Consider the following 227,813-nt stretch of genomic DNA (forward strand, 5'->3'; position numbering starts at 1 on the left):
GTGGCTCCGGTGGTGGCTCCGGTGGTGGCTCCGGTGGTGGCTCCGGTGGTGGCTCCGGTGGTGGCTCCGGTGGTGGCTCCGGTGGTGGCTCCGGTGGTGGCTCCGGTGGTGGCTCCGGTGGTGGCTCCGGTGGTGGCTCCGGTGGTGGCTCCGGTGGTGGCTCCGGTGGTGGCTCCGGTGGTGGCTCGGGCGGTTCCGGTGGTGGCTCGGGCGGTTCCGGTGGCTCAGGCGGTTCCGGCGGACACGGAGGCGGCGGTTGCGGTTGCGGCGCAGGCTCGGGTGGCGGAAACGGCAACGGCGCAGGCGGAGGCCACGGCTCAGGCGGCGGTCACGGCAATGGCGCGGGCGGCGGTCACGGCGCAGGCGGTGGTCACGGCAACGGCTCGGGCGGCGGTCACGGCGCAGGCGGAGGAAACGGCAATGGCGCGGGCGGCGGCCACGGCTCGAGCGGCGGTCACTGACATTGCCACCGCGTATCGAACGGCGGTGTTCGCGTTGTAGCCACCGCCGTTCGATCGCTCCCCTACCGAAGCGCCTGTCTCAATCTTGCGTCATCATCGGCAATTCGCGCCGACCGCACACCTTCCCTGACGGTACGGCAACGCACCGACCGGCATTGCGCTTCATGCGACGCACTCCACCGTCACTGAAGGTTCGCAGTTACAACATCTCGAGTGGCGTCTTTCTGCGCGGTGGCTTGAACGCCGCATCGATCGCCGCGAGTTCCTGTTCGCTCAATGCGACCTCGAGCGCCTGCCGGTTGGCGCGTACGTGCTCGACGCTTCCCGCTTTCGGAATCGCGCATATACCTGGGCGCGCGAGTACCCAAGCTAGCGCGATCTGAACCGCCGATAGTTGGCGAGCACGCGCAATCTCATCGAGCACCGACCGCTTGGGCAAGCGCATATGATCGATTGGGCTGTACGCCATCGCCGGCATGGCGTGCGCGCTCATCCAAGGCAGCAGGTCGAATTCGGATCCGCGCCGGGCGACGTTGTACAGAATCTGATTCGTCGCGCACGCGAGGCCCCCGGCGGCCCTGAGCGCCTCCATATCGTCCACGTCGAAGTTGCTGACGCCCCAATGCCGAATCTTGCCCTGGCGACGCAACGACTCGAAGCCTTCCACCGTCTCCTCCAGCGGAACCGCGCCGCGCCAATGCAATAGATAGAGATCGAGCCGATCGGTCTTCAAGCGGCTCAAGCTCGCCTCGCACGAAGCGACCACCGCACGCCGGCTTGCGTTATGCGGATAGACCTTGCTGACGAGGAAGACTTTCTCGCGCAGCCCCGCGAGCGCATCGCCGAGCAGTGTTTCCGTGGCCCCCTCGCCATACATCTCCGCCGTATCGATCACCGTCATACCGAGATCGACGCCTGCGCGCAGCGCGTCGATTTCGGCGCCGCGCCGCTCGGGGCGCTCACCCATTTCCCATGTGCCTTGCCCCAACCGGGCGATGCGCTCGCCATCCGGCAGGGTGACGAATGCGTCGGCGCGAGTCATGCCAGCCTCCTTCGAACGATCGACGATCCGTGAAGTGTAGTCGCCCGACCGTCGGTTCGCGCTCGCTTCTCTACACCGCCGGCATCACACGCCTTCACGCCGCTGGCATTCGCCGCTCAGCGCTGCGCGCCAAGCAAGATCGATCCATTGGACAAATGGCTCACACGGCACACCCGAACCGCGATGCCTTAGAATTGCCGCTTGCCCCTCGCCGCGCGAACTCCATGACAACCGCTTCCTCGGAAGGCCGCTGGCGCGATCTTCGCCCAGATCCCGACAATGACACGCCGCTCTATCTGCAGTTGGCACGAAAGCTCGGCCAAGCGATCCACGAGAACCGCTGGAACGCTGGGGAAGCGCTGCCTTCGGAGCGCGTGTTGTCGGACGCGCTAGGCGTATCGCGCATTACCGCGCGCAAAGCAATTGCGCTGCTCGTCGAACAAGGGTTGATCCGCCGCACCCAAGGCGCGGGCAGCTTCATCACGCCTCGCTACGACGATCCGCTCTCGCGCCTTTCCAGTTTCAGCGAGATGCTGCGTCGCCGCGGCTTCACGCCGAGCTCCAAATGGATCTCGCGCGAGATCCAACCCGCCAGCCGCGACGAAGTGATTCAACTCGGCTTGTCGCCCGCAGCGGCCGTCACGCGGCTAAAGCGGCTGCGCCTGGCCAACGGTATCGTCATGGCCGTCGAAAATTCCACCCTGCCCGCCTCCGTCATACCCGATCCCAATGCGATCGGCGATTCGCTCTATAGCTACCTCGAACAGCGCGGCCTGAGCATCGTGCGCGCGCTGCAACACTTTCGCGCCGTCAACGCGAGCGACGAAATCGCGCAGCAGATGGGCATCGCGCCGCACGACGCATTGCTGCTCATCACGCGTATCGGCTACTGCGCCGATCAGCGCGCGATCGAGCTGACCGATACCTACTGCCGCAACGACTACTACGACTTCGTCGCGGAACTGCGCAAGTGAAGGCGCGCACACGCCGCGCACCGCCCGTGCGAGCGCATCGCTAAGCGGCCCAGGACGGCGAATTCGTGCCGAGCGGCACGCTCGGGCGCTCGAAGCGCGGCGAGGTGGCCGATAAGGTCTCGGCCGGCGCCACGGCCAACACTTTGCCGAACGGTGTGTCCATCGTTTGCATCAGGTCGCGCACGTCGTCCATGGATACGTCGGGCACACGCCATCCGTTGGCGAGCGTCCCCAGCGATTGCAGCCACTGCCCCGTCTGGGCGAGCGACACCTTGACGTGCCAACTGCCGCCTTCGGTTGCCCGCCGCATGAGCGCGACCATTGCCCCGAACGCGGCGAGATATCCCGTCGCATGGTCGAGCGCCTGACACGGCAAATGCCTCGGAGCGGGTGTGCCTGCCGCCTGCGCTTCCGTCCAGGCAATGCCGCTCGCCGACTGCACGAGCGAGTCGAACCCGCGCCGCCGAGCCCAGGGGCCTATCGGCCCGTACGCGCAGATCGAAACGTAGACGATGCCCGGCTTGGCCAGAGCCAGCGCCTCGGGCGAAAAACCGTGCCCCGCCAGCGCCCCCGGACGGTAAGCCTGCAGAAAAACATCGGCGTCTTGCAGCAGCGCATGCAACGTCGCTCGTTCCGCCTCGCGACGCAAGTCGAGGAACACGGATCGCTTGCCTCGTCCGTTGTCGATCACGAGCGGCGCGATGTTCGGTAAATGCGGGCCATTCACCAGCATGACATCGGCGCCATGCTGAGCCAGCGTGCGCCCGGCGACCGGACCCGCGATGATTCGCGTCAAGTCGAGCACCCGCACGCCGCTCAACGGCCGAGCAGCCGATACACTGGGCAGGCATGGCGTGGCTGCGCGACCCGATGCGGCGCCGTCACCCGCGTCCCGGCCGAGAGGCACTCGCCCCGAGTCGGAATTGCCCGCCGCGTCGATGCGCTCGATTTCGAACAGCGGCAAGGACGCGAGCGCCGAGGCTTGCGTTAGCGCTGCCCATTCATTTGGACTCCTAACCAATGCGGCGCAAAGACCCGCGTCGGCGAGCGCCTGATCGAGCGATGCGCCATCGCGCTCTCGGATCGCAGCGCTCACCGACGCGTAATCGTCCTTGCATCCAAGCAGCTTGACGACGCCTGTTCGGTGGTGCTCGAAGTTCGTATGCAACTGAATCCAACGCCCGTCGCGAGTCTCGAAAAAGCCCATCAACGGATCGCGCAGCTGCGGCGGAGGACCATCGTCGATGCGCAGATATCGCTCGCTGCGAAACGCTGCGAGCGCGCGCCGCTGCTCCACTTCGACACGCTGCCGGCAGCCGGTGCGCAACCGGTGATATTCGGCCGCGGCAAGCGCAGCCGCACCGATCGTCGCGTTGGCCAGCGCCCCGACGCGATAGACCGACGGCAGACCTGGGTCGTCGCCGAACAGGCGTATGTCGTCGAGCGCTGTGGCGTCGCAGCAGGCCAGCGACCAGATATGTTCGAGCGCACGGAAGGCCGTCATGATTCGAAACCAATCGCAATGAAGATGTCGGCGAGTCTAGAATCGGGTTCGCTGTCGATCAATCTTGATTCGAACAATCAACATATATCGATTAGTTTGGTTTCTCCTCGACGACGTGCGCGACCATGCCCCACTACCTGACCGCGGCCGAAGCCGCCGCGACCCTTGGCGTCAGCGTGCCCACGCTTTATTCCTATGTCAGCCGCGGCATGCTTCGTTCGGCCCCGCATACAGGCGGCAAACGGCGACTCTATGCGGCCGACGAAGTGCGGCGTCTCGCGCGTCGCAAAGCCGACGGCAAGCGGGCCGGGAAAGTCGCCCAGAAGGTGCTCGATTGGGGCGTGCCGGTGCTCGAATCCAAGATCACGCTCATCGCGGACGGACGGCTCGTCTATCGCGGCCGGGACGCCATCGAGCTGGCGCGCACGGCCACGCTCGAAGAGACTGCCGCCCTGCTTTGGGAGTGCGACCACACCTGCTTCGAGGAAACGCCCGACGTCCCACTGACGCGGGCGACGTGGCACGCGTGGCTGCGGCAGACGGGCGCGAGCGCGCCCCACGAGCGTGCGCTGGTCATGCTGCCAATCGCCGCCGCGCACCTGCCGCGGTTGTTCGCATGGGACACCCAAACGCAATTGCGCCAGACCGCCGCCATGTTGCTGCGCGTGCTCGCCGCCGCCCTAATCGAACGCGAGCCCGCGCGCGAGCCGCTGCATCGGCAGCTTGCCGCCGCGTGGGGCGTGCGCGATCGCCTTCATGTCGAATTGCTGCGCGCCGCGCTCGTCGTGTGTGCCGATCACGAATTGAATGCGTCGACCTTCACGGTGCGCTGCATCGCGTCGACGGGCATGCACTTGTTCGGCGCCGTCACGGGCGGTCTGGCAGCCTTGGCGGGGCCGCGCCATTGCGGCGAAACGATGCTCGTCACGGCGTTGTTTCGGGAAGCGAGCGCAGCCGGCGACCTCGATCGTTATGTGACGGAGCGGCTCGCGCACTGCGAAACGCAGCAGCGCACCGTCTTGCCCGGCTTCGGCCACATGCTGTACCCGACGGGCGATCCGCGCGGTGCATTGCTGCTTGAATTGCTGACGCAGAGCGCGACCGCCTGCGCCGAGCGGCAAACGCTCGCCGAGATCGATGCGCTCGTACGCACGGCGCACGCAGCGACTGGCCTTGCGCCCACCGTCGATTTCGCGCTCTCCGCGATCGAGCGCGTGCTCGCCTTGCCGCAAGGCGCGGCCTTCTCGCTATTCGCGCTGGGCCGGGCGGCCGGCTGGATCGCACATGCCATGGAGCAATACGACGACGGCCGCTTGATCCGCCCGCGCGCCCGTTACGTCGGCCCCGATGAACGCGCGGCGTGATGTGCGCCGCCGCTCGTCGGGCGCCGGATGCAGTGTCAAGCCGCCGCCTGAGGCCAACGGGGCATCGACATGAGTCCGGACCGGCGGTGACTCGGCTCGATGCTCGGACGCAAGAGCGCTGCGCTCTCATCTGCCGGGTTCCTCGCGCCCGCGCCCCTCACCGTCAAGCGCACGTCGCCCCGCCCGGAGCCGATCCATGCCTTCGCGCCCACGGGCAACAGAAACGACTCGCCAGGATCGATCCAGTAATCTTCCGCGTCGCCCTCTAGCGTCAGCCAGAGCGTGCCGCGCGCCACTTCGACGATTAGCGGGTGCTCCACCCGCCACACGGCGGCGGGTTCGTCGTATTCCATCTCGAACGTCCGGATCTCGCGCATCGCACTACTCCTTCAAAAACATTTCGTCTACGCATTATTGCGAGCGGACAGCTACAATCACATGCACAGTAATGAACAGTTTTGTCGAAACTGTTCAGTTAAAAAACCGAACAGTTGGGAGCAGCGATGAAGATTGCGATTGACCGGGAGAGCGGTGTGCCGATGACCGAGCAGATCGTCTCTTCCATGGAGCAATGGATTCGCTCACGCGAAGCGCACGCGGGAGCAAAGCTCCCGTCGATCCGGCAGCTCGCGCAGGACTGCGGCATCAGCCGGTTTCCGGTGATCGAGGCATACGATCGGCTCGTCTCGCTCGGTTACATCGAATCGCGCCATGGGTCGGGCTTTTACGTGAGCGCACGCGCGCACGCGGCGCTGGATCGCTGCGGCGCCTCCGACCCGCGACGCGCCGAGGACGAATCGAACTACATCCTGCAGCAGTTCAATCACCCGGGAGACACGCTCAAACTGGGCAGCGGTTTCATCCCTGAAGCATGGCGCGATATGGACGGGATCGCGCAGGCGGTGCGTCATGTCGCCCGCGCCGATCAAAGCGCGTTGACCGACTATGCGACGCCGCTCGGCAGCGGCGCATTGCGCGAACATTTGCAGGCGCGCATCGCGCCGCTCGGGATACGCGCCGACGCCTCGCAGATTCTGATCACCTTCGGCGCGAGCCAAGCCGTGGATCTCATCGTGCGCTATCTGCTGCGCGCGGGCGACACGATGTTCGTCGAAGATCCGGGCTACTACAATTTGTTCGGGCTACTGAAATTACACGGCATCAACGTAGTCGGGATTCCGCGCACGGCGTCCGGGCCCGATATCGAGGTGCTGCAAGCGGAACTGAAACGCCATCGGCCCCGCGCCGTGTTCATCAATTCGGTTTTTCACAATCCGACGGGCACGGTGCTCGCGCCGTCCGTTGCGTTCCGGCTGCTGCAGCTAGCGCACGAATACGACTTCACGCTCATCGAAGACGACATCTACGCCGATTTTCAAAGCGAAACCACGGACCGGCTAGCCGCGCTCGATCAACTCGAACGCGTCATTTATATCGGCGGCTTGTCGAAAACCCTGTCCTCGTCGCTGCGGATCGGCTTCGTCGCCGCGAGCCGCCGCATCGTCAAAGACCTCGGCGACATCAAGATGCTCACGAGCATCAGCGGATCGCCTTTCGCCGAGGCCGTCGCGCTGACCATGCTCGAGCGCGGCGCTTATCGCAAGTTCTTGGAGCGGCTGCGCCGGCGCATGAGCGACGCGCTCGGCGCGACCACGCGTTCGCTCGAAGCCTGCGGCTGGCAGTTGTTTGCATCGCCCATCGGCGGCAAGTTCGTCTGGGCTCGCGTGCCGCACATCGAGGATCAGCAACAACTGATCGACTGCGCCGCCGCCTGCGGCGTAACGATCGCGCCAGGCAGCTACTTCCGCCCGCACGGGGAGCCGAGCCCGTGGATCCGCATCAATGCGGCCTACGCCCAAGATCCGCGTGCGCTGCGGTTTTTCGAGCGCGCAGCGGCGCTCGAACCGAACGACGACACGCCCAGTGCGCGCGAGAGCGCGATGACGCTGTTCGACTGAATTCGACCCACGCGTGCGCCGGTGGGGCACGCAAGCGCCGCGCACGAGCGCCGAAACCGGCGAGAGCACCACGCCTGTGCGCGGCTGCGGCGCTTCGAGCGGGCGGCCCACGCTCCGAGGGCGGTTGCGTGACGCGTTGACATCTCGCATAAATCTTGCTCAAGTATGCTGTACAGTTTGTAATAAGTACCGATCGGCGCCGGCAAGCGTGCGCCTCGGCGCCATTTTCATCTCCCTCCGACTTCAATGAGCATGGTCGATCTCGATCCTCCCGGCTTTCAGCCGCCGCGTCCCGTCGCGGACGACGCTGGTAGCCGCCGCACCGTTGTCTACGGCGGCTACACCGTGTTCAGCGTCTTTCAGCCGGTGTTCTCGGTCTCGCATCGACGCGCGATCGGTTATCACGCCTCCTTGCGTGCGCACGACGAGCACGGCCAGCTCGCGCCGTCGCGCGACGTGTTCGCGCAGGCGGCCCGGCGCGGCGACTTGCTAGAGCTTGGCCGCTTGGCCGAATCGCTCCATCTCGGCAACTTCAGCGCCATCGACGGGCACGACGAATGGCTGTTTCTGAGCTTGCATCCGGCCGCGCTCATGGATACGAGCTACGGCGACGCACTGCTCGCCAATCTGAAATCGCTGGGCCTGCCGCCCCAGCGCGTTGTGCTGGAAGTGCCCGAGCAAGCCGGCGGGGAAACGAGCCGCTTCGCCGAGATCGTCGATAGCCTGCGCAAATCGGGCTTTCTGATCGCGCTCGGCGGCTTTGGCGCCAAGCACTCGAACATCGACCGTGTCTGGCATCTGCATCCGGACATCGTCTCGCTCGATCGCGGCATTCTCGCGCAAGCGAGCGAGCATTCGCATTTCGAGCGCGTGCTGCCGCAACTCGTGTCGCTGCTGCACGAATCGGGGCAGTTGGTACTGATGGGGGGCCTCACGACCGAACGCGATGCGCTGATCGCACTCGAATGCAACGTCGATTTCGTGCAGGGCAGCTACTTCGCCGAGCCGAGCGTCGACCCCGTGCAACCTCAGGCGGCCGCCGGGCTCATCGACACGCTTTCGGCGGCGCTGCGAGAGCGGGTGGCTCGCAGAGAGCGCAAGCAACGCCAGCGTCTGGCGCCGTACGTCGAATCGCTTGCGAAAGCCTGTGTGAGTTTCGTGGATGGGACGCCGGTGGAGACGGCCTGCGAGGCGTTGCTCGCGCTTCCGGATACGGCGCGCTGCTTCGTGCTCGACGCACATGGCCGGCAGATCGGCGACAACCTCGTGCCCACGGGGCGCGTCGTCTCGCGCCGCGCAAAGCGTTTCAGCCCGCTGCTGCATTCGGAGGGGGCGAGTTGGGCGCACCGGCCGTACTTCACGGCAGCCGTTCGAGCGCCAGGCCCCGTGCATGTCACGGCACCCTACCTATCGTTGAACGAGGCGCATCTATGCGTGACGGCGTCCGTCGCGGCCGAAACGGCGCATGGGCTGCAAGTGCTTTGTGTGGATATCGATTGGGAAGGCGCTTCGCGCGCGCGGTAAGGGCGTGAGCGCGTGAGTGCATCGTCGGCGCGGCGCTATCAGTTCGCGCAGCCTGCGGTGGCGGTAGCGGCAGCGCCCGCGATGCGCGCCAATAGATGCTCGATCGCGCGCAAGCCGAAGCGCGCGTTGAGTGCTTGCACGAGTGGGCCATCGGTCACGATCGCCATCGCGCAGGCCTTCCCCGTGCAATTCGATGGACGCGGCGTCACGCGCACGATCGCGACGACCTCGCATGCGCATACGAGCGCAATGCCCGAGCCGAAGCCGGACGGCAGCGGGTGCGCTTCGGCCGCGGCATAGGCCGCGAGCGCCGAAGCGTCCTTCGCGCGAAGCGACGCCCGAGCACGCGCATGGGCCGCCCCGGCCGCATCGCACGTCGCCGCCGCGACCATTGGCTCCCGTGTCGCGAATAGCTGCATCGCGGCCACGGCGTCGGCGCGAACGATCGCCTCGCGCAAACGCTCGGCGCTCACGACGCGCGCTTCGCCGGCCGGCCGGCTTGCCCGCCCATCGGCGCGCCGCGCTTGCTCGCCCTGCAAGCGCTGGCGAGCGCGATGCGCCAATTGCCGGCAATGCCCCGGGGTCTTGCCGACGACTTCGGCAATCTGTGCGTAGTCGCAATCGAACGCCTCGTGCAGCACGAATGCTGCGCGCTCGTCGGCGGACAACCGCTCGAACAACCGCGCCACGGCCTCCGAGACCGACGACGCATGCAGCGCGGCATCCTCGGCCGAGGGCGCCCACTCGTCCAGCCAAGGCTGCGTCGAGCATTCGCTCGCTCGCGCCGCCTGCTCCGACTGCAAACGCCGAATGCGATCGATCGCAAGCCGCGTCGTCACTGTCGTTAGCCACGCGAGCGGCGTACGCAACTCTTCGCGCGCCGCCGCATGCCATTTCAGCCAAGCATCTTGGACGACGTCCTCGGCTTCCGCCCGGCTGCCGAGCATGCGATAGGCGATCGATGTGAGCCGCGTGCGAGCGGCTTCGAAAGCCGATATTTTGTCTGTTTCTTCTTTCGTCATTGAGTGGCTCCAAAAGTCGAGCGAGCGGCGCGCGCCGCACCTCATTTAGTTGACGTTCGAGCGCGTGCCGATGTTACGCGCTTCCCCGTTTTTTTGTTTTTTGTGGCGGCGGCCGCGAACATCGACGATTTGCGTCACATCGGCAACTCACCGGGCGTCATGACAAGGAAGGCCGCGGGCGAGTATCCTCGAACCATGGCCACCGTCGATCTCATGCGAGGAAGCGCCCATGCATTCTTACCCTCAAAGCCAGCTCGTGCCGACCGTCATCGAACAATCGGGTCGCGGCGAACGCGCTTATGACATTTACTCGCGGCTCTTGCGCGAGCGTATCGTGTTTCTGGTCGGCCCCGTGACCGACGAGACTGCCAGCCTCATCGTCGCTCAGATGCTCTTCCTCGAATCGGAGAACCCCGACAAGGACATCTTTTTCTATATCAATTCGCCGGGCGGGTCGGTCTACGACGGGCTGGCGATCTACGACACGATGCAGTTCATCAAGCCCCAAGTCTCGACGCTATGCACGGGATTCGCCGCGAGCATGGGGACGTTCTTGCTGGCCGCGGGCGCCAAAGGCAAACGCTTCGCGCTGCCCAACGCCCGCATCATGATTCACCAACCGTCCGGCGGCAGCCAAGGCACGGCGGCGGATATCGAGATTCAGGCGAAGGAAGTCCTGTTCTTACGCGAGCGGCTCAATCAGGTGCTGGCCGAGCGCACGGGACAGTCGGTCGAGCAGATCGCCAAGGACACGGACCGCGACAACTTCATGTCGGCAGTCGCGGCCAAGGAGTATGGGCTGATCGACGACGTGCTCAACGATCGCAATTCGTTGGCCGACGTCGCGCGCCATACGATGCTCTGAGCCGAGCCCCCCACACGGCATGAGACGGGCCGATGCCGGCGGCGTATGAAAAAAGGCTCTGCATGCGTGCAGAGCCTTTTGTTCTTTCATCGCGGCAGGCGCCTTCCTGCGCGCCCGCCTTTCGATGCAGTGTGCGGATTTACGCGAAGTTCTTCGCCGCGAAATCCCAGTTCACCAGGTTCCAGAACGCCTCGACGAACTTCGGCCGGGCATTGCGGTAGTCGATGTAGTAAGCGTGCTCCCAGACGTCGATCGTCAGCAGCGGCTTGGCATCGGTCGTCAGCGGCGTGGCGGCGTTGCTCGTCGACACGATGTCGAGCGAGCCGTCGGCCTTCTTCACGAGCCAGGTCCAGCCGGAACCGAAGTTGCCGACTGCAGCCTTCGAGAACGCTTCCTTGAACGCATCGAAGGAACCCCACTTGGCGTTGATCGCATCGCCCAGGGCGCCGCTCGGCGCGCCGCCGCCTTGCGGCTTCAGGCAGTTCCAGAAGAACGTGTGATTCCAGATTTGCGCTGCATTGTTGAAGACGCCGCCCGACGCCTTCTTGACGATGTCTTCAAGCTGCAGATTCTCGAACTCGGTGCCCTTGATGAGGTTGTTCAAGTTCGTGACGTAGGCTTGGTGATGCTTACCGTAGTGGTATTCGAGCGTTTCTTCCGACATATGCGGAGCGAGCGCGTTTTTCGCGTACGGCAGCGGCGGGAGCGTATGTTCCATGGTGCTGATCCTTGTGTGTTATGGGGATGTAGGCGGCTAACGCTGTAGAGCACTGGATTGTAGGCGACTTGGAATAACCCCGCAAACCAGCGGCCTTTATGCGCAGCATCGACCGTCGCGCGCCGCAATTTGCGTAAAAAATGCTTCAGCAAGGTGCATTTCGTCGCAGTGGATCGGCGAAGATGACCGATGATGGCGGCAGCCACGTGCGTCCGTCTGCGGTAGCCGGGGCTTTCGGCGCGCTTGCGCCGGTTGCGAGCACAGCGAAAACCGTCGCGAGCTTGGCACGCCGCTTTAGCGCAGCGGGATCAAAAACCGTCGGTCAACCGCGGTTGCACGTCTTTGAGCGTGACGTCGGCCGAGCCTTCGGCGACATGAACCGTGAAGGCCCGCTCGCGCTTGAGCGCCGCGGGCGAACGCACCGCGCGCCCCGTTTGCGCGTCGATGAGCGCGGCGTAACCGCGCTCGAGCGTGCGCTGCGGGCTCAACACATCGAGCCGAGCCGAGAGCGCCGCGACCTTCGCGCCCCGGCGCTCTCGGTCGCGCTCGAACGAAGAATCGAGACGTCCGCGCAATCCCAGCACGAGCGCACGCGGCGCCGACAGATCCGGCCGCCAGCGCTGCCAACGCAACCGCACGAGCGCGAAACGCCCCTGCGCATCGCGCAAGGGGCGCGCCCCCGCCGAGGCGAGGCGCACCTGCAACTGCTGCAGGTGCGTGCGCTGCCGGCGCAAGCGCTCGGCGGGACTCACCAGCCGGCGCGCCAGCCAATCGAGCTGCTGGGCGCGCCGCTCCATCAACCGGCCGAACCCGCGCGCCAGCGCCGCCGTGCGATGATCGAGCTCGCGCAGCAGCATCGTGCGCTGCGGGCTGACGAGTTCGGCGGCCCCCGTGGGCGTAGGCGCGCGCACGTCGGCCGCGAAGTCGGCAATGGTGAAGTCGGTCTCGTGGCCGACACCGCTGACGATCGGCAACGCGCTGCCGGCAATCGCCCGCGCCAGCGCTTCCTCGTTGAACGCCCACAGATCTTCGATCGAGCCGCCGCCGCGGCAGACGATGAGCACATCCACTTCGCGGCGCGCGTTCGCCGTCTCGATCATCGCCGTGAGTTTTTCGCCCGCGCCGGCGCCTTGCACCGGGGCCGGATAGACGATGACGGGCACATGCGGCGCGCGGCGCGCGAGCGTCGTCAGGACATCGCGCAGCGCCGCGGCTTGCAGGGAAGTCACGATGCCGATCGCGCGAGGATGCGTCGGCAGCGGCCGCTTGCGCTCGGGCGCGAACAGCCCCTCGGCCTCGAGCTGCGCCTTGAGCCGCAAAAACGTCTCGTACAGACGCCCCATGCCGGTGCGGCGCACCGCCTCGACGTTCAATTGCAGTTCGCCGCGCGGCTCGTACATCGTCACGAGCGCGCGCACTTCGATCTTGTCGCCTTCGCGCGGAACGAACTCGGCGTACTGGGCGCGCCCGCGGAACATCACGCAGCGCATCTGCGCTTGCGCGTCCTTGATCGAAAAGTACCAATGCCCGCTGGCGGCCCGCGTAAAGTTCGAGACTTCGCCCGCCACCCAAACGAGCGGAAACGATCGTTCGAGCATCGTGCCGATCGCACGGTTGAGCACGGAGACGGGAACGGCGACATCGGCCTCGAACGAACCCGGACCGAGTGGCGCGGCCCCGGCCGAGGGCGGAAATGAAGAACGGGATGGCATGCGGAACCTTGGTTTTTGGCCGGTCAGACGATAGACCGTCGCACGGCCGCCGTCCAGTGCCCGCGCAAATTCGTGCAAGGTTTCCCACATAGCGAAGCGCTGCGCAGATTCGCGTCGAATGGCCGCCGGACCCGCTAAAAGCCGTGCCGCCACGCCGTAATGCAATGATTTATAAAGAAAAATCTTTAGTAGGACTTTAGTCACGACCGATAAGAAGCTTGATTTACCGGCCTTCCGGCGCGCGACAGGCGAAGTTCTTCACAGAGTTATCCACAGCGCGCTCGAATCTGGCATGCCGTCGGCAGATTGGCTAATCTGCCGACGATCTGCCTCGAAGCGGCTTGCGGGCGGCGCGCGGGCCGGGCTACAGTGCCGGCTCCGTGCTACGACCTTTCGACGACCTCACAACCGTTATCACCATGGACCGCTTCGCCGATCGACTCAAAGCCCGCGTGCAGGCGTACGTGACGCGCGAATGGCAACGCCGCGGCGCATTCGCTTGGGCGATGACGCCCGCCGCTTGCGTATTCGGCGCCATCGCCGCCATCCGGCGGACCACCTTCGCGCTCGGCTGGCGTGAGCGGGTGGATGTGGGCTTGCCGGTCATCGTCGTCGGCAATGTCACGGTGGGCGGCACAGGCAAGACCCCGACGGTGATCGCGCTCGTTCAAGCGCTGCGCGCGGCCGGGTTCACGCCGGGGGTAGTGTCGCGAGGCTATGGCGCGAAGGGCCGCGAGCCGCGCCCCGTGACTTCGGCTTCGGCGCCAGAGCAGGTCGGCGACGAGCCGGTTTTGATCGCCCGGCGCACGAGCGCGCCAGTATGGGTCTCGCCCGATCGCGTCGCGTGTGCGCAGGCGCTGCGCGCGGCGCATATCGACGTCGACGTGATCGTGAGCGACGATGGCCTGCAGCATTACCGCCTGGCGCGCGACGTCGAACTCGTCGTGTTCGATCATCGTCTGGCGGGAAACGGCTTTCTGCTGCCGGCCGGGCCCTTGCGCGAACCGCTGTCGCGCCGTCGCGACGCGACGCTCGTCAACAACCCGTTCGAGCGCGCGTTACCGCCGTGGCCCGACACGTTCGCGCTGACGCTCTCGCCCGGCGACGCCTGGCATCTGAGCGATCCGAGCCTGCGCCGACCGCTCGCGCAGTTTGCCGGCGCGCGCGTGTTGGCGGCAGCCGGCATCGGATCGCCCGAGCGTTTTTTTGCGACCTTGCGCGCCGCCGGCATCGCGCCGGATACGCGGCCGTTACCCGATCACTACGCTTTTCGCGACAACCCTTTCGTCAACGAACCGGTCGACGCAATCCTGGTGACCGAGAAGGATGCAGTAAAATTGAGCGCTTGGCGTGACGCTCGAATCTGGGTCGTACCGGTCGAAGCCACGCTCCCCGCTCGCCTCATCGCTTTGGTTGTGGAGAAACTCCGTGGACGCTCGCTTGCTTGAAATCCTCGTTTGCCCGATCTGCAAGGGTCCGCTCAGCTATGACCGGGCGCAGCAAGAGCTCATCTGCCACGCCGACAAGCTGGCCTACCCGATTCGCGACGGCATCCCGGTCATGCTCGTGGACGAAGCGCGCCAAACCGTCGAAGGCACCCCGGTCGAACCGCTCGACCCGGCCCAGGGCGGCGCCTGACGCGCCGCGTCCCAACGCGTATTGGCTCCGCTCGCTCATCTCCGATGACCGCCTCCTTCCTTCCGGACGCGCCGCCTTTCGTCGCCGTCGTCCCTGCGCGTCTCGCCTCGACGCGCCTGCCGGAAAAACCGCTGGCCGATATTGCCGGCAAACCGATGGTCGTACGCGTCGCCGAACGTGCGCGTGAAGCGGGCGCCGAGCGTGTGCTGATCGCAACCGACGATCCGCGCGTGCTTCAGGCCGCGCACACCCACGGCTTCGAAGCGTTGCTCACGCGCGCCGATCATCCGTCCGGCACCGACCGCCTTGCCGAAGTCGCGGTGCGGCTCGACTTGGCCGACGATACGATCGTCGTCAACGTGCAAGGCGACGAGCCGCTGATCGACCCGGCGCTCGTGCGCGACGTTGCGTCGCACCTTGCGACGCATCCCGACTGCGCGATCGCCACAGCCGCGCACCCGATCTCCGATCCGGCCGAAGTCTTCAACCCAAACGTCGTAAAAGTCGTGCTCGATGCGCGCGCCGTCGCGCTGTACTTCTCGCGCGCGCCGATCCCTTGGCTGCGCGACGCCTATCAAGGCCAAACGAGCGCACGAGCGATCGACGTCCGCGCGATGCCCGCAGCGCCCGCCGACACCGTCTTCCGGCACATCGGCCTTTACGCTTACCGTGCACGCTTTCTGCGCACTTACCCCAGCCTCGCGCAGGCGCCGATCGAGCAAGCGGAAATGCTCGAACAGTTGCGCGCGATGTGGCACGGCGAGCGCATCGCGGTGCGCGTCACGCACGAAGCACCGGCGCCGGGTGTCGATACGCCCGCCGATTTGGAGCGCGTGCGCACACTTTTCCTGTCGAAAAGCTAACCTTCTTTTTCCTGTCGAAGGCCTAACGCATGGCATAATCAGGGCCGATTGCGCGAGCATTCGCACTATTCGCTTCCGATTCCCGTTCGTCCGCCGTGTCGCCCGTGAGCGGCTTGCGCCTCGTTCCGAACGATGCGACGAGCCTCATGCGGCCGCCGCGCGTTTGCGCCGCCGACGGCCCGATTCGTCGAAGCAAAAGCGTATTGCGCTTGGCCATTGCGCCTTGTTTTTCGCGCCGCAGCATTCACAACAATTCGGAGAATGAGCATGCGTTTGATCCTGTTGGGCGCACCGGGCGCCGGCAAGGGCACCCAGGCTAACTACATCAAAGAAAAATTCGGGATCCCGCAGATTTCGACCGGCGACATGCTGCGCGCTGCCGTCAAGGCGGGCTCGCCGCTCGGCGTCGAAGCGAAGCGGTACATGGACGCGGGCGAACTCGTGCCGGACGCGCTGATCATCAATCTCGTCAAAGAGCGCCTGCTGCAAGACGATTGCAAGAACGGCTATCTGTTCGACGGTTTTCCGCGCACGCTGCCGCAAGCGGAAGCGATGAAAGACGCCGGGGTCGCGATCGACTACGTGCTCGAGATCGACGTTCCTTTCGACGAAATCATCGTCCGCATGAGCGGCCGCCGCACGCATCCGGCATCGGGCCGCAGCTATCACGTCAAATTCAATCCGCCCAAGGTCGAAGGCAAGGACGACCTGACCGGCGAGCCGCTCGTACAGCGTGAAGACGACAAAGAGGAGACGGTGAAGAAGCGTCTCGATGTCTACGTCGCGCAAACCAAACCGCTCATCGACTACTACCAGCAATGGGCGCAGCGCGGCATCGAAAATGGTCTGAGCGCCCCGCAATACCGCCGCATTTCAGGCCTTGGCAGCGTGGACGAAATTCGTCAGCGCGTGTTCGAAGCGCTGAAGTAACGCCCCGGCAACGCCGTGCAACCCGCCCTACCGGCGGGTTTTTTTGCGCCCGCGACCGTATACAATCGTCGGCGGCCCGAAAGCCAAGCGGTCACGAGCCGTGCGGAGCCGGGCCTGCACCCTCTCAGAACACGTAAGGAGCCTTTAGCATGGAGATTCGCGGCAACGCATTTTTGGTCACCGGCGGCGCGTCGGGTCTGGGGGCGGCAACCGCACGCCTGATCGCGGAACAAGGCGGCAAGGTCGTGATCGCCGATTTGAACGAAGATGCAGGTCGGGCGCTCGCTAGCGAGTTGGGCGGCGTCTTCGTCAAGTGCGACGTCAGCCGCGAGGCCGATGCCACGCAAGCGGTCGAAGCGGCTACGAGGCTCGGTCCGCTCGTCGGGCTCGTCAACTGCGCGGGCGTTGCGCCGGCCATCAAGACGGTCGGCAAGGACGGGCCGCATCCGCTCGACAAGTTCCAGCGCACGATCGAAATCAACTTGATCGGCACGTTCAACATGCTGCGGCTCGCGGCCGCCGCGATGGCGAAGAACGAGCCCAACACGAACGGCGAGCGCGGCGTCATCGTCAATACGGCTTCGGTCGCCGCTTTCGACGGGCAGATCGGGCAAGCCGCGTATGCAGCCTCGAAGAGCGGCGTGGCGGGCATGACGCTGCCGATCGCGCGCGACCTCTCGCGCAATGCGATCCGCGTGATGACGATCGCTCCCGGCATCTTCGAAACGCCGATGCTCCTCGGCATGCCGAAGGAAGTGCAGGATGCGCTTGGCGCCATGGTTCCGTTCCCGCCTCGTCTCGGCAAGCCCAGCGAATACGCGATGCTCGTGAAGCAGATCTTCGACAATCCGATGCTCAACGGGGAAGTGATCCGTCTGGACGGCGCAATCCGGATGCAGCCGAAGTAAGCTACAGGGCGGCCGCCCGCCCGTACCGAATGCAAACGCCCGCCGGCGCGCAAGCGCCGAGCGGGCGTTGTGTCGTTGTGTTGAGGTGTTTCGAGAAGCGGTGGTGTCGGGCGACGCGCGGAACGCCGCACGTATCGGCAGTCAGTCGCCGCTGGAGTTCGCCCGCTGACGCAACTCGCTCAATTGCGACTCGACCGCCGTTGCATCCTCGGCATCGGGCCGCTCCTCCAGGTAGCGCTCGAGGTCCTCCAGCGCCGGCCGCAAGTAATCGAGCCGAGCGTAGGCGAAGCCGCGATCGCGCACTTCTTCGATGTTCTCGGGCAGTAAAACGACGAGCCGCTGCTGCACTGCGAGCAGCCGCTGCCACCGTTCGGTTTGCAGGTAAACGGCTTTCAGGTTGCGCAGCATGCGCGCGAGAATCTCGCGCGGCGTGGCCGGCTGCAGCAGCATGCGCAGCGCCGTGCCGACCGACTGCTCGGTGTGCGAGATGTACGGCTCGAGCATGTCGACCATCTGCGCCTCGGACAGCGACTGCCCCGTCGTCGGATCGAGCATGACATCGCCTTCCGGCAGTGTGACACGCATGAGGAAATGGCCGGGGAACGAAACGCCTTTCACCGGAACGCCGATCTGCTCGCCCAGCTCGAGATAGAGCACCGCCAGCGAAATCGGGATACCGCGCCTGCGCTTGAGCACGATATTCAGATGGCTGTTGTCCGGGTCGTAGTAGTCGTTCAGATTGCCGGCGAAGCCGAGCTCGCGAAAGAAAAAGCGGTTCAATACGCCGATTCTTTCGGTCAGATCCGCGGCCTCTGGCAAGCGTCGCCGCAAGCGCAACGCCAACTCGTCGAGCTCCGCCAGCACCGCTTCGATATCGAGATCGGGGTACGCATCCTGAGCGAGCGAGATCGCCGTTTCGGTGAGCGGCAGGGTGTCGTCGTCGGCAACGAGGGTGGCAAAGTAATCGAGAACGGATGTCATAGCCGTCACTTGGCACGCCTTCTGAAGTACGCGTATTTGAAGCCCATCAGCCAGAGCATACTGAAATATAGCGCGGCGAACAGCACGATACACGCCGCGAGCAACGCAATGCGCGCGACGGGGCGCGCGTGCAGCCCAATCCAGTCGAAATTGATCGCGCACCAATGCATGGCGCCCGCGAGCATCAACGAGGCGCCGGCCAACTGCACGAAAAAGCGCAGCCAGCCGCTCGACGGCGTATAGATGCCGCGCCGACGCAATCCCACGAACAACAACGATGCATTGACGCAAGCGCCGAGCCCGACGCTGAGCGTCAATCCGGCATGGGCGAACACCGGCACGAACACGTAGTTCGACAGCTGTGTGACGACCAGCACGGCGATGCCGATCTTCACGGGCGTCTTGATGTCCTGCTTGGCATAAAAGCCCGGCGCGAGAATCTTGATCAGGATGAGTCCGATCAAACCGACGCCGTAGGCCGTCAGCGCGCGCGCCACCATCACGACGGAGCGGCCGTCGAAGTGCCCGTAATTGAAGAGGGTCGCGGTGAGCGGTTCGGCGAATATGAACAGCGCGAGCGCGCTCGGCACAGCAAGCAGGAACGTCACTCGCAAACCCCAATCGAGCAGCGACGAATATTCGTGCGGATCTTGGTCGACGTGCGCCTTCGACAGGCTCGGCAGCAAGATCGTGCCGAGTGCGACGCCGAGCAAGGCCGTCGGAAACTCCATGAGCCGATCGGCGTAGTTGATCCACGAGACGGCGCCCGGCCCCAAGCGCGACGCGATATTCGTGTTGATGATGAGGCTCAGTTGGGCGACCGACACCGCGAACGTGGCCGGCACCATCTTCAGCAGCACACGCTTGACGCCGCGATGCGCGAGCGCCGCGATCGGATTGAACCCGATGCGTGGGGCCATGTCGATTTTGCCGAGCGCAGGCAGTTGCACGAGAAACTGCAGCAGACCGCCGACGATCACCGCCCATGCAAGGGCGAGCACGGGCACCTTCATATGGGGCGCGACGAAAACGGCCGCGACGATGAACACGAGGTTGAGCAGCACCGGCGCGAACGCCGGCAATGAAAAGCTGCCGTACGTGTTGAGCACGCCGGAGGCGAGCGTGGTCAACGAAATGAAGATGATGTAGGGAAACATGATGCGCGTCATCGACGTCGCAAGCACGAAAGCCTGCCCGTCCTCGCGCAGACCCGAGGCGACCACGTAGACGACCCACGACGCGCCGAGCACGCCAAGCACCGAGACGAGCGCGAGCGCCCAAGCAAGGACCGTCGACATGGCATCGACGAGCGCTTTGGTGGCATCGTGCCCTTGGCTATTCTTGAACTCGGCAAGGATCGGCACGAAAGCTTGCGAGAACGCCCCTTCCGCGGACAAGCGCCGCAGCAGGTTCGGAATGCGAAAGGCGACGTAAAATGCGTCGGTGAATTGGCTGGCGCCGAACGCGCGCGCAATCAGCGTTTCGCGGGCCAGACCGGTCACGCGCGAGAGCAGCGTGAAGCCGCTGACCGTCAGCAGGGCTCGGAATAGATTCATGGGGCGCTCATTATACGGACACCCGCGGCTCGGCCACACGGATATCGGAAGCCAGCGAGCCACGTCGCCGCCGTGCCGGCGGGGGTCGAGACATCGGCGCGCGCACGTGCGCGCGTCACGGGGAGCGCCGCTTGCGGGCGGCGCACCGTGGGCGCAAGCGGCCCGGCCAATCACAGATCCGGGCGTTTCGACCGGCAAAGCGGCGGCGGGTTGCAAGCAAGCGCGATTCCCCTCGCGCTTGCCATGTACCTGATTTTGTTGCTATACTCGCGCGTTTCGAAGCTCGACCTCGGTCGCCAGCCGGCTTTTTCTCGTTTTCAGCCGGCCCAGGTTGCCGCCCGAAAGGCCGGCTAAGGACCCGCGGCGAGCGGTGTCGCGCAGTAACTAGGCGCGTGCGTTGTTCGCGGCAATTCGCGAAAACCGTCAACACGCTACGCCGATGTTTTTTGCGCCTCTGGGCAATCGCTTCCAGGGGTATGGACCAAAAAGCGGCACTCGATCGGCCTACCGGCCGGGCGCCGAAACAGTACAGGACAAGGAACTCTCATGGCTAACTCCGCACAAGCACGCAAGCGCGCCCGTCAGGCCGCCAAGGCGAACTCGCACAACTCGGCGCTGCGCTCGAAGTACCGCACGGCGCTCAAGGCCGTTCGCAAGGCGATCGACGCCGGCGATCAAGCCAAGGCAGCGGAACTCTTCCGCGCGTCGGCCAAGACGATGGACATCATCGCCGACAAGAAGATCGTTCATAAGAACAAGGCCGCTCGTCATAAGAGCCGCCTGGCAGCAGCCATCAAGGGTCTGCAAGCCGCCGCCGCACAGTAAGGATGCGATGAGCGAGGCGCGCGACGCCTCGCTTCGTGTGCGGAACGTCCATCGGGCGCGCCCGCCGCAATAGCACCCATCAGCAAAAAGGCCCGCAGTTCAGAACTGCGGGCCTTTTTGCGTATTAATGTTCGAGCGATGCATGTTCGGTGCGGCGACGCACCCGGCAGATTCGATCTCTGCTCGAACAGGAAGCGGCCGCTCTTTCGGCCTATCTCCGGCGAGACGCCCCGTGATCGTCGGGCAGCTCGCACGCCTCGGTCACGACCAGATCGTTGTCTTTCGCGAAGTTCATGACGAAGTCGAACGCCATCGGCTCGATATCGCGCAGACGCGAATCGACGATGACACACTTTAGATCGCCAAGAAGGATGGGACGAACGTAGCGCGAGTACTGCAACCGCGCGTTGGGACCTTGGGCGCCCGGGCCGTAGCAGGACATGACGCCTGCGAGACGCTCGGACCAATCACTTGGACGGAACTTCTTTCCGTTCTTCGTGATGCCTTGAATGAAGTATTCAGTGTGGGATGCTTCGGCCATGTAAGAAACCCATGAGACTTGCCCGAAGCCTGCCCGCCGGGCTTGGGAAAACTCATCAATTATATCACTCCAGCGGGTCTTTGCCGCACTGCACACAAACGGGGCAGCGCCACGGCGCGCGCCCTGGCGGCTCGTCAAACGGAAAAAAATCCTTTATGCTGCATGGAGTTACCACATCCGACGGCGGCGCCGTCCGGTGCCGGCGCACCGGGTCAAGCCCGCCGTATTTGTTTTCATGGCCGCCAAACAAATCCGTCACTACCTGCAGTTCAACGACTTTTCTCGGGACGACTACGAGTACGTGCTAGAGCGTGCGCGCATCCTGAAACGCAAGTTCAAGAACTACGAAACCTATCATCCGCTGCACGACCGCACGCTCGCGATGATTTTCGAGAAGCACTCGACGCGCACGCGCCTGTCCTTCGAAGCCGGCATTTTCCAGCTCGGGGGCCACGCCGTGTTCATGAGCACGCGCGATACCCAGCTCGGTCGCGGCGAACCGATCGAGGACGCCGCCCAGGTGATCTCGCGCATGGTCGACATCATCATGATCCGCACCTTCGGGCAAGACATCCTGCGCCGCTTTGCCGAGAATTCGCGCGTGCCCGTCATCAACGGACTGACGAACGAATACCATCCGTGCCAGGTCCTTGCCGATATTTTCACGTTCTACGAGCACCGCGGCCCCATCGCCGGCAAGACTGTGGCCTGGGTCGGCGACGCCAACAACATGCTCTACACGTGGATCGAAGCGGCGCACATTCTCGGCTTCAAGCTGCGCGTGTCGACCCCGGCCGGCTATAAGCTCGACCCGGCGCTCGTGGCGCCGGAAACCGAGTCGGCCTACGAGGAATTCGAGGATCCGAACGTCGCATGCGAAGGGGCCGACCTCGTCACCACCGACGTTTGGACCAGCATGGGTTTCGAAGCCGAGAACGAGGCGCGCAAAGCCGCGTTCGCGCAATGGTGCGTCGATGCCGACATGATGGGACGCGCGCAAGCCGACGCCCTGTTCATGCACTGCCTGCCCGCGCACCGCGGCGAGGAAGTCAGCGCCGAAGTCATCGATGGGCCGCAAAGCGTCGTATGGGACGAAGCCGAGAACCGGCTGCACGTTCAAAAAGCGCTGATGGAGTTCTTGCTGCTCGGCAAGCTCAACCACTGACGGGCTCGGCGGGCCCGAGCGGCTTGCGTTGCTCCGCGGTTCAAATCACCACGGGCTCGGCTTCGAGGCAAACCCCGAAACGCGCGCGAACGTCTTCCTGGATGGCTTGCGCGAGCGCAAGCACTTGCGCCCCCGTCGCGCCGCCGCGGTTCACGAGCACGAGCGCTTGCCGCTCGTGCACTGCCGCCGCGCCGATCGCCCGCCCCTTCCAACCGCAGCGATCGATGAGCCAGCCGGCCGCCAATTTGAAGCGCCCGTCGGCTTGCCGATAGGATACGATTTGCGGCTCGCGCGCATGCAGCGCTTCGAACATCTGCGCGTCGACAACCGGATTCTTGAAGAAGCTGCCTGCATTGCCGAGCTGGGCAGGATCGGGCAATTTCGCGCGGCGCACCGCCACCACCGCATCGAAAATCGCTTGCGGCGACGCTTGCGCGCCGCTCGCTTGAAGTGCACGTGCGACGTCGGCGTACTCCGCGCGGGGCGCCCACGCCTTCGGCAAGCGGAATGTAACCGAGGTGATCGCAAAGCGCCCGCGCCCTTCCCGCTTGAAAAAACTATCGCGATAGCCGAAACGGCATTGCGCCGCATCGAGTTCGCGGGTTTCGCCCGTCGCCAGTTCCACGACGCGCAGCGAGGCGAAGCGCTCGGCCATCTCGAGCCCGTAGGCGCCGATGTTTTGAACCGGCGCCGCCCCCACCGTCCCGGGGATCAGCGCGAGGTTTTCGAGGCCCGGCAGCCCCTGCGCGAGCGTCCATGCAACGAACTCGTGCCAGTTTTCCCCCGCGGCGGCTTCGACGTACCAAGCTTGATCGTCTTCGCGCACGAGACGTTTGCCCGCAAGGCAGACGAGCATCGCAACGCCCTCGAAATCGCGCGTGAGAACGACGTTGCTGCCTCCGCCCAGCACCAGATGCGGTAGACCCGTCACGCGCGGGTCGCGCAAGACGGCCGCGAACTGCTCGGGCGATTCGATGCGGCAGAACCAGCGCGCAAACGCCTCGAGACCGAACGTGTTGTGCCCGCGTAGGGAATAGTGGGACAAAAGAGGCGGTACGGTATCGGAAACGGACATCGGCAGGGGCGCGCTTGCGTGTGCAGCCGGACAAACCGTCGCACAATGCGATGCATGTCGCTGCGCGACGCCCGTCCGGCGTTTTCTCGGAAGAAAGGCGTCGGTAAAATGGCGGTCGGTCGTGATTATAGCGAGTGCGCGCCGTGCCACGGCGCCGCGCTCATGCAAGCCATTGCGGCGGCCGTTGGCGCTTCATGCGTTGCACTGCCGTCCCACCCACAGTCTGGAGAAACGAATATGCCGTCGTTCGATGTCGTCTGCGAAGCCAATATGATCGAGGTCAAGAATGCGATCGAGCAATCCAACAAGGAAATCTCCACGCGCTTCGATTTCAAAGGATCGGACGCGCGAGTCGAGCAAAAGGAGCGCGAACTGACGATGTTCGCCGATGACGACTTCAAGCTCGGCCAAGTCAAAGACGTGGTGCTATCGAAGATGGCCAAACGCAACGTCGATGTGCGCTTTCTCGATTACGGCAAGATCGAGAAGATCGGCGGCGACAAGGTCAAGCAGGTCGTCACCATCAAGAAGGGCGTCTCGGGCGATCTCGCGAAGAAAATCGTCAAGCTGGTCAAAGACAGCAAGATCAAAGTGCAGGCCAGCATTCAAGGCGACGCCGTGCGCGTGACGGGCACCAAGCGAGACGATCTGCAAAGCGTCATCGCCATGCTGCGCAAGGACGTGACCGATACGCCGCTCGACTTCAACAACTTCCGCGACTGACGCGTTCAGCCTGCGCGTGCACGGCGCGCCCGCGCAGCTCTCAATGCTTGCGCGCGTGGGCGCCGGCGCTATCGTGCTTGGCGCCGGCCGTCGCCTTCTTTTCTCCGATCCGGCTTTCGGTGCCGGCGATCAGCTTGGCGATGTTGGCGCGATGGCGCCACAGCAGCAGCGCGCTCATGGCGAACACGGCCCAAGCGATGCGATTGGGGCCGAATAGGAATAGGTCGAACAGCGGCGCAAAGACGGCGGCGACGATCGCGGCGAACGACGAATACCGAAAGAAGAACGCGATGATGAGCCAGGTCAGCACGGTCGAAAGGCCGAGCACCGGGTGGATGGCAAGCAGCACGCCGGCAGCGGTGGCCACGCCCTTGCCGCCCTTGAACTTGAAAAAGACGGGATATAGATGCCCGAGAAAGACGGCGATCGCGGCTAACGCCACGGCCGTGTCGTCCAAGCCATAGCGCGGGCCGAAGCGGGCCACGAGCCAAACGGCCAACCAGCCTTTGAACGCGTCGCCGAGCAGCGTGAGGATGGCGGCAGCCTTGTTGCCGCTGCGCAGGACGTTCGTGGCGCCGGGGTTCTTCGATCCGTAGGACCGCGGATCGGCGAGCCCCATGGCGGCGCTGACGATCACGGCGAACGAGATCGATCCGATCAGATATGCAGCAACGGTAGCGATCAACATTTGCATAAACGACACTCTTTCGATTGGGCGGGCATCGCCCGGTAAACGCGCGGGCGGCTCATTCTACGCGGCTCGCGGCGCACGGTTCATTCGCTGCTTGCGCACTGCACCGGGCGCGCATCGAGCAACGCGGTCAGCACCGAGGGCGCGAGACTGACGAGGTAGCCGCGGCGTCCGCCATTCAGATAGATCGAATCGAGTTCGAGAATGCTCGATTCGACGTAGACCGGCATCGTCTTCTTCGTGCCGAACGGCGACGTGCCGCCGACGAGATAACCCGAATGGCGATTGGCGACCTCGGGCTTGCACGGCTCGACGCGCTTCGCGCCGATTTGCCGCGCGAGGTTCTTGGTCGACACCGTGCGATCGCCGTGCATGAGGACGATGAGCGGTTTTCCGTGCTCGTCTTCCATGACGAGCGTCTTCACGACGAGGTGCTCGTCCACGCCGAGCTGACGCGCCGATTCGGCCGTGCCGCCGTGCTCGACGTAATCGTACGGGTGCTCGCCGAAACTCACGTCATGGCGCCGCAAGAACTGCGTCGCCTGGGTCTCCGAGATATGTTTGCTTTTGCTCATCGGCGCATTGTAAGCGCAACCGCGCCGTGATTTCACGTCGCGGCCGGGGCATCGCGCCAGGGCGAACGCGATCGGCTCAACCGCGCGGGTGATGGATTGCATGCAGCGTCTTCAAGCGCTCGCGCGCGACGTGCGTATAGATTTGCGTCGTCGAAATATCGGCATGGCCGAGCAGCAGCTGCACCACGCGTAAATCGGCCCCGTGATTGATGAGGTGCGTCGCGAACGCATGGCGCAGCGTATGCGGGGACAGCGGCGTTCGGACATCGGCCGCGCGCGCATGCCGCTTGATGATGTTCCAGAATTGCTGGCGCGTCATGCCTTCGCCGCGGGCGGTCACGAACAGCGCGTCGGCCGCGCGCGCGGCCATCAATGCGGGCCGCCCCTCCCGCAGGTAGCGCGTGATCCAGCCGTGGGCCACTTCGCCGAACGGCACGAGCCGCTCCTTCGAGCCCTTGCCCATGACGCGCACGACGCCTTCGTTCAAGCCCACTTCGACGGTTTTGAGCAACACGAGCTCGCTCACGCGCAGGCCGCTTGCATACATGAGTTCGAGCATCGTGCGGTCGCGCAGGCCCAGCGCCGTCTCGACGTCGGGCGCGGCCAGCAGCGCTTCGACCTGCGCTTCGGTCAACGTCGACGGAAAACGCGGCGCTTGCTTCGCCGATCGAATCCGCATGGTCGGATCGTTCGTCACGCGATGCTCGCGCAGCGCCCACGCGTAGTAGCGGCGAAAAACGGAAAGACGGCGGTTGGCCGAAGTCGTCTTGCCGTCGCTGCGCGCCGCGAGGTAGCCATTGACGTGCCCCTCGGCGGCCGCATCGATGCCGACGCCGTGCGTGCGCGCGAGCCAATCGGCGAAGAGCCGAAGATCGCGCCCATAGGCGTCGAGGGTGTTGCGTGCAAGCCCGTGCTCGAGCCATAGCGCGTCGGAGAAGGCGTCGATCGAGCGCTGGTTGCCGGACTGCAGCGTGAGCGTCGCGGCATCGGGCGGCATCTGGCCGGGCGATGCGGCGCCCTTGGACGTCTCCAGAACATCGAGCGGAGCCACGGGCGGCGGCGCGTTCGTCTCGCTCATAGGGCAAGCGCGAGTTGATTGCTCTCGTGCATGAGCAGCCAGCGCTTGACGCGCGGGTAGAAACCATCGCCGCCGTGATGCGAGAACCCGCCAAGTCCATTCGCGCCCACGACGCGGTGACACGGAATCACGAGCGGAAACGGATTGTCGCCGCACGCTTGCCCCACCGCGCGCGGCACGCCGCCGATCTGCCGCGCCAGCGCGCCATAGGTGAGGACGCTGCCGAGGGGAATTTCGCACATCGCTTGCCACACGCGCCGTTGAAACGGCGTGCCGACATCGGCGAGCGGCAACTCGAACGGCGCGGTAGGATCTGCGAGATAGCGCTCGATCTGCAGCGCGGCCCGCTCGGCCAGCGCGGAATCAGGCGCCGATGCCGGAATCGAATCGTCCAGATAGACGATCTCGCGCACAAAGCCAGCCGTGGCGTCCACTTGCACGCCGACCTTGCCGAACGGTGCGATCACGACAGCGTTGTACATCGATTCTCTCCGGTAACGGGCACAAGCTTACGCCGCTTGCAGCGCCCATTGCACGTGCTCGCGCACGAGCGGCGATGGGTCGTCGGCTCGCGCGCGCAACGCCGCGACGATGCGCGCTCTTTCGGCCTCATCGATTGCGCCGCGCAGCGCGTTGCCCATCGCCACCGCCAAATTGCGCAGCCATTGCTCGTGGCCGATGCGCCGGATCGCGCTACCTTGCATGCGTTCGTCGAACGCTTCGGCGCTCCACGCGAACAGATCGACGAGCCGCGCTCGATCGAGCCCATGACGCACGTCGAAATCGTCGACGGGCGCAGCATGAGCAAACTTGTTCCACGGGCACACGAGCTGACAATCGTCGCAGCCATAGATGCGATTGCCGATCAGCGGACGCAGCGGCTCGGGGATGCTGCCCTTGAGCTCGATCGTCAGATACGAGATGCAACGGCGCGCGTCGACGCGAAACGGCCCGACGATCGCGCCTGTCGGGCAGGCGTCGATACAACGCGTGCACTGCCCGCAATGGGCGCCGGCCTCGCGCGTCGCGCGCTCGGGCGCGTTCTGCGCATCGGTCGGCAATGGAATGTCGACGTAGATTTCGCCGAGAAAGAACAGCGAACCCGCGTCGCGCTCGAGCAGCAGCGTGTGCTTGCCGCGCCAACCGATGCCGGCCTTTTGCGCCAGCGCGACTTCAAGCACCGGCGCCGAATCGGTGAAAACGCGATAGCCGTACGCGCCGGCCTCGCCCTCGATGCGCTCGGCCAATTGCTGCAGACGCTGACGCAGCACCTTGTGGTAATCGCGGCCGCGGGCGTAAACCGAGACCACGGCCGCCGACGGATCGGCCAAACGCGCCAACTCGCGCGCGCGCCAATCGCGCTTCGCGCCGCCCAGCGCAGCTGACGATGTGCTTTCAGGCGCGGCCGTCGCGAGCGTCGCCGCGGGCATATAGGCCATCCGGGCGGTGATGACCCGTCGCGTACCGGCCACAAGCTCGGCCGGCCGCGCGCGTTTGGCGCCATGTTTGGCCATATAATCCATTTCGCCGTGGCAACCCGCCTCGAGCCAAGCGGCAAGCGCCGCTTCCGCTTCGGAAAGATCGGTGTCGCTAATTCCGACGGCGCCGAACCCGAGTTCGCGGCCCCATGCCTTGATGCGCGCGGCAAGCGCAGCCAAAGCGGCATCGTCGAGGGGCGGGGTAGCAGGGCCGGCCGCATGGCACGCGCCGGCGCCGGCCTGTTCGGAACTTCGTTTCATCCCGCTATTTTACGAGAATGCCCGTCTCGCCCGATCCGTCGCTTGTTCCCCACGCGAAAGTGCTTCTCGAGCGCCGCTTCACGCTCGATCGCCTCGCGGCCACCGACGCATTCGGCGAGCGCTTCGCGCATGCCATCGATCAGGTGCGCCGAACACCGGGCTTCACCGGCCTGCACGTGCAGTTGCTCGGCGATTTGGGCGCCGGCAAGACCACGCTCGTGCGCGCCATCTTGGCAGGGCTCGGCCATTCGGGCCGCGTGCGCAGTCCCACTTACACGCTCGTCGAGCCCTACACGCTCGGGCGCGAACCAAGCGAAGGCGGCTCGCTCGAAGTGTTTCATTTCGACCTCTACCGCTTCGCCGATCCGGCGGAATGGGCCGACGCCGGTTTTCGCGAATACTTCGATCGAGGTGCGATTTGCCTCGTCGAATGGCCGCAAAAGGCGGGCGCGCTGCTCGCTACGCCCGATCTGGTCTTCGCGCTCGATACGCTCGACGACGAGCGGCGCCTGCTCGACGCACGCGCGTACAGCGAATCAGGAAAAGCATGTCTCGAAAGATGTTGATCAAGCCGTTTAGATCGATCGAATCGGCCGCGACGGCCACGCATAATTGGCGCCGCCGCCAAATGCTGCGCGCGGGCGCGTCCACGCTCATCGTCGGGCTCGCCACGTCGCTCGGTCTCGCGCGCTCGGCGCTGGCCAGCTCGGTGCTGGGCGTGCGCGTCTGGCCCGCGCGAGATTACACGCGCGTGACGATCGAGTCGGACCAGCCGCTCCAATCCACGCAACAGTTGTTGCAAGGGCCCGACCGCCTCGTCGTCGATCTGGACGGTCTCGATCTCGATCAGGCGCTGCGCGATCTCGTGTCGAAGATCACGCCGAACGATCCGCAGCTTCGCGCCGTGCGCGTGGGCCAATTCCAGCCGCACGTCGTGCGCCTCGTATTCGATCTGAAGGGTTCGGTCAAGCCGCAAGTTTTCTCGCTGCCGCCCGTCGGCGCCTATCGCTACCGTTTGGTCCTCGATTTGTATCCAGCCGTCGCGCCCGATCCGCTGATGGAATTGCTGGCGGAAACCGAACGCAAAGAAAAGCGCTTGAACCAGAATGAGCGTAGCCAAAACGCGCTGCAGCCGGCGCCTGCCCCGCTCGCCGGCCCCACCGCCCCGCCGCCCGCAGCGACGGACAACAGCGAAGCCTTCTTCGAGCGCTATGCGCAAAGCACGCCGCCGGGCGCGCCGGGTCCTTCCCGCCCAAGCGCGAACGGCGCCGCCGGTAACGCGCGCAAGCCGGCAAAGCCCGCCGCACAGCCGCCCACCTTCGCGCAGCACAAGCCCGAAGGCAGCAATTCCGGCAGCGACGGCCTAGCCGACGGCGACACCTACACCTTCACTACGCCGAAAACCGGCAAGACCGTACGGCTGTTGACCGTCGCCGTCGATCCGGGACATGGCGGCGAAGACCCGGGCGCGATCGGCAGCGCCGGCACGTACGAGAAGCACGTGGCGCTCGACATCGCCAAGAAATTGCGCGCGATGATCGATGCCCAGCCGAACATGCGCGCGATGATGACTCGCGACGCCGACTTCTTCGTGCCGCTGCAAGTGCGCGTGCAAAAGGCGCGGCGCGTCGGCGCGGACCTGTTCGTCTCGATCCACGCCGACGCCTTCACGACGCCTCAAGCGCGCGGCTCGTCGGTATTTGCGCTGTCCGAGCACGGCGCGTCGAGCGCCGCGGCGCGCTGGATGGCCAACAAGGAGAATTCGTCCGACCTGATCGGCGGCATCAACGTCAAGACGGCGGACGAATCCGTGAACCGCGCGTTGTTCGACATGTCGACGACCGCCCAGATTCGCGACTCCCTGCGCTACGGCTCGTTCGTGCTCAAGGAAGTGGGCGAGATCAACAAGCTGCACAAGGGCTCGGTCGAGCAAGCGGGCTTTGCCGTGCTCAAAGCGCCCGATATTCCGTCGATCCTCGTCGAAACAGCGTTCATCAGCAATCCCGAGGAAGAGGCTCGCTTAAATGACGACGGCTATCGCACGGAGATGGCGAGCGCGATCCTGAAGGGCATCAAACGTTACTTCGCGGCTAACCCGCCGCTCGCCAAGAATCGGATGGCGTGACGGCGCGCGATGGGCGCGCGGCGCTGTGCTCGGCCCGCCGCACGCTGGGCCGCTCGAACACGCCGAGCGCAGGCGCCGCCCGCAGTACAATGATCCGCCGATCTAAGGAGCGCGCCTTGCCGTCATCCGTCAAAGCCATTCTCAAGCCGTCGATGCGCGACATCGGCAGCCTCACGGTTCGCCGCGTTCTACCGGCGCTCGCCGCCCGGCTCGTCGGCCCGTTCATCTTCTTCGACCATATGGGCCCTGCGCGCTATGCGCCCGGCACCGGCGTCGACGTGCGGCCGCACCCGCACATTGGCCTCGCAACCGTCACGTATCTGTTCGAAGGCGCGATGCTTCATCGCGACAGCGTCGGCTCCGTGCAAAAAATCACGCCGGGCGACGTCAATTGGATGACGGCCGGCCGCGGCATCGTCCACTCCGAGCGCACGCCCGACGAAGCGCGCGCGCGCGGGCAGGTCCTGCACGGCATCCAGACCTGGGTCGCACTGCCGCTCGCCGACGAAGACGCGGAACCGGCATTCGAGCATCACGCGGCGGCCACGTTGCCGCAACTCGAACGCAACGGCGTCGCGTTGACCGTCATTGCGGGCAGCGCATTCGGCGCGCAGGCGCCAACCCGCACTTTTTCACCCACGCTGTACGTCGCCGCGAGCTTTTCCCCCGACGGCGCAGTGGCGCTCGAGCCCGAACACGAAGAGCGCGGCGTCTATCTCGTCGACGGCGACCTCGCGATCGACGGCGAGCCGCTCGCCGCCACCCACATGGCCGTGCTCGTCCCCGGCGAGACCGTCACGCTCTCGAGCCGCGCGGGTGCGACGGTGATGCTGCTCGGCGGCGCGCCGCTAGAGGGCGAGCGCTTCATCGACTGGAATTTTGTCGCGAGTTCCCGAGAAAAAATTGCAAGCGCGAAACAAGCTTGGGCTGCGCAAACGATGGGCAAGGTTCCGGGCGAAACCGAATGGATCCCGCTCCCGGAGCGCCCGTCCCATTAGCAGGCAGGCCGACGCCCGCCTGCACAGGCCGCTGCGGCCTCCCACTATCTGAACCGCTCGACCGTTGAAATGGCGCGCGTGAGCCCCTATCTGCGCCATTGATCAACGCCTAACGAGGGAGATCATGAACACCACCCTAGCCACTTTCGAAAACGACGTGATCGAGGCTTCCGCGCTCGTTCCCGTCCTCGTCGATTTCTGGGCGCCGTGGTGCGGCCCGTGCAAGTCGCTCGGCCCGTTGCTGGAGAAACTCGAGCATGACTACGCCGGCCGCTGGCGCCTCGTTAAAGTCAACGTCGACGAGAACCCGCAACTCGCCGCGCACTTTCAGGTGCGCAGCATTCCGCACGTGGTCGCGTTTGCGAGCGGACGGCCGGTCGATCAGTTCACCGGGGTGCTGCCCGAAAGCCAATTGCGCGCCTTCATCGAGCGCCTCGTGCCGAATCCGGCGCAGCTCGAGCGGCGCGCTGCCCTCCAGGCCCTGCAAGAAGGCCAAGGCGCGCTGGCGCGCGACCACTTGCTAGCGGCGCTCGCGCTCGATCCGGGCTTCGACGAGGCGCGGCTCGATCTGATCGAGCTGTTGCTCGACGAAGATCGGAGCGACGACGCACGCCGCGAAGCGGGGCTGCTTTCGCCGAAGACGACGCAGGGCATCGACGTGCGCTACAACGCGCTCAAGACGCGGCTCGACGCACTCGATGCGGTGGCGGAGCTGCCGTCGACGGATGCGCTCGAAGCCGCCGTGGCGGCCGATCCGGCCAACCTCGACGCGCGTTTCGACCTGGCCAACGCGCTGATTGCGCGACGCGCGTACGAACCGGCGCTCGGCCACCTGCTCGAAATCGTCAGGCGCGATCGCTCGTTCAGGGACGACGTCGGCCGCAAGACCATGCTGTCGGTGTTCGACTTGGCGGCGCACGACCACGCACTCGTCTCGGCGTGGCGCCGCAAGCTCAGCGCTGCGCTGCATTGACGCAGCGGCGGCCATGGCTGCCTCGTGCCTCCCGCCGCCCCCACGCCCCGCTAGCCGGCCGCACCGAGCGAAACCGCTAGCGGCCGCGCGTCATCCGGCGGCGTTCGCCGCCTTGGCCAACGCGCGCAGCACGTGGGCCGCGGCGGCGAATCCAAAGCTCGCGGTCACGCACACGCTCGAGCCGAACCCCGCGCAGTTCAGGCCGACAGGCCCGGCGTGCCCGGGCGACGTCGTCACGTGCTGGGCGACGTCGTCCATATCGCAAACGGCCGCCTCGGGGTAGACGAGCGGCTCGTCCGAATACACCGCGCTGACCTTGAACTTCGCCTTGGGCCCGCGCGGAAAGCCATGCTGCTTGCGCAACTGCGCGCGCACCTTCGAGAGCAGCGGGTCTTGAATCGTCAACGCGAGGTCGTCGATCCGAATGCGCGTCGGGTCGAATTGGCCGCCGGCCCCGCCGACGGTGACGAGCGGTTGCTCGTGCGCGACGCACCAAGCGATCAGCGCCGTTTTGGTGCGCACGCTGTCGATCGCATCGACGACATAATCGAAGCCGCCGCCAAGCAATGCGTCGAAGTTTTCCGGCTCGACGAAATCCTCGACCCGCACGACCTGGCACTGCCGGTCGATGAGCGCGATGCGCTCGGCCATGGCATCGACTTTCGGCTTCCCGTAATTGCCGTCGAGCGCGTGGACCTGGCGGTTCGTGTTGCTTTCGGCCACGTTGTCGAGGTCGATCAACGTCAGCTTGCCCACGGCGCTGCGCGCGAGCGCTTCGACAGCCCAAGAGCCCACCCCGCCGATGCCGATGACGGCGACATGCGAGCGTTCGAACGCGGCGAGCGCGCTCGGGCCATAAAGCCGCGCGACCCCGCCGAAGCGTCGCTCGCGATCTGCGGTTTCGGGCGCGTCGACAAGCGCCGGTGCGGGAGTAAGATCCGGATTGAGCACAGTGGCGCGAAGGCTGGACATGATGCGTGACAATGATGCGAACGAAGCTCGTATTGTGCCTCATCGGCCCGCGCCGAGCCGCTCGCGGCCGCCCGGGCGCGGCGCCAACGAACTCGGGGACGATCCTCTCGCTGCGGCTGGCCGACACGCGGCACGTTTTTTCCGGGTTGGCTATACTGACCCCCGACTGAAGCGGTCACATAAGAATATGACTACCCTCTCCGATCTCCGTAAAGACTATGCCCGCGGCTCGCTCGATGAAACGAGCGTCGACGCCGATCCGATCCGCCAATTCGAGACTTGGTTCAAGCAAGCGCTCGATGCCCGGCTGCCCGAACCCAATACGATGACGCTCGCCACCGTGGACGGGCGCGGCTATCCCTCGGCGCGAATCCTGCTTATCAAGGGCGTGGACGAACGCGGCTTTGTCTTCTACACGAATTACGAAAGCCGTAAAGGCGCCGATTTGGCGGTCAACCCGCACGCGAGCCTGCTGTTCTATTGGATCGAGCTCGAACGCCAAGTGCGGGTCGAAGGCACCGTGGTCAAGACCGGCGCCGAAGAAAGCGACGCGTACTTCCAATCGCGCCCGCTTGGCTCGCGCATCGGCGCATGGGCGTCGGAGCAAAGCCGTCCGATCGAAAGCCGGGCATTGCTCGAAGCGCGCGAAAAATCGTTCGCCGAGCGCTTCGGGGATAATCCGCCGCGCCCACCGCACTGGGGCGGCTACCGGCTCGTGCCGGAGACCATCGAATTTTGGCAAGGACGGCCATCGCGGCTGCACGACCGGATCCTTTACACGCGCGAGAGCGCCGGCGACTGGCGCATCTCGCGCCTTGCGCCCTAGCGGCGAGCGCGGTGCGCCGCACGAAGCCCCCGGGCTCTCCGGCCGCGAGCGTGGTGCGCTAGGGCGCGCCGCTCGCGCGTCGCTGCAACGAATTGAAATCGCCGCCCGCGTTCGCGCGCGAGCTGCGGACGGCTGCTTTGCTCTGCTTTGCATTTTCAACGACGAATACGGAGAAAAGGCATGTTCTGGGAGAAAAAGCTAGCACAGTGGGTGGACGACGTACGCGATAAAACGAATCTGCCGGCGCGTCTCGTCTTATGGAATGGGCAGCAACTCGACTTCGGCAGTTTCGCCGCGCCGCAAGTCACGCTCAAGGTCAATAGCGCTTCGGCATTGCCGCTTTTGCTCGAGCCCAGTCTCGACAATCTCGGCGAAGCCTACGTGAAAGGCAAGATCGACATCGAGGGCAAGCTCTCGGACATCATCACGGTCGGTTATTCGCTCGCCAAAAGCACCGTAACGAGCGCGAGCAAATTAGCCCGCGTGCGGCGCTATTTCAATCACACGAAAGCGTCCGACAAGAAAGCGATCCAGTATCACTACGACGTCTCGAACGAGTTCTATCAGCTTTGGCTCGACGAGAACATGGTCTATTCGTGCGCCTACTTCGAGAACGGCGACGAAGATTTGGCCACCGCGCAGATCAAGAAGATCGATCACATCCTCACCAAGATCCAAGTTCAACCGGGCCACAGCCTGCTCGACATCGGCTGCGGCTGGGGCGCCCTCGTGTTGCGCGCGGCGAGCAAGTTCGGCGCGCGTTGCGTAGGCGTGACGCTGTCGCAGAATCAATTCGATTTGGCCACCGAACGCGTGAAAGCGGCGGGTCTCGCCGATCGGATCGAAATCCGTTTGCAGGACTATCGCGACATCGAAGGCCAATTCGACCGCATCACGAGCGTCGGCATGTTCGAACACGTCGGCCGTAAGAATCTGCCGATCTACTTCGGCAAGATTCGCGAGTTGCTCACCGACGACGGCATCGCGATGAACCACGGCATTACGTCGACCGATTACGACAGCGGTGAAACGGCGCTCGGCGGCGGCGATTTCATCGATCGCTACGTGTTCCCGGACGGCGAGCTGCCGCATATCAGCCTCGCGCTCGAAGCGATGCAGCGCGGCGGTCTCGAGCCGGTCGACGCCGAAAGCTTGCGGCGCCATTACGCGCGCACGCTCGAAATCTGGACCGAGAACTTCGAGGCCAAGAGCGAAACGCTGAAAGGGCTCGTCGACGACGAGAAGTTCCGCATTTGGCGCGTGTACCTTGCGGGCTGCGCCTATGCATTCGAACACGACGACGTCTCGCTGTTCCAAATCGTCTGCCGCAAAGCCGGCCGCAGCGCCCAAACGTTGCCTTGGTCGCGCCGCTACATGTACGATCGGCCGCTTGGCGCATAGCGTGGAATTGGGCCCATGGGCGGGCCCGGCATTCGATGGCAGAAGAGAACGACGACCCGCAATTCGATTTATTCGGCGAATCCGACGCCGGCCCGCCTCAGCCGGCGCCACCTCGCGCGCCCCATCCGCCCACGAGCGGCCGGCATCCCGCCGCCGGCGACGAGGCGCCCGGCCAGCGCCCGCGGCGCGCTAAAGCCGTGCTGCCCGCGACACCTTCCCCCGAAGTACTGGAGGCGGCACAGGCGCTGCCGCGGCAGGTGCATCTGGGCACTTCGTCGTGGTCTTTCCCAGGCTGGGAAGGCATCGTCTACGGGCAAGCCTACAGCGACGCCAAGCTCGCGCGCGACGGTCTCGGCGCCTACGGCGCACATCCGCTGCTGCGCACGGTCAGCATCGACCGCTCGTTTTACGCGCCGCTTTCAGTGGCCGATTACCTGCGCTATGCGCAACAGGTTCCCGACGGCTTTCGCTTCATCGTCAAAGCGCCTGCCTCGGTAACCGATGCCACGTTGCGCGCGGAACGCGGCGTGCCGATCGCCGACAATCCCTGCTTCCTCGACGCGCAGCTCGCCAGCCGTGAATTCGTGACGCCCTGCCTGGAAGGGCTCGGTGCGAAGGCGGGTGCGCTCGTGTTCCAATTCCCGCCACTTCCCGAGCGCATCCTGGCCGACCCCGCCGCGTTCGTCGACAGACTCGGCGCGTTCTTCGATGCACTGCCGCCATTGCCCTCGTTCAGCGCGAACCCCGCCCATGCATTCGATCCCTGCTACGCGCTGGAAATCCGCGATGCGTGCTTGCTCACGCCGCGCTTGATCCGCATGCTGCGCGAACGCGGCGTGCGCTATTGCGTGGGGCTGCATGCTCGCATGCCCGAGCCGTTGCGCCAAGCGGCCGCGCTTGCGCTGCTCGACGGCGACGCGCCGCGCGGGCCGCTCATCGTGCGCTGGAGCCTGCATGGCGGCTTCAAGTATGAGCAAGCGAAGGCCAAGTACGAACCGTTCGACAAGCTCGTCGACGAAGACCCGGCCACTCGCGCCGCGCTCGCGGACCTCGCCGCCCGGTATGCCATCGCGGGCCAGCCCGTGTTGATCGTCACGAACAACAAAGCGGAAGGCTCGGCGCCCCTGAGTTGCGTCGCGCTCGCACGCGAGATCGCAGCCGCTTGCGCTCGGTTGCGCGAAGAGGCGCAGCCGAGCGAGGGCGCAGCGGCGGCATAAGCGCGAGCGGGCCGCGTGGCACGGCGCGGCCGGCGCGGTTCACGCGCCAGGGCGCATCCAGCTCGCAAACTTCGCGCGGAACTTGGCCACCTTCGGGGCGACGACGAACGTGCAATAGCCTTGCTCGGGATGCTGCGCGAAATAACGCTGATGATAGGACTCGGCGGGCCAGTAATTGCCGTCGAGCGGTTCGATCTGCGTGACGATCGGCGCATCGTAGACATGGTCGCGTTCGAGCTCGCGAATCGCCTCGAGCGCGATGTCGCGCTGGCGGTCGTCATGCGTAAAGACGACCGAACGGTACTGCTCGCCCACGTCGTTGCCCTGGCGGTTCAGTTGAGTCGGATCGTGGATCGCAAAAAAAATCTTCAAAATCTCGTGGTAGCTGATCTGCGCAGGATCGAACTCGACTTTGACCACCTCGGCATGCCCCGTCCCGCCGTCGCACACCTGCTCGTACGTCGGATGCGCGAGCGCGCCGCCCGCGTAGCCCGATTCGACGCTCCTGACGCCCTCGACATCGGCGTAGACGGCCTCTAGGCACCAGAAGCATCCGCCGCCCAACGTGGCGGTTTCGCTCGTCTGACTCATGGCTTTCGCTCTCCTATCTCAAGCACGACACGGTGCAGTGCGGCAGCGCCCATACGCTGCGCTCAGAGAGACAAGCTTAGTGCGTTTTGAGACAACCTGCGACGGCGATCGGCGCTCGAGGACGACGCCGCGATGCGCGGTGCGGCAAGATGACCCGATTCCATTAAAATCTCAGCTTACTCGCCGACTTAAGCAACGAAATTTCAATTTTGGACTTCTTCTTTTCGCCCGCGCTCCCGTATGGGCTGCCTTCTGCGGCCGCCTCGCAAGCCGGAGCCGTGGCCCCATGAAACGCGCCAGCCCTCCGAATTTCGACGTCGCCGCCTTTCGCCACGCGCTCGGTCAGTTCGCCACAGGCGTAACGGTCATCACGACGCGCGCGCCTTCGGGGCAACTGATCGGCATCACGGCCAGCTCCTTCAACTCGGTGTCGCTGAACCCGCCGCTCGTGCTGTGGAGTCTCGCGACGAAGTCGGCCTCGATGCCCGTCTTCCAGATGAACAGCCATTACGTGGTGAACGTGCTGGCGGCCGAGCAGCTCGATCTGTGCAAACGCTTCGCGACGGTGAAGGGCGACCGCTTCGCCGGCGTCTCGCACGCGGCCAGCGACACGGGCATGCCCGTGCTCGACGGCGCGCTGGCGTGGTTCGAGTGCCATAACCGCAGCCGCTACGAGGAAGGCGACCACGTGATCTTCGTGGGCGAAGTCGAACGCTGCGGCGTACATCCGAACGCCGACGAAATCGCCCCGCTCATTTTTCATGGCGGGGCGTTTCACGCGGTCAAGCCGCTTTAGATCCCCAGCCAGCTTCTAGCGCCGCAGCGCACCCGGCGGGCGATCCGCGCGGCGCGGATCGATCCACCCATGCCATCTGACCCCACGATCACACCCACGTCGCTTGGGCGCCGTAGCGCCGGCTCGCGCCGCCCGGCGGCACGACGAAGCGGTTGCCTTTGACGATCTTGACCCGCTCGGCGTCGGGTAGCTTCTCCGTGGCGTTGCGCATCAGCAGGTCCATCGTGCCGATGGCTTCGTAACCGTATGTGCGCGGCCCGCTCGCGGGCGTTTCGAGAATCAGCGTTTGCGTGCGCGACACGTCCTTGTAGCCGATCAACCAGCCCACCCCGATGTCCCGGCTCGACAGATGAGCGACGAGCCGGTCGAGGAACGTACCCTTGCCGATCAGGCACCCTTTGAACGCAAGCAGGCCGACTTCCTTCAGGCCGCATACCGCGAGCAATTTCGCGACTTGTCCGCTGCCGAGGATCGTGCGCTGCAGCGCCAATCCGTCGGGCAGCCCGTGGCTGACGACGATCAGCTTCGTTCCAAGGCTGCTGAACGACAACGATCCCGGTTCGAGCGGCTTGAACCCCAACGGAGGTTGCCCGGCCAGCGAGCGCCCAGGCGGATATCGAAACGAGAAGCTTCGCTCGGTGGGAATGCTATAGCGCTCGCGCCAGACATACGCCGCATCTCTGATGACCCGATCGGCGGGATCCAGAAGAACGATGGCCGCTTCTTTCCACTTCATTCGTGCCTCCATGCAAAGGTCGCAAAGAGCGCACAACCTACGGCGACGCTAGCCGACAAGCGCATTCGAGCCGCCATCTAGGACCGAATTACCCTCGCCCGAGCGCCATTTTCGATTCTTCTTACGTCTGGCGCGTCCGCGCTAGCGCGGCGCGCCTTCGGCCACGACCGGGACGCCCGAGTCCTCTTTCAATGTCTGGAGCACGATATTGGAGCGGATGTCCATGACGCCGGGCGCCTTGTACAGCTTGTTCAGCACGAAGTCCGAGTAATGCTTGAGATTGTGCGCAAGCACGTGCAGCAGGTAATGGCTTTCCCCGGTGATGACGAACGCCCCGACGACTTCCGGCCAGGCGCGCACGGCGTCGGCGAACCGTTCATGCCAATTTTCCTGATCGTTGCGCATTGAAACCTGAACGAAAGCTTCGAGCTCGAAACCCAGCGCCTCGCGGTTCAGGCAGGCCCGGTAGCGCTCGATCACGCCTTGCTCTTCCAATAACCGCAGCCTGCGCAAACACGCCGACGGCGACAAAGAAATACGGTCTGCCAGATCCAGATTGCTGATCCGACCTTCGTTTTGCAGGACGCTCAGGATGCGGCAATCCGTGGCGTCTAGCGAGATCGCGTTCATTTTTGGCCCCCTTTTTAGGTTTATCTCGAATTATGTTCTAGTCCGCCCCGTTGGTGGCGAGAATTTCGCAAGCACTTTGCGCGCGAAGTTGCCTATCATCGACGCAACGCTTGCGCACGAGTGAGGAGACATGCAGGAGACAATTTGGGACATCTCCCCGCCGATCGGCGCGGATACGCCGGTCTGGCCCGGCGACACGCCGGTGGGCGTCGAGCGCGTATGGCGCATGGAAGCCGGCTCGCCCGTCAATGTCGCGCGGCTCACTTGCTCGCCTCACACGGGCGCGCACGCCGATGCGCCGCTGCACTACGATGCGCACGGCGCCGCAATCGGAGCCGTGCCCCTCGCTCCCTACTTGGGCCCGTGCCGCGTCATCCATTGCATCGGCGCCGCGCCGCTCGTCTTGCGCGAGCACGTCGCCCCGTATGCCGACGCCCTGCCCCCGCGCGTGTTGTTGCGCACTTACGCGCGCGCCCCCGTCGCGCGCTGGGACAGCACTTTTTGCGCCGTGGCTCCCGAGACCATCGATTTTCTTGCGCAGCGCGGCGTCACGCTGATCGGCATCGACACGCCCTCGCTCGACCCGCAGGAGTCCAAGACCATGGACGCTCATGGGCGCGTGCGCGCTCAACGGATGTCGATCTTGGAAGGACTCGTGCTCGATGATGTCGACCCCGGCGATTACGAGTTGATCGCATTGCCGCTCAAGTTCACCGCGCTCGACGCGAGCCCTGTGCGGGCCGTGCTCAGGCGATAACCGCGGCGCATTCGCCGCCGAGTTCGCACCGGTCGCTTCGGCTTTTCTCCACACGCGCGCCGACCTTTCATTGCCTTCAACCCTTCGATGACATCATGAAGACTCGTAACGATGCGATCGCGCTCGACGGCGACGATCCCCTTGCACGGTTGCGCGACCGCTTCGCGCTGACCCCCGACGTCATTTATCTCGACGGCAACTCCCTCGGGGTGCCGCCCATTGCCGCCGCCGCCCGGGCGCAAGAGGTCATCGCGCACGAGTGGACCGAAGGGCTCATTCGCAGTTGGAACGCCGCGGGCTGGTTCGCGTTGCCGCGCCGTCTCGGCGATAAGCTCGCACCGCTCGTCGGCGCCGCACCCGACGAGCTAGTCGTCACCGACACGATCTCGGTCAATTTATTCAAGTTGCTGTCCGCCGCGCTCAAGATGGCTAGCGAGCGCGATTCCGGCAGGCGCGTGATCGTCTCGGAACGGGCCAACTTTCCGACCGACCTGTACATCGCCCAAGGACTCATCGAGCAGTTAGATCGGGGCTATACGTTGCGGCTCGTCGACGATCCCGCCGAGTTGCCCGACGCTATCGACGAGGACACGGCCGTCGCGATGATCACGCACGTCAACTACCGAACCGGCCACATGCACGACATGGCCGCGCTCACCCAGGTCATTCAGCGCGCGGGCGCGCTCGCGCTGTGGGATCTCGCCCATTCGGCCGGCGCGGTGCCCGTCGATCTGAATGGCGTGCATGCCGATTTCGCCGTCGGCTGCACCTACAAGTACCTGAACGGCGGCCCCGGCTCGCCCGCTTTCGCGTGGGTCGCCAAACGCCATCAGGACGCGTTGGCGCAACCCCTGTCGGGCTGGTGGGGACATCGCGCCCCGTTCGAAATGGATCCGGTTTATGCGCCGGGCCAAGGCATCGGCCGCTTTCTGTGCGGCACCCAGCCGATCGTCTCGATGTCGCTCGTCGAAGCGGGGCTGGACGTGTTTCTCGCCACCGATATGCAAGCGATCCGGCGAAAGTCGTTGGCGCTCACCGATGCGTTCATCGAACTCGTGCACACCCGTTGCGCCGGGCAGCCGCTGACGCTCGTCACGCCGCGCGCGCACGCGCAGCGCGGCTCGCATGTCAGCTTCGAGCATCCGCACGGTTACGAAGTCATGCAGGCCTTGATCGCCCGCGGCGTGATCGGCGACTACCGCGAACCGCGCGTATTGCGGTTCGGTTTTACGCCGCTCTATACGCGCTTCGTCGACGTGTGGGATGCCGTCGAGACGCTGCGCGACGTGCTGGAAACCAATGCGTGGCGCGCGCCCGAATTCGCCGCCCGGCACTCGGTCACCTGAATGGAAAGGAGCCGGAAATGACTGAACATATGCGCTTATCCGACCTGCCAGATACGCAGGAAAGTGCGCCGCGCAACATAGGCGGCTGTCCGTTCGGCCACGGGGGCACCGGCGCCGATCAAGCCGAAGGTGACATTCCGAAGGCTGCGCCGCATGTGCCGCAAGGCGACGCAGGCTGGCACGACGCGCAGCTCGATTTCTCGAAATCGATGAGTTACGGCGACTACCTCTCGCTCGGCTCGATTCTGCACGCGCAGCACCCGCGTTCCCCAGACCACAACGAGATGCTGTTCATCATTCAGCATCAAACCAGCGAGCTTTGGATGAAGCTCGCGCTTTACGAATTGCGCGCGGCGCTCGGTTGCGTGCAGCGCGACGAGCTGCCGCCGGCGTTCAAGATGCTGGCGCGCGTCTCGCGCATCATGGAGCAGCTCGTGCAGGCGTGGAACGTCCTTGCGACGATGACGCCGTCGGAATATACGGCGATGCGCCCTTATCTCGGTTCGTCGTCGGGCTTCCAGTCGTATCAGTACCGGCAGATCGAGTTCGTGCTCGGCAACAAAAACGCGCTGATGCTGGGGCCGCATGCGCATCGGCCCGACGTGCTCGCTGAGGTAAAGGCCGCGCTCGAAGCGCCCTCGTTCTACGACGAAGTCGTTCGCCTGCTCGCGCGGCGCGGGTTTTCGATCGCGCCGGAGCGCCTCGAGCGCGATTGGACCGAGCCGACCGTCCACGATGCCTCCGTCGAAGCGGCATGGCTGCAGGTGTATCGCAACCCGGCCGAGCATTGGGAACTGTACGAGATGGCCGAAGAGCTGGTCGATCTCGAAGATGCGTTCCGGCAATGGCGATTCCGCCATGTCACGACCGTCGAACGAATCATCGGCTACAAGCAGGGCACGGGCGGCACGAGCGGAGCGCCTTATCTTCGCAAGATGCTCGACGTCGTGCTGTTTCCCGAGCTTTGGCACGTACGGACCATGTTGTAGGTTCGGCGCCGCGCTCCTGTATCGGCCGGGGCGCGACAAGCCGGAGGCCGCGTCAGGTCGGGCCAAGCTTGGCAAGGCTGCGCGCATACCAATCTGGGAACGGCTTCACCACGGTCGCAGCGGCAAGCGGTTGTTGGGCGACCGAGAGCAGGGAAAAGGAAGCAAAGGCAAGCGCCGGCCCGTGATAGGAAAAGTCGCAATACTTGATCAGCGCCGCGCTGCCTGCGATGAATCTCGCCATTGCGTTCGGTTCGATATCGACGAGCGGCCCTTCGACGCCCACCTCGGGAAACTGATGCGCGGTGATATCGACGAAGAACACCACCCCGTCCATCCTCGCCAGCACGACCATGTGATTGCGCATGTCGTCGCCGATGCCGTCCCACATGCCCAGTACGCGCAACTGCGTGACATAACCAGCCCTGAATAAGACGTCGCACGCCACGCGGGATGCTTCGTAGCATTTCGCATGCGGGGTCTTGATAAAGCGCGCGAGATCTTTGCTCGACGCGATGAGACGGGTCAGGCGGTCTATTTCTCGTTGAACCCGCGGGGTTCTCTCGATTACTGCGATTTCACGCGTGGTTTCGCACGACAGACCGATACCGGCCACATAATCCGCAGCGGTAGCGAGCAGCGCCGCATGGTGCAAGAGGGCAAGGACGGGCCGGTCCCCAAACGGCTCCGCACGGAGCCCGGGAGGGGGAAGACGCCTGGCGGCGAGCTCCATGCGCCGGCGGCCGGACTCGATCGTTGCCGCCCGCACCGAGCCCGGTCGCGCCTGACGACTCGGGGCGGGACGCGCGTCTCTCTTGGTCGGCGGCAAGCAGCAAAAACCCATGGTAGCGATTGGACAAGTCTGCGTCGTGCAAGCCCGGCGCCCACCGCCGCTCACGCGGCTACATCGAGCAACGATAGCCTGTCGCGCTTAGGCGCTCCACCATCGGCGGCTCGGGTGGCCGCATCTATGCCAACATTTGCGAGTTCGCCGCGGATAGGGCATCGCGCGAGCGCCGCGCACGCAGCGCACGGGCCGCACCCGATGCCACGGTGGATTACACCGGCCAAACTACGCAGCGCCCGCGGCGCATGCAGGCCGGCTCGCGTCCTTGCAAACGGCATCGCGCACATCGGAGCGCATCATCGATTGATATGTTATATCATGTCATCGATACATGACCCCCGGAACGATTCTATGTCGGCCGATACCCTCTCCTTGAGCGAGCGCCTTGCCCTTGCCGACGCCTACGCCGCCGAGCACGGCTTGACGCTCACGCAATTGCGGCGTCAGGTCTATGCGCTCGTCGCCGAGGCCGGCAAGCCCATCGGCGCTTACGATCTGCTCGCCGCGCTCGAGCCGGAGCGCGGCCGTGTGCCGCCCACGACCGTCTACCGCGCGCTCGACTTTCTCGTCGAACACGGTTTCGTGCACCGCATCGAATCGCGCAACGCCTTCGTCGCCTGCTGCGAGATCGGCAAGCCGCATCAGAGCCAATTCCTCATCTGCGAACGCTGCGGCGACACGCTCGAAATCCCCGGCGAAGAGCTCGCTGAACGGCTCTCGTCGTCACCGCCCGCGCACGGCTTCGAAGTGCACAAGCAAGTCGTCGAATTGAGCGGGCTCTGTAGCGACTGCAAACGCAAACGAGCCCCGGCTTCACCGCGGTGACCTCGAGCAATGCTCAATTAGGAGAACGAATGAATTCGATCCGAGCGATCGCCCGCGCTGCCTTGCGCATCGGGATGGCGCTGGGCCTGACGACCGTGGCGGCATTAGCGCCTTGCACGCCTGCGGTGGCAGCGCAAGCGCGCGTGAGCGTCGTCGCCGCCGAGAATTTTTACGGCGACGTCGTCAAGCAACTGGGCGGCGATTACGTCGACGTGACGAGCATTCTCAGCAATCCGGACGAAGATCCGCATCTATTCGAGGCCAGCCCCAAAACGGCGCGCGCGCTGCACAGCGCGACGCTCGTCGTCTATAACGGCGCGGCCTACGATCCGTGGATGCAGAAGCTGCTCGCCGCGTCGCCCTCGCCTAAACGCACCGTCATCGTGGCGGCGGCGCTCGTCGGCGCCAAACCCGGCGACAATCCTCATCTCTGGTACAAACCGCAAACCATGCCCGCCGTTGCCCGCGCGGTGAGTGCCGCACTTGCGGCGGCAGATCCCGCACATCGCGCGCAATACGACGCGAATCTGGCCCGCTTCATCGAATCGCTCAAGCCCATCGACGCGCGCATCGCCCGGCTGGGCAAATCGTATGCGGGCGCCCCGGTGACCGCGACCGAGCCCGTCGCCGGCTATCTATCCGATGCGATCGGCCTTTCGATGCGCAACACGCGCTTTCAGTTGTCGGTCATGAACGGCACCGAGCCCGCGGCCTCCGATATCGTCGCCTTCGAGCAAGACTTGCGCGGCAAACGCGTGCGCGCCCTCATCTACAACGCGCAAGCCGTCAGCAAATTGACCGAGCGCATGCTGGGGCTGGCAAAGCAAGCGCAAGTGCCGGCCGTGCGCGTCACCGAAACCGAGCCGGCCGGACAGACATATCAACAGTGGATGAGCGGACAAATCGACTCGCTCGCAAAAGCACTGGGGGATAGCCAGCCATGAACGACGAAAGGGAGCGCCGCGCGCAGCCTTCGGCCGCGGTCCGCCATCCTCCCGCGAGCAGCCCGGCCCTCGAACTCGAGCATGTTTCGCTCGAGCTCGCTGGGCGCGCGATCCTGAAAGATGCAAACCTTGCCATCGAAGAAGGCGAGTTCATCGGCGTGCTCGGCGCTAACGGCGCAGGCAAAACCACGCTCATGCGCGCGGTGCTCGGTCTGGTCCCCGTGGCGCGCGGCGCGATCCGCATCGGCGGACGCACCGTGGAACGCGGCAATCCGTTGATCGGCTACATGCCGCAAACGCGCAGCGCACTCGCGAGCCGGCGCGTGCTCGGACGCGAATTTGTCGCGATGGCCGCCGACGGGCATCGGTGGGGGCTGCCGCTCGCCGATGCGGCGACGCGCGCGGACGTCGAGCGTGTGCTCGATCTTGTCGGCGGGCAAGCGCTGGCCGCCCGCCCTCTATCGGAACTCTCGGGCGGCGAGCGCCAACGGCTGCTGCTCGCGCAATGCCTGCTCGGCAAACCGCGGCTGTTGTTGCTCGACGAGCCTCTCATTAGCCTCGATCCCCATCGTCAGAGAATCGTCGTCGAACTCGTGCGCCGCGTGCAGCGAGAGCTGGGCATCACCGTTCTGTTCTCCGCGCACGAACTGAACCCGTTGCTCCAAGCCATCGATCGCGTGCTTTACCTCGGCAACGGCGCGGCGGCACTCGGCACCGTCGATGAAGTGATCACGCGGCCCGTGCTGTCACGGCTCTACGGTGCGCCCATCGATGTCGTGCGCGTGGGCGGGCGTATCTTCGTCATGTCCGGCGACGTGGAAGTCGAAAAGCACGATCACGGGCATGAGCATGAGCATGAGCATGAGCATGAGCATGAGCATGAGCATGAGCACGAGCACGAGCACGAGCACGAGCACGAGCACGAGCACGAGCACGAGCATGGCAAGGGCCCAGCGAATCACATGAGCGGCCCCAAGCACGCCGCGCACGGTCACGGCCATTCGCACGAACACGAACACGGACAGGGACAGGGACACACGCACGATGTTTGAATACGACTTCATGGTGAATGCGTTCGCGGCGTCCGGAATCGTCGCCGTGCTCGCAGGCATCGTCGGCTATTTCCTCGTATTGCGCGGACAAACGTTCGCCGGACATGCGCTGTCGCACGTCGGGTTCACCGGCGCAACCGGCGCGGCGCTCGTCGGCATCTCGCCGCTCTGGGGCATGATCGGCTTCACGTTGGCGGCAGGCGTATCGATGGGCGCACTCGGCGAACGCCTGTCCGGCCGCGATGTCGCAATCGGCGTCGTGCTCTCGCTCGCGCTCGGTTGCGGCCTGCTGTTCCTGCACTTCTTCACGGCCTATGCGACGCAAGTCACGGCGCTGCTGTTCGGCAATGTGCTGGGCGTCACAACGTCGACGCTCTTCGTACTCGCCGGTATCGGCGCCGCGAGCCTGCTCGCATTGGGCGCAATAACACGGCCTCTGCTGTTCGCAACGCTGCAACCCGAGCTTGCCGAAGCCAAAGGCGTGTCGCTGCGCCTGGTCTCGGTGCTGTTTCTCGCGATCGCGGCGCTCGCCGTCGCGGCCTGCACTCAAATCGTCGGCGTGCTCCTCGTTTTCACCTTGATGGTGGGTCCGGCCGCCGCCGCACAGAACCTGTCGACGCGGCTGGCGACGGGCGTGGGCCTTGCCGCCCTGTTCGCGCTGGCGCAGGCGTGGCTCGGCGTAACGTTGGCTTTCTATACCGATTGGCCGACGAGCTTTTGGATCACGGCCTTGTCCGCCCTCGTTTACGGCGCGAGCCTACTGCGCCGGCGATAGCGGCGCATTCCCACTCGTTAGCGCCCCCCTTTCCGAACTCGCCTTCGTTGCAGCGCGCCTTGACTTTCGCGCGCCGCAAACCGATCATTCGCTCATCCGGAGAACAAAAGATCCGATTTGGAGCGGGAGACAAACGATGGCTAGCGAGCGCGGCATAGGTTCGAATTTCATCTTGCACTTGGGTGTGGGTTCGTTTCATCGCGCCCACCAGGCCTGGTATCTGCACCGGCTGGCCGCCGCGACGCCGCCCGGGGAGGCGCGCTGGTCCCTCACCGTGGGCAATATTCGGGGCGATATGAACGCCACGCTCGATGCGCTCGCGAAACAGAATGGCGTCTACACGCTCGAGACGGTTACGCCACAAGGGGAGCGCGCCTACGAAACGATTCGTTCGATCGAGCGCGTGCTGCCGTGGTCGGCGACCCTGGCACCGCTCGTCGAAGCCGGCGCCGATCCGGCCTGCAAGATCATTTCGTTTACGGTGACCGAAGGCGGCTATTACCTGGACGAACACGATCGGCTCGATACCGTCAATCCGGACCTGGCCGCCGATCTGGCGGGCGGGCGCACGACGATCTACGGCGCGCTCGCCGCCATCCTCGAGGCGCGGCGAGCGGCCGGTTCGGGCGCGGTCACGCTGCAAAGCTGCGACAACTTGCGCAGCAACGGCGAGCGCTTCGAGGCCGGCATGCGGGCGTTTCTCGCGGCGCGCGGCGAGACGGCGCTGCTCGAGTGGTTCGAGCACAATACTGCCTGCCCCAATTCGATGGTCGATCGCATCACGCCGCGCCCGACCGAGGAAGTGCGCACTCGCGTGCTCGAGGCGACCGGCGTGCCGGACGCCTGCCCGGTGATGGGCGAGGCGTTCATCCAGTGGGTCATCGAAGATCGCTTCAAGGCCGGCCGGCCCGCATGGGAACGCGTCGGCGCGGAGCTCGTCGATTCGGTCCATCCGTACGAAGAAGCGAAGATCCGCATTCTGAACGCAAGCCACAGCTGCATTGCTTGGGCGGGCACGCTGGTCGGCCACACCTACATTCACGAAGGCACCGCCGATCCCGACGTGCGCCGGTTGGCGTTCGAGTACGTGACGCAAGACGTGATCCCCTGTTTGACGCCGAGCCCGCTCGATCTGGCGCGGTACCGCGACGTCGTGCTCGATCGCTTCAGCAACCCGTACATCCAGGACACGAATCAGCGCGTCGCGGCGGACGGTTTCTCGAAGATTCCCGGCTTCATCGCACCGACGCTGGCGGAGTGCTTCGCCCGCAACGCGCAGCCCAACGCCACGGCGATCTTGCCGGCGCTGTTCTTCCGTTTTCTCGACCGCTGGCGCCAAGGCGCGTTGCCTTACGCCTATCAAGACGGATTGCTCGACGAAGCGGCAGTGCGAGCATGGTTCGCCGCACCCAACCCGCTCGCGCAGTTCTGCGCCGCGCGCACGCTTTGGGGCGGCATGGCGCAAGATGCGCGGCTGCTACGCGTGATCGAAGCTGCGCTGGAACGCGTCGACGCCTGGCTCGCCTCGCGCTGAGGCGCGCTCCTCGAGCACATTGGCGCATTGCGCGCTGCGCGGCTAAAGTAGCGCATTCGCGTTTTCGTCTTCGTTGTCGTCTTCGCCACGATTCACCGCATCGACCAAGGGGCCGCCCGCCATGTATCTCGGCATCGACCTAGGCACGTCAGAAGTCAAAGTCTTGTTGCTCTCGCCCGACGCACGCGTGCTTGCCACGGCCGGCTCGCCCTTTCACGTCTCGCGCCCGCACCCGCGCTGGGCAGAGCAAGACCCGGCCGACTGGTGGCGCGGCACCTGCGAAGCCATCGCGAAGCTGCGCGCCGTGTGTCCCGACGCGTTCGCACAAGTGCGCGGCATCGGCCTATCGGGGCAAATGCACGGCGCCGTCTTGCTCGATGCGGCGGATCGCGTGCTGCGCCCGGCCATCCTGTGGAATGACATGCGCAGCGTCGCGGAATGCGACGAACTCACCGAGCGAGCGCCCCAATTGCACGCGGTGGCGGGCAATCTGGCGATGCCGGGCTTCACCGCACCGAAGCTGCTGTGGGTCGCGCGGCACGAGCCCGATATTTTTCGTCGCACCGCATGCGTGCTGCTGCCCAAGGACTATCTGCGGCTGCGCATGACGGGCGAGAAAGTCTCCGATCCGTCCGACGCCGCCGGCACGCTCTGGCTCGACGTCGCGCGGCGCGATTGGTCCGATGCGCTGCTCGAGGCCTGCGATATGAGCCGTGCGCAGATGCCCGCGCTTTGCGAAGGCAGCGCGCCCTCTGGCGTGCTGCGCCGCGAGATCGCACGCGAATGGGGGCTCGACAAGGAAGTCGTCGTCGCAGCCGGGGGCGGCGACAACGCAACGAGTGCGATCGGCATCGGCGCAACCGAACCGGGCGATGGCTTCGTCTCGCTCGGCACCTCGGGCGTCCTGTGCGTGGTCGGCGACCGCTTCTCCCCTAATCCGGCCTCTGCCGTGCATGCGTTCTGCCATGCGATTCCCGACCGCTGGCATCAGATGAGCGTCGTGCTCTCGGCCGCGAGCTGCCTGCGCTGGGTCTGCAAGCTGACCGGCACGGACGAGCCGACGCTCGTTGGCGAAGCCGCCGCGCTCACGCCCGACGCACTGGAATCGGCGCCGATCTTTCTGCCTTACCTTTCGGGCGAGCGCACGCCGCATAACGATCCGTACGCGCAAGGCGTCTTCTTCGGCATGACGCACGCGACCGATCGCGCGCAGCTCGGCTACGCGGTGCTCGAAGGCGTCACGCTCGCGCTAACCGACGGGCTCGACGCGCTCGCGGCCGCCGGCACCGCGCCGAGCGCATTCTCGCTGCTCGGTGGCGGTGCGCGCAGTGCGTTTTGGGCGCAGCTCTTGGCCGATGCGCTCGCCACCACGACACGTCAGCACGGAGGCGGCGAAACGGGCGCGGCCCTGGGCGCGGCGCGCTTGGGCTGGCTTGCTGCGGGTGGCGAGCCGCGAGAAGTCCTGACCAAACCGCCCGTGGTCGCACAATTCACGCCGAACCCGCAGCGTCACGCGCAATTGCGCGCGCGCCTAACCGCGTACCGCGAGCTCTACCGCCACGTGCGGCCGCTGTTCGAGCCCTCGCGCGCGCGGCTGGCTTGATATTCTCCGTCGCAGTTTCATCCGCTCAGCGCATACGACCGTGTCCAAATCCAACGAAAAGCTCGACCTGGCAACACGCGCGGCGTGGCTCTACTACGTCGCGGGCAATACGCAAAACGAGATCGCCGAAAAGCTGCAGGTGTCGCGCCCTGTCGCGCAGCGTCTCGTTGCGTTCGCCGTCGAGAAGAATCTCGTGCGAGTGCGCATCGAGCACCGGCTCGCCGATTGCCTGACGCTGGCCGAGCAGCTCAAGGCCCGCTATGGCCTATCGATGTGCGAAGTCGTTCCCGTCGACGACGACACACCCGAAGCGGTCGATCGCAAGCTCGCCGTCGCCGGCGCGCAGGTCATGGAGCGCTACTTGGCCGAGGAAAAGCCGATGATCGTCTCGGTCAGCAGCGGGCGAACGCTGAAAGCCGCCGTCGATCAGCTCGCGCAAATCGACCGGCCGCAGCATCGGCTCGTCTCGATGGTCGGCGCGATCGCGCAGGACGGTTCGTCCAACCGCTACGACGTCGCACTGCGTATTTCGGAAAAGACGGGTGGCAAGCACTTTCTGCTGCCTGCTCCGCTGATCGCCGACAGCGAGGCAGAGCGCGCGCAGTGGGTCAATCACCGGCTTTACCGCATCGTCGAATCGTTGATGGCGAAGGCGGACGTGTCGTTCGTCGGTATCGGCGACATTGGCCCGAAATGTCCCTTGCATATCGACGGGTTCATTACCGCGGCTGAAGTCGCCGAGTTGACCGGCCGCGGCGCCGTGGCCGAAATGTTGGGACTGCCGATCGATGCCAACGGCGCGCCGGTCGATTCGCCGACCGGGCGACGCGTGACCAGCGTTCCGCTCGACTCTCCGCCCAAACGCCCGACGATCGCCTTTGCCGGCGGTGCGCGCAAACATGGCGCCGTGCTCGCGGTGCTCAAGGGCGGCTGGCTATCGGGGCTCGTCACGGACGAGGCATGCGCCCGCGCTGCACTCGGCGATGGCGAGCACCCGGCCAAGCGCGCCAAAGGACGCAGCGCGCATGCGAACGCCTGATCGCAATCTTCGCTATTGCCGGATTTCCGCTTCGACGAGCAACTTCAAGAGGGCCAGCGACTCCTGCCACCCGAGATAGCAGGCTTGCGCGGGAATGACTTCCGGTATGCCCTCTTGGACGATGTTCACCTCGGTGCCGAAAGGCGTTTGCGTGAGCGTCACCGTCGTTTGCATTTGGCCGGGCAGGTTCGGGTCGTCGAACTTGCCGGTGTAGCGGATCCGCTCGTTCGGCACCAGTTCTAGATAATCTCCGCCGAACGAATGCCCATCCCCCGTCGTGAAATTAGTGAACGACATCCTGTAGTTGCCGCCCACTTCGGCCTGAAGGTGATGCACGGTGCCGGTGAATCCATTGGGCGGAAGCCATTTCGCCAACGCCGCCGCATCGAGAAAGGCTCGGTAGATACGTTCGGGCGTGGCGCGCAAGACGCGGTGCAGGCGGACGGTATTCGTAGGCATGTTGGGCTCCTTGGTGGACTCGTTCGGCGAAGGGACGGCCCCTTCGATCCTACTCGACGAACAAGGCCGCCCAAAATCGACAAGGACCCGCCCCGCTTATCGCACGCTTCGAGCGCTTTCTCTTCGTCCTGTTAAATCGTCGATGCGCCCGCATCCGGCAGCCTATCCCTCACATTCCCCAATCGCTTCTCTCGAGCGGCAGAACCCGCTCGGTGGACAGTCGACGTTCGCCGGCAGGGGGTGAGGCCCTCTAGCGCGTGCATACAAATGTCAATACACTTGCAAAGTAGATGAGCTGTGGAGTTCGAATGGGACGAAAGGAAGAATCGAATCAACATCCTCAAACACGGGATCGATTTCGCCGATGCAATCGACGTGTTCAACCACCCTGTGCTCACGGCGTTCGACGGCCGCGAAGACTATGGTGAAGAGCGCAGGATTGCCCTCGGGTGGATGAAGGCGATCATGGCCGTCGTCGTGTACGTGGAGCGCTATGGCCCGGTCATACGCATCGTCTCCGCTCGCAAAGCAACCAAGCATGAGGTCAAACGTTATGAGCAAAGCGTCAAGAACTGACTGGAAACGCGTCGAGAAGCTGAAAGAGGAGCACATCGACACCAGCGACATCCCTGAACTGGGCGAGGATTTCTTCGCTCGCGCCGAAGTGCACGTCCCACCGAAACAGGCGGTGACGATGCGGCTCGACGTTGACGTGCTGAACTGGTTCAAGGCGCAAGGCCAAGGCTACCAAACGCGCATCAACAAACTGCTGCGGGCCTATATGCTCGCCCACCAGGGGCGGCACGCATAACAGCGATGCGGTTCGACTAGCGCGCCGAGCGTTGCGCGCGGAAAGCCTGTCTCGCGCCAACCGGATCCGCACCCGTCGCGTCTGATCGATGTGCGCCCGGCCTGCGCGCCGTCGCGCGGCGCGCGTGGGCTCGGTTACGCCGCCCTTTTCATTCAGGCCGCCGACAACACCTCCACGATCTTGCGCTCGTACGCAAGCCCTTCCTCGTCGAACAGGTGGCAATGTTCCGGGTCCGCGCCAAGCACGATCGTCTCGTTTCGCTCGTGCCGCTCGAGCGGCGGGATGCGTGCGATCAGCCCGTCGGGCGCAACCGGCGTTTCCGCATACAGGTAGGCCGCGTCGCCGAGCGATTCGACCGTCGTCGTGCGCGCCGCGACGCCGTACACGTTGGCACCGCCCGCCTGCCGCGGATGCAAATGCTCGGGACGAATGCCCACGGTCACGCGCGCACCCAGTTGCAGCGTGCGCACGTTCGATGAAGTCACGGCGCGCGTCTCGACTGCCACGCGCTGCGTTTCCCCCGTTGCATAGCGCACGAGCACGCCGTCGTCGACGATCTGCTCGACGACGCCATCGAGGAAATTCATCTTCGGCGATCCGATGAACCCGGCGACGAACCGATTGGCCGGCGCATGATAAAGCCGGTTGGGACTGCCCACCTGCTCGACGTTGCCCGCCGACATCACGACGATCTTGTCGGCAAGCGTCATTGCCTCGACCTGGTCGTGCGTCACGTAGATCATCGTCGTCTTCAATTCGTCGTGAAGCCGCGCGAATTCGAGCCGCATCTTCACGCGCAATGCGGCATCCAGATTCGATAGCGGCTCGTCGAACAAGAACACCTTCGGCTTGCGCGTGATGGCGCGTCCGATCGCCACGCGCTGACGCTGGCCGCCCGAGAGCTGCTTGGGCTTGCGGTCGAGCAAATGATCGATGTGCAAGATCTTCGCCGCATTGCGCACCGCCTCGTCGATCTCCGGCTTCTTGGCTCCCGCAAGCTTCAGCCCGAACGCCATGTTGTCGTAGAGCGACATGTGCGGGTAAAGCGCGTACGACTGGAACACCATCGCGATTCCGCGCTTGGCCGGCGGCACGTCGTTGACACGCGCCGTATCGATCAGCAATTCGCCGCCGCTGATGCTCTCGAGCCCTGCGATCATCCGCAGCAACGTCGATTTACCGCAGCCGCTCGGCCCCACGAACACGACGAACTCGCCATCGGCGATATCGAGGTTCACGTTGTGTAAAACCTCATTTTCCTCGTAACGTTTGGCGATGCCGCGCAAGGTCAAGCTTGCCATGATCCGTCTCCTTTCCCATTCACCGCCGTGCGCGCCGTATCGGCGAAGCCGGCCATCCATTGATCGACAAGCGCAGGCAATGCGCGCATATCGTCGAATATTTGCTGTGCGCCCGCCTGCACGAGCGCGTCGACGTGAGCGCGGCCGCCGTGCCCCGCATGCGTGCCGCCCGCAAAACCGAGCACGAGCATGCCCGCCGCGGTGGCGGCGGCGACGCCCGCCGCGCTATCCTCGACGACCAGGCAAGCGTTGCTCGCAACGCCGAGCGCCTCGGCCGCGGCGATATAGATATCGGGAGCGGGCTTGGGCCGCGGCACGCGATCGGCGCAAAACACGCGCGCGCCGAAAAACCGAGCGAGGCCGGTGCGCGCGAGCACGGCTTCGACATAAGCCGTAAAGCTATTGCTCGCGCAGGCCTTGGTCAGCGCTATTTGCCCGAGCGCCGCCTCCACGCCCGCAACGATCGGCGCTTGCTGCGCCGCCGCCTCGACGCTGCGCCGGATCGCATCCATCTCGACGGCCGCAAGCGTTTCGCCGAATGCAGCGGCGCTCGCCTCGAGCACGCGTTCGATGCGCAAGCCAAGCAGCGGTAATACGACCGGCTCTACGTCGACATGCGGCCAGCGCGCTTGCAACTCGCTCACGAGCATCTTCGCCGCGACGGCTTCGCTGTCGATCAGCACGCCGTCGCAATCGCAAATCAGCACTCGATCGCGCCGCAACGCCTCTGCGTTGGTGGTCGATGCCGTCATTTGACGGCTCCGAAGGTCAGACCGCGCACCAACTGCTTTTGCGATACCCAGCCCACGAGCAAAATGGGCGCGACCGCAAGCAGCGAAGCCGCGGACAGCTTCGCCCAAAACAACCCTTCGGGACTGGAGTACGAAGCGATGAACACGGTCAGCGGTGCGGCGCTCGAACTGGACAGGTTGATGCTCCAGAACGCTTCGTTCCACGACAGAATCACGAGCAAGAGCGCAGTCGAGGCCAATCCGGGCAACGCCATCGGCATCAACAGATAGACGATCTCCTGCCATGTCGCGGCCCCGTCGATCCGGCCCGCTTCGAGAATGTCGCGCGGAATCTCGTTGAAGTAGGTGAACGCCATCCACACGGCGATCGGCAGGTTCATCAACGTATAGACGATGACGAGCCCCGTTACCGTATCGAGCAGGCCCGCGTTCTTCCAAATCAAATAGATCGGCACGAGCACGCCCACCGACGGCATCATCTTCGTCGACAGCATCCACAGCAGCAGCTTTTGCGTGCGGCGCGTCGGGAAGAACGCCATGGTGTAAGCAGCGGGCACGGCAAGCAGCAGGCTCAGCACGGTGACGCCCGCCGACACGAGGATCGAGTTGCGCGCGAACAGAAAGTAGTCGCTGCGCGCCAGGACTTCCCGGAAACTGTCGAGCGTCGGCGTGAAGATCAGCGACATCGAGTATGCGTCGCGCTCGGTCTTGAACGCCGTGATCGTCATCCAAAAGATCGGGAAGAACAACGCGAGCGCGATGATCCAGGCGAGCAGGCCCGGCAGCGCCCGCTTCACCGCGTCCAAGGCTGGCGCTTGCGCGAGCCCGGCTCGCGCGGAGGGTACGGTTGGATGGCTCATGCTTCGTATTCTCCCTTCAAGTTCTTCGCCAGCATGCGCACGAGGAAGAACGCGACGATGTTGGCGAGCACCACGGCCAGAATGCCCCCCGCCGATGCAAGACCGACATCGAACTGTTGCAGGCCCAGCGCATAGATCAAATACGAAAGGATCGTCGTCGCATTGCCGGGGCCGCCCGAAGTGGTCGTATAGATTTCAGCGAAGATCGACAGCAAGAAGATCGTCTCCATCATCACCACGACCGCGATCGCGCGCCGCAAGTGAGGCAGCGTGATATAGAAAAACATCGCGATCGGGCCGGCGCCGTCGATGCGCGCGGCTTCCTTTTGCTCTTCGTCGAGCGATTGAATCGCCGTGAACAGGATCAAGAACGCGAACGGCAGCCACTGCCAGGCGACGATCACGGTGATGGCCGACAACGGATAGGTGGCGAACCAATCGACCGGCTGCATGCCGAGCGAGCGCATCGCGGCTGCGGCCACCCCGTACACCGGGTGCAACATCATGTTCTTCCAAATCAGCGCACTGACCGTCGGCATGACGAAGAAAGGGCCGATCGCGAGCAGGCGCGCAATGCCTTGGCCGATGAACTTCCGATCGAACAGCAGCGCCATCAAGATGCCGCCCACGACCGTGATCACGAGCACGGAGCCGATCAGCTCGAGCGTGTGCACGATCGACGGCACGAAGGAAGGATCGGTGACCAGATAGCGGTAGTTGTCCAACCCCGCGAAACCTTTCTCGTCGGGATTGAGCAAGTTGTATCGCGAGAACGAATACCAGATCGTCATGGCGAGCGGTATCGTCATCCACAGCACCAGCACGGCGACCGAGGGGGCCGCCAGCCAACGCGTCGATCCGGCGCGCCGCTCAGGGGTGGGCAAGGCGTCTTGCTCCGCGGCGTGCGAGAGCGGCATATGAAGATGTCCCATCGTTCGGACTCCTTAACGATCGCGTCACCGCGCCCGATGACATCGAAAGCGGGCGGCCGCGCGACATGGCCGGCTGCCCGCACGAGAGCGATGCGCGCGCGCCGCGCACCGCCCGCCGGCTTACCTTCTTACTTCTGGTAGCCGGCTTGACGCACCGCACGGTTGGCGGCGGCGTTACCGGCCTGGAGCGCTTGATCGACGCTCATTTGACCGGCCAATGCACCCGAGATGCTCTGCCCGACGACGGTTCCGAACGATTGGAATTCGGGGATGCCGACGAACTGCACGCCCGTGTAGGGAACGGGCTTGGCCGTCGGGTGATTCGGGTCTGCCGTCTTGATCGCGTTTTCGACGAATTCGGAGAATGGCGCCGCCTGCTTGTACTCGGGACGGTTGTAAGTCGATTCGCGCGTTCCGGGCGGCACCGACGCCCAGCCTTCGTCCTTGGCGACGAGTTCGATGTAGGGCTTGCCCGTCGCCCATTCGATGAACTTCTTGGCGTCGTCTTGTTTCTTCGACGTCTTCGGAACGGCCAGCGCCCAGGCCCACAGCCAGTGCGAGCCGTTCGGCGTGACTTCGGTCGGCGCCGCCGCAAAGCCGATCTTGTCGGCGACTTGCGACTGGCTCTTGTTGTAGAGCATGCCGGCAGCCACCGTGGCGTCGATCCACATCGCGCACTTGCCCGAGGACATCAGCGTGAGGTTTTCGTTGAAGCCGTTGGAGCTCGCCCCCGGAGGGCCGTCTTTCTTCATCAGTTCGACATAGGAACTCACGGCCTTTTTCCACTCGGGCGAGGTCAACTGCGCCTGCCACTTTTCGTCGAACCAGCGGCCGCCGTACGTGTTCACGCGCGTGGTCAGATAGGCCATGTTCTCGCCCCACCCGGCCTTGCCGCGCAGGCAAATGCCGTAGATGCCCGCCGCCTTGTCCGTCAGCTTGTCGGCAAACTGCGTGATCTGGTCGTAGGTCGGCTTGGGCGGCATCGTCAGCCCTTTCGCCGCGAACAGATCCTTACGATAGAACGTCATCGAACTTTCCGCATAGAACGGCAACGCATAAAGCGTGCCGTTGTACGACAGGCTATCGCGCACGGGTTTCATGACGTCGTTCACGTCGTAATCGGCCGAGAGATTGCTCATCGGCGTGAGCCAGCCGCGCTTGCCCCACTGCGGCGCCTCGTATGCGCCGATCATCATGACGTCGAATTGGCCGCTGCCTGTGGTGATGTCGGTCGTTGCGCGCTGACGCAGCACGTTCTCCTCGAGCACCACCCAGTTCAACTTGATGTTCGGATTGCTCTTTTCGAAATCGGACGAGAGCTTCTTCATCTCGATCATGTCGGGGTTGTTCACCACGGCGATCGTGATGGTGGCCGCCGCCGCCGGTAAAGCGGCCATGGCCATCGACATGAGAGCGCCCGCGGCGATCGCACGCCGTGTCGACGCCAAGGCATAGCCGAAATTACGTTGCATCGCTTGTCTCCTTTAACTCTTGTACGTTGTGGTGGAAAGGCATGTGCGCTCTCGTGGAGAGCGCGGTTCGTACACAGCTGGGGCGGGAAGCTCGCCCCCCCTGCTTGCGATTGTTTCCGGACTGCCGATCCCGCAGAGCGTTCGCTCATTCGAAGAGCAATTGCTCAACCGGTGATCGAATGATCGGATACACGCTCTGGCGTGTCAAGGCGGGGGTGGGACTTTCGATGATGCGGTGCGCAAGAGCGGGTTGGCCTTTCGGCCTATTGCGAAAATGGACTAAACTAACGAAACTTAGTCCATTGCAACCACACCATGAAAATCGTGAACATCCATGAAGCGAAGACCCACCTGTCGCGGCTCGTCGATCAAGCCGCGCTGGGCAGCCCTTTCATCATCGCCAAGGCGGGCAGACCTATCGTCAAGGTCGTGGCGCTCGACGCCCTCGCTCCGGAGGAACAGCGGCGTCTCGGGTTCCTCGCGGGCGAATTGCTCGTTCCGGACGATTTCGATCGCATGCAAGCCGGGGAGATCGAGCACCTCTTCGGAGGCGCAGGCACATGAGACTATTGCTTGATACGCATGTGCTGTTGTGGGCGGCGGCGCAACCGGAACAGCTTTCGCCGGCTGCACGCGCCCTGCTGGAAGATGAAGACAATGCGCTCGTGTTCAGCGCCGCCAGCCTTTGGGAGATCACGATCAAAAGCGATTTGGGCAGGCGCGACTTCCGCGTCGATCCGCGCCTGTTTCGCCGCGCGCTCGTCGATAACGGCTATTTGGAATTGCCGATTACGAATCAGCACGTGCTCGCGCTCAAGGGCTTAGCGGGGCACCATAAGGACCCCTTCGACCGCATGCTCGTCGCGCAGTCGATCGCCGAAGGCATCGTGCTCGTCACGACGGATCCGCTCGTCGCTCAATACGCGGGGCCCATCAAGCAAGTGTGAGCGTGCGCGTCACAAGCGTTGACCAAGCACATCGTCCACCAAGGGCACGGCGGCAAGCGCCACGAGCACCGTCGCAAGCGGCACCGTCGAGATGAAGCCCATGTGCTTGAAGCCGATGGCACCGGCCAATCCGCCGCAAAAGAACGAAGCCAGCAACGATGCCAGCAGCGCTAGCCGGCGGCGGTCAGCCAACACGGGCGCGCCATAGAGCGTCGGATGCGAGAACGGGCCGTTCCAATAGAAGAGCTTGCCCAGCTCGATGCCGATGTCGGTCACGAGCCCCGTTACGTGCGTGGTGCGGATTTCCGCCTTCGAAATCTTGGTGATCATCGCGTTCTGCAAGCCCATCACGAAGCACAGCAGCGCGACCGTTGCCGGCACGAACAGCACGCGATGCGCTTCAAGATTCGCTCCGAGGAAGCCGAATATGAGCAGCAATGACGCTTCGAGCATGAGCGGCATCGCGTAGAGGCTGCGCAGCTCTTGGCGGCGCCCCCAATTGATCAGCATCGCCGATACCGCCGCGCCCGTGATGAACGAGACAAGGGACGCGAAGCCCGCTCCCGCGAGCCCCAGCTCGCCGAGGGCCAAAGCGTCTGCCGTGGTGGAGACGATCCCCGACATGTGCGACGTATATTGCCCCACAGCCAAGAAGCCGCCTGCGTTGGCCGCGCCGGCCACGAACGCGAGCGAGCGCCCCAGGCGGCGGTTGGCTTCGTCCGTGCGCTCGGGGTCCGTCAATGCGCGAAGGTAATGAATAGGCATGCTGACTCGCTAGCTCGGGCGCGTGCGATGTCGGCCTTCGCCCTCGGAAGAGGGGGGCTGTCTGCGCCCGAATGTTCGAGCGTAGCACGAGCGTCCGAAATTTTTTTACGATAGATCAACGCGCGTGCGTGATGTGCGATCCGATCCTCGATGAACATCTCGATGAAATAGTCGCCATGGTCGTAACCCTCATGACGCCGCAGCGTTAGTGTCGACCGCCCCTCAGGCGCGCCCGCGCGAACACGTCGACATCCGGTTGCTCAATGCGGAACTTGTCTGCCTAGCCTTGATCGGGGTGCTCGTGAGGGCGCCCCTTGTGCAACGCTTGCCTACTCGACGTGCATAGGCGCATGCCTCGCGGGACCATATCGGCACCCAAAAGGGCGGAATAGCCCACGCCGTCTTGTGCCCGATTCGCCGAGCGCCTACCGTGGAGCCACCCCCGATATCAAGACAGCAATGGAGCGAGACACATGGGTTCGAACACGGTTCATCCGTGCGACGAGCAGTTGCCGCTTGGGCGACTGCTTACGCTCGGCATTCAGCACGTCCTTGTCATGTACGCCGGCGCAGTGGCCGTCCCGCTCATCGTCGGCAGCGCGCTGTCACTGCCCAAAGATCAGATCGCCTTCCTGATCAGCGCCGACCTATTCTCCTGCGGCATTGCGACGCTGATTCAAACACTCGGGTTGTGGGTATTCGGGATCCGGCTGCCCGTGATCATGGGCTGCACGTTCGCGGCGGTCGGCCCGATGGTGGCAATCGGCACGAACCCGCAACTGGGCTTGCTCGACATATTCGGCTCCACCATCGCCGCCGGCGCAATCGGCATCGTGCTCGCACCGGCCATCGGCCGGCTGCTGCGCTTTTTCCCGCCCGTCGTCGTCGGCACGGTGATTTCGGTCATCGGCTTGTCGCTCATGGAGGTCGGCATCAACTGGGCGGCCGGAGGCGTCGGCAACCCCGACTACGGCAATCCCGCGTACCTTGGCCTGTCGCTGTTCGTGCTCGCGCTGATCCTCGTGATCACCAAGTTTTGCCGCGGGTTTCTTGCGAACATCTCGGTGCTCATCGGCATCGTCGCCGGCTTTATCGCCGCGGCCGTCACGGGGCACGTCTCGTTCGACGGCGTGCGTCTTGCACCCTGGGTCGGCATCGTCGCGCCATTTCACTTCGGCCTGCCGCACTTCGATCCGCTAGCCATAGCGACGATGGTCACCGTCATGTTCGTGACGTTCATTGAATCGACGGGCATGTTCCTCGCCGTCGGCGACATGGTTGGACGTCCCGTCGATCGCGCGACCCTCGTGCGCGGCCTGCGCGTGGACGGACTGGGCACGCTAATCGGCGGCATCTTCAATTCGTTCCCGCATACGTCGTTTTCGCAAAACGTCGGGCTGATCGGCGTGACCGGGGTCAGAAGCCGCTTCGTTTGCGCAACGGGCGGCTTGATTCTCGTCACGCTGGGACTCTTTCCGAAGATGGCGCAAGTGGTCGCCTCCGTCCCGCCGTTCGTGCTCGGCGGCGCCGGGATCGTCATGTTCGGCATGGTCGCGGCGAACGGGATCAAATCGCTCTCGCGGGTGGACTTCGAGACACAGCCGCACAATCTGTTCATCGTCGCGGTAAGCGTGGGCCTGGGCCTCGTGCCGGTGGTCTCGCCGAAATTCTTCATCCAATTGCCGCACGCGCTCTCGCCGCTGCTGCACAGCGGGATTCTGCTCGCCTCCGCGTCTGCCGTTCTGCTAAACGCGATCTTCAACGGCGTCTCGCGCACGCCCGAATCGACCGAGGCCGAAGCGAACGACTCGCGCCATGCCTCCCTCGAGCAGGGAGCCGTCGATATGCGCTGAATCCATGCACTGATTTCGCCCGCATCCCTCCCTCGCCAAGGGCGCGCATCGAGTCATTTAGGCTCGAGCGCGCTCTTCATTTTTTTTGCGGGCGAGGCGTCGCTCGGGCCGCAGCGTTCGGCTCGGGCCGACGCGACCGCGCGTCGCACACTGGGGTGCCGCAGCATACAGCGCCGCCCCTCATCGACAAGATAGTTAGGAGAACTTAGCTATCGTTTACACCGATGCTCTTTAGTATGATAAATAGCCGTGGCATTGCCCCCATATTCCTGAAAACCCGCGCCGTTTCTCGCTTTCAGGGGAACCAGCATCCGCGAAAATTTTATTCATACGAAATGGTTTCGGTGACGAAAAGCCCCGGGATCGAGTAGTACGACTAAAGCCGCGCAAACGATTGCCGTAAACAAATTTGGGAGCAGATGCCTCCCTCCCCCTGTTGCGAAAGTGGTCCAGCGGCCCTCTTCGTCTCTTAATAAGGAGTCCTAAATATGTTGCGTTTCGTACGGTTCCTTTCGCGCGACGAGCGCGGCGTCAGCGCACTCGAGTATTCGGTCTTGGCCGGCATCGTCGTGGTGGCTGTTGCCGCGGCTGGCGCGATCTTCGGCGGCACCGACGGCCTACCGGCCCTGTTCAACAACATGATCACCCACGTGACTAGCGTTCAGACCAACGGTCATTGATGCAATGAGTCCGTTCGGCCAGTGCGCCGAACGGCTCCTCTTTGCGGGCTATGGCGCACGTCGATCGACAGGCAAACGTATGTTCTTGATCAACGCACTAGCCAGCGCCCTGCTGTTGACGCTGGCGCTCTCCGACCTGCGTCGGCGGCGCCTGCCCAACGCGAGCGTGGCTGCTTTCGCCGCGCTTTACCTCGCTCACGCGTGGCTCGGGGCGGAAAATTCGACCGGATTCGAGCACCATCTGGCCACCGGCGCGCTCGCACTCGTCCTCTCTGCCCTGCTGTTTCGTTTCGGATGGCTCGGCGGCGGGGATGCCAAGCTCTTCGCCGCGGTGTTCTTGTGGTCCGGTCCCGCGCACGCGAGCACCGTATTCTTCATCGTCTCGTTTCTCGGTTTGCTGCTCGCGCTCGCTCAACTCGCGCTGCGGCGAGTACCGAGCGCGGCCGCGATCGACCCCGACCGCGGATGGCTCGCGCCGGCGCGCGGCGTGCCCTACGGCGTCGCCCTCGCGGCGGGCGGCATCGCCGCAATTTGGCTGCCCCCCGCGATCGGCCATGCGCCCGTATTGGGGCACGCAGCCTGGTCGCTTTTGATTCACGCACGGCTCACATAACGGATCGCCGTCGCCATGCAAAATTTTCTCAAACTCGCCGGCTTGATCGTGGTCGCGGCCATCGGCGCATTCGTCTTGCGGGCGCTCTACGTCGCCGCCTCGCGCCCTGGCCCCGCGAAGCCGCCCGCGATGGTGCGCATTCGCGCCGCCGCGGCCGATCTGCCGGACGGCTTGTTGCTGCGCGATAGCGATCTCATGTGGAAAAGCGTGCCGCGCAGCGACGCGCCGACGGGCGCGCTCGTCGATGGTCAAGCCGACGCAGTCGACCTCAAGGGCGACCTGCTGCGTCACGCAGTCAAAGCAGGCGCGCCGCTTGGCGCCTCGGACGTGATCTCGCCGAGCTCGCCGGGCTTTCTCGCCGCCGCGCTTCAGCCGGGCATGCGCGCCATTTCGGTGGCGATCGACGATGTCTCCGGCAACGCCGGGCTGATCGAGCCGGGCGATTACGTGGACGTCTTGCTTACGCAGCAAATTGCCACTGCGCCGGGGGCGCCCTCGCTTTCGGATCGAACGGTCGAGACGGAAACCATTGCCGAACGCGTGCGCGTGCTGGCGGTCGGCACCGCGTTCAAGCGTCCCAAGGACGACGACACCAAGCCCAGCACTGCAAACGCCCGCGCGCGCACCGTCACGTTCGAAGTGACCCCGCGCAGCGCCGAAGTCGTCACGGTGGGCGCGCATCTGGGTTCGCTCTCGCTCGCGTTGCGCAGCTTCGCCACGCGCGACCGGCACGCATCCCAGCCCGAAGACGTGATCGAGCCGCAGACCCCGCCCATGTGGGCGCGCGACGTATCGCGCGGCTTGCGCGCGATGACGCCCGCGCCGCAAGCACCGGCGCACGCGGCTGCCCCGCGTCCGGCGGCAAGCGCGCGCACGGTCCTCGTCTACCGCGGCTCCAAGCAAACCGAGGCTTTCGGCACAAATTCGCCGGGGCTGCCGAATGCAGCCACGATCGCACCGGGCGTGCCGCCGTTGCCCTCGGGCACACCGCCTGCCGGCCCCGCCGCCGCGACCGGTGCGCAGCCGGGAACGGCGACGACACCTCATCCTGCTGCCTAGGGTCGCCAAATGATGCTTCGCACGAACCGATCTTTTTTGCGTCTTCAGCGACCTATGCCGCGACGCGCTCATCCGTACCCCCGCTCGCGCTTGCTCGCCATCTTCGCGGGCCTGCTCTATGCCGTCGCTTGCTTTTACTTGACGGCGGCGCCCGCCCACGCGGCCGATAGCGACTCGGTGCTCTCGGTGCCCGCGGGCGGCGGCGAAATGGTGCAGTTGCCCGAGGCGGCCGTGGCCGTCTTCGTCGCCGACCCCGATGTGGCCGACGTCCACGTGCCCACCCCAAAAACGGTGTTCGTGCTCGGCAAGAAGGCCGGCACGACGACGCTGTTCGCGCTCGGCGCGAACAATCGCCCCATCCTGCGCAAGACGATCAACGTGGCGACGGACATAGCGTCGATTCAGCGGCTGCTCGATGCGCGCTTCCCCCAATGGCGATTGACGGTCGCGAGCGCGCCAGGATCGTTGATGGTGAGCGGGCACGTGCCCAGCGCAGCCGATGCGGACGCCGTCGCGCAAACGTTGAAACCGTATCTGCACGAGCACGAAACGCTCGTCAATCGGTTGGCGCTCGCGCAACCGATCCAAGTCCATCTGCGCGTACGCATCACGGAAGTCGATCGCAACATCACGCAGCAATTGGGCATCAATTGGAGCGCGTTCGGTTCGAGCGGCAACTTCGTCGGCGGGCTCTTCGGCGGGCGCGCCATCGTCGATTCGACGGCAAGGCTCTTCAATTTGTCGCCCACCGGCGCTTTCTCCGTGCTGGGTGGATTTCACACTTCGCACACATCCATCGACGGCGTGCTCGACGCACTCGATCAGGAAGGATTGATCACGATGCTCGCCGAGCCGAATCTGACGGCGATGTCCGGCCAGACGGCGAGCTTTCTTGCGGGCGGCGAGTTTCCGATTCCCGTCGCTCAAGACACGACGGGCGCAATCACGATCGAGTTCAAACCTTACGGCGTCTCGCTCGATTTCACGCCGACCGTGCTCGCGAACAACCGCATCAGCCTCAAGGTGCGGCCCGAGGTGAGCGAGATCGATCCGACCAATAGCGTCACGACCGGCTCGATCAAAGTCCCCGCGCTGACGGTGCGCCGTGTGGAGACGACCGTCGAGCTCGCGAGCGGCCAAAGCTTCGCGATCGGCGGCCTGCTGCAAAGCAAGACCAGCGACGTGCTCTCGCAACTGCCCGGTATCGGACGTCTGCCAGTCCTCGGCAAGCTGTTCTCTTCGAAGGACTACTTGAACAACAAGTCCGAAGTGGTCGTGATTGTTACGCCTTACATCGTTCAACCGGTGGGCCCGGGACAGACGCATGACGCGCTCGACAGCGTCACGCGTCCGAGCAGCGACGTCGAATACGCACTGCAGCGCGCGATCGGCCTCGATCCGCTCGCGGGAAAAGGGCCACGCCTCGTCGGCGCGGCCGGCTTCGTGTACTGAACCGGACAATAGGATAGGAGCCAAGCGATGCGTCATCGATTCTCAACCCTCATCGTTTCCTCGATCATGGTGCTCGCCGCGGGCTCGGGCTTGACGGGCTGCATGTCGGAGCACCCGCCCCTCGGCATGCCGAACGATTCGGTGATCGGCTTTTCCTCCGAAAACGGCGGGCAGGCGGTTGCGCCGTCATGCGATCAACTGAATCAGCCGTCGCATATGCTCGATGCGGGTCGTGCCCGGCCGGGCGTGGCCTTCGGCTGCGCGACCTATTCGAACCTCGCGGCCATGCTCGTGCGCCCGGCCGATCTCGTGGCCCCCTTGCCTTATGCGGGCGCAGATGCCGCGCTCGCCGCCAGCGCCGTGCGCGCCTATGAGGAAGGACGAGCGCAGCCCCTGCGCTCGACCTCCACCACGACGTCGGTCGCGCATTAAGGACGGACATACCATGGGTGCTTTCGAACTGCGCTCCGCCAATCGTCGCGCCGCTCCACAAGCGACCGATCGCATCGTCGCGGTAGTCGGGGATGCGAGCAGCGAAGAAGTCGTCAAGAACCTCATGCTCGATCAAGGCATCGCGCACGCTTTCGTCATGCGCGGGCAGATCGGCGATGCCATCGAGCTCATGCGCGGGATAGGGCATTCGCCGCGGCATTTGCTCGTCGATGTCTCGGACTCGTCGATGCCCGTGTCGGACCTGATGCGGCTCGCGGAAGTCGTCGATCCTTCGGTCAACGTGGTCGTCGTCGGCGATCGCAACGACGTCGGCTTGTTTCGCTCGCTCTTGCGCATGGGCGTCGAGGACTATCTCGTCAAGCCGCTGACGGTCGAACTCGTGCAGCGCGCGCTCACGGCGAGCGACCCGTCCGCCTCCGTGCGCGCGGGCAAGGCGATCGGCTTCATCGGTGCGCGCGGCGGCGTGGGCGTCACCACGATTGCCACCGCGCTGGCGCGGCACCTCGCCGACAAGACCCGCCGGCGCATCGCGTACGTCGATCTCGACTTGCACGGCGGTGCGGCCGCATCGATGCTCGGCATCGTGTCGAACAATGGCCTTGCCGAGCTGCTGCAAAACACGCAGCGGCTCGATCAGCAACTCATTCATCAAACCGCCGTCGCACAGAGCGATCGCCTCTCCGTGCTCAGCGCCGCGCTGCCCTACGAGCAGCCGCTCGCGTTGCGTCCCGGCACGGTCGGCGAACTCGTCGCGGCGCTCAAGCGCCACTTTCATTACGTCGTGCTCGACCTGCCGCAACGCGCGGGCGGCTTCGTCGAAGAAACGCTCGACGCCTGCGAAACGATCCACGTCGTCGCGGATCGTTCGGTGCATGCCGCGCGCGAGACGGCGCGCTTGTGCCGATTCGCCGAGGGACGCCCGGCCGATGCCGCCGTGTCGGTGCTCCTGAACAATGCGCAACAGCCCGTGCGCGGGCGCGTCGCGCAGGCCGACTTCGTGCATGCGCTCGGGCGCGCGTCGGTGCTCGAGTTCCCGTACGAGCCGCAAACGCTCGCCGTCGCGGAAAATCTCGGCGAGGCGATCGCGGACGGCAAGCATTCCGCGTTTGCGCGCGCGGTCGTCGCGCTCGCCGATGCCATCACGGGCTCGGACGCCCCTGTCGTTGCCGCCCGCAGGCCCTGGTATGCGCGCCTGCTGCCGAAACGGAGCGCCGCATGATGTTCGGCCGCCGCAGCAACCCGCCCTCTTTCGCGCCCCAATCGAGCGCCGCGCTCGATGCCGAGCACGTCGACGCGCGCACCCGGACCAACGAGCGCGCGGCCGCGGCAAGTCATGCGCCCCGCGCAGCCGCGGGTGCGGCCGCCGCGCCCAGCGCGCCGCCCGCCGCGCCCGCGCTCTCACACGACCTTGAACCGCGCACCAACGGGGCCGCCACGGCGCCGATGCCGATCGATCGCCACGACGCGCTGATTCGCTCGGACATGTTCAAGACGATCCGCTCGGCGGTGTTCTCGTCGATGAACATGTCGGCTGCGCTCATGATGTCGCGCGCGCAGGTGCGCGAAGGCATCGAGCAGATCGCCGCCGAAACGATCGCACGCGAGCGCTTGACGATCTCGCTGGCCGAGCAGGCGCTCATCGTCGACGAAATGCTCAACGACATGTTCGGCGTCGGACCGATCGAGCCGTTACTCGCCGACGAGAAGGTCACCGACATCCTCGTCAATGGCCCCGATCAGGTCTATGTCGAACGGGGCGGGCGCCTCGAGCTGACACCGCTGAAGTTCCGCGACAATGCGCACGTCGTCAACGTGGCGCAGCGCATCGCCGCGGCCGTCGGCCGTCGCGTGGACGAAAGCAGCCCGCTCGTCGACGCGCGCCTGGCCGATGGCAGCCGCGTCAACGTGGTGCTGCCGCCGATCGCCTTGCGCGGCGCATCGATTTCGATTCGCAAGTTCGCCAAGCGCAACATCACGCTCGCCCGCATGGCGCAGCAGGGCAATATTTCCCCGGCGATGGTGGAGGTGCTGCGCATCGCCAGCGCTTGCCGCTTGAACATCGTCATCTCCGGCGGCACGGGCTCGGGCAAGACGACGCTGCTCAACGCGCTGTCGAACTTCATCGATCCGCACGAGCGCATCGTGACGATCGAAGACGCGGCCGAGCTGCAACTGCAGCAGCCGCACGTCGTGAGCCTCGAGACGCGCCCCGAAAACAGCGAAGGCCTCGGCGGCATTTCGCAGCGCGATCTCGTGCGCAACGCGCTGCGGATGCGGCCCGATCGCATCATCCTCGGCGAGACGCGCGGCACCGAGGCGTTCGACGTGCTGCAAGCCATGAACACGGGCCACGACGGCTCTATGACGACGATCCACGCGAACACGCCGCGCGATGCGATCACCCGGCTCGAGAGCATGGTGATGATGGCCAACGGCAACCTGCCGCTAATATCGATCCGCCGTCAAATCGCAAGCGCCGTGCACATGATTCTGCAAATCGAGCGCATGCGCGACGGCATGCGCCGCGTCACGCGCGTGACGGAAATCTCCGGCATGGAGGGCGACGTCGTCATCACCCAGGATCTGTTCGCCTTTCGCTTCAATGCGAGCGCTTACGAAGAGCAGGTACGCGGCGCGTTCGAATCGTCGTCGCTGCGGCCCGCGTTCGCTCAGCGCGCCGCCTACTACGGCCTCGAAGAGCAACTGATCGGAGCGATGCAATCGTGACGCCCGCCGACGTCGTCGCCGCTGCCGCGTTCTTCGCGATCGTCGTCGCGGGGCTCATCGCTCGCTCGCTGCGCGAGATGGTGCGACGCCAGCCTGCACAGCGCATCGCCATGCGCGTCACCGCGCTGCGCGACCCGCAGGCGCAGAGCCGCCAAACGCCGAACGCAACGCCCTCGCATCAGCTCGTGAGCCTGGGCCGCCCCACCGGCGACGAACCGGCCTGGCAGACATGGTTGCGCGCCAAGCAGCAACGCATCGAGACGATCGCGGGCCGTGCGGGCATTCGCACCATCGTCGCCGCGGCCGTGCTGACCGGTCTCGCCTCGTTCGTGGCCGCATCCCTCGCGGGGCTGCCGCTGTGGGCGCGCGCGCTCGGCGCGCTCGTCGACGCCCTCATCGCCGTGCGCGGCGTCTATCTTTTCATCATCGCTCGGTTCAAGCAGCGTTTTCTCGCGGCGTTTCCCGACACGCTCGATTTGATCATTCGCGCGGTGCGTGCGGGTATTCCGGCGGTCCAAGCCATCTGCACGGCCGGGGTCGAGAGCGATGAACCCGTGCGCTCGACGTTTCGCACCATGGGCGACGCTTTGCTCGTCGGCGCGGAAGTGAAAGACGTGCTCGAACAAGCGGCCGCGCGACTGCAGCTCGCCGACTTTTCCTTCTTCGCCGTGTGCCTCGTCTTGCAGCGCGAAACGGGGGGCAACCTGGCGGAAACGCTCGAGAACCTCGCCGGCATCGTGCGCACGCGCCGAGACATTCGCGCGAAAACCAAGGCCCTCACCGCAGAAGGACGCATCGCCAGCAAAATCATCTCCGGCGTGCCGTTTTTCATCATGGGCTTTCTTTACCTCGTCAACCGCCCTTATGTGGCGCTGCTGTTCAATACGCGCGCCGGCCACAAGATGCTCACGCTCGCGGCCGTGCTGCTCGTGATCGGCATGTCGTTGATTCGCAAGATCGCCAATCTGGATACCTCCCGATGAACGCGACCGACATTTGGATGAACCTTGCGCTCGTCGCCCTGCTAGCGTGCGCGACACTGTGGCTGCTCCTGCGCGGCAGGAGCACCCGTTCGCGCATCGTGCAACGCGTGCGCCACGGCATCGCGCAAGCGAGCGCGCAGCCGCGGGAAAGCAACGTGCCGCAACGGCTCGCACACAAAGTCGCGCGCATCGGCGAGCGCATGCCGATCATCGATGCAGCCGAGCGAGGCAAGCTAGCGATGCGCCTTGCGAGCGCGGGCTTTCGCGAAAAACGCGCCGTTTCGATCCTTGCGGGGCTCAAGATCGTCTGCGGCGTATGCCTCGCGTTCGGCGCGATCATGCTCGCCGGTCACATTCCGCGCATCGGCGGCTATTTCGTGATGCGTGCATTGACGATGGCGGCCGCTTTCGTCGTCGGCATGATGCTGCCCGAGATCGCGCTCGGGTTCGCGATCAAGCGCCGGCAGCGCGCGATCTCGCTCACGCTGCCCGATGCGCTCGATTTGCTCGTGATCTGCACCAACGCGGGCAATAGCCTCGTCGTCGCCATCAAGCGCGTGGCCGCCGAGTTGCGCACGATCTGCCCCGCGCTCGCCGACGAATTCGCGGTGACGGCCGACGAGCTGCAGATCGGCGGCGACAGCGCGGCGGCGCTCAATGCGATGGCCGCGCGCATCGGCCTGACTTCGATGCGCGCCCTCGTGACGACGCTCGTGCAGTCGCAGCAGTACGGCACGCCCATTACGCAGTCGCTGCGCATGCTCTCGCGCACCGAGCGCGCGATGCAGATCATCGCGCTCGAGGAAAAGGCCGCGAAGCTAGCGCCGAAGATGACGCTGCCGATGATGCTGTTCATCATGCCGACCGTTGCGCTGATTGCGGCGGGGCCGGCCGTCATCCGGCTCATTGCGGTGTTTCATCATCATTGAAGTTGACGGTCGAAACGACCGCGGGAGGTTTCATGCATTCGATCCTGACGACGCCGCGGCGCCTCGTCGTTGCTGCGTTGGCGATGTCCTCGCTCGCAGCCGGTCTGTTGACCGGCTGCGCGAGCGCGCCGCAGGTTCAGACGCGTGCCGTCGTCGCCGAGCGCGGCGCCGATAAGAGCACCGACCTTCGCATCGCCGAAAGCGCGCTCGAGAGCGGCGACACGCAGCTCGCCATTTCGCTGTTCGAGCGCGCGCTCCAAGCCGATCCGCGCTCGCTGCCCGCGCAACTCGGCCTTGCCGACGCGATCTACGGCACCGGCGACCTCGCGCGCGCGGGCGTGCTGTACCGGCAGGCGGCGGCCGCCGAGCCCGGCAATCCGCGCGCCGAGCTCGGGCTCGCGCGTGTAGCGTTGCGCGAGCGCCGACTCGATGAAGCCATCGCGCGCTATCGACGGCTTGCCGCTGCGCACCCCGAAAACGCCGTCGTCGCCGAGGGGCTCGGCGCCGCGCTCGATTTGCAAGGCCACCACACCGAGGCGCAGGCCGTCTACCGCGCAGCGTTGACGCACCACCCCGAAGCTCAGGGCTTGAAGGCCAATCTCGGACTCTCCTTGATCTTGGAGCGGCGCGCGCGCGAAGGCGCGAACGTGCTGCTCGACATTGCGGGGCTGCCCGACGCGCCCGCGCAAGCACGCGAGAACTTGGCTCTCGCCTACGGTTTGCTTGGCAACGCCGAAGCGGCAAAAAGCATTCTCACGGCGGACATGCCCGCTGCATCGGCAGAGGACAACCTATCGTTCTACCGCGAGCTGCGCGAACGCTGGTCCGATGGAGCAGATTCGGCCGCTTCGACTGGCGACATCGCCGCACCCGGCGCCGCACGCGTCGAAGCGGTGCCGCCGGCACATCCGGCAATCGTTGGAGCCATCGAATGAAACGGCCCGCGCGCTTCGTATCGGACGAGCGCGGCGTCGTCGCGCTCGAATTCGTGCTCGTCTTCCCGTTTTTGATGACGGTGTTGTTCGGCATCGTCGATACGAGCCTGCTTCTATGCGACAAAGCCGTCATCACGAATGCGAGCCGTGAAGCCGCGCGCGCCGGCGTGGTGGTGCGAGTCCCGCAGATGGCCGCGACCGACGTCGCAAACGTCGCGCTCTCTTATGCGCAAAGCAGTTTGGTGACGGGCGGCACGGCGACGACGCCTACCGTCAATGTCGATCAGTCCGCAGGTACGTCGCCGGGCAGCCCGCTCGCGGTCACGGTCACTTATACCTATGAGGGGCTCGTGCTGGGCTCGGCGTTCAGTTCGTTGACGGGACCCGTCACAGTCACGGCGACGACGGTCATGAACTATGAGTAGACGAACCACGCACCGTGCATCGATGCATACCTCGCTGCGCGGGCAGCGAGGCTCGGTCCCGCTTTGGTTCTTGCTGACGGTCTCGATTCTTTTGACGTTCGGCGCGTTCGCCGTCGATTTGCCGCGCGTGGCGACCGTACGCAACGAGTTGCAGAACGCCGCCGATGCCGCGGCGCTTGCAGGCGCGTCGAAACTGCTCTCGGGTGGCAACGGCCCCGACTGGTCCGATGCGGCCAACGCGACGAGCGCTGCGGTTTCGCTGAACGCATCGGATGGCACGAAGCTTTCGGCCGCGAGCGTGCAAACGGGGTTCTGGAATCTGACTGGCGCGCCTTCGACGCTAGAGGCCCAGACGATCACGCCCGGCACCTACGACGCGCCCGCGGTGCAAGTGACGATCACGCGTAGCGCGAGCGCGAACGGCGGCGCCGTCTCGTTGCTGCTTGGCGGTTTTTTGGATCTGCTGAGTACGCCGACGAGCGCCACGGCCGTTGCGGTGGCTGCCGCTCCCTCGACCATCGGCGCTGGAGGACTGTTTCCGATGGTGGTCGATCAGTGCGTGTTGAACCAGTACTGGGACGCGCAAACGAACGAACCGACGATCGATCCGTCGACGGGGCAACCGTACGAGTTTCAGATCGGCAACGGGCACCTCTATGGCGCAAGTTGCGAAGCCGGACAATGGACGGCGTTTCTCGTCAATGCGGACGATGTGCCCACCGTGCGCGGGCTCATCGCATCGGGCAACCCTTCGCCGCTTTCGATCGGCGACAGCATTTGGATCGAGCCCGGGGTGAAGACGACGATCTACGACGACGTGCCGGTTGGCATGACGATCGTCATCCCGGTCGCCGCGCAGATCGATACGCACAGCTACGTGCCGATCGTCGCATTTGCCGCCTTCCACGTCGACGGAAGCTATGGCGGCAGCGACAAGTACATCGAAGGGCATTTCGTGAGCGGCTACCGGATACCCGTGCAGTCTTGGGGCATTGGACCGCAGTACGGCGCCTACGTGGCGCCGCGCTTGGCGTTATAGCGCTTTACGTCACCCCGCCGATCTGGCCGCCGCCGATGCCCCCACCGGCGCCGAAGCAGCACCGTAATCGACTGGCGCATCGGCCGGCCGCGGCGCTTCGCCGGTATTGGCGATCCAGCCGCCGCCGAGCGCCACGTAGAGATTCACGAGGTTCTCGAGCCGCGCCGCTCGCGCATTGACGAGCGACTGCTGCGCCGCGTAAAGGTTCGTCTGCGCCGTCAGCACCTGCAAGTAGCTGTCCACGCCGTTCTTGTATCGCAGTTGCGATAACTCCAACGTGCGCGATTGCGCAAACGTCGTGCGTTCGAGCGCGCCGATCTGCCCGTCGTAGGTGCTGCGCGCAGCGAGGTCGTCAGCCACCTCGCGGAACGCCGATTGAATCGCCTTCTCGTACTGCGCGATTTCAATCCGCTTCTGCACATTGGCCAAATCGAGGTTGGCGAGGTTTTGCCCGCCCTCGAAGATCGGCAGCTTGATCTGCGGCGCAAACGCCCACGCGGCCGAGCCCGGCTTGAACAAGCCGCCTAGCGTGGGACTTGCCGTGCCGAGCGAGCTCGTCAGCGAAATCTGCGGGAAAAACGCCGCCCGCGCAGCGCCAATATTCGCGTTGGCCGCACGCAGCGTCGCCTCGGCTTGCATGATGTCCGGCCGGCGCGTCAGCAAATCGGAAGGCAAGCCGGCGGGGATGTCGGTCAACAGCTTCTGATCGTCCAACCCGCGGCCCTGCGGCAGGTCGCCCGGCAACGGCTGACCGATGAGCAGGACCAGCGCATTCTCGGCCTGGGCGCGCGCCCGCGCTTGCGCCTCGCGATTGGCGCGCGCCTGCTCGACGATCGTCTCCGCTTGCCGCAGATCGAGCTCCGAACCCGTGCCGTTGTCGAACTGCAGCTTCGTGAGCGCGTACGAAGCCTCGGCCGTCTTCAACGTGTCGTCGGTGATCTTGAGCAGATCGTCGACGGCGAGCATTTGCAGATACTGATTCGCCACCTGCGCGACCAGCGAAATCTCGGCCGCCTTGCGCGCCTGCGCCGTCGACAGATACTGCTCGAGCGCCTGGTCTTTCAAGCTGCGAATGCGGCCCCAGAAGTCGATCTCCCACGACGCGTTGAGCCCGACGTCGAACTCCTGCGAAATCGTCCGCCCGCTTGGCGAGAGATCGAGCGGCGTGCGCTGCACCGACTTGCTCGCTTGCGCGCTGATGGCCGGGAACAGTTGCGCGCGCGTGATGCGGTATTGCGCACGCGCGGCATCGATGTTGAGCACGGCAACACGCAAATCGCGATTGTTGACGAGCGCGACGTCGATCAAACGCTGCAACCGCGGATCGGAAAAAAACTCGCGCCAGCCGATGTCGGCCGCCGCCCGTCCGCCGGCCGTGTCGCCCGCGGTCGTGACCGGCTGCGTCGCATAGACGCCCGAGGCCGGGAACGTCCCCGCCACCGGCGCTGCCGGGCGCTCGTACTTCGGCTCGAACGAGCAGCCCGCTGCGATGCACGCGACCGCGAGCGCAATCAAGGATGGGTGTCGAATATGCATCTCAATGTCCTTCGTCGCCGTTCTGGTTCTCGCCATTACCCGGCAAATGCGGCGCTGCGTGGTGCGCCTCCGCGCGGCGTGCGGCTTGGTCCGCGTCCTCGGCCTCTCCCGCGAACTTCGCGCGGATCACGACGAAGAACATCGGGATGAAGAAGATGGCGAGGAACGTAGCCGTCAACATACCGCCGATCACACCGGTGCCGATCGCATGCTGGCTGGCCGAGCCCGCGCCATTGCTGATCGCGAGCGGCAGCACGCCGAGAATGAACGCGAGCGATGTCATCAAGATCGGGCGCAACCGCAACCGCGCCGCTTCCATCGCGGCCTCGACAGGCCCCATGCCCTCGCCACGTTGCAGTTCGCGCGCGAATTCGACGATCAGAATCGCGTTCTTGGCCGAAAGGCCGACCGTCGTCAACAGACCGACTTGGAAGAACACGTCGTTCTCGAGCCCGCGCAGCGTCGCGGCGAGCAGCGCGCCGATCACGCCGAGCGGCACGACCATGATGACCGAGAACGGAATCGACCAGCTCTCGTAGAGTGCGGCCAGGCACAGGAACACGACGAGGATCGACACGCCGTAGAGAATCGGCGCTTGAGAGCCCGATTGAATTTCCTGGAACGAAAGCCCCGTCCACGAGTAGCCGATGCCGGCCGGCAGCTTGGCCGCGATCTTCTGCATCGCCTGCATCGCCTGGCCCGTGCTCTTGCCCGGCGCGGCCGCGCCTTGGATTTCCATCGACGAGATGCCGTTGTAACGTTCGAGCTTGGGCGAACCGAAAGTCCAATGCCCCGTGGCGAATGAAGTGAACGGCACCATCGTGCCCGACGCATTGCGCACGTACCAGTGGCCCATATCGTCGGGCGTCATGCGAAATGGCGCATCGGCCATCACGTAGACCTTCTTGATCCGGTTGTCGGTATCGAGGAAGTTGTTCACGTACTGCGAGGCCCACGCCACCGAGAAGGTCTGGTCGATCGCTTGCGGCGAAACGCCAAGCGCTTGCGCCTTCTCGCGGTCGATGTCGACCTTGAACTGCGGCGTATCGTTCAGGCCGTTCGGTCGCACGAGCGCGAGCGTCGGATCCTTGGCCGCCATCCCCAGCAACTGATTGCGCGCAGCCATCAGCGTGTCGTGACCCAAACCCGCGTTGTCGGTCAGCTCGAAATCGAAGCCGGACGCCGTGCCGAGCTCAGGAATGGACGGCGGATTGAACGGAATGACCATCGCGTCCTTGTAACGCGAGTAATGCATGAACATCCGTTGAATGATCGCCTGCACCTTCTCGTCGGAGCCCTGGCGCAAACCATAGTCCTTCAGCCGCACGAATACGAGACCCGAGTTCTGGCCGCGCCCCGCGAAACTGAAGCCGTTCACCGTGAACACCGATTCGACGAGCGACTTTTCCTGCTTGAGCAGATAGTCGGAGATATTCGCCAGCGTGCGCGCCGTCGTTTCTTGCGTCGAGCCCGTCGGCGTTTGCACGATGACGAACATGAGGCCTTGATCTTCCTCGGGCAAGAACGATTTGGGCAGACGCACGAACAGCAGGCCGACGGCCACGATCACCGCGAGATAGATCACGAGCCACCGCCCGGAGCGGCGAATGACGTGATGCACGCCGCGATGGTATTTGTCGCGGCTCTTGTCGAAGGTACGGTTGAACCAGCCGAAGAAGCCCGTCGTCGCAGCATGCTCGCCGGGCTGAACCGGCTTGAGGATCGTCGCGCACAACGCCGGCGTCAGCACCAATGCGACGAGCACCGACAGCACCATCGCCGAGACGATGGTCAACGAGAACTGCCGGTAGATCGCGCCGACCGAGCCGCCCGACAGCGCCACCGGCACGAACACGGCCGACAGCACGAGCGCCACGCCGACGAGCGCGCCCGTGATCTGCCCCATCGCCTTGCGCGTCGCCTCCCGTGGCGAGAGGCCCTCCTCGCTCATCACGCGCTCGACGTTCTCGACGACGACGATCGCGTCGTCGACGAGCAAACCGATCGCCAGCACGAGGCCGAACATCGACAGCACGTTGATCGAGAAGCCCACGACGTTCATGATAGCGAACGTGCCGAGCAGAACCACGGGCACGGCGATCGTCGGAATCAAGGTGGCGCGCAAGTTCTGCAAGAACAGGTACATCACGAGGAAGACCAGCACGATGCCCTCGAGCAGCGTCTTGATCACTTCCTCGATCGACAAGCGCACGAACGGCGTCGTGTCATACGGATACTTCACGACGAGGCCATGCGGGAAGTACTTCGACAACTCGTTGATCTTCGCGCGCACTTCCTTGGCCGTCTGCAGCGCGTTCGCGCCCGTCGCGAGCTGAATGCCCATGCCCGCCGTCGGCTGACCGTTGTACTTCGTGTCGAAGTTGTACGTTTCGCCGCCGAGCTCGACGCGCGCAACGTCCTTGATCCGCACTTGCGAGCCGTCCGGATTGACCTTCAACTGGACGTCGCCGAAATCCTTTGGCGTGCGAAGCAAAGTCTGCTCGGTGATCGTCGCTTGCAGCATCTGGCCGGGAACGGCCGGCGTGCCGCCGAGTTGGCCGCCCGCGATCTGGACGTTTTGCTGCTGCAAGGCCGTGACGACGTCGCCCGGCGTCAGGCTGTAGTTGGTCAGCTTGTGCGGGTCGAGCCAAATCCGCATCGCGTATTGCGTGCCGAACAGCGTCACGGTACCCACGCCATTGAGCCGGCTGATCGGGTCTTGGATATGCGACGCGACGTAATTGGCAAGATCGTACTTGCTCATGCTGCCGTCTTCGGAGACGAACGCGAGCACGAGCAAGAAGCTGCTGCTCGACTTCGTCACCTTCGTGCCGAGCTGCTGCACGACCGTGGGCAACAAGGGCGTGGCGAGCGACAGCTTGTTTTGCACCTGCACCTGCGCGATGTCCGGGTTCGTGCCGGCATCGAAGGTCAAGGTGATCGTGGCGGTGCCGGAGTCGTCGCTCGTCGAGGACAGATAAAGCAGATGGTCGAGCCCGCTCATCTGCTGCTCGATGACCTGCGTCACCGTGTTTTCGACCGTCTTGGCCGACGCGCCCGGGTAGCTCGCCGAAATTTGGATCGAAGGCGGCGCGATCGTCGGGTACTGCGCGATGGGAAGATTGAAGATCGACGCGACCCCCGCGAGCATCAGGATGATCGCAATCACCCAGGCGAAGATCGGCCGATCGATAAAGAATTTAGCCATGTAGCGGGCTCTCCGTGATCAACCTGCGGACGCGCCGGACGCCGGCGCGGCCGAGCCGCCGACAGCCGCAGCCGCGTTGCCGCCCGAAGCGGCGGGCGCGGGCGTGGCCGACGCGCCGATGGCGGTCGCCGGCAATTGGGCCGGCACGGCCTTCACTTGCATGCCGGGGTGCACCTTCTCCGTGCCCTGCACGATCACGCGATCGCCCGGCTGCAATCCGCTATCGACGATCCAATCGGGGCCTTGCATGCCCGCGGTGACGAGCGTGCGCGGTGCGACCTTGTTGTCGGGGCCGACCACGAGCGCGATCGGCGTGCCCTTTTGGTCGTGCGTCACGCCGATCTGCGGCACGAGCATCGCGTGCTCGTTCACGCCTTCTTCGATGCGCGCCCGCACGAACATGCCGGGCAGCAGCACGCGGTTGGGGTTCGGAAACAGCGCGCGGATCGTGACCGAACCGGTGGATTGATCGACGGTGACGTCGGAGAACTGCAATTTGCCCGGCAGCGGGTACGGGCGGCCATCTTCGAGAATCAGGGTGACCTTGGCGGCGCCCGGGCCTGTCGTTTTCAAGCGCCCTTCCTGCACGTCGCGGCGCAGCTTCAGGCCATCGAGGCTCGATTGCGTCAAATCGACGTACATCGGATCCAGTTGCTGGATCGTATTCATCAGCGTCGCTTGGCTCGCCTGCACGTAGGCGCCGGGCGTGACCTGGGAGACGCCGGTGCGGCCCGAGATCGGCGCGACGACATCGGTGTAGCCGAGATTGATCTGAGCCGTTTCCACCGACGCTTTGCCGGCGGCGACATCGGCCTGCGCCTGACCTTGCGCGGCCACCGCGTTGTCGAAGTCCTGCTTGCTGACGGCGTTCGCGGCAACGAGCACCTTGTAGCGATTGGCCTGCGCGGTCGTGGTGGCGAGATTGGCTTGCGCCTTGGCGAGCGTCGCTTTCGCGCTGTTGAGCGCGGCTTGATACGGCGCCGGGTCGATCTTGTAGAGCCGCTGGCCCGCCTTCACTTCGCTGCCTTCGGTGAATTCGCGCCGCTGCACGATGCCGTCCACGCGCGCGCGCACTTGGGCGACGAGAAACGCGTTGGTGCGGCCCGGCAGCTCGGTGACCACCGGCACGGCGCTCGGCTGCACGGTGAAGACACCGACTTCCGGTGTTTGCTGCGGTGGCGCCGAGGGTTTCTGTCCGCACGCTGCGAGCGCGACAGCCGCCGCCGCGGCGCAGATTAAGCGAAATGGAACCGGTTGGACACGCATGGAGCAACCTCTGGTCTATTGACTGGGAATGAAATGATCCTGTCGCGCCTCTTCCCCCGCGAGGCGCGAAGCGCGACGGTCGTCGCGAAACGCTTGACGCTTGATGTCAGCCGAGGGACGAGGATCGCGCGCCCCGCATCGGGGGCGCTGCACGAGCCGCGCGAGGAGCGCGCGAGCGGCGGCAAACGACGGCCGGCTTACGCGCACAAACGACTGACGATATTACCCGCGATTTCACTCACGGCGCTTCAAACGCTGCGGCGTATTGTATATACATACTCGACTGTATGTAAAATGGCATCTGTTACACAAGATTCCAGGCCCGCGCCGGGCTTGCCCTTTTCGGGCAAATTCGTAGCAAAGCAGCCGGCGGCGGCACCCCCCGCGCTTTCACGCCCGCGCCACGGGCATCGCAAAAATGGTCAGACGAACGAAGGAAGAAGCTCTGCAAACGCGCAATCGCATCCTGGATGCGGCCGAGCAGGTCTTTTACGACAAGGGCGTGTCGCGCACGTCGCTCGCCGATATCGCGGCGCAGGCGGGCGTCACGCGGGGCGCGATTTACTGGCACTTCGCCAACAAGGGGGACTTGTTCACGGCCATGTTCGACCGCGTGCTGTTACCGCTCGACGAGCTCGGCGCGCGGCCCGACGACCTCGACGACGACGATCCGCTGGCTCGCCTCGCCACGGTCTTGAAATGGTGTCTGCATGCGGCATCGGACGACGCGCGGCGCCGGCGCGTGTTCGACATCTTGTTTCTGAAATGCGAATTCGTCGATGAGATGGGGCCGGTCAAGGAGCGCCATCAAACCAGCATGCGCGAAGGCGTCGGCAAGATCGAGCAGGACTTGCTGCTCGCCGTGGAGAAGGCGCAACTGCCAGCCGACCTCGACACGCGCCGCAGCGCGCTCTATCTGCACGCCGTCGTGGGCGGATGCTTGCGCGACACGCTGCTGCTGCCCGCTTCGGTCGAGTTCGCTTCGCACACCGACGCGTTCATCGATGCTTGCATCGACGCCCTGCGCACGAGCGCGGCGCTGCGCAAGCCGGCCCATGCAGTGAGCGGTTGAATGCGGGTTCGAGGTTCAGCCTCGTCAAGCGCCGAGCGCCGCGCGCGAGCGCGCCTTCTTGTTCGACGCCGCGATCGAGCCGCCCGCGATCGGCTTGCCATCGTTCACCGCCGCAATCCAATCGTCCGTGCCGACGACCGCCCCAAAACGCGCGTGCATCACGACGGAGAACGTGCGGTGGATTTCTTCGGCGCTTGCGTAGCCCGCTTCGTTCTCGTACGACGGCGCCCCGGTCGCATCGCTGAGCACCTCGACCTTCATCCCCGCATGGGAAGCATGCAGCACGGTCGATATGTTGCAGTTCTGCGTCATGTAACCGACGACCGCGAGCGTATCGATCTCGCGTGCGGCGAGCCAATCGGCCAGGTCCGTGCCCGCGAACGAGCTCGGCAGGCCCTTTTCGATCAAATGGTCATAGGCGCGGCTAGCGACGACGGGATGCAACGCGGCGCCCTCGGAACCGCGCGCAAATAGCGGCGCGTCGGGCGGCGACAGATGTTGCACGACGATCACCGGCACATGTTGCGCATGCGCAGCGTCGATCGCGCGGCCGATGTTCGCCAGCGAAACGTGCACGGGCGGGTATTCGATCGGCAGGTCGCCGGTGACGTATTCGTTTTGAACGTCGATGACGATCAGTGCGCGGCGCGGGGACGTGGTCATGGCTCTACTCCTTTCGATGCTTGACTGTAGGGCGTCGCCTCGCAGTTCGAGGTAGCGGCGCGGCGACGGGATGAGCCTCATTGTTCCCCGATCGCATGGGCTGTCACAGTGGCCCCAAAGCCAGATATCGATAGAATCGGGCCAATATGCCTCACCCCCTCTTTTGATTTCGTTCGCCTTGCGCCCGGAGACCGCCTTGACGCTCGCTGCCCGCTTGCCCGATCGCCCGCCCGTCGTCGCCGTGGTCGCGTTCGACGGCATCAGCCCATTTCATCTGTCCGTGCCCTGTCTCGTCTTCGGCGAAGACTATGCCGGAGGCGGCGTGCCCCGCTTCGACCTGCGCGTCTGCGCCGCCGAGCCCTGCACGCTGCGCACGACGGCGGGCTTCACGATCGGCGCGCCGCACGGGCTCGATGCGATCGACGAGGCCGACATCGTCATCGTGCCGAGCTGGCGCGACGCACACCAAACACCGCACGACGCGCTCCTTGCCTCACTGCGCGCCGCGCACGCACGCGGCGCGCTGATGGTGGGTCTGTGCCTGGGCGCCTTCGTCCTCGCCGCGGCCGGCGTGCTCGACGGCAGGCCCGCGACGACGCATTGGGCTTGGGCCGAGACCTTCGCGCGCCGGTACCCGTCGATTCGCGTCGATGCAGCCGTGCTCTATGTCGATGACGGCGACGTGCTCACTTCGGCGGGGACCGCCGCCAGTCTCGATTGCTGCCTGCATCTGCTGCGCCGCCGCTGCGGGGCGGGAGCGGCCAATTATGTCGCGCGGCGCCTGGTCGTGCCGCCGCATCGCCAGGGCAATCAAGCGCAATTCGTCGAGCAACCCGTCGGCGTCGATGCGCGCGACGATCGCCTCTCGACCTTGCTCGAATGGGCGCAGCAGAACCTGGCCGAATCGCATTCGCTCGATTCTCTTGCCGAGCGCGCATTGATGAGCCGCCGCACGTTCACGCGGCGCTTCAAGTTGGCGACGGGGACGACCGTGGGGGCATGGCTGCTCGCCGCACGGCTTGCTCGCGCGCAGCAATTGCTCGAGACCACCACCGACAGCATCGACGGCATCGCCGAGGCGGCTGGCTTCGGCTCGGCCGTCTCATTGCGCCAGCATTTCGCCGAGGCGTTCAAGACCTCGCCATCGAACTACCGGCGTGAATTCCGAGGGACATGACTTGCTGGGCCCGGACACGGACTTGCCGGTTCAGGTGAACCAGTGCGATGCGTAGAGCAACACGGCGACGAGCACGACCGCCACCGCCCAGGCCCAGGCCGGCATCGCCTGAGGCGGCGACGCGCGATGCAGCCCGTGAGCGTCGCGCAGCGACGCCAGCGTGCCGGCCGCTCTGCCGCCGAGCGCCGCCGCCGCATCGTTTTCCCAGGACTTGCGTCCATGACGCGCGAGGCTGATCGGCCGGAGAAACACATGCTGACGCCGCGCACCGCCCGCGGCACGGTTCGCACGTCTGCCATGTTTGGCTTCGACCACTGCGCAGAATTCGGCGAAGAAATCGTCGGCGAGATCGTGAAGCGCGTTTTCGATCTGCCGCGGCGGCAGCTCCGCGAGCGGCCCGGTCAGTGTCGCCCAAACGGAATAGTCGATGCGCGTTTCATTCGCCTCCCCAGCCTGCTCACCAGTCGGCTCGCCGGCCTGCGCGCCCCCTCCTTCGACGGTCCCGCCATCGGAAAGCGTCACATCGATCTGCCCGCGCAGCGACCCCACGCCCGCCGCGCACGCCTTGAAGTTCAACGTGCGATGCAGCGAATCGTCAGCGCGCGAGTCTTGCCCCCCGGCCTGGCGTGCGTCGGAGCTGGCAAGATGCGCGCGCACCTCGTAGCGCGCACGCAGCGGGCCGAGCGGCACCGTGAGCGTCAGCGCGTACTCGCCGCTCGGCAACCGGCTAAAGGTCTCGCAATTTTCGACGCTTGCGCGCAACAACGCGATGTCCTGCAAAGCCTCGCGGACCGCTGACGGGGCGAGCGGGACACGCAGCGCGTCGGTCAATTCCATGGCGGTTCCTCGATGGCCCTTGCGGCGGCTAGGAAGTCTGGTCGATGCGATCGACGCGCGACGAATAGAACGCGAGACAATCCTTGATTGCTTCGGCGCCTGGCAACGGAGATTCGTAGCTCCAGGCGGCATCGATGACCGGACCGTCCTCTTCGGTCAGCAAATGAAAGTACGAAGCATCGCCCTTGTACGGACAGTGCGACTTGCTTTGCGACCGTTGCAGGCGCGTCATGTTGATGTCTTCGCGCGGAAAATAGAAAACGTCGGGCAAGCCCGTTTCCTTCACCGTCAACCCGCGCCGCGTGTCGGCAATGGTGATGCCGCCATGGATGACGCGCAAACGATGGCGGTTCGGCTCGATTTCAACTCGGTGTGAGGCATCGGCATTCGTCATGGCAGTTCCCCCCGCAAGGCGTATGCCGGGTGCCCGTGTGCGATGCACAAAAAAAGCCACGAGCGGGCGCCCGTGGCTTCATTATCTGCGAAAGTGGGGCCGCGTGGCGACCAGACTGTGCGCTACTGGATGTTCCAATGAAAATCGGCGCGCGCGCCCGGCCCCTTGGAGACGTGAACCTGGCGAGTTTGGTCCTCGTCCTTGTACCGCGCGTGGACGGTATAGGTGCCGGGGGGCAGCTTCACCAGCATGTAAGGACCGTTCGAATCGGCTTTGAGAACCTCGGAGTCGTGCGGGCCAACGATGCGCACATGAACGTCGGCGAGGTAGTCGGCGCCCGGGCCCGTGAAGCGCATGGCGAGCGGCCATTGGTGCTGAGCGCGCTTGAGCGCCGCCGATTCGTCGCTCCCCACGCCGCCCGACACATAGGCGATGTCGCCCTGGTGCTCGATTTGCGGCATGCCGCTGCCGTTCTCGTTGCCGGCGCTCGTCATATCGGTGGTCGTGCCGCCGACCGCGCCGGAACTCTGCGCAAATGCTCCGGCCGTCGCGCCGAGCGAGAGCGCGGCAAAAGCCGCGGCGAGGACGGTTTTCTTGTTCATTTGCGTTTTCATAGCATCGCTCCTTTTAGATCGTGCGCGCGTCGTCGATACGTATGCTTAAACGACGACCACAGCGCTCAAAGGAACAGGCGAGCAAGGCCCGTTCCCGCGCGCCATCCGGCTCGGGGACGGCGCGCGCCAGGTTCAGCCCAGATCGACGGGTACGAAGATCTGTGCGTTGTCGCGTTGAATCAGCAGCGCGACGCTGTTGCCGGCCTTGGCGATGACGTCCCGCAACTGTTCCACCGAGGTGACCGGGCGGCCGTTGACCGCGAGAATCACGTCGCCGGGCTGAATGCCCGCGCTGGCCGCCGGACCGCTCGATTGCTGCACGAGCAACCCGTGCGAGAGCGACGTGCCGCTGCGCTCTTGTGGCGTGAGCGCGCGCACGGCGACGCCTAGGCGGCCCTGTTCGGTGGCCTTCGCCCCGCTATCGGCAACTTTCGTGTCGGTCAGCGAACCGAGCGTCACCGTCAACTGCTTTTTGCTCTTGTCGCGCCAGACATCGAGTGTGGCCTTGGTGCCGGGCTTCATGCTGGCGATCTGCGAGGGCAGATCGGTCGAGTCGTTCACGGGCGAACCGTTCACGGCCAGGATCACGTCGCCGGCCTGCAAGCCCGCCTTGGCGGCAGGACCGCCCGGATCGACCGAGCTGACGAGCGCACCGACGGGTTTTTGCAGCCCGAACGAATCGGCCAGCGTCTGATTCACGCCCTGCACCGCGACGCCGAGCCTGCCGCGGCTGACGTGGCCGGTTTTGACGAGCTCGTCCTTGACATGCATCGCTTCATCGATCGGAATCGCGAACGAGAGCCCTTGGAAACCGCCCGTCTGCGAGTAGATCATCGAATTGATCCCGATTACCTGTCCTTGCAGATTGAACAGCGGGCCGCCCGAGTTGCCGGGATTGACCGGCACGTCCGTTTGGATGAAAGGCGTGTAGTTCTCGTTGGGCAACGAGCGCGCCTTCGCGCTGATGATGCCCGAGGTGACCGTGTTGTCGAAACCGTACGGCGAGCCGATCGCGACTACCCATTGGCCGACCTTGCTCTGGTTCGGGTCGCCGATCTTCACCGTGGGCAGATTCGTCGCGCTGATCTTGAGGACCGCCACGTCCGACTGCTTGTCGGTGCCCACCACCTTCGCGCGGAACTCGCGCTTGTCCGTCAGCTTGACCGTGACGACGTTCGCGCCATCGACCACGTGCGCGTTCGTCAAGATGTAGCCGTCGTTGCTGATGATGAAGCCCGAACCGAGGCTCGCGCTCGGCGTGTCGTCTTGGCCGCCGCCATCATCGCCGCCGCCACCGTTAAAGCCGGGGAATTGGCCGTAGAACCGCTTGAAGAATTGGTAGAACGGATCGTTCGGGTCGACCGGCAACTGCTGCATCGAGCGGCGCGCCGTGTGCTTCACGACATGCTTCGCGCTGATATTGACGACGGCCGGCCCGTACGTTTCCACGAGCCCGGAAAAGTCGGGGATGCCCGTTTTGGCGGCCGCCTCGGCCGGCATCATCGCGGCGGCTTGCGCAGCCGTGATGATTTGCGGATCGGCGTGACGCGTGCCAGCCACGTAGCCGGCCGAGAGCGCGGCGGCGACGGCGATCGCCACGGCGCCGCGAGAGAGCGTTCTTGCGTTCATAGGAAAAGGCCTCCTTGCTTGATGTGAGGCAGAGTAAAAGCGCTGGCTTAAAGGAGACTTAACCGTGAAAGGGTCCGATTGCCGGGCCGAAACGAGGCAGGTGAGCCGCCGCATCGCCCGCCTGCCTGCGGGCGACGCCGCAGGCAGGCGCCGCGCCGTTTTGCGCCTCAGGAAAACTTCACCGTGACGAGCAGGCCGCCGAGCGGCGCATCGCCGAGTTCAATCGCGGCGCCATGCTGGTTGGCGACGCGCTTGACGATCGCAAGTCCGAGCCCGCTGCCCGACACGTCGGTGCGCGCTCGCGCCGACGCATCCCGATAAAAGCGGTCGAATACGCGGTCGCGCTCATCGGCCGGAATGCCCGGCCCGCTGTCGGCGATCTGCACGCAAGCGCCGCTGCCGTCGGCCTGCGCGGAAAGCGTCACGTCGATCCGGCCGCCGGCCGGCGTGTATTTGACGGCATTGTCGAGCAGATTGCCGAACATGACACGCAGCGAATCGGCATCGGCCGACACGGTGGCCGATTGCGCTTGCTCGAAGCCGAGATCGATGCCGCGGCGCTCGGCGATGGGCGCGTGCGCGGCGACGCAATCGGCGAGCAGCGCGCGCAAATCGACGGCTTCCTTGACGGCGTTCGCATCGGGCTCCGCCCGCGCCAAGGCGAGCAGTTGCTCGGCCAGGCGCGTCGCGCGCGTGATGCCCGCCTGCAAATCGGCCAGCGCCTCTTTGCGCGCATCGGCGTCTTGCGCGCGCGCGACCAGTTGCGATTGAATTTGCACGGCGGCGAGCGGGGTGCGCAGCTCGTGCGCGGCGTCGGCGACGAACGCGCGCTGCGTGTCCAGCGCCGACGACAAGCGCGCGAGCAACCCGTTCAGCGCGCGCACGAGCGGACGCACTTCGAGCGGCAGCCGCGCATCGGGCAGCGGGTCGAGCGCCTCGGGCCGCCGCGCGTCGAGCGCGCGCGTGACGCGCGCGAGCGGCGCGAGCCCGCGTCCGACGACGCCCCAAACGGCCGCGCCGAGAAACGGCAACAAGACGATCAACGGCCACAATGTGCGCAAGGCGACGTTGGCCGCGAGACGATTGCGCACGGACAACGGCTGCGCGAGTTGCACGACGTTGTCGCCCACGATGGCGCCGTATACGCGCCAATCGCCTCGGTCCGTGCGTTCGGTCGAAAACCCGAGCTCGGCGCGCGGGGCCAGCGGCGCGCGCGGATGCGAGTAGTACATCAGCGCGCCCGTGCGGCTCCAGATCTGAATGACGATGCCTTCGTCGGCGTCGTTGTGCGCGCCGAAAATCTGCGCGAACGGCTCGGACGGCAACGCAGCGGCGATTTCCTGCAGCTGGTAATCGAACAGCTCGTTGGCCTCGGCCAAGGCCTGCCGGTAAATGAGCCAGCCGGCCAGTCCCACGCCGGCCAGCACGATTCCGAGCAGCCAAAACAGCAATTGACGGCGAATGGATTGCATCGAGACGTCGGTTCCTCGGTTTGCGTTGCAGTGCGTCGCGTCGGGTCGCGCCGGTCGCCCTAATCTTTCGCGATCATGTAGCCAAGGCCGCGTACGTTGCGGATCAGATCGGCGCCGAGCTTCTTGCGCAGCGCGTGAATGTACACCTCGACGGTGTTGCTGCCGATCTCCTCGCCCCAGCCGTACATCTTCTCTTCGAGCTGGGTCTTGGAGAGCACCGCGCCGGGCCGGGCCAGCAGCGCTTCGAGCAACGCGAACTCGCGCGCCGAGAGCGCGACCGGCGCGCCGTCCAACGTCACTTGGTGCGCGGACGAATCGAGCGTCAGCGGGCCGTGCCGGATCACCGACTCGCACCGGCCGGCTTGTCGTCGAATGAGCGCGCGCATGCGCGCGCCGAGCTCGTCGAGGTCGAACGGTTTGACCAGATAGTCGTCGGCGCCGGCGTCGAGCCCCTTCACGCGATCGGCCACGGCGTCGCGCGCCGTCACGATCAACACCGGCAGCGCATTGCCGCGCGCGCGCAATGCGCGCAACACGTCGAGCCCGTCGCGCTTGGGCAGGCCCAAGTCGAGCAGGACGAGATCGTAGGTTTCGGCGCCCGCCGCGGTCAGCGCAGCCTCGCCGTCTTGCACCCAATCGACCGCGAAGCCTTCGCCGCGCAACGCCTTGCGCACGCCTTCGGCAATCATCCGGTCGTCTTCGACTAGCAATATTCGCATCGCCTCACACTCAGTCTCGGCACTTCGGAGTTGACCCACATACGCGCATTCTAGCGGGTCCGATCCGGAAACTTCCCGTGCTGTTCTCGCCGCGAGCGCCCTACAATGAGCGCTCGCCGCGTCGCATCCCGCGCGCCGCGCCCTCGCCATCGGCTTTTTGCGCAATCCTCCATGACGATCGCTTCACTCTTTCCGTCGACTCGCCGCCCCGCCGTTCTCGCTTCGTTCCGCCTTTTCTCACGCCGTCCCTCGCTCGATCCGTCGCCCGCGACCCGTGCAGGCGCCGCATCCGCCCCGCGCCCGCCGCACGGCGATGCGCGTTGGCGCGTGGCATGCGCGCTCGTCACGGCCATCGCACTGGCTGCGGCCGGCCCGGCCGACGCCCGCAAGCTGCGGCATCATGCTCGCGCGCCCGTCGTAGCGCAGTTGCCCGTGTCGGTTACCAGCGCGCTCAAGCGCGCGGACGTGCCGCTTTCGTCGGTCAGCGTCGTCGTCGAGCGCATCGGCAATCGCACGCCGCTCGTCGCCCTGAATGCGCAAACGCCGATGCTGCCGGCGTCGACCATGAAGCTCGTCACGACCTATGCCGGCCTGTCGGTGCTCGGCCCCGACTACCGCTGGCGCACGAGCGCCTATGCCGACGGCGAGCTCGACCGCAACGGCGTCCTGCACGGCAATCTTTACATCCAAGGCACGGGCGATCCGAAGCTCGTGCCTGAAGAGCTCATCGATCTAGTCGATAAAATCCGTCGAGCCGGCATTAGCGGAATCGACGGCGCGCTCGTCCTCGACAAACGCTTTTTCGATCCCTCGACGCGCGATTTGCCGCCCTTCGACGACGATGCGGAAGCGCCGTACAACGTCGGCCCCGATCCGCTGCTTTACGCCTTCAAATCGCTGTCGTTCACGCTCACGCCCGAGCCCGACGGCAGCGTCGCGATCGACGTCATTCCGGCGCTCGCGCAATTGCAGATCGACAACACGCTGCACGCCAGCGCCGGGGCCTGCGTCGGCGTGGATACGGCGCTCACGCCGAGCGTCACGCGCAGGCAAGACGGCATCGTCGATGCATTGTTTTCGGGCGACTACCCGCTGCGCTGCGGGCCACGCACGATCAATCTCGCCATGCTCGATCACACGGCCTTCTTCGCGGGCGGCTTTCTCGCGCTATGGCGCTCGGTGGGCGGCTCGTTCGAAGGCACGACGCATGAGGGGCCGGTCCCCTCCGGCGCGCGGCTGATCGCGACGCACCGCGGTCCCGTGCTGTCGGACGTCGTGCGCGACATCAACAAGTTCAGCAACAACGTCATGGCGCGCAACTTGTTCTTGACGATCGGCGCCGTGGTCGACAAACCGCCCGCCACGCCCGCGAAGTCCACCGCCGTGATCGAACGGTTTCTGCGCACGCAAGCGCTCGACATGCCCGAGCTCACGCTCGCGAACGGCTCCGGCCTCTCGCGCGAGGAACACATCAGCGCGAAATCGATGGCGGACTTGCTGCAAAACGCGAACGAGAGCCCCGTCGCTCAGGTGTTCGTCGCGTCGCTGCCCGTCGCAGGCGTGGACGGCACCATGCGCAACCGGCTGCGCAGCGAACCGGTGCTCGGCAATGCCCATATCAAGACGGGCACGCTCAACGACGTACGTGCGATCGCAGGCTACGTCGCGGCCGCGGACGGCCAAAGCTACGTGGTGGTCAGCTTCATCAACGACAAACGCGCCGGCGCGGCGCGCGCCGCCCACGACGCCCTGCTCGAATGGGTCTATCGGGGATTGCGCTAGCCACGGGGCATTCGGCGGCGCTGCCAAGGGCCGCGCCCACCGAATATTTCTTCTACGATCAAATGAGGCCGGCCGCGGCGCGAGCGTGTACGCTGTCGGGCAACGACCGGCGTGAGACCGATGGGGACGTATGTCCCACGCGCCGCCGGCAAGGCGGCCGCGCATGCTGCGAGGACCCAGGCATCCATAACTAAGAGACACGAAGGAGGAAGACGTCATGCAATTCGACGCCGAATTGCTTCTGCTCGCCATGGCGCCCGTCTTTCTCGCATGCATCGGCTGGGAGGCATGGCACCTCGCGCGCACACGCCGGGCCGATCGGCTCTACAGTTGGCCCGACACGCTGTGCAACGCCACGCTCGCCCTGCTGCATCAAGGCGCTGACAAGCTCGCGTGGCTAGCCGTCGTGCCTTTCTACGCATACGTCTATGCGCATTTCCGGCTTTTTACCTGGCACGGCGGGTGGCTCTCGTTCGCGGTGCTATTCCTGGCCCAAGACCTGCTGTACTACGTGTTCCACCGGTGCAGCCACCGCATCCGCTGGTTTTGGGCCGCGCATGTCGTCCATCACTCATCTGAGCGCCTCAATCTATCGACGGCATTCCGGCAAAGCCTGATGTACCCGATCGCCGGGATGTGGGCGTTTTGGACGCCGCTGGCGCTGCTCGGCTTCCCGCCGAACCAGATCGTCGCCATCGTCCTCATCAATCTGGCGTTCCAGTTTTTTGTCCATACGCAGGCCATCGGCCGCTTGGGCTGGCTCGAATACGTGCTGAACACACCGTCGATTCATCGCTGCCATCATGCACGCAACCCGCGCTACATCGATCGCAATTTTGCGGGCGTGCTCGTGATCTGGGACAGGATGTTCGGCACCTATGTGCCCGAGGACGAGGACGATGCGCCGCAGTACGGCATCGTCGAACCGCTGCGCACGTACAACCCCTTGACAGCCACTTTCCACGAATGGCGCTCGATGCTCGCCGATGCGATGCAGGCGCCCCGCTTTGCCGATAAACTGCGCGCGATCTTCGGACCGCCCGAATGGGCGACGGCTTACCACGCGGCGCGAGCGCAATACGCACCAGATCACGGCCATGCCGCATACACGAGGAGATGAAGTCGATGGAACACGGTAAGAAGACACGAAAAAGCACTTGGCTGCGCCTCGCGCAAAGCTCGATCGCGTGCGCGGCGTTCGCGCTGCTCGCAGCTTGCGGCGGCGGTGGCGACAGCTCGCCGCCGGCCAGTTCGACGCCGGCCGGCGGCGTGGCGCTGCAGGCGGTCTCGTTCGGCGATAGTCTCTCCGACGTCGGCACCTACGCCTGGTACGCGAAGGCCAACTTCGGCGGCGGCGAGTTCACGACGAACCCGGGTTCGATCTGGGTCGAAGACGTCGCGGCCTACTACGGGAGCTCGCTCGCGCCTGCCTACTCCGGCGGCTTCACGATGGCGACGCCCACGGCGCAATCGGGCCTAGGCTACGCGCAGGGCGGTGCGCGCGTCGCCCTGCAACCCGGCGTCGGCAACCCGGTTCTGAGCACGGTGCCGATTACGACGCAGATCCAAAACTACCTGAGCGCGCACGGCAGCTTCAACGGCAATCAGCTCGTGATGATCCAAGGCGGTCCGAACGACATCTTCACGGCTGCGGCAGTCATCGCCGCCAATCCGGCCAGCGCGGCAACGGAAGTGACCGCGGTGCAGAACGCGGCGATAGCACTCGCCGGCGCCGTCGGCACGCTGCTGCAAAACGGCGCGACGAAGGTCGTGCTCGTGAACGTGCCCGACATCGGCAAGACGCCGCTCGGGTTGTCGTCGTCGGACGGCGGCGCGCTCCTCACGCAGTTGAGCCAGGTATTCAATCTGACGCTTACGACGGCTCTGACGCAGGGCGGCATCATGAACAAGGTGATCTACGTCGACGCCTATACGTTCATCGACAACATGTCGGCGAACGCAACGGCCAACGGCTTCGCTGTCGCCAATACGGGCACGGCCTGCAACCTCACGAAGATGGCCTCCTCGGCCACGGCGTACGGCCAGGCCAACCCGAGCGTCCTGAACGGCATGACGCCGGCGCAGTTCGGCGCTTCGCTCGCCTCGTCGCTGTTCTGCTCGCCGCAGATGTACACGACGACCGGGGCCGACCAGAGCTATATGTTCGCCGACAGCGTGCATCCGACGACGCGCCTGCACGCGTTGTTCGCGCAGCAAGTCGAACGGCAGATCGCGGCAGCCGGTATCGGCAAGTAATGTGGAGGCGAGGCGGCGCAACCCGCCTCGCTCGGCCTCGACGCGGCATGCCGTTTTTTGAGAACGAGTGAAGAAGGCCCTCCCCAACTGACGCGCGGTTCTTCGCTCCCGCGAAACCGGGCGTTTTGCTTCGTATCGGCGCGCCCGGCTAGGCCGAGAAGGCACGAACGAGCGCTATGCGTCGGATGCAAACGCCGCCGCCGCGCGGCCGAGTCGATCGTTGACCGCGATCCATTCGGGCGTGTCGGGGAGCTTTTCGACGAAGATGCGAGCCACCTGCGCACGATCGAGCGCGCGCAGCAAGCCGTAGAGTTCGCGCGCGTAAAGATGCGGATCTTCGGGCGCCGCGATGAAATGAACGTTGGCCGCGTCCGCCCATGCGCCGGCGCGCGAAACGCGGGCAACCAATGCAACGCGCACGCCTGCCGCGCTGGCTTCGCCCAGCATCGGTTCGAGCGCCGCGAACGGCAACAGCGCGAGCGGCGTGCGCGGCGCGTAATGCGCTTTGAGCGTGCCCGAGGCGCGGGGCGCCGTCGCATCGCTGCCGTCCGGCAGCTTCGGCGCGACGCCGAGCACCGCGGCGATCTCCAGCGGCGTCACCCGCCCCGGGCGCAGCAACGCAGGAAAGCCGCGCGAAAGATCGAGAATCGTCGATTCGATCCCCACATCGCAAGGCCCGCCGTCGAGCACGTGAATCGCTTCGCCGAACTCGTCGCGCACGTGCTGCGCCGTGGTCGGACTCACGTGCCCGAACCGATTGGCGGACGGAGCCGCCACCCCGCCATGCCCGCCGCGCCGCGCGCTGAACGCTGCCAGCAGCCTTTGCGCCACCGGGTGCGATGGGCAACGCAAGCCGACGGAGGTTTGCCCCCCGCTCACCGCATCGGGAATGTGCGGTGCACGCTCGAGGATCAGCGTGAGCGGCCCCGGCCAAAACGCGTCGATCAGCTTGCGCGCATCGGAAGGCAAATGCGCCACCCAGTATTGCGGGTCACCTTGCGGCGCCAGATGAACGATCACTGGATGGTTCGCCGGCCGACCCTTGGCCGCGTAGATTCGCGCGACGGCAGCCGGACTCTCGGCATCGCCCCCGAGGCCGTAGACGGTCTCGGTCGGAAACGCAACGAGTTCGCCCGCGTCCAGAAGCGCAGCGGCTTCGTCGATTTGCGCGTCGGAAACCGTCGGAACGCCGGGGGAAAGAGGGCGGTTGGGCATCGTCGCCACGTCTGAACTATGGGCTAAATATAGGCCGCTCGCTCAGGCGAGCGAGATATGCAGCAGCCGTGCGCAATCGCGCGCGGCCGTGCGCGCTTCGTCGAGCGTCGCAGCCGTGAAATTCACGTGCCCCATCTTACGCCCGGGCCGCGCATCTTCCTTGCCGTACAGATGCAGGCGCGCGGCCGGCATCGCCGCCACCTCGTGCCAGGGCGGCGTGACAGGCGTCGTGCCGGCGCCGCCCTTCGGGCTCGCGGGGAACCAGACGTCGCCGAGAATATTGAGCATGACTGCAGGCGAATGCTGACGCGTGTCGCCTAGCGGCATGCCCGTCATCGCGCGCACTTGTTGCTCGAATTGGCTCGCCGCGCAGGCATCGACCGTGTAATGGCCGGAATTGTGCGGGCGCGGCGCCATTTCGTTCGCGACGAGCGAGCCGTCTTCGAGCACGAAAAACTCGACGCAGAGCACGCCGACATAGTCGAGCTTCTCGGCGATACTGATTGCGGCCAACTGCGCTTGTTCGACCATTGCCGGCGACGCTTCAGGCGCGGGCACCACCGTCAACGCGAGCACGCCGCCGCGGTGGAGGTTTTGCGCGAGCGGATAGACGGCCGTCGCGCCATTGGCACCGCGCGCGATGAGCGCAGAGACTTCGTATTTGAGGGGCAGCCGCTTTTCGAGCACGCACGGGACGCCGCCGAGCGCGCCGTAAGCCTCTCGCGCCTCGTCGACGCTCGCGACGCGCACTTGGCCCTTTCCGTCGTAGCCGAGCCGCGCCGTCTTCAAAATGCCCGGCAGCACCGCTGCGAGGGCCGCGTCGTCGATGGCGGCGAGCGTATCGGACGACTCGATTACGACGTGCGGCGCAACCGGCACGCCGGCTTCGGCGATGAAGCGCTTTTCGGCGATCCGGTCTTGAGCGATCGCAACGCAGCGTCCGGCGGGACTGACAAACGTCGTGCGGGCCAAAAAGTCCAGGCTTGCGGCCGGCACGTTCTCGAATTCGGTCGATACGGCCGCGCACAGGCGCGCTAGTTCGGTCAGCGCCGCTTCGTCGGTATAGGCGGCGCGTACATGCCGATCGGCCACGCTGCCGGCAGGGCTCGCTTCGTCGGGATCGAGCACGGCCACACGGTAGCCCATCGCCTGGGCCGCGAAGCAGAACATGCGGCCGAGTTGGCCGCCGCCGACCATCCCGAGCCAAGCGCCGGGCATGATCGGTGAAACGGGGGTGTTCTCTTGATTCATCGTTGAGTCGATCGGTCACGCCCGCGGCGCATCAAGCCGCAGCGGGACGGGGAGCCATGGTCGCGAAAACGGGACCGGTGAAGAGGCCCGCCGCCACGGCGGGCCACCGCTCTTACAGCGCCGGCAGCACCATCGCGTGGGCCGCCTCATTTTGCTTGACGCGAAAGGCCGCGAGCCGCTCGGCGTACTCGGCCGATGTACCCGCCAATATCGCCACGGCGAACAGCGCCGCGTTCGCCGCACCAGCCTCGCCGATAGCGAACGTCGCGACTGGAACGCCCTTGGGCATCTGCACGATCGAATGCAACGAGTCGACACCCTTCAGATACTTGCTGGCCACGGGCACGCCCAGCACCGGCAGCGTGGTCTTGGCGGCGAGCATCCCGGGCAGATGCGCCGCGCCTCCGGCGCCGGCGATGATCGCACGCAAGCCGCGCTCGCGCGCTGTTTGCGCATACGCGAACATTTCGTCCGGCATGCGGTGCGCCGAGACGACCTTCGCCTCGTAGGGCACCCCGAAATCTTGCAAGATCGCCACGGCGTGCTTCATGACGTCCCAATCGGAACTCGATCCCATCAACACGCCGATCACCGGCGCGCTATGCGTGTGGGCCGCTTGTGCTACTTCGCTCATCGTGCGGTTTTCCTTTCGAAGCGTGCACTCGCTCACGCGAGCTTGCGACCCGTCAGCCGCTCGAGCGCTTCTTGATACTTTTCGCTCGTCTTGGCGATCACATCCTCGGGCAGCTTCGGCGCCGGCGCCGTCTTGCCCCAGTTTTGCGCTTCGAGCCAGTCGCGGACGAACTGTTTGTCGAACGACGGCGGGTTCGTGCCGACTTGGTATTGATCGGCCGGCCAGAAACGCGACGAATCCGCCGTCAAAGCCTCGTCCATCAGGAACAACTCGCCGTGGTTGTCCAGACCGAATTCGAACTTGGTGTCGGCGATGATGATGCCGCGCGTGGCGGCGTATTCGGACGCTTCCTTGTACAGCTTGATCGAGATGTCGCGGATGGTTGCGGCAAGCTCGGTGCCGATGCGCCGCTCGCAGTCCTCGAACGTGATGTTCTCGTCGTGCTGCCCCATTTCGGCCTTGGCCGCGGGCGTGAAAATCGGCTCGGGCAGCTTCTGCGCGTTTTGCAGCCCGGGCGGCAGCGCGACGCCGCAAACGGCGCCCGTCGCTTGGTAGTCCTTCCAGCCGCTGCCGGCGAGGTAGCCGCGCACGACGGCCTCGACGAGAATCGGCTCGAGCCGCTTGACGACCACCGCACGCCCCTTCACTTGCTCGACTTCATCGGCTGCGACGACCGACTCGGGCGCGATGCCCGTCATGTGGTTCGGCACGATGTGCTGCAACCGCTCGAACCAGAAATTGGCCATCTGGTTCAGCACCTCGCCCTTGCGCGGAATCGGCTCACCCATGATGACGTCGAACGCCGACAAACGATCGGTCGTGACGATCAGCAGCTTGTCGTTGGCGACCGCGTAGTTGTCGCGGACCTTGCCGCGGCCGAGCAGCGGCAGCGAGTGGAGCGAAGATTCGTAAAGGGTAGACATCGTCGTGAGCCGTCAGTCAAAAGTGATGAACGAATGAAACGAAAGACGCCGGCAAGCGTCATGCGCGCAAGCGGTCGAGAGCGGCCGCCCGCCAACCACACACTGCAAAACAACCAACACCGCAAAACAACAAAAGGCAAACGCCGTTCCCATCGATTGGATCGGGAACGGCGATCGCTCACACCAGGCGCGCGCCCGGCCCGACCATGCTCGCACGCAAGCCACGCGCTTGAACAGGCCAGGGCGCAGCAACGGGGTTAGCGCACCACTTGCGCCAACTCGCCCGCCTTGTACTTCTCCGCCATCTTGTCGAGCGCGATGGGCTTGATCTTGCCTGCCTGCCCTTCGCAGCCGAATGCGAGGTAGCGGTCGACACACACCTTCTTGGCGGCTTCGCGGGCCGGCTTCAGGTAATCGCGCGGGTCGAACTTGCTCGGATTTTCGAACAGGTAACGACGGATCGCGCCCGTGATCGCCAGGCGCAGATCGGTGTCGATGTTGATCTTGCGCACGCCGTGCTTGATCCCTTCTTGGATTTCCTCGACCGGCACGCCGTAGGTTTCCTTCATGTCGCCGCCGAACTCGCGGATCTCGGCCAGCAATTCTTGCGGCACCGACGACGAGCCGTGCATGACCAAATGCGTGTTCGGGATGCGCGCGTGGATGTCCTTGATGCGGTCGATGGCGAGGATGTCGCCCGTCGGCTTCTTCGTGAACTTGTAGGCGCCGTGCGAGGTGCCGATCGCGATTGCAAGCGCGTCGCACTGCGTCTTTTGCACGAAATCGGCGGCCTGCTCGACATCCGTCAAGAGCTGCTCGCGCGTCATCGTGCCTTCGGCGCCATGGCCGTCTTCCTTGTCGCCCTTCATCGTTTCGAGCGAGCCCAGCACGCCCAGCTCGGCCTCCACCGTCACGCCGATCGAATGCGCCATCTCCACGACCTTGCGCGAGACGTCGACGTTGTATTCGTACGAGGCGACGCTCTTGCCGTCGGCCTGGAGCGAACCGTCCATCATCACGCTCGTGAAGCCGCTGCGGATCGCGGCCATGCACACGGCCGGCGACTGACCGTGATCTTGATGCATCACGACCGGAATATGCGGATACGATTCGATCGCCGCCTCGATCAAGTGACGCAAGAACGCCTCGCCCGCATATTTGCGGGCGCCCGCCGACGCTTGCATGATGACCGGGGCGCCCACCTGATCTGCCGCCGCCATGATCGCTTGCACTTGCTCGAGGTTGTTCACGTTGAATGCCGGTAGGCCGTAGCCGTGCTCGGCGGCATGATCCAGCAGTTGACGCATTGATACGAGAGGCATGCTGTACTCCTTGGATTGAAATCTGGGGTGCTCGGTCGGCACTTTTTTGTGCGAATGCGCGATTTTATCGCGAAGCGGGGGCCTCACCCGCACTTGGGATCGAGCGGCGCGCCGGACAACGTCCGGCGCGCCGCCTGCCAACGGCTGCGCCGACAGTCGTCAATAGGGGTCGCCCACGCGCACGATTTTCAGCGTATTGGTGCCGCCCGCCTGGCCCATCGGCTCGCCGACGGTCAGCACGACCATGTCGCCGTGCGAGGCGAAGCCCTTGGACACGACCACTTCGACCGCCTGCTTCAGCGCTTGATCGCGATCGCTGTTAGGCTCGACCGAAAGCGGCGTGACGTTGCGGTACAGCGCCATGCCGCGCTCGCTCGCCACGCGCGAGGTGAGCGCGAAGATCGGCACGTGCGACCAGTGACGCGAGAGCCACAGGGCGGTCGCGCCCGATTCGGTCAGCGCCACGATCGCCTTCGCACCGAGGTGATAGGCCGTGAACAACGCGCCCATGGCGATCGACTGATCGATGCGCGTGAAGGTGCGGTCGAGAAAATCCTTGTCGAGTTCGACGTGCTCGGATTTTTCGGCTTCGATACAGATCGCCGCCATCGCCTCGATCGTTTGCACGGGGTACTTGCCCGCCGCCGTCTCGGCCGAAAGCATCACGGCGTCGGTACCGTCGAGCACGGCGTTCGCGACGTCCGACACTTCGGCGCGCGTGGGCACCGGCGCGTGGATCATCGACTCCATCATCTGCGTGGCCGTGATCACGAGCTTGTTCGATTCGCGCGCCATGCGGATCATGCGCTTTTGCAGCGCGGGCACGGCGGCGTTGCCCACTTCCACGGCCAGGTCGCCGCGCGCGACCATGATGCCGTCGGAGGCGTCCAAGATGCCTTGCAGCGCCGGAATGGCCTCGGCGCGTTCGATCTTCGCGATCATCTTGGGCTTGTTGCCGTACGGCACGCCGGCGATGTTCGCGAGTTGACGCGCCATTTCCATGTCGGTCGCGTTCTTCGGGAACGACACGGCGATGTAATCGACGCCGATCGACATCGCTGTGCGAATGTCTTCCATGTCCTTGGCCGTCAGCGCAGGCGCCGTCAGGCCGCCGCCTTGACGGTTGATGCCTTTGTTGTTCGACAGCTCGCCGCCCACTTTGACGATCGTGTGGATTTCTTCGCCGACGACGCGCGAGACCGTCAACACGATGAGCCCGTCGTTGAGCAGCAGCACGTCGCCCGGACGCAAGTCGCGCGGCAGGTCGCGATAATCGAGGCCGACGCGCTCGTCGTCGCCGAGTTCGCAGTTCGCATCGAGGACGAACGGCTGCCCCGGCTCCAGCATCGTCTTGCCCTTCTCGAACTTGCCGACGCGAATCTTCGGGCCTTGCAGATCGGCCATGATGGCGACCTCGCGCCCCGTCTGGCGCGCCGCCTCGCGCACGTATTCGGCGCGCTTGCGGTGATCGTCGGCCGTGCCGTGCGAAAAGTTCAGGCGCACAACGTCCAGGCCCGCTTGCATCATCTGCAAAAGAACTTCGGGCGAACTCGATGCCGGTCCGATCGTGGCGACAATCTTGGTGGCGCGATGCATGTATCTCCTCGTCTGAGTGGTGTCGCTGGTAAACGGGCTGCGAGACGATGCGTCGGGCGCCTGGGGCTGGGGCAAAGCGCTCGTGCTGGGTTGCGCGCCGGATCGTGCCGGCGTCGCTTTATGGACTTTATTGAGGATAGCCGGATCCGACATGGCGAGCACTTCCGCGGCCGTGCCGGTGGGCGCGGCCGCGGCGGCGGGTTTGGCGGGCCGAGCGGGCAGCGGCGGCTCGCCGAGCACTGCCGGGGCCGCCGAATCGGGCTGCGCCCGAGCCGCAGCTTCGGCGGCCGCGGGGCGGCGCGCCGGGCGCTTGGTGGACTTCGGAGCGCGCGCGCCCACGGTCAGGCCCGCGACTCGAGCACTTCGACGGCGGGCAGCTTCTTGCCCTCGAGGAATTCGAGGAACGCGCCTCCGCCCGTGGAAATGTAGCTGACCTGGTCGTGAATGCCGTATTTGGCGATCGCCGCGAGCGTATCGCCGCCACCGGCGATCGAGAACGCCGACGAATGCGCGATCGCCTCGGCGAGCGTCTTCGTGCCGTTGCCGAACTGATCGAATTCGAACACGCCGACCGGGCCGTTCCAGACGATCGTGCCTGCGCTGGCGAGCTGCGAGGCGAGCGCCTGCGCCGTTTGCGGACCGATGTCGAGAATCATGTCGTCGGCTTCGATCTCGGCCACCGGCTTGGTGACGGCGGCGGCAGTGGCCGAGAACTCCTTGGCCACCACGACGTCCGACGGGATCGGCACCGACGCGCCGCGCGCGCGGGCGCCTTCGATGATGGCTTTCGCCTCGTTCACGAGATCGGGCTCGGCGAGCGACTTGCCGATGTTCAGACCGGCCGCGAGCATGAACGTATTGGCGATGCCGCCGCCGACGATGAGCTGATCGACCTTTTCGGCGAGCGATTTCAGGATCGTCAGCTTGGTCGAAACCTTGGAGCCCGCGACGATGGCGACGAGCGGGCGCTTCGGATTGCCGAGCGCCTTGCCGAGCGCCTCGAGTTCGGCCGCCAGCAGCGGGCCGGCGCAGGCGACCGGCGCGTACTTGGCGATGCCGTGCGTCGTGGCTTCCGCCCGGTGCGCCGTGCCGAACGCGTCGTTCACGTAGACATCGCACAATTTCGCCATTTTCTGCGCGAGCTCGTCGCTGTTCTTCTTTTCGCCCTTGTTGACGCGGCAGTTTTCGAGCAGCACGAGCTGGCCCGGTGCGACGTTCACGCCGTTCTCGACCCAGTTGGCGACGAGCGGCACTTCACGGCCGAGCAACTCGCCAAGCCGCGCCGCCACGGGCGCGAGCGAATCCTCAGGCTTGAACTCGCCTTCGGTCGGACGCCCAAGGTGGGAGGTGACCATCACCGCCGCCCCGGCGCCGAGCGCGGCCTGGATGGCCGGCACGGACGCGCGGATGCGCGTGTCTTCGGTGATGTTGCCGTGCTCGTCCTGCGGCACGTTGAGATCGGCGCGGATGAAGACGCGCTTGCCGGACAGCAAGCCCTTTGCGATCAGATCGGAGAGACGCAATACTTGGCTCATGGGAATGTACGCATGCAGGTTGATTGGCGGGCGGCGGCGCGCGCGGCGAACGGGTCGGCCCAGCTCACGGCACGGCGGCAGACGTGCATTTTAGCCGATCGTCCCCCTGTCCTCGCCGATGCGCGGACGAATGTCGCGTATTCGGGGAAGGTATGTCGTATTTGTGTGAATCCGGCGGGGCCCTGCTACGCCCAAAAACGCAGCGCCGTATAGGCGAGCATGCCGACCACGATGGTACCGAGCATCCCGCGTCGCCACAGGAACCAAGCCAGCCCGGCCAGCGTGCCGTAGAGCGCGTGATTCGAGAGCGCGACCGAAAGGCCCTGCGGCGTTTGCAGGACATCGGGCAGCACGACGGCCACGAGCGCCGCCGCCGGGGCATAGCGCAATGCCCGTTGCACGCGCTCGGGCAGCACGGCGCGCTCGCCGCCGAGCAGAAAGAACGCGCGCGTCGCGGCCGTGACGAGCGTCATGCCGATGATGGCGAGCCAGATCTGCGTAGCCGACATCGCTCAACGCTCCTTGCCGAAACCGGCGCTGCGCTCCCCGGGGCGCGCGGCGCGGATGCGGCGAAAATCGGCGCGCTCGGCCAGCAAATCGGCGATGCTGCCCGACGCGATGGCCGCGCACACGGCAAGTGGCAGCGCCAGCCGGTAGGGCAAATCGATCGCCACGAGCGCGACCACGCCGGCCGCGGCCGCGGCCGCCAGCGTCGAGCGGTTCATGACGGCGCTGACGATGAGCGGCACGAGCGCGAGCGTGCCCGCCAGTTCGAGCCCCCAATTGTCGGGGACGACGCTCGCGAGCAGGATGCCGGCGATCGACGAGGCTTGCCAGAACACCCAGCTCAGCACCGACATCCCCCAGAAATACGCTTCCTTGCCCGGCACATAGCCGTTCGCGAACGATTTCTTCAGAAACAGCAGGTAGACAATGTCGCCGTTGAAATAGCCGAGCAACAGCCGCCGCCAAAAGGGCAGATACGAGAAGTGCGGCGCGAGCCCCGCGCTGAAGATGATGAAGCGCGTATTGACCATCGCGGCGGTGAGCAAGACGGTCCAGATCGGCAGCTTGGCCGCCAAAAGCGGCAGAATCGCGAGCTGCGAGGACCCCGCGTAGACGAGCAGCGACATGCCGAGCGCCTGCGGCACCGTGAGCACCGACTTGCTCATGGCCACGCCGGTCACGAGTCCCCACGAGAACATCGCCATCAGCGTCGGCGAATAGTCGCGCACGCCGTTCTTGAAGGCGGCGCGATCGGCGGGGCTGAGGCGAGAGAGCATGGGCGGCGCGCGGCGGCGGCGCGTCTGACGCACCCCGCCGCTCATGATTCGAATTGGAAGGTGTCCGATTATAGAGGCCGATCGACCCAAACCCGCCAGCGTGTGATTGGAACTGTGGCAAAAGACGCTAAAATGGCGAACTCGTCGGGCTAGCCCCACCGCAACGCTAGGAGATTCGTATGTCAATGGCCGATCGTGACGGCAAGATCTGGATGGACGGCAAGCTGATCGACTGGCGCGACGCCAAGATCCACGTCCTCACGCATACGCTGCACTACGGCATGGGCGTATTCGAAGGCGTGCGCGCTTACAAGAGCGTCGATGGCGCGACCGCCATCTTCCGCCTGAAAGAGCACACCAAGCGCCTGTTGAATTCGGCGAAGATTTTCCAAATGATCGTGCCGTTCGATCACGAGACGCTCGCCGCCGCGCAATGCGAGGTCGTGCGCGAGAACAAGCTCGAGACGGCCTATCTGCGCCCGATCATTTGGGTCGGCTCGGAAAAGCTCGGCGTCTCGGCGCGCGGCAACACGATCCACGTGGCGATCGCCGCCTGGCCGTGGGGCGCCTATCTCGGCGAAGAAGGCATGGCCCGGGGCATTCGCGTGAAGACTTCCTCGTTCACGCGCCATCACGTGAACGTGTCGATGGTGCGCGCGAAGGCGTCCGGCTGGTACGTGAACTCGATCCTCGCGAACCAGGAAGCCACGGCCGACGGCTACGACGAGGCGCTGCTGCTCGACGTCGACGGCTACGTATCGGAAGGCTCGGGCGAAAACTTCTTCCTGGTCAACAACGGCAAGCTTTATACGCCCGATCTCGCCTCGTGCCTGGACGGCATCACGCGCGACACGGTGATCACGCTCGCGCGCGACGCCGGCATCGAAGTGATCGAAAAGCGCATCACGCGCGATGAAGTCTATACGGCCGACGAAGCGTTCTTCACGGGCACGGCAGCCGAAGTCACGCCGATCCGCGAGCTCGACAACCGCACGATCGGCGCCGGCTCGCGCGGCCCCATCACCGAAAAGCTGCAGTCGGCGTTCTTCGACGTCATCGCCGGAAAGAATCCGAAGTACACGCACTGGCTCACGAAGATCTGAATCGGGACGCCACACGCCATACCGCCTATAACGAGAATCGTCTCATGAGCGAAACGAAGGAAATGCCGTTGGTCGAGCTGTCGGCCAAAGATTTGCCCGCCTATTGCCCGAACCCGTCGATGCCGCGCTGGAGCGCGCATCCTCGCGTGTTCATCGACGTCACGCACGGCGAAGCGCGTTGCCCCTATTGCGGCACGCGCTACAAGCTGCGCGACGGAGAGATCGTCAAGCACCACTGATTCGCCGCGTCCCCCGCTGCGCCGCCCGGCGCGTAGCGCCGCGCAAAGCGGGCGCTACGCGTGACGGCGCTCAGCGGGTAACGGCTCGCCGTCGCCGTCAGTCGGCGAGCCTCGAACCGCCGGGCGACGCCCGCCACCTCATCGCCGAATGCGGCGCTTATCGCGCGCCGCGCTAGCCTTCTTTCGGACACACACTGATGCGTCGCGCGTTGGTTATCGCACCGAATTGGATCGGTGACGCATTAATGGCGCAGCCGCTGTTCACGCTGCTCAAACAACTTCACCCCCGCCTCGTCATCGATGCGGTTGCGCCCACTTGGGTCGCCTCCGTGCTCGAACGCATGCCTGAAATCGGGACAGTACACGCCACCGATCTCGCGCACGGCAAGCTGCAATTGTTCAAACGCTGGCAGCTCGCAAGCGATTTGCGCGAGCACGGCTACGACGCCGCATACGTGCTGCCCAATTCGCTGAAATCGGCCCTAATTCCCTGGCTTGCCGGCATTCGCCTGCGCATCGGCTACACGGGCGAAGGGCGCGTCGGGCTGCTGAACGTGCGCCATCCCAATCCGAGCAAGGCGGAACGCGGGCCGATGGCGCAGCATTACGCCTCGCTCGCCTATGCGCCCGGCGCGAACGTGCCCGATCTCGGCGCGCGGCTGCCGATGCCGCGTCTCGAAGCCGATCCGAACGAGTCGGTTCGGGTCTCGGCGCGTTTTCACCTCGATACGCGAGTGCCGCTTCTTGTGTTCTGCCCCGGCGCGGAGTACGGCAGCGCCAAGCGCTGGCCAGCCGAGCATTTCGCCGCGCTCGCGCGCATGGTGGGCCAGTCGTTCCCCTACACGCAGATCGTCGCGCTCGGCTCGAACAAGGATGCCCCGCTCGCGCAAGCGATCGCCGAGCAAGCGCCAAACGTGCGCAACTTGTGCGGGCAGACGGCGCTCGGTGAAGCCTGCGCGTTGATCGCGCGCTCGGGCGCCGTGGTCAGCAACGACTCGGGCCTGATGCATGTCGCCGCGGCGCTGCGCCGGCCGCTCGTGGCCATTTACGGATCGAGCGATCCGCGCCACACGCCGCCGTTATCGGACTTTGCGAAGGTACAATGGCTGCACCTCGAGTGCAGTCCGTGCTTTGCACGCGAGTGTCCGCTCGGCCATTTGCGCTGCCTGCGCGAGTTGTCGCCGGAGCAAGTGTTCGCCGATTTGCGCGCCATGCTGCTTGGCGAGCGCTGACGCACGGAAGGCCGCGCGCCTTTGTGCGTTCATTGTCTCGTGGACGCCGCTCGCCGAGCCTGACTGATCAACGAAAGCCCGGCGCGATTGTGCGCGCGCTACCCACGAGCCCAGAGCCATGCCACGTTTTGCCCGCTTATTCGAAGCTGCAGCCGACACGCTCAACGCGTTCTATCAGACCGTCGCCGACGGCAACGTGGACACGCTGATGGCCCTCTGGATCGATGAGGAGTTCGCGAGTTATGTCAACGCGGGCGGGGCGCACTGGCATGGGGTGGATCAGATCCGCGCCGGCCTGGTCGCCCTAGCTGACGCCCACGCGCTGCCGACGGCGATCGATCCGCTCGACGTGCGCGTGTACGACAGCCTCGGCACCGTCGTCTACACGGTCGCGGAAGCGCATCGGTTCCAGGAACCGCTCGCGCCGCCGCGGATGGTCTATGCAACGTACGTGATGGTTCATGAGCGCGGCGAATGGCGGATCGCACATATTCACGCGAGCCCGATGCCGGAGGAAACGGCCAGCGAGTTCGCCGCCAAGATTCGACACGGACAAGGGGCATTGCACTGAGGTCCCCGGCGAGCACCCGCCTACGGCGGGCCGGCTGCGGGCCTGTTTTTGGGGATGGTCATGAGCACCACACATGACAAACCGGCTTCGTCACTGGCCGACGAACGCGCAGCCGCAGGCAGGCTCGTCGAACTGCTCTATAGTCCGCCCCGATGGCTGCCCACCAGCCACGCTCAAACGATCATCCCCGCCCTGTTCGCGCGCCGGCCGAGCGTCGACTATCGACGCGAGCGGTGGGACACGCCCGATCACGACTTCATCGACCTGGATTGGATCGCCTATCCGCCGGGCTCGGCCGCGGCGCCCGCGCCCGACGCGCCGTTGTTCGTGCTGTTTCATGGGCTCGAAGGCAGCTCCGATTCGCACTACGCGCGCGTATTGATGGCGTCGGCACGCTCTCTCGGGTGGCACGGCGTCGTGCCGCATTTTCGTAGCTGCAGCGGCCAGATCAATCTGGCCCCTAGGTTCTATCATCTCGCGGACAGCGCTGAGGTGAACTGGGTGCTGCGCCGGCTGCACGCGGAGCACCCCGGGCCTATCGTCGTAGCCGGCGTCTCGCTCGGCGGAAACGTCTTGCTGCGCTGGCTCGGCGAGCGCGGCGCCGATGCCACGTTCATCGCGGCGGCCGCGGCCATTTCGACGCCGCTCGACGTCCACGCGGGCGGCCGTGCGCTGTCGCAAGGATTTGCACTTGTTTATACGCTGAGCTTCCTGAAGACGCTCAAGCGCAAGGGGCTGCAAAAGTTGGAGCAGTATCCGGGGCTGTTCGACCGCGACGCCATGTTGGCGAGCCGGACCATGTACGAGTACGACAATGCGGTGACCGCCCCCTTGCACGGCTTTCGCGATGCGCAAGATTACTGGACGCGAGCGACGACCCGCCCGCTCCTGCCCGAGGTCGTCGTGCCCACGCTCCTGCTCAACGCGCGCAACGACCCGTTTCTACCGAGCGCCGCGCTGCCTACGCGCGCCGAAGTCTCGGCCGCGATCGAGCTCGATCAGCCCGAGGCGGGCGGTCACGTCGGCTTCATGACCGGGCCGTTTCCGGGCCGCATCGATTGGCTGCCGCGGCGCATCTTCACCTTCCTCGAACCGTACACGCGTAATGGATGACATCGTCAAAGCCGCGCTCGCCAAATGGCCCAACGTGCCGCATTGCACGGGCTGGCTGCTGCTGGATCGGCGCGGCGAGTGGCGCATGCGCGACGATGGCGCACAGGCGCGCGGGGAATTGGGTACGCCCATCCGCCACGCTGCGCTTCGAGGCTTCATCGAGCGCAACTACGCGTGCGACGAAGCGGGCCGCTGGTTCTTTCAGAACGGGCCGCAACGCGTGTTCGTCGAATTGGCCTATACGCCGTGGGTCGTGCGGCTTGCCGCGCCCTCGCCCGGCGCGCCGGCGCTGACCGACCAAACGGGTGCGCCGTTCGAACCTGCGGCTGTCCTCATCGACGATGAAGGCAGCGTCCTGTTCGGCGACGCATCGCAACCGGCTCGCGTCGCGCTGCTGCACGATCACGATCTGGATTTGTTCGCCCAGTTGGCGACGCTCGATGCCGACGGGCTGTCGGGCGCACTCGAATGGCGGTCCGATCGGCGGCTGGTAATCGAAACGGTACGCGGTGTCGAGTTGCCGGCGCGCTTCGGCTTCGTGACCAGTCCGGCAGGGGCATCGATCATGGCTCGCCCCCTGATGGGCCGCTTGGGGAGTAGGGCCGCTAGGGAAAACTGAGAATTCGGATTGGCTACCCGCGAGCAAGGGAAAAAGCATCGCTGCGACGTGCCTGTCGCGCACGAGTTTGACGCGCTCGCGTGGTGCGAAGCGCGTCCGGCGACTGCGCGCTATCAGCTCGAATTAGATCGGATGATTCAGGTCGGCCGCGAGCTGAGACGCAATGTTATTTGCCGCTTCTGTCAAATCTCCTTTGATGTCGTCGGCTCCCACATTCAACTTCGCGTAGTTGAACGTTTTCCTATATATGGCATTGCCCGCATCGAGCGGATCGGAATCGCTCGGTTTTCTTCGGAACTGCAACAGGTTGTTGGCCTTCGGATACATCACGGCATTCGCAGAAACATAAAGATTTCCCGACTGCAACTGGTAGCCAACATCGACGAACAAGACCGCGCTTGCTGAAGCATTGTCAAAGACGATTCTTTTCTGCGTGCTCGAATTGACAGTCTCCACATCAAGAGGTCCGGAGAATTTGATGCCCTGAAGCGTGCCAACTGCGCTGTCGGACGCCTGCTTCATGATGGCGCGGAAATCATAATCGTGGAGTTGCGCGAGTATCGGAGCGGCGGAGCTTTCCGCCGACGCACGCCGGGCCGCATCGATGCCGGCTGCGAGGAGAGCGCCGAGGATGCCCGTGGCGCCTGCATTGGTCGGTGTCACCGTCACCAGCAAGCTGTTCTGCGGAATGAATAGCGCACCGGCTACCGCTCCAAGTTCGTGCTGCTCCTGCTGGGTTACCGACATCGGCGGCGTCGTCGCACATCCAGCCAGCGCAGCGATAGACAGCAACAAAAAGAGATTTCTCAGGTTCATTTGTGGGATCGGTTTCCGAGCTAACGTGTTATCGAGATGGCAGCGCCCAGAAGCCATAAGGCCCTCCATCAATCGTTTCGGCCAATTCAGCGCGGCCGAACACAAGTCTGGATTGAGAAAGCCCAATGGACCGTGCGTGCGACTCACGTTAACGGCAGATTCGCGATTAGCTTTAATGGATAGCGACGTTAAGCCGTCGTCTCGTACCGCGGTGACAAACACCGACAACGCGGCTGTCACCCGGGTGTAAGCTGCTGGCACTCCGTTCTGAACCAATAGTCGACTACGCGCTGCGCCGCCTCTAAATCCTCCGGGTAGTAGGGGTCGTCGTACAGCGGTGACGGGTCGTAGCCCGCTTTCCTTAGAGCAATAAGCTCACTGCGGTGTTGCGCCATCGTCGGAGGCGCATTGCTCCTAAGCGCGGCCAGATCGCGGCACTCCGTTGGGCTCAGATGCCGACCGCTTGGCGGCGCTACGCCACCAGCGACAACACACCCCGTCAGCAACAGCGCCAACACGATAAGCGCCGAACGGGTTCGCAGCAGAGCTTCCATAGCGCCTCTCCATGTATCCGGTTCGCGCAACCCACGACATTTGATGTCGGTCGCGCATCCGACGGTATTTTGCGCCGCGTCAGAGGTAAACACTCGCCCGCCAGGTGCGGTCGAGACCGGCCGCGACGCTGCGCTCGGTAACAAGCCGAGCGACATCTGGCCCTCATCACAACGCGGTGTCCCTGCGTAGAATGCCCGAGGGTCTTCACCGATTCCCCTGAATACGAATTTATACAAACATATAGATGACTAGTTGATTAGACTTTCCTTCCCTTATTCGGAATCGCCTCATGCAAGCCGACGAACGCCTCCCCCGCTATCAGCGTCTGCGCGACGAACTCGCCGCCCAAATCGGCCAGCACCGGTGGCGCCCCGGCGAGGCCATACCGACCGAGCAAGAACTGGCTCGCACCCACGGCGTCGCCGTGGGCACCGTGCGCAAGGCCGTCGATCAACTCGTCGCCGAGGGAATGCTCGAGCGCTTCCAGGGACGCGGCACGTTCGTGCGCCGCGCCAGCTTCGACGGCTCGCTCTTCCGCTTCTTCCGCTTTCAAAACCGCCGGGGCGAGCGCCGCATTCCGACCAGCCGGATTTTGATGCGCGAGGTGGTGGCGGCGCCCTCGGCAGTCAGCGCGGCGCTTCAGATCGATGCCGATGCGCGCGTGATCCACATGTCGCGGCTGCGTCTGGTCGACGGGCACCCGATTCTCGCGGAGGAGATCTGGCTGCCTTACGAGCGTTTTGCCGCGTTCGCGACGCTTGCCGCCGATGAGATCGGCGATCTGCTTTATCCCGTCTACGAAGCCGAGTGCGACCAAGTCATCGCGTCGGCAAGCGAGACGCTCACCGTCGAGACAGTCGACGCGATGTACGGACGACTGCTGCGGACCGAGCCAGGCACGCCCGTGGTGGTGATCGAGCGGCTCGCCTACGGCTACGACCGCCGGCCGCTCGAATGGCGCCGCTCGCGCGGGCCTGCTAGCGAATTCATTTATCAAGTCGAGATTCGGTGACGACGCCGCCCGATTGCAAGGCGCCGCACCGCAGTCAACGCGCGGCAGGCCAGGATAACTAGCGCCCAAGCGCTATCAGGAGACAGACGATGTTCAGCTGGTTCAAAGACATTTCCCCCACCGAGCGCCGCACGTTTTGGGCGTGCTTCGGCGGCTGGGCTCTCGACGCGCTCGACGTGCAGATGTTCAGCCTGGTCATTCCCGCGATCATTGCCGAATGGGCCATCGGAAAAACCGAAGCAGGCCTCGTGAGCGGCGCGACGCTCGTCGCTTCGGCGCTCGGCGGTTGGATTGCGGGCGCACTGGCCGATCGCATCGGCCGCGTCCGGACGCTGCAACTCACCGTGGCGTTCTTCTCGGTCTTCACCTTCGCCTGCGCCTTCTCGCAGGACTTCACCCAGTTCCTCGTGCTCAAGACGTTACAGGGGCTCGGTTTCGGCGGCGAATGGGCAGCCGGAGCCGTGCTGATGGCCGAGTCGATTCGCGCCGAGCATCGCGGCAAAGCGATGGGCACCATTCAGAGCGCGTGGGCCGTAGGCTGGGCCGCTGCCGTCCTTCTCTATACCGCCATGTTCTCGCTGCTCCCCGGCGCGACGGCATGGCGCGCCATGTTCGCACTCGGCCTCCTGCCTGCCTTGCTCGTCGTCTACGTGCGCCGTGGGGTGGTCGAACCGGTGGCACCCGCCGAACGCCGCAACGCCACACGAAGCAGCGCGCCCGGCATCCCGTTCTTCGATATCTTTTCGCCGCGCGTCTTGCGGATGACGCTGATCGGCCCATTGCTCGGCGTCGGGGCGCACGGCGGTTACTACGCCCTCATGACGTGGCTGCCCACCTACCTCAAAACCGAGCGTCACCTGTCCGTCCTCGGCACCGGCGGCTATCTTGCCGTGATCATCTTCGCGTTCTTTTGCGGCTGCATCGCAAGCTCGCACCTGCTCGACCGGATCGGCCGCCGCGGCACCATCTTGCTGTTTTCGATAGCGTGCGTCGCCACCGTTCTCGTCTATCTGTTCGTGCCGTTGACCAATGGCGCGATGCTCGTGGTCGGCTTCCCCCTCGGGTTCTTCGCCGCGGGCATCCCCGCCAGCATGGGTGCGCTCTTCAACGAGCTGTACCCCCGCGGCATGCGCGGCACGGGTGTGGGCTTTTGCTACAACTTCGGGCGCGTCGTCTCAGCCGCCTTTCCCGTGATGGTGGGCCATCTCGCCAAGACCACGACGCTCGGGTTCGCTATCGGCGTCGATGCGGCGGTCGCGTACGCCATCGTCGTCTTCGCCGTCCTGATGCTGCCCGAAACACGCGGCCGCGCGCTCGCGGACACGTTGCCGGAGGCCGACGCGCACGAGCGCTCACCCGGCGCTGCGCCCGTGCGCCGTTGAACGCACCAGGCATACTCTCGGGGCCGCCGCGCGCCGGCGTCCCGTCCAACACGAAACATGACCGCAGACGACCGAATGGCGAACGGTATGACGCGCCGAACTTTCAATCGAGGACTATTGGCCATGTTGACGACGACCGCGCTAGGCGCCTGCGCGGATACGCCCAAACGTGCGGGCGCCGACAAGATCACGGCGATCGACACGCATGCGCACGTGTTTTCCCATGACCTGCCGCTCGCGCAGCGGCGCCGCTACGCGCCGGCCTACGATGCGCAGCTCTCGCGTTACCTCGCGCAGCTCGATGCCCATGACGTGTCGCACGGCGTGCTGATCCAGCCGAGCTTCCTAGGCGCCGACAACCGATATCTGACGCAATCGATCGTGCAGGCGCCGCAGCGCTTGCGCGGCATCGCCGTCATCGATCCGGCAGCCGTGGCGGCAGAGCCAGGTCAGTTGGACGCGCTTGCACGCGCCGGCATCGTCGGGATTCGGCTCAATCTGTTCAGCCTTCCCGATCCCGACTACACCAGCGCCGTTTGGCAAGCGACGCTCGAGAAGATCGCTTCGCTTGGCTGGCAGATCGAAGTGCATTGCGAGGCGCAGCGGTTGCCTCGCGTCGTCGGACCATTGGTCGACCGCCATGGGGAACCGATCGACGTGGTCGTCGATCACTTCGGGCGACCGAAGCCGGTGCTTGGCGTCGACGATCCGGGCTTTCGCTATCTGCTCACGCTCGGTGCGACGCGGCGCGTGTGGGTCAAGGTGTCGGGCGCGTACCGCAACGCGGTAGCGAAGACAGGCCCCGATGCAAACGGCGCAGCAACCGCGCTGGCGGCCATGCCCCTGCTCGAAGACGCGTTCGGTTTCGACCGGCTGCTATGGGGCAGCGATTGGCCGCATACGCAGTTCGAACACGTCGAAAGTTACGATGCCGTTTATGCGCTGACGCTCAAGCTGTTGCCGACCGAGCGCGCACGGCGCGCCGTGCTGGTCGACACGCCGGCTAAGCTGTTCGGGTTTGCGTGAGGCGGCTGCGAACCGCTGATCGGCGGCGGTTCGCCGGCCTATCGGTGGTCGCTCGGTCGCACGTCTTGCGCTCGTTCGACGACTGCTAAGATAGGGTCCGTTCGAAGGAGCATGAAATGCCTGAATTGACCCATTTCGACGCGGCCGGCCACGCCCATATGGTCGACGTCGGCGGCAAAGACGAAACGAAACGCATCGCCGTGGCGCGCGGCTCGATTCGGATGAAGCCGGAGACGTTCGCGCTCATCCGCGATGGGAACGCCAAGAAGGGCGACGTCATCGGCATCGCCCGCATCGCCGCCATTCAAGGGGCGAAACGCACAGCCGATTTGATCCCGTTGTGCCACCCGCTCGCGCTCACGCGCGTTGCCGTCGATTTTGCGCTGGATGAGGCGTTGCCGGGCGTGCATTGCACGGCGCAGGTCGAAACGCTCGGCCGCACGGGGGTGGAAATGGAGGCACTCACGGCCGTGCAAGTTGGGTTGCTCACCGTGTACGACATGTGCAAGGCCGTGGATCGCGGGATGACCATCACCGATGTGAAGGTGATGGAGAAGCATGGCGGGAAGTCGGGGGATTGGGTGGCGGGCGGGTGAGGCCTCGTTTTATAAAGGGTCCCGCGCACCCGGGCGACGCCGTGCGAACCCGGATCGCACCGCCGCGTCGCCTCATTCATCACTATCGCTGTCGTCCTCGGTGGCAGCCGCCTTCGGTGCCGGCCCATAACGCTTCAACAGTTCGGCCTTGAAGCCCGCGAGCTTAGGCTCGTCCTCGCACAAGTCGTATAGCGCCGATAGCTGCGCCGGCCAGTCATGCAGCACACCGGCAAAAATCTTCAGCCGCTCCACCGTATCGAACGCCTGGTCCTGTTTACCATCCAGCGCCTGCAAGACCGCATAACGGCGTAGCACTGTCTCGCCGGGCAAGAGCGCCAGCGCCTTCTCATGCATCGCCAGCTTCGCAGGCAAGTCGTTGCCGTCGATGGGCAGCAGCGTCGCCATGCCGTACTCGCCCCACGCGCCGAACAGCTTCGATGGTGCAGCCCGGTATTCGTCGGCCGGATGCGCGCCGTAGTACAACACTTCCGCGCGCGAATAGTCGCGGTAGATCGGGTGCAAGGCGGCGAGCCCGCCGACGACGAGCAGCAGTTGCCAGCCCATCGCGATGCGAGGCGGCACGAACGAAATCGGCTTCGTCTCCAAAATGCCGAACACGAACATGGCCGGCAGCAGGAAGAACATGTACTGCTGCGGATACTCGACCAGCGCGTGCATGAGCAGCGCACCGATCAACGCCAACCCGAACACGCGCTCAGCCGTATGCGGGGCGCGCAACACGCGCCAGAGCCACGCGAGCAGCCCCGATAAAATGATGGCGATGCCTGCAATGCCGGTTTTCGCGAGCAAATCGATCACGATATCGTGCGAGTTGTTCGCGATTTCGACATCGCCAAGACGCCTGACGAGCTCGAACTCATAACGAGGGAACTCGCCCCAGCCCACACCCAGCAACGGATGCTGCGTGAACATCGTCCATCCGTATTTCCACATCGCCAGTCGCAAGACGAATTGGCCTTTGTCCCGAAAACGATGCGCGGCAGACACATCCAATCCAAGGTCGAAGCGCGTGTTTGCCCAACGCACGCCGATATTCACGGCGCAAAACAAGACGATGAGCGCGACCGGGATCATCCATGCTCGCAAGCTTCGCCGGTGCGTCCCGTCTCGACGCCGCAGGACGAGCGCCATCCAAAAGCCGGCGACCACGATGACGGCCGTTTGCAACCAAGGCCCGCGCGACACCGTCAGCGCCTGCCCGAGCACGCAGATCGACGATACAAGCGCCCATACCGTCACGTTCAAGCGGCGAGTCTGTACCAAATACATCGCGCCTGCGAGGGCGAAGGCGATCACCGTGGCGAGATGATTGGCCTGCGCCATGTTACCGAACGGACGCCGGTCGGAAGTCACGTTGTAAGCGACGACGAAGGGTGAGAATCGCGCTTCCGCATGAAACAACTGCACTAGTTGGCAAAACACCGCGAACAGTCCCCCGACGATCAGCGCGCCCGCGGCCCAGCGCAGCGCGCGGTCGGCAACACCTGCCCGAGCGAACCCATAACCGGCCTGCGTGGCCATGACCCCCGCCAAGAGAAAGCCCGCGCCGAGCCATGCCATCGAAGGCTGTGCGAGAGGCAGCACCGCCGTCTGCAAGGCGAGCAAACCGCCGAATGCAAGCGGCACGAGCGCAACGGTGGGCAATGCGTACGGCGTACGTGGCCCCTCCGACGCCGTCAGGACCAGGACGGAAGCGCCGACGAGCAGGTACAGCGCCAATGCTGTGTACTCGGCGTAGAACGTCGGAATCGGGTACGTATGGCGGGTGACCGCATAGGGCACCAGCAACGCAAGGGCCAAAGACGTGAACGATAGATAGCGTGCAAATGGAGAGGTCATGAGGGTGGGGACCGTCGGCAACCGGCGCACTATACAAAAATTTTCTTTCAGTGTCCGCGCCGATTTATCGCACGCGCCTCTTTAAGCGCGACATTCCGGGGGCGCGAGCTTGGCGGGCAGCGTCGCGGCGCTGAGCGGCGCAGGCCCCTCGCCCGGCGCGGGCAGCGTCGAGGACAATTTGCCCGACGCAAAGCATTCCCACGTCAGTGTCCCGCCTTGCACCACACCGGACGCGAGCGCGACCCTGGAGGTGGGCGGATCCGAGGCATCGGGCAGCGACGGCACGAGCACGAGCGTTTCACTGCCCGCCGGCGCCACGCGCTGCGTGTAGCGGATCGTGATTTCCCCGCTGTCGTCGTCGATGTCGATCGACTCGACGTTGCGTGTGCCGGGCGGCGCGACGTAACCGCTACTCAATGCATTGCCGCCCGCGGCGTTCTCGGCCACCGCAAGCCGCGCGCCCGAGGCCAGTGCAAGGCCCTCGCCCACCCGGCTGCGGCCCAAATAATCCTGATAGGCCGGTACCGCATAAGCGGCGACGATCCCGACGATGGCGAGCACGATCATCAGCTCGATCAGCGTAAAGCCGAGCTTGTCGGCTCGCGGGGCGGTCGCGAACGGCCTCTCGTGCGCCACCCGATACGATGGCACGCGCCGGACCGCGCAAGACACTAGACGATGAACAAGAGAAACAACGACGGCTGACATCGGGGGGTACGCTCCTGAACGGCGGCCCGCCAACGAAGGAGCGGGCAACAGGTGCGAAGCGTATCCCCGCAACACCCGGCGGGGCAGTCGGCCAGATGGCCAGGTGCGGGCCAAGAACCGGCCCGCCGCACGGCGATGCGCTCGAGCGCGTCAGCGCGAGTGATGCGGCCGCGAGCCCGCGGCCGCCTCTCGGCGCAGCGCACGCCGCTTGAGCCAATAACCGAGCAGCACGACGAAGAGCGCACCGGCAATGTGCGCCCCGTATTCGGCTGTGGACGTATCGAGCAGCGGCCAGCGATCGCCAGCCGGATCGTTGATGATGAGCCCGCCCGCGATCCACCCGAGCAGCGCCGCACCGAGCGTGACGATGATGGGAAAGCGATCGAGCATGCGCAAGACGAGCGTGCTGCCCCAGACGATCAACGGAATGCTCACGATGAGGCCGAATACGACCAGCGCGATGCGATGCGCGGGATCGGCCGCCTCGGCCGCGCCCGCGATGGCGATCACGTTATCGAGGCTCATGACGGCATCGGCAATGATGATCGTCTTGATGGCGGAAATGAGCTTGTCCGCCGGTTTGATGTTCTCATGCGCGTCGTGGCTTGGCGCCATCAAACGCACCCCGATCCACAGCAACAAGAGACCGCCGGCGAATTTCAGGAACGGGACGTCGAGCAGCGCGACCGCGAACACGATCAGCACGACGCGCAGCACGATGGCGCCGGCCGTGCCCCACAGGACGCCCCGTATGCGCTGCGCAGGGGGCAGGTTGCGGCACGCGAGCGCAATCACGACGGCGTTATCGCCGCCGAGCAATATATCGATGACGATGATCTGAAACACTGCGCCCCAATGGAGCGTCGAGAAGAATTCGAGCATAGCGTCGAGCATGAGGGCAATCGCCGTTCCAGGGTCCAGGGGAAAGGGCGCTAGCTGCGCCGATAAAAAAGCGAGGGAGCATAACTTCTCTCCCTCGCTTCTTCTAGCCTGTCGGCAGCCTTACGAAAGAATTTCGCAAGGATACCAAAAACGCTTACTGCTCGCGCCGGCGCTGCACGGCCGCCGGGCGAGCCCCGCACTGACTTACAGAATCGACTTCAGCAGGCGGCCCATCTCCGACGGATTCTTCGTCACTTTGATGCCGCAGGCTTCCATGATTTCGAGCTTTGCTTCGGCCGTATCGGCCCCGCCCGAGATCAGCGCGCCGGCATGGCCCATGCGCTTGCCCGGAGGCGCCGTCACGCCGGCGATGAAGCCGACGACGGGCTTCTTCATGTTGTCCTTGATCCAGTACGCGGCGTTGGCCTCGTCCGGGCCGCCGATCTCACCGATCATGATGACGGCGTCCGTATCGGGATCGTCGTTGAACATCTTCATGACGTCGATGTGCTTCAGACCGTTGATCGGATCGCCGCCGATACCGACCGCCGACGATTGGCCGAGGCCGAGCGCGGTCAGTTGACCGACGGCTTCGTACGTCAATGTGCCCGAACGCGACACGACGCCGATGCGGCCCTTGCGGTGGATGTGGCCCGGCATGATGCCGATCTTGAGCTCGTCCGGCGTGATCGTGCCGGGGCAGTTCGGCCCGAGCAGCAGCGTCTTGCGGTTCTCGCGGCGCATGCGATCGCGCACTTCGATCATGTCGCGAACGGGAATGCCTTCGGTGATGCAGATCGCCAGGTCCAGATCGGCCTCGACCGCTTCCCAGATGGCTGCCGCGGCGCCTGCCGGCGGCACGTAGATCACCGAGACGGTCGCGCCCGTTTCGGCCTTCGCTTCCTTGACGCTCGCGTAGATGGGAATGCCTTCGAAATCTTCGCCGGCCTTCTTCGGGTTCACGCCCGCAACGAATGCCTCACGGCCGTTCGCGTACTCGCGGCATGCGCGCGTATGGAACTGGCCGGTCTTGCCGGTGATGCCCTGCGTGATGACCTTCGTGTCTTTGTTGATCAGAATCGACATGTATGACCTCTGTTCGTTCGGCGCCGCGCCGCGTCCCCTGCGTGCAATGGCACGCCGCGGGGCGCACTCGCGCCGCCATGCGTATCCTTGATGCGAAGCGCTTACTTGCCCGCGGCAGCCGCGACGACCTTCTGGGCCGCCTCTTCCATGCTGTCCGCCGAAATGATCGGCAGGCCGGATTCGGCGAGCATTTTCTTGCCCAGGTCTTCGTTGGTGCCCTTCATGCGCACGACGAGCGGAACGTTCAGGTTCACGGCCTTCGAGCCGGCAATCACCCCCTCCGCGATCACATCGCAGCGCATGATGCCGCCGAAGATGTTCACGAGGATCGCCTTCAGGCCCGGGTTCTTCAGCATGAGCTTGAACGCTTCGGTGACCTTTTCGGTCGTCGCGCCGCCGCCCACGTCGAGGAAGTTCGCCGGCTCGCCGCCGAACAACTTGATCGTGTCCATCGTGGCCATGGCTAGGCCCGCGCCGTTCACGAGGCAGCCGATGTTGCCGTCGAGCGAGATGTACGCGAGATCGAACTTCGACGCTTCGACTTCGGCCGGATCTTCTTCGTCCAGATCGCGGTACGCGACGATTTCCGGATGACGGAACAGCGCGTTCGAATCGAAGTTGAACTTGGCGTCGAGCGCGATGACCTTGCCGTCGCCCGTCAGGATCAGCGGGTTGATTTCAGCGAGCGATGCGTCCGTTTCCCACGTGGCCTTGTACAGACCTTGCAGGATGGCGCGCGCTTGCGGGATCGAAGCGTCGGGCACGCCGATCTTCTTGGCGAGATCGTCGGCTTCCGAATCGAGCAGCCCCTTCGACGGATCGACGGCCACCTTGTGGATCGCTTCCGGCGTCTTTGCGGCCACTTCTTCGATGTCCATCCCGCCTTCGCTGGACGCCATCACGACGACCTTTTGCGAAACGCGATCGATCACGAGACCGACGTAGAGTTCCTTCTTGATGTCCGCGCCTTCTTCGATCAGCAGGCGGTTCACCTTCTGGCCTTCCGGACCGGTTTGGTGCGTGACGAGCTGCATGCCGAGGATCTGATTCGCGTACTCGCGAACTTGCTCGAGCGTCTTGGCCACTTTCACGCCGCCGCCCTTACCGCGACCGCCCGCATGAATTTGCGCCTTGACAACCCAGACCGGGCCGCCGAGCTCTTCAGCGGCCTTGACCGCGTCATCCACCGAAAACACCGGCTTGCCGCGCGGTACCGCGACGCCGAATTTCCGCAGGATTTCCTTACCCTGGTACTCGTGAATCTTCATGCGTGATTCCCTTCAGTCTGAGAGTTGGATTGAACTTCGTGATCTTTATCGCTAAGCGCCGCGGAACCGCTCGCCCCGGACGCCGCCGCGGTCATGCGCATCGGCGCCTGCCCGGCCGCTGGGCCCTGCGCCACGCTGCGCGGTACGTGACCGTACCAGCGCGGATAGAAGCGCCGCACCGCTTCGCCGTCGAACCGCAACGCATGGCAACGGTCGAGCTGGAACGGCGGCTCGCGGTGCGAAGCCTCGCCCGCGGGCTCGTTCTCGTGCATGTCGGTTGCGCTGTCGCGCGTGCTCCAGACGTCGCCGGCGAACGCTTGAATCGCGGCCGTAGGCAAGACGGAGCACAGTTCGGTGAGATGCGTGCAGCCTGCCGTCCCGCCGAGCAAGCGCTGTGCGTGGCGGCGGAAATCTTGGAGGAGGTTAAGACCGATGAGGGCGCGGTAGGCGGGATTGGCAGCTTCGCAGTGACCGGGATAAGGCACCCATTCCGACGAAGCTTCGGCGTCGACGATGGTGAGCTTGCGATCGATAGTGATGCGGAGCCAGAGTTCATGGATCGGTAGGCCTTTAGGCCGGACACCGGGCGCCAATGCAACGTCGCGCGGCTTGTGATCGGTCAGACACGCCTCGAGGTCCCACAGGCCGTCGTCACGCTCGTAGGCTTCCGCTCGGATCGCGCGACGATGGCGCAACTGGCGGGAAACGGGCGGAGAAAGCGGCATGCGAGGGGAACGGCTGCAGAGGAAAACCGACTGATTTTACCATACTGAGTATTCGAGACGCCGGCGTCCCATTTCGCCGGGCCGGTACCGTGGCGTGCGGTGGCGATCGGCGACACCGGCGGACTGAGATGCAGGTAAGGCTTGCCGCCCGGCTCGCGAGCGCGTCCTATGTCCTACTCGTCGCTCGCGTCGCTCCAATCGTCGTCGCCCTTGAGCACCTGGGAGATGGTCGCGTGCGAAAACCCGCGCATGGCAAGGAAGCGCGCCTGCTTGGCGCGATCGGCCGGCGATTGCGGCGGCTCACCGAACTTCTTGCGCCATACCGCCAGCGCGCGAGCGCGCTCGGTGTCGCGCAGTTGCGAGTTGACCGATTCGACGAGGCCTTGATCGACCCCGTGCCGGCGCAGTTCATTGACGATGCGGCTTGCCCCCATGCGGGAGGAACGCCGATTCATCACGCTTTCGGCGAAACGCGCATCGGAGAGCCAGCCTTCACGCTCGAGGGAATCGAGCAGCGGATCCAATGCGCCGCTTTGCGCATCACCTTCTTCGATGAACGGCGTCAGTTTGCGGGCCAGTTCGGCGCGGCTGTATTCGCGCCTGGATAGATAAGCGATCGCTCTCATCTTGAGAGAGCGAGTGGGCCGGCGCGAACGGCTGCCCGGCTCGGGGGCGGAAGACGATGGATCAGGCGCCGGGTAATTCGACGATGGGTCAAGTGGATCGGCGCCCGCATCCGCCGCCGCGCAAGGCGCTTGCGCACGCGCGGATTTCGTTCGATGCCCGTGCCGGACACCCGGGCGGTGCGCTTCGCGCTGCCCACCCGGCGCCGCCCGCCCTTTACGTATCACGCGAGGCTTACTCTTCTTCGTCGGCCACTTCGACAGCGCCGCTGCCCACCGGCATCGCATTCACGCCAAGCGACTCGCGGATGCGGTTTTCGATCTCGCGCGCGATCTCGGGATTCTCGCGCAGGAATTCGCGCGCGTTGTCCTTGCCTTGGCCGATTCGTTCGCCGCTGTAGCTGTACCAAGCACCGGCCTTGTCGACGATCTTCGCTTGCACGCCGAGATCGATGATTTCGCCTTGGCGCGAAATACCTTCGCCGTAGAGGATGTCGAAAATGGCTTCGCGGAACGGCGGCGACACCTTGTTCTTGACGACCTTCACGCGCGTTTCGTTGCCGATCACTTCGTCGTTCTTCTTGATCGAGCCGATCCGGCGGATGTCCAGACGCACCGACGCGTAGAACTTCAGCGCATTGCCGCCCGTCGTCGTTTCCGGATTGCCGAACATGACGCCGATCTTCATCCGAATTTGGTTGATGAAGATGACGAGGCAGTTCGTGCGCTTGATGGTGCCGGTGAGCTTGCGCAGCGCCTGCGACATCAGGCGGGCTTGCAAGCCCGGCAGCGAATCGCCCATCTCCCCTTCGATTTCCGCCTTCGGCACGAGCGCCGCGACCGAATCGATGACGATCATGTCGATCGAGCCCGAGCGCACCAGGGCATCGGCAATCTCGAGCGCCTGCTCGCCCGTATCGGGCTGAGAGACGAGCAGATCGCTGACGTTCACGCCCAGCTTCTGCGCATACTGGATGTCGAGCGCGTGCTCGGCGTCGATGAACGCCGCCGTGCCGCCGAGCTTTTGCATTTCGGCGATGACCTGCAGCGTCAGCGTGGTCTTGCCCGACGATTCGGGCCCGTAGATTTCGACCACGCGCCCGCGCGGCAGACCGCCGACGCCCAGCGCGATGTCCAGACCGAGCGAGCCCGTCGACACCACTTGGATGTCCTCGACCACTTCGCCGGCCCCGAGCCGCATGACCGATCCTTTGCCGAACTGCTTTTCGATCTGTGCGAGCGCCGCGGCAAGCGCCTTGCTCTTTTCAGCCGTCAGTCCAGCCTGGCCTTTCTTGCTTTCTTCCATGAATCGTCCTTTGCTATGATGAGCGGGCGTCTGAGGCGGGCGGGCCGGCGAAGAGAGGCTGACGCCACAGGCTTGTGGCGCGCTCGCGAGTACTCGCGACAGGTCTTTCCGGCTAGCGCACGAAACGCAGACACTGTATAAAAAAACAGGGTTCTTTGCAAGCCCGATAGGGGCGATTTGCGTTGCGGCAACGGAGCACCCAGGCGGCGCCTTGCAAACCGCCCACGTCAGATCTATATAAGACCATCGGAGACAGCGGCCCCACGCCGGCGCGAAAGCACCAGCCGGCCGCACGGCGCACCATGCGAATACTCATTGCCGAAGACGACAGCATACTCGCGGACGGTCTCGTCCGATCACTCCGCCAATCGGGCTATGCCGTCGATCACGTCAAAGGCGGCAGCGAAGCCGATGCCGCCCTGTCGATGCAATCGTTCGACCTATTGATTCTGGACCTGGGCCTGCCGCGCATGTCCGGGCTCGAGGTCTTGCGCCGCTTGCGCGCGCGCAACTCGAGCTTGCCCGTGCTGATTCTGACGGCCGCCGACGGCGTCGACGAGCGCGTGAAAGGGCTCGACCTGGGCGCCGACGATTACATGGCCAAGCCTTTTCATCTGAACGAACTCGAAGCGCGTGTGCGCGCCCTCACGCGGCGCGGCAGCGGCGGCGGCCCGGCGGTCGTGCGGCACGGCTCGCTCACGTACGACCAAGTCGGACGAATTGCATCGGTCAACGACCAGGTGCTCGAGCTGTCGGCGCGCGAGTTGGGCGTGCTCGAAGTGCTGCTGCAGCGGATCGGCCGGCTCGTCTCGAAAGAGCAGCTCGTCGACCATCTATGCGAGTGGGGCGAAGAAGTCAGCAACAACGCGATCGAGGTTTACGTCCACCGCCTGCGCAAGAAGATCGAACCGAGCGGCGTGCGCATCATCACCGTGCGCGGCCTCGGCTACTGCTTGGAGAAGCCCGCTTCGACCTGCACCGGCGGTGCGGCCGCGAGCGCGGAGGACGTCGCGCGCGTGCGCGCCTCTGTCTCCGCCTCGACATCGGCCGAGCCCGCCGCGAACGCTCGAACGAAATAGGCATCCCGTGGCTTCGCCCGTTTCCGCGAATGACGGCGCCGAGCGCGCGCCCGGCCCGGCTTCGGCCACGCCGCCCCCGTCCCCGCCGGCCGGCGCCGCGGCCGACGCCCGCCGCCCAAACCCGTTCGCGCCGCCCGACGAAACGGATACGGCCACGCCGCACCGGCCCCGCTCGCTCTTCGGCGAGATTCTCGATTGGATGCTCGCGCCGCTCTTGCTGCTCTGGCCGATGAGCATCGCCGTCACTTATCTCGTCGCCAAGACGATTGCGAACGGGCCGTTCGATCGCGGCCTCGAAACCGACGCCTACGTGCTGGCGCGGCAGATTCATCCGGTGAACGGCGTGGCGACGCTGACGCTGCCCGACGCCGCCCGCGATTTCCTGAGCGGCGACAACGTCGACAAAGTCTTTTACCAAGTGCTCGGCACGCACGGCGAACTCGTGGCGGGCGTGAGCGACATGCCGCTGCCGCCCGAGGACGATCGACCGCAGCCCGGCCTCGTCGAATTTCGCGACGCTTCGCTGCACGGCAACGACATCCGCATCGCCTATACGACCGTGGAGTTACCTGGGAGCGGCGGGCAAGCAGCGCTCGTGCAAGTGGCGGAGACCTTCGACAAGCGCAGCGTCCTTGCCAACGACATCATCAAGGGCGTGATCCTGCCGCAGTTCGTGATCCTGCCGCTGGCGATCGTGCTGGTCTGGTTCGGGCTCTCGCGCGGGCTTGCCCCGCTCACGGCGCTGCAGGAGAACCTGCGCGCGCGCCATCCCGACGATCTCTCGCCGCTCGAAGCGTCGAGCGCGCCGCCGGAAATCGAGCCGCTCGTCACTTCGTTCAACGAATTGCTGACCCGGCTCGCACAGAACATCGATTTGCAAAAGCGTTTCATCGCCGACGCGGCGCATCAGATGAAGACGCCCCTGGCGGGCCTGCACATGCAAGCCGAGCTCGCGCTGCGAGAAGATGCATCGCCGGAAGTGCGACGCTCGCTCGAGCAAATCGCGACGGGCGCCGATCAAGCCGCGCGCCTCGTGACGCAACTGCTCGCTCTCGCGCGGGCCGAGAACCGGATGTCGGGACAAGTCTTCACGCACGTGGAGGTTGCGCATCTGGCGCGTCTGGCCGTGCGGGACTGGGTGCGCGCGGCGCTCGCCAAGCAAATGGATCTTGGCTACGAAGGCCCCGAGGAGCCTGTTTTCGTCGATGGGAACCCGGTCATGCTGCGGGAAATGCTGTCGAACATCATCGATAACGCCATCCGCTACACCCCAGCCGGGGGGCGGATCACGGTTCGCGTCTCGCCGCAGCGCGAGGCCGGCCAAGTCCACCTCGAAGTGGAAGACACGGGGCCCGGGATCGCGCCGGCCGAGCGTCCGAAGGTGGTCGAGCGCTTCTATCGGATTCTGGGACGCGAAGGCGACGGCAGCGGGCTGGGCCTTGCCATCGTCCGCGAAATCGCGACGATGCACGGCGGCACGCTGACGCTCGACGACCACGTCTATCAACCCTCTCTGCGCCTGGCGGGCACGCTCGTTCGTGTCAGTCTGCCGATTTCGCACAGCACCCCGGAGTTACCCTAGGCCGCAAGACCAAGGAGGCCGAATTCCAGCGGCAAAATGCCGCCTTAGCGCGACCATACAAGATATTAGCGCCAACTTAGACGACGAACACAACAATTAGAAGAAGTTGGATGCCTAACAAGGAGACAACACCGAATGCTCCGCCGTCAGTAGGCCGTAAGTTTGCCTTCCAATAATCGACGACGGGTGTGAGCCGAATACGGCCACCTGCGCGCACTTATTATCAAAATCGATTGGAGACGACACATGGCAACCGTTGGCGGGCAAATTTCGCACGCGCCGATGACGAGCGACGAGAAGCGGGTGATCTTCGCCTCTTCGCTCGGCACCGTTTTCGAGTGGTACGACTTCTATCTAGCGGGTTCGCTCGCGTCTTACATCAGCAAGAGCTTTTTCTCCGGCATCAACCCCACGGCCGCCTTCATCTTCACGCTGCTCGGCTTTGCGGCCGGCTTCGCGGTGCGTCCGTTCGGCGCGCTCGTGTTCGGGCGGCTGGGCGACATGGTGGGCCGCAAGTACACGTTCCTGATCACGATCGTGATCATGGGCTTGTCGACGTTCGTCGTCGGTTTCCTGCCCGGCTATGCGACGATCGGGTTTGCTTCCCCGGTCATCTTCATTGCCATGCGGTTGCTGCAGGGCCTTGCGCTCGGCGGCGAGTACGGCGGCGCGGCGACCTATGTTGCGGAACACGCGCCGGCCAATCGGCGCGGCTACTACACGTCGTGGATTCAAACGACGGCGACGCTGGGTCTGTTCCTCTCGCTGCTCGTGATCCTCGGCGTGCGCACGACGATGGGCGAGCAAGCGTTCGGCGCGTGGGGTTGGCGCATTCCGTTCATCGCGTCGCTGATCCTCTTGGGCGTGTCGGTCTGGATTCGCTTGCAGTTGTCCGAATCGCCGGCGTTCGAGCGGATCAAGGCCGAGGGCAAGACGTCGAAGGCGCCGCTGACCGAATCGTTCGGTCAATGGAGCAACCTGAAGATCGTGATTCTCGCGTTGATCGGCCTCACCGCCGGTCAAGCCGTGGTTTGGTACACGGGCCAGTTCTACGCGCTGTTCTTCCTCACGCAAACGCTGAAGGTGGATGGTGCGAGCGCGAACATCCTGATCGCACTGGGGCTGTTGATCGGCACGCCGTTCTTCGTGTTCTTCGGCTCGCTGTCGGACCGGATCGGCCGCAAGCCCGTGATCATGACGGGCTGCCTGATTGCCGCGTTGACCTACTTCCCGCTGTTCAAGGCGCTCACGCACTATGCGAATCCGGCGCTGGAAGCGGCTGAGCAGAAAGCGCCGATCGTCGTCGTGGCCAACCCCGACGAATGCTCGTTCCAGTTCAACCCGGTGGGCACGGCGAAGTTCACGAGTTCGTGCGACATCGCCAAGAGCGCGTTGGCCAAGTCGGGCTTGAACTACGCGAACGTTGCGGCGCCGGCGGGCACGCAAGCGCAGATCAAGGTGGGCGACACCGTGATCGACACGTACGACGGCAAGGCGGCGGACGCGAAGGACAAGGCGAAGGCGTTCGACAAGACGCTGAGCGGTACGCTCAAGAGCGCGGGCTATCCGACGAAGGCCGATCCATCGCAGTTGAATTGGCCGATGACCGTGGCGATTCTGGCGCTGCTCGTGATCTACGTGACGATGGTGTACGGGCCGATCGCGGCGATGTTGGTCGAGATGTTCCCGACTCGGATCCGTTATACGTCGATGTCGCTGCCGTACCACATCGGCAATGGCTGGTTCGGCGGGTTCCTGCCGGCGACGGCGTTCGCGATCGTCGCGGCGCAGGGCAATATTTACTCGGGGTTGTGGTATCCGGTCGTCGTCGCGCTTGGCACGTTCGTGATCGGCATGTTGTTCGTGAAGGAGACCAAGGACTCCAACATCTACGCGCAGGATTGATGGAGTGACGGAAAGCGTGCCGGGCCGGGGTGCGGGGCCGCTGGGCGGCGGCCTCGCGGAGTGGCGCCGGGCTGGCACGCGGTGTGGCTCGGATTTGACGTGAGCGGGGTCGCATCAGGGGGTTGACAGCGCGGCCAGGCTTCACCATAATCCGTCTTCTTTCGGCGAATTAGCTCAGTCGGTTAGAGCGACGGAATCATAATCCGCAGGTCCGGGGTTCGAATCCCTGATTCGCCACCAGCTTCGAGAAAAAGCCGCTGTTCCGCAAGGTTCAGCGGCTTTTTTGTCTTGGAACGATGGTAATGCGCCCGAACAGGCGCATTGGGCGTCCAAAGCGCGCGAGCGTTTTAGGTGCGGGCGGTTTTCCGGGAGCGGGTGCTACACGCCACTGCTACCTTCCGTGGACTCACTTCATTCCGTACCAGACGCCGCGCCCACTGCCGTGCTGCTCCAAATGTCCGCGTTCGATCAGAACGCGGAAGTGCAGCTTCAAGGTGTTGCGATTGCTGCCTGTCAGCTTGATCGCCTCGGCCATCGTGACGCGCCCATGCTCGCGGGCAAACTCCACGATTTGCAGGGACAGCGCAGGTAGCGCAGCCAGCACGATTTTCTCTCGCTCGACCTTCTTCTCGAGCCGCCGCACCTGCTCGGCCAGCGAGCGCAGAAAGAACAGCAGCCACGGCTGCCAGTTGGGCGCATCGGTACGAATCGTGCCCTGCGTCTGACGTAGGGCGAGATAGTAGGCTTCCTTGTTCACCTCGACCACGCTTTCCAGCGAGCTGTATGGAACATAGGCGTAGCCCGTCTGAAGCAGCAGCAAGGTCGTCAGCACGCGGCTGAGCCGTCCGTTGCCATCCTGAAACGGGTGGATTTCCAGGAATACAACCACGAAGACAGCGATGATGAGCAGCGGGTGCAGTTGCGCCTTTTCGCGCTCATCGTTGACCCACTGCACGAGTTCGGCCATCAAGCGAGGCGTGTCGAATGGCGATGCCGTTTCGAACACAATGCCGATCTGCACGCCATTCTCGTCGAAGGCGGCGACACTGTTGGAACTCGTCTTGTAGTGGCCCCGGCGGCGTTCGTCCTTCTGGCTGTATTGCAGCAGAATCTGATGGAGTTGCTTGATGTGGTTCTCGTTGAACGGGATGTCTTCCCATGCCCGGAACATCAAGTCCATCGACTCGGCGTAGCCTGCCACTTCCTGCTCGTCTCGCGTCTCGAACTGCTTGATGGCAATGTTGGATAGCAGTCGCCCGACATCACGGTCATTCAGCTTACTGCCCTCGATGCGGGTGGATGACCCGATGCTCTCGATGGTAGCGACGCGTCGCAAGGCGGAAAGTCGATCAGGCGCGAGCGTGCCCAAGGCGCGCCATGCGCCCTTGAATTCATCGAGCCGGGCAACCAGGCTCAAGATTTCCGGTGTGATCTGGAGGGTGTCGGTTCGGAACATGAACCGATATTACACCCATTTACACCCATTTATCTGACAGCGGAGAAATGGGCTAAATGGGTGTCGAATGGGTTGTCGGCGAACAGCGCCGCACCAACGATCGGCAGAAGCTTCCAGCATCGATTCAAGGACATCACACACCTCCTTCGACGAAGGCTGCGCATGCGTCCGCAAACGGACATTCCAGCCGCCCAAAGCAGAACAAAGAGGTCGATCCGTCCGAAACGGAAATACCAAGCCAGTCATTCTGCGGTCACCTGCGGCCACGAGGCATCGCGAGTCGCCAAGCTCCGACACCTGGCCGAGGCGCTGTTTTTAAGGTACAAGAAATGCTTGGCGTTACCCGGTGGCCGTACCTGGGAGAAGGTCATGGACTGCTCCGCTCGCACGCACGCTACGTCCCGCATCGTTCTGCGAAGCGCCATCGCCTGTCTGCTCGCCACGCTTTGCACATCGTGTAGCGGAGGCGGAGGCGCACCAGCCACCGCTAGCTCGGGCGGCACAGGCGGTGGCGCAGGATCGGGCTCCGGGGCGGGTGCAGGCGCCCCCTCCACCGATGTCCTCACCTATCACAACGATCTCGCGCGCACCGGTCAATACCTGGCCGAAACGACGCTGACGCCGTCCAACGTGAAGGCCGCGCAATTCGGCAAAGTCGCATTCCTCGCCGCCGACGGCAAGGTCGATGCTCAACCGCTCTACGTGAGCAACGTATCGATGAACGGCGCGACGCACAACGTCGTCTATGTCGCCACCGAACACGCGAGCCTGTACGCCTACGACGCCGACAGCTACGCCAAGCTTTGGCAGCGTTCTTTACTGGGCAGCGGCGAAACCCCCAGCGACAACCGAAGCTGCAGCCAGATCACACCGGAAATCGGCATCACGTCCACGCCCGTCATCGACCGTTCGCGCGGCGCACATGGCGTGATCTACGCCGTCGCGATGAGCAAGGACGCGAACGGCGCCTATCATCAGCGGCTTCACGCGCTCGATCTCTCCACGGGCACCGAGATGCTACGCGGCCCGGTCGAGATCGCAGCAACGTTCCCCGGCACGGGTGCGAACAGCGCCAACGGCGTCACCCTCTTCGATCCCAAGCAATACGCCGAGCGTCAGGCACTAACGCTCGTGGGCGGCAATCTCTATCTGGCGTGGACGTCGCATTGCGATGAGGGCGCATACGCCGGCTGGATCATGGCCTACAGCGCCGACACGCTCGCACAAACGAGCGTCTTGAACGTCACCCCCAACGGCAGCGAAGGCTCCGTCTGGATGAGCGGCGCGGGGATGGCCTCCGACGGCACGTCGCTCTACTTCCTCGACGCGAACGGCACATTCGATACGACGCTGGACGGCAACGGCTTCCCGTCGCGCGGGGACTACGGCAATACATTCCTGAAGCTGGCAATCTCGCCGAAGCTTTCCGTGATCGATTATTTCGCGCCATTCGACACGGTGACCGAGTCGAATCAGGATATCGATCTGGGCTCGGGCGGTGTGCTCGTACTCCCCGATCTCGTCGATGCAAACGGCACGACACGGCATCTCGCCGTCGGCGCAGGTAAAGACAAAAAGATCTATGTCGTCGATCGCAATGCGATGGGCAAATTCAACAGCACGAAAAACGCCATCTGGCAGGAAATCGACGGGCAACTCGGCGGCGGCGTGTTCAGCATGCCGGCGTATTACCGCAACGTCGTTTATTACGGCGCCGTCGGCGATGCGCTCAAAGCCTTTCCGATTACCGCCGCACGCTTGGCCGCGACGCCGGCGTCGAAGAGCCCGGGCGTCTTCCCCTATCCCGGCGCGACGCCGAGCATCTCCGCCAATGGCTCGCAAAACGCCATCGTTTGGGCCGCGGAAAACGGCAGCGTGGGCGCGCTGCATGCATTCGACGCGAGCAATCTGTCGCACGAGCTTTACAACAGCAATCAGTCAGGCACGCGCGATCACTTCGGTGCGGGCAACAAGTTCATCACGCCGATGATCGCGCATGGGCATGTGTATGTCGGCGCCACCAATGGGGTGGCAGTATTTGGGCAACGCTAAGTCACAAGGTAATTGTAAAATTGCGGCTTCGCCCGGCACCTGGCGACGCTCGCGCCATGTGCGCCAACGCCCGACCCACGACAGGAACGACACCCCATGCATCAACGCCGCCCCCTCGAAAAACTGCTCGAGTTCTCGCTGTTCAAATCCCGCTGGCTGCTCGCGCCGTTCTACGTCGGCCTCGTCTTTTCTCTGGTAATGCTGCTGGTCGCATTCGTCAATGAGCTCGTGCATGGCCTAACGGGCCTCATGCATGCAACCGCCGAGCAAATCATTCTGGCGACGCTCGGCCTCATCGACCTTTCGCTCGCGGCCAATCTCGTCGTCATCGTGATTTTTTCCGGCTACGAGAACTTCATTTCGAAGATCGACACCGGCGATAGCGAAGACCGGCCGAGTTGGATGGGTACGCTCGACTTCTCGGGTTTGAAGATGAAGTTGATCGGCTCGATCGTGGCGATTTCGGCCATTTCACTGCTGCGCGCGTTCATGAGCTTGACCGAGCGGGACATCTCGCTCGACGAGCCTCGTCTGCGCTGGCTCGTGGTGCTGCATCTGACGTTCATCGTCTCGGGCGTGCTCTTCGCGACGATGGACTGGATCGCCGCGCGCGCCGAGCGTCATTGAGGGAGAAGCCGTTCTAGGCGTCGGGTACTCAGTACTACCAGGCACTAGGCGGCAACCGGCACGCGGCGCACCGGCCGCCGCGGCTCACTCACGCCGAATGCGTGTGCACGATGCACACCTGATTGCGGCCGCCGTGCTTGGCATCGTAGAGCGCGTGATCCGCCTCCGATACAAGCGAGGCAACATTCGTGAGCCCATCGTAAGCCACGCTGCCGCCCACGCTCACCGTCACTTTCAGCGGCCCCGTCGATACCTCGAGCGCATCGTCCTCGATGGCGGCCCGGATCTTCTCGCCCACCACCGCCGCGCCCACTTCGTCGCAATGCGGAAGGATCACGATGAATTCCTCGCCGCCGTAACGCCCCACCACGTCGCTGTTGCGCAATTGGGGCGACACGGTCGCCGCGATCTTGCGCAGCACGGCGTCGCCCATCGGGTGGCCGTACGTATCGTTGATGCGCTTGAAATGATCGATATCGAACAACAGCACGGCAAACGCATCCTGGTGACGCGTCCAGCTGTTGTATTCGGCCTGCAAGCGCCGGTCGACGTGGCGGCGGTTGTAAAGCCCCGTCAATGCGTCGCGCTCCGAGGAATCGCGCAATGCCTCGAGCGCAACCTCACGCTCTTTCCATGCAACGGCCAATTCGGTGACATCCGCAATCGTGACGCAGACGGCCACGACTTCGCCGTTCTCGATCAGCGGCATGAACGCGCAGTCCTGCTGCATCAAATCGAGCGAGCCCGTGATCGGACAATCGTGCTCGAAGGGCAGCAGCCACGGGCGATGTTGCCAGGACGAAAACGAACCGCTATGCAGCAAAAACACCGTGTCGAATTTGCGCTTGAGCCAAGCGCGCGGCAAATCGGGGAAGCAATCGAAGAAACTGCAACCGATCGCCTTCGCTGCGGGCAGGCCGCTATGCTCGTCCATGAAGCGGTTCCACAGCACGATTCGGTAATCGCGATCCACGGCGAAAATGCCGAGGCCAACGCGCTCGAGCGCGAGCTCGCTTAGACGAGCGGTGCCTGGAATGTCCATCTGCAACTTCTATTCGTTCAAAGATTCGCGAGAAAACCGTCGAGCGCGCTGACGAGCGACTGCACCGCCTTGGCGGTCATGAGCGTGAGCAAATGCGAGCCGAACACGCCGTCTTCGGTTTGCAAGTTCACCTCGAGCAACAGCGCACGGTCCCAAGGCAGCTTCGACGGATGCAACACCTCTTCGAGGTCCAGTTGCACGCCGATCAACCGCGGCGGCGTAAACGTGGGCAACTGCTCGAGCTGCTCGAACAGGCCCGTCAAGCATGCGCCCGCAATCAGGTTCGCCACGTCCGACAGCACTTCGGCATCCGACATGTCTTCGTTGCTCGCTTCCTCGTCGGACGCATCCTGCGCGCGGAACACGAACTTCATGTGCTCCGCGCTGCGGCTGTCGAACAGGGAGATCGCCTCACCGGCGATATCGCAACGAAAACTCTGGCGCAGCGCCGTGACCGGCTCCGTGAAATCGAGCATGTCGCGCACGGCGGAAGGCAAGGTGTCGGTATCGACCATGCGAATGCGAGGCACCGATAGATGCACGAAGCGCCCGAGCAGCGCGGCAAGACGCGCGCCCGCTTGGCCCATGCCAATGTTCGCGATCTCTTGCAGCGCGTCGCGCTGATCTTCGGTGAGGATGGGCTCACTCATACAAACCGTACTCTTTCAGAACAGGCATCAGCTTGGCGTTCGTCACCGGTTTGTCGATGAAAGCCACAGCGCCCAGCGCTTTCACACGCGCTTTCGCTTCGGGCTGAATGTCGGCGGACACGACGATCACGAAACTGTCGAGCCCTTCTGCGCGCACGGTTTCCAATACGTCGAATCCAGTCATGCCCGGCATCGTCAAATCCAAGAACATGACCGATGCCTGCCCGGCACGATAGGCAGCGAGCGCATCTTGCCCGTTCGCTGCCTGCGTTATCTCGACGTCCCACGCTTCCGGCAAAGCGTTGATTAGCAGTCGGCGGGCGAGCGTCGAATCGTCCACGACCAGTACAGGCAATCCCATTTCGGCGGTTCCTTCATAGCCACGTTCGGTATAACGGCCCATGCGGGCAGATCTGAAGTACTCATAAACCCCAACGATAGAAAACGTTTTCAATCGTCGCAAACGTTAGCGGAAACGTTAAATTGCACCGAACATTTCTTCATGGGCGCTTTTATCGATTTTTATATTCGACATGAGGCTACAGGATAGCGCTCGAACCCAGCCGAGTCCGGTCGGTGCGTCGTGCGCGCCAATCCAGTTCAATAAAAAAGGGAATGATCGAATCCCCGCTTACGGTTCATTTCGATCGACAGCAAAACCACTAAGGCGCACGGCCCGATAAGAAGCCTGCAGTATCCCGATCCCAAGCCGCATTGATCTAAATCAAAACAAAATGACGTCGCGGGGCAACTTCGCTTGTTATAATCCGATCACGCTCACGCTATAAAGCTAACGCGCGCGTTCCACCCCTACTTTTCCGGCGCTTTCGACACGCATTCATGATTAAACCCGATCGCCTGCGAGCGCTGGCCGATGCGCTCGCCAAGCACAGTGTCATGCGCCTGCGCGACGCGGCCGCTTTGCTCGGCGTGTCGGAGATGACCGTGCGGCGCGATATCGCCGCCAATCCCGAGCGCTTCACCTATCTGGGCGGCTATATCGTCAGCGCCGCGAATGTGCCGAACGCCGCCGGTTATTCGCTCGAGCAGGAGCAAGACCACTTCGCGCAAGCCAAGGCGCAAGCGTCGGCCCATGCGGCGCAACTGATCGTCGATAACGAAACCATCTTCATCGATTGCGGCACGACGCTCACCACCCTCGCACGCCTCATCCCGGCGCAGGTTCAAGTCACCGTCGTCTGCTACTCGCTCAATATCGCCGAGATCCTGCGGCGCATGCCGAACGTGCGGATGATCTTGCTCGGCGGCGTATACGTGCCCTCGTCCGATTCGTTCGCGGGTGATGAGAGCCTCGAGATGCTGCGGCGAATGGGCATCAACAAGGCCTTCATTTCCGCAGGCGGCGTGGATAGCGCGCGCGGCGTGACCTGCTGGAATTTCCATGAAGTGGCGATCAAACAAGCCGCCATGACGAGCGCCGTAGAGCGCTATCTCGTCGCCGATACGAGCAAATTCGGCGTGGTCAAAGCCGTGCGCTTCTCGCAGATCGACGAGTTCGATTCGATCATCACCGAGAACGGGCTCGAGCCGCGCGAGCGGCGCGCATAACAAACAGAGCGCCGCAGCGTGCGGCGCCCGTCGCTCGTGTGCGGCGTCAGCTGCGTCGGCGTAGCACGAACAGCACGCCTGCGACGAGGATGAACGCGCCGACGATCACCTTCTGCCAAGTGCTGGGCACGCCCACGAGAATCAGCGTGTTGTCCACGAGCGTAACGAGCGCGACGCCCAGCAGCGTGCCGAGCACGGTGCCGCTGCCGCCCGTGATGCGCGCGCCGCCGAGAATCACCGCGGCGATCACGTCGAGCTCGGAACCGACGAGATCGAACGGATTGGCGAGCCGATTATTGGCGACATGCAAGATGCCCGCGATGCCGGCCAACATGCCCGTATAGCCGAATACGAACACATGCACGGCCCGCAGGTTGTAGCCGAGCCGCTCGGCAATCGCCAAGCTGCCGCCCATGGCGTAGACCGCCCGCCCTATCATCGTCCGGTTCAACAGCCACCAGGTGAGCGCCGCGGCGGCGAAGAGCGCGAGCACGGAGACGGGCAACACCGCATCGAGGCCGTCGACGGTGTGATAGGCCAACAACGGAATGCGGCCGAAACGATCCATGCTGTACGGGATGTTCATGAAGAACGTCGTGCCGACGAACGTGAGCAAGATACCGCGGTAAAGATACTGCGTGCCGATCGTGACGATCAGCGAGGGCGCCTTCAAGCGATGCACGAGCAAGCCATTGACGATCCCAAGCACGACGCCGCCGACCGCGCCCGCGAGCAGGATGAGCCAGAACGGCGCGGCGGGCCACCAAGCGAATACCGCTTTCGTGATCGAGTACATCGTCAGCGCCGCGATGGCAGTAAACGACACGTCGATGCCGCCCGCGGCGAGCACTACCAGCGTGCCTAGCGCGAACAGCGTCGTCGTCGTCGCCGAATGCAGCAGGTCGAACAGCGTCGCCCACTGCAGGAAGCGCGGGTTGAGCGCTGCCACCACGATGCAGGAGAGCACGATCAAGCCCGCAGGCAGCCATTCGGGGCGGCGCGCAAACTTCGTGCGCCAATCGGGCGGGCGGGGCCGCTCGGTCATTTCCGCTGTTTCGGTGGAGCGCATTGTCTGGTTCATAGTCGCGAATCGTGACGCTTGGTTCATGTCGATGCCATGCCGCGGCGCATCTCAAGCCGCTTGTGCGAGCAGCGCGCGGTAAAGCTCGGCCTCGGTCAATTCCGCCGCTCGGTACTCGCCGGTCACGCGGCCCTTGCTCATCATCAATATCCGGTCGCAGTTCTGCAGCAATTCGGGTAAATCGTCGCTGATCAGCACGATGCCGATGCCGCGCGCCGACAGCCCCTGCATGATGCGATAGATGATGTCCTTCGAGCCCACGTCGACGCCCACCGTCGGCCCGTGCAGTATCAGCACGTGCGGATCGATCGCGAGCCAGCGGCCGATCAACACACGCTGTTGATTGCCGCCCGAGAGCGATTGCACGGGCTTGTCGATGTCCGGCGTGGCGATTTGCAGCTCCGCTACCGTACGCTCGGCAAGCTCGCGCGAGCGCTTGCCGTCGAGCTGGCCGAAGCGGTCGCGCAAGCTCGAGATCATCGCCGTCACGACGTTGTCGCGGATCGACTTGTCGAGAAACAGTCCTTCGCTCAAGCGGTCTTCGGGCACATAGCCGATGCGGTGCCGTTTGGCGTCGGCCGGCGTGGACAGTGCGATCGGCTGGCCGTCGAGCGTGATCGTCCCAGCGTCGGCGGGCGCGACGCCCGCGAGCGCGCGCGCGAGTTCGTTGCGGCCCGAATCGAGCAAGCCCGTCACGCCCAAAATCTCGCCGCGATGCAGCGAGAACGAGACGCCGCTGAAAAGCCGTCCGCGGCCGAGCCCGCGCACATCGAGCACGACGTCTGCCGCCTCGTGCTCTTGCGTTCTGTAACGCGTATGCGCAAGCTCGCGGCCCGTCATGAGCTCGCTCAGTTGCGCCTTCGTGTAGTTCGCGATCGGTCCTTGCGCCACCTTCTGCCCGTCGCGCAACACGATGACTTCACCACCGATCGCATAGCATTCGTCGAGCTTGTGGCTCACGAACAGCACCGTCACCCCTTGCGCGCGCAACGATGCCAATACGGCGATCAAGTTCGCCACTTCCTTTTGCGTGAGCGAGGTCGTCGGCTCATCCATGATCACGAACTTCGCTTCGCTCGCAATGGCGCGCGCGATCGCGACGAGTTGGCGCGTCGCCAACGGCAAGGCCTCGATCAGCGTCGCTTGAAACTCCAGGTCCGAGGGCAAGCCCACGGCTTCGAGGGCTCGCCCCGCCCTCTGCTGCAATGCGCGCCGATCGACGGTGCGAGCGAGACGCCCGTCGTGCTCGGCCAGTTCCGACGTGAGCGCGACGTTCTCCGCCACGCTCATGTTCGGCAGCAGCGACAAGTCTTGATAGACCGTTTCGATGCCCGCCGCGAGCGCCTCGAGCGGCGTGAGCCGCGCGTGACGTTTGCCTTCGATGACGAGCTCGCCTGCGTCCGGCGGCTGCGCGCCGGAAATGATCTTGATCAGCGTGCTCTTGCCGCAGCCGTTTTCGCCTAGCAAGTGATAGATCTGCCCGCGCACGAACGAAAGCGTGACGCCGCGCAGCGCATAGACGCCCGTGAAGCGCTTATGCACGTCGATCACTTGCAGCAAAAAATCCGAAGCACCGTTCTCGTCGCTCATCGTCATGCTCTTCGCCCGCAAAGAATCCAACCGCCGCCCGGCGCGCGCGGCGCATAGCCGCGCGCCTGCCGCCGTTTAGAAGTTGTACTGCTTGTAGTTCGACTTATCGACGCTGACCCAGCCTTGTCCGCGCACGATCACGCCCTTGCCGGGCCCCTTCGTCACGGTCACTTTTTCGTAGCCGGGCAGGCCGAGGTTCGCGCCGTTCTGCACCGTCTTGCCGTCGAGCAGCATCTTCGCGATCTTGTTCATCGCCTCTCCGGCGAGCTTCGGATCCCAGAAGGCGATGCCGTTGATCGCGCCGCTTTCGAGGAATTTGCCTGCTTCGGTGGGCAGGCCCGTGCCATAGACGCACACTTTGCCGACGAGACCGGCTTCTTCGACAGCGCGGCCGATACCGAGCACGTCGAGCGAAGACGAGCCTTGGAAGCCCTTGATGTCCGGGTGCTTGCGCAGCACTTCCTTCGCCTGCTGGTAGGCGTGCTCGCCGTCGTTATTGGTCTCGATGTTGGTTTCGACTAGCTGCATCTTCGGGTACTTCTTCTTCGCATTGTCGATGCCGCCGTCGGCCCACTGCACTTGCGAGCGGCTGCCGAGCGAGCCGACGAACGTGGCCCATTTGCCGTCCTGATGCATGCAGCTAGCCAAGCGGTCGTTGAGCGCCGCGCCATAGGCGCTGTTGTCGAACGCTTCGACGTCGACCATCGTGTTCTTCTCGTTGTCGGCCTCGTGCGTGACGACCTTGATGCCGCGGTCCATGGCCTTCTTCAGCGCAGGCTCGAGCGTCGGCGGATCGTACGGGACGACAGCGATCGCACTGACTTTCTTGGCGATCAAGTCCTCGATGATCTTCAGTTGCTGCGCGGCATCGGCCTGACCCGGTCCGGTCTGGTAGGTCGTGACGCCGGGGTTTTGTTTGGCGAATTCCTTGACGCCTTCGTCCATTCGATTGAACCAGCTGATGCCGGTCACCTTCACGACCGTGACGATCGTTTGATTGGTCGCCGCCTGCGCGGCGAACACGACGCCCGCGCCGAGCGCGCAAGCCGCGAGCGCGAGGCTCGTTCGTTTCAGCTTCATCTGCAATGTCTCCTTCCCCGCCCCTTGTTTGCGCTGACGGACGCCCGAGGCCAGATGTCCGCCGACTACCGAACCCGCTATAGCGGCTTACCGCGCCGCCCGATTCACCGTCCGCCCGATCCGCTTTTGCCGGGCTCGCCGCCGTGCGGCTTGTCCGCGCGCGCGAGACCGAAGATCGCCCGCAGTTGGCCGCCGCCCGAGAATGCGAGCGAGGCCAGCAGCAGGAAGCCCCATGTGCAGTCGCCGAAGAACTGGGACACGTTGAGCAGATTGAACAGACTCGAAAGCAGTTGCAGGACCGTGGCGGCAAAGAACACGCACACGATGCGGCCATAGCCGCCGGCCGGATTGACGCCGCCCATGACGGCGATGAGGATTGCGATCAACAAGTACGAATTGCCGTAATCCCATTTCGCGCTGAGCGTGTGCGAAACGCTTACCAGCCCTGCGAGCGAGGCCAGCACGCCGCATATCGTGTAGGTGGCGATCAGCATGCGCTCGCGGCCAATGCCGGCATAGAACGCGGCGCGCTGGTTCGTGCCCATCAAGTAAAGCCTCAAGCCGAACGGCGTGCGCTTCAGCAGCCAGCCAAGGATCAGCACAGCCGCGATGAAGATGCAAAACGAGATCGGGACATCGAAGACGGTGCCGTTGCCGATGTCCGCGAGCGGTTCGACGTAGTCGACGTGCACCGAAGCGCCGTTGCTCAGCGCCACCGCAATCCCGGTGAAAAGGAGCTGCGTGCCGAGCGTGGCGAGGATTGGCGTGAGCCGCAGCCGCGCGATGATCAACCCGTTGATCATGCCGCCGATGAAGCCCATCGCCACCACGATCGTGCAAAAGAGCGTCGTGTAGAGCACCGGCGAATCGTCGCCGCTAATCCATTTGGGGACGACGAGCGCGGCGATCATGCCGGATAGATTAGCGAGCCCCACGCCCGACAGATCGATGCCGCCGTTGCCCGAAAGCATCGACAGCATGATGCCGAGCGCAAGCAGACCGACCTCGGGCAGTTGCGAGCCCATCGATTGAAGGTTATCGATCGACACGAATTGACCGTGCGAAAGCCACACGGCCACGACCACCACGAGCACGTTGACGCCCAGCAGAAAGTTCAACTGCCGGTCGCCGAACCAACCGGCGAGAACGAACGAGCTTTTCCCTTTCATAAGCGATGCCTTTATTCGTGATGCGTGATGCGTGATGCGATGCCTGAGCCGATGCCGCTAGCCGCTCCGGCCGGCGCTTGCGCCATGCTTACCGCAACGCAAGTCGTCCTATGCAGATCCCACCTTGACGCTGCAACGCCTCCCGGCCGTCACGCGGAAGCAGAAACGGCAGCGCCCGCGCCGATCAGCGCATTGACCTCGCTCAAGCGCGGCATCGACGGCGCCGTGCCCGGACGGGTGACCGAAATGCCCGCGAGCGCGCAGCCGAAACGCACCGCGGCGAGCGGGTTCTCGCCACGGGCAAGCGCCGCGGCGAATCCGCCCGTGAAACCGTCGCCGGCGCCGGCCGTCTCGATCACCGGCCCGCAGCGATAGGCCGGCACGAGTTCCGATTGCGCGCGCGAATGCAGCAGCGCGCCCGCTTCGCCCAAGGTCACGATCACCGTTCGCACGCCTTTCGCAAGCAGCACCTCGGCGGCGCGGCGCGCGTCGTCGGGCGAAGCGATCTCGATGCCCGTGAGCGCGGCCGCTTCGGTCTCGTTCGGCGTGATGTAATCGCACAGCGTAAAAATGTCGTCGGGCAGCGGTAGCGCGGGCGCGGGATTGAGTACCGTCGTCACCCCATGCTTGCGCGCGAGTTCCAACCCCCGGCGCGCCGCCGCGACCGGCTGCTCCAATTGCGTGACGAACACCTGCGCGGCGGCGATATCCGCTTCGATCGCCTCCGCGTCGGCCGGGCCGAGCGTGCCGGCTGCACCCGCGGCGACGATGATCGCGTTGGAGCCGGTTGCGGCGTCCACGAAGATATGCGCGGCGCCCGTTGCCATGCCGTCGACGACGGTGGCGCGCGCCGTGATGCCTTCGGCCTGCCAGGTCTCGCGGGCGATCGCACCGAAGGCGTCGTCGCCCAAGCGGGTGCAGAACACCACATCGGCGCCGGAGCGAGCGGCGGCAACCGCTTGGTTCGAGCCTTTCCCGCCGGGCCCCATCGCGAACGCGGAACCCGCGATGGTCTCGCCGATCACGGGCATGCGCTCCGCCCGGAACGCGAGATCGGTCACGTAGATGCCTAGGATGACGACGCGCCCGTTCATCGATCAGCCTCCCGTGCGCGCGCCGCCGGCGTCGAGCGGCGCATCGGGAGCGAGGATGACGCCTTTGGTGAAGATGAAGCAGCCGTAGCCGCGCGTCTCCCCCGTGGCGATGACGCAGTACGCTTTGCGCGCGCGTGCGTAGAAGGCATGCCGTTCGATCGACGCGAACGGCACCGGGCGGTTTTCGGCGTGGTCGACTTCCCGTTGCGCCTCGCGCTGCACGGTAGGCAGCGCCTGAGGATCGCCAACCACCTCCATTCGCATCGCCGGCGCTTCGACATACGTGTCGAGCGGCAGCACCGAGAGCACGGCGCGCACGGCGCGGGCCGAATCGACGCCATCCATGCGCAGCAGCTTGCCGGTGACGGTTGCCCGCGCAACCGAGTCGGCCGGGAAGTTGGCGTCGCAAATCACGACTTCATCGCCATGGCCCATCGCGCGCAGCGCGTGCAGGATGTCGGCGTTCAAAAGCGGGTCGAGGTTCTTCAGCACAGTGTCTCCATGAGTCGTTATCGGGTTCCGTCGTGCGCCAGAGGCGGCCGCGCTCGCATCGCTCCCTGCGCGGCGCCACGGTCAGTCGCCGTACGGAATCCAAATATTCTTCACTTGCGCCGCTTGACGCAAGAAGGCAATTCCCTCGCTCGTGCGTTCGAACCAGTCGATCCGGCGCCCGTAGTCGACGAACGTGCGCTTGAGATTGCCGATCGATTCACGCTCCACCAAGGTGGAATCGGCCGCGCGGCCGAAGCACCACAGCGCGTCGACGTCGTCGTGCTTGGCGAGCGTGGCAAGCAACGCATCGCGCGCGCCGGTGACGATGTTCAGCGCACCGGCGGGCACATCGGACGTTTCGACGACTTGATAAAGGTCGGTCGCCGTCAGCGGCGCAGTCTCGCTCGGCAGCACGACCACACGGTTGCCAAGGGCCAGCGCGGGCGCGACGAGCGAAATCAGCGCCAGCAGCGGCGCTTCGTCGGGGCAGGCGATGCCGACGACGCCGAGCGGCTCGTGCATCGCCAAGGCGACGCCTCGCAGCGGCGGCGTATGGACGGCGCCGTCGAACTTGTCGGCCCATGCGGCGTAGGTAAAGAGCCGGGAGATCGAGGCTTGCACCTCCCGCTGCGCGGCATTTGCATCGCATTCGGTGCGCCGCATCAGCTGCCGCGCGAACTCGTCGGCTCGCGCCGATAGGTTCTCGGCGAGGTAATAGAGCACTTGGGCGCGCGCGTGCGCGTTCATCTGCGGCCACTTGACGGCGCTTCGCGCCGCGGCCACGGCATCGCGCACGTCCTTGCGGTTGCCGTCGGCCACTTCGCCCACGCGCGCGCCGCTCGGCGCATAGACCGCGCGCGCACTGCCGCCGTCGGCGCGCGCTTGTTTGCCGCCAATGAACAGCTTTGCCGTCCGGTCGATCGGATCGAGACTAGCCATGGGCTCGGCCAAGCCGCCGCCGAGCGGCCGCTCCGCTGCCTCGCGCAATGCGCCCTTACCCCAGCCGACCGGCTTCAGATACTCGTAGACGCCCTCGCGGCCGCCTTCGCGGCCATAGCCCGACTCGCGATAGCCGCCAAAGCCTACGCTCGCGTCGAACAGGTTCGTCGCATTGACCCAAACGACACCGCAAGCCAGTTGCGGCGCGATATCGAGCGCGCGGCCGATGGTCTCGCTCCACACGCTCGCCGCCAAGCCGTAGCGCGTGTTGTTGGCGAGCGCGACGGCCTCGTCGGGCGTGCGAAAGCTCATCGTCGTCAGCACCGGCCCGAAGATCTCCTCCTGGGCGAGCGTGCTCGACGGCGCAACGTTCGTCACTAGCGTGGGCGGATAGTACGAACCGCCCGCGCCAGGCAGCGCGACTTCGTGCGGCTGCCAAATCTCGCACCCCTCGCGCCGCCCGGCTTCGACCAGCGATTCGATGCGCGCCAATTGAACCGGATCGACGATCGCCGCCATGTCGATCGCCTTGTCGAGCGACGTGCCCACGCGCAGCGTGGCCATACGTCGCTTGAGCTTGGCGATGAAGCGATCTTCGACGCCTTCCTGCACGAGCAAGCGCGAGCCCGCGCAGCACACTTGCCCTTGGTTGAACCAAATCGCGTCGACCACGCCCTCGACCGCGCCGTCCAGATCCGCGTCATCGAACACGATGAACGGCGATTTGCCGCCAAGTTCCAAAGTCAACGATTTGCCCGAACCTGCCGTGGCCGCGCGAATGGCGCGACCGACTTCGGTCGAACCCGTGAAGGCGATCTTGTCGACGCCGGGATGCTCGACGAGCGCCGCGCCCGTGCGGCCGTCACCGGTGACGACGTTGAGCACGCCGTCGGGCAAACCCGCTTGCTTGGCCAGTTCGGCGAAAAGCAGCGCGGTGAGCGGCGTGTATTCGGCAGGCTTGAGCACGACGCAATTGCCGAGCGCGATTGCGGGCGCGACTTTCCATGCGAGCATCAGCAGCGGAAAATTCCACGGCACGATCTGGCCGATGACGCCAAGCGGCGCCCACCCGGCGAACTCGGTCTCTTGCAACTGCGCCCAGCCCGCGTGGTGCAAGAAATGCCGCGCGACGAGCGGCACGTCGATGTCGCGGGTCTCGCGAATCGGCTTGCCGTTATCGAGCGCTTCGAGCACGGCGAACACGCGGCTGTGCCGCTGCACCATGCGCGCGAGCGCGTACAGATGCCGTGCGCGCTGCGCGCCGCCCGCGGCAAGCCAGCCCGGTTGCGCCGCGCGCGCCGCTGCAACGGCGGCATCGATATCGGCCGCGCCGCCTTGTGCGACTTCAGCCAGCGGTTCGCCCGTGGCCGGCGCGTGCACGGCAAACCGCTCGCCCGAGGCGCTCGCGCGCCATTGCCCGCCGATGAAATGACCGAACGCGGCATCGTGCTGGCTCAGCCAGTCGCGTGCCGCTCGATCGTCCTCGGGGGCAGGTGCGTAATCCATCGTCTCGAAGTATTCGGCAACGCTCATCGTGAATGTGCTCACGCAACAGGGTGACGGTTGAAAGCCGAATAGCGGCCCGTGACGTGGTGCTCCAACTGCCGCTCGATATCGGCGAGCAAGCTCGATGCACCGATGCGCAACAGCGACGGCTCGAGCCAAGGGCGGCCGAGTTCTTCCTTCATCAGCACTTGATAGGCAAGCACCGCCTTGGCCGTCGAAACGCCGCCCGCCGGCTTGAAGCCGACGCAAGCGCCCGTGCGCTCGCGAAACTCGCGGATCATGCGAGCCATGACGAGCGATACGTCGAGCGTGGCGTTCACGCTCTCTTTGCCGGTGGAAGTCTTGATGAAATCCGCGCCGGCCATCATGCAGACCATCGATGCTTTCGCGACATTCGTGAGCGTCTTGATGTCGCCCGTCGCGAGGATGGCTTTCAAATGCGCAGCGCCGCACGCGGCGCGAAACTCGCGAACTTCGTCGTACAGCGCGCGCCAGTTGCCCGTTAGAACGTGCTCGCGCGTGACGACGATGTCGATTTCGGCCGCCCCGTCCGCCACCGACGCTTCGATCTCTTTGAGCTTGAGCGGATGCGGATTCAAACCGGCTGGAAAGCCCGTCGATACCGCGGCGACGGGGATGCTCGTGCCGCGCAGCGCATCGGCCGCGGCGGCCACGAAGCGGTGATAGACGCAGACGGCCCCCGTCGCGATCGCATCCGGATCGAGGCCCAGCGCTCGAACGAGCTCGGCGCGCACCGGGCGTCGCGCCTTCGCGCAAAGACGCCGCACGCGGCCTTCGGTGTCGTCCCCGTTCAAGGTCGTGAGATCGATGCAAGTGATGGCCTTGAGCAGCCACGCCGCCTGCGCGTCTTTCTTGACCGAGCGGCGCGGCGCAAGCGTGGCCGTGCGGCGCTCGACAGCCGCTTGATTGACGCGCAAGCCGTCGATCCAAGCGGCGTCGAACGGCACCCCGCGATTGCGCCCATCGTGGGCCGCCGCGAGGCCGTGCGGCAAAACGAACGAATGCGTCGAAGCGTCGGACATGGGAACGAGCATTGTGCGATGCACAACACAGAGTGGTGATTTACTTGCAATGATCGTAGCGCCATGAAACGATCGTGACAATACGCCGTTACAATTTTATCGACAGCCCCGCGCCGTTCTCCTGGCCGCTCGGCGCCGATGTCTCGCCGCGGCCAGGTTCACTCGCCCCGATCACTCAGCCCCGGAGGGCCCGAAAAATCATTCGAACGTTTGACCCACATGATTCCTTTCGCCTAGCGCCACGGAGGTTCGTAGCGTTTCGCTAGCTGTTACAAAAATCTCTCGCGAACGCATCGCGCATTACCTACATTGCATGTCCGTGCTCTTCGCATTCGCCCGGATCAAGGCACTCGCGCCTCGATCGGGATGCAGCCGTCGATGAAGTCTGACCGCCGCGCTGGCGGTAACCAGCGCCCACGGGACCCGCCATGTCACGACAGAGCTTAGGTTGGCGCAAGCCATCGCCGGCCGAAGGCGTCGCGCGACATGTGCAGTGGACCGTACTTCAACGAGAGGGTCTTCCATGCGACGCCATACCACGCCTCGAATCCGCTTGATGCACCTTGCCGTCACCGTGCTCGGCCTCACTTCGGCGGCGGCAGCCACCGCCGCCCCCGTGCGCGTCTCCGGCCAAAGTCCCTTCGCCACATGCACGATCGGCGGCCCCGGCACGAGCTTCGTCAATGCCGAAGTCGAACCTTGGGTCGCCGTCAATCCGGCCAATCCGTCGAACGTCATCGGCGCCTGGCAGCAAGACCGCTGGTCCAACGGCGGCGCCCACGGTCTCGTGGCCGGATATTCGTTCGATGGCGGACAAACTTGGCAGCAAACGAATCTGCCGTTCAGCGCTTGCGCGGGCGGGCTCGGTTACGAACGCGCATCCGACCCATGGGTGTCGATCGGGCCGGACGGCACGGCCTATACCGTGTCGATTTCGTTCAATCAATCGAACAACAGCAATTCGGTGGCCGCGGCCGTATCGAACGACGGCGGGCAGACTTGGAACAACTTGAGCGTGCTGATCGCGGATAACGAACCGTCGACACAATTTTTCAACGACAAGGAATCGGTGACGGCCGACCCGCTCAAGGCCGGCGTCGCCTATGCCGTGTGGGATCGACTCGAAGAACCGAATTCGAACCCTTACGCCGATTTGCATGCGCAAGCCTATCGCGGCCCGACGTATTTCTCGAAGACGGTCGACGGCGGCAAAACTTGGAGCGCCCCGACTCAGATCGTCAAAGTGCCGTCGCGCCAGCAGACGATCGGCAATCAGATCGTCGTCAACCAGCAAGACGGGACGCTCTACGACTTCTTCGATCTGATTACGCCGCCGCAAAAGCCTTCGCCGTACAAAGTCGCATTCATCAAATCGACCGACGGCGGCGCGACATGGACGTCGCCGCGCGTCATCGCGAATTTGCAGACGGTGGATACGGTCGATCCGAATACGGGTGAAGCGCTGCGCACAGGGGACATCATCCCCGAGCCCGCGATCGATCCCGCCACCGGGCAGCTCTATGTGGTGTGGCAAGACGCGCGCTTTAACGGCGGCAAGTACGACGAGATCGCGCTATCGACGTCGAGCGACGGCGGCAATAGTTGGAGCACGCCGATTCGCGTCAACACGCCGGCGGGCAAACTGGCCTTCAATCCGTCGGTGCGCGTGAACAGCGCGGGCAAGGTCGCCGTCACCTACTACGACCTGCGCAACCTTGCCGCGGGCGATACGTCGACGCTGCCGACCGACTACTGGATGACGACGTCGGCCGACGGCGGCAAGACGTTTGGCAACGAGACGCATCTGGCGGGCTCGTTCGACTTGAAAACGGCGCCTTACGCCGAGGGATACTTCATCGGCGACTACGAAGGACTAGAAGCGCGCGGCACATCGTTCCTGCCTTTCTTCGTGCAAACGAACTCGGGCAACACGGCCAATCCGACCGACGTGTTCGCCGCGCCCTAACCGTAGCCTTGCGCCGGGCGGCCCGCTATCGCGGCTCGCCCGGGTTCGCCTTCGCATGCGCCACACGTTCGACGACACCCAAGAAGTGTTCGAGACCGGGCGTGCGCATGCTCGGCTCTTTAGCCACATCGTCCCAGCGGCGAAGGTCCACGGCTTTCTGCGCGAAGGGCCTGCCGATGAAGGCGCGAGCTTGATCATCGTCGAACGTGCCGCCCTGCAGCGCCAGGCTGCGCGTCGAATCGGCGGAAAGGCGTTGCCGGTAACCGCTATCGATCGCGCATAGATAGCGCTTCGCGTCCACGTGCAAGCGAATCGGCTCCAACACGCTGTCGGGCAGCCAGGCTCGCAGAAACGGCAAGGCGAAGTATTGATGACCATCGTCGATACCGCGTGCGCTCGGCGTCTCCCCTTGCAGGTTCAACAGATGACCGAGGTCGTGCAAAAACGCCGCCGCGACCAGCGGATCCGCGGCGTCGGCCGCTTGCGCGAGCGCGCCGCATTGCAGCGCATGCTGCAACTGAGTGACCGGCTCCCCGCTGTATGCGATCGCGCCGTGCCGCTCGAACAGAGAACGAATATCGCTGAGATTCAGTGCCATCGCTCACTCCCACGGCAGCGAAAACGTCTTGAGATTCGTGAAGCTTTTCATCGCTTCTTGCACGCCTTCCTTGAAACCAAGGCCCGAATCCTTGATGCCGCCAAAGGGAGTCAATTCGATCCGATACCCTGGCACCTCCCACACGTTGACCGTTCCCACTCTCAATTCGTTGACGAAACGCGCAATGAGATCCTGGCGATTCGTGCAAACACCCGACGAAAGCCCGAAGGCCGTGCCATTGGCTAGTGCGATCGCCTCGTCGATCGTATCGAACGCAATGATCGGCGAAACGGGGCCGAACGTTTCCTCGCGCACGAGGCGCATCGATGGATTCACGAGATCGACGACGGTCGGCGCATAGAGCGCGCCGTCACGCCGGTGTCCCACCAAGACGCGTGCGCCCATCGCTTGCGCTTCGCTGACCCGCGCCTCGAAGCTGCGTGCCGCCTGTTCGTCGATCACGGTTCCCATGCGATTGCCTTCGTCGAACGGATCGCCGTAGGTCCATGCGCGCGTCAGTTCGACGACACACTCGGTAAACGATGCGGCGATGCGTTTATCGACGAGCATGCGTTTGACCGCCGTGCAACGTTGCCCCGAGTTACGGTAGGAACCCTGCACCGCCAACCCAGCCGCGCGTTCCACGTCGGCATCGTCCGCCACGATCAATGGATCGTTGCCGCCCAGCTCGAGCACGCAGCGCCGATACCCTGCTCGCTCGGCGATCCGCTTGCCGATCGCAACGCCCCCGGTAAACGTCACGAGATCCACGAGCGGATGCGTGACGAGCCTATCGGCGATTTCGCTCGGCTCTCCCGTGAGCACTTGCAGCATCGGCGGCGGCAGCCCCGCTTCGTACAGCAGATCGGCGAGCCAAAGCGCCGATAGCGGCACCTTCTCCGACGGTTTGAGCACGACGCGATTGTTGGTCGCAATCGCCGGCGCGATCTTGTGGGCCACCTGATTCATCGGGTGGTTGAACGGCGTGATCGCAACGATGACGCCGGCAAGCGGCTCGCGTTGCGTGAACACGCGCCGCCTCTTGCCGTGAGGCGTCAGATCGCAGGAAAAACTTTGTCCGTCGTCGCGCAGCGCTTCCATCGCGGCGAACTTCATGACATCGGCCACGCGCCCGATCTCGTACCGCGAGTCTTCCTTCGAAAGCCCCGACTCCAGCGTGATCAAATCGGAGGCCGCTTCCACGCGCTCGCGCAGCAACGCGGCAGCGCGCTCGAGGATCTGCGCCCGCTCGAAGCGCGACAACGTAGAACGAAAGGCGGCGGCATGCCGAAGCGCGGTTTCGACATCGTCGATGCTCGCAAGCGGCACCGTGCCCACACGCAAGCCCGTATAGGGATCGAACACGTCGAACGTGCGCGCGCGAAACGCCCGCTTGCCCGCCAGGCGCAGCGCCTCGGCGCGAAACCGCTCATGATCGCGAACCGCTTGCGAGGCGACGACGCTCATGCTTGCCTCGCATGGTTCAGTGCGATATCGAACGCGTCGAAGTTGCGCAAGCGGCGTCCCCCGTAAAGCGTCTCGATCCGCTCGACGCGGCGATTGAACACGAGCGGCACGGTCTGCTCCGAAAGGCCCCCGTGCGAGCGCAGCGGCACGGTCAAGCCCGAGAGATCGTGGGCCGTGCGGCGCGACCCGATGGCGACATCGCGGCGAGAGACGACGACGATGTCGCCGATGCGTTCGGGCATCAACTCGAAGCGCGCACACGCCTTTCCGTTATCGAGCACGAGTTCGATACCGTCCAACTGGGCGATGCGCTCGATGATGGAAGCGGTGTGCGCCGCATCCTTCAAATGCACTGTCGCAAACGAGCCCAAGGCGCCGTGGTGAACGACATAGGGATCGGTGATCGGCAGCACCACGCGCGAGGCTTGCGCCCCGAGCCAACCGTCCAGCACGTCTTGCAAGTAGATGACGTTGGGCTCGCCCGTTTTAGGATCGTGCTTGGCGTTCATGCCGTGGTCGGCCGTCAGACCGATCGTCCAGCCGAGTGCATCGAGCCGAGCCAAATAGCCGTCCATCATCGCGTAGAACGCGTTGGCGCCGCTGCTGCCCGGCGCGCATTTGTGCTGGACGTAGTCGGTCGTCGATAAGTACATCAGGTTGGCGTCGCCGCGCTCGGCCAAGCGCACGCCCGCTGCAAGCACGAACTCCGACAACGACGCGCTGTAGACATCGGGCAAGGGCAAGCCCGTCAGCCCCAGAGCATCGTCGATGCCGTTCTCCGCCAAGGTCACTGCGTCGGCTTTCTCGGCGGAGAAGCAAATGCCCCGCAGTCCCCAGCCGAGCAAGCGCCGCAGCTTGTCTTTGGCCGTCACCACGGCCACGCGCGCGCCGGCTTGGGCCGCGGCCGCGAGCAGCGTGCCCGCTCGCAGGTAGGCGGGATCGTTCATCATCACTTCGGCGCCTTGGCTGTCGTTCGCGCGCGGGTCCCAGAAGTAGTTGCCGCAGATGCCATGAACCGAAGGCGGCGCGCCGCAGACGATCGAAAGGTTGTTCGGGTTCGTAAACGATGGCATGACACAGTCGGCGCGCGCCGCCGTGGCCGCCGCATCGTTCAACAGGCGCGCGATGAAGGGCGCGACGCCTGCCCGCGCCGCCGCTTCCAGATAGTCGAACTCGCATCCGTCGACGCAGACGACGGCAACGGGCGTGCGCGCCAATCCGGTTAGATCGTAGCTGCGCCCGTTGACTTCGACGACCTGCTCTTCGGTCGGTGCTTGGTTCATATACCCCATCTTGCCCCTCGCAATTTATCAATCAATTTGCCACATTTTGCCACATTTCCGAACGAGCGTTGACGGTCTCGAACCGCGAGCGCCAAGGATTTCGCCGGCTACCGGCTACCGGCTACCGGCTACCGGCTAAGGGCGATGCGGCCGATGGCGGTTCCGATCCCGCGACACGCGTTGCATCACGTCGACCGGCGCTTCGGTGCGCGCGCCGCTATTAGCGACAGCGCCGCCAGCGACACGAGCAGTAGGATCAGCGAGAGCGCAGAGGCGGGAAGGTAATAGCCGCGCTCGACCTGGCCGACGACGACGATCGGCACCGTCGCGAAGCCGGGCGGGTAGACCGTGAGCGTGGCGCCGAGCTCGCCGAGCGAAAGCGCGAAGCCGAGCGCGAGACTCGCCCGGATCGCGGGCACGAGTTGCGGCAGCACGACACGCCACAGCACCATGGCAGGCGGGGCGCCCAGGCTCGCGGCCGCTTCGCGCAGCACCGTCAACTCGGGGCGCAGCGCGGCAGCCGCGCATCGATAGCTGAACGGCAACACGAGAGCGAGTTGCACCAGCACGACGATGGCCGGCGAACTCGATAAATCGAGCGGAGCCTTGTGATAAGCAATCAACACTCCCAGGCCGAGGACAACGCTCGGCACGCCGTTGGGCATCATCGTCACCATGTCGACTAGCGCGCCGAGCCCTCGCCGCGTCCGCCCTTCCAGAGCAAGTGCAAGCCAAAGCCCGAGCGCCGTGCCGAGCACGGCCACGGCAAAGCCGATTTCGAGACTGGCCACGACGGCGTCGAAATCGCTCGAACCGAGCCGCTCGAACCAGCGCGTGCTGAAGCCGTCGGGCAGGATCGTGCCCGACCAATGCGAGGCGACGCTAGATAGCGCCACCACCGCGACCGGCAGCACGAACAGCCACACGCACAGCAGCGCGGCCGCCAGCGTGACCACCCACCCCGCTAAGCGCGTGAGAACGCCGCGCGAGGCGCGAAACCCTGCCGCTGCGCGCGCTTGTGCGTGCGCTTCCAAGTTCGCCGCCATCATTTCGCTCCCATCGCCTGCCGGCGATCGACGCTGCGATACAGCGCGTAAAGGGAAAGGGACATCGCCAACATCACGACGGCCCCCGCGGCCGCCGTCGGCAAGTCCAGATCGACGGTGGCGGCGCTATAGATCGCAACCGGCAGCGTCACGAGATGAGCGCTGCCGAGCACGAGTAGGATGCCGAACTCGTTGAGCGTGAGCAGAAAGCACAAGATCGTGCCGGCGGCGATGCCGGGCCATGCGAGCGGCGCGACGACGCGCAGCGCGACCATGACGCCGTTCGCGCCGAGGCTGCGCGCTGCTTCGACCAGGCGCATGTCGATCGTCGCGAACGAAGCGAGCGTCGGACGCACGACGAACGGCGCGTAAAAGACGACTTCGGCGAGCACGATTCCGCCCACACCGAACAAGAAATCGAGCGGCGGCGTGCTGGAGTGAAACAGCCGCTGTAGCGCAATGCTGATCGATCCTTGGGAGCCGTATAGAAAGATCAGCGTGAACGCAACCAGAAAGGAGGGAAAGGCGACGAACAGTTCGAGAAAGCGCGTAATGAGCGCCGCTCCCGGGAACGGCTTGAAGAACAGCAAAGCGGCGAGCGCGACGCCAAGCGTGGACGCGATGGCGGCGCTCGCGAAAACGATCGCGATCGTCGTGCCCACCACGCCCGCCGTGTCGGGGTTCGAAAAAAACGCGGTGTAGGCGTGCAGCCCGAACCCTCCGTGCGGGCCGGTCAAGCTCAGCACGACCAGGCGCGCGAGCGGATAGATCACGAGCGGGCCGAGGACGATGACAGCGACCAACAGGACGTGCAAGGATGCGAGGCGATTGCGGCGCGCGCCGGCATTGGCGTGGGATGCGGCATGGCCGTGCGCGGGCATCGGCGCCGCTTGCGTCGTCACGCCAAGGCTGGGCCCGACGGCGTCAAGGTTCGACGAGGATGACATGATCGGCCTCATAGCTGAGCGACACGCGCGCGCCCTTCTCAGGTGTCATACCGTGTCCGCGCGCCGTCGTGACGAGCACGGGCGTCTCGGGCGCCGCATCGAGCGAGACCGATACCGATAGCACCGGGCCGTACCAGTCGACCGTAGCGATCGTCCCGTGCAGATGTCCTTGCCCAAGCGGCACGAGGTGCAGCCTTTCCGGCCGCAAGCAAGCGAGCCGATCGCGTTCGCCATGACGCGCGTCGCCGACGGGAAACACCACGTGCGGCGGCAGCAGATTCGCTACGCCGAGGTAACGTGCGACGAAGGCATCGGCCGGCGCGTCGTAAAGCGCCTGCGGCGTGCCGATTTGCGCGATTCGGCCATCGCGCATCAGCAGAGTGCGATCGGACAACACGAGCGCATCGTCTTGATCGTGTGTGACGCAGACGATTGTCAGATTCGGCAACCGCTCGTGCAGCGCCTTCAACTCCGAGCGCACCGACGCGCGCAAATTGGCGTCGAGCGCCGAGAGGGGCTCGTCGAGCAACAGCACGTCGGGTTCGATGACGAGGGCACGCGCCAGCGCCACGCGCTGTTGCATGCCACCCGAGAGCTGAGCAGGCATGACATGGCCCGCGTCGGCCAGTTGCACGAGCTTGAGCGCATCGGCCACCCGTCGCGCGATGTCGGCTGCGTTCGCGCGCCGCGCGCGCAGCCCGAAGGCCACGTTCTCGAACACGCTCAAATGCGGGAACAATGCATAGTTCTGAAACAGCAGACCGAGATTGCGCCGATGCGCGCTCTCGTGTGTGAGATCCCGGCCCGCCACGAGCAAGCGCCCAGCGACGAAGTCGGCTTTGACGAACCCGGCGATGAACCGCAGCAAGGTGGTCTTACCGCAGCCGCTGCGCCCGAGCACCGTCAAAAATTCGCCGCGCCCAATTGACAGGGACAGATCGTCGAGCACCGCGCGTGCGCCGAAGCGCACGCTCAGCCGTTCGATCTCGACGCCTTGCGCTTGCGCGCGCAACGCCGGCTCGTGCGCAGGCGCAGCGGCTCGCGCGCCCTGTAACGCCAGTCCTGCGGTATTCACCGGGCTCGCCCTCCGTCGGCGTTAGATCGCTTACTGCTTAGGTTTGACGACGTCCGTCTGCTTGCCCGAGTTGCCGATCACATCGCTCTTCCAGCGCGCCGTCCAATCGGCTTTCTTTGCCATCACGGCGGTCCAATCGACGGGAATGAGCTTGACGCCCGCGATCGCTTGCTTGACCGCCTCGCCGTTCTTGCCCGCGAGCTTGACGTCCGTACGCCCCGGAATGCCGAAGATGTCCGGCACCTTCGCTTGCACCTGAGCCGACATCAAATAGTCGATCAGCTTTTTGCCTTCGGCTTGGTTCGGACCGTTCTTGACGAGCCCGATCGCGTACGGCAGTTGAAACGTCGTGGGCTGGCCGCCGGCTTTGTCCGTGAGGAAGATCGGCTTGAGCGTCAACCCGCCGTTGGCTGCGTCGTCCAAATCCATCTGCAAATCGCCGTTGGCCACCGCGATCTCATTGCGCGAGAGCAGCACGTCGAGGTAACCCGTGCCCTTCGTATGGAACTTGGCGCTTTGTTCGAGCTTCTTGAGGTAGTCGAACGCCTTGTCCTCGCCCATGAGCGCGGTCGTCAGAATGATGACGGCCATGCCGTCGCCGGCCGTGGCGGGATTGGAGTACGCGATCTTGCCGCTGTAACCGGGGTGCAACAGATCGTCGAACGTCTTCGGCTGGTTCTTGACGACATCCGGGTTGATCGCGAACGAGAAGTAGTTGTTGACGAAGGTCGCCCAAGCATCGTTACTCGCCTTCGCAATCGCGGGGACGTTCTTGTACTGCACGCTCGGATACGCCTGCAGCACGCCGTTTTGATCGGCCTGCTGGATGAACGGCGGCAGCGTGACGATGACGTCGGCCTTCGGCGAATCCTTTTCGATCGTCGCGCGATTGACCACTTCACCGCTGCCCGCCGTAACGATGTTGACCTTCACGCCCTCTTGCTTCTCGAAGGCGGGCAACACGTCCCTGTACAGATTTTCGAGGCCGTCGGCCGTATACAGCACGACTGCGCCGGCGGCGTGGGCCGGCAAAGCGAGCGTTTCGAACAAAGCGGCCGCGGCCATCGCTGCGAGCAGGCGGCCTAGGCGGCCCTGGATGCGGGCGCTGTGGCTCCGTGTCATGTCGATCTCCAAAGGTGTCGGTCGAAGCGTTTTTCTGGACATCCCGGCGCACTCGCCGAGCATCGCAAGATTCACAGGCTTTGGTGACAGCGCCGTGACATCCGGCTTCAATGCAACTTTTTGACACATTTCGCCAATAAACTGCGCGCACCGGCCGCCGTGTCGCCTAATGATTCGTTTGCGGTTTGGGCCCTACGCCTCGATTGGAGACCTGCCGATGTCCGCTTCCTTCCCGATCCTGCTCACCCCTGGGCCGCTCACGACCGCCCCTGCCACGCGCGAAGCCATGCTGCGCGACTGGGGCTCTTGGGACGGCGAATTCAATCGCATCACCTCGAGCGTGTGCGCGGATCTGCTCTCCATCGTCCACGGCGAAGACGAATACGTGTGCATTCCGATGCAAGGCAGCGGCACGTTCTCGGTGGAAGCGGCTCTCGGCACGCTCGTGCCGCGCAACGGCTGCGTGCTCGTGCCGAACAACGGCGCCTACTGCGCACGCATCGTTCGCATCCTCGAACGCATGGGCATCGCCTACGTCACGCTGCCGCTCGAGGACGACGAGCCGGCGCGAGCCGATGTGATCGAAGCAGCCTTCGCGAGCGCGCCTGGCATCACGCACGTCGCACAAGTGCATTTGGAAACGAGCGCAGGTTTGCTGAACCCGCTCGACGAGATTGCCGCCGTCTGCGCGCGTCACGACAAGCGGCTCATCGTCGACGCCATGAGTTCGTTCGGCGCAGTGCCGATCGATCTGCGCGGATCGGGCATCGACGCATTGATATCGGCTAGCGGCAAATGTTTGGAAGGGCCGCCCGGCATGGGTTTCGCGATCGTGCGCCGAACACTGCTCGAACAATGCGCGCAGCGCTCGCCCTCGCTTGCGCTCGACTTGCACGATCAGTGGGTGTACATGCGCAAGACGGGCCAATGGCGCTTCACGCCGCCGACGCATGTCGTCGCCGCGCTGCGCCGTGCGATCGATGCGTTTGCTGCGCAAGGCGGGCAGCCTGCACGCGCCGCGCGCTACGCGGGCAATCGCGCGACGCTCATCGAAGGAATGAACGCGTTGGGCTTCTTGCCGTTCTTGCCTGCGGCCGTGCAATCGGACGTGATCGTGACCTTCCACGCGCCGCGCGATGAGAACTGGCGGTTCGCCGATTTTTACGCTGCCGTGCGCGCAGCGGGCTTCATTCTCTACCCGGGAAAATTGACGCGCGTCGACACGTTTCGCGTCGGCTGCATCGGCGCGATCGATGCGGGGGATATGCGTCGCGCGGTAAGCGCGATCGCAGCAGCCGTGGAGCAACTCGGAATTCGAGTTCGATAAGACCGCTTCGCGTCAGACCGTAACGAGCTTGGGGCCGCGCGCCGCTATGGCTTTCACGATTGGACGCGCCGGCGCGCGTTCCGTGATCACGTAGCGCGCCAATTCGATTCCGTCGATGCGCACAGGGGTGACGCGCCCGAACTTCGAGTGATCGGCGACCACCACGACAGTGCTGGCCGCGCGCAGCATTCGTGCGCGCACTTCGGCAGCCATGCGCGTGTAGTCGGTCAACGCGCCTTCGGCCGAGACGCCGCCCGCGCCGACGAACGCGAAGTCGGCGTGATATTGGCTCAACTGCTGGACCGTATCGAGCCCGAAGACGGCGTCCTCGCCTTCGGCCAACTCACCCCCGAGCAAGGTCACGCGGTTCTCGTTGCGGCGGCCGAGCAGCAACGCGATGCGCCAGTCGTTCGTATAGATCGACAGCCGGCGATGATTCATCAACGCGCGCGCGACCGCTTGCGTCGTGCTGCCCGAATCGATCACGACCGAGGCGCCGTCCGGCACCAACTGAGCGGCGCGCAGGCCAATGACGCGCTTGGCCGGCGCATGCTCGGCTTCTCTCGCGTCCAGATCGGGCTCGCGCCGCTCGGCCGACAACGCGCCACCGTGTGTCGTGACGACGAGCCCGCGCTCCGCGAGCACGCGCAGATCGCGGCGAATGGTTTCGCGGGAAACGCCGAGCTCGCTCACGAGCTCGGCGACAGACAGGGCGCCGTCTTTGGCGAGGCGCGACAGGATATGTTGGTGACGTTGTTCTGCGAGCATCGCGCCGGTGTCGCCGCCGACGGGCGGCATGGGGGCCTGAAACGCGCGTATTGTAGTACGGCGCGGCGCCGCCGCCCCGACGAAACCCTTTGATCCGCGCAGTAGCGCGGCGAGGCTACTTCTCGTGCTTCTTCGGGATCTTCGCCCCCGACTTGCGGGCCTGATTCAGGGCGATCGCAACGGATTGCTTTTGCGACTTGCCGTGCTTCATCTCGGTCTTCACGTTCTTGGAGATATCGTCGCGGGATGTTCCTCGTTTGAGCGGCATGGTGTCCTCCTTTGCGCACGTGGCGCATTGCCGATAAACCCAACTCTAGATCAGCAACGCGCGTTCCACCTCGCCGAAGGATGCGTGCGCACTGCGGCGCCACGCACCGCCCGAGCGCGATGCGATTGCAAATGCGGCTAGGCCTCGATCCGCTTGCGCGTGACGCCTAGCAGGTCGGCCATGGCGGCGCGCGCCTCGTCGGGCTGGCGCGCGCGAATCGCGTCGTAGACGGTCGTATGTTGCTGCAAAGCGGCGTTGAAGACATCGGCGCGCTTCGCATTGAGCCGCAGTTGCGATTCGAGCGTGCGCTCGATCAGCGAACCAAGCGGCATCAACAATTCGTTGCTGCACGCCGTCAAAATGCCCAGATGAAAGCGCAGGTCCGCGCGCACCCATTCGTCGATGTTGCGAGCGGCAACCATCGCCGCGTGAGCTTGCTCGAGCGCGTCGATCGATTCGCGCGTGTGCGAACGCGCGGCCAACGCGGCCGCATACGGTTCGACCATCTCGCGCACTTCCTGCAATTTGAGCGCGAACTCGAGCTGCGGCGCGACCTGCGAATACCACTCGAGCAGATCTGCATCGAGCAGGTTCCATGCGCTGCGGCGTCTCACTTTCGTGCCGACTTTCGGACGCGACTCGACGAGCCCCTTCGACGTCAGCGTCCGCAGTGCCTCGCGCAAAACCGTGCGGCTCACGCCGAACGATTGCATCAGTTCCGCCTCGCGGGGCAACAGCGTCCCGGGCGCATAGTCGCCGCGCAAGATGGAGGTCGCGAGCATATAAGCGACGCGCCCATGCAAATCACGTTGAATCATCGTTCTCCCTGTGGTTTCGGCCCACGCGGACGGCACGCCGAACAGGCATGCGTCCTTCGTGCCAGCGCTCGCCGCGCCTCGGCCGCTGGGGCGATTATCGCGGCCGCACCGTAAAGCGCAAGGGTTGCGGCCCCGCGTTCGCGGAAAAGAGACGAATCCATTAATACTATTAATAGTACTTCAATAAAAATTGATGTAAGATGCGGCCATCGACGCGCCGTCGCATCGGGCCGCCCTCGCCCGTACGGCCGTCTTGGTCGATCCAGATTCGAGAGGAGGAGATCTCGCTCATGAAGATTACGAAACTAGAAACGTTCGTCGTACCGCCCCGGTGGCTATTTCTCAAAATCGAGACCGATGAAGGCATCGTCGGCTGGGGCGAGCCCGTCGTCGAAGGGCGCGCGCACACGGTGGAGGCCGCGGTCCATGAATTGGCCGACTACCTCGTCGGCAAGGACCCGCGCCACATCGAAGATCACTGGCAGGTCATGTATCGCGCCGGTTTTTACCGCGGCGGCCCGATCCTCATGAGCGCGATCGCCGGCATCGATCAGGCGCTGTGGGACATTCTCGGCAAGCACCATGGCGTGCCGGTCCATGCGCTGCTCGGCGGCGCGGTGCGCGATCGGATCAAGGTCTACTCGTGGATCGGCGGCGATCGTCCGCACGACGTGGCCAACAACGCGCGCGCGGTCGTCGATCGCGGCTTCAAGGCGCTGAAGATGAACGGCTCCGAGGAAGTGCAAATCGTCGATACCTACGACAAGGTCGAGCTGGTGATCGCGAACGTGGCCGCCGTGCGCGAAGCGGTGGGGCCGCACGTGGGAATCGGCGTCGACTTCCATGGCCGCATCCACAAGCCGATGGCCAAGGTGCTCGCCAAAGAACTCGATCCCTACAAGCTGCTGTTCATCGAAGAGCCCGTCTTGTCGGAAAACGTCGAGGCGCTGCGCGACATCGTCAACCAAACGAACACCCCGATCGCGCTGGGCGAGCGGCTCTATTCGCGCTGGGATTTCAAGTCGATCCTATCCGAGGGATATGTCGACATCATTCAGCCCGACGCCTCGCACGCGGGCGGCATCTCCGAATGCCGCAAGATCGCGTCGATGGCCGAAGCCTACGACGTGGGGCTCGCGCTGCATTGCCCGCTCGGGCCGATCGCGCTTGCCGCCTGCTTGCAGCTGGACGCCGTCAGCTACAACGCTTTCATCCAAGAGCAGAGCCTAGGCATCCACTACAACCAAGGCAACGATCTGCTCGACTATCTGCACAATCCCGAGGTCTTCCAGTACCAGGACGGGTTTGTCGCGATTCCCCAAGGCCCGGGCCTCGGGGTCGACGTCGACGAAGCCAAGGTGCGCGAGATGGCCAAGACCGGCCACCGGTGGCGCAATCCGGTCTGGCGGCACGCCGACGGCAGCGTCGCCGAATGGTGATGCCCAGGCGCGGGCGCCGCGCGAGTGCCTCGCGCCCGCGCCGTCAATGCATCGCCGTGTAACCGGGCGGGCAGCGCGCGAGCACGGCCGCCACGACGAACACGCCGAGCATGACGAGCGCCTCCAGGTGCAGCACGTTGTTGAAGGTGTGCGCGTCGGTGGTCGATGCGGTCCGGCGCAGGCGGGGCAGCGCCAGCGTGCGGTTCAGGCCGCCTAGCAGGACGGCGAACAGCACGAGCGCGGCCTTGAGCGTCAGCACGTGCCCCCAGGTGCTATCCGCAAGGGGCGCGAGCGAACCGCCGAGGCCTCGGTATGCGTTGAAGATCCCTGTGAGGACGACGACCGCCAAGGCCGCCGCCGCCCATTGGGAAACCTGCACGGCCACCCGAATGAGCACGCCGCGCGTGGTCGAGGTATCGAGCGCGGGGAGCACGAGCATGCCGCCCGCGAGCACGATGCCGCCCCAAACGCCCGTCGCCAACACATGCAGGGTCTGCACCGCGACGGCGATCGAGAACCAGCCCGCGTCCACGGCATGGCCGATCGACGCCTTGCCCACGGCGATCACGACGATCGCCAACCAGAACACAGCCAGCCCCGCGCGGCCGCCACGGCCCGCGAGCGCGCAAACCCACGCCAGCAGGGCGCCCGCGAACGCGATGGCCCAACCATGGCCCACTTGCGTGTGGCCGATCACGGTAGGCACCGCCCCGAGCGCCATGCCTAGCCCGACACCGCTCATCGATGCCGATTGATAGAGCAGCCAAAGCAGATCCGAGAGCACGAGCGCGAACGTCGCGGCCACCAGCGACGAGCGGGCGCGCTGCCAGGCGGCGCGAGCCAACTGGCCCTCGAACGAGAGCCATCGTTCCAGCAGGGCGGAGCCGATGGCGAACGCCAAGGCGATATCCATGAGCGCGGCGAGCGCGACCTGTCCGATCGAGAGTCCGGTTGCGTTCATCGAGCGAGGGGTGGCGCGAAAGAAAGAGTCATTGGAAGCAATTCGAAAGGCTTGGGATGGAGCGGCACGGGCGCAAGCTCGCTGAAGGCAGGCCGCCGTGCGCCGCAGGCGAGAGTGTACGTGCGAAGGCCGCGGCGCGCGACCATCGGCGCTCGCGGTCGGGGCACGGTGCATGCTGCTACTGCGCCGCATCGAGAAACGGCCGTCTCATGGTCCTTTTCGGCGCAAAACGGGCCCGATCCGGCCGATGTCGGCCCTTCTTCTATGCCCGATGTGCAAAAAGGAGACAGTGATGCCAATGAGGGCGCCTGCCTGCAGAGCCGCGCCGCGACTCGATTACGCGCGGCATATTGTCGCTATGTCGCGTCTCGCCCGATGGGCGGCGCTTTCGGCAAATAGCTCGCCTATGCCATCGATGATAGAATGCTGCGTCGCAGCGCCTGGGCTGCCCGTGCGTTTGCCCGGCGAATCCCTTGCCGCGACCGCTGCAACATCGCGCATCGAACTTTCAATCCCAAGCCACAGAGCCATACCGAGCCGACCGTAGCCCGGTAGGTCCCCGAATAACGATGGAGTTACGCGTGTCTTCTAGACGCATTTTCCGCCCGCTACTCGCCCTTCTGTTGATTGGCGGTGCCGGCGTCTTCAGCACTGCGCAAGCGCAGACTCAGCCCAAGGCCCCCGATACGATGGAAGCGCGCGTGCAAGGCTGCACCGCTTGCCACGGCACGCATGGTCAGGGCACCGATAACGACTACTTCCCGCGCCTCGCGGGCAAGCCTGCCGATTACCTGTACAACCAGCTCGAGAACTTCCGCGCGGGCCGGCGCAAGTACCCGCCGATGAACTACCTCGTGACGTACCTCTCGGACGACTACCTGCATCAAATCGCGACCTACTTCTCGCAGCAGCGCCCGCCGTACCCCGCCCCGGCCAAGCCGACGGTGTCGAACGACGTCCTCGCGCGCGGCAAGCAGATCGTGCTCCATGGCGATACGGCGAAGAACATCCCGGCCTGCGCAGCCTGCCACGGCAAGGGGCTGACGGGCATGGAGCCCGCCATTCCGGGCCTCGTCGGCTTGCATAGCGATTACATCAGCGCCCAGCTGGGCGCCTGGCGCTCGGGCACGCGCCACGCGATCGCGCCCGATTGCATGCACGAAATCGCTTCGCGCCTGACGGACGAAGACGTGACGGCAGTCGCGGCTTGGCTGTCGACGCAACCCGCCCCGTCCAACCCGGTCCCGGCTCCGGCCCGCTCGATGAAGACTCCGCTTGCTTGCGGTAGCGAACCACAGTAAGCGCGAGGAGAGACACACCTATGAAACGCAAGTCCCTGTTCGCTCTGTCGGCCCTCGTCGTTGCCGCGGCCGCGCTCGTGCCCGTGCTCTGGACGGGCTCCGACAACCTGCACAACGGCTCGGCGCAAGCCGCCACTCCGGCCGACCAAGCCGCGCTCATCAAGCGCGGCGAATACCTTGCCCGCGCGGGCGACTGTATCGCCTGCCACACGGTGCGCGGCGGTCAGCAGTTCGCCGGCGGCCTGCCGATGGCCACGCCGTTCGGCACGCTCTACACGCCGAACATCACGCCGGACGACCAATACGGCATCGGCAAGTGGTCGTCGGACGACTTCTACCGCGCGCTCCACACGGGCCGCTCGAAGGACGGCAGCCTGCTCTATCCGGCTTTCCCGTTCGCGAGCTACACGAAGGTCACGCGCGCCGATTCCGACGCGATCTACGCTTACTTGCGCTCGGTGCCGCCCGTGGCCGTGCCCAGCCGTCCGCACGAACTGCGCTTCCCGTTCAACAACCGTAACCTGCTGATCGGCTGGCGCACGTTGTTCTTCCGCGAAGGCACCTACAAGGACGATCCGACCAAGTCGGTCGAATGGAACCGCGGGGCATACCTGATCGAAGGTCTGGGCCACTGCACGATGTGCCATACGTCCATCAACATGATGGGCGGCCCCGTCAATTCGGCCGCGTTCGCGGGCGGCTTGATCCCGCTGCAAAACTGGTATGCCCCGTCGCTAACGTCGAACAAGGAAGCGGGCCTCGGCGATTGGGACATCAAGGACATCGGCGATCTGCTCAAGAACGGCGTGTCCGAGCGCGGCGCCGTGTTCGGTCCGATGGCGGAAGTCGTCCACAACAGCCTGCAGTACATGTCCGACGAGGACGTGCGCGCCATGGCTACGTATCTGAAGACGATCCCGCAAAAGAGCGAAGCGCCCGAGACGATGCAGTACGAAACGTCGGAGAAGTACGGCGACGCGCTGCTGCAGCAAGGCAAGAAGATCTACGCCGACAACTGCGCGAAGTGCCATGCGGAAAACGGTCTGGGCAAGCCGCCGGCCTACCCGCCGCTCGCCAACAACCAGTCGATTCAGATGCCGTCCGCGGTCAATCCGATCCGCATGGTGTTGAACGGCGGTTACCCGCCGAGCACGGTGGGCAACCCGCATCCGTACGGCATGCCGCCGTTCGCGCAATCGCTGTCGAACCAGGAAGTTGCCGCCGTCGTTACGTACATCCGGATGTCGTGGGGCAACCACGGCACGCCGGTGTCGCCGCAGCAAGTGAGCGATCTGCGCTCGGCGCCGCTCGACTAAGCGCATAATGCACCCTTGGGCGCGGCTACGCGGGCAACCGCGGCCGCGCCTTTATCTTTTCCGGAGCCGGTGAAACGGCCGAGTCCGGACCCAAGCGGCCGGCCGGCGCCAAGAGCGCCGAGCGCGCACGAAGTCCGACACGGACGTCGGCCGCCTCACCGCATTGCGAAGAATTCTCTATGTCATTCGATTCCCTTGGCTTGTCCGAACCGCTGGTCCGAGCCGTCCATGAACTCGGCTATACGAAGCCGACCCCGATTCAACAACAGGCCATCCCGGCCGTACTGAGCGGCGGCGACTTGCTGGCAGGCGCCCAAACCGGCACGGGCAAGACGGCCGGTTTCACGTTGCCGATCCTGCAGCGCTTGAGCGAGGCGCAGCCGCATGCCCGCGCGGGTGCGAAGCGCATGGTGCGTGCGCTGATCCTCACGCCCACGCGCGAGCTTGCGGCCCAGGTCGAAGAAAGCGTGCGCGCCTACGGCAAGTACGTGAAGCTCAAGTCCGCCGTGCTGTTCGGCGGCGTCGGCATCAATCCGCAAATCGAGGCGCTCAAGCGCGGGGTCGATATCGTCGTGGCGACGCCGGGCCGTTTGCTCGACCACATGCAGCAAAAAACGATCGACGTCTCCGAGCTGGAAATCCTCGTGCTCGACGAAGCTGACCGCATGCTCGACATGGGCTTCATCCACGACATCAAGCGCGTGCTCGCGCGCTTGCCCGCGAAGCGGCAGAACCTGCTGTTCTCGGCCACGTTCGCCGACGAAATCAAAGCGCTCGCCGACAGCTTGCTCGACGAACCGGCGCTGATCGAAGTCGCCCGCCGCAACACGACGACCGAACTCGTCGCGCAGAAGATCCATCCTGTCGACCGCGATCGCAAGCGCGAATTGCTCACGCATCTGATTCGGCAGCACGGGTGGTTCCAGGTGCTGGTCTTCACGCGCACGAAGCACGGTGCCAATCGCCTGGCCGAGCAGTTGACCAAGGATGGCATCACCGCGCTGGCGATCCACGGCAACAAGAGCCAATCGGCGCGTACGCGCGCACTTGCCGAGTTCAAGGACGGCACGCTGCAGGTGCTGTGCGCGACCGATATCGCGGCGCGCGGCATCGACATCGACCAGTTGCCCCACGTCGTCAACTTCGACTTGCCGAACGTGCCCGAGGACTACGTCCATCGCATCGGCCGGACGGGTCGTGCGGGCGCGACGGGTGAAGCGATTTCGCTTGTCTGCGTCGACGAGCGGCAATTGCTCAAGGACATCGAAAAGCTGATCAAGACCACGATCGAACAGGAAGTGATTCCCGGCTTCGAGCCCGATCCGAACGCGAAACCCGAGCCAATTCAGTTGCGACGCGGCCAGGGCAATGCGGGGCGGCCGCCGCGCGGCGAGGCAGCCAAGCACACGGGGCGCTCGCAAGGTGGCCAAGCGGCATCGCGTGCGGGCGAAGCGCGGCGCGAAGGGCGCGGCGGCGCCGATTCGGAGAAAGGCAGCCGCGCGCCGAAATCGAAGGACGCATCGCAGCCGAAGTCGGCGCAGCCTCAAAAGCAAAGCCGGCCGCAGCAACCAAGCAAGCAGCAGGCAGGGGCGAAGCCGGCTCAGCCGCAAGGCCGAGCGACGTCCCAGCAAGGCAAGCCTGACGCCAACAAACGCAAGCCGCAGGCGCAAAGCGGACAACAGGCCGACCATGCGGCGGGGCGCAGCCAGCCTCAAGGGAAAGCGCGCACCGCGGCCGAGCCGCCGCGTGCAGGCACGGGAGCCGCTCCGAGCGACCGTCGTCGCCAAGCAAACGATCCGGGCGCCCTGCTGGGCGGCAAGCCGCGTAGCGGTGGCGCGCGCAACGCCCACCGCGGCGGCTGATAGCCGGGCGTGGCCAATCAGCCCGCGCGCGGCGCGCTGGATGCAAAATGGGGGCGCGGCCGTGACTTTGGCACGACCGTGCGGCGAAACCGGGCCCGCGCGGTGTTTAACTGCCGGTGGTCGCTCCCGCCGCAAGATGCGTATGAGCAGCTTGCCGCAGCTGCTCGATTTGCTTTCCCCAACGGTTGAGTACGGCCGAGCGATCGGTTGCTGCGCCAGTCAGTTCAAATGCGATCCCGCTGGTTAGGCGGGCGTATCCCACTTGCTGGATTTCACCTGCATCGATCGTTGCGATGAATTGCGCCAGCCCACGGGCAGCCATTCCGGGTGCGCCGCTTCCACCACTTCCACCGCTTCCACCACTTCCACCGCCCTCACCGGCTTCGCGCGCAGACATCGTTTCAACAGACAACTGCACCTGATAGAACGCGCCTTCATGCACGAAGGTGAGCGCCGCTTGCGCGCGTCGACGGTCGCCCTGCGTCGTCGCCATACGCTGGCCGTGCGACTCCGTCCGCTGAGCCGCCACAGCTTCGTCTGCAAACATCAGCGCACCGACCGCGCGCGAACTCGGCCACAGCGCGAACGCGAGATGTCGCGCATCGGGCGCATAGAGCTCGCCCAGGCCGAGCAGCGACGTACGCAAACGCCCTTGTGCGTCGCACGTGATGAGCGACGCGCTGAAACCCACCTTCGAAGCGAGCGCCGTCCCATCGAACAGCGCCAAGAGAGAAGGCGGCCACGCGTCGAACGCGCACTGCTCGAGCGCGCGTGCCGCCGCCGGCTCAGCGGAAGAAGACATGCTGAGCAACTTTCGCGAGCGGATAGTGCACACCCGGTTGGATGCGTGCGGGAATGTCGAGCGGCTTGAGCAGCATTTTCACGCACATATCGGCCGACAGATTGCGCCGCACGAGCGAACTGATGCGCGATGCGCGCTCACGGTTGTACGCGGAATCGTGAACCCGCTCCGGATAGCGAATCGCGAACACGTGCCGCAACGCGATCTCGGAATCCTCGCTCTTGATTTCGATCACACGGCGCAGCAACGCCCCGAGCACGGCCAGGCGGCCATTGCCTTCGATCAAGTTGTATTTTTTGAAGTACTTGAAAAAGTGTTTGTAGTGGCGCACTTCGTCGCTGCGGATGTGATCGGTGATCTCCTTGAGCACGGGTTCGTCGGAACATTCGTTGATGGCCCGATACAACGTGGCCGTGCCCGTTTCGACGACGCAACGCGCCACCATTTCTAGTGCACGGGTTTTTTCGAACTCTTCGAGTGAACAGGTTTTCGAGTATTCGTCGAAGAAATTGCGAAATGCGGTGTCCCAATCGAATTCGGGCCACACGTGGGCGATATAGGCTTTCAGCGCGCGCCCGTGCTGCAGCTCCTCAGGCTCCCATTCCCGATTGAGCCAGGCGGATACTTCCGGATCGCCGTCGAAATACGCCGTGAGATTGCTCGTATACAGATCGGTGCCACTTTCGATGAACGAGGCCGCGCACAGCAGCAGCAGCAAGTCTTCATTGGCCGCGGCGCGTTGACGATCGATCCGGGAGAGATCGATATCCTCGATGCGCCAAGGCATCACATGTTTCGAGTCGATGGTCATGGCGTTACGCTCCCAAAACCGCACCTCTCAATCCGCGTCGCGCGGCGAACGGCCCTCGCAAAAGCTTGTTGCGGAAATCGAAATACGGCGCCGGTGAAATTTCGTTAGGGCTTATCACTATGGATCTTAGCCGCAGTTCCACGAAACTGCTTCGATCATGCACAGACCCATGGACCTGAAGTTCGGTTCCGGAGGCCGCGCATACGTGGGGCGTAATCGTATTACGAAGTATTAGACGAGAGATTCGAGACGCGGGAAATTGCGACGAATTCCCGCTTTGCGTTCTCGCGGACGCGGATACGCCAAAAGGGCGATAGAAATAGGGACGCAACGGTAAGCCGCCTTCCACTGAAGAGGTGAAGTGGCTTTGGGGGCGCGAATATTACGCCGCGCTTGCCGCGCGGCTTCGCCAAGTGCAGCGCACCGCCTCGCATCGGGCCGTCCGCAGTGGAAACGGCTGCGCGAGCGAAGCGGCGCTCAAGACGATCGAGTTACCAAGACCAGCGCACGCCGGCGTTGCCGCCGATGGTCCGGACGTGTTCACCGTCCAAGTTGGTGCCCCAACTGACGGCCGCATACACGCTCCCGTGCTTCGAGAACTTCGTGACGGTGCCCACGTCGACACGCGCCGTCGTTTGGTTGACCGGCGTGCCGATCGACGTGACGCCGTCGTACGTTTGCTGGTCGCCGTTGGCAAATGCGTGCAGGACGTTCAATCCGAAATACGGTTGCCACGTTGCGCCCATTGCGTCCCACATACCGGCAAATCGCACGCCCATGCGGCCAAGCACCGTGTTGCCGTCACCGAACTGCACTTTGGATGCCGCGTCGGTGAAGTCGTTGATCGACAGATGCTCATAGCTTAATTGCAGCTGCGGCTCCATCGTCAGACCATGACCGATCGCGATCGGCATCCCGGCTTCGATCGAGGCTGTGACGGCGGTCCCATGTGTACTGGCCTGAACGTTGTCGCGCGAATGGGCGTCCGCGGAGAGGGCGGTTCCGGAGACCACCGCATCCGTGTACCAGCCGCTCGGGCCGATATGCGTCCAGTAGCCCGCAAGGCTGTACGCATTGACGGAGAGATGCCCGACGTCGCTGTTCGGCATCCCGACGGCCGTTCCGCTGACCTCGCCCGTGGCGCGGGCCATGCCGAAGTAGAACCCGTAGTGGTTGCGATGACCGCTAGGCGTCCCATCGGCGTAGATGTCCTGACCGATCTGCACACCGCCGAGCGTGCCATCGAATTGCGGGCTTACATCGCCCGCTTCCGAGAGAACGGATTTCGCGCCCCATACCCGGCCCCACGAGGCGGGCAGGCGGCCAGTTTCGCCGAGCAGCATTTGATCGCCCTGTCGCAAATGGAATTCGTCGATCTGCATCCAGTCGAGTTGACGCATGACGTTGGGCATCTGCGCGTAGAGCGCTACTTCTGGCCGGTACAGCGTGATGGCTTGGCTACCTGCGGCCGGCAATGCAGGCGTTCCCACGGCAGTTGCCCCGGCCGACGCATGGCTGCCGCCTGCGGACGACGGATCGGTCGCAGCCGCCACCGTATTGCGCAGATACCAATCCTCCGAAGTGCCCGGCGTTACGCCGCCTTTGGCCAAGTAGTACTCGTATGCGCCGGCTTTGATCACGCCGCCCGCCAACGTGAACGCGTTCGGATCGGTCGTCGCGCCTCCGGCCGCGTTCACGACCTCGATACCGTTCGCTACGGTCGGCGCGCCGCCTCCACCCACGTTGGTCACTTTGAGCGTGGTGGTGCCCGTTGCGGCGCCGCCATTGACGATGAGCTTGTCCGAAGCCGAGTTGTCTCCTGCGAGCACGGTGTTCAGTGCAATGGTCGCATTCTGGCCGACATAGTCGTGCACCTGCAGGGTGTTGCCGACCTGACCGTTGCCGCCGCCCAATTGCACGAGCCCCGCATTGGTCAGCTTGCCGTTGATCGCGAAGCTACCGCTTGCATTCGTCGCGAACGCGTTCCACGCATTGGCGACGGCGATCGTTCCGTTGTTCACTGTGTCGCCGTTCACAGCGCCATAGCCGCCCAGCGTCGCGCCCGCGGCAACCGACGTCGCCCCGGCGATCGTGGCGGTGCTGTGCGACGCATCGCCGACGATTAGCGCACCGGCCGCCACGGTCGAACCGCCGGAATACACATTGGCGCCGTTCAACGTCAGCGTGCCCGCGCCGTCCTTCTCGACTACGCCTGAGCCGCTGATTAGGCCCGCGTACGTCCCGTTCGTGTTCTGCTCGAATTGCACGAGACCGTTGTCGGTCACGGCCGAGGGCAAGCTCTGCGCGCTTGCTTGCAGCACGGCCGCCTGATCGACGGTCACGCCGCCCGCGAACTGAGCGCCGCTGCCGCCGAGCACCAGCGTGCCCTGCTGGACCTCGGCTGCGACCGTGCCGGTCACCGCGCCGTTGACCGTCAGCGTTCCCGAACCGGTCTTCGCCAGGATCCCCGCGCCGTCGATGCCCTGGTTGATCGTCGTTTGAAAACCTTGCGTATCGATCGTGCCGCCATTGGACGTCACGGAGATGGCGCGCGTACTCGCCAGGTCCAGACTAGCGCCCAGTTGCAGCGTGCCGCCGTCGAACGTCACGCCGCCCGCCGCGCCGCCTAGCGCATTGTCCGCCGACACCGACAACACGCCCTGCTTGAGCAGGGTCCCGCCCGTGTAGGTATTGCCGCTCGATGCCGACGGCGCCAGCGTCAGCGTGCCGGCGCCGTCTTTCTCGACCGCGCCCGAACCGGTGATGAGGCCCGTGTACGTCCCGTCCGTGCTCTGCTCGAATTGCACGAGGCCGTTGTCGGTCACGGCCAATGGTAGGCTCTGTGCGCTCGCCTGCAGTGTGCCGGCTTGGTCGACGAGCATCGTCCCCGAGTAGGTCGCATTGTTGCCGGACAGCACGAGCGTCCCCTGTTGGACTTCGGTGGACGTCACGCCCATGCTGCCGATCGAATTTGTGATCGTCCATATGCCGCTGTCTTTCTTTTGAAGCGTGTCGAAGTTGGTGACCGTCGTGGGCAGCGTTGCCGAGCCGGTGCCATTGAGCGTGAGCAGATCGTTGCCGCCCCCGCCGTTGATGGAGCCTGAGACGCTGGACCCCGTGTACAGGTTGAGCGTGTCGTTGCCGCCTGCAAAAACCAGGTTGCCTACCACTTTGCCGAGATTGGAGAACACCACGGCGCCGTTGCCCGACGCCCCCATGACATTGCCCGGCGCCTGGATTACACCGGTGGCATTGTTGATGACGGTATTCGTGCCGGAGGTGTTTTGAAACCAGATGGCGGCGGAATGCAGGCCTTGGATGGTGCCATTGTTGACGATTTGGTTGCCGGTGCCTTCCGGGTTGACCGCTTCGGCGCTGCCTTGCGTGCCGGAGGCCAGCACCGTTGCACCCTGCTGCACGGTGAGCGTGGAGTTGTTGCGGAAATCGATCGTATTGCCGCCCGTGCCGTAGGTGCCGCTGGTGCTCGTCGCAGCGTTTTGCACGAGCGCGCCGGATTGCACGACGATGTTGCTGTTGTCCGATAGCGCGATCGCGCTGCTGTCGCCAACGATGATCTGCGCGTTGGAACCGATCGTGACCTGGGCGCCCGATGCCGTGCTCGGCCCGGCACCGATTTGCGTCGGCCATGGCGACGGCGAACTGGTGTCGCAGGTCGTGACCGAACCCGACGTCGTGCAGTTGGCATGCGCCAGCGCGGGGAGCAGTGAGATGTAGCCAAGGACAGCGAGCGTCGTCGCCTTTGGGTATAGCTTCAATCTCTGGCCGGCCGAGCGATTGTGAGCGGCGAACGCGCTCGTATAGCCATGCGTTGTGGGTTGAGGATCAAATTTTTTCCGCATATGTCTTATCGATTGGTCGGGGCCGATGGAACGATGTAATAGATGCGAGCGCGGGGTGCCGCGTCTCGAATGTCAGAAGAAACTCGATTGAGTGAACGAAGACCGTGGTGACTCACATAGCGAGAGACAATACAAAAATTCTTAGCCATAAAAGGCTAAAGATTGTTATCCGCGTTGATTGAAATCGCGACACGAATGATTAATTCGTCGAGACACCAAATAGCCACGAAAAAGCAAACGTTTGCTTTTTCGTGGCTATTTGTTTTTTCAGATCTTGACGGCGATTGACCGATGACAACGATCAGTCGCCTTGACGACACGCGCGCATCGCTAGAACCGTCGTTTCTTCAACGAAGCGGGGGAAGGCGGCGCGCGCTCAAAGCACGCCGACGATGACATCGTCGCCGCGCTCGAGCGCGAGAAGACGCTGCCGAATGATGTGAGGGATGAGCCGCCGGAGGGAACGGGAGCGTGGATCCGTTCGTTTAAGGAAGCGTCTCTCCCACAGCAAACGAGGCCACCGTCCTGCGCAGATTCGCGGCCTGCTCTTTCAACGACTGAGCTGCGGCCGCGGCCTGCCCGACCAACGCCGCGTTCTGCTGCGTCACCCCATCCATCTGCACGACGGCCTCGCCCACTTGCTCGATGCCACGGCTTTGCTCGGTCGAGGCGACTGCGATATCGCCCATCGTTTCCGCCACGCGCTTGATCGCGTCCTTCACTTGGCCCATCGTTACACCAACGTTCGCCGCTTGCTGCGACCCGCTTTCGATCATCTCGACGGAAGTACCGATAAGCTCCTTGATCTCCTTGGCAGCCGCGGCCGATCGTTGTGCGAGGCTGCGCACTTCGCCGGCCACCACCGCGAAGCCCCGCCCTTGCTCGCCGGCGCGGGCCGCTTCCACCGCGGCGTTCAGCGCAAGAATGTTCGTCTGAAACGCGATTCCCTCGATCACGCTCGTGATCTCCGAAATCTTCGATGAACTCTCGCTGATCCGCGCAATCGTGCCAACCATGTTTTGCATGAGTTCATTTCCTTCGTCGGCCATCGTCGTCGCGTTCACCGCCAGCGCATTCGCTTCACGCGCATTGTCCGCGTTACCCCTCACCGTTTCCGTCAACTGAGTCATGCTCGAGGCGGTTTCTTCCAACGAGGCCGCTTGGGTCTCCGTGCGCGCGGAAAGATCCGCGTTGCCGTTGGCGATCTCGTCGGCCGCCGTGCTCACAGCTTCGGACGCTGTCTTAATCTCGCGCACTGTTGCACTAAGCTGCGCATCCATCGTTTTCAGCGCATCGAGCAGTGCGCCGAATTCGTCTTGATTGAACACTGACACGCGATTGTCGAGCTTGCCCTCGGCGATCCGGCGCGCGATGCCGACCGCTTGGCTTAGCGGCGCGGTAATAGCGCGTGTCAAGAAGATCGATACGCCGAAGCCCATCAGCACACCCGCAGCAATACAGGCCAGGCACGTCCAGAGCACGCTTTTATACGTCGAAGCGCTGTCTCTCATGAATCGCTTCGCCTTTTCGGCATTCACGCCTGCATCTTCCTCGAGAGCGGCGCCGAGTGCGTCCGAACGCTGCTCGACCGCGGCGATCGCACTATCGGCCGCGTCGAAGTTGTCGGCTTTCAGCATGACGACGATGTCGTCGACACTGGACTTGAATGCAGGCAACTCGCGCGACACCGTTTCGGCGATCATGCGCTCCTTCGTATCGCTAAAGCTTACACGGGCATAGTCGGCCCACACACTGTCAAGCTTCTGAAGATCCGACTCGAGCTCGGGCACGCTCTCTCTCACCCCCGAATCCGTCCGCAGTGCTTGCATGCGTCGAAGCGCGACGCGCACCTTCAACTGCAGCGATCTCACCTCGGAAATCTGCACGATCGGCATCGTCACCGATGAATAGGATGCCTGACTATTGCGTGCGATCTTCTGCGCGCCGGCAAGCCCCGATAGTCCGATCACAACCATCAATGCGATGCACGCGAAGAAGGAAACGGAAATCTTGAATTTAATTGTTCTTAGAAAAACGCTCATGGGTCTCCACCTGGCGTGCAACGAATTAGCGCATTGTATTCAGCCCGTTTCAAAGAAAGCTGTCAGCGCGCGCCAGGTTTGTAACAACGCGTCGGCGTCGCCCAATCGCCACGGACGCAATGGGGTAAGTACGGACGTAAAAGGCGCTTTTCTGACAGCCGGTAGACAGCTTGCCCTCCATACCATCCGGTCACTGCTCGAAGAACTCGACGAGCGGCAACCGAGACAACAATCAGATGCTGGAGACATTCGATGGAAAGGTGGACGAATCCGATCAAACAGCGGCGTGAGAAGAAACAGACGTCGTTACCGGGGCAGATACTTTACTGCGCGATAGCCGGCCTGGCGGCCGCGCCCGCCGCGCATGCGAGCCAACTGAGTACGCTTCAAGCCGAGATCCACAATCTCTCGGTGCAGCTCGACCAATTGAAGGCTGCGCAGACGCAGCAAGCCGCCACGCAGGCGCAGCAAGCGAAGCAGTTGGCTCAGCCAGTGGCCGTGGCGCAAGCGCCGGGCGTCGAACTCACGCCGATGAAAGCCGAGAAATTGAGCACTTCGGCCGAGTACGTGCGGCGCGGAACGATGCCGCATTCATTCATCGTGCCAGGCACCGATACGTCGCTCAGCATCGGCGGCTTCATCAACTTCCAAGGCATTTACGATCCGACCGAAAACCTCGGACCGAAATTCGCAATCGGCAACTTGGATCCCAAGGGTAGCAACGCTCGCGCACAATCGGCACGTACGTTCCACTTCCAAGACAAGGTGTCGCGCCTGGTAGTCGGTAGCAGCACGCCAAGCCCGTACGGCAACATCACGACGAACTTCGGCCTCGATTTCTACGGCTTCGTCTCGGGCGGCGACAACAACCAAGCGCTCCAAAACAACAGTTGGGGTGCACGGATCGTCACGGCGTACGGCACGATCGGGCCGTTCCTCGTCGGTATGGCCAACTCAAACTTCATCGACGATCCCGATTCGCTCGAGTCGTTCGACAACGCCGGGCCAGCCGGTTTGCCCGCGGCACGCACGCCGCAGATCCGATACACGATGCCGCTCGGAAAGGGAGGCGCGTTGTCGTTCGCACTTGAAAACCCGCAAACGGGCTATCAAGACACGCGAGACAACATCGAAGCGAACACCAAGACGAATCCGCTCCCCGATCTTTCCGTGAAGTACGAGCGCGAAGGCGATTGGGGGCACTTCCAAGTCTCGGGTTTGGCTCGCGACCTCGGGTTCACCGATCAAAACGGCGCGCGTAAGACAAAGTTCGGCGCGGCGGCGTTGATGGGCGTCACCTTCAATCTGCCGCACAGCAAGGACAACTTCGGCGGCCAGATCTGGTACGGCGCGGTCGGTCGCTACCTGCCTGACGACTTCGGTGCAAACGTCGCATCGGTCCTTGCAGTCGATAACGGTACGGCAGCCAATCCCACGGGCGCAGCCAATATCGAAATCCAGCCGGATGCGGGCGCCGAGTTGTTCTTCCAACACTGGTGGACGAAGAAGCTGCGCTCGAACCTCGGCCTCGGATACAACCACCAGCGCCTCGCCGCGTTCGTGCCGGCCGATCCGAACAACGCCGTCACCACGAAAACGGTCCACGTGAACTTCATCTACCGCCCTGTTCCCACCGTCGACGTCGGTCTCGAAGCAATGTGGGGGCAAAAGACGTTCCAAGCGAGCACGGGCCTGGGCAACCAATCGGCCTGGCGCCTCGAAGCCGGCGGTATCTGGCACTTCTAAAGACCAACGACCTCAGCGTTCAGCGGCATGTGCAAGACCCGGTCCCGCATGCCGCCCTTCAAAGGAGCCACCTCTCATCGATTACTGCAATGCCACGAAGAGCAGTCGCCGCTTTTTCCCATTCCCGTATCCAACGTAAGAACGGACGGCTGAAAGAGCGACCGGATAGGAGCGCGAAACGGAAAAATCCGGGCGGCGCAAGTTCAATGCAATCCGCCCATCGGTAGCCGATGGGCCCACGAAATAAGGTTTGTTATGTCAGAAACTTCAACGAGGCGAGGAGGCGTTCAGTTCTCCGGGGTGACGAAGCGCTTTCCCACGCGCGACGGCTCCGAGAAGACCGTACTGCGCGACGTCGATCTCGTCATTGAACCTGGTATGTTCTGCGCGGTAGTCGGACCGACAGGATGCGGAAAGTCAACGACGCTCACCCTCGCAGCGGGGCTTTATCGCCCGAGCGCCGGCGTCGTGCGCGTGTCGGACGAGATCGTGGACGGAATCACGAGCGGCGCCGGCTTCGTATTCCAAAGCGATGCGCTTCTACCATGGAAATCCATTCTCAAGAACGTCGCGCTCGGCCCGATCTTTCGCGGCGTGCCGAAGAAGGAGGCGACGCAGCAAGCGCGCGAATGGCTCCGCACCGTTGGCCTCGCGGGCTTCGAAGACTATTTCCCCTATCAGTTGTCGGGCGGCATGCGCAAGCGCGTGAGCCTCGCGGCCGCGCTCATCAATAAGCCGTCGATGCTGCTGATGGACGAACCGTTCTCTGCGCTCGACGTGCAAACGCGCGCCATCATGTCGAACGAGCTGCTCCGTCTGTGGGAGCGCACGCGCCCTTCCGTGATATTCGTCACGCACGACCTGGAGGAAGCGATCGCACTGGCCGACCGCGTCGTCGTGATGACCGCTGGCCCCGCCACGGTTAAGGCCGTGTTCGACATCGATCTGCCGCGGCCCCGCGGAGAAGTGCAGGAAATCCGCTTCCACCCGCGTTTCCTCGATCTCTATCAACAAATCTGGGAGTCCCTGCGCGAGGAAGTGGAGCAAGCCTATTCGCGCACGACGTCCGTTTCAAATCTCGAAGGGAGCGCGGCATGACAAGCGTCAACTCCAGCGCGCAACTTAAAACCGCAAAGACTGACCCGGCCGATGTGGCGGGCAACGCGCGGCGCAAAGCGCAGCGCCACAAAACACTCGTCTTGCTTGGACGAATCGGGCTACTCATCCTCATCGTAGGCGGCTGGCAGATCTCCACCGACTGGGGCCTCGTCGATCCTTTCTTCTTCGGTTCGCCAAGCGGCATCGTCTTGCGGCTCTTGGATTGGGCCCACAAGGGAACGGCCTACGGTTCGATCTGGCTGCAGATCTGGGTGACGCTGGAAGAGTCGCTGCTCGGCTTTCTCGTCGGCGTGGCTAGCGGCGTTTTCCTCGGCGTGCTCTTGGGCGAGATCCCCTATCTCGCTGACGTCGTCGGCCCCTACATCAAGGTCGTCAACGCGCTCCCCCGGATCGTGCTCGGCTCGGTCTTCGTCATGTGGCTCGGCCTCGGCATGCCGTCGAAGGTCGTGCTGGCGGCCGTCCTGGTGTTCTTCGTCGTTTTCTTCAATGCCTTCCAAGGCGTGCGCAGCGTCGATCGCAACTTGATCGCCAACGTCCGCATCCTCGGCGCGTCGCGCCTCCAGGTGACCTGGCACGTGGTCTTCCCTTCGGCCATGACGTGGATCATCGCGAGCCTGCACGTAGCGCTCGGCTTCTCGATCATCGGCGCGATCGTCGGCGAATTCCTCGGTGCTCAGCGCGGCCTTGGGCTCGTGATCGCGACAGCACAAAACACGTTCGACGCCAATGGCGTATTCGGCGCGATGCTGATCATCGGTGTCGTTGCACTCAGCGCCGAAGTGATGATGGGCATGCTCGAGAAGAAGCTGCTCTCGTGGCAGCCGCCTTCGTCCGCCGACAGCAATCGAGCCGGCGTCTAATATCGGTTGGACTGAAAACGTTTAGGACTACTTCATAAGAGATCCCGTCACGGGATCTCCAATAACCAAGGAGATGTGTTTTATGAAACAGAAATCACGCACAACGGCATTGCTGGCGGGCCTGGCTTGTGCGGCCGGGGTATTCAGTTCGGCATGCATGGCAGCGCCGCTGCCGAAGGTTTCATTGATGGTGGGGGGAATCGACAAGCAAATCTATCTGCCCTATCAACTGGCCCAGAATCTGGGCTTCTTCAAAAAGTACGGCGTCGATATGGAGTTGAGCACCGAGCAAGCCGGCGGCGTCGGCGCTGAGGATGCCGTGATCTCGGGCCAGGTCGACATGGCCGGTGCGTGGTACGTCCATACGCTCGAGTTCCAGGAGCACGGCAAGAACGTCATCGGCATCGTCCAGTTGAGCGGTGCGCCGGGCGAGCGCGAGATGTGCACGCCGAGTTCGGGCGTGAAGACGCCAGCCGATTGGAAGGGCAAGACTGTCGGCGTGACTGACGTCGGTTCGGGCACCGATGACCTGACGCTGTATCTGGCGGCCCGCTATCACCTCACGTCGAAGGACTTCACACGAGTGGGCGTGGGCGCGGGTCCGACGCTGATCGGCGCGCTCAAGCACAATCGCATCGCCTGTGGGATGACCACGCAGCCGACCGTCAACGCCGTCGAGAAGATGAAGCTCGGCTATTCCGCGATCGACCTTGCGACGGGCCCCGGTGTCAACAAGTGGCTCGGCGGCTATTGGCCGACGGCCACCGTACTCGCACGCGGGGAATGGGTGAAGGCGCATCCGACGGAGACGCAAGCCGTCGTCAACGCGATGGTCGCGACGATGCACTGGATCAACACACATAGCGCCGCCGATATCGCCGATCATCTTCCGCCCGACTTCGTGAGCAATCAGTTATCGACGAAGCAGGAATACATCGATGCGCTGGCACAAGACAAAGGTCAATTCCTGCCCGACGGCATGATGCCGAAAAACGGGCCGGATACTGTGCTGGCGGTCGAGAAGCTGGCCGGCAAGGTGACCAAGCCCATCGACCTCGATAAGACTTATACGAATGAGTACGTCATCAAGGCAAACGCGCTGCTCGCCAAGGACGCAAACGCAGGGAAATAACGGATTGCTCTACACCCCGGGGGCACGTAAATTGCATTAAGCCCCTCCCGCGCACCAGAGAAGCCAGGCCGATAGGGATATTCGCACCGCGCGAATATCCCGACGCGTTAAGCCGCTGATCGCGGCGGCGAATCACGGAAAATCCATACCACGCCGTTCGGTATGAGGCCTGCGAAACGCGTTCATCGCGCGAGCCGCGGAGGAGACAAGCCGTTCAGATCGCGTTTCATCGCCCGAGGCGCTACCGCCTCGGGATTCGACGCTTCTGCATCGCTCCGTTTTCGTTCGCGCGCGCTAGCCGATGCGCACTGACATCGCCTCGTAAGGGGCGCGCGAGGTTTGCGTCTTCGGATACGTAACCCGCTCGTAATTTGCATCATACGTTGGGTTGCCTCGATGAAACTATTGCTCGTAGAAGACAACGTGGAGTTTGCGCTTTGGCTCAGCAAGGCGCTCCAAGCCGAACGATTCACCGTCGAGTGCGTGCATGACGGTTCGGCTGCGATCGATCGGCTTGGCCAGGCGCAGTACGATCTATTGCTGCTCGATCTTCGCCTGCCCGGCATGGATGGGCGCAACGTCCTAAGCAGCCTTCGACGACGCCGCAACGATACGCCGGTGCTCGTCGTCACAGCGAACGCATCCGTCGACGCAAAAGTCGACTGTCTTGATCTAGGCGCGGACGACTACGTCGGCAAGCCGTTCGAGATGCGCGAACTCGTCGCCCGCATCAAGGCGCTGATCAGACGCCGCGGCCGCAGCAGCCAATCGATTGTCCAATGCGCAGATCTCCAATTCGATCTCGATACCCATGAGTTCCGTGCCGCGGGCCAGTCGCTCGAGTTGACGCTGCGCGAGCACCATGTTCTCGAAACGCTAATGCTGCGGCAAGGCAAGACGGTCACCAAGGCTCAACTCATGGTGAAGGTGTTCGATATCGGCAGCGAAGCGAGCGAGAACGCCATCGAAACCTACGTGCACCGGCTGCGCCGCAAGCTGACAGGTTCGCAAGCGCGCATTCTCACCTTGCGCGGGCTCGGATACCTGCTGCGCGACGCCAATGCCACGACATGAATCAGTTGCGCGTACGGTTGCTGTTGTGGGTGCTCGTGCCCATGACGCTGGTGCTGGCGTTGATGGCCGTCCTCTCCTGGCAGAACGCGCGGCGTACCGCCCTGCTCGTGCAAGATCGGCGTTTGCTGGCATCGGCCGAAGTCATGGCCGGCGCAGTGGGTTGGCAGCAGGGTAGGCTGAGCACCGAGACGCCCCCCGCCGCGCTCCAAATGTTCGCGTCACGCGAGCGCGATCGCGTCTACTTTCAAGTGCGTGCGGTGCCGGGCGAGGTGCTGGCTGGCTGGCCCGACCTCGCGAAGGGCGATCCGACGGCCGGCAACGCGCCCCGTTACAGCGACATTCAATATCACGGCGGCGCGTTGCGCATGGTGACGATGACTCGCCATTTATATCGCGACGGCCGCACGAGCGCTGTCCTTGTCAGCGTGGCCGAAAGCCGCCATGCCTACTTTCATCTTCTCGGCACGTTGTGGCGGCCCGTGCTCGTTCAAGAGTCGGCGTTGCTCGCCCTCGCGTTAGCGCTGATGGTGATCGGCCTCACGCTCGAGCTGAAGCCGCTCTTGATACTGCGCAGAGACCTGCAGGCGCGCGAAGCGGACGATCTAACCCCGCTCGGCACGATGCAGCTTCAACGAGAGCTGCGCCCCATCGTCGAAACCATCAATCAGTACGCGACTCGCCTCACCGCACAGGTCAATATTCAAAAGCGCTTCATTGCCGATGCCGCCCATCAATTGCGCACGCCCGTGGCCCTCATGAGCACGCAACTCGATTACGCGGCGCACCTGTCCAAGGATCCCGAACTCAGCGAAACCTTGCGTGCGGTGCGCGCCTGTGCGCGCCGCCAGAAAGACCTCATCAATCAATTGCTGAGCCTGTCTCACGCGGAGTCGAGCCGCGGCGCGAATCTGCCGCGCAAGAAGGCGAGCCTGCTCCATCTTGCGCAAGATGTGCTGGTCGACTTGTCCGTCCTCGCCGACGACAAGGGCATCGATCTGGGCCTGAGCGCGGCGAGTACCGAAGCGTCGATATGGACCTATCCGACACTGTTGCACGCCATGCTCTTCAACCTGGTGGATAACGCCGTGCGCTATACCCCGCACGGCGGCCGCGTTACGGTTCACGTCGGGTCCGACGGCGAAGGCGCGATACTGCAAGTCGACGATACCGGGCCCGGCATTCCCGATACGCTCAAAGCCCGCGTGTTCGAACGCTTCAGCCGCGGCAGCATGTCCGACAACGACGGCTTCGGCCTCGGCCTGGCGATCGTCAGCGAGGCGGCCAAAGCATGCGGCGCTCAGATCGAGCTCGCGACGCGCCCCGGCGGCGGACTCAGCGCAATCGTGCGACTGCCCGCCAGCGAAACCTAAGCGCTGCACGAGACGTCGCACGCCTCGCCCCACCGCGCCGAAGCAGATCCGATACAAGATGGAGAGACGACAATGAGTACCTCAAGAGGCGTGGCCGCCATGGCCGCGATCATGATCGGGATATGCTCGGCGAGCGCCGCTCACGCTCAGGAGAAGATCACCATCATGGTGGGCGGCATGGATAAGGTCATCTATTTGCCCGCGATCCTCACGACACGGCTCGGCTATTTCGCGCAGCAAGGATTGGACGTCGATGTCGTGACCGAACCGGCCGGCGTCGATGCCGAAGATGAAATGATCGCGGGGGCGGTGCAAGGCGTCGTAGGGTTCTACGATCACACGATAGACTTGCAGAGCGAAGGGACTGAAGTGGAATCGCTCGTTCAGTTCACCACGGTTCCGGGGGAAGTGGAACTCGTTGCCACATCGCACACCGCCGAAATCAAAACGCCGGCCAATTTCAAGGGGCAATCGCTCGGCATAACGGGCTTGGGCTCTTCCACCGATTTTCTCACTCGGTATTTGGCGAAGAAATCCGGACTTCGGAGGAACGACTATCGACTCGTGCCTGTCGATGCGGGCAAGACGTTCATCGACGCCATGCGGCGCCAGCGCATCGTTGCGGGAATGACGACTGATCCCACCGCGTCGGAATTGCTCTCCAGCGGCGAAGCCAAGATTCTTATCGATCTGAGAACCGAAGCGGGCACAAGAAACGCACTGGGCGGCATCTATCCCGCCGGATGTCTTTACATGTCTAATGCTTGGGTCGACGAGCATCGCGACGAAGCCGGCAAGCTCGTCAACGCCTTCGTCCGAACGTTGCGGTACATCCGTACCCATAGCGCCGAGCAGATCGTCGCCCAATTGCCGCCGAGTTATTACAAGGGAAAGAAGGCGCTCTACGTGGCTGCGCTCAAGGCCTTTAAGCCGATGTTCTCAGCCGACGGCCGCATGCCGGACGGCGGACCGCAAGCAGTGCTTGCGCTGCTCTCGACGATCGATCCCGACACGAAGACGACCGACATCGACTTATCGAAAACGTACACGACCGCGTTCGTGGATTCGGCTAATAAGTAGGAAGTAGGCGTAAACCGCAGGATTGCGCGACAGCCAGTCGTCAGGTTGCGTGGCCTAACATCGTCGTCCTGTATTCGGTTCAACAGGATTTACGATGCGAGACGAGAAAGTCGCGCCGCCGCTCGAAGTTAGCGATGCGCTGCGGCAGCGGCAAGGGCCTGCCGATGCTGCGTCAATCGATGATTCCAAAGCGGCGCACTATCTGATTCCGGGGCTCACTCATCGGGGGTACGCATTCCGGCCGTCCGACTGGGCCGAGCGACTCTCCGGCGTCGTCGCCCTTTTCGTCGACGAGCGTGCGGCGCAAACGGGTGTGCAACGGCGGCAATTCGCCCGCCCCGTCATGCATGACGGCATCAAATCCTTGCTGATCGACGCGACGCTACGCGATGCATGCCCGGGCGCTTTCGCATTCCTTTCTAGTTTTGCGATCGAAAACGGCTTAGCCATGCATGCTCGCACGCTTGAGAACGGATGTGTCATGCCTTACCCGTCACCTTGCTGAATCGAAGCTTCGCTTCGACCACCGTCGGCGTGCCTGGATAGCGAAAAGGTCCGCTTAAGGCCATACCCGCCAAACTGGCGCACCGTCTAACCAACCCTTACCCGACGCCGACGATTCATTGCCATTTATTTCAGGAAGCCGATCTTGCGCCTCTCCCCTCTCACCGTCGCACGGCGGCGCCGCGTAGCAGCGGCGCTTGCCCGAAGCTTCGGGCGTCTGCTCCCGGTCTCGTTCGCACTGCTGCTGGCGGCCTGCACGTGGTACCGCTCGGCACCGCTGACGCAGCATGCTACGTCCACCACGGCCGACGCGTTGGCACGCATTCGAATCGATCCTTCGACCATGCCGTTGACGTCCCTCGCCGCCCATCGTTTCGACCCCTCTCACGGACTCGACATCGAAGATGTGGCGATGCTCGCCGTCGTCGACAATCCCGACTTGAAGCTTGCCCGCGACGATCTAGGGATCGCTCGTGCTCAAGCCTTCTCCGCCGGGCTACTGCCTGATCCGCAGTTGAGCGCATCGAGCGACTATCCCGGTTCGGCCGGTTTCTCGCGCGCGTTCAGTTACGGTTTGAGCATGGACCTGATGGCGGTCGTCACGCGCGGCGCGAACCAGCGCTCGGCCGAGGCGAACGTCGCGAAGATCGATCTGGCGTTGCTTTGGCAGGAATGGCAAATCATTGCGCAAGCCAAGCAGTTGTACCTGAAGGCGCGTCTGTCGGAGCAAACGCTGCCGCTATTGCAACAACAATTCGATCTCGCTCGACAGCGCTACGAGCGCACCGAGCGGGCGCTGGAAACGCACGACCTGACGGAAGATGCCGCGGCCACGGCGCAGCTCGCCTATAGCGACGCACGCAAGCAATACGACGAAGCAGAGCGCACCGCCGGACAGATGCACCACGATCTCAACGCGCTGCTTGGATTGTCGCCCGACGTGCAGTTGCCGCTGATCGGCCCCGACGACAGCGCCCCGGTCGACGACAACGCCATCGACGCCGCCGTAGCGGCCTTGCCCAAGCGCCGGCCGGACCTCATCGCGTTGCAAGCCGGCTATGCGTCACAAGAGGAAAAATACCGCGCGGCGGTGCTGAACCAGTTTCCGAGCCTATCGGTCGGCTTCGTGCGGGCGCGCGATACATCGCAAACCTACACGAGCGGCTTTCAAATCAGCCTATCGCTGCCCATCTTCAACCGCAACCGCGGCAACATCGCGATCGAACGCGCGACGCGCACGAGGTTACGCGACGAATACCAGATACGCTTGAATGAGGCCTACGCCGATGTCGCGCACTTGCGGGCCGACACCGCGATCCTCGATCGCGAGCTGCAGCGCGCTCAAAGCACGTTGCCTAGCGCCGAGCATGCGGCGCGCGATGCCGGACGATCGTATGCCCAGCACGATTTGACGCTTGGGGCCTACGCCGACGCAAAAGGTGCAGCGCTCGCCAAACGCATCGACGTCGCGACGCTGCGCGAATCGCTCGCGGAACAGCGCATCGCCTTACAAGCACTGCTCGGCAGTGCAATCCCCGACACCTTGTCCTCCCAAGCAAGCTTTACCGAATCCCATGCGAAATAATCTTTTGTCGATGCGCTTGCAGCGCTTGACGACGAGCCTGGCCGCCGCCGTATTTTGCATGGCCGGAGGGATGCTCAACGCGCACGCCGCCGACGCCGATCCCGCTACCGGAACCGTTGCGGTCCAAACCGTGCCGGCCCAGCGCGGGCCGATCGCACAGCCCGTGCGTGCCTACGGTATCGTCTCGGCATCTGGTGCGAGTGTGACCACCGTGACGCTACCGTACGGCACTCACATCGCGCGCCTGCTCGTACAAGCGGGTCAAACCGTCAAGCGCGGCGCGCCGCTCTCCACCGTCACGGCCGATCCGTCCGCCGTGCTCGCCGCGTCGCAAGCGAAAAGCGCACTCGCCTTCGCGCAGAGCGAGCTCTCGCGAACACAGTCGCTTTTCGACAACGCGCTCGCGACCGCCTCGCAACTCTCCGCGGCGAAAAAGGGCGTGGCCGATGCGCGCGATGCTCTGGACGCCCAACGACGCATGGGCGTCGGCGCCGGCATCACGACGATTTACGCGCCAATCGGCGGTGTCGTGCTGCAGGTGTCGGTGTCGCAAGGCGATCAGGTCCCCGCGGGCGCGGCCATCATGCAGATCGCGCAGACCGACATCGGCACGGCATCGCACGCCAACGTGATGCTCAGCGTCGAGCCCGACGATGTCGCCACCGTCCATGCGGGAGACACAGTGACGGTGCATGGATTGTCGAGCGCGCTCTCGCAAGCGGCGATCTCGGGCCGAGTCACGGTGGTCGGTGCGGCGCTCGACAGCCAGAGCCAACTCGTCGACGTGGGCGCCACCGTCCCGCTCCGCGGCACGCCGTTCATGCCCGGTACCCACGTAAGCGCCGATATCGCCACCCAAGCCGGTACGCATTGGATCGTGCCGCGCTCCTGCGTCCTGACCGACGATCAGGGCGCCTATCTCTTTCAGGTCGCCCCGAATCAAAAAGCCAAACGCGTTAGCGTGCGCATCGCAGTCGAAGACGGCCAGCGCTACGGCGTGGACGGCGCGCTCGACGCCGCCTTGCCCGTGGTCGCCATGGGCAACTACGAGCTGAAGGACGGCATGAGCGTGCGTCGCGCGGGAGGCGCCGCTCGATGAACTTCGGCCAATGGATGCAGATGCACCGGCGCTCGCTGCTGTTCGCGGTGGCGCTGCTTGCGATCGCCGGTGCGCTCGCCGCGTTTCGCGTGCCGATCTCTCTCTTCCCGAACGTTTCGTTTCCGCGTGCCGTGGTAACGCTCGATGCGGGCGAACGGCCGGCCGAACAAATGGCGACGCTCGTCACGGCGAAGGTGGAAGAAGCATTGCGGCGCGTGCCGAACGTGGTAGACGTCCAGTCGACGACGAGCCGCGGATCGGCGCAGATCTCGATGAACTTCAACTGGGGGACCGATATGGCGCAAGCCACGCTGCAAGCGCAATCGGCCATCAGCGAAATCCTCACGACGTTGCCGAGCGGGACGAGCATGCAAGTGCGCCGCATGGACCCGACTGTATTTCCCGTGCTCGCCTACAGCCTCACATCGAAAGAGCAGTCGCTTTCGGCATTGCGCGATCTCGCCCAATACCAGCTTCGACCTCAACTATCGTCGATCGACGGCGTCGCACGCGTGGACGTGACAGGCGGCGCGCAAGACGAGCTCGAAGTGCAGATCGATCCTGCTCGACTAGCAGCCTACAAGCTGTCGCTCGAAGACGTATCGAAAGCGATCGGCGCCGCCAACGTACTGATGGCGACGGGACGCATCGAGGATCACGATAAGCTTTATCTCGTCATCGCCGACGCGCCGCTCACGCAGCTCGATGAACTCAAGCATGTGGTCGTCTCCGCCAACGGCGGGACGCAAGTTCGCCTCGGCGATATCGCCAGCGTCTACCGCGGCACGGTACCTCAATGGGTTCGCGTCACGGCCGACGGCCATGATGCGGTGCTCGTCAACGTCTATCAGCGGCCGGGTGCGAACAGCGTCGCGATGAGCCGTGCGGTGCAGGCCCGGCTGGCGGCGTTCGAGCGCAACATGCCGGCCGGCGTGCATTTGGCGAACTGGTACGACCAGAGCCAGCTCGTCGTGGCCTCGGCGGCCAGCGTGCGCGACGCTATCTTGATCGGCGTCGTGCTAGCCGCCCTCACGCTGTTCGTCTTCCTGCGCAATTGGAAGGTCACGGCCATCGCGGTGGCGCTCGTGCCGGTTGTCATGGCCTCGACGATCTTGCTGCTGGACGCGTTCGGCATGGGCTTTAACATCATGACGCTCGGCGGCATGGCGGCCGCGGTCGGCCTAGTCATCGACGATGCCATCGTCATGATCGAACACATCGCGAGACGAATCCGCGAAGCGGGAGCGCACGCCTTTCACGGTCGCGTCATGACGGCGGCGCTCGAGTTCACGCGGCCGCTCGCGGGCTCGTCCGCCGCGACGCTCATCATTTTCGTGCCGCTGGCCTTCCTGTCCGGCGTCACGGGCGCGTTTTTTAAAGCGCTGTCGATCACGATGGCGAGCGCCCTGCTGATTTCGTTTCTAGTGACGTGGCTGGCCGTCCCGATCCTCTGCGACCATTGGCTCACCGCCGACGATGCTCGCGAGCACGCGCCGTCGCGTTTCGGCGCTTGGCTCAACGAGCGCTATACGCGCGCTTTGACGCGCGCAAGCCAGCGCCCCGCCCTCGCGCTGCTGGCGCTCGTGCCGCTCGTGGCGGCCTCTGCCTTCGCCTTCACACAAGTCGGCAGCGGCTTCATGCCCGCGATGGACGAAGGAGGCTTTGTGCTCGATTACCACACGCAGCCGGGCACCTCGATGAGCGAGACCGATCGGCTCATGCGCCAAATCGAAGCCATCTTGCGCGCCAACCCGAACGTCCAAACGTATTCGAGGCGAACGGGCGCGGGCCTTGGCGGGGATCTGAACGAACCGAACGCGGGCGACTTCTTCGTCCGGTTGAAGTCCGGCAATCGCGAGCCTATCGAAACAGTGATGGAGGAGATTCGCTCATCGATTTCCGCGCAAGTGCCGGGCGTTGACATCGAGCTCGCACAATTGATGGAAGATTTGATCGGCGATTTGACGGCTGTGCCGCAGCCCGTGCAGATCAAGATCTATTCGGACAATCACGCCGTGCTCGACGACACTGCACAGAAGGTAGCCGCGCGCATCGGCAAGATTCCCGGCATCGTAGATATCGATCCGGGCATCCATCCGGCCGGCGACGCCCTCGAGGTTCGCATCCGCCCCGACGCCGCCGCGGCTGAGGGGATGGACCCGCAATCGATCGCCCAAGTCGTTTCGCAGATGGTCGACGGCGACGTGGCGACGCAGTTCCAACAAGGCCCCAAGACGATCGGTGTGCGCGTACGCGCGGGCGGCTCGATGAAGCTGACCGACACGGCGTTGGGACAGTTGCTGATCCGCGCGCCCGACGGCCATCTCTTCCCGCTTAAGCGCGTGGCCAAGCGCGTCGTGCTGACGGGGCAGCCCGAGATCACCCGCGACAACCTCAAGCAGATGGTGGCCGTGACCGCTCGCATCGACGGCCGCGATCTCGGCTCGAGCATCGCCGACGTGCAGCGCGCGCTGGGCGAACCCGGCCTGCTGCCTTCCGGCGTCTACTACGAGCTCGGCGGGCTTTATCAGCAGCAGCAAATCGCTTTCCGCGGATTGATGATGGTCTTCGGCGCGGCTGTCGCGCTCGTGTTCGGACTGCTGCTCTTCCTGTACGAGCGGTTGCGCGTGGCGCTTGCCGTCATGGCCATGCCGTTGCTTGCCGCCGGCGCGGTGTTTATCGGTCTGTGGGTCACGCGAATCGAACTGAATATCTCCGCCATGATGGGCATGACGATGATCATCGGCATCGTGACCGAGGTCGCCATCTTTTATGTGTCGGAGCTGCAAGGATTGATGCGCGACGAAGGCATGCCGGTGGAGCGCGCGCTGATCGAGGCCGGCCGCAATCGGATACGCCCGATCGCGATGACCACGATCGCCGCCGTCCTCGCACTGTCTCCGCTCGCGCTGGCGCTGGGGCAGGGCTCGGCGATGCAACAACCGCTTGCCGTGGCCATCATATCGGGCCTCATCGTGCAGTTGCCGCTCGTGCTGTTGCTACTGCCGGTCTTGCTGCGCATGTTGCTGCGCAAGGGGGCCGCACCCGCATAAGTTTTGACGCGCAGTGGATGTCGAGTGCTTCGCTTAACCGACTTCCATCGTCCACCCTTATCGAGTTCGGAAATCGTGATTCGTTACGCTCGTCGTTACGCTCTGGTTGAAACCGCTCTGTCCGTACCCGCGTTTTATGGTGCGCGAGGCTGCCAAACTGAATTTTGTTTAATTTTCGACGTCGCTCAGCGGATACGGCACAAGATTTCGAATCAATTTTCCCTGAATATTTACTGGATAGAGAAACGATGAGAGCGCTTTTAGCGAACCTGAAAATCGGCGCCAGGCTCGGACTGGCTTTCGGCGTGCTCCTTGCCCTCATGGTGGGGATGACGGCCATCGGCATCATGCGACTGGGCGCGATGGAAGGCGCGCTCGTCGATTCAGTCGATTTCAGCGGGAACGAGAGCAGCCTGGTGTCCCAGGCGCTCGGCAGCGCACAAGAAGCCGCGGCGGCGATGCGCGACCTCATCATTCTCGACGATCCCTCGCGCGTCGCCACCGAGAAACAGGCTTTCGATCGAAGCGTGGCGAACTATCAAGACGTGGAGAAAAAACTCGACGATCTGTTTGGCCGAGATCCAGGAACCGGCGTCGACGAACGCGATTTCTTGAAGCAAATGAAGGCGGCGCGCAGCAATGCGCTGTCGGTGGCGAACAAGGTGGTCAGTCTTCGCCTCGCGAACGCCCCAAGTGCGCGCGAGGTCATGATGAACGAAGCGGCTCCGGCGCTGGGCCGCTGGACCCAACTGATGACACGGTTCAGCGACTATGAGATCGGGCAGAGCAATGGCACGGCTGCCGATGCGCGCGGCACGTACGAGCAAGGCATCGCATGGCTGCTCGCGATGTGCGGCGCCGGCGTGGCGGGGGGCTTGACCGTCGCGTGGCTCGCGACCCGCGGCATCACGATGCCGATTCGGCAAGCCGTTCGGGTGGCGGAGACGGTCGCCTCGCGGGATCTCACATCGCACATCGAAACCGGTCGACGCGACGAAGTCGGTACACTGCTTCACGCGCTTTTCGTCATGAACGGCAATCTCGCGGACGTCGTGCGGGGCATCCATTCGGCGACGCAGTCGGTCCAGGTTGCGTCGAAGGAAATCGCGAGCGGCAACGCCGATCTTTCGGTGCGCACGGAAGAGCAAGCCGCCTCCCTGGAGGAAACTGCGTCGAGCATGACGCAGTTGACCGAGACGGTGAAGCAGAACGCCGACAACGCCCGGCAAGCCAACGCGCTGGCGACAAGGGCCACCGACATGGCCGACAGCGGCAACGAGGCGGTGCAGGGCATGGTCGGGACGATCGAAAAGATCAGCGGCAGCTCGGCGAAGATATCGGACATCACGAGCGTCATCGAAGGCATCGCGTTCCAGACGAACATTCTCGCGCTGAACGCTGCCGTCGAGGCCGCGCGGGCTGGCGAGCAGGGGCGCGGCTTCGCGGTGGTGGCGAGCGAGGTCCGCAGCCTGGCGCAGCGCTCGGCCGCCGCGGCGAAGGAGATCAAGGATCTGATCGGATCGTCGGTCGCGATGATTCAGGACGGCGCGCGGCAGGCCGTTCAGGTCGGCGCGACCGTCGGCGATGTCAAGCAGGCGATCAAACAGGTGTCCGACATCGTCGGCGAAATCGCGGCGGCGTCGCAAGAGCAGAGCCGGGGCATCGAGCAAGTCAGTCAGGCCGTGATGCAAATGGACGAGATGACGCAGCAGAATGCCGCACTCGTCGAGCAGGCGGCGGCCGCTGCCCAGTCGCTCGAGGAGCAGGCGGCGAGCCTGAGCGGCGCGGTTTCGGTGTTCAAGGTCGCCGATTCGGAGTCTTCGAGCGTGCATTCGAGCGGACGTAGCGCCGTGCCGTCCGCACCCGCGCCGGCCGGGCCTTCGAGGCTTCTGACTTCGAAGGCCGGGGCACGGTCGGACCTCACCGCATCGGCTGCCGCCGAAGCCGTCGCGGTCCGCTCGTCCGACGCATCCTGGGAGGTCTTCTGAAGAACGCCGTGAACGAGCGTAGCGCGGAGCCTATGCCGACTCCGGGGCCGGACGCCGAGAGTGATTACAGCGAGGCCGTATCGCGCATCGGCGCCCGCATGGTGGTCCTGTGCAAGTTCGTCGATGCCGTGATGCCGCAACTGACGCCGGCGCAGTGCAGGGAGGTCGGTCGGCTGTTCCGGCAAGGCATCGAGGACGCGATGTCGAATACGGACGACATCGAGGTGCCCACCACGTATCACGAGACGTTGCTCCAACAGACCAACGTCCTGATCGCCGCGCTCCAAACGAAGGCGGCGACGTAGCCGCTCGCGTGCGCGCGGAGCTCCTGGCGCACGCAGCACTGGCGCCGGGGAGGACACCTTCCTGCCCTTGTCTAATCCGACAACGTGGAAACGAAGCTCAGGGCCGGCAATCTTGAGCCTCATCACTTCGTTGCCGCGAATACGGAATGCACCTCCCCCGTAGGGTTTGTCACCCTTTGCGAAGCTGGTGGCTATGGCTTCGCCGTGCGGTGTCGATATTTCTTTTATAGGCAAACAGCGCATATTGCGTATTCGTCTCGGGATCGAAGTAGCCGCCTAGAGCAAAACCGTCGTAAAGCTCCTCCCAGGATTTGCCGAAGTTTTTGCTGAGAAACGTCAGATCGCGGGGTGCCCCATCGCCTGATGCGTCCGTCGCATATACCAGCAACACGCCATCCTTACCGACGCTTAGGTCGTCGAGCATCAGACGGTCGAAGGTATTCACCTGCTTCACGCTCGGGTGCTGGACACTCTTGCAGGTCGATAGAGCGCCTGTACGGTCCCCGTTGTCGCTGACGTCATCGATATTTCGTGGCGTACCGAGCCGAGATAGGGCATAGAGTGAATAGCGCTGCGCCGTTTGCGGGGAGGACTGAAGATCCACCACCACTTGATCCGGCAGCACAACATCCTGCTCGAACGCAGTTTGATCCCAAGCGAGTCGGTAGACCTGGCTCGACGCTTTGGTGTCGCCAAACTGATGCGCGTAATAGGCAACGCGCAGAACACCGTCAGGACCTAGGTTCACTGCGCTAAAGGTCTTTCAGGGCTTTCCCGCATCGGCGGCAAGCGGAGGCACTTTGATTTCGTGCCGTGATTGCCCACCGTCGGCAGTACGCCATACGTGGGGACCCCATCCGACGGCATAACCGCGCAGTGGGTCGAGAAACATCAGTTGCTCGATCTCGCGGTCCTCCGGCCAGTGCAATTGCGCCCAGTTGCTGACCTCCATCGCTGGAGTGCCACAGCTTGGTGAATTGCGGTGCAAGCCCGTTTGGCTTTGGTGCCTTATAGTCCATCCATCCGGTGCTAACGAAGATCCTGCGCCAATCGTCCGAATACCACCATGCAGCATCCTGGCCTGGTTGCTCGAAGGTCCGAGCCAATTCCCCGGTCAGCGTCCCCTTGAGAAAAACTACCGACCGACGATTTAGCCTTTCGGAGGAATCATTCATCCAGGCCTCCGTCGGCTCTGCCACTCCTGGACTCTTCTGTTCGCCACGCGGCTTGAAAGTGATGGGCTGCTCAGCGAGTTTTAGACTTATGACGCGGTTGTCGCGTATACGAAACGCGCCTCCGCCATACGGTTTTTGGGTCTTGGCAAAAGTTGTCGTGATCGTTTCCCAGCCAGTTGTCGCGCCGTGACATCCGTAGATAAATGCGCAGGACAGCGCTGCCCCGGCCAAGAGAGACTTCCAGCGTTTCGCTGCGTTCATGTCATTTTGGGTAAGCATTACGCCGAGATTGCATGCCGCGAGTCCGCTTCCCCGCCATAACGCCTACCGGCACAGTCCAACTTAGAACTGACGTTTTTTGAGCGTATACGCATAGAGCGCGTACTGCGTATTAGTCTCTGGGTCGAACCAACCGCCTTGTCCGATGCCATCGTCCATATCGTTCCATGATCGCCCGGCATCGCGGCTGTAGAACGTGAAATCGTGCGGGGCGCCTCGCCGGCTCGCGTCGGTCGCATAGACGAGCAGCACGCCCTTCGTGCCGACGCTGAGTCCGTCAAGCGTATAGCGTGGATCGAACGTGTGAAGTTGGACGATATTTGACCGACCATGGCTCGTCCAGGTTGAGATCGCGCCTGTTCGATGTCCATTGTCATCGGCGGCGTCCCAGTCCCGAGGCGGCCCCAACCGCGAAAGCGCATAAAGCGAATAGGCGCGGCCGGGCGCCCCGTCAGTCGTACCCAGTTGAACGATCACCTGATCAGGCAGGACAGCGTCCTGCTCGAACTGCGTAGCATCCCACGACAGCCGATACACCACACTGGACGATCGCACGGTGCCGAGCATCCGCGTGTAATAGGCGACGCGCAGTACGCCATCGGGGCCTAGATCCGCCGCATCGAACGTCTTGCGCGGTTGATTCGCATTAGCCGCTGTCGGTGGGAGGGCGATTTCCTCCCACGACTGGCCGCCGTCGGCCGTGCGCCATATGTGCGGCCCCCAACCGATCGCGTAGCCGCGCTGCGAGTCCAAAAAGAACAAGCTGTTGATGTTCCGGTCTTGCGGCCATTTCAGCTGAACCCACGTTTTGCCGCCGTCTCCGGAACGCCACAGCTTCGCAATGTGCGGCGATAGCCCGTTCTCCGGCTCTGGGACCTTGTAGTTCATCCAATCAGTGGCGACGTAAAGCGTGCCCCAATCCTTTGAGTACGACCAGGCGGCATGCTGGGCCTGCTGTGAGAAATCGCGAGTGAATGCGCCGCCCAACTTCCCCCGCAGAACGCTAACCGACTTGCGGTTAAGACGCTCGTTCACGTCGTCCATCCACGGCTCATCAGCTACCGTTTGCGCCGCATCATAGCCCTTGTCTAATCCGACAACGTGGAAACGAAGCTCGGGGCCGGCAATCTTAAGCGTCATCACTTCGTTGCCGCGAATACGGAATGCGCCCCCCCCGTAGGGTTTGTCTGTTTTTGCAAAGCCTGTCGTAACGGTCGTCCATTGCGGGGTTGTCATTTTCCGATATCCGTAGCTTGCGGCGGCGAGCAAGATTAGCACGCCAAGAATGATTCTGGAACGCATTAGATTTTGCACATTCATTTTGCCATCAATGAATCGAGTACTCGATTAATGATATCCGCCGTTCCCTCAGAAACCGAGTCTGCGGCGTCACGCGCCCATGTGTTTATTGAGCCTATGCCGGTATCCTTCACCTGCTCGTAAGTACCGAAACTACCCCACTCCTGCAGGTTTGGCTGTCCCGCGATCTTGATAAGGTCCATCGCGGGGAGATGTGCGATACCGCCGTCGAGATAGGCCAACGGGTGCGTCTTGAAGGCAAACCGCTGGAACGTCTCGTCATTTAACTCCAACTCATGCTTCTGGACACTCATAGAGAAGCTGCCATTACCTGGTTTCTGGCTAGCGATATCAATAATGTCGCCACGCATATTTTGCCCGAGACCATCCTCCATATTTACTTGCAGATAACGTCTCGCCAACATAAGCCACTCCTTTCCAGCCGCGCTCAGCTTCGGAAAAAGTTCCGCTCCGTAGTGAGAACAGTAGTAATACCCATAACTGACGTAATACGATGGCGGCTTATGCCCGCAGCCGATATGCCGCATCATGAAATTTCCATGGCGTGACCAATCAGAATCGGTGCTTTCTGGCGCAATCAATCGTTCGCGCCGATGTAGTAGACGACGAGCCACCTCCTTGTCTTTCCATGGATCCCACGACGAGGCGAACGCCTTCACTGTTTCCCACGCGCTCGACACACTCACCTTCTCGACAGTCTCGAGATACTCGCCGTGCAGCGGCTGATAGTAATACGTGCACTTTCCGAGGATCGACTCCGCAGCAGGCGGCACCTCCTTAATGCAACGTCCAACCTGAACCGTAGGCCGGATCTTGTGATCCGTCGGGGTCAGCATTGAGCTCCCTTCTCCGAGGATGGGTGGATCCTTCTCCGCCATCATTCGTTCTCCAAAAAGCGAATTTGCGCATCCTGCGGCATATGGCTTCGCACCAGGGACGTCTCCCCGCGTTCGTTCGTCACCCCTTCGGCAAGAACTTTATCGCCAGAAAAAACCTGGTAGCGTATGCCGGCTGCCGGAATGTCCGTACCCTGCCAGCACGCGATAAACGCTTGGTCGTAAGCGCCTTCCGATTGCGGCAACGTCGGCATCGCGTGTGCGATGTGCGTCGGCCCGTCGAATACCCTTTTTGCGCCCTTCACATCGACGAAGCCGGGCGCGTGAATTTGAATGTTGCCGTCCTTGATGCGGACATAGGCGCCGCCCGATGTCAGCAGAATCTCGCGCTTGCCCGCCATCTCGATGACATCGGTGATCGAAATCACCTTCACGCCTTTATGCGCCGTCAGTTCGATTCCATCGGAATGCGCCTGCACTTCGACCTTGCCCTTCGCCGCAAAAAGCTTCATCCCCGCGTTCTGTACAAACAGGCTCAGCTTTTCACCAATCGAAGCGATCAATGATTTCCCGCTAGCGATATGCGTACTCGCACCGCTAACGATGTTCACATGCTTGTCCGCGGCGATCTGCGTCGACTGCTGTGTCGACAGCGCAATCCCCGATGGGCTCGCCATCAGCATGATCGGCTCGGCGAAGCCATTGGCATTACCGGTCCCGCCGCCCGCCGTGCGCCCCGCCCCCGACGCGTCACCCGCGACACTCTTTTGCGTCGCATCAGTGAACGCCTTCAGCGAGTCGTAGCCGTCTTTCAAGCTTTCCGCTTGATGCGTCGCGCTCGCATCCGATAGGGCTTCAATCACGCTTTCCGCATTGACGAGTTGACTGCTCGCCTGCCGCACATCCATCGGTTGCTTAACCGACGTGGGATGGCTCGACACATACAGCCCTTGCTCCGCGCGAATCGCACCGTGCGCATTCGACTTCAAATCGAAGCCGCTGCCCAAATACCCGCCACGCGTATTGCCGGTGTGATCGACCAAGTACCCCAGGTGAAGATGCGAATCGGCGCTCGTCGAATACAGGTGAACTCGGTTCTGCCCCGTCGAGTCATCCATGACGAGTTGATTAAACCCCCTGCCGCCGTATTCCTTCGATCGATACCCCGAGAGCAAACCATTCGTGTGCCAAACCGGCGGCGTCGGCCCGCCATGCATGCGGCCCAGAATCACAGGACGATCGCAATCGCCGCCCATGAAGCCCACGATCACTTCATCGCCCTTGCGCAGTGGAAAATGTCCGCCGCGTTTTGAACCCGCATCGGGAAACGCAGCCCGCACCCATACCGATGCCCGCTCATCGCCCTCATTGCGGCGATTCCACGGAAACAGCACCTTCACGCGATTGAGCGCATCGGTGTAAATCTCCTCGCTATCGGGCCCCGCGATGATCGCAGTCTGCAGTTCCATCACCGGCTTGCGGTGCTCGAGCGGGCTACGGAACGGCGTGCGCCGCCTTTGCGCCTCGATCTCGACTTGAAAGTACCCTTCGCTGCCATCGGCATGCCGAACTTTGACGCCGCCAGCATTGGCTCCCGCCGCCGCCAAGACTTCCGAGCGCAGGCTTTCCGCGAAGTCCGCCACCTCATCCATGCCTGGCAAGTTGTTGCGGATGGTCCACGTCGTCTCGATGATCGCGAACTCGCGGCTCTTGGCGGGTTCCTTATCGTGAACGGGATGCCCTTCCAGCACAAACCAATACCCAGGCATGGCCGAACGCAAGCTGCCAATGCCGTGAAACCGCTTCATCTGCGATTCCCATGCTTCGACCCGCACCGCATTTCGATGTTCGCCGCTATCGCGCACACCCCACGAATACGCCCCCGTGTAGTCGTACACCTCACCCTGTGCCGGAATATCGTCGCGCGGGCTGATCGCGCTGCGGACCTCCTTAGGCAGATCGGGCCGCTTGTAATCGAACGTGCGCGTCGTCAGCTTGGCACTCTGAATCTGTTGCTGCTCTTTCCATTGCGTGAAGCCTTCCACCTCTTCACGTAAGCCCGTGCGGACGAAGCGCACCGTCTTCTGCTCGAGCTGCGGCACAAAATACACATCGTCCATCAGCACGAGCGTATGCGACTTGCCATCCTCCGCCTGCTCGAAGCGCCCAAACACGCCCGCTTCCTCCAAGCTGCGATGCACGAAGTTCCAGTCGTCTTCCCATTGCACCCGGTTCGAATACTGCGGCATCGCCTGCCGCAAATCGAACCGATAAGCGCCTTGCGCTTGCGGATGCTCATCCAACACATCGGCCACGATCTGCTCGCCCGTCTGCTCTTGCCAATCGCGCATATCGCGACGCAACGGCAAAAAGCACATCCACGAAGAAAATCGCAATTGGTAAACGGTTAAGAAACCATCGCTGCCCAACCTCGAAAACGTTTTCACATAACCGTGATGAGGGAGATAAGCCCGGTTCGCTTGCTGAATCCACAACGTAACCGGTTGCGCGATAAGCGCTTTCACGTCGATCTGTTCACCGTGCGACGAGACAACGTCTACAATGAATTCATAGTCTCGGCCAAGGCGAGACGTACCCTTCGCCTGCAACGGCACAAGCCAATCTTCACCGAGCGGCGTATCGAGCTTGATCAAACGATCGCGTTGCGCATGTCCATAGAACAGCGCATCGAAAAGCGGGGTAAAACTCATTGCGCGGCCCTCGTTTATTCGAATATTTTTTCGGGGACGATTCTATATGATCACCGTGTCCAGGAAAAGGAATGTCAAGCCGCATTTGGCATATTCAGAAAGATCGGCACTCCCAGCCGCGCATCCTTGCAAAGCGCGAATTCACCCCTTTTCCGCGCGCATCTTCGCGCGACGCACCCCACCTCGCGCGGGGCGATACGCGCCGCCCGCCATTCAAAACCCCGCCGCCAACCCATCGCGCCGCGTATCGCTGGCCGCCACATACCCGCGATCAGGCTCGTCATGCGACAGCTTCCAAATATATTGGCCCGAGCCGAAATCCATATACGGATCGTCGATCGCTTGGATCTTGTGCCCACGCGCCTCGAGCGCTTGCGCCACGCCACGATCGAATGTCGATTCGATATCGAGCGTGAAATCGCGATTGACCTTCCAGCGCGGCGCATCGCACGCCGCTTGCGGCTGCTGGCCGTAGTCGAGCATCCGGACGATCGATTGCAGGTGTCCTTGCGGCTGCATATCGCCGCCCATCACGCCGAAGCTCATCACCGGCAACTGTCGTCCGTCGACACGCTCGGTCACGAAAGCCGGAATGATCGTGTGAAAGGGTCGCTTTCCTCCGGCGACGACGTTCGGCGAACGAGGATCCATCGAAAAACCGCAGCCGCGGTTTTGCAGCGCAATGCCCGTCCCCGGCACGACGATGCCCGAGCCGAAACCCATATAGTTCGATTGAATGAAGCTCACCATCATGCCGCGCTCGTCGGCCGCCGTCAGATAGATCGTGCCGCCGGCCCGCGGCATGCCGAACGCGAAATGCGTCGCCCGCTTTGGATCGATCAGCGCAGCGCGCGAAGCGAGATAGTCATCGCCCAGCATCTGCTCCGGCGTCACCTCCATCGCGCGCGGGTCGGCCACGTACCGGTACACGTCCGCGAACGCGAGCTTCATCGCCTCGATCTGCAAGTGCTGCGAGTCGATGCCGTCGCGAGGCAAATCGCGCAGGTTGAATCGATCGAGAATGCCGAGCGCGATCAATGCGGCAATGCCTTGTCCGTTCGGCGGAATTTCATGGACGGTGTAGCCGTGGTAGTCCTTGCCGATCGGTTCGACCCACATCGGCCGATAGTCGCGCAAATCGGCTTCGGTCATCGCCCCGCCGCCCTCGCGCGCGAACGCGGCGATCTTCGCCGCCGGCTCGCCCTCGTAAAACGCTCGCGGCCCCTGCGCGGCCAGCAATCCGAGCGTGCTCGCGTGACCCGGCAACCGCACGAGTTCGCTGACGAGCGGCGCGCGCCCATGCGGCATGAATGCCGCCGCGAAGCCGGGCTGATCCTTCAGCTCGGGCACGGCCGCCGCCCATTTCTGCGCAACGATGCTCGCCACCGCGTAGCCGCGCTCGGCGATATCGATGGCGCCGGCCAGCAAATCGCCAAAAGGCAGCGAGCCAAACTTGGCATGCAATGCCTCCCAGCCCGCCACGACGCCCGGCACCGTAGCGGTATCCCAACCGCGCTTGGGCTGCTGGGCTACCCCGCCCGCTTCGCCGTAACGCTGCTTGAAATAGTCGACGCTCCAAGCAGCCGGCGCCACGCCCGAGGCGTTCAATCCGTGCAACTTCGCTCCGTCCCAAACAAGGGCGAACGCATCTCCCCCCAAGCCGCAGGAAACCGGCTCGACAATCGTCAGCGCTGCCGCGGCCGCAATTGCCGCATCCACCGCGTTGCCGCCTTGCCAAAGGACGCGCAAGCCCGCCTGCGCGGCCAGCGGATGCGAAGTCGACACCACGTTGCGCGCGAAGACGGGCAAGCGCGGCGTGGGATAGGGGTTGTGCCAGTCGAATCGATTCATATGTCGCATTCCCGTTCCGAAAAGGATTCTTTTGCAAAAAAGGCGCTTGCACGAAGGTCTTACAATAGCGCTACTTTGACCGCCCCGCCGCCGCAAGCCATGAGCCGAGACCCCCGCCTGAGCCTGAACGCCCGTCAACAAGAATTGCTCGATTGGGTGCAGCGCGACGGCTTCGTGACGGTCGACGATCTAGCCTCCCACTTCGCCGTCACGCCGCAGACCATCCGGCGCGACGTCAACTGGCTGGCCGACATGAACCTGCTGCGTCGCTATCACGGCGGCGCGAGCCTGCCGACCAGTTCGGAGAACGTCTCGTACACGGCGCGCCAACGCATGTTCCACGACGAAAAACGGCGCATCGCGGCCCTCGTCGCCACACACATTCCGGATCAAGCGTCGCTCTTCATCAATCTGGGCACGACCACCGAGGAAGTCGCGCGGGCGCTCAACCGCCACCGGGGGCTGCGCGTCGTCACGAACAATCTGAACGTGGCCAATATGATGAGCGGCTACCCCGAGTGCGAACTGCTGGTGACGGGCGGCATCGTGCGCCCCTGGGACAAGGGAATCGTCGGCGAATTGGCGATCGATTTCATCCGCCAGTTCAAGGTCGATTTCGCGATCATCGGCACGTCGAGCATCGAAGCCGATGGCACGCTGCGCGATTTCGATACGCGCGAAGTGCGCGTATCGGAGGCCATCATCGAGCATGCTCGAACGGTCTTTCTCGCTGCGGATCATTCTAAATTCGGTCGTCCTGCGCTCGTGCGCCAGGGGCATCTGAGCCAGATCGATGCGCTGTTCACCGATCGGGACACGCCCCCGGAGATGGCCGAGACGCTCGCCGCCGCCGGCACGCAGGTCTACGTGGCGCCTGCCGTCTGAGCCGTGGCGCGCGTTATTCCATGCTGCAGCGCACGCTAAAGTTCAAGTCGATTCTCGAAATTGGCGCGACAAGCGAACCGCTTCTTGTGCTCGCGCTTGTCAAAGGGAAAATTTTCAGGGAACGGTTTGGATAAGAACGAGCGCTTGACTACACTCCAGTTCCCGACGCACGTGCGTAGGAGCGCGTGCCGAGGCGATCGCTTTCCTACTCCCGATAGATCGAGCGCACGGCGGCAGTGGAACATCGTCCGCCGAGGCAATCCGATTGCCCATGGAGAGAACAATGCTGAGTCCGCATGAATTCGCCACGTTGCTACTCGTCAAGGACGCTCCCAATCAAGTCGATATGGATCGCGAAGAACTCGACGCCCTGCTCGAACAACAACTCGTGCGGCTCGAAAGCCTCGGTTCGGGGCATCAACAATGGCGCTTGACCGAGTCGGGCGACTCAGCCATTCGCGCCATCAAACGCTTTTCCTAGCGCTCTCTCGTTGCGGCACCGGCTGGCGGCATCTGCCGCCCGCATGGCTGCGCCCTCGCGTCTGACTGAAGTCACCCTCCTCGCAAGGTCGGGTCGACCTGCGCGCGCCAATCGATGGCTCTCACCCGTTGAGCGTTGAAGTACTGCACCCACGCGCGCTGCGCGTCGGCCCCGCCGCCTGCGCGCAGGCGGTAATGCTCGGCGATGCCTGCTTCGAACGCACAATAGTCGCTCTGCGCTAGCTTCCCGTGGCGATAGGCCACGTAGGCGTCGAACAGCGTCGCGTAGACGGACTGCGCGTCGGCGCCGTAATCGATCTGCGCGCCGCACATCGTCTGCAACGCAGCGAACCGCGACGCTCCCGCCGCTCCGCTGAGTTCCGGCATAACGGTACAACCGGCCAGCAGCACCGCACCCGCCGCCAGCGTCGCCGCGCTCCAACCCGCTGTCGATCCACGCATCGCCCACCTCGTCCTCGTTTTGGAAGATGGTAGCCGATGCAGCCCCCCGGTTGACCAACATCGCTTTGTCCCTTCCCCCTTACACGCATCGTTCGAATCCGAACCCTAAACGCGCACTTTACTTTTTCGAAAATGTTCATTAAATTTCGCAAACGAACATTGATAGGTTCGTTTTATTCAGACGATAGTCGCAGGCATTAGAGGGGACAGAGCAAGTGACGCAAGGCAGCCGGTACGATCTGCTCGTCGTGGGTGGCGGGATCAATGGGGCGGGCATCGCGCGCGACGCCGCGGGGCGCGGCTTGTCGGTGCTGCTCGTGGAGCAGGACGATTTGGCGTCGCATACCTCCTCCTCGAGCACCAAGTTGATCCATGGCGGGCTTCGCTATCTCGAGTACAAGGAGTTCGGCCTCGTGCGCAAAGCGCTGCAGGAGCGCGAGACACTGCTGCGCGCAGCCCCGCACATCATCTGGCCGTTGCGCTTCGTCATGCCTCACATGCCTAATCTGCGGCCCGCATGGCTCATCCGCGCGGGGCTCTTCCTATACGATCATTTGGCGCGGCGGGAACTGTTGCCCGGCTCGCGCGGCATCGATATGCGGCGTCACCCGGCCGGCGCGCCGCTCGTCGATTCCATCGCGCGCGGCTTCGTCTACTCGGACGGCTGGGTCGACGACGCGCGCCTCGTCGTGCTCAACGCACTCGATGCGCGCGAGCGCGGCGCCACGGTGCTCACTCGCACGAAACTCGTCGGCGCGGTGCGCGCGGGCGGCGAATGGCATGCGCAACTGCGGCGCGCGGACGGCTCGCGGCTCGATGTCCGCGCCGGTGCGATCGCCAACGCGGCCGGGCCCTGGGTGGGCCAACTCCTGCACGACGCGCTCGGTCGCGGCGCGCACCACAGCGTCCGGCTCGTCAAAGGCAGCCATATCGTGACGCGGCGCCTGTTCGATCACGATCATGCCTACATCTTTCAGAACCCGGACAAGCGAATCATCTTCGCCATCCCATACGAGCGCGACTTCACCCTGATCGGCACGACCGATGTCGAATATCACGGCGATCCGGCGCAGGTGGCCATCACCGAGGACGAAACGCGCTACCTGTGCGAATCGATCAACCGCTACTTCAAACGCAAGATCGCGCCGAGCGATGTCTGCTGGACCTATTCGGGCGTGCGTCCGCTGCTCGAAGAAGAAGGCGCCGACAACCCTTCGGCCGTCACCCGCGATTACCGGCTCGAACTCGACGCGAATGCGAGCGAGGCGCCTTTGCTGTCGGTCTTCGGCGGCAAGATCACGACGTTCCGCAAGCTGGCCGAAGAAGCCGTCGACCAGTTGGCGACCGTCGCACCGATCGCCAAGGGCGCATGGACGGCAGGCGTGCCGCTGCCCGGCGGCGATATCGCCCAAGCGAAGTTCGAGCCTTTCGCCGCAGCGTTCGCAAACGAACATCCATGGCTGCCGGCCGAGCTGGCCAGGCGCTATGCCCGCGCTTACGGTACGCGCGCTCGCACGCTCGTCGGCACGGCCAAAGCGCTGTCCGAGCTCGGGCGTGAATTCGCGCCGGGGCTGTTCGAGCAAGAGCTGCGCTATTTGCACGATGTCGAATGGGCGCGCTGCGCCGAAGACGTCCTCTGGCGCCGCTCCAAGCTTGGGCTGCATCTGCCCGCCGGCACGGCGCAACACGTGACGGGCGAGGTGGACGCTTGGTTCGCCCTCGCCCCCGCGCCGGACGCCCCGCACGCTCGATCCGCCTTGGCAGGTTGACGCGCGGCGCCCCTTGTCGAAAGCGCCCGAAGCAGGCCGCGCAGGCAAGAGCCGGGCGGCAGTCGAGAGGCGAAAATCGAAAAGCAAAAAAAGCCAAAAGCCAAAACAGCAAAGCAGCACCAGCAGGACCAGCCGTAGTTAGCAGCCCCGCGCGCCCGATCCGCGCGGCACGTCAAGACAACACATGGAGAAGAGACAATGCAGGATCAATACATCCTTGCGCTGGACCAAGGCACCACGAGTTCGCGGGCGATGCTGTTCGATCGCAAGGGCAACATCGTCTCGGTCGCACAAAAGGAATTTCGGCAGATCTACCCGCAACCGGGCTGGGTCGAGCACGACCCGCAAGAGATCTGGTCGACGCAGGCCGGTGTCGCGGCCGAAGCCGTGACGCGCGCGGGCGTGAACGGCACGTCGATCGCCGCCATCGGCATCACGAATCAGCGCGAAACCACGATCGTCTGGGATCGCGAGACCGGCCAGCCGATCTACAACGCGATCGTCTGGCAAGACCGCCGCACCGCCGGGCTGTGCGACACGCTCAAGGCGCAAGGCCTGGAAGCGAAAGTGCGCGCGAAGACGGGGCTGCCGATCGATGCGTATTTTTCCGCGACGAAGATCCGCTGGATTCTCGACAACGTCGAGGGCGCGCGCGAGAAGGCCAAGCAGGGCAAGCTCGCGTTCGGCACCGTGGATAGCTGGCTCGTGTGGAACTTCACGAAGCATCAACTGCACATCACCGACGTGACGAACGCATCGCGCACGATGCTGTTCAACATTCATACGATGCAGTGGGACAACGATTTGCTCGAGGCGCTCGACATCCCGCGCAGCATGCTCCCGGAAGTGCGCGCGTCGTCGGAAATCTATGGCAATACCGTGACCACCGTGTTCGCGTCGAAGATCCCGATCGCCGGCATCGCGGGCGATCAGCACGCGGCGCTGTTCGGCCAAATGTGCACGAAGTCGGGCATGGTCAAGAACACCTACGGCACCGGTTGCTTCCTCGTCATGAACACCGGGGAAAAACCGATCGAGTCGAAGAACAACCTCGTGACGACGATCGCTTGGAAGATCGGCGATGAAGTCAATTACGCGCTCGAAGGCAGCATCTTCATCGCGGGCGCCGTCGTGCAATGGCTGCGCGATGGACTGGGCATCATCAAGAGCGCGGCCGAAATCGAAGCGTTGGCCGGCAGCGTCGCGCATTGCGACGGCGTCTATCTCGTGCCCGCGTTCGCCGGGTTGGGGGCGCCGCACTGGAACCCGCGCGCCCGCGGCACGCTCTTCGGCGTGACGCGCGGCACGACGAGCGCGCATATCGCACGCGCGGCGCTCGATTCGATCGCCTATCAATCGCTGGACGTGCTCAAGGCGATGGAAGCGGATTCGGGCATCAAGATCGGCGAGCTGCGCGTGGACGGCGGCGCCTGCGCCAACAATCTTTTGATGCAGTTCCAATCCGACTTGCTCGGAGTCGCAGCCGTGCGCCCGCGCGTGAGCGAAACGACCGCGCTCGGCGCCGCCTACCTGGCCGGCCTCGCCGTGGGCTATTGGAGCAATATCGGCGAACTCGAGAGCCAATGGCAACTCGATCGACGGTTTTCGCCGGCGATGCCGCAAGCCGACGTCGCCCAATGCATCGCGGGCTGGCAGCGCGCGATCAACGCAGCGAAAGCATGGGCCGACGCCGGCTCCGCTTGATGCCGAGCGCCGCTCGATCCTCCGCGTGCATGCCCACGAGCCCGGCCAGCCGTGCATGCGCGCATTTGCGCCATTCAATCAACCAACACATTCAACGATAGCCATTCCGGAGACAACACCATGTCGCCTTTAATCGCAGAATTTCTCGGCACGGCGCTGCTCGTGCTGCTCGGCAACGGCGCCGTCGCCAACGTATTGCTCGCACGCACCAAGGGCAAGGGCGCCGATCTGATCGTCATCGTCTGGGGTTGGGCCATGGCCGTGTTCGTCGCCGTCTACGTGACGGCTTCGTTCAGCGGCGCGCATCTGAACCCGGTCGTCACCGTCAGCCTCGCGCTGGCCGGCAAATTCGCCTGGAGCAAAGTGGCCGGCTACGTGGCGGCGCAAATGCTCGGCGGCATGGCGGGGGCGTTCCTCGTCTGGCTCGCTTACCGCCAGCATTTTTCGACGACGGAAGACGCCGATATCAAGCTCGCCTGCTTCTGCACGGCGCCGGCGATCCGCAGCGTGCCGCACAACGTCCTCACGGAGATGATCTGCACGTTCGTGCTGATTCTGGGCGTGCTCTATCTCGCCTCGCCTCAAGTGGGCCTGGGCGCGCTCGACGCACTGCCCGTCGGCCTGCTCGTGCTCGGCATCGGCATCTCGCTGGGCGGACCGACCGGCTATGCGATGAGTCCCGCGCGCGATCTCGCGCCGCGCTTGATGCACGCGCTTCTGCCGATTCCGGGCAAACGCGGCAGCGACTGGCGCTACGCCTGGGTGCCCGTGTTCGGCCCGCTGGCCGGCGGCGCCATGGCGTCGTGGGTGTACGTCCACGCCCACTGAGAGCGGCACGGGCGCGGCCACATGCCGCGCGGTGCGAGAGGGCGCTTGGGCCTATGACCGGACGCCCATACCCGCGGAAAAACGAACCGAAGAAGCAGAGCGCACGCGCGCCAATGTCCGTATCATTGGCGTCTTACTACACGACAATGTGCGCGACGGGGTTGGACCGGCACCGAGCGTGCGCCTCTTCTTCATGTTCGACCATCTGATCTGCGACTGCGACGGGGTGCTCGTCGACAGTGAAGTGATAGCCGAGCGCACGCTGCTGCGCGCGTTGTCGGCCGAGTTTCCGGGCATCGACTTTCACGCTGTCGCCCATCTGGCTTTCGGTCAGCGCACATCCCTCTTTCTCGCCGGTCTCGAAGCGCGCTTTCGCATCGAGATTCCCTCGGGCTTTCTCGCTACCGTGGAGCAAGAGATCGACGCCGAACTCAAGCGCACGCTGGCGCCCGTCGCCGGCGTACATGATGCGCTCACGCAAGTGACGCTGCCCGCGGCGGTTGTCTCTAACAGCCGCCTCACGCGAATCGCGGCGTCGCTCGAGCGCGTCGGGCTCACCGATCTATTCGGCCCGCGCGTGTTCAGCGCCGAGCAGGTGGAGCGGCCCAAGCCTCACCCGGACGTCTATCTGCATGCCGCACGCGAACTGGGCGTCGAGCCGGCGCGCTGTCTCGTGGTCGAAGACAGCATCACGGGCTTGACCGCCGCCCGCGCCGCCGGAATGAAGACGATCGCGTTCGTCGGTGCGAGCCATGTGCCCAAAGGCTATGCGCAAGTGCTAGGCAACTTGGGCGTGACGCGCATCGTCGAACGCATGGAGCAACTGCCAGCGCTCATCGCCGCCGGCCTGCGCGGCGAATTCGCGCAATTGCAGTCTTAGGGCCGGCTCACGGCAACAACGGGTTTGCGAACGGGCCAGCAGCGGCGCGCGTCAGGCGTCGTTCGCGCAGCATTCGCGCTCCCCAGCCACAGCGGCAGCGGCAGCCAAGCCGCGCCGGAACGCCACGAGTTCCTCGATCGTCAGCATCGGCAAGCCGTGTTTGACGGCGAAGCGTTCGACATCGGCGCCGCGCGTCATCGTGCCGTCTTCGTTCATCAGTTCGCACAGCACGCCCGCCGGCACGAGCCCGGCGAGAATCGCCAGGTCGACCGTGCCCTCGGTGTGGCCACGGCGCGCCAGCACGCCGCCTGGCTGTGCGCGCAGCGGAAAGACGTGCCCGGGACGCACGATGTCGTGAGGCCGCGCGTGCGGCGCAATCGCGGCGCGAATCGTCGTCACTCGATCGGCGGCCGACACGCCCGTGCTGACGCCGTCGCGCGCTTCGATCGACACCGTGAACGCCGTGCCGTGACGGCTTTCGTTGTGCGCGACCATCGGCGCCAATTCGAGCGCGCGAATCTTCTCGTCGGGCAGGCACAAGCACACGATGCCGCTACATTCGCGGATCAATAACGCCATCGTCTCAACCGTCAGGCGGTCGGCCGCAACGATGAGATCGGCCTCGTTCTCACGATCGTGATCGTCCTGCAAAACGACGGCGCGGCCTTCGCGCAATGCCTCGAGTGCGCGGGAGATCCGCGGCGGAATCGGGTGTGAGGGGAGAAACGGGACTTCGGCGAATGCCGTGGAAAACGGGAAAGACATGTGAAACGCTCCTCGCGAGAGAAAAAAGCGAAAAACGTTTCAGGGCATCGCAAACAGACGCGAGCATGCACGCACCCGTTCGGACTCATGCCTAGCCGGGTGCGGCCGAACCCAGGGCGACGCGTAACGCCTTCCCCAGCCTCGTGCAAAGAGCGGCACTGCTTGCGCATCTTCTTCCATCCGGACTGTGACCGTCGGCTCTGGCATCGCACCAGATCTGCTGACCCCGCGCGAACTCGCCACGAACCGTGGCCGCTCGATGCGGGCGCTCGCGGGCTTGCCGACGCTCGATGCACTTGCCGCGCACCGCCGCTGCCGACTTACCGCCGGTGGGGAATTTCGCCCCGCCCTGAAGACGCACTCATTTAAGAACGCCGGCACCATGCCGGCCCGACGGAGCATACACGAGGCGCGGCCGCATCGCGCGCAAGCCCCTCGCCGTGTTACGGGCAATCGGCCGCGGCAACACGCCGGGGCGGGCCACCGCCTTCCACGTTACTCACGACACGCCCCGCGTTGCTGCGCGCGGTGCGCGTGCATCGCGCGCATCGAGATATCCGGCGAGCAAGGTGACGGCCAGCGCCGCAACCGTCACCGCGACCGCCACCCACGGTAACGCGTCGAGCTTCGCGCCGTGCGTGAGCGCCAGGCCGCCGAGCCAGGCGCCCGCCGCATTGCCGACGTTGAACGCGCCGATATTCAACGTGGATGCCAGATGCGGCGCATGCCGTGCTTTTTCGACGACACGCATCTGCAGCGGGGGGACGGTGGCGAACGCGGCGATCCCCCAAACGAACACCGTGACGGCGGCGGGCACGGCCGCGTGGCTCGTGTGCGCAAACACGGCCATCACGAGTGCTAGCAGGACGAGAATGCCCGCGAGCGAGGTCATCAGCGCGCGGTCGGCCAGCTTGCCCCCCACCACGTTGCCGACCGTCAAGCCCGCCCCGAACAGCACGAGAATCAACGTGACCGCGCGCGGCGAAAAGCCGCTCACCTGTTCGAGAATCGGCGCGATGTAGGTGAAGACGACGAACACGCCCCCGAAGCCGAGCACGGTCATGGCGAGCGCGAGCCATACTTGCGGCTCCTTGAGCACGCGCATCTCCCGCGCGAGGCCCACTGGCCCCGAATCGTGCCGATTCGGCAGCAGCGCCGTGATGCCGCCAAGCGAAAGCACGCCCAGGCCGGCCACGATCCAAAACGTCAGGCGCCACCCAAACGATTGACCGACGAACGTGCCGAACGGTACGCCAAGGACATTGGCAAGCGTGAGTCCCGTGAACATCAGCGCGATCGCACTGGCCTGCTTCTCGCGGGCGACGAGCGACGCGGCGACGACGGCGCCGATGCCGAAGAACGAGCCATGGGCAAACGACGTGACGACGCGGGCGAGCATCAGCATTCGATAGTCCCCGGCGACGGCGCACAGCACGTTACCGGCGATAAACACGAGCATCAGCGCTTGCAGCGCCGCCTTACGCGGCATCCTGCTCGTGAGGACCGCAAGCACGGGCGCGCCGGCGGCCACGCCGAGCGCGTAGCCGGAGACCAGCAAGCCGGCCGAGGGAATGGAAACGGACAAATCGCGCGCCACGTCGGGCAACAGCCCCATGATGACGAACTCGGTCGTGCCGATGGCGAAAGCGCTCAGCGCAAGCGCGAGCAGTGGGATAGGCATGTCGGTTCTCCGGCTATGAACGCAAGGTGACGTGAGCCGGTATTGTCGGGACAATCAACGTGATTGATAATTGGCTTCGTCGTTGAATCATTTTCAAATTTCTTGGAACAATAGCCAATGGACCGACTTGGCGACATCCGTCTTTTCGTCGAAGCCGCGCGCTTGGGCGGTATTTCCGCGGCGGGGAGAAAGCTCGGCGTCACGCCGGCCGCGGCCAGCGCACGCTTGGCCAAGCTCGAAGCGTCTCTGTCGACGAGACTATTCGAGCGCACGACGCGCCAACTACGGTTGACCGACGAGGGCCGGCTCTACCTGCGGCACTGCATGCGCGCGCTGCAGGCGCTCGACGATGCCGACGCCGCGCTGCAAGCGGGCCGAACCGTGGTGCGCGGCAAGATCCGGATTTCGACGACGTCCGATTTCGGCCGCAACATGCTGATGGGCTGGCTCGACGAATTCAACACGCTCTACCCCGAAGTCACGTTCGCGCTCACGTTGGCCGATTCGGTCTCCAACCTCTTGCACGACGAGATCGACTTGGCCATCCGCTTCGGTGCGCCGCGCGAGGACACGTCGTTGATCGCGCGACCGCTCGCCGCGAACCGGCGGGTGCTGGTGGCGTCGCCCGACTATCTGGCGCGCCACGGCGAGCCTGCCTCGCCCGCCGACCTGGCGCGATTTCATACGATCGTGCTCTCCATCGCATCGGGACCGCTCAACGAATGGCGTTTCGTCCGCGGCGATGAGACCGCCGATTACACCGCGCCGCTCGAAACCTCCCGCGAGACGAACGACGGCGCCGTGACGCGGATCTGGGCGGTGGATGGCTACGGCATCGCTTTGAAGTCGCTCTGGGACATCGATGCCGATTTGCGCGCGGGCAGGCTGCGCATCGTGCTGCGCGATTGGCGCTATGCCTGGGATACGCCGCTGCACGCGTTGTTTCACCGCAATCGGTACCGGCCGCCGCGGGTGCGGGCCTTGCTCGATTTCCTGATCGAACGCTTCGCGCAGGTGGAGCGCGACTGGCCGGAGTTGCCCGGGCTGATGCGCTGACCGGCTATAATGTTGGGTTATGCGGCCGGTTTGGCGCCTGCTCGGGCCATCCGAGCGACGTCCGGCGCCCGCTCCCCGGCAGCGCCCTATTCGGGGCGGCGTCCTTGCCGGCCCCGCGATTTACCTACGCCCCCAGGTCAACCACTGCGAACGGCGAGCTTCATGACCAAGAAAGTTTACGTAAAAACCTTCGGCTGCCAGATGAACGAGTACGACTCCGACAAAATGGTCGACGTGCTCGGCGCCGCTGAAGGACTCGTCAAGACGGATTCCCCCGAAGACGCCGACGTCATCCTCTTCAACACTTGCTCCGTGCGCGAAAAAGCGCAGGAAAAGGTGTTCTCGGATCTTGGCCGCGTGCGCGAGCTCAAGGAAGCCAAACCCGGTTTGCTGATCGGCGTCGGCGGCTGCGTAGCGAGCCAGGAAGGCGCGGCGATCGTCGCCCGGGCGCCGTATGTCGATCTCGTGTTCGGCCCGCAGACGTTGCACCGGCTGCCGCAAATGATCGATGCGCGCCGCGAGAGCGGGCGCGCGCAGGTCGACATTTCCTTCCCCGAAATCGAGAAGTTCGACCACCTGCCGCCCGCGCGCGTCGACGGCCCGAGCGCGTTCGTCTCGATCATGGAAGGCTGCAGCAAGTATTGCAGCTACTGCGTCGTCCCCTACACGCGCGGCGACGAAGTCTCTCGTCCGCTCGACGACGTCCTCACCGAAATCGCGGGTCTCGCCGATCAGGGCGTGCGCGAAGTCACGCTGCTCGGACAGAACGTGAACGCCTATCGCGGCGCGCTGACCGCCGGTTCGAGCGACATCGCCGATTTCGCCACCCTCATCGAATACGTCGCCGATATCCCTGGCATCGAGCGCATCCGCTATACCACGTCGCATCCGAAGGAGTTCACGCAACGGCTCATCGACGTCTACGCGAAAGTCGACAAGCTGGTCTCGCATCTGCATCTGCCGGTGCAGCACGGGTCGGATCGGATCCTAATGGCGATGAAGCGCGGCTACACGGTGCTCGAATACAAATCGGTCATCCGCCGCCTGCGCGCCATCCGGCCCGATCTGTCGCTGTCGACGGACATCATCGTCGGCTTCCCCGGCGAAACCCAAAGCGACTTCGACAAAACGATGGCGCTCGTGCACGAGATGAGCTACGACACGAGCTTCTCGTTCATCTACAGCCCGCGCCCCGGCACGCCGGCCGCGAACCTGGCCGACGACACCCCGCGCGAAGTCAAACTGGCACGCCTGCAACATTTGCAAGCGACGATCGACGCCAATGTCGTGCGCATCAGCGAAGCGATGGTCGGCAACGTCGAGCGCATTCTCGTCGAGCGCCCGGCGCGCAAAGATCCGAACGAGCTCGCCGGCCGCACGGCCAACAACCGGGTCGTCAATTTCCCCGCGCCGGTGGCCTCGCATGCGCGCTTGATCGGCCAGATGATCGACGTGCGCATCACGCGCGCTTATCCGCATTCGCTGCGCGGCGAGTTGGTGCTCGCGGAGCACGCGGAACCCATCACCTAAGGAACGCCCTCTCGCCTTGAAGACCGCCCAGTCCCTGGAATTCACCGCCCCGCGCGAAGACAACGCGCGCCTTGCCAACCTCTGCGGCCCGCTCGACGAAAACTTGCGGCAGATCGAGCAAGCGCTCGACGTCACGCTACAGCGGCGCGGCCATCGCATTTCGATCCGCGGACGCGGTGCGAAAGTTGCGCTCGGCGCACTCGAGACGTTCTACAACCGCGCGCGCGAACCGCTCTCGGTCGACGACATCCAGCTAGCGCTCGTCGAAACCCGGCACGCGGGCAACCGCGCAGGCGCGGGTCAAGACGATGGCGGCTCGGGCCGCTACGACCCCGACCATCCGTTCGACGAGCCGGCGGGCCTGGACGACGAAAACGTCGAAGAGCTCGGTCCCAAGCTTTATACGCGCCGAGCCGACCTGCGCGGCCGCACGCCAGCGCAGCGCGAATATCTGAAGCAAATCGTCTCGCACGACGTCACGTTCGGCGTCGGCCCTGCCGGCACGGGCAAGACCTACCTTGCCGTCGCTTGCGCCGTCGATGCGCTCGAACGCGATCAGGTCAAGCGCATCGTGCTCACGCGCCCGGCCGTGGAAGCCGGCGAGCGTTTGGGGTTCTTGCCCGGCGATCTCGCGCAAAAGGTCGATCCGTATCTTCGCCCGCTCTACGACGCGCTCTACGATCTGCTCGGCTTCGACAAAACGGCCAAGATGTTCGAGCGCCAGATGATCGAGATCGCGCCGCTCGCCTATATGCGCGGACGCACGCTGAACCACGCATTCATCATCTTGGACGAAGCGCAAAATACGACGCCCGAGCAGATGAAGATGTTTCTCACGCGCATCGGTTTCGGCTCGAAGGCGGTCGTGACCGGCGACACGACGCAGGTCGACTTGCCGCGCGGCGCGAAAAGCGGTTTGATCGAGGCGCAACAAGTGCTGGCCAACGTGCGCGGCATCGCGCTCACGCGCTTCACGAGCGCCGACGTCGTGCGTCATCCGCTCGTCGCCCGCATCGTGGAGGCTTACGACCAGCACACGAAAAAAGACGAGCCCACGCCCGCCGATGGGCGATGAAACCCATAGCGCGCAGCCAAGCGAACGCATGAACGAGAAGACACGTACGCCGCAATTGAAGCTGACGCTGCAGTTTCCGGCGGCAAAGGCGTTCCCCGGCCATAAGACAGTGCTCTCGCGCGCGAATGTCGCGCGTTGGATCAAGGCTGCGCTCTTTGCCGACGGCGAACTGACGGTACGCTTGGTCGATGCCGAGGAAGGTCGCGCGCTCAATCGGGCGTACCGCGGCAAGGACTATTCGACGAACGTTTTGACGTTCGCCTACGCCGAAAGCGAGGACGACCCCGTCTCGGGCGATCTCGTGCTCTGCTGCCCCGTGATCGAACGCGAGGCTGCCGAACAAGGCAAATCGATCGAAGCGCATTACGCGCATATGATCGTGCACGGCACGCTTCATGCGCAGGGCTACGACCACGAAACCGACGACGAGGCGCAGGAAATGGAAGCGCTCGAAACCGACATCCTAGGGCGACTCGGCTTTGCCGATCCCTACGGAGACCGTCCCCGCTAAACACACCCCGCGCGCGCGATGTCCGAAACGAGCCCGCCCCTCACGCCTGTTGAGCCTCTTTGCCACGGCTACCCGCCCGCACTCGGCGAGGCGCGGCTGCTCACGGACGCCGAACTTGCGCATTCGCTGGCCCACACGATGAGGCACTGGGACGGCCGCAGCGACCTATGGCTATTCGGCTATGGCTCGCTGATCTGGAACCCCGGCATGCCCGCAGCCGAAACCGTGCGTGCGCGCGTGCGTGGCTACCATCGCGGGCTCTACTTATGGTCGCGCGTGAACCGGGGCACGCCGGAGCAACCCGGGCTCGTGCTGGCGCTCGATCGCGGCGGCTCATGTACGGGCATGGCCTTCCGGCTTGCTGGCGAAGGCGCCGCACCCCATCTACAGGCGCTGTGGCAGCGCGAAATGCCGATGGGTTCCTATCGGCCCGCCTGGCTGCCGTGCTGGCTCGCCGACGGACGCCGCATCGAGGCGCTCGCGTTCGTGATGCGGCGCGACGTGCCGACCTACACGGGCAGATTGTCTGACGAAATCATCAGAACGGTGCTCGGCTGCGCGCAGGGGCGCTACGGCACGACACTCGATTACGTCTGCCGCACCGTCGCGGCGCTGCGCGAAAGCGGCATGCCCGACCGGGCGCTGGAAGCGTTGCTCGAGCGTTGCTTATAGGGCCACGCGGGCGGCGCGACTGCTTGTTGCGCGTCGCGAGCCGCTTGATACCTTCGATACCTTCGATACCTTCGATACCCTCAAATAGCTCAAGAACGCCACCGCGCCGATCCTTCGGTCGATCCCCCTTGGTACGAAAACACGGCGCCGATCGTCGCCAGAATGGCCGTCATGACGGCGATACGGCGGGCGAACGCATCGACCGGCGCCCCGCAGGGGGAGCGGCGTGATGGTGATGGTGACCGGCATGTTCGAGCGCTTCTTCGTGCGGCCAGCGCACTTCAAACGCTTCCGACATATTTGTTTCGCGCAAACGAGGTAGAAAGCGGTGGTAAAGCCAAATTGCACTTCGGCAAGACCGTTTCTGCCATGGTCCCCGCTTTTGCGTGGTGTATCCTTTACTCTCCGCTTACCACGCGTCCAGCCGCGCCGGACGCATTGCCATGAACGACGCCTATCCCAGTCGACGCCATACCGACAAGCCCAATGAGAAACGCTCGCTGCTCGAGCGTCTAACGGACTTCATCTCGCCCGAGCCCGATTCGCGGGCCGAACTGCTCGAAATCTTGCAAGACGCGCACGAGCGCAACTTGATCGACGCCGACTCGTTGTCGATGATCGAGGGCGTATTTCAGGTGTCCGATCTGTGCGCGCGCGACATCATGATCCCGCGCGCGCAGATGGATGCGATCGACATCGAGCGCAGTCCCGAGGAGTTCATCCCGTTCGTTCTCGAGAAAGCGCACTCGCGTTATCCCGTCTACGAAGGGAACCGCGACAACATCATCGGCGTGCTGCTCGCCAAGGACCTGCTGCGCTACTACGCCGAGGAATCGTTCGACGTGCGCGGCATGCTGCGGCCAGCCGTCTTCATTCCGGAAGCCAAGCGGCTAAACGTATTGCTGCACGACTTTCGCATGAACCGCAATCACATCGCGCTCGTCGTCGACGAATACGGCGGCGTGGCCGGACTCATTACGATCGAAGACGTGCTCGAGCAGATCGTCGGCGACATTGAAGACGAATACGATTTCGACGAGGAAAGCGGCAATATCATCGCTTCGCCCGACGGCCGCTATCGTGTGCGCGCACTCACCGAGATCGAGCAATTCAACGAAGTGTTCGGCACCGATTTTTCCGACGAGGAAGTCGATACCATAGGCGGCCTGGTGACGCATCACTTCGGCCGCGTACCGCATCGCGGCGAGCGCGTGCGCATCGACGATCTCATTTTCGAAATTCTGCGCGGCGACGCGCGCCAGGTGCATGTACTGCTCGTGCGGCGCGATCCGCTGGCCGGACAACGCGAGCGCGACGCGCAACACATTCAGACTTGAGCGGAAACGACCGTGCGGCCGGCTCGCGCGCCGGGGAGTTCGTGCGCCCACTGCACGCCCGAACGATGCGCGCCAGCGCCGCACAAACACCGAGCAAAAGCGCCCGAGCCGGCATTTAGCCGGGCACTGAACTTTCATCGCACTCCCACGCTGCCTATTCATGGCCGAAACGATCACCTCCCGTGCGCGCGGCGCCGCTTCCACCCGCGCGGCCGCCTCGCCGCTCTCCCGCTGGCACTACGTCGTCGCGCTCGCGCTCGGCGCGCTGAACACGCTCTCTTTCGCACCTACGCCGCACGGCGGTTGGCTCGAATTGGCGATTTTCGCCGTGCTCTATGCCTGGCTCCTGAGAACCGGCGGCTGGAAAAGCGCGGCGCTGACGGGAGGTGCATTCGGCTTCGGCAATCTCGTCACGGGCGTTTGGTGGCTCTACGTCAGCATGCATCATTACGGCGAGATGGCTGCGCCGCTTGCAGGCGCGGCGCTCATCCTGTTTTCGCTCTATCTGGCGCTGTATCCGGCGCTCTCGGCTGGATTGTGGTCGCTTTGCGCGGGGCATGCTTCGAGTGCTGCTCGCGACGATCGCCCCTTTTCGCCGAGTTGGTATGGCGCATTCGCCTTCGCGAGCGCATGGGCGCTCGGCGAGTGGCTGCGCGGTACGGTTTTCACGGGCTTTCCCTGGCTCGCCAGCGGCTATGCGCAGATGGACGGGCCATTCTCGGGGTTTGCGGCGATCGGAGGGGTGTACGCCGTGGGGTGGGTGTTGGCGCTCACTGCGGCGCTAGTCGTCCAAAGCGCCTACGCCTGCTTGGCGCGATCTCGCTCGCGCAGGGTCGCGCTTCTACCGGTCTGCGTCGCGCTGCTACTCGTCGCGGCCGGCATGCTGCTTTCCCGCGTGAGCTGGACGCGGCCCAACGACGCCCCGCTGAGGGTGCGTATCCTGCAGGGCAACGTCAAGCAAGAAATGAAATTCGACGAAGCGGGGGTGCGTGCTGCGCTCGATCTGTACGAGCGGATGATCACGGCGCGCGCGGCCGATTTGATCGTCACGCCCGAGACGGCGATTCCCCTATTGCCGCAGCAGTTCCCCGAAACGTTCGCGAGGACCCTGCGCACGTTTGCCGACACTACCGGCTCGTCGCTGTTGTTGGGCACCTTCGGCGCAACGGTTACGCCCGAAGGACGGTTCACCGACGAGACGAACAGCTTTTTCGGTGTGACGCCCAATGCGCGCCAGCTCTATCGGTACGACAAGCACCATCTCGTGCCGTTCGGCGAGTTCGTTCCGCTCGGCTTTCACTGGTTCGTGCGGTTAATGAACATCCCGCTCGGCGATCTTGCACGCGGCGCGCCGGTGCAAAAAGCGTTCACGGTGCGCAACGAGACGATCGACGTCGACATCTGCTACGAGGATATCTTCGGCGAGGAGATCGCGCGTAGATTGCGCGAAGCGGCTACGCCGGCGGGCATACTCGTGAACGCGTCGAACCTCGCTTGGTTCGGCAATACGATCGCGCTCGATCAGCATTTGCAGATGGCGCGCATGCGCACGCTAGAGACCGGCCGGCCATTAGTGGCGGCGACCAACACCGGTATGACGGCGGTGATCGATGCCCAAGGACGGGTAACCGCACGCCTGCAGCCGTTCACGACGGGTCAAATCGAAACGCAGGTGCAGGGGATGACGGGACGCACGCCGTATATCACCGTCGGCAACGATCTCGTGCTGGCCGCCTCGCTCGTGCTGCTCGCCTTAGGCTTCGTGTTCGGCTCGCGCCGCGCTAGGCGGTGACGCGCCGCGTTGAGCCGGGGGCTCCGCTCCGGGCCGCGTTAGCTAGGGCCTCTTCACGCTCACTCCAGGCTTACGAGCCGGCCAGGGCCATGTGAGCCTCGGCCGCCCTTGGGTCCGCGGCCGCTGGTCGCGGTGGACGGCGGGCTAACGAGTTTCCGGAAATGCTTGGCGAGTGTGGACCACTGCCACGATTTCGACTCTTGTCGAACTCACCTGATAGACCATCACATAGTTGGGATGCACACCACTTCGCGCGTGCCCGGCACCCAGTCGCTTCGCCGAAACAGATAGGGATGCTCTGCGAGAGGAATCGTTGCGGCGTCGATCAATTCCCTCAGGCGTCGTGCTGCTGCAGGGTTCTCGCGCGCAATGAAGCCGATGATTTGGACAAGATCATTGCGCGCGCCAACGCGCCATTCGATCGGCAACATACGAACTAGCCGCCAGAGCGCTAACGGCAAGCCGTCATGACCGTTTGGCGTTGAGCCCGGACTCCGCGGCTTCGATGACAGCATCGATTTCCGCCATCACCCGATCGTGCGCAACGCCCCGACGCGAATCGGCCAACGACGCTTGAATTTTCGCGCAGAACCAGCGGTGATACGCCTCGGCCTCGTCGGTCGTGGCGAATTCCGATTCGATAGGAGACAGCGTCTTTTTCATGCTCAGTAGCATACACCGGCCGGACCCGCCTATGGCCCCGGACGTGACGCCCCTGCGTATTGGAATCACGCGTATCTGCATACCTCGATCTCCTTCCGATATTCGTCAACCAAATCGCCGCCAATGAACATTCGCCTCTCGCCCATGTGCAACATGCAGCGGAAATACGAAACGTTTGCGACATTCGTACGCGTTGCGCCTACCGGCATCAACAATTCAGACCGATCCGATATGCACGCCCGCCACCGAACCTGTCCGCTTCATGTGCCGCCTCCCGAACCGCACGAAGCTAAATCGCTTACCGCAATGCCTCGCGCACCACGTTCGTGGCAGGCGCCTGGACCGCGCTGACCGCATCGATGCCGCCGCCCCTTCGGGCCTCGCTGCCCGCGACAGCCGCAAGGCAGTCCCAATCCGGTAAAATCTAGCGTTTTCACCGCGCAGACGGCGGCGATCGCCACAGCCCGCACCCCGGCCGGCCGGACGGGCGCCCGATTCCGCCGTTTTCGGCATCGCAGCGGCGCCCACGCGCCGCCTGCCTCGAAAGGCAAGACATGCTCACGTTTCAGCAAATCATCCTGACGCTGCAATCCTATTGGGACAAACAGGGTTGTGCGCTACTGCAGCCGATCGACATGGAAGTCGGCGCGGGCACCTCGCACGTCCACACGTTCCTGCGCGCCGTGGGCCCCGAGCCGTGGCGCGCGGCATACGTGCAGCCTTCGCGGCGCCCGAAAGACGGCCGCTACGGCGACAACCCGAACCGTCTGCAGCATTACTATCAATACCAAGTGGTGCTCAAGCCGGCGCCCGAAAACATTCTCGATCTTTATCTCGGCTCGCTCGAAGCGCTCGGCTTCGACCTGAAGCAAAACGACGTGCGCTTCGTCGAAGACGATTGGGAAAACCCCACGCTCGGCGCCTGGGGCCTCGGCTGGGAAGTTTGGCTCAACGGCATGGAAGTCACCCAGTTCACCTACTTCCAGCAAGTGGGCGGGCTCGATTGCAAGCCCGTGCTCGGCGAAATCACCTACGGGCTCGAGCGGCTCGCGATGTATCTTCAGAAGGTAGAAAACGTCTACGATCTCATCTGGACGGAATGGGAAGAAGCGGGCCCCAACGGCCCCGAACTGCGTCGCCTCACCTATGGCGACGTCTACCACCAGAACGAAGTCGAGCAGTCCACCTACAACTTCGAGCACGCCAACGTCGACCTGCTGTTCACGCTCTTCAGCAGCTACGAATCCGAAGCGAAGCGGATGATCGAAACGCAGCTCGCGCTGCCCGGCTACGAGCTCGTGCTCAAGGCCGCCCATACGTTCAATCTGCTCGATGCGCGCGGCGCGATCTCCGTCACGGAACGTGCGGCGTACATCGGCCGCATCCGCGCGCTGTCGCGGCTCGTGGCGCAGGCGTACTACGACTCGCGCGAGAAGCTCGGCTTTCCGATGCTCGGCAATCCCGTGCACGGCGTACCTGGCTTGACCACCGACGAACAGGACGCCGCCATGCCGGCGTGGGCGCCGCCATTGAAGGTCGAGCGCGCGATCGACAAGGAATGACGTGACTGCAACGAATATGAATCAAGCCCAACAAGCCACACTGCTCGTCGAACTATTGACCGAGGAACTGCCGCCCAAAGCGCTGGCGCGGCTGTCCGACGCTTTCGCGCACAATCTCGTCGAACGCCTCGCGGCGCGCGACCTCATCGACGGCGAGCCGTCGTTCGAACGCTTCGCCACGCCGCGCCGCCTCGCCGTCGCGATCAAGAACGTGCGCGCGCTCGCCCCTGAGAAGCAAGTGCGCGAGAAGGTCCTGCCCGTGTCGGTCGCGCTCGACGCGAACGGCCAGCCTACCGCGCCGCTCGCCAAGAAGCTCGCGGCGCTCGGCTTTCCGGATATCCCGCTCGGCGATCTGGAACGCGCGTCCGACGGCAAGGCCGAAGCCTTCTTTTTGCGCTATTCGGCGCCGGGCGCAACGCTCGCCGACGGTCTGCAAGCCGCGCTCGACGAAGTCCTCGCGCTGGGCAAGCTGCCGATCCCGAAGATGATGACGTATCAGCGCCCCGACGGCACGAGCGTGCAGTTCGTGCGCCCGGTACAACGCCTCACCGCCTTGCATGGCGAAGCGGTCGTTCCCGTCACGGCATTCGGCATCGACGCGGGCGATACGACGCTTGGCCACCGCTTCCTCTCGGACGGCCTCGTGGCCATCCTGCACGCCGACGACTACGCGCACACGCTGCGCACCAAGGGCCATGTGATGGCCAGCTTCGCGCAGCGGCGCGAAAGCATCGTAGAGCAATTGAACGCCCATGCGCACGGCGATCGCGTGGTCATGCCGGAGGCCCTGCTCGACGAAGTGACGGCGCTCGTCGAATGGCCCGTCGTCTACGAATGCCGCTTCGACGATCAGTTCCTCGCCGTGCCGCAGGAGTGCCTGATCCTGACGATGCAGACGAATCAGAAGTACTTCGCGCTGACCGATGAAGCCGGCAAGCTGCGCTCGCGCTTTCTGATCGTCTCGAACATCGCCACCGACACGCCGAGCGAAATCGTCGAAGGCAACGAGCGCGTGGTCCGTCCGCGCCTGGCCGACGCCAAATTCTTCTTCGAGCAAGACAAGAAGAAGCCGCTCGCCGAGCGCGTGCCACTGCTTGCGAACGTCGTTTATCACAACAAGCTCGGAACGCAACTCGAGCGCGTGGAGCGGCTCGAAGCGCTTGCGCGCCTGATCGCCCCGCACCTGGACGCCGATCCCGGGCTGGCCGCACGCGCGGCGCGCCTTGCGAAGGCCGACTTATTGACCGACATGGTTGGCGAGTTCCCCGAGCTGCAAGGCACGATGGGCACCTACTACGCGCGCCACGACGGCGAAGCGGAGGAAGTCGCCCTTGCCTGCACGGAACACTATCAGCCGCGCTTCTCGGGTGACGCGTTGCCCGCGACGGGCGTCGGCACGGCGGTCGCGCTGGCCGACAAACTGGAAACGCTGACAGGCATCTGGGGCATTGGCCTCGTGCCCACCGGGGAAAAGGATCCGTTCGCCCTGCGCCGCCACGCGCTCGGCGTGCTGCGCATCTTGATCGAGAAAGCGTTGCCGATCGATCTCGTTGCACTGCTGCGCGAGGCCGCCGCGTGCTTTCGCACCACGCCGCAAGTGGCCGATTGCACCGACGCGCTCTACGCGTTCTTCATGGATCGCCTGCGGGGCCTGCTGCGCGAGCGCGGCTACGCCGCAAGCGAGATCGAGGCCGTGCTGAGCCTTCAGCCTACGAGGCTCGACGACATCGTCGCCCGCCTGGATGCCGTGCGCGAGTTTTCCGCGCTGCCCGAAGCCGGCGCACTGGCCGCGGCGAACAAGCGGATCACGAACATCCTGAAGAAATCGGAAGCCGAAGTCAGCGTTGCAACAGCCGGCGCCGGCGCATCGGCGGTGGCTGCTTCGGCAGCGCTCGCCGTGCAACCGGCCTTGCTCGTCGAACCGGCGGAGCTTGCCCTGAACGAACAGTTGAAGCGGGTCGCGCCCACCGTCCAAGCGCAATTGGAGCGGCACGACTACACGCGTGCGCTCTCGGCGCTCGCGGCGCTGCGAGATCCCGTCGATACGTTCTTCAACGACGTGATGGTCAACGCCGAGGACGCGGCGTTGCGCAAAAACCGGCTCGCGTTGCTGGCCGAACTACATGCGCAGATGAACTGCGTCGCCGACATCTCCAAGCTCGCGGCGTAACGAGCGAGAGAGAGCGAAAGAGAAACTTATGAGTTCGGGCAAGAAGCTTGTCATCCTCGATCGCGACGGAGTCATCAACCTCGATTCCGACGCCTTCATCAAATCGCCCGACGAATGGGTGGCGATTCCGGGCAGCCTGGAGGCGATCGCGCGATTGAACCAGGCCGGCTACCGCGTCGTGGTCGCATCGAATCAATCCGGGATCGGCCGGGGCTTGTTCGACATGGCCACGTTGAACGCCATGCACGAAAAGATGCATCGCGCAGCGGCAGCCGTCGGCGGGCGCATCGACGCCGTCTTTTTCTGCCCGCACACGGCCGAAGATCAATGCGAGTGCCGCAAACCCAAGCCCGGCCTGTTGCAGATGATCCTCGATCGCTTCGAGATCGATCCGGCTACGACACCCGTGGTGGGCGATGCATTGCGCGACTTGCAAGCCGGCGCGGCGCTCGGGTTTCCCACTCATCTCGTGCTGACCGGCAAGGGCAAAAAAGCGCTCGCGGCAGGCGGTTTGCCCGATGGAACACAAGTGCACGACGACCTGAAGGCGTTCGCGCTGACGTTCCTAGCGAGCCACGCCGACTGAGCCGCGCAAGCGCGCTCGACGCCAACCGATCGAAGACCTCAATGCCACTTGCCCGCTTCCTCCGCTCACTGCTGCTGTTCCTATTCTTTATCGTGTACACAGTGCCGTACGCGATCGCCTGCTTCATTGCTTTCCCGTTCCTCAATGCCGACCGGCGCTACTGGATGGCCGTCGGCTGGTGCCGCAGCACACTGTTCGTCGCTCGGCATCTGAATGGCATCCGCTATCGAATCGAGGGCATGGAACATCTGCCCAACGGGCCGGCCGTACTGCTTTCGAAGCATCAGTCGGCCTGGGAAACGGTTGCGTTTCCCGCGATCATGCCGCGCCCGCTTTGCTACGTGTTCAAGCGCGAATTGCTTTACGTGCCGTTCTTCGGTTGGGCGCTCGGCATGTTGAAGATGGTTCACATCGACCGCAAGGAAGGCAAATATGCGTTCGCCTCGGTCGTCAAGCAGGGGCGCAAGCGCATGAGCGACGGCGCCTGGGTGATCATGTTTCCCGAGGGCACGCGCACGCAAGTGGGCTCGCAAGGCAAATACAAGACGGGCGGCGCGCGCTTCGCCATCGATGCGGGCGCGCCCGTGGTGCCGATCGCGCACAACGCCGGCCACGTCTGGCCGCGCAATTCGTTCATCAAATTCGCGGGCACGGTGACGGTATCGATCGGCAAGCCGATCGAATCGGCAGGGCTCACGCCCGATGAACTGAATTCGCGCGTCGAAGCATGGATCGAAACCGAGATGCGCCGCATCGATCCCGACGCTTACCGCGACACCGACATGAGCGGCGCCGGCCTGCGCGTCCGTAAGCGCGCCGACGCCGCGCGCAACTGACGGCCGAATCGACAGCGCACGATGCCCAGATCCGCCAAGCCCCCCCCCGCAACAGCCCTCGACAGCCGGCAGCTCGACCTGCCGCTGTTCTCGGAGCCTGTCGGTGAAGGCATGCTCTCCCCGCCCGCAAGCGGCTCGCCGCCGCGCCCCGATCCCGCGCCGAACGGCGTCAAGCCGCGGCGTTTGACGCTGAACGGGCGCACGCTCGAATACGGCCTCAAGCGTTCGTCGCGGCGCACCATCGGTTTTTCGATCGACGGCAGCGGCCTGACGATCACGGCGCCGAGATGGGTGACGCTCGCGGACATCGAAACGGCGATCGTCGGCAAGGAGCGCTGGATTTTTGCGAAGCTCGCCGAATGGCAGACGCGCACGGAGCAACGCGCACTGCCGCGCATCGAGTGGCGCGACGGCGCACTCATTCCGTTTCTGGGCAAGCCCGTGCGCATCGCGCTCGCTTCCACTCATGCGGCGCTCTCGTACGACGAGCAAGCCGCCGCGCTAGCGCTTGCCTTACCCGCGCACGCCGATGCGCAACAGATCAAAGACCGCGTTCAGGGCTGGCTGCAAACGGAGGCGAAGCGTCTGTTCGGAGAACGGCTGGCGCACTATGCGACTAAGCTCGGCGTCGCTTACAAGGGCTACGCGCTGTCTTCGGCCGCCACGCGCTGGGGCAGTTGTTCGAGCGACGGTCGCATTCGACTGAACTGGCGGCTCATTCACTTTCCGCTGTCGATCATCGACTATGTGGTCGCGCATGAACTCGCCCATCTGCGCGAAATGAACCACAGCCCGCGCTTTTGGCAAACGGTCGAATCGATCTTCCCCGAGTTTCGCGAAGCGCGGCATACGCTCAAGCATCACCCGCCGGAATTGCTACCGACGCTGTGACGATGAGCGCAGGCTGCGCCGGTGCGCCGATGCATCGACGGATACATGCGCACGGGAAGCCGGTACCATGCGCGCACCGAGTCAGTGGGTCTTGCGCTGAACGAACTCGATTTTGTAGCCGTCCGGGTCGGTGACGAATGCGATCACGGTCGTACCGTGCTTCATCGGGCCAGCCTCGCGCACGACGGTCCCGCCCTGCGCTTTGATCTTGTCGCACGCCGCATAGGCGTCGTCGACTTCTAGCGCGATATGACCATAGCCGGTGCCTAGGTCGTAGGATTTGGTGTCCCAGTTGTGCGTCAACTCGATGACGGCGCCTTCGCTTTCGTCGGTGTAGCCGACAAAGGCGAGCGTAAAGCGGCCCTCGGGGTAGTCTTGGCGGCGCAGCAGCTTCATGCCGAGCAACTCGGTGTAGAACTTGAGCGAGCGATCGAGATCGCCGACCCGTAGCATCGTGTGCAGCAAGCGCATCGTAGTCTCCAGTTTCATGACAAATGAGGCGAAGAAGCGAAATCTAGCAAGAAACTGCCCAGCGTGCTCGCTGTGACGGCGATGCGGCCGCTTTGGGCGCGATCAAGCGTTCGCCGCGCCGTTTTGGTATGGTACGTGGGCTGGTCGAAACCAGCCCGGCACAAGCCCGCTACCGTGCCCAACCGCCGGCGCCGCACGTCCCTCTCTCGATCGATACGACTTCGCATGAACACCGCCACTGCAGCAATCGGTACGACGATTCCCGCGCGACGAGCGCCGGATGCGTTCGCCATCGCACTGATGATCCTGCTGTGCGCGATTTGGGGGCTGCAGCAAGTGGCCATCAAAACGACCAACGGCGCGCTCGGCCCGATGTTCCAGGCTGGTTTGCGCTCGACGATCGCGGCGCTGCTGGTTTTGGGCTGGGCGCGCTTGCGCGGCACGCCGCTGTTTCGGCAAGACGGCACGCTTGCGCCTGGGCTGCTGGCGGGGATCTTGTTCGCGGGCGAATTTATTTGCATCTTCGCGGGGCTCACGCTCACGAGCGCCTCGCGCATGGCTGTCTTTCTGTACACGGCGCCGTGCTTCACGGCCCTCGGTCTGCATGCGTTCGTGGCTGGCGAGAAGATGCGCCGCATGCAATGGTGCGGCGTGGCTATCGCGTTTGTCGGCATCGCGCTCGCATTCGCCGACGGCTTCGCGCGTGCGCCGGCCGCTGGGGCGTCTGCGCTGGCAGGCGTGGTGGGCGATGCGCTCGGCGTGCTCGGCGGCGTGATGTGGGCCGCGACCACGGTAGTCGTGCGCGCGAGTTCGCTCTCGCAGACGAGCGCGAGCAAAACCTTGTTCTATCAGCTTGCCGTGTCGGCGGTCGTGTTGCTCGCGATCGCGTTTGCGCTGGGGGAAGAACACCGCGTCCATGTCACGCCGCTGGCCGTGGCAAGCCTGGCCTATCAAGCCGTCGCCGTCGCGTTCGTCAGCTATTTGACGTGGTTCTGGTTACTGACGCGGTATATGGCCTCGCGCCTGTCGGTGTTCTCGTTTCTGACACCGCTTTTCGGTGTCGGCTTCGGCGTCGTGCTGCTCGGCGAATCGTTCAGCACGCGCTTCGTTCTGGCTTCGATGCTCGTGCTGGCGGGCATCGTGCTCGTGAATGCGCCGGCGCGCCGGGCAGCGCCGACCTAGCGCACTACCGCCCCGCCGCCAGCGCTTGCGCCACCCGCACGTACTCGTCGACGGGCACATCTTCCGCACGCCGCGCCAAGTCGAAGCCAAGCCCTTCGAAATCGACCTTGTCTCGATAGGCCGCTAGTGTATTGCGCAACATCTTGCGCCGCTGAGAAAACGCCGCCGTCACGAGCTCGCCGAACAGCCGCATATCGACGCTCGCCAGCTCGTGCGGCGCGTATGGAATCATCCGCACGATCGCCGAATCGACCTTCGGCGGCGGCTGGAACGATTCCGGCGGCACGTCGAGCAGTTTGTCGATCACGTATCGGTATTGCAGCATCACCGAAAGCCGCCCGAACGCCTTCGTGCCAGGCTCCGCCACCATCCGCTCGACCACTTCGTTCTGCAACATGAAGTGCTGATCGATCACGATCGGCGCAAACGCCATCAAATGAAACAGCAACGGGCTCGAGATGTTGTAAGGCAAATTGCCGACGATGCGCAGCGTCGGCTTCTCGCGCGTCGTGACGAGCGTCGAAAAATCGAAGGCGAGCGCATCGCCCGCATGCAGAGCGAGCCGCTCGCCGAACTTGTCCTGGAGCCGCGCGATGAGATCGCGATCGAGCTCGACGGCATGCAACGGCATCTCGGGCGTGGCGAGGCGTTCGACCAGCGGCTCGGTCAGTGCACCCAAGCCCGGCCCGATCTCGACCATTCGCTGGCCGCGCTCGGGAGCAATGAGCGAGACGATCGAATCGATGATGCCGAGATCGACGAGGAAGTTCTGTCCGAACCGCTTGCGCGCGAAATGGCCTTGATGCTGTCTGCTGGTGGACATCGAAATCGTGAGGAATCCGAAATAAGTCGAGAAACGCTGCGGCGAACAACCTCGCTGCAGGCGGCCGTCCGTCAGCCGCCGCGCCGGTTGCGGGCCATCGTAACGGCTGTGTCGATAGCCGCGATCATGCTGCCCGCATCGGCGCGCCCGGTGCCCGCGAGGTCGAGCGCGGTGCCATGATCGACCGATGTGCGAATGATCGGTAGCCCCAACGTGATGTTGACGCCTTCGCCGAAGGTCGCATATTTGAGCACAGGCAACCCTTGATCGTGGAACATCGCAAGCACGCAGTCGGCTTGATCGAGGTAGCGCGGCTGGAATAGCGTATCGGCCGGATAAGGGCCGCGCGCGTCGATGCCGCGCCCCGTCGCCACAGCGAGCGCGGGAGCAATGACATCGATCTCTTCCCGACCCAAGTAGCCGTTCTCGCCCGCGTGAGGATTGAGCCCGGTGACGAGAATACGCGGCACCGGTAAACCGAAATAACGGCGCAGATCGCGATCGATGATGGCGATGGTTTCGACCAGACCGTCGATCGTGAGCGCACCCGCCACATCCTTGAGCGGCAAATGCGTCGTCGCCAACGCCACCCGCAACGGACGATCGCCCGTGCCCGCCAGCATCATGACGACGCGCGGCGTAGCCGTGCGCTCGGCAAGATATTCGGTGTGCCCCGTGAACGGAACGCCGGCGTCGTTGATGGTGCTCTTTTGCAGCGGCGCCGTGACGATCGCGTCGAAAGCGCCGCCCAGCGCACCGTCGATTGCGTCGTCGAGCAAGCCCAGCACATACCGGCCGTTTGCCACATCGAGACGTCCCGCCTGCGCAGGCGCCGCCAATGCCCGATGCGCCACGCACACCCGCCCCGCGGCCAGCAACGCCGGCCAATCGACGCCGACGGCCTTAGCCCGCGCCTCGAGCAGCGCCGCATCTCCCAGCACCGCGAACCGCACCCCCGGCCAATGCGCCGCCGCGCCGGCCAGCGCCGCCGCCGTCAATTCCGGCCCCACGCCGGCAGGCTCGCCGGTCGTGATCGCGATGGTCAAGGCAGCAGTGCCGACGGCGCTCGTCATCGTCTAGCGGCTCACTGCTGCTGCCCAAGCGGGCCGCCGATCTTGTACTGGACGTAGGCCGAATCGCGCAATTGCCGCAGCCAATCCGAGTATGCTTGCTCGGCCTTGCGCTGACCGATCGCCTGGCGCGCCAAATCCAACTGCTGCTGCACCGAACCTTCCGCTTCGCGCCGGCCCAGCACTTGGATCAAGTGGTAGCCGTACTCGCTGCGCACGGGCTCGCTGATCTCGCCGTCCTTCAAGTTGTTCATGGCGCGCTCGAATTCCGGCACCGTTTCGCCGGGGCTGACCCAGCCGAGATCGCCGCCTTGCGACGCCGAGCCGTCTTGCGAGTACGTGCTCGCGAACTTGGCGAAATCGCCGCCCGCCTCGATCTGCTTGCGAATTTCGAGCAGCTTTTGCCGCGCCGCCCCTTCGGGCTGACCATCGCCGACGCGCACCAGAATATGGCGCACGTGCGTTTGCACGAGCTTGGGGGCGTCGGCCGCCGAACCGCCGATACCCGTGCGCCGGTCGACGAGCCGTACGATCTCGAAACCTTCGTCGGTGCGAATCAAATCCGGGGCGATCTCGCCCGGACGCAACTGGGACGCGGCAGCCACGAACGGCGCAGGCAGATTTCCCGGCGACTTGAAGCCGAGATCGCCGCCTTTGGCCGCATCGGCGGCCTGGGAGTTCTCCTTCGCCAGCGATTCGAACTTCGCTCCGCCCTTCGCTTGCTGAAGAATCGCCTCGGCCTTCTTCTGCGCGGCGTCGATCTCCGTCTGCGCCGCGCCGGCGGGCGCCTTCACGAGAATGTGTTCGATGCGCAAGTCTTGCTGCGCCCGCGCACCCGGCCCGCGCTGGCTGGCGATGTAGTTGGCGACCTCCGCATCTGACACCGTCACCTTGCTGTCGACCTCTTTCTCGCGCAGCTTCGACAGCGTGAGCTCGTTGCGCGCGTCGCGCGTGAAGACCGACCAAGGCACACCTTCGGCCTCGATTCGCGACCGATAGACGTCGAGCGACAAGTGATTGGCGGCGGCCAGACGCTGCAGCGTCTTTTGCACGGCCGCGTCATCGACGACGATGCCGTCTTCTTTCGCTTTTTCCAACTGGATGCGCTCGATCACCATTTGATTGAGCACCTGCGCGCGCAACTGGTCTTGCGGCGGCACCGGCGCGTGCTGTTGCTCCAGCCGCCGCCCAATGAGCCCCACGCGCTGATCGAGCTCGCGCGCGGTGATGACGTCGCCATTGACGACGGCCGCGACAGAGTCGACCGTTTGGCCGGCTTGCGGCTTCAGGGCTTGCGCCGCAGCCGGCGCGGCCGGCAGGAAAATGGCGGTGGCCACGGAGGCTGCCAGCGTTGCCAAGCGAACTTTATTCACGATTGCCACAGATGCTCCAAATGTCTCGGGTACGTGTGTCACGTGCCCTTTTTTGCGCATGCCTACTTGAATCCCGCTCGAATTCGCTCGGCGCTTACTCGTAATTGGTGAAACGAGCCAGCGGCGGCGGTGGCGGCGGCGGCTCCCGATAGCCCGCCACTCCGGCGCGGAACGCAGCCACGAGCCCGTTGTCGACGTTCGTGAAGCCCTTGAGCGTCAGTTGCGCAAGCACGTGTGTCGCCGACGTATGCTGCCCGGAGGAATTCAAGCCGTTCGCATAACGCTGCGCGCCGACGCCGAGAACCCAGCAATCGGCATCGTACTGGAAGCCGACTAGGCCGTCGACGAGGCGATGCCCTTGCAGATCGTAATTGAACCGCCCGACGGCATAGAGCCGACGCGTGAGCGGCCACTCCGCCGACAACAGCACCTGGTTGATCGCCTGATTGCTCAGCGTCGGATTCGCCCGCGTGTAGCGGTAGGCCACATTGAGCACCTTACGATCGTCGGGGCTGAAGCCGAAACCGATGCTCGATCGCACGAGTTGGTTGTCGTCCGCATTATATTGGAACGCTGTTTCCGAAGCGAAACCGGCGCCGAGCTTGAGCGAGGCGCCGAAGATCAGATCGGAATGCCCCGTGGCAGGCGTCGGGGTGCCCGTGGACAACGCCACGCGCTGATCCGTGAAGTAATACTCTTGCGCGAGCACGAACCGGGCGCGCTCGTCGCCCGTCGCCGCATCGATGAAACGCGTCGTCAAACCGGCCGTGAGGCGGTTCGCGTCGGCGATGCGATCATTGCCGACGAATGTGTTCGGCGTGAAGATTTCGGCAAGCCCGAAGTCGGACTCGGCCGTATCGAACAGCGGGGCGAACGCCTGATTGCGGTACGGCGTATAGACGTAGTACAGGCGCGGTTCCAGCGTCTGGATGTAATCCTGGCCGAATAGGCGCAGGGATCGATCGAATATGAGCCCCGTATCGAAGCTGAAGGTCGGAATCGATTCGGTGAACGCCTTCGGCTGCCCGGCCGGCGCCCCGGTCGAGATATTCCTGAGGTCGTACGAGGCGAAATGGAACTGCGCCTTCGGCACGACGAAATAGCCCGGGCCGACGATCCCATATGAGACGTACGGGTTGAACACCACCCGGTCGCCTTCGGTCGCATCGGCCGTGGTGATTCTGAAACGCGTGTAGTCAGCCTCGGCGCCGAAGTCGAAGCCACCGACGTTGTACTTGGTGTACTTCACGTTCAACTCGGGCTCGCGGCCGTACGGCGGCGTCGAGCCGGGTAACGTTTGCCAATGCTGCTCACGCGCGAGCACGGACCAGGGGCCGTTGCTATACGTCAGCCCAGCTTCCTGCTGAAACAACAGCTGCGTGCCGACGATGAACTGATTGCTGACCGACGAAAGGTCCTGCGTATACGTGTCGTCGGATACCTTGTTGTACGACACATAGGCGCCGAACCCGTGGCCGAGATTCTGGTTGTGCTGCCAGTAGACGGCGTAGCGGTTCTCGTGCTTGAGCGCATCGTTAGGCAGGAATTCACCCGTGAACGTGCCCGAATAGTTCGGCGACAAATAGCGGAACACCGCCTGAGTCTGCACGCCGCGCTTGGAGATGAGCCGCGGCGTCAACGTCAAATCGCGGTTCGGCGCGATATTGAAATAGTAAGGCAGCGACAACTCGAAACCATTGTTCGAGCCCATCGAGAACTGCGGCGGCAATAGGCCGCTGCGACGATCGCCCGTCAGCGGGAATGACAGCCACGGACTCGCGAAAATCGGCACCCCTTGAAAGAACAGGACGCCGTTGTGCGCCACGCCTTCCTCTGCGCCCGTATCGAAATCGAAGCGGCTGCCGCGGATATACCACGCCGGATCCGCGCACTGGCACGCGGTGTACGTCGCGCTCGTGAATTCGGAGCGCTCGCTGTCGAGCATATCGACGCGCGCGGCGCTGCCCGAGGCCCCGTTCAAGTTGAAATGGTATTTCGGCGAAGGCATGTAGCCCTCGCTCGCGCCCACCTTCAAATGCGCCTCGGGGCCAGCGAACAGGACCCCATTGTTGATCACGCGCACTCGGCCGTACGCGTCGGCCATATCGGTGTCCTGATCGTAGTGAAACGCGTCCGCCTTGACCACGGCCACGCCGCGCCGCAATTCGGCTGCGCCCTTGGCTGCGACGTCGCGGTCCGACGTCCCGTTCGCCTGGTCGGCCAGCACGAAGGTCGCAGGCGCGCTGCCCTGCTGCAACGGATGCTCGGTCAATTGCGGCGCCAGCCGCAAGCCCCAGGGGACGTCCGTCGGCTGCGGCTCGGCGGCCGCGCCCGTCAACTGTGCGTGCGACACGGCGGGCATCAAGCCGGGTACGGCGATGAGCGCCGCAACCAGCCGCCGCATGCGTGGCAACGCGTCGCCGGGAAAATTCTTGGAAAGGAGCGGTCTTGGCGGCATCTATCGTTTGGCGAATCGGCTCGAGGCTGGCGCGGCACCCATCGCACGTCGCCCGCTTCGGCCGCGACAGGCGGCGTTGCCGCGCAGCGCGCTTCGCGCGAGCGACGAGCAATCGAACGGGACCGTGCGAAAGCCGACACGGGAACTGGGGCGCAACACAAAAAGTCGTCGGGTATTATATGGCAAGACGTTTTACAGCCCGCACCCACGATGACCGATTCCTCCGCCGATATACGGCGCGATGCCCTCGCCGCCTGGCTCGGCACCTTCGCGCACCGCTACGGCCTCGCCCTCCAAACCCTCGCGCCCGCCTCCAGCGACGCCAGTTTCCGCCGCTATTTCCGGCTCGCGAGCGCCAGCGAGCACGGTGCGTCGCTGATCGCCGTCGATGCGCCGCCCCCCGAGAAATGCCGCGAGTTCGCGCAAGTGGCGCAGATGCTGTGCGATGCGGGCGTGCATGCGCCGCGCGTGCTGGAATGCGATCTCGACGACGGCTTCATGCTCGTCACCGATCTCGGGACGCACAGCTATATCGACGCGCTCGATTCCAACGATACCGCGCGCGCAAAGCCGCTGATGCGCGATGCGATCGGCGCGTTGATCCGCTGGCAGTCGAGCTCGCGAGAGGGGGTCCTGCCGCCTTTCGATGAAGCCTTCTTGCGCCGCGAGATGGAGCTGATGCCCGAATGGTATATAACGCGCCATCTCGGCCGCCAGGTCGATGAAAAGATGCGCGGCGTGCTCGATCGCACCTACGCGCTGTTGATCGCAAGCGCGCGAGCGCAGCCGCAAGTATTCATGTTGCGTGATTTCATGCCGCGCAATTTGATGATTTGCGAACCGAATCCGGGCGTGCTCGATTTTCAAGATGCAGTCTATGGCCCGATCAGCTATGACCTCGCCTCGCTACTGCGCGACGCGTTCATCAGTTGGGACGAGGCGTTCGAACTCGACTGCTTTGCCTATTACTGGGAACACGCAAAAAAGGCGGGCCTGCCCGTCGATCCCGATTTCGGCGAGTTCTTCCGGCAAATCGAATGGATGGGGCTGCAGCGGCACATCAAAGTGCTGGGGCTGTTTGCCCGATTGCATCACCGGGACGGCAAGCCGCGCTATCTGACCGACTTGCCGCGCTTTGTCGGGTACGCGCGCAAGGTATGCGAGCGCTATCGCCCGCTGGCGCCGTTCGCGCGCTTGCTCGACGATCTCGAAGATCGTTCGCGGCAAGTCGGCTACACCTTTTGAAAGCGGCCCAATCGATGACGCAGGCTTTGACGACGGCCATGATTTTCGCTGCGGGCCGAGGCGAGCGGATGCGCCCCCTCACCGACACGCGGCCCAAGCCATTGCTTTATGCCGGCGGCAAGCCGCTCATCGTCTGGCAGATCGAGCGCCTGGCGCAAGCGGGTATCGTCGACATCGTCATCAATCATGCATGGCTCGGCGAGCAGATCGAAGCAGCGCTCGGCGACGGTTCGCGCTTCGGCGTGCGGCTCGCCTATTCGGCGGAGGCCGTGGCGCTCGAAACCGCGGGCGGCATCGCACAGGCATTGCCGCTGCTCGAAACGAGCGGCGCGCCCGCGGTGTTTCTCGCCGTGAGCGGAGATGTGTTCTGCGAGTTCGACTACGCGCGCTTGCACGAGGCGGCCACGCGCCTGAAGGATTGCGAGCAGCCTGGCATGCATCTGGTCATGGTTCCGAACCCGCCGTTTCATGCGCGCGGCGATTTTGCCCTCGATGCCGCGGGGCGGCTTTCGCTCGACGGCGATCGGCGCTACACCTTCGGCAACATCGGCCTTTACGACACGCGCATGTTCCGCGGCTTGGCGCGCGGCGAACGCCGGGCGCTGACGCCCTACTATCGCGACACGATCGCAGCAGGTCGCGCAAGCGGCGAGCTGTACGAAGGACGCTGGGAAAACGTGGGAACGCCCGAGCAACTGCACGCGCTCGACGCGGCCCTGCGCGACGCGGCATCCGCTTCGCGCTAGCGGCGCGGGGCGGGCTGCGCAAATACCGGCGGCAAAGATCGAGCGGGGGCCGCCTCTAGCGGCTGCGCGCGGTCCGTCCTCTCAAGCGTCTTCACCGTGCGCCGCGGGCTCCGCCTGTGCGCGATGCGCAGCGCGCTGCTGCAATGCCCACATTTGCGCGAACGCGCCGCCCGCCTCGAGCAACTGCGCATGCGTGCCCCGCTCGACGATGCGCCCATGATCCATGACGA

208 protein-coding genes, 1 tRNA gene, 2 pseudogenes and 1 riboswitch (1 of these 212 running past the window's edge) are annotated in these 227,813 nt (G+C 64.3%); of the genes and pseudogenes, 111 read left to right on the forward strand and 100 right to left on the reverse strand.

Going from position 1 to position 227,813, the window contains the following annotated elements; all coding sequences use genetic code 11:
- Positions 1-501: hypothetical protein (locus MMB74_RS03060; protein ID WP_277427138.1), on the forward strand; the 501-nt coding region annotated here is incomplete at its 5' end.
- A 159-nt stretch (positions 502-660) separates the two neighbouring features.
- On the opposite strand, the gene MMB74_RS03065 is transcribed toward MMB74_RS03060, so the two are convergent.
- Positions 661-1,503: an aldo/keto reductase gene (locus MMB74_RS03065; RefSeq protein ID WP_277427139.1), complete on the reverse strand. Its 843-nt coding sequence runs from the start codon at positions 1,501-1,503 to the stop codon at positions 661-663.
- Positions 1,504-1,727: 224 nt separating this feature from the next.
- Here MMB74_RS03065 and MMB74_RS03070 point away from each other — a divergent pair, with 224 nt between their 5' ends.
- Positions 1,728-2,477: a GntR family transcriptional regulator gene (locus MMB74_RS03070; RefSeq protein WP_277427140.1), complete on the forward strand. Its 750-nt coding sequence runs from the start codon at positions 1,728-1,730 to the stop codon at positions 2,475-2,477.
- A 40-nt stretch (positions 2,478-2,517) separates the two neighbouring features.
- On the opposite strand, the gene MMB74_RS03075 is transcribed toward MMB74_RS03070, so the two are convergent.
- Entirely contained in the window at positions 2,518-3,981 is a 1,464-nt protein-coding gene (locus tag MMB74_RS03075; protein WP_277427141.1) for a CoA transferase, read from the reverse strand.
- Positions 3,982-4,106: 125 nt separating this feature from the next.
- Between MMB74_RS03075 and MMB74_RS03080 the strand changes: the two genes are divergently transcribed.
- Positions 4,107-5,345, forward strand: coding sequence for a citrate/2-methylcitrate synthase (locus tag MMB74_RS03080; protein WP_277427142.1), 1,239 nt, complete (start codon positions 4,107-4,109; stop codon positions 5,343-5,345).
- 35 nt (positions 5,346-5,380) lie between these two features.
- On the opposite strand, the gene MMB74_RS03085 is transcribed toward MMB74_RS03080, so the two are convergent.
- Entirely contained in the window at positions 5,381-5,722 is a 342-nt protein-coding gene (locus MMB74_RS03085) for a DUF2917 domain-containing protein (protein ID WP_277427143.1), read from the reverse strand.
- 126 nt (positions 5,723-5,848) lie between these two features.
- On the opposite strand from MMB74_RS03085, the gene MMB74_RS03090 reads away from it, so the two are divergent.
- Positions 5,849-7,303, forward strand: a complete 1,455-nt coding sequence (locus tag MMB74_RS03090) for a PLP-dependent aminotransferase family protein (RefSeq protein ID WP_277427144.1) — start codon at positions 5,849-5,851, stop codon at positions 7,301-7,303.
- A 246-nt stretch (positions 7,304-7,549) separates the two neighbouring features.
- Complete coding sequence (locus tag MMB74_RS03095) at positions 7,550-8,827, forward strand: EAL domain-containing protein (RefSeq protein WP_277427145.1); 1,278 nt, start codon at positions 7,550-7,552, stop codon at positions 8,825-8,827.
- Positions 8,828-8,865: 38 nt separating this feature from the next.
- Here the strand turns inward: MMB74_RS03095 and MMB74_RS03100 are convergent, their stop codons facing one another.
- Positions 8,866-9,849: a sigma-70 family RNA polymerase sigma factor gene (locus tag MMB74_RS03100; RefSeq protein WP_277427146.1), complete on the reverse strand. Its 984-nt coding sequence runs from the start codon at positions 9,847-9,849 to the stop codon at positions 8,866-8,868.
- A 229-nt stretch (positions 9,850-10,078) separates the two neighbouring features.
- On the opposite strand from MMB74_RS03100, the gene clpP reads away from it, so the two are divergent.
- The gene (gene clpP, locus MMB74_RS03105) at positions 10,079-10,714 is read left to right on the forward strand and encodes an ATP-dependent Clp endopeptidase proteolytic subunit ClpP (protein ID WP_277427147.1); all 636 of its coding nucleotides are present in this window, start codon (positions 10,079-10,081) and stop codon (positions 10,712-10,714) included.
- 139 nt (positions 10,715-10,853) lie between these two features.
- Here the strand turns inward: clpP and sodB are convergent, their stop codons facing one another.
- On the reverse strand, positions 10,854-11,432 hold the full coding sequence (gene sodB, locus MMB74_RS03110; protein ID WP_277427148.1) for a superoxide dismutase [Fe]: 579 nt from the start codon (positions 11,430-11,432) through the stop codon (positions 10,854-10,856).
- 308 nt (positions 11,433-11,740) lie between these two features.
- Entirely contained in the window at positions 11,741-13,144 is a 1,404-nt protein-coding gene (gene xseA, locus MMB74_RS03115; protein WP_277427149.1) for an exodeoxyribonuclease VII large subunit, read from the reverse strand.
- 419 nt (positions 13,145-13,563) lie between these two features.
- Here xseA and lpxK point away from each other — a divergent pair, with 419 nt between their 5' ends.
- The 5 genes from lpxK to MMB74_RS03140 all read left to right on the forward strand — a co-directional run bounded on the left by lpxK (position 13,564) and on the right by MMB74_RS03140 (position 17,483).
- Positions 13,564-14,592: a tetraacyldisaccharide 4'-kinase gene (lpxK, locus tag MMB74_RS03120; RefSeq protein WP_277427150.1), complete on the forward strand. Its 1,029-nt coding sequence runs from the start codon at positions 13,564-13,566 to the stop codon at positions 14,590-14,592.
- Complete coding sequence (locus MMB74_RS03125; protein WP_277427151.1) at positions 14,573-14,782, forward strand: Trm112 family protein; 210 nt, start codon at positions 14,573-14,575, stop codon at positions 14,780-14,782. The genes lpxK and MMB74_RS03125 overlap by 20 nt, the downstream gene beginning before the upstream one ends.
- A 44-nt stretch (positions 14,783-14,826) precedes the next feature.
- Positions 14,827-15,645 (forward strand): 3-deoxy-manno-octulosonate cytidylyltransferase, encoded by an 819-nt coding sequence (gene kdsB / locus MMB74_RS03130; protein WP_277427152.1) that lies wholly within the window; start codon positions 14,827-14,829, stop codon positions 15,643-15,645.
- Positions 15,646-15,912: 267 nt separating this feature from the next.
- Positions 15,913-16,575 (forward strand): adenylate kinase, encoded by a 663-nt coding sequence (gene adk, locus MMB74_RS03135; protein ID WP_277427153.1) that lies wholly within the window; start codon positions 15,913-15,915, stop codon positions 16,573-16,575.
- A gap of 149 nt (positions 16,576-16,724) precedes the next feature.
- Positions 16,725-17,483, forward strand: coding sequence for a 3-hydroxyacyl-CoA dehydrogenase (locus MMB74_RS03140; RefSeq protein WP_277427154.1), 759 nt, complete (start codon positions 16,725-16,727; stop codon positions 17,481-17,483).
- A gap of 141 nt (positions 17,484-17,624) precedes the next feature.
- On the opposite strand, the gene MMB74_RS03145 is transcribed toward MMB74_RS03140, so the two are convergent.
- Both MMB74_RS03145 and murJ read right to left on the reverse strand, forming a co-directional pair.
- Entirely contained in the window at positions 17,625-18,464 is an 840-nt protein-coding gene (locus tag MMB74_RS03145; RefSeq protein ID WP_277427155.1) for a SirB1 family protein, read from the reverse strand.
- A 5-nt stretch (positions 18,465-18,469) separates the two neighbouring features.
- Positions 18,470-20,020, reverse strand: a complete 1,551-nt coding sequence (gene murJ / locus MMB74_RS03150) for a murein biosynthesis integral membrane protein MurJ (RefSeq protein WP_277427156.1) — start codon at positions 20,018-20,020, stop codon at positions 18,470-18,472.
- Positions 20,021-20,566: 546 nt separating this feature from the next.
- Between murJ and rpsT the strand changes: the two genes are divergently transcribed.
- The gene (gene rpsT / locus MMB74_RS03155; RefSeq protein WP_277427157.1) at positions 20,567-20,845 is read left to right on the forward strand and encodes a 30S ribosomal protein S20; all 279 of its coding nucleotides are present in this window, start codon (positions 20,567-20,569) and stop codon (positions 20,843-20,845) included.
- A 211-nt stretch (positions 20,846-21,056) separates the two neighbouring features.
- Here rpsT and MMB74_RS03160 read toward each other — a convergent pair whose 3' ends face one another.
- Positions 21,057-21,386, reverse strand: a complete 330-nt coding sequence (locus tag MMB74_RS03160; protein ID WP_277427158.1) for a DUF3579 domain-containing protein — start codon at positions 21,384-21,386, stop codon at positions 21,057-21,059.
- 235 nt (positions 21,387-21,621) lie between these two features.
- Here MMB74_RS03160 and argF point away from each other — a divergent pair, with 235 nt between their 5' ends.
- Positions 21,622-22,551 carry an ornithine carbamoyltransferase gene (gene argF, locus MMB74_RS03165; protein ID WP_277427159.1) on the forward strand — a complete coding sequence of 310 codons (930 nt, stop codon included), beginning with the start codon at positions 21,622-21,624 and terminating at the stop codon, positions 22,549-22,551.
- A gap of 40 nt (positions 22,552-22,591) precedes the next feature.
- Here argF and murB read toward each other — a convergent pair whose 3' ends face one another.
- A complete protein-coding gene (murB, locus tag MMB74_RS03170) occupies positions 22,592-23,626 on the reverse strand; it encodes a UDP-N-acetylmuramate dehydrogenase (protein WP_277427160.1) in 1,035 nt (344 codons plus the stop codon).
- 237 nt (positions 23,627-23,863) lie between these two features.
- Here murB and MMB74_RS03175 point away from each other — a divergent pair, with 237 nt between their 5' ends.
- The gene (locus MMB74_RS03175) at positions 23,864-24,349 is read left to right on the forward strand and encodes a YajQ family cyclic di-GMP-binding protein (RefSeq protein WP_277427161.1); all 486 of its coding nucleotides are present in this window, start codon (positions 23,864-23,866) and stop codon (positions 24,347-24,349) included.
- Between the two features lie 40 nt (positions 24,350-24,389).
- Here the strand turns inward: MMB74_RS03175 and plsY are convergent, their stop codons facing one another.
- The 5 genes from plsY to queG all read right to left on the reverse strand — a co-directional run bounded on the left by plsY (position 24,390) and on the right by queG (position 28,432).
- Complete coding sequence (gene plsY / locus MMB74_RS03180; RefSeq protein WP_277427162.1) at positions 24,390-25,043, reverse strand: glycerol-3-phosphate 1-O-acyltransferase PlsY; 654 nt, start codon at positions 25,041-25,043, stop codon at positions 24,390-24,392.
- A gap of 80 nt (positions 25,044-25,123) precedes the next feature.
- On the reverse strand, positions 25,124-25,615 hold the full coding sequence (ybaK, locus tag MMB74_RS03185) for a Cys-tRNA(Pro) deacylase (RefSeq protein WP_277427163.1): 492 nt from the start codon (positions 25,613-25,615) through the stop codon (positions 25,124-25,126).
- Positions 25,616-25,691: 76 nt separating this feature from the next.
- Positions 25,692-26,612 (reverse strand): site-specific tyrosine recombinase XerD, encoded by a 921-nt coding sequence (gene xerD / locus MMB74_RS03190; RefSeq protein ID WP_277427704.1) that lies wholly within the window; start codon positions 26,610-26,612, stop codon positions 25,692-25,694.
- A 77-nt stretch (positions 26,613-26,689) separates the two neighbouring features.
- Positions 26,690-27,175 carry a methylated-DNA--[protein]-cysteine S-methyltransferase gene (locus MMB74_RS03195; protein WP_277427164.1) on the reverse strand — a complete coding sequence of 162 codons (486 nt, stop codon included), beginning with the start codon at positions 27,173-27,175 and terminating at the stop codon, positions 26,690-26,692.
- A gap of 27 nt (positions 27,176-27,202) precedes the next feature.
- On the reverse strand, positions 27,203-28,432 hold the full coding sequence (queG, locus tag MMB74_RS03200) for a tRNA epoxyqueuosine(34) reductase QueG (protein WP_277427165.1): 1,230 nt from the start codon (positions 28,430-28,432) through the stop codon (positions 27,203-27,205).
- A 17-nt stretch (positions 28,433-28,449) separates the two neighbouring features.
- On the opposite strand from queG, the gene tsaE reads away from it, so the two are divergent.
- From tsaE to trxA, 4 genes are all read left to right on the forward strand, one after another.
- Positions 28,450-28,998 (forward strand): tRNA (adenosine(37)-N6)-threonylcarbamoyltransferase complex ATPase subunit type 1 TsaE, encoded by a 549-nt coding sequence (tsaE, locus tag MMB74_RS03205; protein ID WP_277427166.1) that lies wholly within the window; start codon positions 28,450-28,452, stop codon positions 28,996-28,998.
- The gene (locus MMB74_RS03210) at positions 28,980-30,557 is read left to right on the forward strand and encodes an N-acetylmuramoyl-L-alanine amidase (RefSeq protein ID WP_277427167.1); all 1,578 of its coding nucleotides are present in this window, start codon (positions 28,980-28,982) and stop codon (positions 30,555-30,557) included. Before tsaE ends, MMB74_RS03210 begins: the two co-directional genes overlap by 19 nt.
- A gap of 116 nt (positions 30,558-30,673) precedes the next feature.
- Entirely contained in the window at positions 30,674-31,555 is an 882-nt protein-coding gene (locus MMB74_RS03215) for a pirin family protein (RefSeq protein ID WP_277427168.1), read from the forward strand.
- Between the two features lie 124 nt (positions 31,556-31,679).
- Positions 31,680-32,528 carry a thioredoxin gene (gene trxA, locus MMB74_RS03220; RefSeq protein WP_277427169.1) on the forward strand — a complete coding sequence of 283 codons (849 nt, stop codon included), beginning with the start codon at positions 31,680-31,682 and terminating at the stop codon, positions 32,526-32,528.
- A gap of 90 nt (positions 32,529-32,618) precedes the next feature.
- Here trxA and MMB74_RS03225 read toward each other — a convergent pair whose 3' ends face one another.
- Positions 32,619-33,500, reverse strand: coding sequence for a tRNA threonylcarbamoyladenosine dehydratase (locus MMB74_RS03225; RefSeq protein WP_277427170.1), 882 nt, complete (start codon positions 33,498-33,500; stop codon positions 32,619-32,621).
- A 187-nt stretch (positions 33,501-33,687) separates the two neighbouring features.
- Here MMB74_RS03225 and pdxH point away from each other — a divergent pair, with 187 nt between their 5' ends.
- The 3 genes from pdxH (at position 33,688) to MMB74_RS03240 (ending at position 36,944) form a co-directional block, all read left to right on the forward strand.
- The gene (gene pdxH, locus MMB74_RS03230; RefSeq protein WP_277427171.1) at positions 33,688-34,326 is read left to right on the forward strand and encodes a pyridoxamine 5'-phosphate oxidase; all 639 of its coding nucleotides are present in this window, start codon (positions 33,688-33,690) and stop codon (positions 34,324-34,326) included.
- Between the two features lie 180 nt (positions 34,327-34,506).
- Complete coding sequence (locus tag MMB74_RS03235) at positions 34,507-35,727, forward strand: cyclopropane-fatty-acyl-phospholipid synthase family protein (protein ID WP_277427172.1); 1,221 nt, start codon at positions 34,507-34,509, stop codon at positions 35,725-35,727.
- Positions 35,728-35,762: 35 nt separating this feature from the next.
- Positions 35,763-36,944 (forward strand): DUF72 domain-containing protein, encoded by a 1,182-nt coding sequence (locus MMB74_RS03240; protein WP_277427173.1) that lies wholly within the window; start codon positions 35,763-35,765, stop codon positions 36,942-36,944.
- Between the two features lie 39 nt (positions 36,945-36,983).
- Here the strand turns inward: MMB74_RS03240 and msrA are convergent, their stop codons facing one another.
- Positions 36,984-37,535 (reverse strand): peptide-methionine (S)-S-oxide reductase MsrA, encoded by a 552-nt coding sequence (msrA, locus tag MMB74_RS03245; RefSeq protein WP_277427174.1) that lies wholly within the window; start codon positions 37,533-37,535, stop codon positions 36,984-36,986.
- A gap of 286 nt (positions 37,536-37,821) precedes the next feature.
- Here msrA and MMB74_RS03250 point away from each other — a divergent pair, with 286 nt between their 5' ends.
- Positions 37,822-38,331: a flavin reductase family protein gene (locus tag MMB74_RS03250; protein WP_277427175.1), complete on the forward strand. Its 510-nt coding sequence runs from the start codon at positions 37,822-37,824 to the stop codon at positions 38,329-38,331.
- Positions 38,332-38,419: 88 nt separating this feature from the next.
- On the opposite strand, the gene MMB74_RS03255 is transcribed toward MMB74_RS03250, so the two are convergent.
- Complete coding sequence (locus tag MMB74_RS03255; protein ID WP_277427176.1) at positions 38,420-39,067, reverse strand: hypothetical protein; 648 nt, start codon at positions 39,065-39,067, stop codon at positions 38,420-38,422.
- 141 nt (positions 39,068-39,208) lie between these two features.
- A complete protein-coding gene (locus MMB74_RS03260) occupies positions 39,209-39,697 on the reverse strand; it encodes an Lrp/AsnC family transcriptional regulator (protein ID WP_277427177.1) in 489 nt (162 codons plus the stop codon).
- A 130-nt stretch (positions 39,698-39,827) separates the two neighbouring features.
- Here MMB74_RS03260 and kynB point away from each other — a divergent pair, with 130 nt between their 5' ends.
- The 3 genes from kynB to kynA all read left to right on the forward strand — a co-directional run bounded on the left by kynB (position 39,828) and on the right by kynA (position 42,789).
- A complete protein-coding gene (gene kynB, locus MMB74_RS03265) occupies positions 39,828-40,454 on the forward strand; it encodes an arylformamidase (protein WP_277427178.1) in 627 nt (208 codons plus the stop codon).
- 95 nt (positions 40,455-40,549) lie between these two features.
- A complete protein-coding gene (gene kynU, locus MMB74_RS03270) occupies positions 40,550-41,800 on the forward strand; it encodes a kynureninase (RefSeq protein WP_277427179.1) in 1,251 nt (416 codons plus the stop codon).
- Positions 41,801-41,817: 17 nt separating this feature from the next.
- Positions 41,818-42,789 (forward strand): tryptophan 2,3-dioxygenase, encoded by a 972-nt coding sequence (gene kynA / locus MMB74_RS03275; RefSeq protein WP_277427180.1) that lies wholly within the window; start codon positions 41,818-41,820, stop codon positions 42,787-42,789.
- Positions 42,790-42,841: 52 nt separating this feature from the next.
- Here the strand turns inward: kynA and MMB74_RS03280 are convergent, their stop codons facing one another.
- Positions 42,842-43,630: a hypothetical protein gene (locus MMB74_RS03280; RefSeq protein WP_346780665.1), complete on the reverse strand. Its 789-nt coding sequence runs from the start codon at positions 43,628-43,630 to the stop codon at positions 42,842-42,844.
- A gap of 354 nt (positions 43,631-43,984) precedes the next feature.
- On the opposite strand from MMB74_RS03280, the gene MMB74_RS03285 reads away from it, so the two are divergent.
- The 7 genes from MMB74_RS03285 to MMB74_RS03315 all read left to right on the forward strand — a co-directional run bounded on the left by MMB74_RS03285 (position 43,985) and on the right by MMB74_RS03315 (position 51,405).
- The gene (locus MMB74_RS03285; protein WP_277427182.1) at positions 43,985-44,458 is read left to right on the forward strand and encodes a Fur family transcriptional regulator; all 474 of its coding nucleotides are present in this window, start codon (positions 43,985-43,987) and stop codon (positions 44,456-44,458) included.
- Positions 44,459-44,532: 74 nt separating this feature from the next.
- Positions 44,533-45,402: a zinc ABC transporter substrate-binding protein gene (locus tag MMB74_RS03290; RefSeq protein ID WP_277427705.1), complete on the forward strand. Its 870-nt coding sequence runs from the start codon at positions 44,533-44,535 to the stop codon at positions 45,400-45,402.
- A complete protein-coding gene (locus tag MMB74_RS03295; protein ID WP_277427183.1) occupies positions 45,399-46,454 on the forward strand; it encodes an ATP-binding cassette domain-containing protein in 1,056 nt (351 codons plus the stop codon). Before MMB74_RS03290 ends, MMB74_RS03295 begins: the two co-directional genes overlap by 4 nt.
- Positions 46,447-47,229, forward strand: coding sequence for a metal ABC transporter permease (locus MMB74_RS03300; RefSeq protein ID WP_277427184.1), 783 nt, complete (start codon positions 46,447-46,449; stop codon positions 47,227-47,229). Before MMB74_RS03295 ends, MMB74_RS03300 begins: the two co-directional genes overlap by 8 nt.
- Positions 47,230-47,365: 136 nt before the next feature.
- On the forward strand, positions 47,366-48,763 hold the full coding sequence (gene dalD, locus MMB74_RS03305; RefSeq protein ID WP_277427185.1) for a D-arabinitol 4-dehydrogenase: 1,398 nt from the start codon (positions 47,366-47,368) through the stop codon (positions 48,761-48,763).
- A gap of 121 nt (positions 48,764-48,884) precedes the next feature.
- The gene (xylB, locus tag MMB74_RS03310; protein WP_277427186.1) at positions 48,885-50,366 is read left to right on the forward strand and encodes a xylulokinase; all 1,482 of its coding nucleotides are present in this window, start codon (positions 48,885-48,887) and stop codon (positions 50,364-50,366) included.
- A gap of 40 nt (positions 50,367-50,406) precedes the next feature.
- The gene (locus MMB74_RS03315) at positions 50,407-51,405 is read left to right on the forward strand and encodes a sugar-binding transcriptional regulator (RefSeq protein WP_277427187.1); all 999 of its coding nucleotides are present in this window, start codon (positions 50,407-50,409) and stop codon (positions 51,403-51,405) included.
- A 12-nt stretch (positions 51,406-51,417) separates the two neighbouring features.
- Here MMB74_RS03315 and MMB74_RS03320 read toward each other — a convergent pair whose 3' ends face one another.
- Entirely contained in the window at positions 51,418-51,864 is a 447-nt protein-coding gene (locus tag MMB74_RS03320; protein ID WP_277427188.1) for an SRPBCC family protein, read from the reverse strand.
- Positions 51,865-52,161: 297 nt separating this feature from the next.
- On the opposite strand from MMB74_RS03320, the gene MMB74_RS03325 reads away from it, so the two are divergent.
- Positions 52,162-52,440: a BrnT family toxin gene (locus MMB74_RS03325; RefSeq protein ID WP_277427189.1), complete on the forward strand. Its 279-nt coding sequence runs from the start codon at positions 52,162-52,164 to the stop codon at positions 52,438-52,440.
- Positions 52,418-52,675 (forward strand): BrnA antitoxin family protein, encoded by a 258-nt coding sequence (locus MMB74_RS03330; RefSeq protein ID WP_277427190.1) that lies wholly within the window; start codon positions 52,418-52,420, stop codon positions 52,673-52,675. Before MMB74_RS03325 ends, MMB74_RS03330 begins: the two co-directional genes overlap by 23 nt.
- A 152-nt stretch (positions 52,676-52,827) precedes the next feature.
- Here the strand turns inward: MMB74_RS03330 and ugpC are convergent, their stop codons facing one another.
- The 5 genes from ugpC to MMB74_RS03355 all read right to left on the reverse strand — a co-directional run bounded on the left by ugpC (position 52,828) and on the right by MMB74_RS03355 (position 57,929).
- Entirely contained in the window at positions 52,828-53,976 is a 1,149-nt protein-coding gene (ugpC, locus tag MMB74_RS03335; protein WP_277427191.1) for a sn-glycerol-3-phosphate ABC transporter ATP-binding protein UgpC, read from the reverse strand.
- Complete coding sequence (locus MMB74_RS03340; protein WP_277427192.1) at positions 53,964-54,728, reverse strand: HAD family phosphatase; 765 nt, start codon at positions 54,726-54,728, stop codon at positions 53,964-53,966. Before MMB74_RS03340 ends, ugpC begins: the two co-directional genes overlap by 13 nt.
- Positions 54,725-55,588 carry a carbohydrate ABC transporter permease gene (locus tag MMB74_RS03345; RefSeq protein WP_277427193.1) on the reverse strand — a complete coding sequence of 288 codons (864 nt, stop codon included), beginning with the start codon at positions 55,586-55,588 and terminating at the stop codon, positions 54,725-54,727. The genes MMB74_RS03340 and MMB74_RS03345 overlap by 4 nt, the downstream gene beginning before the upstream one ends.
- The gene (locus MMB74_RS03350) at positions 55,585-56,520 is read right to left on the reverse strand and encodes a sugar ABC transporter permease (RefSeq protein WP_277427194.1); all 936 of its coding nucleotides are present in this window, start codon (positions 56,518-56,520) and stop codon (positions 55,585-55,587) included. The genes MMB74_RS03345 and MMB74_RS03350 overlap by 4 nt, the downstream gene beginning before the upstream one ends.
- 128 nt (positions 56,521-56,648) lie before the next feature.
- The gene (locus tag MMB74_RS03355; RefSeq protein WP_277427706.1) at positions 56,649-57,929 is read right to left on the reverse strand and encodes a sugar ABC transporter substrate-binding protein; all 1,281 of its coding nucleotides are present in this window, start codon (positions 57,927-57,929) and stop codon (positions 56,649-56,651) included.
- Positions 57,930-58,307: 378 nt separating this feature from the next.
- Between MMB74_RS03355 and MMB74_RS03360 the strand changes: the two genes are divergently transcribed.
- Both MMB74_RS03360 and MMB74_RS03365 read left to right on the forward strand, forming a co-directional pair.
- Positions 58,308-58,556: a type II toxin-antitoxin system prevent-host-death family antitoxin gene (locus MMB74_RS03360; RefSeq protein WP_277427195.1), complete on the forward strand. Its 249-nt coding sequence runs from the start codon at positions 58,308-58,310 to the stop codon at positions 58,554-58,556.
- Entirely contained in the window at positions 58,553-58,939 is a 387-nt protein-coding gene (locus MMB74_RS03365; protein ID WP_277427196.1) for a type II toxin-antitoxin system VapC family toxin, read from the forward strand. Before MMB74_RS03360 ends, MMB74_RS03365 begins: the two co-directional genes overlap by 4 nt.
- Before the next feature lie 9 nt (positions 58,940-58,948).
- On the opposite strand, the gene MMB74_RS03370 is transcribed toward MMB74_RS03365, so the two are convergent.
- Together MMB74_RS03370 and MMB74_RS03375 are read right to left on the reverse strand one after the other, a co-directional pair.
- The gene (locus MMB74_RS03370) at positions 58,949-59,704 is read right to left on the reverse strand and encodes a YoaK family protein (protein ID WP_277427197.1); all 756 of its coding nucleotides are present in this window, start codon (positions 59,702-59,704) and stop codon (positions 58,949-58,951) included.
- Positions 59,705-59,817: 113 nt separating this feature from the next.
- A pseudogene (locus tag MMB74_RS03375) lies at positions 59,818-59,996 on the reverse strand (S-formylglutathione hydrolase); the annotation flags it as partial.
- A 181-nt stretch (positions 59,997-60,177) separates the two neighbouring features.
- On the opposite strand from MMB74_RS03375, the gene MMB74_RS03380 reads away from it, so the two are divergent.
- The 13 genes from MMB74_RS03380 (at position 60,178) to MMB74_RS03440 (ending at position 72,852) form a co-directional block, all read left to right on the forward strand.
- Complete coding sequence (locus MMB74_RS03380; protein WP_277427198.1) at positions 60,178-61,557, forward strand: nucleobase:cation symporter-2 family protein; 1,380 nt, start codon at positions 60,178-60,180, stop codon at positions 61,555-61,557.
- A gap of 488 nt (positions 61,558-62,045) precedes the next feature.
- Complete coding sequence (locus MMB74_RS03385; protein ID WP_277427199.1) at positions 62,046-62,237, forward strand: Flp family type IVb pilin; 192 nt, start codon at positions 62,046-62,048, stop codon at positions 62,235-62,237.
- Between the two features lie 79 nt (positions 62,238-62,316).
- Positions 62,317-62,850, forward strand: coding sequence for a prepilin peptidase (locus MMB74_RS03390; protein WP_277427200.1), 534 nt, complete (start codon positions 62,317-62,319; stop codon positions 62,848-62,850).
- Positions 62,851-62,865: 15 nt separating this feature from the next.
- The gene (cpaB, locus tag MMB74_RS03395; RefSeq protein ID WP_277427201.1) at positions 62,866-63,909 is read left to right on the forward strand and encodes a Flp pilus assembly protein CpaB; all 1,044 of its coding nucleotides are present in this window, start codon (positions 62,866-62,868) and stop codon (positions 63,907-63,909) included.
- A gap of 138 nt (positions 63,910-64,047) precedes the next feature.
- Positions 64,048-65,361: a type II and III secretion system protein family protein gene (locus MMB74_RS03400; RefSeq protein WP_277427707.1), complete on the forward strand. Its 1,314-nt coding sequence runs from the start codon at positions 64,048-64,050 to the stop codon at positions 65,359-65,361.
- Between the two features lie 27 nt (positions 65,362-65,388).
- Positions 65,389-65,793 carry a CpaD family pilus assembly lipoprotein gene (locus MMB74_RS03405; RefSeq protein ID WP_277427202.1) on the forward strand — a complete coding sequence of 135 codons (405 nt, stop codon included), beginning with the start codon at positions 65,389-65,391 and terminating at the stop codon, positions 65,791-65,793.
- A gap of 13 nt (positions 65,794-65,806) precedes the next feature.
- The gene (locus tag MMB74_RS03410; protein WP_277427203.1) at positions 65,807-67,033 is read left to right on the forward strand and encodes an AAA family ATPase; all 1,227 of its coding nucleotides are present in this window, start codon (positions 65,807-65,809) and stop codon (positions 67,031-67,033) included.
- Positions 67,033-68,541, forward strand: a complete 1,509-nt coding sequence (locus tag MMB74_RS03415; protein WP_277427708.1) for a CpaF family protein — start codon at positions 67,033-67,035, stop codon at positions 68,539-68,541. The genes MMB74_RS03410 and MMB74_RS03415 overlap by 1 nt, the downstream gene beginning before the upstream one ends.
- Positions 68,538-69,524 carry a type II secretion system F family protein gene (locus MMB74_RS03420; protein WP_277427204.1) on the forward strand — a complete coding sequence of 329 codons (987 nt, stop codon included), beginning with the start codon at positions 68,538-68,540 and terminating at the stop codon, positions 69,522-69,524. Before MMB74_RS03415 ends, MMB74_RS03420 begins: the two co-directional genes overlap by 4 nt.
- Entirely contained in the window at positions 69,521-70,453 is a 933-nt protein-coding gene (locus MMB74_RS03425; protein WP_277427205.1) for a type II secretion system F family protein, read from the forward strand. Before MMB74_RS03420 ends, MMB74_RS03425 begins: the two co-directional genes overlap by 4 nt.
- Before the next feature lie 77 nt (positions 70,454-70,530).
- Positions 70,531-71,388, forward strand: coding sequence for a tetratricopeptide repeat protein (locus tag MMB74_RS03430; RefSeq protein WP_277427709.1), 858 nt, complete (start codon positions 70,531-70,533; stop codon positions 71,386-71,388).
- Complete coding sequence (locus MMB74_RS03435; protein WP_277427206.1) at positions 71,385-71,813, forward strand: TadE/TadG family type IV pilus assembly protein; 429 nt, start codon at positions 71,385-71,387, stop codon at positions 71,811-71,813. Before MMB74_RS03430 ends, MMB74_RS03435 begins: the two co-directional genes overlap by 4 nt.
- Entirely contained in the window at positions 71,806-72,852 is a 1,047-nt protein-coding gene (locus MMB74_RS03440) for a TadG family pilus assembly protein (protein ID WP_277427207.1), read from the forward strand. The genes MMB74_RS03435 and MMB74_RS03440 overlap by 8 nt, the downstream gene beginning before the upstream one ends.
- 9 nt (positions 72,853-72,861) lie before the next feature.
- Here MMB74_RS03440 and MMB74_RS03445 read toward each other — a convergent pair whose 3' ends face one another.
- The 3 genes from MMB74_RS03445 to MMB74_RS03455 are packed head-to-tail and all read right to left on the reverse strand — an operon-like array spanning position 72,862 to position 78,862.
- Complete coding sequence (locus tag MMB74_RS03445) at positions 72,862-74,382, reverse strand: efflux transporter outer membrane subunit (protein ID WP_277427710.1); 1,521 nt, start codon at positions 74,380-74,382, stop codon at positions 72,862-72,864.
- A gap of 7 nt (positions 74,383-74,389) precedes the next feature.
- Positions 74,390-77,596: an efflux RND transporter permease subunit gene (locus tag MMB74_RS03450; protein ID WP_277427208.1), complete on the reverse strand. Its 3,207-nt coding sequence runs from the start codon at positions 77,594-77,596 to the stop codon at positions 74,390-74,392.
- A gap of 18 nt (positions 77,597-77,614) precedes the next feature.
- Entirely contained in the window at positions 77,615-78,862 is a 1,248-nt protein-coding gene (locus tag MMB74_RS03455; RefSeq protein WP_277427209.1) for an efflux RND transporter periplasmic adaptor subunit, read from the reverse strand.
- Between the two features lie 418 nt (positions 78,863-79,280).
- Between MMB74_RS03455 and MMB74_RS03460 the strand changes: the two genes are divergently transcribed.
- A complete protein-coding gene (locus MMB74_RS03460) occupies positions 79,281-79,934 on the forward strand; it encodes a TetR family transcriptional regulator (RefSeq protein ID WP_277427210.1) in 654 nt (217 codons plus the stop codon).
- 24 nt (positions 79,935-79,958) lie between these two features.
- On the opposite strand, the gene MMB74_RS03465 is transcribed toward MMB74_RS03460, so the two are convergent.
- Positions 79,959-80,597 (reverse strand): cysteine hydrolase family protein, encoded by a 639-nt coding sequence (locus MMB74_RS03465; RefSeq protein WP_277427211.1) that lies wholly within the window; start codon positions 80,595-80,597, stop codon positions 79,959-79,961.
- A 196-nt stretch (positions 80,598-80,793) separates the two neighbouring features.
- Between MMB74_RS03465 and MMB74_RS03470 the strand changes: the two genes are divergently transcribed.
- A complete protein-coding gene (locus MMB74_RS03470) occupies positions 80,794-81,774 on the forward strand; it encodes a helix-turn-helix domain-containing protein (RefSeq protein WP_277427212.1) in 981 nt (326 codons plus the stop codon).
- A 30-nt stretch (positions 81,775-81,804) separates the two neighbouring features.
- Here MMB74_RS03470 and MMB74_RS03475 read toward each other — a convergent pair whose 3' ends face one another.
- From MMB74_RS03475 to MMB74_RS03500, 6 genes are all read right to left on the reverse strand, one after another.
- Positions 81,805-82,611, reverse strand: a complete 807-nt coding sequence (locus MMB74_RS03475) for a carbon monoxide dehydrogenase (RefSeq protein WP_277427213.1) — start codon at positions 82,609-82,611, stop codon at positions 81,805-81,807.
- A gap of 28 nt (positions 82,612-82,639) precedes the next feature.
- Positions 82,640-83,005, reverse strand: a complete 366-nt coding sequence (locus MMB74_RS03480) for a DUF427 domain-containing protein (protein ID WP_277427214.1) — start codon at positions 83,003-83,005, stop codon at positions 82,640-82,642.
- Positions 83,006-83,127: 122 nt separating this feature from the next.
- Positions 83,128-83,619 (reverse strand): carboxypeptidase-like regulatory domain-containing protein, encoded by a 492-nt coding sequence (locus MMB74_RS03485; RefSeq protein WP_277427215.1) that lies wholly within the window; start codon positions 83,617-83,619, stop codon positions 83,128-83,130.
- A gap of 132 nt (positions 83,620-83,751) precedes the next feature.
- Complete coding sequence (locus tag MMB74_RS03490; protein ID WP_277427216.1) at positions 83,752-85,248, reverse strand: DegQ family serine endoprotease; 1,497 nt, start codon at positions 85,246-85,248, stop codon at positions 83,752-83,754.
- Positions 85,249-85,415: 167 nt separating this feature from the next.
- Complete coding sequence (locus MMB74_RS03495; protein ID WP_277427217.1) at positions 85,416-86,720, reverse strand: ATP-binding protein; 1,305 nt, start codon at positions 86,718-86,720, stop codon at positions 85,416-85,418.
- Positions 86,721-86,779: 59 nt separating this feature from the next.
- A complete protein-coding gene (locus tag MMB74_RS03500) occupies positions 86,780-87,439 on the reverse strand; it encodes a response regulator (RefSeq protein ID WP_277427218.1) in 660 nt (219 codons plus the stop codon).
- A 171-nt stretch (positions 87,440-87,610) separates the two neighbouring features.
- Between MMB74_RS03500 and dacB the strand changes: the two genes are divergently transcribed.
- The 3 genes from dacB (at position 87,611) to MMB74_RS03515 (ending at position 91,477) form a co-directional block, all read left to right on the forward strand.
- Positions 87,611-89,221: a D-alanyl-D-alanine carboxypeptidase/D-alanyl-D-alanine-endopeptidase gene (dacB, locus tag MMB74_RS03505; protein WP_277427219.1), complete on the forward strand. Its 1,611-nt coding sequence runs from the start codon at positions 87,611-87,613 to the stop codon at positions 89,219-89,221.
- Between the two features lie 217 nt (positions 89,222-89,438).
- Positions 89,439-90,341, forward strand: a complete 903-nt coding sequence (locus tag MMB74_RS03510) for a sterol desaturase family protein (RefSeq protein ID WP_277427220.1) — start codon at positions 89,439-89,441, stop codon at positions 90,339-90,341.
- A 5-nt stretch (positions 90,342-90,346) separates the two neighbouring features.
- The gene (locus MMB74_RS03515; protein ID WP_277427221.1) at positions 90,347-91,477 is read left to right on the forward strand and encodes an SGNH/GDSL hydrolase family protein; all 1,131 of its coding nucleotides are present in this window, start codon (positions 90,347-90,349) and stop codon (positions 91,475-91,477) included.
- A 174-nt stretch (positions 91,478-91,651) separates the two neighbouring features.
- Here MMB74_RS03515 and MMB74_RS03520 read toward each other — a convergent pair whose 3' ends face one another.
- The 9 genes from MMB74_RS03520 to MMB74_RS03560 all read right to left on the reverse strand — a co-directional run bounded on the left by MMB74_RS03520 (position 91,652) and on the right by MMB74_RS03560 (position 101,236).
- The gene (locus tag MMB74_RS03520; RefSeq protein ID WP_277427222.1) at positions 91,652-92,692 is read right to left on the reverse strand and encodes an L-threonylcarbamoyladenylate synthase; all 1,041 of its coding nucleotides are present in this window, start codon (positions 92,690-92,692) and stop codon (positions 91,652-91,654) included.
- Positions 92,693-92,734: 42 nt separating this feature from the next.
- Positions 92,735-93,943 carry a 5-(carboxyamino)imidazole ribonucleotide synthase gene (locus tag MMB74_RS03525; protein ID WP_277427223.1) on the reverse strand — a complete coding sequence of 403 codons (1,209 nt, stop codon included), beginning with the start codon at positions 93,941-93,943 and terminating at the stop codon, positions 92,735-92,737.
- 112 nt (positions 93,944-94,055) lie between these two features.
- On the reverse strand, positions 94,056-94,577 hold the full coding sequence (gene purE, locus MMB74_RS03530) for a 5-(carboxyamino)imidazole ribonucleotide mutase (RefSeq protein ID WP_277427224.1): 522 nt from the start codon (positions 94,575-94,577) through the stop codon (positions 94,056-94,058).
- A gap of 32 nt (positions 94,578-94,609) precedes the next feature.
- A complete protein-coding gene (locus tag MMB74_RS03535) occupies positions 94,610-95,500 on the reverse strand; it encodes a phosphoribosylaminoimidazolesuccinocarboxamide synthase (RefSeq protein ID WP_277427225.1) in 891 nt (296 codons plus the stop codon).
- A gap of 257 nt (positions 95,501-95,757) precedes the next feature.
- A complete protein-coding gene (gene fba, locus MMB74_RS03540; RefSeq protein ID WP_277427226.1) occupies positions 95,758-96,822 on the reverse strand; it encodes a class II fructose-bisphosphate aldolase in 1,065 nt (354 codons plus the stop codon).
- Between the two features lie 159 nt (positions 96,823-96,981).
- Positions 96,982-98,571 carry a pyruvate kinase gene (gene pyk / locus MMB74_RS03545; RefSeq protein ID WP_277427711.1) on the reverse strand — a complete coding sequence of 530 codons (1,590 nt, stop codon included), beginning with the start codon at positions 98,569-98,571 and terminating at the stop codon, positions 96,982-96,984.
- A 188-nt stretch (positions 98,572-98,759) separates the two neighbouring features.
- A complete protein-coding gene (locus MMB74_RS03550) occupies positions 98,760-99,953 on the reverse strand; it encodes a phosphoglycerate kinase (protein WP_277427227.1) in 1,194 nt (397 codons plus the stop codon).
- Between the two features lie 185 nt (positions 99,954-100,138).
- Complete coding sequence (locus MMB74_RS03555) at positions 100,139-100,462, reverse strand: AzlD domain-containing protein (protein WP_277427228.1); 324 nt, start codon at positions 100,460-100,462, stop codon at positions 100,139-100,141.
- Positions 100,463-100,465: 3 nt separating this feature from the next.
- Positions 100,466-101,236 (reverse strand): AzlC family ABC transporter permease, encoded by a 771-nt coding sequence (locus MMB74_RS03560; RefSeq protein WP_277427229.1) that lies wholly within the window; start codon positions 101,234-101,236, stop codon positions 100,466-100,468.
- A 179-nt stretch (positions 101,237-101,415) separates the two neighbouring features.
- Between MMB74_RS03560 and MMB74_RS03565 the strand changes: the two genes are divergently transcribed.
- From MMB74_RS03565 to MMB74_RS03590, 6 genes are all read left to right on the forward strand, one after another.
- Entirely contained in the window at positions 101,416-102,339 is a 924-nt protein-coding gene (locus MMB74_RS03565) for a branched-chain amino acid transaminase (protein WP_277427230.1), read from the forward strand.
- Between the two features lie 44 nt (positions 102,340-102,383).
- Positions 102,384-102,578: a zinc-finger domain-containing protein gene (locus MMB74_RS03570; protein WP_102608952.1), complete on the forward strand. Its 195-nt coding sequence runs from the start codon at positions 102,384-102,386 to the stop codon at positions 102,576-102,578.
- A gap of 197 nt (positions 102,579-102,775) precedes the next feature.
- Positions 102,776-103,810, forward strand: coding sequence for a lipopolysaccharide heptosyltransferase II (gene waaF / locus MMB74_RS03575; protein ID WP_277427231.1), 1,035 nt, complete (start codon positions 102,776-102,778; stop codon positions 103,808-103,810).
- 118 nt (positions 103,811-103,928) lie between these two features.
- Positions 103,929-104,381 carry a nuclear transport factor 2 family protein gene (locus MMB74_RS03580; protein WP_277427232.1) on the forward strand — a complete coding sequence of 151 codons (453 nt, stop codon included), beginning with the start codon at positions 103,929-103,931 and terminating at the stop codon, positions 104,379-104,381.
- 60 nt (positions 104,382-104,441) lie between these two features.
- Positions 104,442-105,494, forward strand: a complete 1,053-nt coding sequence (locus tag MMB74_RS03585) for an alpha/beta fold hydrolase (RefSeq protein WP_277427233.1) — start codon at positions 104,442-104,444, stop codon at positions 105,492-105,494.
- Positions 105,487-106,113 (forward strand): DUF2946 family protein, encoded by a 627-nt coding sequence (locus MMB74_RS03590; RefSeq protein WP_277427234.1) that lies wholly within the window; start codon positions 105,487-105,489, stop codon positions 106,111-106,113. Before MMB74_RS03585 ends, MMB74_RS03590 begins: the two co-directional genes overlap by 8 nt.
- A gap of 123 nt (positions 106,114-106,236) precedes the next feature.
- Here the strand turns inward: MMB74_RS03590 and MMB74_RS03595 are convergent, their stop codons facing one another.
- Positions 106,237-106,929 (reverse strand): hypothetical protein, encoded by a 693-nt coding sequence (locus tag MMB74_RS03595; RefSeq protein WP_277427235.1) that lies wholly within the window; start codon positions 106,927-106,929, stop codon positions 106,237-106,239.
- Positions 106,930-107,165: 236 nt separating this feature from the next.
- On the reverse strand, positions 107,166-107,483 hold the full coding sequence (locus MMB74_RS03600; protein WP_277427236.1) for a DUF4148 domain-containing protein: 318 nt from the start codon (positions 107,481-107,483) through the stop codon (positions 107,166-107,168).
- 290 nt (positions 107,484-107,773) lie between these two features.
- Between MMB74_RS03600 and MMB74_RS03605 the strand changes: the two genes are divergently transcribed.
- The 4 genes from MMB74_RS03605 to moaC all read left to right on the forward strand — a co-directional run bounded on the left by MMB74_RS03605 (position 107,774) and on the right by moaC (position 111,500).
- Positions 107,774-108,496 carry a GntR family transcriptional regulator gene (locus MMB74_RS03605; RefSeq protein ID WP_277427237.1) on the forward strand — a complete coding sequence of 241 codons (723 nt, stop codon included), beginning with the start codon at positions 107,774-107,776 and terminating at the stop codon, positions 108,494-108,496.
- Between the two features lie 89 nt (positions 108,497-108,585).
- Positions 108,586-109,878, forward strand: coding sequence for an MFS transporter (locus tag MMB74_RS03610; RefSeq protein WP_277427238.1), 1,293 nt, complete (start codon positions 108,586-108,588; stop codon positions 109,876-109,878).
- A 123-nt stretch (positions 109,879-110,001) separates the two neighbouring features.
- A complete protein-coding gene (locus tag MMB74_RS03615; RefSeq protein ID WP_277427239.1) occupies positions 110,002-110,904 on the forward strand; it encodes an amidohydrolase family protein in 903 nt (300 codons plus the stop codon).
- Positions 110,905-111,020: 116 nt separating this feature from the next.
- On the forward strand, positions 111,021-111,500 hold the full coding sequence (gene moaC / locus MMB74_RS03620) for a cyclic pyranopterin monophosphate synthase MoaC (RefSeq protein ID WP_277427240.1): 480 nt from the start codon (positions 111,021-111,023) through the stop codon (positions 111,498-111,500).
- Positions 111,501-111,572: 72 nt separating this feature from the next.
- Here moaC and MMB74_RS03625 read toward each other — a convergent pair whose 3' ends face one another.
- The 8 genes and pseudogenes from MMB74_RS03625 to recA all read right to left on the reverse strand — a co-directional run bounded on the left by MMB74_RS03625 (position 111,573) and on the right by recA (position 119,958).
- Positions 111,573-113,360, reverse strand: coding sequence for a Wzy polymerase domain-containing protein (locus MMB74_RS03625; RefSeq protein ID WP_277427241.1), 1,788 nt, complete (start codon positions 113,358-113,360; stop codon positions 111,573-111,575).
- An 81-nt stretch (positions 113,361-113,441) separates the two neighbouring features.
- A complete protein-coding gene (locus MMB74_RS03630) occupies positions 113,442-114,068 on the reverse strand; it encodes a pilin (protein WP_277427242.1) in 627 nt (208 codons plus the stop codon).
- A 150-nt stretch (positions 114,069-114,218) separates the two neighbouring features.
- Entirely contained in the window at positions 114,219-114,950 is a 732-nt protein-coding gene (locus tag MMB74_RS03635; RefSeq protein WP_277427712.1) for a TerC family protein, read from the reverse strand.
- A 204-nt stretch (positions 114,951-115,154) separates the two neighbouring features.
- A complete protein-coding gene (sucD, locus tag MMB74_RS03640) occupies positions 115,155-116,036 on the reverse strand; it encodes a succinate--CoA ligase subunit alpha (protein WP_277427243.1) in 882 nt (293 codons plus the stop codon).
- Between the two features lie 101 nt (positions 116,037-116,137).
- Positions 116,138-117,304 (reverse strand): ADP-forming succinate--CoA ligase subunit beta, encoded by a 1,167-nt coding sequence (gene sucC, locus MMB74_RS03645; RefSeq protein WP_277427244.1) that lies wholly within the window; start codon positions 117,302-117,304, stop codon positions 116,138-116,140.
- The gene (locus MMB74_RS03650; protein WP_277427245.1) at positions 117,301-118,029 is read right to left on the reverse strand and encodes a DUF2889 domain-containing protein; all 729 of its coding nucleotides are present in this window, start codon (positions 118,027-118,029) and stop codon (positions 117,301-117,303) included. The genes sucC and MMB74_RS03650 overlap by 4 nt, the downstream gene beginning before the upstream one ends.
- 173 nt (positions 118,030-118,202) lie before the next feature.
- A pseudogene (gene recX, locus MMB74_RS03655) lies at positions 118,203-118,685 on the reverse strand (recombination regulator RecX); the annotation flags it as partial.
- Between the two features lie 202 nt (positions 118,686-118,887).
- The gene (gene recA / locus MMB74_RS03660) at positions 118,888-119,958 is read right to left on the reverse strand and encodes a recombinase RecA (protein ID WP_277427246.1); all 1,071 of its coding nucleotides are present in this window, start codon (positions 119,956-119,958) and stop codon (positions 118,888-118,890) included.
- 302 nt (positions 119,959-120,260) lie between these two features.
- Here recA and MMB74_RS03665 point away from each other — a divergent pair, with 302 nt between their 5' ends.
- The 4 genes from MMB74_RS03665 to MMB74_RS03680 all read left to right on the forward strand — a co-directional run bounded on the left by MMB74_RS03665 (position 120,261) and on the right by MMB74_RS03680 (position 124,764).
- On the forward strand, positions 120,261-121,037 hold the full coding sequence (locus MMB74_RS03665) for a response regulator transcription factor (protein ID WP_277427247.1): 777 nt from the start codon (positions 120,261-120,263) through the stop codon (positions 121,035-121,037).
- A 7-nt stretch (positions 121,038-121,044) separates the two neighbouring features.
- Positions 121,045-122,619: a sensor histidine kinase gene (locus MMB74_RS03670; protein WP_277427248.1), complete on the forward strand. Its 1,575-nt coding sequence runs from the start codon at positions 121,045-121,047 to the stop codon at positions 122,617-122,619.
- A gap of 246 nt (positions 122,620-122,865) precedes the next feature.
- Positions 122,866-124,524, forward strand: a complete 1,659-nt coding sequence (locus tag MMB74_RS03675; protein ID WP_277427249.1) for an MFS transporter — start codon at positions 122,866-122,868, stop codon at positions 124,522-124,524.
- A 163-nt stretch (positions 124,525-124,687) separates the two neighbouring features.
- Positions 124,688-124,764: transfer RNA gene (locus MMB74_RS03680), tRNA-Met, on the forward strand.
- Positions 124,765-124,930: 166 nt separating this feature from the next.
- Here the strand turns inward: MMB74_RS03680 and MMB74_RS03685 are convergent.
- A complete protein-coding gene (locus MMB74_RS03685; RefSeq protein ID WP_277427250.1) occupies positions 124,931-125,980 on the reverse strand; it encodes a Fic family protein in 1,050 nt (349 codons plus the stop codon).
- Positions 125,981-126,349: 369 nt separating this feature from the next.
- On the opposite strand from MMB74_RS03685, the gene MMB74_RS03690 reads away from it, so the two are divergent.
- Together MMB74_RS03690 and MMB74_RS03695 are read left to right on the forward strand one after the other, a co-directional pair.
- A complete protein-coding gene (locus MMB74_RS03690; RefSeq protein ID WP_277427251.1) occupies positions 126,350-128,032 on the forward strand; it encodes a pyrrolo-quinoline quinone in 1,683 nt (560 codons plus the stop codon).
- A 96-nt stretch (positions 128,033-128,128) separates the two neighbouring features.
- Positions 128,129-128,659 carry a TIGR00645 family protein gene (locus MMB74_RS03695; RefSeq protein ID WP_277427252.1) on the forward strand — a complete coding sequence of 177 codons (531 nt, stop codon included), beginning with the start codon at positions 128,129-128,131 and terminating at the stop codon, positions 128,657-128,659.
- A gap of 88 nt (positions 128,660-128,747) precedes the next feature.
- On the opposite strand, the gene MMB74_RS03700 is transcribed toward MMB74_RS03695, so the two are convergent.
- The 3 genes from MMB74_RS03700 to MMB74_RS03710 are packed head-to-tail and all read right to left on the reverse strand — an operon-like array spanning position 128,748 to position 130,712.
- Entirely contained in the window at positions 128,748-129,701 is a 954-nt protein-coding gene (locus MMB74_RS03700; RefSeq protein ID WP_277427253.1) for a sensor domain-containing diguanylate cyclase, read from the reverse strand.
- Positions 129,702-129,718: 17 nt separating this feature from the next.
- Positions 129,719-130,351: a chemotaxis protein CheC gene (locus tag MMB74_RS03705; protein ID WP_277427254.1), complete on the reverse strand. Its 633-nt coding sequence runs from the start codon at positions 130,349-130,351 to the stop codon at positions 129,719-129,721.
- Positions 130,344-130,712, reverse strand: coding sequence for a response regulator (locus tag MMB74_RS03710; protein ID WP_277427255.1), 369 nt, complete (start codon positions 130,710-130,712; stop codon positions 130,344-130,346). Before MMB74_RS03710 ends, MMB74_RS03705 begins: the two co-directional genes overlap by 8 nt.
- A 479-nt stretch (positions 130,713-131,191) precedes the next feature.
- Between MMB74_RS03710 and MMB74_RS03715 the strand changes: the two genes are divergently transcribed.
- Complete coding sequence (locus MMB74_RS03715; protein WP_277427256.1) at positions 131,192-131,920, forward strand: DeoR/GlpR family DNA-binding transcription regulator; 729 nt, start codon at positions 131,192-131,194, stop codon at positions 131,918-131,920.
- A gap of 46 nt (positions 131,921-131,966) precedes the next feature.
- On the opposite strand, the gene MMB74_RS03720 is transcribed toward MMB74_RS03715, so the two are convergent.
- The 8 genes from MMB74_RS03720 to deoC all read right to left on the reverse strand — a co-directional run bounded on the left by MMB74_RS03720 (position 131,967) and on the right by deoC (position 141,914).
- Entirely contained in the window at positions 131,967-133,001 is a 1,035-nt protein-coding gene (locus MMB74_RS03720) for an ABC transporter permease (protein ID WP_277427257.1), read from the reverse strand.
- A 51-nt stretch (positions 133,002-133,052) separates the two neighbouring features.
- A complete protein-coding gene (locus tag MMB74_RS03725) occupies positions 133,053-134,591 on the reverse strand; it encodes a sugar ABC transporter ATP-binding protein (protein ID WP_277427258.1) in 1,539 nt (512 codons plus the stop codon).
- 75 nt (positions 134,592-134,666) lie between these two features.
- On the reverse strand, positions 134,667-135,671 hold the full coding sequence (locus tag MMB74_RS03730; RefSeq protein ID WP_277427259.1) for an autoinducer 2 ABC transporter substrate-binding protein: 1,005 nt from the start codon (positions 135,669-135,671) through the stop codon (positions 134,667-134,669).
- Positions 135,672-135,775: 104 nt separating this feature from the next.
- The gene (locus tag MMB74_RS03735; protein ID WP_277427260.1) at positions 135,776-136,840 is read right to left on the reverse strand and encodes an ABC transporter permease; all 1,065 of its coding nucleotides are present in this window, start codon (positions 136,838-136,840) and stop codon (positions 135,776-135,778) included.
- A 149-nt stretch (positions 136,841-136,989) separates the two neighbouring features.
- A complete protein-coding gene (gene rbsK, locus MMB74_RS03740; protein WP_277427261.1) occupies positions 136,990-137,934 on the reverse strand; it encodes a ribokinase in 945 nt (314 codons plus the stop codon).
- 3 nt (positions 137,935-137,937) lie between these two features.
- Positions 137,938-138,426: an RbsD/FucU domain-containing protein gene (locus MMB74_RS03745; RefSeq protein ID WP_277427262.1), complete on the reverse strand. Its 489-nt coding sequence runs from the start codon at positions 138,424-138,426 to the stop codon at positions 137,938-137,940.
- An 81-nt stretch (positions 138,427-138,507) separates the two neighbouring features.
- On the reverse strand, positions 138,508-140,898 hold the full coding sequence (locus MMB74_RS03750; RefSeq protein WP_277427263.1) for an aldehyde dehydrogenase family protein: 2,391 nt from the start codon (positions 140,896-140,898) through the stop codon (positions 138,508-138,510).
- A gap of 11 nt (positions 140,899-140,909) precedes the next feature.
- Complete coding sequence (deoC, locus tag MMB74_RS03755; RefSeq protein WP_277427264.1) at positions 140,910-141,914, reverse strand: deoxyribose-phosphate aldolase; 1,005 nt, start codon at positions 141,912-141,914, stop codon at positions 140,910-140,912.
- 556 nt (positions 141,915-142,470) lie between these two features.
- On the opposite strand from deoC, the gene MMB74_RS03760 reads away from it, so the two are divergent.
- Positions 142,471-143,880 carry a sialidase family protein gene (locus MMB74_RS03760; protein WP_277427713.1) on the forward strand — a complete coding sequence of 470 codons (1,410 nt, stop codon included), beginning with the start codon at positions 142,471-142,473 and terminating at the stop codon, positions 143,878-143,880.
- A gap of 25 nt (positions 143,881-143,905) precedes the next feature.
- On the opposite strand, the gene MMB74_RS03765 is transcribed toward MMB74_RS03760, so the two are convergent.
- The 7 genes from MMB74_RS03765 to phnS form a co-directional block, all read right to left on the reverse strand.
- Entirely contained in the window at positions 143,906-144,478 is a 573-nt protein-coding gene (locus MMB74_RS03765) for a phosphonate degradation HD-domain oxygenase (RefSeq protein WP_277427265.1), read from the reverse strand.
- A gap of 3 nt (positions 144,479-144,481) precedes the next feature.
- Complete coding sequence (phnY, locus tag MMB74_RS03770) at positions 144,482-145,945, reverse strand: phosphonoacetaldehyde dehydrogenase (RefSeq protein ID WP_277427266.1); 1,464 nt, start codon at positions 145,943-145,945, stop codon at positions 144,482-144,484.
- Positions 145,942-147,228, reverse strand: coding sequence for a phosphonoacetate hydrolase (gene phnA, locus MMB74_RS03775; RefSeq protein ID WP_277427267.1), 1,287 nt, complete (start codon positions 147,226-147,228; stop codon positions 145,942-145,944). The genes phnY and phnA overlap by 4 nt, the downstream gene beginning before the upstream one ends.
- 185 nt (positions 147,229-147,413) lie before the next feature.
- Positions 147,414-148,277 (reverse strand): 2-aminoethylphosphonate ABC transport system, membrane component PhnV, encoded by an 864-nt coding sequence (gene phnV / locus MMB74_RS03780; protein ID WP_277427268.1) that lies wholly within the window; start codon positions 148,275-148,277, stop codon positions 147,414-147,416.
- On the reverse strand, positions 148,274-149,155 hold the full coding sequence (locus tag MMB74_RS03785; RefSeq protein WP_346780667.1) for a 2-aminoethylphosphonate ABC transporter permease subunit: 882 nt from the start codon (positions 149,153-149,155) through the stop codon (positions 148,274-148,276). The genes phnV and MMB74_RS03785 overlap by 4 nt, the downstream gene beginning before the upstream one ends.
- Before the next feature lie 43 nt (positions 149,156-149,198).
- A complete protein-coding gene (locus MMB74_RS03790; RefSeq protein ID WP_277427270.1) occupies positions 149,199-150,296 on the reverse strand; it encodes an ATP-binding cassette domain-containing protein in 1,098 nt (365 codons plus the stop codon).
- A gap of 30 nt (positions 150,297-150,326) precedes the next feature.
- The gene (gene phnS / locus MMB74_RS03795; RefSeq protein ID WP_277427271.1) at positions 150,327-151,418 is read right to left on the reverse strand and encodes a 2-aminoethylphosphonate ABC transporter substrate-binding protein; all 1,092 of its coding nucleotides are present in this window, start codon (positions 151,416-151,418) and stop codon (positions 150,327-150,329) included.
- 217 nt (positions 151,419-151,635) lie between these two features.
- Here phnS and MMB74_RS03800 point away from each other — a divergent pair, with 217 nt between their 5' ends.
- Positions 151,636-152,745: a 2-aminoethylphosphonate--pyruvate transaminase gene (locus MMB74_RS03800; protein ID WP_277427272.1), complete on the forward strand. Its 1,110-nt coding sequence runs from the start codon at positions 151,636-151,638 to the stop codon at positions 152,743-152,745.
- A gap of 12 nt (positions 152,746-152,757) precedes the next feature.
- Here MMB74_RS03800 and MMB74_RS03805 read toward each other — a convergent pair whose 3' ends face one another.
- The 3 genes from MMB74_RS03805 to MMB74_RS03815 form a co-directional block, all read right to left on the reverse strand.
- Positions 152,758-153,513, reverse strand: coding sequence for a DeoR/GlpR family DNA-binding transcription regulator (locus MMB74_RS03805; RefSeq protein ID WP_277427714.1), 756 nt, complete (start codon positions 153,511-153,513; stop codon positions 152,758-152,760).
- 115 nt (positions 153,514-153,628) lie between these two features.
- Entirely contained in the window at positions 153,629-153,781 is a 153-nt protein-coding gene (locus MMB74_RS03810; protein ID WP_277427273.1) for a DUF6496 domain-containing protein, read from the reverse strand.
- A 137-nt stretch (positions 153,782-153,918) separates the two neighbouring features.
- Entirely contained in the window at positions 153,919-154,599 is a 681-nt protein-coding gene (locus tag MMB74_RS03815) for a FadR/GntR family transcriptional regulator (protein WP_277427274.1), read from the reverse strand.
- 290 nt (positions 154,600-154,889) lie between these two features.
- Between MMB74_RS03815 and dgoD the strand changes: the two genes are divergently transcribed.
- Positions 154,890-156,038 (forward strand): galactonate dehydratase, encoded by a 1,149-nt coding sequence (gene dgoD, locus MMB74_RS03820; RefSeq protein WP_277427275.1) that lies wholly within the window; start codon positions 154,890-154,892, stop codon positions 156,036-156,038.
- A gap of 43 nt (positions 156,039-156,081) precedes the next feature.
- On the opposite strand, the gene MMB74_RS03825 is transcribed toward dgoD, so the two are convergent.
- Positions 156,082-156,999 (reverse strand): CopD family protein, encoded by a 918-nt coding sequence (locus MMB74_RS03825; RefSeq protein ID WP_277427276.1) that lies wholly within the window; start codon positions 156,997-156,999, stop codon positions 156,082-156,084.
- 569 nt (positions 157,000-157,568) lie between these two features.
- Between MMB74_RS03825 and MMB74_RS03830 the strand changes: the two genes are divergently transcribed.
- The 3 genes from MMB74_RS03830 to MMB74_RS03840 all read left to right on the forward strand — a co-directional run bounded on the left by MMB74_RS03830 (position 157,569) and on the right by MMB74_RS03840 (position 161,478).
- Positions 157,569-158,300: a c-type cytochrome gene (locus tag MMB74_RS03830; RefSeq protein ID WP_277427277.1), complete on the forward strand. Its 732-nt coding sequence runs from the start codon at positions 157,569-157,571 to the stop codon at positions 158,298-158,300.
- A 20-nt stretch (positions 158,301-158,320) separates the two neighbouring features.
- Positions 158,321-159,616, forward strand: coding sequence for a cytochrome c (locus MMB74_RS03835; protein WP_277427278.1), 1,296 nt, complete (start codon positions 158,321-158,323; stop codon positions 159,614-159,616).
- A 179-nt stretch (positions 159,617-159,795) separates the two neighbouring features.
- On the forward strand, positions 159,796-161,478 hold the full coding sequence (locus MMB74_RS03840; RefSeq protein ID WP_277427279.1) for a DEAD/DEAH box helicase: 1,683 nt from the start codon (positions 159,796-159,798) through the stop codon (positions 161,476-161,478).
- Positions 161,479-161,584: 106 nt separating this feature from the next.
- On the opposite strand, the gene MMB74_RS03845 is transcribed toward MMB74_RS03840, so the two are convergent.
- The 4 genes from MMB74_RS03845 to MMB74_RS03860 all read right to left on the reverse strand — a co-directional run bounded on the left by MMB74_RS03845 (position 161,585) and on the right by MMB74_RS03860 (position 168,993).
- Entirely contained in the window at positions 161,585-162,280 is a 696-nt protein-coding gene (locus tag MMB74_RS03845) for a hypothetical protein (protein ID WP_277427280.1), read from the reverse strand.
- On the reverse strand, positions 162,264-163,067 hold the full coding sequence (locus MMB74_RS03850) for a ferritin-like domain-containing protein (protein ID WP_277427715.1): 804 nt from the start codon (positions 163,065-163,067) through the stop codon (positions 162,264-162,266). The genes MMB74_RS03845 and MMB74_RS03850 overlap by 17 nt, the downstream gene beginning before the upstream one ends.
- Before the next feature lie 515 nt (positions 163,068-163,582).
- The gene (locus MMB74_RS03855; protein ID WP_277427281.1) at positions 163,583-166,867 is read right to left on the reverse strand and encodes an autotransporter outer membrane beta-barrel domain-containing protein; all 3,285 of its coding nucleotides are present in this window, start codon (positions 166,865-166,867) and stop codon (positions 163,583-163,585) included.
- Positions 166,868-167,436: 569 nt separating this feature from the next.
- A complete protein-coding gene (locus MMB74_RS03860; protein ID WP_277427282.1) occupies positions 167,437-168,993 on the reverse strand; it encodes a methyl-accepting chemotaxis protein in 1,557 nt (518 codons plus the stop codon).
- A 252-nt stretch (positions 168,994-169,245) separates the two neighbouring features.
- Here MMB74_RS03860 and MMB74_RS03865 point away from each other — a divergent pair, with 252 nt between their 5' ends.
- From MMB74_RS03865 to MMB74_RS03925, 13 genes are all read left to right on the forward strand, one after another.
- On the forward strand, positions 169,246-170,739 hold the full coding sequence (locus MMB74_RS03865; protein WP_277427283.1) for a DcaP family trimeric outer membrane transporter: 1,494 nt from the start codon (positions 169,246-169,248) through the stop codon (positions 170,737-170,739).
- A 255-nt stretch (positions 170,740-170,994) separates the two neighbouring features.
- A complete protein-coding gene (locus tag MMB74_RS03870; protein ID WP_277427284.1) occupies positions 170,995-171,837 on the forward strand; it encodes an ABC transporter ATP-binding protein in 843 nt (280 codons plus the stop codon).
- Positions 171,834-172,718, forward strand: a complete 885-nt coding sequence (locus MMB74_RS03875; RefSeq protein WP_277427285.1) for an ABC transporter permease — start codon at positions 171,834-171,836, stop codon at positions 172,716-172,718. Before MMB74_RS03870 ends, MMB74_RS03875 begins: the two co-directional genes overlap by 4 nt.
- An 82-nt stretch (positions 172,719-172,800) precedes the next feature.
- Positions 172,801-173,850, forward strand: coding sequence for an ABC transporter substrate-binding protein (locus MMB74_RS03880; RefSeq protein WP_277427286.1), 1,050 nt, complete (start codon positions 172,801-172,803; stop codon positions 173,848-173,850).
- 396 nt (positions 173,851-174,246) lie between these two features.
- The gene (locus tag MMB74_RS03885) at positions 174,247-174,924 is read left to right on the forward strand and encodes a response regulator (RefSeq protein ID WP_277427287.1); all 678 of its coding nucleotides are present in this window, start codon (positions 174,247-174,249) and stop codon (positions 174,922-174,924) included.
- On the forward strand, positions 174,921-176,294 hold the full coding sequence (locus tag MMB74_RS03890; RefSeq protein ID WP_277427288.1) for a sensor histidine kinase: 1,374 nt from the start codon (positions 174,921-174,923) through the stop codon (positions 176,292-176,294). Before MMB74_RS03885 ends, MMB74_RS03890 begins: the two co-directional genes overlap by 4 nt.
- Before the next feature lie 72 nt (positions 176,295-176,366).
- Positions 176,367-177,374, forward strand: a complete 1,008-nt coding sequence (locus MMB74_RS03895) for an ABC transporter substrate-binding protein (protein WP_277427289.1) — start codon at positions 176,367-176,369, stop codon at positions 177,372-177,374.
- A 94-nt stretch (positions 177,375-177,468) separates the two neighbouring features.
- The gene (locus MMB74_RS03900) at positions 177,469-177,879 is read left to right on the forward strand and encodes a DUF3579 domain-containing protein (protein WP_277427290.1); all 411 of its coding nucleotides are present in this window, start codon (positions 177,469-177,471) and stop codon (positions 177,877-177,879) included.
- A 144-nt stretch (positions 177,880-178,023) separates the two neighbouring features.
- Positions 178,024-179,463: a TolC family protein gene (locus MMB74_RS03905; RefSeq protein ID WP_277427291.1), complete on the forward strand. Its 1,440-nt coding sequence runs from the start codon at positions 178,024-178,026 to the stop codon at positions 179,461-179,463.
- Positions 179,453-180,562: an efflux RND transporter periplasmic adaptor subunit gene (locus MMB74_RS03910; protein ID WP_277427292.1), complete on the forward strand. Its 1,110-nt coding sequence runs from the start codon at positions 179,453-179,455 to the stop codon at positions 180,560-180,562. The genes MMB74_RS03905 and MMB74_RS03910 overlap by 11 nt, the downstream gene beginning before the upstream one ends.
- Positions 180,559-183,615, forward strand: coding sequence for an efflux RND transporter permease subunit (locus tag MMB74_RS03915; protein ID WP_277427293.1), 3,057 nt, complete (start codon positions 180,559-180,561; stop codon positions 183,613-183,615). Before MMB74_RS03910 ends, MMB74_RS03915 begins: the two co-directional genes overlap by 4 nt.
- Before the next feature lie 248 nt (positions 183,616-183,863).
- Positions 183,864-185,603 carry a methyl-accepting chemotaxis protein gene (locus MMB74_RS03920; protein ID WP_277427294.1) on the forward strand — a complete coding sequence of 580 codons (1,740 nt, stop codon included), beginning with the start codon at positions 183,864-183,866 and terminating at the stop codon, positions 185,601-185,603.
- Positions 185,604-185,611: 8 nt separating this feature from the next.
- The gene (locus MMB74_RS03925) at positions 185,612-185,908 is read left to right on the forward strand and encodes a hypothetical protein (protein ID WP_277427295.1); all 297 of its coding nucleotides are present in this window, start codon (positions 185,612-185,614) and stop codon (positions 185,906-185,908) included.
- Between the two features lie 169 nt (positions 185,909-186,077).
- Here the strand turns inward: MMB74_RS03925 and MMB74_RS03930 are convergent, their stop codons facing one another.
- The 5 genes from MMB74_RS03930 to MMB74_RS03950 all read right to left on the reverse strand — a co-directional run bounded on the left by MMB74_RS03930 (position 186,078) and on the right by MMB74_RS03950 (position 194,080).
- The gene (locus MMB74_RS03930) at positions 186,078-186,656 is read right to left on the reverse strand and encodes a hypothetical protein (protein WP_277427296.1); all 579 of its coding nucleotides are present in this window, start codon (positions 186,654-186,656) and stop codon (positions 186,078-186,080) included.
- A gap of 769 nt (positions 186,657-187,425) precedes the next feature.
- Positions 187,426-188,598 (reverse strand): glycosyl hydrolase, encoded by a 1,173-nt coding sequence (locus tag MMB74_RS03935; RefSeq protein ID WP_277427297.1) that lies wholly within the window; start codon positions 188,596-188,598, stop codon positions 187,426-187,428.
- Between the two features lie 80 nt (positions 188,599-188,678).
- Positions 188,679-189,563: a hypothetical protein gene (locus MMB74_RS03940; protein WP_277427298.1), complete on the reverse strand. Its 885-nt coding sequence runs from the start codon at positions 189,561-189,563 to the stop codon at positions 188,679-188,681.
- Complete coding sequence (locus MMB74_RS03945) at positions 189,560-192,229, reverse strand: type VI secretion system Vgr family protein (RefSeq protein WP_277427299.1); 2,670 nt, start codon at positions 192,227-192,229, stop codon at positions 189,560-189,562. The genes MMB74_RS03940 and MMB74_RS03945 overlap by 4 nt, the downstream gene beginning before the upstream one ends.
- A 213-nt stretch (positions 192,230-192,442) precedes the next feature.
- The gene (locus MMB74_RS03950; RefSeq protein WP_277427300.1) at positions 192,443-194,080 is read right to left on the reverse strand and encodes a gamma-glutamyltransferase family protein; all 1,638 of its coding nucleotides are present in this window, start codon (positions 194,078-194,080) and stop codon (positions 192,443-192,445) included.
- Between the two features lie 99 nt (positions 194,081-194,179).
- On the opposite strand from MMB74_RS03950, the gene MMB74_RS03955 reads away from it, so the two are divergent.
- Positions 194,180-194,965: a DeoR/GlpR family DNA-binding transcription regulator gene (locus MMB74_RS03955; RefSeq protein WP_277427301.1), complete on the forward strand. Its 786-nt coding sequence runs from the start codon at positions 194,180-194,182 to the stop codon at positions 194,963-194,965.
- A 283-nt stretch (positions 194,966-195,248) separates the two neighbouring features.
- A complete protein-coding gene (locus MMB74_RS03960; protein WP_162878202.1) occupies positions 195,249-195,446 on the forward strand; it encodes a hypothetical protein in 198 nt (65 codons plus the stop codon).
- A 71-nt stretch (positions 195,447-195,517) separates the two neighbouring features.
- Here MMB74_RS03960 and MMB74_RS03965 read toward each other — a convergent pair whose 3' ends face one another.
- Complete coding sequence (locus tag MMB74_RS03965) at positions 195,518-195,907, reverse strand: hypothetical protein (protein WP_277427302.1); 390 nt, start codon at positions 195,905-195,907, stop codon at positions 195,518-195,520.
- Positions 195,908-196,122: 215 nt separating this feature from the next.
- Between MMB74_RS03965 and glpD the strand changes: the two genes are divergently transcribed.
- From glpD to MMB74_RS03985, 4 genes are all read left to right on the forward strand, one after another.
- Positions 196,123-197,676 carry a glycerol-3-phosphate dehydrogenase gene (gene glpD / locus MMB74_RS03970; protein WP_277427303.1) on the forward strand — a complete coding sequence of 518 codons (1,554 nt, stop codon included), beginning with the start codon at positions 196,123-196,125 and terminating at the stop codon, positions 197,674-197,676.
- 198 nt (positions 197,677-197,874) lie between these two features.
- On the forward strand, positions 197,875-199,380 hold the full coding sequence (gene glpK, locus MMB74_RS03975; protein WP_277427304.1) for a glycerol kinase GlpK: 1,506 nt from the start codon (positions 197,875-197,877) through the stop codon (positions 199,378-199,380).
- A 120-nt stretch (positions 199,381-199,500) separates the two neighbouring features.
- The gene (locus MMB74_RS03980; protein WP_277427305.1) at positions 199,501-200,208 is read left to right on the forward strand and encodes an MIP/aquaporin family protein; all 708 of its coding nucleotides are present in this window, start codon (positions 199,501-199,503) and stop codon (positions 200,206-200,208) included.
- Between the two features lie 193 nt (positions 200,209-200,401).
- Positions 200,402-201,088 carry an HAD family hydrolase gene (locus tag MMB74_RS03985; RefSeq protein WP_277427716.1) on the forward strand — a complete coding sequence of 229 codons (687 nt, stop codon included), beginning with the start codon at positions 200,402-200,404 and terminating at the stop codon, positions 201,086-201,088.
- Positions 201,089-201,139: 51 nt separating this feature from the next.
- Here the strand turns inward: MMB74_RS03985 and ribB are convergent, their stop codons facing one another.
- Both ribB and MMB74_RS03995 read right to left on the reverse strand, forming a co-directional pair.
- A complete protein-coding gene (ribB, locus tag MMB74_RS03990; protein WP_277427306.1) occupies positions 201,140-201,853 on the reverse strand; it encodes a 3,4-dihydroxy-2-butanone-4-phosphate synthase in 714 nt (237 codons plus the stop codon).
- Positions 201,854-202,017: 164 nt separating this feature from the next.
- Positions 202,018-202,214, reverse strand: a riboswitch (FMN riboswitch).
- 138 nt (positions 202,215-202,352) lie between these two features.
- Entirely contained in the window at positions 202,353-203,534 is a 1,182-nt protein-coding gene (locus tag MMB74_RS03995; RefSeq protein ID WP_277427307.1) for an MFS transporter, read from the reverse strand.
- 117 nt (positions 203,535-203,651) lie between these two features.
- Here MMB74_RS03995 and MMB74_RS04000 point away from each other — a divergent pair, with 117 nt between their 5' ends.
- From MMB74_RS04000 to lnt, 7 genes are all read left to right on the forward strand, one after another.
- Entirely contained in the window at positions 203,652-204,590 is a 939-nt protein-coding gene (locus MMB74_RS04000; protein WP_277427308.1) for a LysR family transcriptional regulator, read from the forward strand.
- 162 nt (positions 204,591-204,752) lie between these two features.
- On the forward strand, positions 204,753-206,120 hold the full coding sequence (gene miaB / locus MMB74_RS04005) for a tRNA (N6-isopentenyl adenosine(37)-C2)-methylthiotransferase MiaB (RefSeq protein WP_277427309.1): 1,368 nt from the start codon (positions 204,753-204,755) through the stop codon (positions 206,118-206,120).
- A gap of 16 nt (positions 206,121-206,136) precedes the next feature.
- The gene (locus tag MMB74_RS04010; protein ID WP_277427310.1) at positions 206,137-207,195 is read left to right on the forward strand and encodes a PhoH family protein; all 1,059 of its coding nucleotides are present in this window, start codon (positions 206,137-206,139) and stop codon (positions 207,193-207,195) included.
- A 28-nt stretch (positions 207,196-207,223) separates the two neighbouring features.
- On the forward strand, positions 207,224-207,706 hold the full coding sequence (ybeY, locus tag MMB74_RS04015) for an rRNA maturation RNase YbeY (protein WP_277427311.1): 483 nt from the start codon (positions 207,224-207,226) through the stop codon (positions 207,704-207,706).
- Between the two features lie 18 nt (positions 207,707-207,724).
- Positions 207,725-208,378 carry a gamma-glutamylcyclotransferase gene (locus MMB74_RS04020; protein WP_277427312.1) on the forward strand — a complete coding sequence of 218 codons (654 nt, stop codon included), beginning with the start codon at positions 207,725-207,727 and terminating at the stop codon, positions 208,376-208,378.
- A gap of 443 nt (positions 208,379-208,821) precedes the next feature.
- Positions 208,822-209,715, forward strand: a complete 894-nt coding sequence (locus MMB74_RS04025; RefSeq protein ID WP_277427313.1) for a transporter associated domain-containing protein — start codon at positions 208,822-208,824, stop codon at positions 209,713-209,715.
- Between the two features lie 160 nt (positions 209,716-209,875).
- Positions 209,876-211,507: an apolipoprotein N-acyltransferase gene (lnt, locus tag MMB74_RS04030; RefSeq protein WP_277427314.1), complete on the forward strand. Its 1,632-nt coding sequence runs from the start codon at positions 209,876-209,878 to the stop codon at positions 211,505-211,507.
- Positions 211,508-211,731: 224 nt separating this feature from the next.
- Here the strand turns inward: lnt and MMB74_RS04035 are convergent, their stop codons facing one another.
- Both MMB74_RS04035 and MMB74_RS04040 read right to left on the reverse strand, forming a co-directional pair.
- Positions 211,732-211,938, reverse strand: coding sequence for a type II toxin-antitoxin system RelE/ParE family toxin (locus tag MMB74_RS04035; RefSeq protein WP_277427315.1), 207 nt, complete (start codon positions 211,936-211,938; stop codon positions 211,732-211,734).
- Positions 211,939-211,972: 34 nt separating this feature from the next.
- Positions 211,973-212,170 (reverse strand): antitoxin, encoded by a 198-nt coding sequence (locus tag MMB74_RS04040; protein WP_277427316.1) that lies wholly within the window; start codon positions 212,168-212,170, stop codon positions 211,973-211,975.
- 554 nt (positions 212,171-212,724) lie between these two features.
- On the opposite strand from MMB74_RS04040, the gene glyQ reads away from it, so the two are divergent.
- The 5 genes from glyQ to MMB74_RS04065 are packed head-to-tail and all read left to right on the forward strand — an operon-like array spanning position 212,725 to position 218,215.
- On the forward strand, positions 212,725-213,732 hold the full coding sequence (gene glyQ / locus MMB74_RS04045) for a glycine--tRNA ligase subunit alpha (protein WP_277427317.1): 1,008 nt from the start codon (positions 212,725-212,727) through the stop codon (positions 213,730-213,732).
- A gap of 16 nt (positions 213,733-213,748) precedes the next feature.
- Positions 213,749-215,902, forward strand: a complete 2,154-nt coding sequence (gene glyS / locus MMB74_RS04050) for a glycine--tRNA ligase subunit beta (protein ID WP_277427717.1) — start codon at positions 213,749-213,751, stop codon at positions 215,900-215,902.
- Positions 215,903-215,930: 28 nt separating this feature from the next.
- Positions 215,931-216,488, forward strand: coding sequence for a D-glycero-beta-D-manno-heptose 1,7-bisphosphate 7-phosphatase (gene gmhB, locus MMB74_RS04055; RefSeq protein WP_277427318.1), 558 nt, complete (start codon positions 215,931-215,933; stop codon positions 216,486-216,488).
- 41 nt (positions 216,489-216,529) lie between these two features.
- Complete coding sequence (locus tag MMB74_RS04060) at positions 216,530-217,324, forward strand: lysophospholipid acyltransferase family protein (protein WP_277427319.1); 795 nt, start codon at positions 216,530-216,532, stop codon at positions 217,322-217,324.
- Positions 217,325-217,345: 21 nt separating this feature from the next.
- Positions 217,346-218,215, forward strand: coding sequence for a SprT family zinc-dependent metalloprotease (locus tag MMB74_RS04065; RefSeq protein WP_277427320.1), 870 nt, complete (start codon positions 217,346-217,348; stop codon positions 218,213-218,215).
- Between the two features lie 81 nt (positions 218,216-218,296).
- Here MMB74_RS04065 and gloA read toward each other — a convergent pair whose 3' ends face one another.
- The gene (gene gloA, locus MMB74_RS04070) at positions 218,297-218,686 is read right to left on the reverse strand and encodes a lactoylglutathione lyase (RefSeq protein WP_277427718.1); all 390 of its coding nucleotides are present in this window, start codon (positions 218,684-218,686) and stop codon (positions 218,297-218,299) included.
- A gap of 225 nt (positions 218,687-218,911) precedes the next feature.
- Between gloA and MMB74_RS04075 the strand changes: the two genes are divergently transcribed.
- The gene (locus MMB74_RS04075; RefSeq protein WP_277427321.1) at positions 218,912-219,868 is read left to right on the forward strand and encodes a DMT family transporter; all 957 of its coding nucleotides are present in this window, start codon (positions 218,912-218,914) and stop codon (positions 219,866-219,868) included.
- Between the two features lie 4 nt (positions 219,869-219,872).
- Here MMB74_RS04075 and rsmA read toward each other — a convergent pair whose 3' ends face one another.
- The 4 genes from rsmA to MMB74_RS04095 form a co-directional block, all read right to left on the reverse strand.
- A complete protein-coding gene (gene rsmA / locus MMB74_RS04080; protein ID WP_277427322.1) occupies positions 219,873-220,691 on the reverse strand; it encodes a 16S rRNA (adenine(1518)-N(6)/adenine(1519)-N(6))-dimethyltransferase RsmA in 819 nt (272 codons plus the stop codon).
- A gap of 71 nt (positions 220,692-220,762) precedes the next feature.
- Positions 220,763-221,764 (reverse strand): 4-hydroxythreonine-4-phosphate dehydrogenase PdxA, encoded by a 1,002-nt coding sequence (gene pdxA / locus MMB74_RS04085; protein WP_277427323.1) that lies wholly within the window; start codon positions 221,762-221,764, stop codon positions 220,763-220,765.
- Positions 221,765-221,775: 11 nt separating this feature from the next.
- Positions 221,776-223,143, reverse strand: a complete 1,368-nt coding sequence (locus MMB74_RS04090; RefSeq protein WP_277427324.1) for a peptidylprolyl isomerase — start codon at positions 223,141-223,143, stop codon at positions 221,776-221,778.
- Between the two features lie 85 nt (positions 223,144-223,228).
- Positions 223,229-225,592, reverse strand: coding sequence for an LPS-assembly protein LptD (locus MMB74_RS04095; RefSeq protein ID WP_277427325.1), 2,364 nt, complete (start codon positions 225,590-225,592; stop codon positions 223,229-223,231).
- A 210-nt stretch (positions 225,593-225,802) separates the two neighbouring features.
- Here MMB74_RS04095 and MMB74_RS04100 point away from each other — a divergent pair, with 210 nt between their 5' ends.
- Both MMB74_RS04100 and murU read left to right on the forward strand, forming a co-directional pair.
- Positions 225,803-226,837, forward strand: a complete 1,035-nt coding sequence (locus MMB74_RS04100; protein WP_277427326.1) for a phosphotransferase — start codon at positions 225,803-225,805, stop codon at positions 226,835-226,837.
- Positions 226,838-226,851: 14 nt separating this feature from the next.
- Positions 226,852-227,583 (forward strand): N-acetylmuramate alpha-1-phosphate uridylyltransferase MurU, encoded by a 732-nt coding sequence (gene murU, locus MMB74_RS04105; RefSeq protein ID WP_277427327.1) that lies wholly within the window; start codon positions 226,852-226,854, stop codon positions 227,581-227,583.
- 81 nt (positions 227,584-227,664) lie between these two features.
- Here murU and MMB74_RS04110 read toward each other — a convergent pair whose 3' ends face one another.
- Positions 227,665-227,813, reverse strand: partial view of an ABC transporter ATP-binding protein/permease gene (locus MMB74_RS04110; RefSeq protein ID WP_277427328.1) — the final stretch only. The gene runs 1,741 nt beyond the window's last position; only the last 149 of its 1,890 coding nucleotides appear in the window; the start codon falls outside the window, past its right edge; its stop codon occupies positions 227,665-227,667.

Origin of the sequence: Trinickia sp. Y13, assembly GCF_029522115.1 — a bacterium.
In the GTDB taxonomy this organism is placed as follows: Bacteria; Pseudomonadota; Gammaproteobacteria; order Burkholderiales; family Burkholderiaceae; genus Trinickia.

What these genes read in the sequence shown, in the direction of transcription:
- adk (WP_277427153.1), top strand. Translation starts at nt 15,913, where the DNA reads ATGCGTTTGATCCTGTTGGGCGCACCGGGCGCCGGCAAGGGCACCCAG.
- MMB74_RS03885 (WP_277427287.1), top strand. Translation starts at nt 174,247, where the DNA reads ATGAAACTATTGCTCGTAGAAGACAACGTGGAGTTTGCGCTTTGGCTC.
- kdsB (WP_277427152.1), top strand. Translation starts at nt 14,827, where the DNA reads ATGACCGCCTCCTTCCTTCCGGACGCGCCGCCTTTCGTCGCCGTCGTC.
- MMB74_RS04020 (WP_277427312.1), top strand. Translation starts at nt 207,725, where the DNA reads ATGTCCGAAACGAGCCCGCCCCTCACGCCTGTTGAGCCTCTTTGCCAC.
- MMB74_RS03370 (WP_277427197.1), bottom strand. Translation starts at nt 59,704, where the DNA reads ATGCCTATTCATTACCTTCGCGCATTGACGGACCCCGAGCGCACGGAC.
- MMB74_RS03160 (WP_277427158.1), bottom strand. Translation starts at nt 21,386, where the DNA reads ATGGCCGAAGCATCCCACACTGAATACTTCATTCAAGGCATCACGAAG.
- MMB74_RS03675 (WP_277427249.1), top strand. Translation starts at nt 122,866, where the DNA reads ATGGCAACCGTTGGCGGGCAAATTTCGCACGCGCCGATGACGAGCGAC.
- MMB74_RS03090 (WP_277427144.1), top strand. Translation starts at nt 5,849, where the DNA reads ATGAAGATTGCGATTGACCGGGAGAGCGGTGTGCCGATGACCGAGCAG.
- tsaE (WP_277427166.1), top strand. Translation starts at nt 28,450, where the DNA reads ATGCCCGTCTCGCCCGATCCGTCGCTTGTTCCCCACGCGAAAGTGCTT.
- MMB74_RS03450 (WP_277427208.1), bottom strand. Translation starts at nt 77,596, where the DNA reads ATGGCTAAATTCTTTATCGATCGGCCGATCTTCGCCTGGGTGATTGCG.
- MMB74_RS03875 (WP_277427285.1), top strand. Translation starts at nt 171,834, where the DNA reads ATGACAAGCGTCAACTCCAGCGCGCAACTTAAAACCGCAAAGACTGAC.
- rsmA (WP_277427322.1), bottom strand. Translation starts at nt 220,691, where the DNA reads ATGTCCACCAGCAGACAGCATCAAGGCCATTTCGCGCGCAAGCGGTTC.
- MMB74_RS03280 (WP_346780665.1), bottom strand. Translation starts at nt 43,630, where the DNA reads ATGGGTTTTTGCTGCTTGCCGCCGACCAAGAGAGACGCGCGTCCCGCC.
- MMB74_RS03750 (WP_277427263.1), bottom strand. Translation starts at nt 140,898, where the DNA reads ATGAGCGTTGCCGAATACTTCGAGACGATGGATTACGCACCTGCCCCC.
- glyQ (WP_277427317.1), top strand. Translation starts at nt 212,725, where the DNA reads ATGCTCACGTTTCAGCAAATCATCCTGACGCTGCAATCCTATTGGGAC.
- MMB74_RS03490 (WP_277427216.1), bottom strand. Translation starts at nt 85,248, where the DNA reads ATGAACGCAAGAACGCTCTCTCGCGGCGCCGTGGCGATCGCCGTCGCC.
- trxA (WP_277427169.1), top strand. Translation starts at nt 31,680, where the DNA reads ATGAACACCACCCTAGCCACTTTCGAAAACGACGTGATCGAGGCTTCC.
- MMB74_RS04095 (WP_277427325.1), bottom strand. Translation starts at nt 225,592, where the DNA reads ATGCCGCCAAGACCGCTCCTTTCCAAGAATTTTCCCGGCGACGCGTTG.
- MMB74_RS03980 (WP_277427305.1), top strand. Translation starts at nt 199,501, where the DNA reads ATGTCGCCTTTAATCGCAGAATTTCTCGGCACGGCGCTGCTCGTGCTG.
- MMB74_RS03810 (WP_277427273.1), bottom strand. Translation starts at nt 153,781, where the DNA reads ATGCCGCTCAAACGAGGAACATCCCGCGACGATATCTCCAAGAACGTG.
- dacB (WP_277427219.1), top strand. Translation starts at nt 87,611, where the DNA reads ATGACGATCGCTTCACTCTTTCCGTCGACTCGCCGCCCCGCCGTTCTC.
- MMB74_RS03690 (WP_277427251.1), top strand. Translation starts at nt 126,350, where the DNA reads ATGGACTGCTCCGCTCGCACGCACGCTACGTCCCGCATCGTTCTGCGA.
- purE (WP_277427224.1), bottom strand. Translation starts at nt 94,577, where the DNA reads ATGAGCGAAGTAGCACAAGCGGCCCACACGCATAGCGCGCCGGTGATC.
- MMB74_RS03860 (WP_277427282.1), bottom strand. Translation starts at nt 168,993, where the DNA reads ATGAGCGTTTTTCTAAGAACAATTAAATTCAAGATTTCCGTTTCCTTC.
- pdxA (WP_277427323.1), bottom strand. Translation starts at nt 221,764, where the DNA reads ATGACGAGCGCCGTCGGCACTGCTGCCTTGACCATCGCGATCACGACC.
- MMB74_RS03950 (WP_277427300.1), bottom strand. Translation starts at nt 194,080, where the DNA reads ATGAATCGATTCGACTGGCACAACCCCTATCCCACGCCGCGCTTGCCC.
- MMB74_RS03985 (WP_277427716.1), top strand. Translation starts at nt 200,402, where the DNA reads ATGTTCGACCATCTGATCTGCGACTGCGACGGGGTGCTCGTCGACAGT.
- MMB74_RS03725 (WP_277427258.1), bottom strand. Translation starts at nt 134,591, where the DNA reads ATGAGCGACGAGAACGGTGCTTCGGATTTTTTGCTGCAAGTGATCGAC.
- dalD (WP_277427185.1), top strand. Translation starts at nt 47,366, where the DNA reads ATGGCTAGCGAGCGCGGCATAGGTTCGAATTTCATCTTGCACTTGGGT.
- MMB74_RS03585 (WP_277427233.1), top strand. Translation starts at nt 104,442, where the DNA reads ATGAGCACCACACATGACAAACCGGCTTCGTCACTGGCCGACGAACGC.
- MMB74_RS03095 (WP_277427145.1), top strand. Translation starts at nt 7,550, where the DNA reads ATGAGCATGGTCGATCTCGATCCTCCCGGCTTTCAGCCGCCGCGTCCC.
- MMB74_RS03890 (WP_277427288.1), top strand. Translation starts at nt 174,921, where the DNA reads ATGAATCAGTTGCGCGTACGGTTGCTGTTGTGGGTGCTCGTGCCCATG.
- dgoD (WP_277427275.1), top strand. Translation starts at nt 154,890, where the DNA reads ATGAAGATTACGAAACTAGAAACGTTCGTCGTACCGCCCCGGTGGCTA.
- MMB74_RS03830 (WP_277427277.1), top strand. Translation starts at nt 157,569, where the DNA reads ATGGAGTTACGCGTGTCTTCTAGACGCATTTTCCGCCCGCTACTCGCC.
- xylB (WP_277427186.1), top strand. Translation starts at nt 48,885, where the DNA reads ATGTATCTCGGCATCGACCTAGGCACGTCAGAAGTCAAAGTCTTGTTG.
- MMB74_RS03065 (WP_277427139.1), bottom strand. Translation starts at nt 1,503, where the DNA reads ATGACTCGCGCCGACGCATTCGTCACCCTGCCGGATGGCGAGCGCATC.
- MMB74_RS03845 (WP_277427280.1), bottom strand. Translation starts at nt 162,280, where the DNA reads ATGTCTTCTTCCGCTGAGCCGGCGGCGGCACGCGCGCTCGAGCAGTGC.
- MMB74_RS04035 (WP_277427315.1), bottom strand. Translation starts at nt 211,938, where the DNA reads ATGTTGCCGATCGAATGGCGCGTTGGCGCGCGCAATGATCTTGTCCAA.
- MMB74_RS03460 (WP_277427210.1), top strand. Translation starts at nt 79,281, where the DNA reads ATGGTCAGACGAACGAAGGAAGAAGCTCTGCAAACGCGCAATCGCATC.
- MMB74_RS03695 (WP_277427252.1), top strand. Translation starts at nt 128,129, where the DNA reads ATGCATCAACGCCGCCCCCTCGAAAAACTGCTCGAGTTCTCGCTGTTC.
- MMB74_RS03410 (WP_277427203.1), top strand. Translation starts at nt 65,807, where the DNA reads ATGGGTGCTTTCGAACTGCGCTCCGCCAATCGTCGCGCCGCTCCACAA.
- glpK (WP_277427304.1), top strand. Translation starts at nt 197,875, where the DNA reads ATGCAGGATCAATACATCCTTGCGCTGGACCAAGGCACCACGAGTTCG.
- argF (WP_277427159.1), top strand. Translation starts at nt 21,622, where the DNA reads ATGGCCGCCAAACAAATCCGTCACTACCTGCAGTTCAACGACTTTTCT.
- MMB74_RS03355 (WP_277427706.1), bottom strand. Translation starts at nt 57,929, where the DNA reads ATGTCGATGGCCATGGCCGCTTTACCGGCGGCGGCGGCCACCATCACG.
- MMB74_RS03140 (WP_277427154.1), top strand. Translation starts at nt 16,725, where the DNA reads ATGGAGATTCGCGGCAACGCATTTTTGGTCACCGGCGGCGCGTCGGGT.
- MMB74_RS03615 (WP_277427239.1), top strand. Translation starts at nt 110,002, where the DNA reads ATGTTGACGACGACCGCGCTAGGCGCCTGCGCGGATACGCCCAAACGT.
- MMB74_RS03720 (WP_277427257.1), bottom strand. Translation starts at nt 133,001, where the DNA reads ATGAACCAGACAATGCGCTCCACCGAAACAGCGGAAATGACCGAGCGG.
- MMB74_RS03825 (WP_277427276.1), bottom strand. Translation starts at nt 156,999, where the DNA reads ATGAACGCAACCGGACTCTCGATCGGACAGGTCGCGCTCGCCGCGCTC.
- MMB74_RS03705 (WP_277427254.1), bottom strand. Translation starts at nt 130,351, where the DNA reads ATGAGTGAGCCCATCCTCACCGAAGATCAGCGCGACGCGCTGCAAGAG.
- MMB74_RS03345 (WP_277427193.1), bottom strand. Translation starts at nt 55,588, where the DNA reads ATGAGCCATCCAACCGTACCCTCCGCGCGAGCCGGGCTCGCGCAAGCG.
- MMB74_RS03800 (WP_277427272.1), top strand. Translation starts at nt 151,636, where the DNA reads ATGTCCGCTTCCTTCCCGATCCTGCTCACCCCTGGGCCGCTCACGACC.
- MMB74_RS03760 (WP_277427713.1), top strand. Translation starts at nt 142,471, where the DNA reads ATGCACCTTGCCGTCACCGTGCTCGGCCTCACTTCGGCGGCGGCAGCC.
- MMB74_RS03255 (WP_277427176.1), bottom strand. Translation starts at nt 39,067, where the DNA reads ATGAAGTGGAAAGAAGCGGCCATCGTTCTTCTGGATCCCGCCGATCGG.
- murU (WP_277427327.1), top strand. Translation starts at nt 226,852, where the DNA reads ATGACGCAGGCTTTGACGACGGCCATGATTTTCGCTGCGGGCCGAGGC.
- MMB74_RS03865 (WP_277427283.1), top strand. Translation starts at nt 169,246, where the DNA reads ATGGAAAGGTGGACGAATCCGATCAAACAGCGGCGTGAGAAGAAACAG.
- kynA (WP_277427180.1), top strand. Translation starts at nt 41,818, where the DNA reads ATGACTGAACATATGCGCTTATCCGACCTGCCAGATACGCAGGAAAGT.
- MMB74_RS03580 (WP_277427232.1), top strand. Translation starts at nt 103,929, where the DNA reads ATGCCACGTTTTGCCCGCTTATTCGAAGCTGCAGCCGACACGCTCAAC.
- MMB74_RS03250 (WP_277427175.1), top strand. Translation starts at nt 37,822, where the DNA reads ATGAAACGCGCCAGCCCTCCGAATTTCGACGTCGCCGCCTTTCGCCAC.
- MMB74_RS03600 (WP_277427236.1), bottom strand. Translation starts at nt 107,483, where the DNA reads ATGGAAGCTCTGCTGCGAACCCGTTCGGCGCTTATCGTGTTGGCGCTG.
- miaB (WP_277427309.1), top strand. Translation starts at nt 204,753, where the DNA reads ATGACCAAGAAAGTTTACGTAAAAACCTTCGGCTGCCAGATGAACGAG.
- MMB74_RS03435 (WP_277427206.1), top strand. Translation starts at nt 71,385, where the DNA reads ATGAAACGGCCCGCGCGCTTCGTATCGGACGAGCGCGGCGTCGTCGCG.
- MMB74_RS03935 (WP_277427297.1), bottom strand. Translation starts at nt 188,598, where the DNA reads ATGACAACCCCGCAATGGACGACCGTTACGACAGGCTTTGCAAAAACA.
- MMB74_RS04000 (WP_277427308.1), top strand. Translation starts at nt 203,652, where the DNA reads ATGGACCGACTTGGCGACATCCGTCTTTTCGTCGAAGCCGCGCGCTTG.
- sodB (WP_277427148.1), bottom strand. Translation starts at nt 11,432, where the DNA reads ATGGAACATACGCTCCCGCCGCTGCCGTACGCGAAAAACGCGCTCGCT.
- MMB74_RS03610 (WP_277427238.1), top strand. Translation starts at nt 108,586, where the DNA reads ATGTTCAGCTGGTTCAAAGACATTTCCCCCACCGAGCGCCGCACGTTT.
- MMB74_RS03915 (WP_277427293.1), top strand. Translation starts at nt 180,559, where the DNA reads ATGAACTTCGGCCAATGGATGCAGATGCACCGGCGCTCGCTGCTGTTC.
- ybeY (WP_277427311.1), top strand. Translation starts at nt 207,224, where the DNA reads ATGAACGAGAAGACACGTACGCCGCAATTGAAGCTGACGCTGCAGTTT.
- MMB74_RS03440 (WP_277427207.1), top strand. Translation starts at nt 71,806, where the DNA reads ATGAGTAGACGAACCACGCACCGTGCATCGATGCATACCTCGCTGCGC.
- clpP (WP_277427147.1), top strand. Translation starts at nt 10,079, where the DNA reads ATGCATTCTTACCCTCAAAGCCAGCTCGTGCCGACCGTCATCGAACAA.
- MMB74_RS03485 (WP_277427215.1), bottom strand. Translation starts at nt 83,619, where the DNA reads ATGAAAACGCAAATGAACAAGAAAACCGTCCTCGCCGCGGCTTTTGCC.
- phnV (WP_277427268.1), bottom strand. Translation starts at nt 148,277, where the DNA reads ATGATGGCGGCGAACTTGGAAGCGCACGCACAAGCGCGCGCAGCGGCA.
- ugpC (WP_277427191.1), bottom strand. Translation starts at nt 53,976, where the DNA reads ATGGCAAGCTTGACCTTGCGCGGCATCGCCAAACGTTACGAGGAAAAT.
- MMB74_RS03195 (WP_277427164.1), bottom strand. Translation starts at nt 27,175, where the DNA reads ATGTACAACGCTGTCGTGATCGCACCGTTCGGCAAGGTCGGCGTGCAA.
- MMB74_RS03235 (WP_277427172.1), top strand. Translation starts at nt 34,507, where the DNA reads ATGTTCTGGGAGAAAAAGCTAGCACAGTGGGTGGACGACGTACGCGAT.
- sucC (WP_277427244.1), bottom strand. Translation starts at nt 117,304, where the DNA reads ATGAAGATTCACGAGTACCAGGGTAAGGAAATCCTGCGGAAATTCGGC.
- MMB74_RS03650 (WP_277427245.1), bottom strand. Translation starts at nt 118,029, where the DNA reads ATGCCGCTTTCTCCGCCCGTTTCCCGCCAGTTGCGCCATCGTCGCGCG.
- MMB74_RS03995 (WP_277427307.1), bottom strand. Translation starts at nt 203,534, where the DNA reads ATGCCTATCCCACTGCTCGCGCTTGCGCTGAGCGCTTTCGCCATCGGC.
- MMB74_RS03390 (WP_277427200.1), top strand. Translation starts at nt 62,317, where the DNA reads ATGTTCTTGATCAACGCACTAGCCAGCGCCCTGCTGTTGACGCTGGCG.
- MMB74_RS03210 (WP_277427167.1), top strand. Translation starts at nt 28,980, where the DNA reads ATGTCTCGAAAGATGTTGATCAAGCCGTTTAGATCGATCGAATCGGCC.
- MMB74_RS03385 (WP_277427199.1), top strand. Translation starts at nt 62,046, where the DNA reads ATGTTGCGTTTCGTACGGTTCCTTTCGCGCGACGAGCGCGGCGTCAGC.
- MMB74_RS03080 (WP_277427142.1), top strand. Translation starts at nt 4,107, where the DNA reads ATGCCCCACTACCTGACCGCGGCCGAAGCCGCCGCGACCCTTGGCGTC.
- MMB74_RS03330 (WP_277427190.1), top strand. Translation starts at nt 52,418, where the DNA reads ATGAGCAAAGCGTCAAGAACTGACTGGAAACGCGTCGAGAAGCTGAAA.
- MMB74_RS03560 (WP_277427229.1), bottom strand. Translation starts at nt 101,236, where the DNA reads ATGCTCTCTCGCCTCAGCCCCGCCGATCGCGCCGCCTTCAAGAACGGC.
- MMB74_RS03735 (WP_277427260.1), bottom strand. Translation starts at nt 136,840, where the DNA reads ATGAAAGGGAAAAGCTCGTTCGTTCTCGCCGGTTGGTTCGGCGACCGG.
- murJ (WP_277427156.1), bottom strand. Translation starts at nt 20,020, where the DNA reads ATGAATCTATTCCGAGCCCTGCTGACGGTCAGCGGCTTCACGCTGCTC.
- MMB74_RS03630 (WP_277427242.1), bottom strand. Translation starts at nt 114,068, where the DNA reads ATGTCAGCCGTCGTTGTTTCTCTTGTTCATCGTCTAGTGTCTTGCGCG.
- MMB74_RS03700 (WP_277427253.1), bottom strand. Translation starts at nt 129,701, where the DNA reads ATGGACATTCCAGGCACCGCTCGTCTAAGCGAGCTCGCGCTCGAGCGC.
- MMB74_RS03805 (WP_277427714.1), bottom strand. Translation starts at nt 153,513, where the DNA reads ATGCTCGCAGAACAACGTCACCAACATATCCTGTCGCGCCTCGCCAAA.
- MMB74_RS03070 (WP_277427140.1), top strand. Translation starts at nt 1,728, where the DNA reads ATGACAACCGCTTCCTCGGAAGGCCGCTGGCGCGATCTTCGCCCAGAT.
- MMB74_RS03910 (WP_277427292.1), top strand. Translation starts at nt 179,453, where the DNA reads ATGCGAAATAATCTTTTGTCGATGCGCTTGCAGCGCTTGACGACGAGC.
- MMB74_RS03525 (WP_277427223.1), bottom strand. Translation starts at nt 93,943, where the DNA reads ATGAATCAAGAGAACACCCCCGTTTCACCGATCATGCCCGGCGCTTGG.
- plsY (WP_277427162.1), bottom strand. Translation starts at nt 25,043, where the DNA reads ATGCAAATGTTGATCGCTACCGTTGCTGCATATCTGATCGGATCGATC.
- MMB74_RS03510 (WP_277427220.1), top strand. Translation starts at nt 89,439, where the DNA reads ATGCAATTCGACGCCGAATTGCTTCTGCTCGCCATGGCGCCCGTCTTT.
- deoC (WP_277427264.1), bottom strand. Translation starts at nt 141,914, where the DNA reads ATGTCCGACGCTTCGACGCATTCGTTCGTTTTGCCGCACGGCCTCGCG.
- MMB74_RS04100 (WP_277427326.1), top strand. Translation starts at nt 225,803, where the DNA reads ATGACCGATTCCTCCGCCGATATACGGCGCGATGCCCTCGCCGCCTGG.
- MMB74_RS03880 (WP_277427286.1), top strand. Translation starts at nt 172,801, where the DNA reads ATGAAACAGAAATCACGCACAACGGCATTGCTGGCGGGCCTGGCTTGT.
- MMB74_RS03350 (WP_277427194.1), bottom strand. Translation starts at nt 56,520, where the DNA reads ATGGGACATCTTCATATGCCGCTCTCGCACGCCGCGGAGCAAGACGCC.
- xseA (WP_277427149.1), bottom strand. Translation starts at nt 13,144, where the DNA reads ATGCCATCCCGTTCTTCATTTCCGCCCTCGGCCGGGGCCGCGCCACTC.
- MMB74_RS03300 (WP_277427184.1), top strand. Translation starts at nt 46,447, where the DNA reads ATGTTTGAATACGACTTCATGGTGAATGCGTTCGCGGCGTCCGGAATC.
- MMB74_RS03145 (WP_277427155.1), bottom strand. Translation starts at nt 18,464, where the DNA reads ATGACATCCGTTCTCGATTACTTTGCCACCCTCGTTGCCGACGACGAC.
- MMB74_RS03175 (WP_277427161.1), top strand. Translation starts at nt 23,864, where the DNA reads ATGCCGTCGTTCGATGTCGTCTGCGAAGCCAATATGATCGAGGTCAAG.
- MMB74_RS03715 (WP_277427256.1), top strand. Translation starts at nt 131,192, where the DNA reads ATGATTAAACCCGATCGCCTGCGAGCGCTGGCCGATGCGCTCGCCAAG.
- MMB74_RS03500 (WP_277427218.1), bottom strand. Translation starts at nt 87,439, where the DNA reads ATGCGAATATTGCTAGTCGAAGACGACCGGATGATTGCCGAAGGCGTG.
- MMB74_RS03625 (WP_277427241.1), bottom strand. Translation starts at nt 113,360, where the DNA reads ATGACCTCTCCATTTGCACGCTATCTATCGTTCACGTCTTTGGCCCTT.
- MMB74_RS03785 (WP_346780667.1), bottom strand. Translation starts at nt 149,155, where the DNA reads ATGCCCGCGCACGGCCATGCCGCATCCCACGCCAATGCCGGCGCGCGC.
- MMB74_RS03075 (WP_277427141.1), bottom strand. Translation starts at nt 3,981, where the DNA reads ATGACGGCCTTCCGTGCGCTCGAACATATCTGGTCGCTGGCCTGCTGC.
- MMB74_RS03685 (WP_277427250.1), bottom strand. Translation starts at nt 125,980, where the DNA reads ATGTTCCGAACCGACACCCTCCAGATCACACCGGAAATCTTGAGCCTG.
- pdxH (WP_277427171.1), top strand. Translation starts at nt 33,688, where the DNA reads ATGACTACCCTCTCCGATCTCCGTAAAGACTATGCCCGCGGCTCGCTC.
- MMB74_RS03570 (WP_102608952.1), top strand. Translation starts at nt 102,384, where the DNA reads ATGAGCGAAACGAAGGAAATGCCGTTGGTCGAGCTGTCGGCCAAAGAT.
- MMB74_RS03565 (WP_277427230.1), top strand. Translation starts at nt 101,416, where the DNA reads ATGTCAATGGCCGATCGTGACGGCAAGATCTGGATGGACGGCAAGCTG.
- MMB74_RS03665 (WP_277427247.1), top strand. Translation starts at nt 120,261, where the DNA reads ATGCGAATACTCATTGCCGAAGACGACAGCATACTCGCGGACGGTCTC.
- ybaK (WP_277427163.1), bottom strand. Translation starts at nt 25,615, where the DNA reads ATGAGCAAAAGCAAACATATCTCGGAGACCCAGGCGACGCAGTTCTTG.
- MMB74_RS03840 (WP_277427279.1), top strand. Translation starts at nt 159,796, where the DNA reads ATGTCATTCGATTCCCTTGGCTTGTCCGAACCGCTGGTCCGAGCCGTC.
- MMB74_RS03555 (WP_277427228.1), bottom strand. Translation starts at nt 100,462, where the DNA reads ATGTCGGCTACGCAGATCTGGCTCGCCATCATCGGCATGACGCTCGTC.
- MMB74_RS04025 (WP_277427313.1), top strand. Translation starts at nt 208,822, where the DNA reads ATGAACGACGCCTATCCCAGTCGACGCCATACCGACAAGCCCAATGAG.
- MMB74_RS03920 (WP_277427294.1), top strand. Translation starts at nt 183,864, where the DNA reads ATGAGAGCGCTTTTAGCGAACCTGAAAATCGGCGCCAGGCTCGGACTG.
- MMB74_RS03100 (WP_277427146.1), bottom strand. Translation starts at nt 9,849, where the DNA reads ATGACGAAAGAAGAAACAGACAAAATATCGGCTTTCGAAGCCGCTCGC.
- MMB74_RS03895 (WP_277427289.1), top strand. Translation starts at nt 176,367, where the DNA reads ATGAGTACCTCAAGAGGCGTGGCCGCCATGGCCGCGATCATGATCGGG.
- sucD (WP_277427243.1), bottom strand. Translation starts at nt 116,036, where the DNA reads ATGTCGATTCTGATCAACAAAGACACGAAGGTCATCACGCAGGGCATC.
- MMB74_RS03495 (WP_277427217.1), bottom strand. Translation starts at nt 86,720, where the DNA reads ATGCAATCCATTCGCCGTCAATTGCTGTTTTGGCTGCTCGGAATCGTG.
- MMB74_RS03260 (WP_277427177.1), bottom strand. Translation starts at nt 39,697, where the DNA reads ATGAACGCGATCTCGCTAGACGCCACGGATTGCCGCATCCTGAGCGTC.
- MMB74_RS03290 (WP_277427705.1), top strand. Translation starts at nt 44,533, where the DNA reads ATGGCGCTGGGCCTGACGACCGTGGCGGCATTAGCGCCTTGCACGCCT.
- msrA (WP_277427174.1), bottom strand. Translation starts at nt 37,535, where the DNA reads ATGAGTCAGACGAGCGAAACCGCCACGTTGGGCGGCGGATGCTTCTGG.
- MMB74_RS03605 (WP_277427237.1), top strand. Translation starts at nt 107,774, where the DNA reads ATGCAAGCCGACGAACGCCTCCCCCGCTATCAGCGTCTGCGCGACGAA.
- gmhB (WP_277427318.1), top strand. Translation starts at nt 215,931, where the DNA reads ATGAGTTCGGGCAAGAAGCTTGTCATCCTCGATCGCGACGGAGTCATC.
- pyk (WP_277427711.1), bottom strand. Translation starts at nt 98,571, where the DNA reads ATGTCGGATCCGGCTATCCTCAATAAAGTCCATAAAGCGACGCCGGCA.
- MMB74_RS03835 (WP_277427278.1), top strand. Translation starts at nt 158,321, where the DNA reads ATGAAACGCAAGTCCCTGTTCGCTCTGTCGGCCCTCGTCGTTGCCGCG.
- queG (WP_277427165.1), bottom strand. Translation starts at nt 28,432, where the DNA reads ATGAAACGAAGTTCCGAACAGGCCGGCGCCGGCGCGTGCCATGCGGCC.
- MMB74_RS03960 (WP_162878202.1), top strand. Translation starts at nt 195,249, where the DNA reads ATGCTGAGTCCGCATGAATTCGCCACGTTGCTACTCGTCAAGGACGCT.
- MMB74_RS03425 (WP_277427205.1), top strand. Translation starts at nt 69,521, where the DNA reads ATGAACGCGACCGACATTTGGATGAACCTTGCGCTCGTCGCCCTGCTA.
- MMB74_RS03520 (WP_277427222.1), bottom strand. Translation starts at nt 92,692, where the DNA reads ATGCCCAACCGCCCTCTTTCCCCCGGCGTTCCGACGGTTTCCGACGCG.
- MMB74_RS03515 (WP_277427221.1), top strand. Translation starts at nt 90,347, where the DNA reads ATGGAACACGGTAAGAAGACACGAAAAAGCACTTGGCTGCGCCTCGCG.
- MMB74_RS03295 (WP_277427183.1), top strand. Translation starts at nt 45,399, where the DNA reads ATGAACGACGAAAGGGAGCGCCGCGCGCAGCCTTCGGCCGCGGTCCGC.
- MMB74_RS03360 (WP_277427195.1), top strand. Translation starts at nt 58,308, where the DNA reads ATGAAAATCGTGAACATCCATGAAGCGAAGACCCACCTGTCGCGGCTC.
- MMB74_RS03240 (WP_277427173.1), top strand. Translation starts at nt 35,763, where the DNA reads ATGGCAGAAGAGAACGACGACCCGCAATTCGATTTATTCGGCGAATCC.
- MMB74_RS03320 (WP_277427188.1), bottom strand. Translation starts at nt 51,864, where the DNA reads ATGCCTACGAATACCGTCCGCCTGCACCGCGTCTTGCGCGCCACGCCC.
- phnS (WP_277427271.1), bottom strand. Translation starts at nt 151,418, where the DNA reads ATGACACGGAGCCACAGCGCCCGCATCCAGGGCCGCCTAGGCCGCCTG.
- lnt (WP_277427314.1), top strand. Translation starts at nt 209,876, where the DNA reads ATGGCCGAAACGATCACCTCCCGTGCGCGCGGCGCCGCTTCCACCCGC.
- MMB74_RS04065 (WP_277427320.1), top strand. Translation starts at nt 217,346, where the DNA reads ATGCCCAGATCCGCCAAGCCCCCCCCCGCAACAGCCCTCGACAGCCGG.
- phnY (WP_277427266.1), bottom strand. Translation starts at nt 145,945, where the DNA reads ATGAGCGTCGTCGCCTCGCAAGCGGTTCGCGATCATGAGCGGTTTCGC.
- xerD (WP_277427704.1), bottom strand. Translation starts at nt 26,612, where the DNA reads ATGCCGCCCGATGCCGCGACGCTCACGCTGCAGTCCGGCAACCAGCGC.
- MMB74_RS03815 (WP_277427274.1), bottom strand. Translation starts at nt 154,599, where the DNA reads ATGATTCAACGTGATTTGCATGGGCGCGTCGCTTATATGCTCGCGACC.
- MMB74_RS03365 (WP_277427196.1), top strand. Translation starts at nt 58,553, where the DNA reads ATGAGACTATTGCTTGATACGCATGTGCTGTTGTGGGCGGCGGCGCAA.
- lpxK (WP_277427150.1), top strand. Translation starts at nt 13,564, where the DNA reads ATGGACCGCTTCGCCGATCGACTCAAAGCCCGCGTGCAGGCGTACGTG.
- kynB (WP_277427178.1), top strand. Translation starts at nt 39,828, where the DNA reads ATGCAGGAGACAATTTGGGACATCTCCCCGCCGATCGGCGCGGATACG.
- cpaB (WP_277427201.1), top strand. Translation starts at nt 62,866, where the DNA reads ATGCAAAATTTTCTCAAACTCGCCGGCTTGATCGTGGTCGCGGCCATC.
- MMB74_RS03945 (WP_277427299.1), bottom strand. Translation starts at nt 192,229, where the DNA reads ATGAGTTTTACCCCGCTTTTCGATGCGCTGTTCTATGGACATGCGCAA.
- moaC (WP_277427240.1), top strand. Translation starts at nt 111,021, where the DNA reads ATGCCTGAATTGACCCATTTCGACGCGGCCGGCCACGCCCATATGGTC.
- rbsK (WP_277427261.1), bottom strand. Translation starts at nt 137,934, where the DNA reads ATGAACGGGCGCGTCGTCATCCTAGGCATCTACGTGACCGATCTCGCG.
- fba (WP_277427226.1), bottom strand. Translation starts at nt 96,822, where the DNA reads ATGCCTCTCGTATCAATGCGTCAACTGCTGGATCATGCCGCCGAGCAC.
- MMB74_RS03710 (WP_277427255.1), bottom strand. Translation starts at nt 130,712, where the DNA reads ATGGGATTGCCTGTACTGGTCGTGGACGATTCGACGCTCGCCCGCCGA.
- MMB74_RS03475 (WP_277427213.1), bottom strand. Translation starts at nt 82,611, where the DNA reads ATGGAATTGACCGACGCGCTGCGTGTCCCGCTCGCCCCGTCAGCGGTC.
- glyS (WP_277427717.1), top strand. Translation starts at nt 213,749, where the DNA reads ATGAATCAAGCCCAACAAGCCACACTGCTCGTCGAACTATTGACCGAG.
- waaF (WP_277427231.1), top strand. Translation starts at nt 102,776, where the DNA reads ATGCGTCGCGCGTTGGTTATCGCACCGAATTGGATCGGTGACGCATTA.
- MMB74_RS03480 (WP_277427214.1), bottom strand. Translation starts at nt 83,005, where the DNA reads ATGACGAATGCCGATGCCTCACACCGAGTTGAAATCGAGCCGAACCGC.
- MMB74_RS03955 (WP_277427301.1), top strand. Translation starts at nt 194,180, where the DNA reads ATGAGCCGAGACCCCCGCCTGAGCCTGAACGCCCGTCAACAAGAATTG.
- murB (WP_277427160.1), bottom strand. Translation starts at nt 23,626, where the DNA reads ATGTCCGTTTCCGATACCGTACCGCCTCTTTTGTCCCACTATTCCCTA.
- MMB74_RS03465 (WP_277427211.1), bottom strand. Translation starts at nt 80,597, where the DNA reads ATGACCACGTCCCCGCGCCGCGCACTGATCGTCATCGACGTTCAAAAC.
- MMB74_RS04075 (WP_277427321.1), top strand. Translation starts at nt 218,912, where the DNA reads ATGAACACCGCCACTGCAGCAATCGGTACGACGATTCCCGCGCGACGA.
- MMB74_RS03730 (WP_277427259.1), bottom strand. Translation starts at nt 135,671, where the DNA reads ATGAAGCTGAAACGAACGAGCCTCGCGCTCGCGGCTTGCGCGCTCGGC.
- MMB74_RS03635 (WP_277427712.1), bottom strand. Translation starts at nt 114,950, where the DNA reads ATGCTCGAATTCTTCTCGACGCTCCATTGGGGCGCAGTGTTTCAGATC.
- MMB74_RS03340 (WP_277427192.1), bottom strand. Translation starts at nt 54,728, where the DNA reads ATGACGGCATCGACCACCAACGCAGAGGCGTTGCGGCGCGATCGAGTG.
- MMB74_RS03965 (WP_277427302.1), bottom strand. Translation starts at nt 195,907, where the DNA reads ATGCGTGGATCGACAGCGGGTTGGAGCGCGGCGACGCTGGCGGCGGGT.
- MMB74_RS03535 (WP_277427225.1), bottom strand. Translation starts at nt 95,500, where the DNA reads ATGTCTACCCTTTACGAATCTTCGCTCCACTCGCTGCCGCTGCTCGGC.
- rpsT (WP_277427157.1), top strand. Translation starts at nt 20,567, where the DNA reads ATGGCTAACTCCGCACAAGCACGCAAGCGCGCCCGTCAGGCCGCCAAG.
- MMB74_RS03380 (WP_277427198.1), top strand. Translation starts at nt 60,178, where the DNA reads ATGGGTTCGAACACGGTTCATCCGTGCGACGAGCAGTTGCCGCTTGGG.
- kynU (WP_277427179.1), top strand. Translation starts at nt 40,550, where the DNA reads ATGAAGACTCGTAACGATGCGATCGCGCTCGACGGCGACGATCCCCTT.
- phnA (WP_277427267.1), bottom strand. Translation starts at nt 147,228, where the DNA reads ATGAACCAAGCACCGACCGAAGAGCAGGTCGTCGAAGTCAACGGGCGC.
- MMB74_RS03085 (WP_277427143.1), bottom strand. Translation starts at nt 5,722, where the DNA reads ATGCGCGAGATCCGGACGTTCGAGATGGAATACGACGAACCCGCCGCC.
- MMB74_RS03415 (WP_277427708.1), top strand. Translation starts at nt 67,033, where the DNA reads ATGTTCGGCCGCCGCAGCAACCCGCCCTCTTTCGCGCCCCAATCGAGC.
- MMB74_RS03870 (WP_277427284.1), top strand. Translation starts at nt 170,995, where the DNA reads ATGTCAGAAACTTCAACGAGGCGAGGAGGCGTTCAGTTCTCCGGGGTG.
- MMB74_RS03590 (WP_277427234.1), top strand. Translation starts at nt 105,487, where the DNA reads ATGGATGACATCGTCAAAGCCGCGCTCGCCAAATGGCCCAACGTGCCG.
- MMB74_RS03455 (WP_277427209.1), bottom strand. Translation starts at nt 78,862, where the DNA reads ATGCGTGTCCAACCGGTTCCATTTCGCTTAATCTGCGCCGCGGCGGCG.
- MMB74_RS03940 (WP_277427298.1), bottom strand. Translation starts at nt 189,563, where the DNA reads ATGATGGCGGAGAAGGATCCACCCATCCTCGGAGAAGGGAGCTCAATG.
- ribB (WP_277427306.1), bottom strand. Translation starts at nt 201,853, where the DNA reads ATGTCTTTCCCGTTTTCCACGGCATTCGCCGAAGTCCCGTTTCTCCCC.
- MMB74_RS03225 (WP_277427170.1), bottom strand. Translation starts at nt 33,500, where the DNA reads ATGTCCAGCCTTCGCGCCACTGTGCTCAATCCGGATCTTACTCCCGCA.
- MMB74_RS03595 (WP_277427235.1), bottom strand. Translation starts at nt 106,929, where the DNA reads ATGAACCTGAGAAATCTCTTTTTGTTGCTGTCTATCGCTGCGCTGGCT.
- MMB74_RS03900 (WP_277427290.1), top strand. Translation starts at nt 177,469, where the DNA reads ATGCGAGACGAGAAAGTCGCGCCGCCGCTCGAAGTTAGCGATGCGCTG.
- gloA (WP_277427718.1), bottom strand. Translation starts at nt 218,686, where the DNA reads ATGCGCTTGCTGCACACGATGCTACGGGTCGGCGATCTCGATCGCTCG.
- MMB74_RS03850 (WP_277427715.1), bottom strand. Translation starts at nt 163,067, where the DNA reads ATGCCTTGGCGCATCGAGGATATCGATCTCTCCCGGATCGATCGTCAA.
- MMB74_RS03285 (WP_277427182.1), top strand. Translation starts at nt 43,985, where the DNA reads ATGTCGGCCGATACCCTCTCCTTGAGCGAGCGCCTTGCCCTTGCCGAC.
- MMB74_RS03550 (WP_277427227.1), bottom strand. Translation starts at nt 99,953, where the DNA reads ATGAGCCAAGTATTGCGTCTCTCCGATCTGATCGCAAAGGGCTTGCTG.
- recA (WP_277427246.1), bottom strand. Translation starts at nt 119,958, where the DNA reads ATGGAAGAAAGCAAGAAAGGCCAGGCTGGACTGACGGCTGAAAAGAGC.
- MMB74_RS04060 (WP_277427319.1), top strand. Translation starts at nt 216,530, where the DNA reads ATGCCACTTGCCCGCTTCCTCCGCTCACTGCTGCTGTTCCTATTCTTT.
- MMB74_RS03765 (WP_277427265.1), bottom strand. Translation starts at nt 144,478, where the DNA reads ATGGCACTGAATCTCAGCGATATTCGTTCTCTGTTCGAGCGGCACGGC.
- MMB74_RS04040 (WP_277427316.1), bottom strand. Translation starts at nt 212,170, where the DNA reads ATGAAAAAGACGCTGTCTCCTATCGAATCGGAATTCGCCACGACCGAC.
- MMB74_RS03405 (WP_277427202.1), top strand. Translation starts at nt 65,389, where the DNA reads ATGCGTCATCGATTCTCAACCCTCATCGTTTCCTCGATCATGGTGCTC.